The sequence below is a fragment of the Aeromonas sp. XH genome (assembly GCF_033348475.1).
Lineage (GTDB): Bacteria > Pseudomonadota > Gammaproteobacteria > Enterobacterales > Aeromonadaceae > Aeromonas > Aeromonas sanarellii.
The window spans coordinates 2723046-2953731 of sequence record NZ_CP137630.1 but is presented as its reverse complement, the minus strand read 5'-3'; the positions used below and the strand labels follow the sequence as shown (position 1 = coordinate 2953731).

The 230686-nt window shown below is 61.6% G+C and carries 199 protein-coding genes, 2 tRNA genes, 2 pseudogenes and 1 riboswitch (2 of these 204 only partly in view); of the genes and pseudogenes, 128 read left to right on the top strand and 75 right to left on the bottom strand.

Annotation, left to right across the window (positions count from 1 at the left end):
• The 8 genes from R2B70_RS13535 to nadK all read right to left on the bottom strand — a co-directional run.
• Positions 1-166 carry the 5' end (the start) of a siderophore-interacting protein gene (locus R2B70_RS13535; protein WP_219142464.1) on the bottom strand. It extends 641 nt beyond the left edge of the window, so the window shows 166 of its 807 coding nt (coding positions 1-166); the start codon lies at positions 164-166; its stop codon lies beyond the left edge, outside the window.
• Positions 167-300: 134 nt separating this feature from the next.
• Entirely contained in the window at positions 301-1674 is a 1374-nt protein-coding gene (locus tag R2B70_RS13530; RefSeq protein WP_318161735.1) for an efflux transporter outer membrane subunit, read from the bottom strand.
• Positions 1671-3701 carry a MacB family efflux pump subunit gene (locus R2B70_RS13525; protein WP_318161734.1) on the bottom strand — a complete coding sequence of 677 codons (2031 nt, stop codon included), beginning with the start codon at positions 3699-3701 and terminating at the stop codon, positions 1671-1673. The genes R2B70_RS13530 and R2B70_RS13525 overlap by 4 nt, the downstream gene beginning before the upstream one ends.
• Positions 3698-4864 (bottom strand): macrolide transporter subunit MacA, encoded by a 1167-nt coding sequence (gene macA, locus R2B70_RS13520; RefSeq protein WP_318161733.1) that lies wholly within the window; start codon positions 4862-4864, stop codon positions 3698-3700. Before macA ends, R2B70_RS13525 begins: the two co-directional genes overlap by 4 nt.
• A 241-nt stretch (positions 4865-5105) precedes the next feature.
• On the bottom strand, positions 5106-5546 hold the full coding sequence (locus tag R2B70_RS13515; RefSeq protein ID WP_042075129.1) for a universal stress protein: 441 nt from the start codon (positions 5544-5546) through the stop codon (positions 5106-5108).
• Positions 5547-5870: 324 nt separating this feature from the next.
• Entirely contained in the window at positions 5871-6764 is an 894-nt protein-coding gene (locus R2B70_RS13510) for a DHHA2 domain-containing protein (protein WP_318161732.1), read from the bottom strand.
• A gap of 298 nt (positions 6765-7062) precedes the next feature.
• Positions 7063-8727 (bottom strand): DNA repair protein RecN, encoded by a 1665-nt coding sequence (gene recN, locus R2B70_RS13505; RefSeq protein WP_318161731.1) that lies wholly within the window; start codon positions 8725-8727, stop codon positions 7063-7065.
• 144 nt (positions 8728-8871) lie between these two features.
• Positions 8872-9756 (bottom strand): NAD(+) kinase, encoded by an 885-nt coding sequence (nadK, locus tag R2B70_RS13500; RefSeq protein ID WP_042075132.1) that lies wholly within the window; start codon positions 9754-9756, stop codon positions 8872-8874.
• Positions 9757-10022: 266 nt separating this feature from the next.
• Here nadK and grpE point away from each other — a divergent pair, with 266 nt between their 5' ends.
• From grpE to R2B70_RS13460, 8 genes are all read left to right on the top strand, one after another.
• Positions 10023-10598: a nucleotide exchange factor GrpE gene (gene grpE / locus R2B70_RS13495; protein ID WP_042075133.1), complete on the top strand. Its 576-nt coding sequence runs from the start codon at positions 10023-10025 to the stop codon at positions 10596-10598.
• Between the two features lie 296 nt (positions 10599-10894).
• Positions 10895-12820 carry a molecular chaperone DnaK gene (gene dnaK / locus R2B70_RS13490; protein ID WP_209794558.1) on the top strand — a complete coding sequence of 642 codons (1926 nt, stop codon included), beginning with the start codon at positions 10895-10897 and terminating at the stop codon, positions 12818-12820.
• Positions 12821-13090: 270 nt separating this feature from the next.
• Entirely contained in the window at positions 13091-14227 is a 1137-nt protein-coding gene (gene dnaJ / locus R2B70_RS13485; RefSeq protein ID WP_209794559.1) for a molecular chaperone DnaJ, read from the top strand.
• Between the two features lie 263 nt (positions 14228-14490).
• Positions 14491-15981: a carbohydrate porin gene (locus R2B70_RS13480; RefSeq protein WP_216990669.1), complete on the top strand. Its 1491-nt coding sequence runs from the start codon at positions 14491-14493 to the stop codon at positions 15979-15981.
• 154 nt (positions 15982-16135) lie between these two features.
• Complete coding sequence (locus R2B70_RS13475; protein ID WP_318163357.1) at positions 16136-17050, top strand: aminoimidazole riboside kinase; 915 nt, start codon at positions 16136-16138, stop codon at positions 17048-17050.
• A gap of 81 nt (positions 17051-17131) precedes the next feature.
• A complete protein-coding gene (locus R2B70_RS13470) occupies positions 17132-18496 on the top strand; it encodes a sucrose-specific PTS transporter subunit IIBC (RefSeq protein WP_209794562.1) in 1365 nt (454 codons plus the stop codon).
• Positions 18496-19905 carry a sucrose-6-phosphate hydrolase gene (locus tag R2B70_RS13465; RefSeq protein ID WP_318161730.1) on the top strand — a complete coding sequence of 470 codons (1410 nt, stop codon included), beginning with the start codon at positions 18496-18498 and terminating at the stop codon, positions 19903-19905. The genes R2B70_RS13470 and R2B70_RS13465 overlap by 1 nt, the downstream gene beginning before the upstream one ends.
• A 27-nt stretch (positions 19906-19932) precedes the next feature.
• Positions 19933-20943: a LacI family DNA-binding transcriptional regulator gene (locus R2B70_RS13460; protein WP_318161729.1), complete on the top strand. Its 1011-nt coding sequence runs from the start codon at positions 19933-19935 to the stop codon at positions 20941-20943.
• A gap of 88 nt (positions 20944-21031) precedes the next feature.
• On the opposite strand, the gene R2B70_RS13455 is transcribed toward R2B70_RS13460, so the two are convergent.
• The 3 genes from R2B70_RS13455 to R2B70_RS13445 all read right to left on the bottom strand — a co-directional run bounded on the left by R2B70_RS13455 (position 21032) and on the right by R2B70_RS13445 (position 22853).
• Positions 21032-21760 carry an MgtC/SapB family protein gene (locus R2B70_RS13455; protein WP_042076098.1) on the bottom strand — a complete coding sequence of 243 codons (729 nt, stop codon included), beginning with the start codon at positions 21758-21760 and terminating at the stop codon, positions 21032-21034.
• A 146-nt stretch (positions 21761-21906) separates the two neighbouring features.
• Entirely contained in the window at positions 21907-22311 is a 405-nt protein-coding gene (locus R2B70_RS13450) for a hypothetical protein (RefSeq protein ID WP_042076096.1), read from the bottom strand.
• 356 nt (positions 22312-22667) lie between these two features.
• Entirely contained in the window at positions 22668-22853 is a 186-nt protein-coding gene (locus R2B70_RS13445; RefSeq protein WP_042076094.1) for a DUF2892 domain-containing protein, read from the bottom strand.
• Between the two features lie 91 nt (positions 22854-22944).
• Here R2B70_RS13445 and R2B70_RS13440 point away from each other — a divergent pair, with 91 nt between their 5' ends.
• The 9 genes from R2B70_RS13440 (at position 22945) to R2B70_RS13400 (ending at position 32674) form a co-directional block, all read left to right on the top strand.
• On the top strand, positions 22945-23259 hold the full coding sequence (locus tag R2B70_RS13440) for an ArsR/SmtB family transcription factor (protein ID WP_042076102.1): 315 nt from the start codon (positions 22945-22947) through the stop codon (positions 23257-23259).
• Complete coding sequence (locus R2B70_RS13435; protein WP_318161728.1) at positions 23259-23672, top strand: YeeE/YedE family protein; 414 nt, start codon at positions 23259-23261, stop codon at positions 23670-23672. The genes R2B70_RS13440 and R2B70_RS13435 overlap by 1 nt, the downstream gene beginning before the upstream one ends.
• A 13-nt stretch (positions 23673-23685) precedes the next feature.
• Positions 23686-24132, top strand: a complete 447-nt coding sequence (locus R2B70_RS13430) for a YeeE/YedE family protein (RefSeq protein ID WP_318161727.1) — start codon at positions 23686-23688, stop codon at positions 24130-24132.
• 41 nt (positions 24133-24173) lie between these two features.
• Positions 24174-25214, top strand: coding sequence for an efflux RND transporter periplasmic adaptor subunit (locus tag R2B70_RS13425; RefSeq protein WP_318163356.1), 1041 nt, complete (start codon positions 24174-24176; stop codon positions 25212-25214).
• Entirely contained in the window at positions 25207-28356 is a 3150-nt protein-coding gene (locus tag R2B70_RS13420) for an efflux RND transporter permease subunit (RefSeq protein ID WP_318161726.1), read from the top strand. Before R2B70_RS13425 ends, R2B70_RS13420 begins: the two co-directional genes overlap by 8 nt.
• An 82-nt stretch (positions 28357-28438) precedes the next feature.
• Positions 28439-29578 carry an efflux RND transporter periplasmic adaptor subunit gene (locus tag R2B70_RS13415; RefSeq protein WP_318161725.1) on the top strand — a complete coding sequence of 380 codons (1140 nt, stop codon included), beginning with the start codon at positions 28439-28441 and terminating at the stop codon, positions 29576-29578.
• Positions 29571-30260 carry an ABC transporter ATP-binding protein gene (locus R2B70_RS13410; protein ID WP_318161724.1) on the top strand — a complete coding sequence of 230 codons (690 nt, stop codon included), beginning with the start codon at positions 29571-29573 and terminating at the stop codon, positions 30258-30260. The genes R2B70_RS13415 and R2B70_RS13410 overlap by 8 nt, the downstream gene beginning before the upstream one ends.
• Positions 30261-31475 (top strand): ABC transporter permease, encoded by a 1215-nt coding sequence (locus R2B70_RS13405; protein ID WP_318161723.1) that lies wholly within the window; start codon positions 30261-30263, stop codon positions 31473-31475.
• A complete protein-coding gene (locus R2B70_RS13400) occupies positions 31475-32674 on the top strand; it encodes an ABC transporter permease (RefSeq protein ID WP_209794574.1) in 1200 nt (399 codons plus the stop codon). The genes R2B70_RS13405 and R2B70_RS13400 overlap by 1 nt, the downstream gene beginning before the upstream one ends.
• Here R2B70_RS13400 and R2B70_RS13395 read toward each other — a convergent pair.
• Entirely contained in the window at positions 32671-35115 is a 2445-nt protein-coding gene (locus R2B70_RS13395; RefSeq protein WP_318161722.1) for a diguanylate cyclase domain-containing protein, read from the bottom strand. The genes R2B70_RS13400 and R2B70_RS13395 overlap by 4 nt on opposite strands.
• Positions 35116-35531: 416 nt before the next feature.
• Here R2B70_RS13395 and R2B70_RS13390 point away from each other — a divergent pair, with 416 nt between their 5' ends.
• Both R2B70_RS13390 and R2B70_RS13385 read left to right on the top strand, forming a co-directional pair.
• Positions 35532-36545, top strand: a complete 1014-nt coding sequence (locus tag R2B70_RS13390) for a lipoate--protein ligase (RefSeq protein WP_318161721.1) — start codon at positions 35532-35534, stop codon at positions 36543-36545.
• A gap of 180 nt (positions 36546-36725) precedes the next feature.
• On the top strand, positions 36726-38420 hold the full coding sequence (locus R2B70_RS13385; protein ID WP_318161720.1) for a pyridoxal phosphate-dependent decarboxylase family protein: 1695 nt from the start codon (positions 36726-36728) through the stop codon (positions 38418-38420).
• Between the two features lie 75 nt (positions 38421-38495).
• Here R2B70_RS13385 and R2B70_RS13380 read toward each other — a convergent pair whose 3' ends face one another.
• From R2B70_RS13380 to R2B70_RS13350, 7 genes are all read right to left on the bottom strand, one after another.
• On the bottom strand, positions 38496-38858 hold the full coding sequence (locus R2B70_RS13380; protein WP_318163355.1) for a copper-binding protein: 363 nt from the start codon (positions 38856-38858) through the stop codon (positions 38496-38498).
• A 46-nt stretch (positions 38859-38904) separates the two neighbouring features.
• Complete coding sequence (locus R2B70_RS13375) at positions 38905-42033, bottom strand: efflux RND transporter permease subunit (protein ID WP_318161719.1); 3129 nt, start codon at positions 42031-42033, stop codon at positions 38905-38907.
• 73 nt (positions 42034-42106) lie between these two features.
• Positions 42107-43621 carry an efflux RND transporter periplasmic adaptor subunit gene (locus R2B70_RS13370; RefSeq protein ID WP_318161718.1) on the bottom strand — a complete coding sequence of 505 codons (1515 nt, stop codon included), beginning with the start codon at positions 43619-43621 and terminating at the stop codon, positions 42107-42109.
• Positions 43622-43868: 247 nt separating this feature from the next.
• Positions 43869-44369 carry a hypothetical protein gene (locus tag R2B70_RS13365; protein WP_318161717.1) on the bottom strand — a complete coding sequence of 167 codons (501 nt, stop codon included), beginning with the start codon at positions 44367-44369 and terminating at the stop codon, positions 43869-43871.
• 185 nt (positions 44370-44554) lie between these two features.
• Positions 44555-45361, bottom strand: coding sequence for an exodeoxyribonuclease III (gene xthA / locus R2B70_RS13360; protein WP_318161716.1), 807 nt, complete (start codon positions 45359-45361; stop codon positions 44555-44557).
• A gap of 252 nt (positions 45362-45613) precedes the next feature.
• Positions 45614-46576, bottom strand: a complete 963-nt coding sequence (locus tag R2B70_RS13355) for an ion channel (protein WP_042076058.1) — start codon at positions 46574-46576, stop codon at positions 45614-45616.
• A gap of 59 nt (positions 46577-46635) precedes the next feature.
• Positions 46636-48282 (bottom strand): response regulator, encoded by a 1647-nt coding sequence (locus R2B70_RS13350; RefSeq protein ID WP_042076055.1) that lies wholly within the window; start codon positions 48280-48282, stop codon positions 46636-46638.
• A gap of 270 nt (positions 48283-48552) precedes the next feature.
• On the opposite strand from R2B70_RS13350, the gene R2B70_RS13345 reads away from it, so the two are divergent.
• Positions 48553-48978, top strand: coding sequence for an Hsp20/alpha crystallin family protein (locus R2B70_RS13345; protein WP_042076053.1), 426 nt, complete (start codon positions 48553-48555; stop codon positions 48976-48978).
• A 45-nt stretch (positions 48979-49023) separates the two neighbouring features.
• Here the strand turns inward: R2B70_RS13345 and R2B70_RS13340 are convergent, their stop codons facing one another.
• Complete coding sequence (locus R2B70_RS13340; RefSeq protein WP_318161715.1) at positions 49024-50067, bottom strand: FAD:protein FMN transferase; 1044 nt, start codon at positions 50065-50067, stop codon at positions 49024-49026.
• Positions 50068-50368: 301 nt separating this feature from the next.
• Here R2B70_RS13340 and azu point away from each other — a divergent pair, with 301 nt between their 5' ends.
• On the top strand, positions 50369-50809 hold the full coding sequence (gene azu / locus R2B70_RS13335; protein ID WP_216990648.1) for an azurin: 441 nt from the start codon (positions 50369-50371) through the stop codon (positions 50807-50809).
• A gap of 56 nt (positions 50810-50865) precedes the next feature.
• On the opposite strand, the gene R2B70_RS13330 is transcribed toward azu, so the two are convergent.
• Positions 50866-51423 carry a HutD family protein gene (locus R2B70_RS13330; protein WP_318161714.1) on the bottom strand — a complete coding sequence of 186 codons (558 nt, stop codon included), beginning with the start codon at positions 51421-51423 and terminating at the stop codon, positions 50866-50868.
• Positions 51424-51686: 263 nt separating this feature from the next.
• Between R2B70_RS13330 and R2B70_RS13325 the strand changes: the two genes are divergently transcribed.
• Together R2B70_RS13325 and R2B70_RS13320 are read left to right on the top strand one after the other, a co-directional pair.
• Positions 51687-52655, top strand: coding sequence for a nucleoside hydrolase (locus R2B70_RS13325; RefSeq protein WP_318161713.1), 969 nt, complete (start codon positions 51687-51689; stop codon positions 52653-52655).
• Between the two features lie 130 nt (positions 52656-52785).
• Positions 52786-53112, top strand: a complete 327-nt coding sequence (locus tag R2B70_RS13320; RefSeq protein ID WP_209794587.1) for a DUF3634 family protein — start codon at positions 52786-52788, stop codon at positions 53110-53112.
• A 90-nt stretch (positions 53113-53202) separates the two neighbouring features.
• On the opposite strand, the gene R2B70_RS13315 is transcribed toward R2B70_RS13320, so the two are convergent.
• Entirely contained in the window at positions 53203-54111 is a 909-nt protein-coding gene (locus R2B70_RS13315) for a LysR family transcriptional regulator (RefSeq protein ID WP_209794588.1), read from the bottom strand.
• 119 nt (positions 54112-54230) lie between these two features.
• Here R2B70_RS13315 and R2B70_RS13310 point away from each other — a divergent pair, with 119 nt between their 5' ends.
• The 8 genes and pseudogenes from R2B70_RS13310 (at position 54231) to R2B70_RS13270 (ending at position 62208) form a co-directional block, all read left to right on the top strand.
• Positions 54231-54674: a carboxymuconolactone decarboxylase family protein gene (locus R2B70_RS13310; protein WP_042076037.1), complete on the top strand. Its 444-nt coding sequence runs from the start codon at positions 54231-54233 to the stop codon at positions 54672-54674.
• A 504-nt stretch (positions 54675-55178) separates the two neighbouring features.
• Positions 55179-56234, top strand: coding sequence for a cytochrome o ubiquinol oxidase subunit II (gene cyoA, locus R2B70_RS13305; protein ID WP_084202631.1), 1056 nt, complete (start codon positions 55179-55181; stop codon positions 56232-56234).
• Positions 56235-56237: 3 nt separating this feature from the next.
• On the top strand, positions 56238-58214 hold the full coding sequence (gene cyoB, locus R2B70_RS13300) for a cytochrome o ubiquinol oxidase subunit I (protein WP_318161712.1): 1977 nt from the start codon (positions 56238-56240) through the stop codon (positions 58212-58214).
• Positions 58183-58830: pseudogene (locus R2B70_RS13295) on the top strand (cytochrome o ubiquinol oxidase subunit III); the annotation flags it as partial. The gene cyoB and the pseudogene R2B70_RS13295, both read left to right, overlap by 32 nt.
• Before the next feature lie 74 nt (positions 58831-58904).
• On the top strand, positions 58905-59237 hold the full coding sequence (locus R2B70_RS13290; protein ID WP_042076034.1) for a cytochrome o ubiquinol oxidase subunit IV: 333 nt from the start codon (positions 58905-58907) through the stop codon (positions 59235-59237).
• Positions 59238-59245: 8 nt separating this feature from the next.
• Positions 59246-60139, top strand: a complete 894-nt coding sequence (gene cyoE / locus R2B70_RS13285) for a heme o synthase (protein WP_318161710.1) — start codon at positions 59246-59248, stop codon at positions 60137-60139.
• A gap of 281 nt (positions 60140-60420) precedes the next feature.
• A complete protein-coding gene (locus tag R2B70_RS13275; RefSeq protein WP_318161709.1) occupies positions 60421-61782 on the top strand; it encodes an MFS transporter in 1362 nt (453 codons plus the stop codon).
• Between the two features lie 57 nt (positions 61783-61839).
• Positions 61840-62208: a DUF1428 domain-containing protein gene (locus tag R2B70_RS13270; protein WP_103244539.1), complete on the top strand. Its 369-nt coding sequence runs from the start codon at positions 61840-61842 to the stop codon at positions 62206-62208.
• 84 nt (positions 62209-62292) lie between these two features.
• On the opposite strand, the gene R2B70_RS13265 is transcribed toward R2B70_RS13270, so the two are convergent.
• Together R2B70_RS13265 and R2B70_RS13260 are read right to left on the bottom strand one after the other, a co-directional pair.
• Positions 62293-63396, bottom strand: a complete 1104-nt coding sequence (locus tag R2B70_RS13265; protein ID WP_318163354.1) for a YdcF family protein — start codon at positions 63394-63396, stop codon at positions 62293-62295.
• 136 nt (positions 63397-63532) lie between these two features.
• Positions 63533-64459 (bottom strand): LysR family transcriptional regulator, encoded by a 927-nt coding sequence (locus R2B70_RS13260; protein ID WP_318161708.1) that lies wholly within the window; start codon positions 64457-64459, stop codon positions 63533-63535.
• Between the two features lie 67 nt (positions 64460-64526).
• Here R2B70_RS13260 and R2B70_RS13255 point away from each other — a divergent pair, with 67 nt between their 5' ends.
• Together R2B70_RS13255 and R2B70_RS13250 are read left to right on the top strand one after the other, a co-directional pair.
• Positions 64527-65015 carry a DMT family transporter gene (locus R2B70_RS13255; RefSeq protein ID WP_318161707.1) on the top strand — a complete coding sequence of 163 codons (489 nt, stop codon included), beginning with the start codon at positions 64527-64529 and terminating at the stop codon, positions 65013-65015.
• A 98-nt stretch (positions 65016-65113) separates the two neighbouring features.
• The gene (locus R2B70_RS13250; RefSeq protein ID WP_318161706.1) at positions 65114-65548 is read left to right on the top strand and encodes a DMT family transporter; all 435 of its coding nucleotides are present in this window, start codon (positions 65114-65116) and stop codon (positions 65546-65548) included.
• Between the two features lie 230 nt (positions 65549-65778).
• Here the strand turns inward: R2B70_RS13250 and R2B70_RS13245 are convergent, their stop codons facing one another.
• On the bottom strand, positions 65779-66021 hold the full coding sequence (locus R2B70_RS13245; protein WP_005302916.1) for a DUF3297 family protein: 243 nt from the start codon (positions 66019-66021) through the stop codon (positions 65779-65781).
• A gap of 102 nt (positions 66022-66123) precedes the next feature.
• Positions 66124-66303, bottom strand: a complete 180-nt coding sequence (locus tag R2B70_RS13240; protein ID WP_318161705.1) for a hypothetical protein — start codon at positions 66301-66303, stop codon at positions 66124-66126.
• 303 nt (positions 66304-66606) lie between these two features.
• Here R2B70_RS13240 and R2B70_RS13235 point away from each other — a divergent pair, with 303 nt between their 5' ends.
• Together R2B70_RS13235 and R2B70_RS13230 are read left to right on the top strand one after the other, a co-directional pair.
• The gene (locus tag R2B70_RS13235; protein ID WP_318161704.1) at positions 66607-66777 is read left to right on the top strand and encodes a hypothetical protein; all 171 of its coding nucleotides are present in this window, start codon (positions 66607-66609) and stop codon (positions 66775-66777) included.
• Positions 66774-67664, top strand: coding sequence for a site-specific DNA-methyltransferase (locus tag R2B70_RS13230; protein WP_318161703.1), 891 nt, complete (start codon positions 66774-66776; stop codon positions 67662-67664). The genes R2B70_RS13235 and R2B70_RS13230 overlap by 4 nt, the downstream gene beginning before the upstream one ends.
• Here R2B70_RS13230 and R2B70_RS13225 read toward each other — a convergent pair.
• The 7 genes from R2B70_RS13225 to R2B70_RS13195 form a co-directional block, all read right to left on the bottom strand.
• The gene (locus R2B70_RS13225; RefSeq protein WP_318161702.1) at positions 67641-68519 is read right to left on the bottom strand and encodes a hypothetical protein; all 879 of its coding nucleotides are present in this window, start codon (positions 68517-68519) and stop codon (positions 67641-67643) included. The two genes, R2B70_RS13230 and R2B70_RS13225, sit on opposite strands and share 24 nt — an antisense overlap.
• A 1079-nt stretch (positions 68520-69598) precedes the next feature.
• Positions 69599-70405, bottom strand: a complete 807-nt coding sequence (gene trpA / locus R2B70_RS13220; protein WP_183149699.1) for a tryptophan synthase subunit alpha — start codon at positions 70403-70405, stop codon at positions 69599-69601.
• Positions 70402-71595, bottom strand: a complete 1194-nt coding sequence (trpB, locus tag R2B70_RS13215; RefSeq protein ID WP_041214833.1) for a tryptophan synthase subunit beta — start codon at positions 71593-71595, stop codon at positions 70402-70404. Before trpB ends, trpA begins: the two co-directional genes overlap by 4 nt.
• A 188-nt stretch (positions 71596-71783) precedes the next feature.
• Positions 71784-73289: a bifunctional indole-3-glycerol-phosphate synthase TrpC/phosphoribosylanthranilate isomerase TrpF gene (gene trpCF, locus R2B70_RS13210; RefSeq protein WP_318161701.1), complete on the bottom strand. Its 1506-nt coding sequence runs from the start codon at positions 73287-73289 to the stop codon at positions 71784-71786.
• Positions 73289-74302 (bottom strand): anthranilate phosphoribosyltransferase, encoded by a 1014-nt coding sequence (trpD, locus tag R2B70_RS13205; protein ID WP_010673697.1) that lies wholly within the window; start codon positions 74300-74302, stop codon positions 73289-73291. The genes trpCF and trpD overlap by 1 nt, the downstream gene beginning before the upstream one ends.
• A 10-nt stretch (positions 74303-74312) precedes the next feature.
• On the bottom strand, positions 74313-74912 hold the full coding sequence (locus tag R2B70_RS13200) for an aminodeoxychorismate/anthranilate synthase component II (protein ID WP_039039194.1): 600 nt from the start codon (positions 74910-74912) through the stop codon (positions 74313-74315).
• Positions 74905-76539, bottom strand: coding sequence for an anthranilate synthase component 1 (locus R2B70_RS13195; RefSeq protein ID WP_318161700.1), 1635 nt, complete (start codon positions 76537-76539; stop codon positions 74905-74907). Before R2B70_RS13195 ends, R2B70_RS13200 begins: the two co-directional genes overlap by 8 nt.
• Before the next feature lie 435 nt (positions 76540-76974).
• On the opposite strand from R2B70_RS13195, the gene rnm reads away from it, so the two are divergent.
• The 7 genes from rnm to tesB all read left to right on the top strand — a co-directional run bounded on the left by rnm (position 76975) and on the right by tesB (position 82881).
• Positions 76975-77856 carry an RNase RNM gene (gene rnm, locus R2B70_RS13190; RefSeq protein WP_318161699.1) on the top strand — a complete coding sequence of 294 codons (882 nt, stop codon included), beginning with the start codon at positions 76975-76977 and terminating at the stop codon, positions 77854-77856.
• Between the two features lie 130 nt (positions 77857-77986).
• The gene (locus R2B70_RS13185) at positions 77987-78607 is read left to right on the top strand and encodes an L-threonylcarbamoyladenylate synthase (RefSeq protein ID WP_042074643.1); all 621 of its coding nucleotides are present in this window, start codon (positions 77987-77989) and stop codon (positions 78605-78607) included.
• The gene (locus R2B70_RS13180; RefSeq protein WP_209794930.1) at positions 78600-79478 is read left to right on the top strand and encodes a segregation and condensation protein A; all 879 of its coding nucleotides are present in this window, start codon (positions 78600-78602) and stop codon (positions 79476-79478) included. The genes R2B70_RS13185 and R2B70_RS13180 overlap by 8 nt, the downstream gene beginning before the upstream one ends.
• Positions 79479-79571: 93 nt before the next feature.
• Positions 79572-80264 (top strand): SMC-Scp complex subunit ScpB, encoded by a 693-nt coding sequence (gene scpB / locus R2B70_RS13175; RefSeq protein ID WP_216990630.1) that lies wholly within the window; start codon positions 79572-79574, stop codon positions 80262-80264.
• Positions 80257-81180, top strand: a complete 924-nt coding sequence (gene rluB, locus R2B70_RS13170; protein ID WP_042074648.1) for a 23S rRNA pseudouridine(2605) synthase RluB — start codon at positions 80257-80259, stop codon at positions 81178-81180. Before scpB ends, rluB begins: the two co-directional genes overlap by 8 nt.
• A gap of 211 nt (positions 81181-81391) precedes the next feature.
• A complete protein-coding gene (locus R2B70_RS13165) occupies positions 81392-81763 on the top strand; it encodes an endonuclease domain-containing protein (RefSeq protein WP_318161698.1) in 372 nt (123 codons plus the stop codon).
• 254 nt (positions 81764-82017) lie between these two features.
• Positions 82018-82881 carry an acyl-CoA thioesterase II gene (tesB, locus tag R2B70_RS13160; RefSeq protein WP_318161697.1) on the top strand — a complete coding sequence of 288 codons (864 nt, stop codon included), beginning with the start codon at positions 82018-82020 and terminating at the stop codon, positions 82879-82881.
• A gap of 64 nt (positions 82882-82945) precedes the next feature.
• Here tesB and R2B70_RS13155 read toward each other — a convergent pair whose 3' ends face one another.
• From R2B70_RS13155 to R2B70_RS13145, 3 genes are all read right to left on the bottom strand, one after another.
• A complete protein-coding gene (locus R2B70_RS13155; protein WP_042074654.1) occupies positions 82946-84124 on the bottom strand; it encodes a dicarboxylate/amino acid:cation symporter in 1179 nt (392 codons plus the stop codon).
• Between the two features lie 305 nt (positions 84125-84429).
• A complete protein-coding gene (locus R2B70_RS13150) occupies positions 84430-84999 on the bottom strand; it encodes a class I SAM-dependent methyltransferase (RefSeq protein WP_318161696.1) in 570 nt (189 codons plus the stop codon).
• An 86-nt stretch (positions 85000-85085) separates the two neighbouring features.
• Positions 85086-85727, bottom strand: a complete 642-nt coding sequence (locus tag R2B70_RS13145) for a TetR family transcriptional regulator (protein ID WP_209794927.1) — start codon at positions 85725-85727, stop codon at positions 85086-85088.
• A gap of 155 nt (positions 85728-85882) precedes the next feature.
• Here R2B70_RS13145 and R2B70_RS13140 point away from each other — a divergent pair, with 155 nt between their 5' ends.
• The 13 genes from R2B70_RS13140 to R2B70_RS13080 all read left to right on the top strand — a co-directional run bounded on the left by R2B70_RS13140 (position 85883) and on the right by R2B70_RS13080 (position 107818).
• Positions 85883-87067 (top strand): efflux RND transporter periplasmic adaptor subunit, encoded by a 1185-nt coding sequence (locus R2B70_RS13140; RefSeq protein ID WP_042074658.1) that lies wholly within the window; start codon positions 85883-85885, stop codon positions 87065-87067.
• 17 nt (positions 87068-87084) lie between these two features.
• Positions 87085-90234 (top strand): efflux RND transporter permease subunit, encoded by a 3150-nt coding sequence (locus tag R2B70_RS13135; RefSeq protein WP_318161695.1) that lies wholly within the window; start codon positions 87085-87087, stop codon positions 90232-90234.
• Positions 90227-91630, top strand: coding sequence for an efflux transporter outer membrane subunit (locus R2B70_RS13130; RefSeq protein ID WP_318161694.1), 1404 nt, complete (start codon positions 90227-90229; stop codon positions 91628-91630). Before R2B70_RS13135 ends, R2B70_RS13130 begins: the two co-directional genes overlap by 8 nt.
• Before the next feature lie 368 nt (positions 91631-91998).
• Positions 91999-92994, top strand: a complete 996-nt coding sequence (locus R2B70_RS13125; RefSeq protein ID WP_318161693.1) for a sulfate ABC transporter substrate-binding protein — start codon at positions 91999-92001, stop codon at positions 92992-92994.
• 253 nt (positions 92995-93247) lie between these two features.
• Positions 93248-94396, top strand: coding sequence for an HD-GYP domain-containing protein (locus R2B70_RS13120; protein ID WP_411587904.1), 1149 nt, complete (start codon positions 93248-93250; stop codon positions 94394-94396).
• Positions 94397-94532: 136 nt separating this feature from the next.
• A complete protein-coding gene (locus R2B70_RS13115) occupies positions 94533-95321 on the top strand; it encodes a substrate-binding periplasmic protein (protein ID WP_318161691.1) in 789 nt (262 codons plus the stop codon).
• A 12-nt stretch (positions 95322-95333) separates the two neighbouring features.
• The gene (locus R2B70_RS13110) at positions 95334-99896 is read left to right on the top strand and encodes a PAS domain S-box protein (protein ID WP_318161690.1); all 4563 of its coding nucleotides are present in this window, start codon (positions 95334-95336) and stop codon (positions 99894-99896) included.
• Between the two features lie 380 nt (positions 99897-100276).
• The gene (locus R2B70_RS13105) at positions 100277-101365 is read left to right on the top strand and encodes a site-specific integrase (protein ID WP_043160085.1); all 1089 of its coding nucleotides are present in this window, start codon (positions 100277-100279) and stop codon (positions 101363-101365) included.
• A gap of 44 nt (positions 101366-101409) precedes the next feature.
• Positions 101410-102438, top strand: a complete 1029-nt coding sequence (locus R2B70_RS13100; protein WP_033134987.1) for a nucleotidyltransferase — start codon at positions 101410-101412, stop codon at positions 102436-102438.
• A gap of 1 nt (position 102439) precedes the next feature.
• Positions 102440-104143 carry a ThiF family adenylyltransferase gene (locus R2B70_RS13095; protein ID WP_318161689.1) on the top strand — a complete coding sequence of 568 codons (1704 nt, stop codon included), beginning with the start codon at positions 102440-102442 and terminating at the stop codon, positions 104141-104143.
• Positions 104140-104592: a Mov34/MPN/PAD-1 family protein gene (locus R2B70_RS13090; RefSeq protein WP_161772468.1), complete on the top strand. Its 453-nt coding sequence runs from the start codon at positions 104140-104142 to the stop codon at positions 104590-104592. Before R2B70_RS13095 ends, R2B70_RS13090 begins: the two co-directional genes overlap by 4 nt.
• Before the next feature lie 2 nt (positions 104593-104594).
• Positions 104595-106181 (top strand): SAVED domain-containing protein, encoded by a 1587-nt coding sequence (locus tag R2B70_RS13085; RefSeq protein WP_161772469.1) that lies wholly within the window; start codon positions 104595-104597, stop codon positions 106179-106181.
• Positions 106182-106987: 806 nt separating this feature from the next.
• The gene (locus R2B70_RS13080) at positions 106988-107818 is read left to right on the top strand and encodes a hypothetical protein (protein WP_050438070.1); all 831 of its coding nucleotides are present in this window, start codon (positions 106988-106990) and stop codon (positions 107816-107818) included.
• Between the two features lie 211 nt (positions 107819-108029).
• Here the strand turns inward: R2B70_RS13080 and repC are convergent, their stop codons facing one another.
• The 4 genes from repC to R2B70_RS13060 form a co-directional block, all read right to left on the bottom strand.
• Entirely contained in the window at positions 108030-108866 is an 837-nt protein-coding gene (gene repC, locus R2B70_RS13075) for a replication protein C, IncQ-type (RefSeq protein WP_043160086.1), read from the bottom strand.
• Positions 108856-109722 carry a helicase RepA family protein gene (locus R2B70_RS13070; protein ID WP_257725923.1) on the bottom strand — a complete coding sequence of 289 codons (867 nt, stop codon included), beginning with the start codon at positions 109720-109722 and terminating at the stop codon, positions 108856-108858. The genes repC and R2B70_RS13070 overlap by 11 nt, the downstream gene beginning before the upstream one ends.
• Positions 109723-110362: 640 nt before the next feature.
• Positions 110363-110438: transfer RNA gene (locus R2B70_RS13065), tRNA-Thr, on the bottom strand.
• 86 nt (positions 110439-110524) lie between these two features.
• A complete protein-coding gene (locus R2B70_RS13060; RefSeq protein WP_042076747.1) occupies positions 110525-111265 on the bottom strand; it encodes a phosphatase in 741 nt (246 codons plus the stop codon).
• Between the two features lie 461 nt (positions 111266-111726).
• Here R2B70_RS13060 and R2B70_RS13055 point away from each other — a divergent pair, with 461 nt between their 5' ends.
• From R2B70_RS13055 to R2B70_RS13040, 4 genes are all read left to right on the top strand, one after another.
• A complete protein-coding gene (locus tag R2B70_RS13055; RefSeq protein WP_042076745.1) occupies positions 111727-112380 on the top strand; it encodes a TetR/AcrR family transcriptional regulator in 654 nt (217 codons plus the stop codon).
• 47 nt (positions 112381-112427) lie between these two features.
• On the top strand, positions 112428-114752 hold the full coding sequence (locus R2B70_RS13050; RefSeq protein ID WP_318161688.1) for an acyl-CoA dehydrogenase: 2325 nt from the start codon (positions 112428-112430) through the stop codon (positions 114750-114752).
• A gap of 163 nt (positions 114753-114915) precedes the next feature.
• Positions 114916-117978, top strand: a complete 3063-nt coding sequence (locus R2B70_RS13045; RefSeq protein ID WP_318161687.1) for an efflux RND transporter permease subunit — start codon at positions 114916-114918, stop codon at positions 117976-117978.
• Positions 117979-117992: 14 nt separating this feature from the next.
• Positions 117993-119036, top strand: coding sequence for an efflux RND transporter periplasmic adaptor subunit (locus R2B70_RS13040; RefSeq protein WP_318161686.1), 1044 nt, complete (start codon positions 117993-117995; stop codon positions 119034-119036).
• A 65-nt stretch (positions 119037-119101) separates the two neighbouring features.
• On the opposite strand, the gene pyk is transcribed toward R2B70_RS13040, so the two are convergent.
• Positions 119102-120541, bottom strand: coding sequence for a pyruvate kinase (pyk, locus tag R2B70_RS13035; RefSeq protein ID WP_042076738.1), 1440 nt, complete (start codon positions 120539-120541; stop codon positions 119102-119104).
• Positions 120542-120701: 160 nt separating this feature from the next.
• Positions 120702-121559 carry a MurR/RpiR family transcriptional regulator gene (locus R2B70_RS13030; RefSeq protein ID WP_039041240.1) on the bottom strand — a complete coding sequence of 286 codons (858 nt, stop codon included), beginning with the start codon at positions 121557-121559 and terminating at the stop codon, positions 120702-120704.
• Between the two features lie 345 nt (positions 121560-121904).
• On the opposite strand from R2B70_RS13030, the gene glk reads away from it, so the two are divergent.
• Entirely contained in the window at positions 121905-122873 is a 969-nt protein-coding gene (gene glk, locus R2B70_RS13025) for a glucokinase (RefSeq protein WP_210538691.1), read from the top strand.
• Positions 122874-123249: 376 nt separating this feature from the next.
• Here the strand turns inward: glk and R2B70_RS13020 are convergent, their stop codons facing one another.
• Positions 123250-124608, bottom strand: a complete 1359-nt coding sequence (locus R2B70_RS13020) for an ATP-binding protein (RefSeq protein WP_080560554.1) — start codon at positions 124606-124608, stop codon at positions 123250-123252.
• Positions 124609-124631: 23 nt separating this feature from the next.
• On the bottom strand, positions 124632-125306 hold the full coding sequence (locus R2B70_RS13015; protein ID WP_010675337.1) for a response regulator: 675 nt from the start codon (positions 125304-125306) through the stop codon (positions 124632-124634).
• A 957-nt stretch (positions 125307-126263) separates the two neighbouring features.
• Between R2B70_RS13015 and rfbB the strand changes: the two genes are divergently transcribed.
• Genes rfbB through R2B70_RS12960 form a run of 11 tightly spaced genes read left to right on the top strand, consistent with a single transcriptional unit; the run spans position 126264 to position 136868 of the window.
• Positions 126264-127349: a dTDP-glucose 4,6-dehydratase gene (gene rfbB, locus R2B70_RS13010; RefSeq protein WP_318161685.1), complete on the top strand. Its 1086-nt coding sequence runs from the start codon at positions 126264-126266 to the stop codon at positions 127347-127349.
• Positions 127349-128224 carry a glucose-1-phosphate thymidylyltransferase RfbA gene (rfbA, locus tag R2B70_RS13005; protein WP_318161684.1) on the top strand — a complete coding sequence of 292 codons (876 nt, stop codon included), beginning with the start codon at positions 127349-127351 and terminating at the stop codon, positions 128222-128224. The genes rfbB and rfbA (R2B70_RS13005) overlap by 1 nt, the downstream gene beginning before the upstream one ends.
• Before the next feature lie 4 nt (positions 128225-128228).
• Positions 128229-129659 (top strand): lipopolysaccharide biosynthesis protein, encoded by a 1431-nt coding sequence (locus R2B70_RS13000; RefSeq protein ID WP_318161683.1) that lies wholly within the window; start codon positions 128229-128231, stop codon positions 129657-129659.
• Between the two features lie 39 nt (positions 129660-129698).
• Positions 129699-130808 (top strand): dTDP-4-amino-4,6-dideoxy-D-glucose aminotransferase VioA, encoded by a 1110-nt coding sequence (gene vioA / locus R2B70_RS12995; RefSeq protein ID WP_318161682.1) that lies wholly within the window; start codon positions 129699-129701, stop codon positions 130806-130808.
• Between the two features lie 4 nt (positions 130809-130812).
• Positions 130813-131382 (top strand): acyltransferase, encoded by a 570-nt coding sequence (locus R2B70_RS12990; protein WP_318161681.1) that lies wholly within the window; start codon positions 130813-130815, stop codon positions 131380-131382.
• A 10-nt stretch (positions 131383-131392) separates the two neighbouring features.
• Positions 131393-132376 (top strand): glycosyltransferase family 2 protein, encoded by a 984-nt coding sequence (locus tag R2B70_RS12985; RefSeq protein WP_318161680.1) that lies wholly within the window; start codon positions 131393-131395, stop codon positions 132374-132376.
• A 13-nt stretch (positions 132377-132389) separates the two neighbouring features.
• The gene (wzy, locus tag R2B70_RS12980) at positions 132390-133559 is read left to right on the top strand and encodes an oligosaccharide repeat unit polymerase (protein ID WP_318161679.1); all 1170 of its coding nucleotides are present in this window, start codon (positions 132390-132392) and stop codon (positions 133557-133559) included.
• The gene (locus R2B70_RS12975) at positions 133549-133947 is read left to right on the top strand and encodes an adenylyltransferase/cytidyltransferase family protein (protein ID WP_318161678.1); all 399 of its coding nucleotides are present in this window, start codon (positions 133549-133551) and stop codon (positions 133945-133947) included. Before wzy ends, R2B70_RS12975 begins: the two co-directional genes overlap by 11 nt.
• A gap of 21 nt (positions 133948-133968) precedes the next feature.
• Positions 133969-134853 (top strand): glycosyltransferase family A protein, encoded by an 885-nt coding sequence (locus tag R2B70_RS12970; RefSeq protein WP_318161677.1) that lies wholly within the window; start codon positions 133969-133971, stop codon positions 134851-134853.
• Positions 134850-136004: a CDP-glycerol glycerophosphotransferase family protein gene (locus tag R2B70_RS12965; protein WP_318161676.1), complete on the top strand. Its 1155-nt coding sequence runs from the start codon at positions 134850-134852 to the stop codon at positions 136002-136004. The genes R2B70_RS12970 and R2B70_RS12965 overlap by 4 nt, the downstream gene beginning before the upstream one ends.
• Positions 136005-136046: 42 nt before the next feature.
• Complete coding sequence (locus R2B70_RS12960) at positions 136047-136868, top strand: glycosyltransferase (protein ID WP_318161675.1); 822 nt, start codon at positions 136047-136049, stop codon at positions 136866-136868.
• Between the two features lie 74 nt (positions 136869-136942).
• Here R2B70_RS12960 and R2B70_RS12955 read toward each other — a convergent pair whose 3' ends face one another.
• Positions 136943-137107, bottom strand: coding sequence for a hypothetical protein (locus tag R2B70_RS12955; RefSeq protein WP_318161674.1), 165 nt, complete (start codon positions 137105-137107; stop codon positions 136943-136945).
• 39 nt (positions 137108-137146) lie between these two features.
• Here R2B70_RS12955 and R2B70_RS12950 point away from each other — a divergent pair, with 39 nt between their 5' ends.
• The 9 genes from R2B70_RS12950 to R2B70_RS12910 all read left to right on the top strand — a co-directional run bounded on the left by R2B70_RS12950 (position 137147) and on the right by R2B70_RS12910 (position 148986).
• Positions 137147-138172 (top strand): sugar transferase, encoded by a 1026-nt coding sequence (locus R2B70_RS12950; RefSeq protein WP_318163353.1) that lies wholly within the window; start codon positions 137147-137149, stop codon positions 138170-138172.
• Positions 138173-138178: 6 nt separating this feature from the next.
• Positions 138179-139075: a dTDP-4-dehydrorhamnose reductase gene (gene rfbD / locus R2B70_RS12945; protein ID WP_318161673.1), complete on the top strand. Its 897-nt coding sequence runs from the start codon at positions 138179-138181 to the stop codon at positions 139073-139075.
• 42 nt (positions 139076-139117) lie between these two features.
• On the top strand, positions 139118-140023 hold the full coding sequence (gene rfbA / locus R2B70_RS12940) for a glucose-1-phosphate thymidylyltransferase RfbA (protein WP_318161672.1): 906 nt from the start codon (positions 139118-139120) through the stop codon (positions 140021-140023).
• A 69-nt stretch (positions 140024-140092) separates the two neighbouring features.
• Positions 140093-140635 (top strand): dTDP-4-dehydrorhamnose 3,5-epimerase, encoded by a 543-nt coding sequence (gene rfbC / locus R2B70_RS12935; RefSeq protein ID WP_318161671.1) that lies wholly within the window; start codon positions 140093-140095, stop codon positions 140633-140635.
• Positions 140636-140643: 8 nt separating this feature from the next.
• On the top strand, positions 140644-141720 hold the full coding sequence (locus tag R2B70_RS12930) for an LPS O-antigen chain length determinant protein WzzB (RefSeq protein ID WP_318161670.1): 1077 nt from the start codon (positions 140644-140646) through the stop codon (positions 141718-141720).
• A 90-nt stretch (positions 141721-141810) separates the two neighbouring features.
• Positions 141811-143526: a PglL family O-oligosaccharyltransferase gene (locus tag R2B70_RS12925; RefSeq protein WP_318161669.1), complete on the top strand. Its 1716-nt coding sequence runs from the start codon at positions 141811-141813 to the stop codon at positions 143524-143526.
• A gap of 172 nt (positions 143527-143698) precedes the next feature.
• Entirely contained in the window at positions 143699-144148 is a 450-nt protein-coding gene (locus R2B70_RS12920; RefSeq protein ID WP_226172218.1) for a glycine zipper 2TM domain-containing protein, read from the top strand.
• 136 nt (positions 144149-144284) lie between these two features.
• On the top strand, positions 144285-144938 hold the full coding sequence (locus R2B70_RS12915) for a YceH family protein (protein ID WP_318161668.1): 654 nt from the start codon (positions 144285-144287) through the stop codon (positions 144936-144938).
• A gap of 187 nt (positions 144939-145125) precedes the next feature.
• Positions 145126-148986, top strand: coding sequence for a DEAD/DEAH box helicase (locus R2B70_RS12910; protein WP_318161667.1), 3861 nt, complete (start codon positions 145126-145128; stop codon positions 148984-148986).
• A gap of 73 nt (positions 148987-149059) precedes the next feature.
• On the opposite strand, the gene R2B70_RS12905 is transcribed toward R2B70_RS12910, so the two are convergent.
• Positions 149060-149953 carry a DNA replication terminus site-binding protein gene (locus R2B70_RS12905; RefSeq protein ID WP_077095366.1) on the bottom strand — a complete coding sequence of 298 codons (894 nt, stop codon included), beginning with the start codon at positions 149951-149953 and terminating at the stop codon, positions 149060-149062.
• Positions 149954-150462: 509 nt separating this feature from the next.
• Here R2B70_RS12905 and R2B70_RS12900 point away from each other — a divergent pair.
• The 7 genes from R2B70_RS12900 (at position 150463) to R2B70_RS12870 (ending at position 156311) form a co-directional block, all read left to right on the top strand.
• Complete coding sequence (locus R2B70_RS12900; protein ID WP_077095367.1) at positions 150463-150672, top strand: DUF1127 domain-containing protein; 210 nt, start codon at positions 150463-150465, stop codon at positions 150670-150672.
• Positions 150673-150932: 260 nt separating this feature from the next.
• Complete coding sequence (gene astE / locus R2B70_RS12895) at positions 150933-151958, top strand: succinylglutamate desuccinylase (protein ID WP_318161666.1); 1026 nt, start codon at positions 150933-150935, stop codon at positions 151956-151958.
• A gap of 271 nt (positions 151959-152229) precedes the next feature.
• Entirely contained in the window at positions 152230-153327 is a 1098-nt protein-coding gene (gene pdhA, locus R2B70_RS12890; RefSeq protein ID WP_318161665.1) for a pyruvate dehydrogenase (acetyl-transferring) E1 component subunit alpha, read from the top strand.
• Positions 153320-154306: an alpha-ketoacid dehydrogenase subunit beta gene (locus R2B70_RS12885; protein WP_318161664.1), complete on the top strand. Its 987-nt coding sequence runs from the start codon at positions 153320-153322 to the stop codon at positions 154304-154306. The genes pdhA and R2B70_RS12885 overlap by 8 nt, the downstream gene beginning before the upstream one ends.
• Positions 154307-154400: 94 nt before the next feature.
• Positions 154401-155495: a dihydrolipoamide acetyltransferase family protein gene (locus R2B70_RS12880; RefSeq protein WP_318161663.1), complete on the top strand. Its 1095-nt coding sequence runs from the start codon at positions 154401-154403 to the stop codon at positions 155493-155495.
• A 206-nt stretch (positions 155496-155701) separates the two neighbouring features.
• Positions 155702-155911: a cold-shock protein gene (locus tag R2B70_RS12875; protein ID WP_005302803.1), complete on the top strand. Its 210-nt coding sequence runs from the start codon at positions 155702-155704 to the stop codon at positions 155909-155911.
• Positions 155912-156005: 94 nt separating this feature from the next.
• Positions 156006-156311 (top strand): hypothetical protein, encoded by a 306-nt coding sequence (locus R2B70_RS12870; protein WP_042076764.1) that lies wholly within the window; start codon positions 156006-156008, stop codon positions 156309-156311.
• On the opposite strand, the gene R2B70_RS12865 is transcribed toward R2B70_RS12870, so the two are convergent.
• The gene (locus tag R2B70_RS12865) at positions 156298-156546 is read right to left on the bottom strand and encodes a TIGR02647 family protein (RefSeq protein ID WP_318161658.1); all 249 of its coding nucleotides are present in this window, start codon (positions 156544-156546) and stop codon (positions 156298-156300) included. The genes R2B70_RS12870 and R2B70_RS12865 overlap by 14 nt on opposite strands.
• A 246-nt stretch (positions 156547-156792) precedes the next feature.
• On the opposite strand from R2B70_RS12865, the gene R2B70_RS12860 reads away from it, so the two are divergent.
• Together R2B70_RS12860 and R2B70_RS12855 are read left to right on the top strand one after the other, a co-directional pair.
• The gene (locus R2B70_RS12860) at positions 156793-157350 is read left to right on the top strand and encodes a hypothetical protein (protein ID WP_209793045.1); all 558 of its coding nucleotides are present in this window, start codon (positions 156793-156795) and stop codon (positions 157348-157350) included.
• 93 nt (positions 157351-157443) lie between these two features.
• On the top strand, positions 157444-157836 hold the full coding sequence (locus R2B70_RS12855) for a DUF2750 domain-containing protein (protein WP_042076678.1): 393 nt from the start codon (positions 157444-157446) through the stop codon (positions 157834-157836).
• A gap of 96 nt (positions 157837-157932) precedes the next feature.
• On the opposite strand, the gene R2B70_RS12850 is transcribed toward R2B70_RS12855, so the two are convergent.
• The 5 genes from R2B70_RS12850 to R2B70_RS12830 form a co-directional block, all read right to left on the bottom strand.
• The gene (locus tag R2B70_RS12850) at positions 157933-159783 is read right to left on the bottom strand and encodes an extracellular solute-binding protein (RefSeq protein ID WP_412055145.1); all 1851 of its coding nucleotides are present in this window, start codon (positions 159781-159783) and stop codon (positions 157933-157935) included.
• Positions 159784-159873: 90 nt separating this feature from the next.
• Positions 159874-160767 (bottom strand): EamA family transporter, encoded by an 894-nt coding sequence (locus R2B70_RS12845; protein WP_318161657.1) that lies wholly within the window; start codon positions 160765-160767, stop codon positions 159874-159876.
• Positions 160768-160894: 127 nt separating this feature from the next.
• Positions 160895-161641, bottom strand: a complete 747-nt coding sequence (locus R2B70_RS12840) for a DNA-binding transcriptional regulator YciT (RefSeq protein ID WP_318161656.1) — start codon at positions 161639-161641, stop codon at positions 160895-160897.
• A gap of 81 nt (positions 161642-161722) precedes the next feature.
• The gene (locus R2B70_RS12835; protein WP_318161655.1) at positions 161723-164155 is read right to left on the bottom strand and encodes a formate C-acetyltransferase/glycerol dehydratase family glycyl radical enzyme; all 2433 of its coding nucleotides are present in this window, start codon (positions 164153-164155) and stop codon (positions 161723-161725) included.
• A 4-nt stretch (positions 164156-164159) separates the two neighbouring features.
• Entirely contained in the window at positions 164160-165056 is an 897-nt protein-coding gene (locus R2B70_RS12830) for a glycyl-radical enzyme activating protein (RefSeq protein ID WP_318161654.1), read from the bottom strand.
• Positions 165057-165183: 127 nt separating this feature from the next.
• Here R2B70_RS12830 and fsa point away from each other — a divergent pair, with 127 nt between their 5' ends.
• Positions 165184-165834, top strand: a complete 651-nt coding sequence (gene fsa / locus R2B70_RS12825; RefSeq protein ID WP_216990596.1) for a fructose-6-phosphate aldolase — start codon at positions 165184-165186, stop codon at positions 165832-165834.
• Positions 165835-165934: 100 nt separating this feature from the next.
• A complete protein-coding gene (locus R2B70_RS12820) occupies positions 165935-166123 on the top strand; it encodes a hypothetical protein (protein WP_042076666.1) in 189 nt (62 codons plus the stop codon).
• Here the strand turns inward: R2B70_RS12820 and R2B70_RS12815 are convergent.
• Positions 166120-167315: pseudogene (locus R2B70_RS12815) on the bottom strand (HD-GYP domain-containing protein). The gene R2B70_RS12820 and the pseudogene R2B70_RS12815 overlap by 4 nt on opposite strands.
• Before the next feature lie 172 nt (positions 167316-167487).
• On the opposite strand from R2B70_RS12815, the gene rsuA reads away from it, so the two are divergent.
• On the top strand, positions 167488-168180 hold the full coding sequence (rsuA, locus tag R2B70_RS12810; RefSeq protein ID WP_042076336.1) for a 16S rRNA pseudouridine(516) synthase RsuA: 693 nt from the start codon (positions 167488-167490) through the stop codon (positions 168178-168180).
• Between the two features lie 45 nt (positions 168181-168225).
• On the opposite strand, the gene R2B70_RS12805 is transcribed toward rsuA, so the two are convergent.
• Positions 168226-169125, bottom strand: coding sequence for a DMT family transporter (locus tag R2B70_RS12805; protein WP_318161653.1), 900 nt, complete (start codon positions 169123-169125; stop codon positions 168226-168228).
• A 266-nt stretch (positions 169126-169391) separates the two neighbouring features.
• Between R2B70_RS12805 and R2B70_RS12800 the strand changes: the two genes are divergently transcribed.
• Both R2B70_RS12800 and yfcE read left to right on the top strand, forming a co-directional pair.
• Positions 169392-171029 (top strand): peptide ABC transporter substrate-binding protein, encoded by a 1638-nt coding sequence (locus R2B70_RS12800; RefSeq protein ID WP_318161652.1) that lies wholly within the window; start codon positions 169392-169394, stop codon positions 171027-171029.
• A gap of 10 nt (positions 171030-171039) precedes the next feature.
• Positions 171040-171582, top strand: coding sequence for a phosphodiesterase (yfcE, locus tag R2B70_RS12795; RefSeq protein ID WP_318161651.1), 543 nt, complete (start codon positions 171040-171042; stop codon positions 171580-171582).
• Between the two features lie 59 nt (positions 171583-171641).
• On the opposite strand, the gene R2B70_RS12790 is transcribed toward yfcE, so the two are convergent.
• From R2B70_RS12790 to flgA, 3 genes are all read right to left on the bottom strand, one after another.
• Positions 171642-172058, bottom strand: a complete 417-nt coding sequence (locus tag R2B70_RS12790) for a flagella synthesis protein FlgN (protein ID WP_042076345.1) — start codon at positions 172056-172058, stop codon at positions 171642-171644.
• Positions 172055-172375: a flagellar biosynthesis anti-sigma factor FlgM gene (gene flgM / locus R2B70_RS12785; protein ID WP_042076347.1), complete on the bottom strand. Its 321-nt coding sequence runs from the start codon at positions 172373-172375 to the stop codon at positions 172055-172057. Before flgM ends, R2B70_RS12790 begins: the two co-directional genes overlap by 4 nt.
• Before the next feature lie 95 nt (positions 172376-172470).
• Positions 172471-173076: a flagellar basal body P-ring formation chaperone FlgA gene (gene flgA / locus R2B70_RS12780; protein WP_042076445.1), complete on the bottom strand. Its 606-nt coding sequence runs from the start codon at positions 173074-173076 to the stop codon at positions 172471-172473.
• 234 nt (positions 173077-173310) lie between these two features.
• Here flgA and R2B70_RS12775 point away from each other — a divergent pair, with 234 nt between their 5' ends.
• From R2B70_RS12775 to mgtE, 14 genes are all read left to right on the top strand, one after another.
• Positions 173311-174222 (top strand): chemotaxis protein CheV, encoded by a 912-nt coding sequence (locus R2B70_RS12775; RefSeq protein ID WP_042076348.1) that lies wholly within the window; start codon positions 173311-173313, stop codon positions 174220-174222.
• Positions 174223-174239: 17 nt separating this feature from the next.
• The gene (locus tag R2B70_RS12770) at positions 174240-175064 is read left to right on the top strand and encodes a CheR family methyltransferase (protein ID WP_042076349.1); all 825 of its coding nucleotides are present in this window, start codon (positions 174240-174242) and stop codon (positions 175062-175064) included.
• 62 nt (positions 175065-175126) lie between these two features.
• The gene (flgB, locus tag R2B70_RS12765) at positions 175127-175528 is read left to right on the top strand and encodes a flagellar basal body rod protein FlgB (RefSeq protein WP_042076352.1); all 402 of its coding nucleotides are present in this window, start codon (positions 175127-175129) and stop codon (positions 175526-175528) included.
• Positions 175525-175944 carry a flagellar basal body rod protein FlgC gene (gene flgC / locus R2B70_RS12760; protein ID WP_005329775.1) on the top strand — a complete coding sequence of 140 codons (420 nt, stop codon included), beginning with the start codon at positions 175525-175527 and terminating at the stop codon, positions 175942-175944. Before flgB ends, flgC begins: the two co-directional genes overlap by 4 nt.
• An 84-nt stretch (positions 175945-176028) precedes the next feature.
• On the top strand, positions 176029-176766 hold the full coding sequence (locus tag R2B70_RS12755; protein ID WP_042076353.1) for a flagellar hook assembly protein FlgD: 738 nt from the start codon (positions 176029-176031) through the stop codon (positions 176764-176766).
• Between the two features lie 10 nt (positions 176767-176776).
• Positions 176777-178135 carry a flagellar hook protein FlgE gene (gene flgE, locus R2B70_RS12750; RefSeq protein WP_042076354.1) on the top strand — a complete coding sequence of 453 codons (1359 nt, stop codon included), beginning with the start codon at positions 176777-176779 and terminating at the stop codon, positions 178133-178135.
• A gap of 145 nt (positions 178136-178280) precedes the next feature.
• Positions 178281-179027 (top strand): flagellar basal body rod protein FlgF, encoded by a 747-nt coding sequence (locus tag R2B70_RS12745; protein WP_042076355.1) that lies wholly within the window; start codon positions 178281-178283, stop codon positions 179025-179027.
• A gap of 14 nt (positions 179028-179041) precedes the next feature.
• The gene (gene flgG / locus R2B70_RS12740) at positions 179042-179830 is read left to right on the top strand and encodes a flagellar basal-body rod protein FlgG (protein ID WP_010675290.1); all 789 of its coding nucleotides are present in this window, start codon (positions 179042-179044) and stop codon (positions 179828-179830) included.
• A 15-nt stretch (positions 179831-179845) separates the two neighbouring features.
• Positions 179846-180517: a flagellar basal body L-ring protein FlgH gene (gene flgH, locus R2B70_RS12735; protein WP_042076358.1), complete on the top strand. Its 672-nt coding sequence runs from the start codon at positions 179846-179848 to the stop codon at positions 180515-180517.
• Between the two features lie 60 nt (positions 180518-180577).
• Complete coding sequence (locus R2B70_RS12730; protein ID WP_042076360.1) at positions 180578-181675, top strand: flagellar basal body P-ring protein FlgI; 1098 nt, start codon at positions 180578-180580, stop codon at positions 181673-181675.
• Between the two features lie 107 nt (positions 181676-181782).
• On the top strand, positions 181783-182895 hold the full coding sequence (gene flgJ, locus R2B70_RS12725) for a flagellar assembly peptidoglycan hydrolase FlgJ (protein WP_318161646.1): 1113 nt from the start codon (positions 181783-181785) through the stop codon (positions 182893-182895).
• 3 nt (positions 182896-182898) lie between these two features.
• Entirely contained in the window at positions 182899-184887 is a 1989-nt protein-coding gene (locus R2B70_RS12720) for a FlgK family flagellar hook-associated protein (RefSeq protein ID WP_209793023.1), read from the top strand.
• A gap of 3 nt (positions 184888-184890) precedes the next feature.
• Entirely contained in the window at positions 184891-186099 is a 1209-nt protein-coding gene (gene flgL, locus R2B70_RS12715; RefSeq protein WP_318161645.1) for a flagellar hook-associated protein FlgL, read from the top strand.
• Between the two features lie 168 nt (positions 186100-186267).
• Positions 186268-186437: riboswitch (M-box (ykoK) riboswitch) on the top strand.
• A gap of 123 nt (positions 186438-186560) precedes the next feature.
• Positions 186561-187904 carry a magnesium transporter gene (gene mgtE / locus R2B70_RS12710; RefSeq protein ID WP_318161644.1) on the top strand — a complete coding sequence of 448 codons (1344 nt, stop codon included), beginning with the start codon at positions 186561-186563 and terminating at the stop codon, positions 187902-187904.
• A 58-nt stretch (positions 187905-187962) separates the two neighbouring features.
• On the opposite strand, the gene ppx is transcribed toward mgtE, so the two are convergent.
• From ppx to R2B70_RS12695, 3 genes are all read right to left on the bottom strand, one after another.
• The gene (gene ppx, locus R2B70_RS12705; protein ID WP_042076370.1) at positions 187963-189453 is read right to left on the bottom strand and encodes an exopolyphosphatase; all 1491 of its coding nucleotides are present in this window, start codon (positions 189451-189453) and stop codon (positions 187963-187965) included.
• A complete protein-coding gene (gene ppk1, locus R2B70_RS12700) occupies positions 189443-191512 on the bottom strand; it encodes a polyphosphate kinase 1 (RefSeq protein WP_209793019.1) in 2070 nt (689 codons plus the stop codon). Before ppk1 ends, ppx begins: the two co-directional genes overlap by 11 nt.
• Positions 191513-191588: 76 nt before the next feature.
• Positions 191589-192101 (bottom strand): glycine cleavage system protein R, encoded by a 513-nt coding sequence (locus R2B70_RS12695; protein ID WP_209793017.1) that lies wholly within the window; start codon positions 192099-192101, stop codon positions 191589-191591.
• Between the two features lie 254 nt (positions 192102-192355).
• Between R2B70_RS12695 and R2B70_RS12690 the strand changes: the two genes are divergently transcribed.
• The 5 genes from R2B70_RS12690 to R2B70_RS12670 all read left to right on the top strand — a co-directional run bounded on the left by R2B70_RS12690 (position 192356) and on the right by R2B70_RS12670 (position 198295).
• Positions 192356-193225, top strand: coding sequence for a DUF2726 domain-containing protein (locus tag R2B70_RS12690; RefSeq protein ID WP_318161643.1), 870 nt, complete (start codon positions 192356-192358; stop codon positions 193223-193225).
• Between the two features lie 302 nt (positions 193226-193527).
• On the top strand, positions 193528-194949 hold the full coding sequence (locus R2B70_RS12685; protein WP_318161642.1) for a sigma-54 dependent transcriptional regulator: 1422 nt from the start codon (positions 193528-193530) through the stop codon (positions 194947-194949).
• A 106-nt stretch (positions 194950-195055) separates the two neighbouring features.
• Positions 195056-196090 (top strand): sensor histidine kinase, encoded by a 1035-nt coding sequence (locus tag R2B70_RS12680; protein ID WP_318161641.1) that lies wholly within the window; start codon positions 195056-195058, stop codon positions 196088-196090.
• The gene (locus R2B70_RS12675; protein WP_318161640.1) at positions 196087-197421 is read left to right on the top strand and encodes a sigma-54 dependent transcriptional regulator; all 1335 of its coding nucleotides are present in this window, start codon (positions 196087-196089) and stop codon (positions 197419-197421) included. The genes R2B70_RS12680 and R2B70_RS12675 overlap by 4 nt, the downstream gene beginning before the upstream one ends.
• 112 nt (positions 197422-197533) lie before the next feature.
• A complete protein-coding gene (locus R2B70_RS12670) occupies positions 197534-198295 on the top strand; it encodes a Nif3-like dinuclear metal center hexameric protein (RefSeq protein ID WP_209793009.1) in 762 nt (253 codons plus the stop codon).
• 114 nt (positions 198296-198409) lie between these two features.
• Here R2B70_RS12670 and purN read toward each other — a convergent pair whose 3' ends face one another.
• Both purN and purM read right to left on the bottom strand, forming a co-directional pair.
• The gene (gene purN / locus R2B70_RS12665) at positions 198410-199048 is read right to left on the bottom strand and encodes a phosphoribosylglycinamide formyltransferase (RefSeq protein ID WP_039040246.1); all 639 of its coding nucleotides are present in this window, start codon (positions 199046-199048) and stop codon (positions 198410-198412) included.
• The gene (gene purM, locus R2B70_RS12660) at positions 199045-200082 is read right to left on the bottom strand and encodes a phosphoribosylformylglycinamidine cyclo-ligase (RefSeq protein WP_318161639.1); all 1038 of its coding nucleotides are present in this window, start codon (positions 200080-200082) and stop codon (positions 199045-199047) included. The genes purN and purM overlap by 4 nt, the downstream gene beginning before the upstream one ends.
• 176 nt (positions 200083-200258) lie before the next feature.
• Here purM and upp point away from each other — a divergent pair, with 176 nt between their 5' ends.
• From upp to hda, 3 genes are all read left to right on the top strand, one after another.
• Entirely contained in the window at positions 200259-200885 is a 627-nt protein-coding gene (upp, locus tag R2B70_RS12655; RefSeq protein WP_039040248.1) for a uracil phosphoribosyltransferase, read from the top strand.
• Positions 200886-201033: 148 nt separating this feature from the next.
• Positions 201034-202062: a DUF2066 domain-containing protein gene (locus R2B70_RS12650; RefSeq protein ID WP_039040249.1), complete on the top strand. Its 1029-nt coding sequence runs from the start codon at positions 201034-201036 to the stop codon at positions 202060-202062.
• Between the two features lie 102 nt (positions 202063-202164).
• Entirely contained in the window at positions 202165-202866 is a 702-nt protein-coding gene (hda, locus tag R2B70_RS12645) for a DnaA inactivator Hda (protein ID WP_039040250.1), read from the top strand.
• A 100-nt stretch (positions 202867-202966) separates the two neighbouring features.
• Here the strand turns inward: hda and aceA are convergent, their stop codons facing one another.
• The 4 genes from aceA to R2B70_RS12625 all read right to left on the bottom strand — a co-directional run bounded on the left by aceA (position 202967) and on the right by R2B70_RS12625 (position 207101).
• Positions 202967-204280, bottom strand: coding sequence for an isocitrate lyase (aceA, locus tag R2B70_RS12640; protein WP_039040251.1), 1314 nt, complete (start codon positions 204278-204280; stop codon positions 202967-202969).
• Between the two features lie 68 nt (positions 204281-204348).
• Positions 204349-205956, bottom strand: a complete 1608-nt coding sequence (gene aceB / locus R2B70_RS12635) for a malate synthase A (RefSeq protein WP_318161638.1) — start codon at positions 205954-205956, stop codon at positions 204349-204351.
• Positions 205957-206648: 692 nt separating this feature from the next.
• Positions 206649-206783 carry a hypothetical protein gene (locus tag R2B70_RS12630; protein ID WP_267882648.1) on the bottom strand — a complete coding sequence of 45 codons (135 nt, stop codon included), beginning with the start codon at positions 206781-206783 and terminating at the stop codon, positions 206649-206651.
• 241 nt (positions 206784-207024) lie between these two features.
• Positions 207025-207101, bottom strand: a tRNA-Pro gene (locus R2B70_RS12625).
• 272 nt (positions 207102-207373) lie between these two features.
• Here R2B70_RS12625 and tadA point away from each other — a divergent pair.
• The 9 genes from tadA to R2B70_RS12580 all read left to right on the top strand — a co-directional run bounded on the left by tadA (position 207374) and on the right by R2B70_RS12580 (position 218507).
• Entirely contained in the window at positions 207374-207913 is a 540-nt protein-coding gene (gene tadA / locus R2B70_RS12620) for a tRNA adenosine(34) deaminase TadA (RefSeq protein WP_084202657.1), read from the top strand.
• A gap of 205 nt (positions 207914-208118) precedes the next feature.
• Complete coding sequence (locus R2B70_RS12615) at positions 208119-210356, top strand: ABC transporter permease subunit (protein ID WP_318161637.1); 2238 nt, start codon at positions 208119-208121, stop codon at positions 210354-210356.
• 17 nt (positions 210357-210373) lie between these two features.
• Positions 210374-212023 carry a phosphate ABC transporter permease PstA gene (pstA, locus tag R2B70_RS12610; RefSeq protein ID WP_209792994.1) on the top strand — a complete coding sequence of 550 codons (1650 nt, stop codon included), beginning with the start codon at positions 210374-210376 and terminating at the stop codon, positions 212021-212023.
• A gap of 184 nt (positions 212024-212207) precedes the next feature.
• Positions 212208-213026, top strand: coding sequence for a phosphate ABC transporter ATP-binding protein PstB (gene pstB, locus R2B70_RS12605; RefSeq protein ID WP_042076392.1), 819 nt, complete (start codon positions 212208-212210; stop codon positions 213024-213026).
• 110 nt (positions 213027-213136) lie between these two features.
• A complete protein-coding gene (gene phoU / locus R2B70_RS12600) occupies positions 213137-213847 on the top strand; it encodes a phosphate signaling complex protein PhoU (RefSeq protein WP_042076394.1) in 711 nt (236 codons plus the stop codon).
• A gap of 193 nt (positions 213848-214040) precedes the next feature.
• Complete coding sequence (locus R2B70_RS12595; protein WP_042076397.1) at positions 214041-215360, top strand: hemolysin family protein; 1320 nt, start codon at positions 214041-214043, stop codon at positions 215358-215360.
• Between the two features lie 19 nt (positions 215361-215379).
• The gene (locus tag R2B70_RS12590) at positions 215380-215922 is read left to right on the top strand and encodes a hypothetical protein (protein WP_318161636.1); all 543 of its coding nucleotides are present in this window, start codon (positions 215380-215382) and stop codon (positions 215920-215922) included.
• A gap of 272 nt (positions 215923-216194) precedes the next feature.
• Positions 216195-217097 carry a homocysteine S-methyltransferase family protein gene (locus R2B70_RS12585; RefSeq protein ID WP_318161635.1) on the top strand — a complete coding sequence of 301 codons (903 nt, stop codon included), beginning with the start codon at positions 216195-216197 and terminating at the stop codon, positions 217095-217097.
• Positions 217098-217106: 9 nt separating this feature from the next.
• Positions 217107-218507: a basic amino acid/polyamine antiporter gene (locus R2B70_RS12580; RefSeq protein ID WP_318161634.1), complete on the top strand. Its 1401-nt coding sequence runs from the start codon at positions 217107-217109 to the stop codon at positions 218505-218507.
• Between the two features lie 70 nt (positions 218508-218577).
• Here the strand turns inward: R2B70_RS12580 and R2B70_RS12575 are convergent, their stop codons facing one another.
• From R2B70_RS12575 to R2B70_RS12560, 4 genes are all read right to left on the bottom strand, one after another.
• A complete protein-coding gene (locus R2B70_RS12575) occupies positions 218578-219417 on the bottom strand; it encodes a sterol desaturase family protein (protein ID WP_042076448.1) in 840 nt (279 codons plus the stop codon).
• Positions 219418-219696: 279 nt separating this feature from the next.
• Positions 219697-220440 carry an amino acid ABC transporter ATP-binding protein gene (locus R2B70_RS12570; RefSeq protein WP_042076409.1) on the bottom strand — a complete coding sequence of 248 codons (744 nt, stop codon included), beginning with the start codon at positions 220438-220440 and terminating at the stop codon, positions 219697-219699.
• Positions 220424-221368, bottom strand: coding sequence for an amino acid ABC transporter permease (locus tag R2B70_RS12565; RefSeq protein ID WP_209793168.1), 945 nt, complete (start codon positions 221366-221368; stop codon positions 220424-220426). Before R2B70_RS12565 ends, R2B70_RS12570 begins: the two co-directional genes overlap by 17 nt.
• Positions 221369-221465: 97 nt before the next feature.
• A complete protein-coding gene (locus tag R2B70_RS12560) occupies positions 221466-222254 on the bottom strand; it encodes a transporter substrate-binding domain-containing protein (protein ID WP_042076411.1) in 789 nt (262 codons plus the stop codon).
• A gap of 458 nt (positions 222255-222712) precedes the next feature.
• On the opposite strand from R2B70_RS12560, the gene R2B70_RS12555 reads away from it, so the two are divergent.
• Positions 222713-223840: a GGDEF domain-containing protein gene (locus R2B70_RS12555; RefSeq protein WP_318161633.1), complete on the top strand. Its 1128-nt coding sequence runs from the start codon at positions 222713-222715 to the stop codon at positions 223838-223840.
• A gap of 107 nt (positions 223841-223947) precedes the next feature.
• On the opposite strand, the gene rnk is transcribed toward R2B70_RS12555, so the two are convergent.
• The 5 genes from rnk to R2B70_RS12530 form a co-directional block, all read right to left on the bottom strand.
• The gene (rnk, locus tag R2B70_RS12550; RefSeq protein ID WP_042076417.1) at positions 223948-224343 is read right to left on the bottom strand and encodes a nucleoside diphosphate kinase regulator; all 396 of its coding nucleotides are present in this window, start codon (positions 224341-224343) and stop codon (positions 223948-223950) included.
• A 213-nt stretch (positions 224344-224556) separates the two neighbouring features.
• Complete coding sequence (locus R2B70_RS12545; protein WP_318161632.1) at positions 224557-225291, bottom strand: substrate-binding periplasmic protein; 735 nt, start codon at positions 225289-225291, stop codon at positions 224557-224559.
• 82 nt (positions 225292-225373) lie between these two features.
• Positions 225374-226057 carry a hypothetical protein gene (locus tag R2B70_RS12540; RefSeq protein ID WP_318161631.1) on the bottom strand — a complete coding sequence of 228 codons (684 nt, stop codon included), beginning with the start codon at positions 226055-226057 and terminating at the stop codon, positions 225374-225376.
• Positions 226058-226106: 49 nt separating this feature from the next.
• A complete protein-coding gene (locus R2B70_RS12535; protein WP_209792966.1) occupies positions 226107-227501 on the bottom strand; it encodes an alkaline phosphatase in 1395 nt (464 codons plus the stop codon).
• A gap of 12 nt (positions 227502-227513) precedes the next feature.
• Positions 227514-228905: an alkaline phosphatase gene (locus tag R2B70_RS12530; protein ID WP_318161630.1), complete on the bottom strand. Its 1392-nt coding sequence runs from the start codon at positions 228903-228905 to the stop codon at positions 227514-227516.
• Positions 228906-229238: 333 nt separating this feature from the next.
• Here R2B70_RS12530 and ylqF point away from each other — a divergent pair, with 333 nt between their 5' ends.
• Complete coding sequence (gene ylqF, locus R2B70_RS12525; protein WP_318161629.1) at positions 229239-230189, top strand: ribosome biogenesis GTPase YlqF; 951 nt, start codon at positions 229239-229241, stop codon at positions 230187-230189.
• A gap of 315 nt (positions 230190-230504) precedes the next feature.
• A protein-coding gene (locus tag R2B70_RS12520) for an MFS transporter (protein ID WP_318161628.1) crosses the window boundary here: on the top strand, positions 230505-230686 show its 5' end (the start). 967 nt of this gene lie beyond the right edge of the window; only the first 182 of its 1149 coding nucleotides appear in the window; it begins with the start codon at positions 230505-230507; its stop codon lies beyond the right edge, outside the window.

The following is a 230686-nucleotide window of genomic DNA, read 5'->3' as shown; positions in this document are numbered from 1 at the left end:
GGCCGGGTAGGGGCAGCATGATCTTGACATGAGCACCGCCACAGCTGAAGGGGTAGTCCACAAGCTCGGGGCCGGTCAGGCAGACTCGGCGCAGGTGCGGGCTCACATCCTGAACATGCTTGACGGTGAGCAGGCGGGGGCGATTGACCGGGGCGGGTTGAGACATGGGCATACTCCTGGCTGATAATGGCGCCCATTTTTCATTAAATGAAAATTATTATCAATTGCTTTGTGGGCAGAGGAGTAGCCGCAGTCGACCTCAGCCGGATACCAACCGCGGTGCCACTCTTCCTGCACGGGTCAGGTTCGATCGCTTCCCCCCAGCGCCCGGTAGATGCCGGCCATGTTGTTGAGCTGGGTCTGCTGCTGGGCAAGCAGGGCGAGCTCGGCATCCCACAGGCGATTCTGCTCATCCAGCCAGGGTTGCACTCCGGTGGCGCCAGCGAGAAAACGGGCGCCCGCCAGCCGCTCGGCCTCTTTGGCATAGGCCCGCTGTTGTTCCAGATAACGCAGCCGCTGCTCCCCTTGCTGGCGGGCGGCCAGGCCATCTTCCACCTCCAGCAGGGCGGTGTAGAGCTGCTTGCGAAACTCGGTCTCGACAATCTGGTAATCGATGTCGGCGCTGGCGATGGAGAGCCGGGTCTTGTTGTACTCGAGGAAGGGGAGCGCCAGGGTCGCGCCCAGGGTCCCCACCGGGTTTTGCAGCACCTGGGTCAGGGTGTCCGAGGTGGTGCTGGCGCCGCCGGTGAGGCTCAGTGTGGGGTAGAAGCCGGTGCGGATCTCGTCCCCCCTCGCGAGGGTCTTGCGCAGCCTGAGCTCGGCGGCCCGCACGTCCGGGCGCCGTGCCAGCACATCGGCCGGAATGCCGGCCGCCAGGGTAGGAATGGGGCCCATGACCAGGGCGTCGGGAGCATCAGCCAGCGGGCCGCTGCTGCGGCCCAGCAGCAGGCGCAGGGCGTTGCCGGCCTGTGCCCGCTGCTGGGTGAGGGTGGCGAGCTCCGCCTGCTTGCCCGCCTTCTGCTGGCTGGCCTGCACCAGATCGAGGCGGGTGACGGCCCCGGCCTCGTACTTGGCCCTGGTCAGGCGCTCAATGCGCTCCAGGTTGGCCAGTTGCTGGGTGCCCAGGGCGATGGCCGAGCCGAGGTAGGCCAGCTGCCAGTACTGCTCCAGGGTCCTGCCGATGAGCAGCAAGCGGGTGGCGGCCAGATCCTGCTCGCTGGCCTCTGCCTCCCACTGCGCCTGATCCCTTGCCGCGGCCAGTCTGCCCCAGAGATCCACCTCGTAGCTCAGGTTGAGGGAGGGGCCCAGGTTGCTGCTGGCACCGCCATCCTTCATGTTCTTGGTGCCGCTGGCCCCGAGATTGGCGCTGACCGCGGGGGTGAGGTTGGTGTCAGCCAGGTCGGCGCCGAGCAGGGCGTTCTTGAGCTTGAGCCCCGCCACCCGCATGTCCGGGTTGGCGGCGAGCACCGCCCCGACCAGGCGATCGAGGGCGGGATCCTGAAATCCCTGCCACCAGGGGCCGGCCTGCTGGCCGCCGAGATCCCGGGCCTCCTGCTGCCACGCTGGCGCCACGTCGAGAACGGGTCTGTGATAGGGGCTCTGCTGGCTGCAGGCGCCGAGGCTGGCGGTGAGCATCAGGCTCAGCCCGAGCCTTGATAGGTTGTGCATCATCATTCCCTCGCCAGTGCCTCCACCGGATCTAGCCTGGCCGCATTGCGGGCGGGCAGGTAACCAAACAGGATCCCGATGAGGGAGGAGCAGCCGAAGGCCATCAGGATGGAGAAGAGCGAGAAGTGCATCTGGAAGCTCTCCACGAGCAGTGAGAAGAGGGCGCCGATGAGCAGGGCCAGGCCGATGCCGAGCAGGCCTCCCAGCAGGCTGACCATGACCGCCTCGATGAGGAACTGTTGCAGTATGTCGGACTGACGGGCGCCGACCGCGATGCGGATCCCTATCTCCCGGGTGCGCTCCACCACCGAGACCAGCATGATGTTCATCACCCCGACGCCGCCGACGATGAGGGAGATGACCGCGATGGCGGAGACCAGCAGCGTCAGGGTGGCGGTGGTCTTCTCCACCGACTTGACGATGCTGTCGCTGCTGAAGGTGAAGAAATCCTTCACTCCGTGGCGCTGGGTCAACAGCTCCACGGCGGCCTGCTCGGCCAGCGCGGGCTGGACCCCGTCCTTGACCCGGATGGTGATCTGGCTGAAGTGGTTCTGGGAGAGGAGGCGGCTCATCACGGCGCTGTAAGGCAGCCAGACGTTGACCGATTGGCTGCTGGGGCCAAAGCCGGTCTCCTGGGCCACCACGCCGACGATGCGCACCGGCAGGGTGCCGACCAGCACCACCTGACCGACCGGGTCCACCTTGCCGAGCAGGCTCTCTATGGTCTTGCCATCCACCACGGCCACCGCCGTCCGGCTGCGGATGTCCCGCTCGTCGAGCAGGCGCCCCTGGGTGAGCGTCATCCCCTTGACCCGGAAGAAGTCGTTGCCGACCCCGATCACGCTGCCGCTGCTGGTCTTGTTGCGATAGCGCAGCTGGCCCGAGGTCGCAATCTGGGGGCTGGCCCCTTCCAGGTAGGGCTGGCCGAGCAGGGCGTCGAGATCCCGCTCGTTCAGGGTCTGGATGCTGGCGGCTTTCTCGTCCCCCCAGTCCTTGCCGGGAAAGATGTCGATGGTATTGGTGCCCATGGCGTTGATGTCGTCGATCACCTTGGCGCGCGCCCCCTGACCCAGCGCCACCACGCTGACCACGGCGGCGATGCCGATGATGATGCCGAGCATGGTGAGGAAGGTGCGCATGCGGTGGGCCAGCATGGCGTGCAGGGCCATGCGGCCCGCCTCCCGGTAGCGCTCCCAGCCCTGGCTCGCGGCGAGGGCGGCCGACTTGGCGCCCTGCGCATCGGGCCGGGTGGGGGAGACGGCCTGCTTGCCGCCGTCACCTTGTCCCTCATGGGGACGTGCCGGCGCCTCGGACGGGGTCTGCCGGGGTGAACTTTCGCCGGTTGCCCGCTGGCCGCTCTCTTCCACCACCCGGCCGTCGCGCAGGGTGATGATGCGGTCCGCATGGTTCGCCACCGCCATGTCGTGGGTCACCAGTATTATGGTGTGGCCCCGGGCGTGCAGCTCCTTGAGGATGGCCATCACCTCCTTGCCGCTCTGGCTGTCGAGGGCGCCGGTGGGTTCGTCCGCCAGGATCACCTCGCCGCCGTTGGCCAGGGCGCGGGCGATGCTGACGCGCTGCTGCTGGCCGCCGGAGAGCTGGCCGGGTCTGTGGTGGCTGCGATCCTGCAGCCCCAGGCGGGTGAGCAGGGTGCGGGCCCGGATCCGGCGCTCGGCGCGGGCGGTGCCCGCATAGATGGCGGGGATCTCCACGTTGGCGGCCGCATCCAGGTGCGGCAGCAGGTGATAGCGCTGGAAGATGAAGCCGAAGTGGTGGCAGCGCAGCTGCGCCAGGGCCAGGGCATCCAGGGTGGCGGTGTCCTGGCCACGGAACAGGTACTGGCCGCCGCTCGGGCGATCGAGGCAACCCAGCAGGTTCATCAGGGTGGACTTGCCGGAGCCGGAGGCGCCGACGATGGCCACCATTTCCCCCGCATCTATGGCCAGATCCAGCGGGTGCAGCACGGTCACCTCGTGCTCCCCGCTCTGGTAGCGGCGCTCTATGCCCTTGAGCCGGATCAGGGGCTCGCTCACGGCGCCATCTCCTCTTCTTCGTCGTGCTGGACCGGCTTGCCCTGATCCAGGATGACCTTCTCCTGCTCGGTCAGGCCGCTCACCACCTCTATCTTGATGTCGTCCTTCATGCCGGTCTGGATGCGGCGGGTCTCTCTCTGATCCCCCTCCCTGAGCAGGGTCACCTCGAATTCGTTGTCACCTAGCTTCTTGCCGAGGGCGGTCTGGGGAATGGTCAGCACCTGTTTGCGCTCGCCGAGCACTATGGTGACCTGGGTCGTCATGGCGACCCTCAGCTGGTGGCCGGGGTTGGGCACGTCGAACAGGGCGTAGTAGTAGATGGCGGCATTGCTGGTGGTCGTGGCGCTGGCCGTCTGCTCGTTGATGTTGGTGGGGGCCAGCTCGACCGTGCGCAGGGTGCCGTGGTAGCGGGTATCCGGATCCCCGATCAGGGTGAAATAGACCGGCATGCCCGCCTTGACCCGGGTGACGTCCGCCTCCGAGATCTGGGCCTTGACCGTCATGGTATCCAGGTTGGCGAGCTTGAGCAGGGTCGGCACCGTCTGGCTGGCGGCCAGGGTCTGCCCCTGGCGGGTGACGATGGAGACGACGGTGCCATCCATGGGGGCCTGAATGCGGTTATAGCCGAGCTCCGTCTTGGCCCGCTCCACCTTGATGAGGGCGTTGTCGATGTCTGCCTGGGCGCTCTGCAGCTCGGCCCGGGTGACGGCGAGCTGGGCCTCGGCGCTTTCCAGGTCTGCCCGGGAGCTCGCCTCCTGCCGGAACATCTGCTGCTGACGGCGCCAGGCGAGCTCGTTTTGCTTGAGCTGCGCCTGCTTGATCTTGAGCTGGGCGCGGCGGCTGACCAGCTCCGCCTCGGCGGTCTTGAGGTTGTTCTGGGCGATCAGGGGATCGATCTCGGCCAGCAGCTCCCCCTGCTTGACCTGTTGTCCCGCCTCCACCGCGAGATAGGTGACCTGACCCGAGACCTGGGCCCCCACGTCCACCTGCTCGATGGCCTGCAGGACGCCGCTGGCGAGCACCGTCTGCTCCACGTCCTGGCGAGTGACGGTGGCGGTCAGCACGGGCTCCGGGGCCTTGCCGGGCCAGGCCAGCCAGGCGATCAGGGCAAGCAGCAGGAGGGCGAGCAGGGCGAACTTGCCCGGGGTGGGGAGACTCTTCATGTATCACCTGAAAAAGGGGGAGAAGGCGCGCAAGGGCCATATCGTGCAGCAAATGGCACTCAAAAAAAAGCGAGTGATGTGTAAGAAATCGTGCCGTCACCGCCGTGATGGAGGGGGAGGCGGGTGAGGATTTTGATTGGTTGGGAGTTTACTGGCGCCCGTTTGGCGGTATCGGGAGAGGGTGCGCGGCCCGGGCCTGTACAGGGGAAAGAGACCCGCTCGCCGAGCGGGTCCTTGGGCATCAGCCGACGGCCTGAAGCAACTCGGCGTGGGGTTCGTGACAGATCTGGATATCCACGGGCAGCTTGTAGATGAGCAGTCGGGCCAGTGAGCCCTCCATCCAGTGATGCCGGCTGCCGACCAGCAGCAGATCGGTCGGATGAGCGGCCAGCCAGCGCTTGAGATCCGGCACCACGTCGTCGACCACCAGACACTGGTAATCCACGGGGTGAGACGGCAGGGTGATGAGCTCGCTGATGATCGCCTTGGCATCCAGGGTGCCCTGGACGCTGCGCTCCTCCTCGGACAGTGACAGACTCTTGCGGCGCACCTTGCTGCTGTGGGTCAGGTGCAACAGCGTCAGGTTGCTTCCCAATCCCTGTGCCAGACGGCTCGCCTTGGCCAGCGTCTCCTGCTCGTAATCCTTGCCTTCCAGCAACAGCACAATATTGGTCGAGCTCATAAGCAGTTCTCCTCGGCATGGCGCGGGGCACCCGGTCAGGGAGCTTGTCCCGTCCCGGGGCATGCCCGCGGGTGTCACATCACAGTGGCCGACCCGCACGCCTCGCGTCGCACTCTGACGCCATGCCCGCAGCCTCGGCTCTGTTTACATCATCATAACAGGTGCAGTTGAATGGAATATGAAGGTGTGCCGCAGATCGGTGTTGAGATGGAAGAATTTCATGGGGAAAGAGGAGAAAGGCAGCATGGTCACGGGTCTCCTTCTGCAGGAATGGCTCGTTATGCTGCCACTATGGTAGGCCGGATGGGGACCCTGTGATGGAGGTCAGAGGGACGGGTTCGTAAGATGCTGCTCCAGCCAGGGGAGTCCCTCCTTCTTGCGGCTGAGGGCGCCCGCCAGCGGGACGGGGTCGGTGGGCAATATGCCCTTGCTGGCACAATGGAGCAGGCTGTCCCCCCTGGCCAGATCCGTCAGCATCAGGACATAGGCATCCAGAGAGTCCTGTTCCAGCCTGGTGTGCATGGCCTGGTACAGCTCCGTCATCCGGGCCTGCAACTGGGCCGGATCCATCACGCAGATCTGGCTCACCATCAGGGTGTGCCCCGCGATCTGGTAGCGCTTCTCATCGGCGACGAGCAGCTCGCTCATCGGGGCGTCACCGAGTTGGGTGCGGCGTTCCAGCAGGGTCTGGGCGAAGGGGGCCAGCGCCAGATCGGCGATGGGCAGCAGTCGCTCGACCGCCGCCCTGTCCTGGGACGTGGTGGTGGGGGAGGTGAAGTTGAAGGTGTCGCTCACTATGGCCCCCAGCAGCAGCCTGGCCTGGGCGCGGGAGAGCGCGTCATGGCCCATCAGGTCCAGTAGCACGGTGGCGCTGCAGCCGACTGCTCTTATCCAGGCATCGAGGGGGCCCCGGGTGATCAGGGTGCCGAGACGGTGGTGATCGATAAGCCCCTGCACATCGGCGTCGGCCAATCCTTCCGGCCCCTGCTCCAGCTCGCTGAAATCCACCAGGAAGACCGGCTTGCCGGCCACGCTGCCTTGCAGCACGGGGGGCGCCTCCACCCCGGCGGTCTCCAGGATGAAGCGGGTTTCGGCAATGGGCTCACCGAGGGCGAAGGCCTGGGCCGCCCGGCCCTGACGATTAAGCCAGTCGGCGGCGACCAGGGCGGTACAGATGCTGTCGCTGTCGGGATTCTGGTGACCAAAGACGTGGAGCATGGATTGATTCCTGAAGTGGGGTGAGAGGGACTGGCAGTGGGTGGCTGCCTTGATTTGGCAGTATGATGCCGTCCTGCGCCGGAATGAAGCGGGCAGTGCGGGTTTGACCACGGATCGAGCCAGTGGTTCGACCGCCCTGGGGCCTAGCAATAGCCAAAGACCAAGGTAAAAACAGGGAAGGCTGAACAAGGCGGGGATGGGGGAGCGGGGCTTACCGCCCTGAGCGGCAATGGTGGCGAAGGCCGGGCCAGCCAACAAGGGCCGACATGGACGGGAGGTCGCCCCTCCCGTCCTGACGTCAGCTTGCGAGCAGCTCGCGGGCGTTGGCCAGGGTGTTGTCGGTGATCTGATCCCCCCCCAGCAGGCGGGCCAGCTCGTTGAGACGGGCGTCTGGGGTGAGCGCCTGCATCTGGGTTTCCGTGGTCTTGCCGTCGGTGTGCTTGCTCACCACCATGTGCTGGTGGCCCTTGCCCGCCACCTGGGGCAGGTGGGTGACCACCATGACCTGGGTGGACTCGCCGAGCTGGCGCAAGAGGCGCCCCACCACGGCGGCGGTCGGGCCGCTGATCCCCACGTCCACCTCGTCGAAGATCAGGGTCGGTGTCGAAATTTTGCGGGCGCTGATGACCACGATGGCGAGGCTGATCCGCGACAGCTCGCCACCGGAGGCGACCTTGCCGAGCGGCTGGATCGGCTGGCCCGGATTGGTGGTGACCATGAATTCCACCCGATCGATGCCGAGCGGTGACAGGCTGCTCTGGGCATCGGGGCGCACCTCGATGGCGAAGCGGCCGTCGGGCATCGCCAGCTCGTGCATGCTGGCGGTGACCTTGGTGCCCAGCTCCTGCGCATAGCGCTGGCGGCTCTGGCTCAGCGCCTCGGCGGCCTGCACGAAGGCCTCGCGGGCCGCGGCCAGTTCGTCTTCCATCCCCTCGAGACGCTCCTCGTCCGAGTTGAGACGGGTGAGCTCCAGGGCCAGATCCTGGTGGTGGTGGGCCAGCTCGACCGGTTTGACATGGTGCTTGCGGGCGAGGGAGATGGCCTTTGAGAGGCGCGCCTCCAGCTCGTTGAAGCGCTCGGGGTCGAGCTCCAGGTTGTCGAGGTAGCTGCGCAGCTCGCTGTGGCTCTCCTGCACCCCGATCAGCGCCTCGTTCAACATGCCGAGCACGTTGCCAAGCCGGCTGTCCATGCCCACCAGGGTCTCGGCCCTGTCCACGGCGTTCTGCAGCAGGCCGGCGATGGTGGTCTCCTCGTTCTCATAGAGCAGATCCAGGCAGGCGCCACACTCCTGCATCAGCTCGGTGCCGTTGGCGAGCCGCTGGTGCTCCTCTTCTATCTCTTCGAATTCCCCGGGTTGCAGGGCGAACTCGTCGAGCTCCTGCACCTGGTATTCGATGAGTTGGCGGCGGGCCTCCCGCTGCTGCTGCTCGGCCTTGAGCCGGTTGAGCTCGTTCTGCAGCTGGCGCCACTGCTGGTAGTGCCGGCGCACGTCGTCGAGCAGCAGGTGGTGGCCGGCGTAACCGTCCAGCAGGGCGAGCTGGTAGTCGGGCTTGAGCAGCAGCTGGTGGGCATGCTGGCCGTGGACGTTGACCAGCAGCTGGCCCAGGTTCTTGAGCTGCGCCAGGGGAACGGGCACGCCGTTGATGTAGCTGCGCGAGCGCCCCTCGGCGGAGAGCACCCGCCGCACGATGCACTCCCCTTCGTTCTCCAGCTCGTTGGTGGCGAGCCAGGCGCGGGCGGCGGGGTTGCCCTCCAGCAGGAAACGGGCGCTGACCTCGGTCTTGTCGCTGCCGGGGCGCACCATGCCGGCCTCGGCCCGTTCCCCCAGGCACAGGCCCAGGGCGTCGATGGCGATGGATTTGCCCGCCCCCGTCTCGCCGGTGATGCAGGTCATGCCCGGTTGCAGATCGAGTTCGAGAAACTTGACGATGGCGAAGTTGTTGACGGTCAGCTGGGTCAGCATGGTCTCATCCTGTATGGGTCAACATTACTGTGTATGCATCCAGTATATACTGGTTTTCCATACAGTAAAGATGTCGCCGCAGGACGGAATGCAAAACGGCCCGCGTCAGGGCCGTGTTGTGAGTGAGATGGCGCGCAGGGGGCGTCAGAACAGCTTGCTGCCCCAGCCGAGCTTGTTGCGCAGCACGTGGAAGTAGCTGTAATCCAGCGGATGGACCAGGTGCAGCTTGTGGCTGCTCTTCCTGATGAGGATCTCGTCCCCCGGATGTACCGCCAGGGTCACCTGGCCGTCACAGCTCACCTGCATGGCGTCGTCCTGGTTGTCGGGGGAGACCAGCAGTCGCACCTCGCTGTCCGCGTCCAGCACTATGGGACGGCTGCTCAGGGTGTGCGGGAACATGGGCACCAGCGTGATGGCGTTGAGCTTGGGGGTGAGGATGGCGCCGCCCGCCGACAGGGAGTAGGCGGTGGAGCCGGTGGGAGTGGCGACTATGATGCCGTCCGAGCGCTGGCTGTACATGAAGCTGCCGTCGATGTAGACCTCGAATTCGATCATGTGGGCGATCTTGCCCGGGTGCAGCACCGCCTCGTTCACCGCGAGGTTGCTGGACTTGCGCTCCCCGTGGCGATAGACAGAGGCCTCCAGCAGGAAGCGATGCTCGCTCTTGAAGTGACCTGAGAGCACCTGCTCCAGGGGCAGCAGGTAATCCTGGGGCGAGAGATCGGTGAGGAAGCCGAGGTTGCCCCGGTTCACCCCGATCACCGCCACGTCGAAGCGCGACAGCACCCGGGCGGCCCCCAGCATGTTGCCGTCGCCGCCGACCACGATGGCGAGGTCCGCCTGCTCGCCGAGCTGCACCAGATCCATCACGTTGTCACCCAGCAACCCCAGGGTCTGGGCGACCCGGCTCTCCAGCAGGACGCGAAAACCGCGGCTGGTCAGATATTGATAGAGGCCGCGGAGGGTCTGGTTGGCCCCCTCGTGGTGGGGTTTGCCGATGAGAGCAACGGTTTTGAACGGAGAATCCATAGGTTACCGGGTCTGGGAGAGTCTTGGTGGGGAGTATACCGCGCTTTGCCGGGGATTTGTCTGCCGCCATGCGAGTTGGCGCATTCGGCCCCGAAAAGGGGCAACCTGGCCCGCGAACGGGAGGCATTGTGCCCGATATGCCCTTTTCCCCTTGAAAGCCGGGGCGGCGTCCCCATAATAGCGCCAGCACAAGGGTCCGTTGGTGAGTGTCGCTTGCCTGAACGCCAGCTGCCCCTCATAAGTAACCCCTGAATATTGGAGATGTCATGAGCCACGAAGAACAAAAGGTTGAAGCGATGGAGCAATTGGAAGCCCAGCCAGTCGAGCCGACCGATGTAGACAGTGAAGTGACAGCCGAGCAGGCCCGCATTGCCGAGCTGGAGGCCCAACTGGAAGCGGCCCAGCAGGCCTCCCTGGAAGAGCGCGAGCGCGCCATTCGCGCCGTCGCCGAGATGGAGAACCTGCGTCGCCGTGCCGCTCAGGACGTGGAGAAAGCCCACAAGTTTGCACTGGAGAAGTTCGCTGCCGAGCTGCTGCCGGTGCTGGACAACCTGGAGCGCGCCATCGAGCTGGCCGACAAGGAGAACGACACCCTCAAGCCCATGATCGAGGGGGTGGAGCTGACCCTGAAATCCATGCAGAGCGGCGTGGCCAAGTTTGGTCTGGTGGCCCTGGATCCCACCAACCAGCCGTTCGACCCCAATGCCCACCAGGCCATGAGCATGGTGCCGAGTGCCGACGTGGCGCCGAACACCGTCATCGCCGTGATGCAGAAGGGCTACGAGCTCAACGGCCGCGTCATCCGCCCGGCCATGGTGATGGTGTCCAAGTCCGCTGACTGATCACCCTGTTCTCACCAAGCCCGCCGCTTGGCGGGCTTTTTGTTGACCATGGCGCCACCCGGGTATTTGTGGCGTCATCTGGCAGGCATTCTTGGCTCCATGGGCCGGAGTGCAGGGTTTTTTCAGGGCCGGACTTGAAGCGCCGACTTGAGACCCCATATAGGTTGCAAGGCCACGGCGGCACAAAAAATTTGATGCCGGGAGCTTGAAAGCCACAGTGGCAGGCCCCACCTAGCCGTTAACGTATCAAGGCGAGCCCCTCGCCAGTTTATTCAAAGTATTTGGAGATTCGTCAAATGGGTAAAATCATCGGTATTGACCTGGGTACTACCAACTCCTGCGTCGCTATTCTGGATGGCGACCATGCTCGCGTGATCGAGAACGCGGAAGGCGACCGTACTACTCCGTCCATCATTGCCTATGCCGATGACGGCGAAATCCTGGTTGGTCAGCCGGCCAAGCGTCAAGCCATCACCAACCCGAAGAACACCCTGTTCGCCATCAAGCGTCTGATCGGCCGTCGTTTCGAGGATGACGAAGTACAGCGCGATCTGGAGATCATGCCGTACACCATCGCCAAGGCCGACAACGGTGACGCCTGGGTCGAGGTGAAGGGCAAGAAGATGGCACCGCCGCAGATCTCTGCCGAAGTGCTGAAGAAGATGAAGAAGACCGCCGAGGACTACCTGGGCGAGCCGGTGACCGAAGCCGTCATCACTGTACCGGCCTACTTCAACGACGCCCAGCGTCAGGCCACCAAGGACGCCGGTCGCATCGCCGGTCTGGACGTCAAGCGCATCATCAACGAACCGACTGCCGCGGCCTTCGCCTACGGCGTGAACAAGGTCAAGGGCGAGCGCAAGGTTGCCGTGTATGACCTGGGCGGCGGTACCTTCGACATCTCCATCATCGAGATCGACGAAGTGGAAGGCGAGACCACCTTCGAGGTGCTGGCCACCAACGGTAACACCCACCTGGGTGGTGAAGACTTCGACAACCGCGTCATCAACTACCTGGTGGAAGAGTTCAAGCGCGAGCAGGGCATCGACCTGCGCAAGGATCAGCTGGCCCTGCAGCGCCTGAAAGACGCCGCCGAGAAGGCGAAGATCGAGCTCTCTTCCGCCCAGCAGACCGACGTGAACCTGCCGTACATCACCGCAGATGCCACAGGTCCGAAGCACATGAACATCAAGGTGACCCGCGCCAAGCTGGAATCCCTGGTGGAAGACATGGTCAAGAACTCCCTGGAGCCGGTCCGTGTCGCCCTGAAAGACTCCGGTCTGGCGGTCGGCGAGATCGACGACGTCATCCTGGTGGGCGGTCAGACCCGTATGCCCATGGTGCAGAAGGCCGTTGCCGACTTCTTCGGCAAGGAGCCGCGCAAGGACGTGAACCCGGACGAAGCCGTGGCCATGGGGGCCGCCATCCAGGGTGCCGTGCTGTCCGGTGACAAGACCGACGTACTGCTGCTGGACGTGACCCCGCTCTCCTTGGGGATCGAGACCATGGGCAGCGTGATGACCGCGCTCATCGAGAAGAACACCACCATCCCGACCAAGAAGTCCCAGGTGTTCTCCACCGCCGAAGACAACCAGTCTGCCGTGACCATTCACGTGCTGCAGGGTGAGCGCAAGCGCGCCAGCGACAACAAGTCCCTGGGCCAGTTCAACCTGGAAGGCATCCGCCCGGCACCGCGCGGTCTGCCGCAGATCGAAGTGACCTTCGACATCGACGCCAACGGCATCCTGCACGTCTCCGCGAAAGACAAGGAGACCAACAAGGAGCAGAAGATCACCATCCAGGCCTCTTCAGGTCTGTCCGATGAGGAGATCGAACGCATGGTGCGCGAAGCCGAAGCCAACGCGGCCGAGGACAAGAAGTTCGAAGAGCTGGTGCAGGCCCGCAACCAGGCTGACGGTCTGGTCCACTCCGTGCGCAAGCAGATCGCCGAAGCCGGTGAAGCCCTGCCTGCGGACGACAAGAGCAAGATCGAGACCGCGCTGAGCGAGCTGGAAGCCGCCATCAAGGGCGACGACAAGGCCGCCATCGAAGCCAAGCAGCAGGCGCTGCTGGAAGCGTCCCAGAAGCTGATGGAGATTGCCCAGCAGCAGGCTCAGGCACAGGGCGCCGCCGGTGCCGATGCCCAGTCCTCCTCTTCCGCCAAGGCTGACGACGACGTGGTCGACGCCGAGTTCGAAGAAGTGAAAGACGACAAGAAATAAGCCCGACCCGGATGGGCGAAGCAGGCTTCGCCCATCGGCTCAGAATCTGTTCACGGTCTGTCGCGAGAGGCCGTCAGTAAGGTAAAGAGCAGCGCAAGAACCGGAGTGTATGTGAATACATGAGCACTCTTGGTTACAAAACAAGCGAGCTGCACATGAGCCTTGATCACGGCTTCGTAGTAAGAGTGTGAGCAGATTCGTCAATGAATTTACGGGCGTTGGGTGACCAACGCCCGTCTGCGTAACTGCTGATATAGCAACAGGATGAGTATGTCGAAGCGCGATTTCTACGAAGTGCTCGGGGTGTCGAAAGGTGCCGACGAGCGCGAGATCAAGAAGGCGTACAAGCGTCTGGCCATGAAGTATCACCCGGATCGCAACCAGGGTGATGCCGCGGCCGAAGAGAAGTTCAAAGAGGTCAAGGAGGCCTACGAGGTCCTGACCGACGAGAACCTGCGTGCCCGCTACGACCAGTACGGTCATGCCGGGGTGGATCCGAGCCAGGGCGGCGGCCACGGCGGCTTCGGCGGTGGTGCCGACTTCGGCGACATCTTCGGCGACGTGTTTGGCGACATCTTCGGTGGTCGCGGGGGCGGTCGTCGCGGCCCGGCCCGTGGCTCCGACCTTCGCTACAACATGGAGCTGACCCTGGAAGAGGCGGTGCGCGGGGTCTCCAAGGAGATCAAGATCCCGACCCAGGTTCACTGCGAAGTCTGCAACGGCTCAGGTGCCCACACCGGCAGCAGTGCCCAGACCTGCCCCACCTGCCACGGCTCCGGCCAGGTGCAGATGCGCCAGGGCTTCTTCGCGGTGCAGCAACCCTGCCCGCACTGCCACGGTCGCGGCAAGATCATCAAGGATCCGTGCCGCAAGTGCCACGGCGAGGGGCGCTACCAGAAGACCAAGACCCTGTCGGTCAAGATCCCGGCCGGGGTCGACACCGGGGATCGCATACGTCTCTCCGGCGAAGGGGAAGCGGGGGAGGCCGGTGCACCGGCCGGGGATCTCTACGTACAGGTCCACGTGCGCGAGCACGAGATCTTCGTGCGTGACGGCAACGATCTCTACTGCGAGGTGCCCATCAGCTTCACCACGGCGGCCCTGGGCGGCGAGATCGAAGTGCCGACCCTGGATGGCCGGGTGAAGCTCAAGGTGACCGCCGAGACCCAGACCGGCAAGCTGTTCCGCCTGCGGGGCAAGGGCGTCAAGTCCGTGCGCTCCGGCCAGGTGGGGGATCTGATGTGCAAGGTGGTGATCGAGACCCCGGTCAAGCTGACCGAGACCCAGAAAGATCTGCTGCGCCAGCTGGACGACTCCTTCAGCGGCGCCGCCGCCAAGACCCACAAGCCGAAATCCGAAGGCTTCTTCGAAGGGGTGAAACGCTTCTTCGACGACCTGACCAAGTAAGCGCGATCCGCGTGATCCAAGCCGGCCTTCAGTGCCGGCTTTCTTTTTGCCCGTGATCCGGTCCGGATCCGCCCTATTGAGTGGATCCCGATGAGGGATCTTCCTCACAACTTCCGCTCGTTCTTCCTGCGCAAATGCTATCCCGCTCACACTCTGGCTGAAACGGTTTAGCTTGTGTATTGAGTCAGCTAAAGCGGTTTAGCTATGCTCAGCCCGTCGATAACAACAGTGCCCGACCGGGCGACAGATGACAGGTGAGGACGATGACGATGTTCAAGAGCAAGTTGGCGCTGGCGGTGGCGCTGGGATTGGGGATGAGCGGCCCGTTGTGGGCGGCGGACGGTGGTATCGAGGCCCGTCTGGCGGCGCTGGAGGCGCGGGTGCAGGCGGCCGAGGCGCGCGCCACCGCGGCGGAAGCGCGGGCCGATGAGGCCCAGAGCAAGGCGAGCGAAGCCCACGAGACCGCCGCCGTGGCCAAGGCCCAGAGCGAGAAGGTGGACAAGCAGACCGCCGGCGCCCAGGGCTTCGAGTTCCACGGCTATGCTCGCTCGGGCCTGCTGGTCAACGGCAATGGCAACGGTGGCCGCGGCGGCCCCTACATCACCCCGGCCGGCTCGGTGGGCGGGGCCGTGGGTCGGCTTGGCAACGAGGATGACACCTACATGGAGGCCAACCTGCTCAAGACCCAGACCTTCGACGACGGCAGCTGGGCCCGCTACAAGCTGATGCTGGCGGACGGGGTGGAGACCAGCAACGACTGGACCGCCAGCGATTCCAGCCTCAATACCCGCCAGGTGTTTGCCGAGATCGGCGATCTGGCGAGCTTCAGCGGCCCCTTCCAGCACTCGGTGCTCTGGGCGGGCAAGCGCTTCGATCGGGACAACTTCGACATCCACTGGCTCGACTCGGACGTGGTCTTCCTCGCCGGGACCGGCGGCGGCGTCTACGACGTGCAGCTGGCCGACAGCTGGAAGGCGAACTTCTCCCTCTACGGGCGCGACTACGGCGACATCAGCGCGAGCGGCCTCTCCGACATCGAGAGCTACATCCTCACCATGAACAACCGCGTCGGCAACTGGCAGTGGATGTTGAACGGCCTCTCCGCCAAGGACAACGAGGCGCGCATCAACGACGGCGGCGTCGGCAGCGAGGCGGCGAACAAGGGGGCCCATACCTTGGTGGCCTATCACGCGGACAGCTTCTTTGGCATCAATCCCGGCTTCTCCAAGGCGGCCGTGCTCTATGGCCACGGCCTGGGGGCCGAGCTCAAGGGGCTGGGTTCCGACAGCGAGCTGCTGCCGGACGCCGATGCGGTGCGGGTCGCCCTCTTTGGCGCCACCGATCTTGCACCCCGCTGGCGTGTCGCCCCGGCCCTGCTGGCGGAGCAGAGCCAGGATCGCTACGTGAAGGGGGACGAGTACAGCTGGGTGACCCTCAATGGCCGGCTGGCCCAGGTGCTGAGCCAGAACGTGGAGCTGGTCTACGAGGCGACCTGGCAGTACATGGATCTCGATCCCAAGGGCTACAAGGGCCGCCAGGCGGTGAGCGGCGACTTCACCAAGCTCACCTTCGCCCCCACCTTCAAGGCGCAGACTGCCGGCTTCTTCGAGCGGCCTGAGCTTCGCGTGTTCGCCACCTGGATGGACTGGTCCTCCGAGCTCGACCACTACGCCAGCTCCGATGCCATGGGCCAGAGCGACTTCACCGCCGGCGGCGAGTGGAACTTCGGCGTGCAGATGGAAACCTGGTTCTAGTTCGTTATCCCGATCACAAAAATGGCAGCCGGTGCCGGGATCTGTTGGTTAGCTAAAACGGTTTAGCTGATAATGCGGACCAAGAGATCAGGGCCCGGCTCTGGCAAATCCTGTGCAGCAGTGGAGTAGCAAGGTGACGAATCGTGTGTGGGTAATGGGGGATGCGGTGGTGGACTTGATCCCGGAAGGGAAGGAGCACTACCTCAAGTGTCCGGGGGGCGCACCGGCCAACGTGGCGGTCGGGGTGGCGCGGCTAGGCGGGGAGTCGGCCTTCATCGGCTGGGTCGGCGCCGATCCCTTCGGCCGCTTTATGGCTGACACCTTGGCAAGCGAAGGGGTCGACATCCGCCACCTGACCCTGGATCCGGCCCATCGTACCAGCACGGTGCTGGTGGAACTGGATGACGAGGGGGAGCGCAGCTTCACCTTCATGGTGCGCCCGAGCGCCGATCAGTTCCTGAGCCCCGCCGATCTGCCGGTCTTCCAGGCCGGACAGTGGCTGCTGACCTGCTCCATTGCGCTCGCCAACGAGCCGGTGCGCAGCAGCTGCCTGCAAGCCATGGCGACCATCAAGGCGGTCGGGGGACGGGTCTGCTTCGACCCCAATCTGAGGCCCGAGGTGTGGGGCAACCCCGCCGAGATGCTGCCCGTGGTGCGCGAGGCCATGGCCCTCGCGGACGTGGTCAAGCTCTCGGTGGAGGAGCTGCAACTGCTGAGCGGTCTGGACGATCTGGCCGCCGGGCTCGCCACCATAGCGGGGCCGGCCCTGGTGCTGGTGACCCGGGGGGCGGCTGGCGTGGTGGCCCGCCTCGGCGGCGAGCGGCTAGAGTGGGTGGGGCCCAAAGTGACCCCGCTCGACACCACGGGGGCGGGGGATGCCTTCGTCGCGGGGCTGCTGGCGGCGCTGGCCGGGCGTTCAGCGCTGCCCAGTCTGGCCGAGCTGCCCGCCATCCTGGCCCAGGCCCACGGTTGCGGGGCGCTCGCCACCACCGCCAAGGGAGCCATGACGGCACTGCCCACCCGCACCCGGCTGGATGAATTTTTGCGATCGGGCGCAAGCGGCCGTTGATCTGCGGCTAGAAGCCCGGACCGACAGCCCCTACTCTCATGTGATAAGGGCCCGCCGACGGCGGGTCATAAGAGGAAGATTATGAATATCAGTGCGATAGCCAAGGATCTGGTGCCCCTGCTCGGGGGCAGTGAGAACATTGTCAGCGCCGCCCACTGCGCCACCCGGCTGCGGCTGGTGCTGGCGGACGACAGCAAGGTGAACAAGGCCGCCATCGACAAGCTGGACGGGGTCAAGGGGTGCTTCAGCAACGCGGGCCAGATCCAGGTGATCTTCGGTACCGGCCTGGTCAACAAGGTCTATGCGGAGTTCGTGGCGCTGACCGGCACAGGTACCGCCAGCAAGGCGGAGCTGACCGACATGGCGACGGCCAAGCTCAACGTGGCCCAGCGTCTGGCGCGGACCCTGTCCAACATCTTCGTGCCCATCATTCCGGCCATAGTCGCGTCCGGCCTGCTGATGGGGCTGCTCGGCATGGTGCGCACCTACGGCTGGGTCAATGCAGACAGCGCCCTGTTCGTCATGCTGGACATGTTCAGCTCGGCGGCCTTCATCATACTGCCGATCCTCATCGGCTTTACGGCGGCGCGGGAGTTTGGCGGCAACCCCTATCTCGGGGCGACCCTCGGGGGCATTCTGACCCACCCGGCCCTGACCAACGCCTGGGGCGTGGCGGGGGGCTTCAAGACCATGGACTTCTTCGGGCTGGACGTGGCCATGATCGGCTACCAGGGCACCGTCTTCCCGGTGCTGCTGGCGGTCTGGTTCATGTCCCACCTGGAGAAACAGCTGCGCAGGCGCATCCCGGACGCCCTGGATCTCATCCTCACCCCCTTCCTCACCGTCATCCTCACCGGCTTCGTGGCGCTGCTCTTCATCGGCCCCGCCGGTCGCGTGCTGGGGGACGGCATCTCGTTCGGCCTGAGCGCCCTCTATGAGCAGGCGGGCTGGCTGGCGGGCCTGGTATTCGGCGGGACGTATTCGCTGATCGTCATCACCGGCATCCACCACAGCTTCCACGCCATCGAGGCGGGCCTGCTCACCAACCCGGCCATCGGCGTCAACTTCCTGCTGCCCATCTGGGCCATGGCCAACGTGGCCCAGGGCGGGGCTTGTCTGGCGGTCTATTTCAAGACCCGGGACGTGAAGATCAAGGCCATTACCGTGCCGGCGGCCATGTCCTGCCTGCTCGGCATCACCGAGGCGGCCATCTTCGGGGTCAACCTGCGCTACATCAAGCCCTTCCTGGCCGGTCTGTTCGGCGGTGCCTGCGGCGGTGCCTACGTGGTGGCGGCCAAGGTGGGCATGACGGCGGTGGGCCTGACCGGCATCCCGGGCATGGCCATCGTCCAGCCCATGAGCCTCATTCACTACGTCGTCGGGCTGGTGATCGCCTTTGGCGCCGCCTTCGTCGCCTCCTACCTGCTCAAGTACAAGGTGGAGTGATGAAGGAAAGCCATCTCCTCAACCAGGTTGTCCGGTCCCTGCTGGCCGGACAGCTCAAGGCGGCGGCCGATCCCCATCGGCCCCGCTGGCACCTGGCAGCCCCGGTGGGGCTGCTCAACGATCCCAACGGCGTCATCGAGCACGACGGGCGCTACCACCTCTTCTACCAGTGGAACCCGCTCGGCTGCGAGCACCGCAACAAGGGCTGGGGCCACGTCACCTCGACCGATCTGCTGCACTGGCGGCACGAGCCGGTGGCGCTCCTGCCCACCGAGGAGTATGAGAGCCACGGCTGCTATTCGGGCTCGGCGGTGAGCGACGAGCAGGGGCGTCTGACCCTTATCTACACCGGCAACGTCAAATACCCGGACGGCGGTCGCACCGCCTACCAGTGCCTGGCCCGTGCCGACGGTGAGGGTGGCTTCGAGAAGCTGGGGCCGGTACTGGCGTTGCCCGAGGGCTACAGCGGCCATGTGCGCGACCCCAAGGTGTGGCACGACGGCCGGCAGTGGCTGATGGTGCTGGGGGCCCGTACCCTGGACAATCGGGGCGAGGTGCTGCTCTATCGCGGTGATACCCTGGATGCCTGGACGCTGGTGGGCCCCATCGCCGGCAGCGGGCGCGGGGGGCTGGGGGAGTTTGGCTATATGTGGGAGTGCCCGGACCTGTTTGCGCTTGGTGAGCGCCATGTGCTGATCAGCTGCCCCCAGGGCATAGCCCCCCGGGGGGAGGATTATCGCAACCTCTACCAGTGCGGCTGGCTGGCAGGCCGTTTTGACGGAACGCACTTCGAGCACGGGGCCTTCCACGAGCTGGACCGAGGCTTCGAGTTCTACGCGCCCCAGACCACCCAGGACAGCCAGGGGCGGCGCCTGCTGTTCGGCTGGCTGGGCTTGCCGGAGGAGAACGAGATGAGCCAGCCCACCATCCCCTATGGCTGGATCCATCAGATGAGCTGCCCGCGTGAGCTGTTCTGGCAGGACGACTGGCTCTGCCAGCGGCCGGTGGCGGAGATTTCGGCCCTCAAGGGGGCGCTGACCCGCTTCGAGGGGGGCGAGCTGTCAGCCCTGGCCATCGACAGCGCCTGGCTGGACCTGGCCCCGAGCGGTGAGGGTCGCCTCGGATTCGGGACCGTGGCCGAGCTGGTGTGGCAGCCGGGGCGCATCGTGCTGCGTCGCCAGAACTGGCAGAGCGGGGAGTGGGAGGAGCGATCCTGCCCCTGGCTTGGGGGGAGTATCACCGTCTTGTGCGATCGCTCCAGCCTGGAGTGCTTCGTCGACGGCGGTCGCCAGACCCTGTCTACCCGCTACTTCCCCGGTGAAAACCCAGTACTTTCCGCACGTTGTGACGGTGATGACAGCAAAATTTGCCTCGATCACTGGCCGCTGGCGGCCTGCCTTGTACAATAGCCCGGTGTCAGTTTGCCGGGAGGTCAGGTGGAGAAGAAGAAACGGATCACGATTGCCCAGATAGCCACGCTCGCGGGGGTCTCCAAGGCCACCGCCAGCCTGGTGCTCAACGGCAAGAGTGCGGAATACCGCATCGCCGACGATACCCGCAAGCGAATACAGGCGGTGGCGGACGAGTGCCACTACCAGCCGAGCATCCATGCCCGCTCCCTGCGGGCGGTGCGCAGCTACACCTGGGGACTGGTGATCCCCGACCTCACCAACTTCGGCTTCGCCAGCATCGCCCGGGCCCTGGAGGCCCGCTGCCGGGAGGCGGGGATCCAGCTGCTCATCGCCTGCTCCGAGGACGATCCCACCCTGGAGCAGCGGGTGGTGGACAACCTCATCAGCCGCCAGGTGGACGGTCTCATCGTCGCCTCCAGCGTTCACAGCGACGACACCTATGCCCGAATTCACGACCGCCTGCCGGTGGTGCAGCTCGACCGCCACATCGGCGAGTCGCGCCTGCCCATGGTGATCTCGGACGCCTGCAAGGCCACCGCCGAGCTGGTGCAGGACATGACCCAGGATTGCGGGGAGGAGATCTACTACTTCGGCGGCCTGCTGGATCTCTCTCCCAGCCGTCACCGGCTGGCGGGTTATGAGCTCGGCCTGCACCGGGCCGGTCTCGTGGCCGAGGCAAATCGGGTGCGCCACCGGGACTATCAGCCGAGCTCAGGCTATCAGCTGATGGCCGAGCTGGTGGCCGAACTGGGGACGCCCCCCAGGGGCCTCTTCACCGCCTCCTTCACCCTGCTGGAGGGGGTGCTGCGCTACCTCAACGAGGCGGGCCTGATGGAGACGGGCATGCGCCTGTGCACCTTCGACGATCACGACCTGCTCGACTGCATCCCCATGCGCATCGACTCCGTGGCCCAGGACTGTCCGGCCCTGGCCCTCGCCGCCTTCGAGCTGATGCAGACGCTGATCGCGGGCTCCCCCCCCACGAAAACCGCCCAGGTGATCAACCCGCGCATCCGCTGGCGCAGCCGCCGCTAGTCATCCAGGGGTACTGCGCCCAGCAAAAAGCCCCGCCGATCCAGCGGGGCTTTTTGCTGGGCGCCATGGCCCGAGCGGGCCGGGAGTCTCAATCCGTGGTGCTGGCGCGCCAGAAGATCTGCTTGATGCGGGGATGCTCCCCCAGCCGCTTCATCAGGGCGTCGAGCTCGTCACCGTCGATGGAGGTGGCGAGCAGCACCGCCGAGATCTCCAGATCCTGTTCCCCAAACGGCTCGATGTCGAGCTCGCTCAGGGGGTAGTTGGCCTGCTCCAGCATCTGCTCCAGCCAGGGCAGCACCTCCTTCTGGTGGGTGCGGCGGATGAGGGCCGTGACGCGGTAGGTCACCTCGGTGTCGGTATTGTCCACCGGGTGGCGGTTGATCTGGTTGACCAGGGGGCGCAGCAGGGTGTTGGCCGCCAGCACGAAGAGGGCGCCGAGCACGGCCTCCAGGGCGAACCCGGCGCCGCTGGCGGCCCCCACCGCCGCCACGCCCCACAGGGTGGCGGCGGTGTTGATGCCGCGGATGTTGCCCGATTCGCGCATGATGACGCCGGCCCCGAGAAAGCCGATGCCGGAGACGATGTAGGCCACCACGTGGACCACGCCGTAGCTGCCGCCGTGCAGGTCGTAGATGCGCTGGGCCAGGTTGACGAACAGGGCCGCCCCCACGGCCACCAGCACGTTGGTGCGAAGGCCGGCGGTGCGCTGGCGGTACTGACGCTCCAGGCCGACCAGGCTGCCCAGCACGAAGGCGAGCAGCAGGCTGGCGAGGGTGTCGAGCAGGGCGATGAAATCGAGTTGTTGCCACATTCTCATGGGTGACTCCTTCTGACGGGGCCGACCCGGTGTCCCGGGGCGAGATGTCCATGGGGACATCGAAGGAACGCGGTCGGCGCGGGGTGAATGAAAACGCGCCCTCCCGCGTCTGGCCGGGAAGGTGCGGGAGGGGAGTGCCGGGCCCGTTAGGGCCGTCGGCCCGGGCCTTGTGCCGGCAAGGGCGCGCGGGGGGCGGGCGCCGGGTCCGGGTGCAGCTCCCAGCGCACCGGGTGATCGGCCCCGACCAGGTGGACGAACTGCACCAGGTAGCGGCGCTGGGGCGGCGTGCAGCAGAGGCTCAGCACCAGCACGCGACCTTCGCCGCGACCGGGTGTCATGGCCTGCCTGGGGTGCAGGCCGGCCGGCTGCAGGGTGCGGCTCACCCCGACCAGCACCCGCTCCATGTCGGCCCTGTCCTCGCAGCGGATATGCAGCCGATAGTGATGCCGGCGCCTCTGGCGGCACCACAGGCGCGGCCAGAGGCCAAGACCCAGCCTGCGCAGCAGGGAGCGGGTGTCACCGGCCAGCCGGTTATGTGAAGTCAAGCGCATAGTAGCCTCCTTTCGGGAAGCAGAAACTATGCAGGCAAGGTGTCGGCCTTGGGCCGGTCACCTGACGTCAAGTGTAAAAAGAAGGGGGGAAGATCCGCTTCTCGCTGGGGTGGCGAGTCGCGGCAGGGAGTGACCTGCGGCTAGCTCGCGACCGGGGTGCCGACGAACGGGGTCGGCGTGCATCTGTCACTTGATGAGTTGCCCACTGATGGTCTCCGCTATGGGTAAAGAGGCGACATGGTAGCCGATGCGGCGGCCGGGGTAAACCCTGGGACTCTGACAGCAACATATTGAAACAAAATGGGGTTTTACCACGAGGGAGCCATAGCTCCCTCGTTTTCATCGTCCGGTCTGGGCTATTTCATGCCCATGCGCCTCAGGATCATGGCGGCGGGGCAGAAGCCGGTGAACGCACTCTGTATCAGGTTGACCCCGACAAAGACGCTCAGCCAGACGAAGCCCGGGTGGACCCAGGCAGTGAGCAGCAGCGACAGCAGCAAGATGCAGCCTGCGACCACTCTGACTCCGTTATCGACTGTCATGTGTCTCTCCTTTTTTTGTTTGTTTAGTAGTTGCTAATTTAGTGTTTATTTATACAATAGACTAAATATCAGCAATTGCTAATTTATGCTTATGAGCCCATTCGACGAGATGTACAGACACGCGACGGCGGCCGCCTCCCTGCTCAAGGCGTTGGCTCATCCCGAACGCCTGATGGTGCTCTGCCAGCTGGTGGAGGGGGAGAAGGGGGTCGGGGAGCTGTTGGCCCACAGCCAGCTCGGGCAGTCGGCCTTCTCCCAGCAATTGTCGGTATTGAAGCGCCATGGCCTTATCCGTTCGCGCAAGGTCTCCCAGCAGATCTACTACTCGCTGGTGAGCGAGGCCGCCGCCGATGTGCTGGCGGCGCTGCAAACCCATTTTTGTCACTCTGAAAATAAGGAATCTTGATGATGGAAAGCCAATGGCTGCTCTCTTTGGGCGGCGGCATGCTGGTGGGGCTGTCGGCCCTGATCCTGATGTTGTTCAACGGCCGGGTGGCCGGGATCAGCGGCATTCTGGCCGGTGCCTTGCAACACCGGGCGCCGTGGCGGGTGCTGTTTCTGTTGGGGCTCGGGGCGGGCACCTGGCTGGCGCTGACCCTGGGTTGGGCCAGCATGCCCGCATTTACCACCCTGCCCGGTTGGCCGCTGGTGCTGCTGGCCGGTCTGCTGGTGGGCGTCGGCACCCGGCTTGGCAACGGCTGCACCAGCGGTCACGGCATCTGCGGCATGGGGCGGCTCTCCCTGCGCTCCATCGTCGCTACCCTGACCTTTATGGCGGCCGGCTTTATCACCGTCTTCGTCACTCATCATCTGCTGTAAGGGGTTGATCGTCATGGCATTGCTGACAAGTTTGCTCGCGGGTCTGCTGTTTGGCCTGGGGATGGCCCTCTCCGGCATGGTGGATCCCGCACGGGTCACCGGTTTTCTCGATCTGGCAGGGGCCTGGGATCCCAGCCTCGCCTTCGTCATGGGGGGCGCCCTGCTGGTCTTCATGCCGGGATACTTCCTGCTGGTGAAGCCCCGTCGCCAGAGTCTGCTGGGGGAGCCCATCGCCGCCGTACCGCCCCCGGTGCTGGATCGCCGCCTGATCGGCGGGGCCGTGCTGTTTGGCATCGGCTGGGGGCTGGTGGGCATCTGCCCGGGGCCAGCCTTGAGTCTCATTTCTAGCGGGCAGCCCATGATAATGTTGTTTATAGCAGCTATGGTGGCCGGGATCTTGCTGGTCGACCGGGTGCTGGTTCCCGCACGGAGCAAGGCTCGCCAGCCCCATACCGCCTGATCCCGTGAAGTGACTGATGACGCCAGGGAAGGAGAGTGATGATGGAAAACATCCGGTTGCTGGGGATCACCTTGCTGGTGATGACATCGCAGGCCATGACATCCACCCAAGCCCTGGCCGCAGAAGGGGATCCGGTGGCCCCGCTGACTGTGGCGCCACGGCCGGTGACCGACTGGCTGACACTGGATGGCACAGTCACTGCCATCCATCAGGGGACGGTGGCGGCCCAGACCAGCGGCCGGGTCTCCCGTATGCTGGTGGATGTGAACGATGAGGTAGTCGCCGGGCAACCGCTGCTCGAGATCAGCGGCAAGGAGCAGTTTGCCGCCGTCACGGGAGCCGAGGCACGGCTGGCCCGGGCACAGGCCCAGCAGGTGGAGGCCGAGCGCCAGCTTGCCCGTTTTCAGGCGCTGATCGCCAAGGGGGTGATCACCCGCGCCCAGCTCGACAATGCCCAGGCGACTGACCGGGCCGCCCGCGCGGAGGTGAATGCGGCCGACGCTGCCCTCACCCAGGCCCGCGAGGCCTACGGTTATACCCGCATCCTCGCCCCCTACGCCGGGGTGGTGACCAAGCGGTTGGTGGAGCTGGGGGAGACGGTGGCCCCCGGCACCCCTCTGCTCTCCGGCTTCTCCCTTGACGAATTGCGGGTGGAGGTGGAGTTGCCCCAATCCACCCTGACGCTGGCTCGTGAGCCTGCGGATGTGCAGGTGCTGCTGCCGGATGGCAACACCGTTCCCCCCCTCAAACTGACCCGCTTCAACTATGCCGACAGCCAGAGCCACGCCTTCAGGCTGCGCCTCGACCTGCCGCCGCACACCGCCGGGGTATTGCCCGGCATGTGGCTCAAGGTGCAGCTCAAACGGGGTGAGCGTCAGGTGTTGCAAGTGCCGGAGCGCGCCCTGCTGCGGCAAGGGGAGTTCAACGGCGTCTATCTGCAGCAGGCTGCTGGTTGGGTCCTGACGCCGGTGCGGGTTGGCCATTGCGTCGAGGGGCAGTGCGAGATCCTGGCCGGGCTGCAAGCCGGTGACAAGCTGGCCCCCGATGCCTGGGCGCAGCAGCAGGCGGTGGCTCATGAGTAGCGAGCTGAACGGCAACAAGGGGAGGCTGGGGCCAGCGGGCCGACTGGCTGCGCTGTTTCAGGGCTCGGCCATCACCCCGCTGCTGGCGCTGGTGGGGCTGCTGCTCGGCTTGTTTGCGGTGCTGGTGACCCCCAAGGAGGAGGAGCCGCAGATCGATGTCACCTTCGCCGATGTCTATATCCCCTTCCCGGGGGCCAGCCCGACGGAGGTAGAGTCCCTCGTTACCACCCCTGCCGAGCAGGTGGTCTCCCAGATAAAGGGAATTGATACCCTCTACTCCTTCTCCCAACCCGATGGCGCCCTGCTGGTGGTGGTGTTCAAGGTAGGGGTGAGCCGCGAACAGGCCATCGTCGATCTCAACAACCAGCTCGACTCCCACCGCGACTGGTTGCCCCAGGGGCTCGGCGTCGGACCGCCCCTGGTCAAACCTCGGGGGATCGACGACGTGCCCATCGTCAGTCTGACGCTCTGGAGCAAGCAACTGGGCGCCCCCGAGCTGACCCGGGTCGCCCATGAGCTGGAGACCGAGCTCAAGCGCATTCCCGGTACCCGCGATATCTACACGCTGGGCAGCCAGAGCGCCGTGCTGCGGGTGATGCCGGATCCTGCGGCCCTCAGCGCCCACGGCATCAGCTGGGGTGAGCTGAACCAGCGCCTTGCGGCCGCCAGTCAGGTGGGTACGACACAGGCCATCGAGCAAGAGAACCGGGAGATCAAGGTGCAGGTCGGGCAGTTCCTGCAAAGCGAGCAGGAGGCCCGCGAGCTGGTGGTGGGGCTGCACGACGGTAAACCTGTCTATCTGGGGGATGTGGCCAGTGTTTCTCTGGGTCAGGAGACCCCGACCAAGCGCAGCTGGATGGGGCAGGGGGATCACAGCTATCCGGCGGTGACCCTGGCCATCGGCAAGCAGCCGGGCCAGAACGCGGTCGATGTGGCCAAGCGGGTGGAGGCGCGGGTCGAGATTTTGCAGAACCGGCTGATCCCGGCTGGGGTCGAGGTGACGGTGACCCGGGACTACGGCGTCACCGCCGAGACCAAATCCAACACGCTGATCGGCAAGTTGATTTTTGCCACCACGGCGGTAGTGCTGCTGGTGCTGGTGAGCATGGGCTGGCGCGAGGCGCTGGTGGTGGGGGTGGCTATCGTCATCACTCTGGCACTGACTCTGTTTGCGAGCAGGGCCTGGGGTTTTACCCTCAACCGGGTGTCGCTGTTTGCGTTGATCTTCTCCATCGGCATTCTGGTGGATGACGCCATAGTCGTGGTGGAGAACATCCACCGCCATCGCGGTTTGGACAAGGGGGCGCTCAAGGATCTCATTCCGGGGGCGGTAGACGAGGTGGGCGGGCCGACCATACTGGCGACCCTGACCGTGATCGCGGCCCTGCTGCCGATGGCCTTTGTCAGTGGCCTGATGGGCCCCTACATGAGCCCCATCCCCATCAATGCCAGCATGGGGATGCTTATCTCCCTGCTGGTGGCCTTTATCTTCTCCCCCTGGCTGGCCAACCACCTGCTCAAGAGCGAGGCACATGTCGTCCACGGTGAGGCCAAGGCCGGACTCTTCCAGCGGCTGATGACCCCTTTCCTGATCGGTGACGGCGCCAAGCGCGCCAGAGGCAAGCTCTGGCTGGCCATCCTGCTGCTGGTAGCGGGTGCCGCCGCCCTGCCCATGGTGCAGTGGGTGGTGCTCAAGATGCTCCCCTTTGACAACAAGTCGGAATTCCAGCTGGTGCTCGATATGCCGGAGGGGGCGACCCTGGAGCAGACCGAGCGCACCCTGCTGGCGGTCGGGCGGGAGCTGGCAAAAGTGCCGGAGGTGAAGGATTACCAGATCTATGCCGGCACCGCGGCCCCCATCAACTTCAATGGTCTGGTGCGCCACTACTTTATCCGCAGCGGCGCCAACGTGGGGGATATTCAGGTCAATCTGGTGGACAAGCATGAACGGGATCGCAGCAGCCACCAGATTGCCCGGTCGGTGCGGGCCCCCTTGCAGGCTATCGCCAGTGCGGCAGGGGGCAATCTCAAGGTAGTGGAGGTGCCGCCCGGCCCGCCGGTCTGGTCCCCCATAGTCGCGGAAGTGTATGGCCCGACACCGGCCGCCCGTGAAGCGGCGGCGCGCGCCGTACAGGCCCGCTTCGTGGCCACGGCGGATCTGGTGGACGTGGATATCTATCTGACCGACCCCCAGTCCAAGTGGCGGCTGGTGGTGGATCGCAGCAAGGCGGCTTTGCTCGGGGTCGATCTCGGGGATCTGGTGAGCACCCTCCATGGCGGGGTGGGTTATCAGGATGCCAGCTGGCTGCAGGGGCACGGCGCCAAGTATCCGGTGCCGATCCGCATCGAACTGGCTCCCGGTGACAAACGGGAGCTGGCGGGCGTACTGGCCCTCAAGGTGCGCAGCCCGAGCGGGCAGCTCATCCGGGTATCAGAGCTGGTGAGTCGCCGTGATGAGGTGGCACCCAGCTATATCATGCACAAGAACATGCAGCCCATGGTGATGGTGGTGGCCGACATGGGCGGCCACACCGACAGCCCGCTCTACGGCATGTTTGCCGCCGGTGCCGATATCGACCTGCCCCAATATTACGTGCAGCAGCCTGACAAGCTGGGGGAGGTGGCGCTGTTGTGGGACGGGGAGTGGAAGGTAACCTACGAGACCTTCCGCGATATGGGCATCGCCTACGGGGTGGGGATGATCCTCATCTACCTGCTGGTGGTGGCCCAGTTCCGCTCCTATCTGGTGCCGCTCATCATCATGGCTCCCATTCCGCTCACCCTCATCGGGGTGATGCCGGGCCACGCCCTGCTGGGGGCCCAGTTTACCGCCACCTCGATGATAGGGATGATAGCCCTGGCCGGGATCATCGTACGCAACAGCATCCTGCTGGTGGACTTTATCGAGCAGCAGAGAGGCGCTGGCATGCCGTTTGAGCAGGCGGTGATCGAAGCGGCGCAGGTACGGGCCAAACCCATCATGCTGACGGCGCTGGCGGCGATGATCGGAGCCCTGTTCATCCTCGATGATCCCATCTTCAACGGGCTGGCCATCAGCCTGATTTTCGGGATCCTGGTCTCCACCTTGCTCACCCTGGTGGTGATACCCTTGCTCTATTATGCCCTGCTCTCCCGACGCTGATGACGGGAGTCACTAGCTAAGGCGAAATGATGTCCTGCTCTCCCGACGCACGTGACGGGAGCCGATGGCGAAAGGAGGCGCGATGAAGAGAGGCTGGCTGTGGTGGACGGGGGGCGCCGGGGTGGCGGTGGCCGTCCTGGCATGGTGGCTGCGCCCGGTGGCGACGCCCGTCCCGCTGGTGAGCGTGGATCGCGGCGAGGTGCGCGTCACCGTGGTCAACACCCGGGCCGGCACCATCAAGTCGTGCCAGCGGGCCGGGCTCAGCCTGCCAGCTGGCGGCGTGGTGGAGCGGATCGCCGTCAAGGCCGGGGACAGGGTGGCGCAGGGAGACCTGCTGCTGACCCTCTGGAGCGAGGACATTCGCGCCGATCTCGCCCGTGCCCGCGCCCAGCAGGCCCTCGGCAAGACCCAGCGCGAGGAGCGCTGCAGCGAGGCGGCCTACTACGAGCGGGAGGCCAAGCGGCTGGCCACCCTGCTCGCCAAGAACCTCACCTCCCGCACCCTGGCCGAGCAGGCCCAGAACCTGGCCGATACCCGCCGCTACATCTGCCGGGCATCCCGCCAGCAGGAGCGGGTCGACGAGGCGCAGGTTGCCCAGGTGGAGGCCCGCCTGGCCGAGCGGCGCCTGCTGGCGCCCTTTGCCGGCGTGGTGGCCGAGGTCAACAGCAAGCTCGGCGAATACATGACCCCCTCACCCCCCGGGGTGGCCATGCCCCCCGTCATCGATCTCATCGACGATAACTGCCTCTATGTCTCAGCTCCCATCGACGAGGTGGATGCCGCCCGCCTCAGGGTGGGCCAGAGCGCCCGGGTGCTGCTCGACGCCATGCCCGGGCGCGATCTTGCCGCCACCGTCACCCGCATCGCCCCCTATGTGAAGGAGCTGGAGAAGCAGGCCCGCACCGTGGAGGTGGAGGCGACGCTCACAGCCCCGCCCGGGGACGTGCCCCTGCTTGTCGGCTACAGCGCCGATCTCGAGGTCGAGGTGACCCGCGCCACCGATGTGCTGCGGGTGGCGGCCAGCAGCCGGGCCGACGATGGCAGCGTGCTGCGCCTGGAAGGGGATAAGCTGGTGCGGCTCCGGCCTCGTTGGGGCGTGGAGAACTGGAACTGGATTGAGGTCACAGAGGGGCTGGCCCCTGGTGATCGGCTGGCGGCCCAGCCCGGCCAGATAGCCGGGGAGGGGCCCTTCACCGCCGCCACGGAGCCGGTGGATGAGTGAGCTCATTCGCCTCGAGGCCGTCAGCCGTCGCTTCACCCTGGGGGGGAGCGAGGTGGCGGCCCTCGAACACGTCTCTCTTCGGGTCGCCGAGGGGGAGTATCTGGCGGTGATGGGCCCCTCGGGGTCCGGCAAGTCGACCCTGCTCAACGTGCTGGGGCTGCTGGACAGGCCAGACGAGGGGCGCTACTGGCTGGGAGGGGAGGACACCGCCACCCTGTCAGAGCCGGCGCTGGCCCGGCTGCGCGGCCATCGCATCGGTTTCGTGTTCCAGTCGTTTCACCTGGTCTCCCGCCTCACCGCCCGTGAAAACGTCGAACTGCCGCTGATGCTGTGCGGCGTCCCCCCCGCCGAGCGCCATCGCCGCAGCCAGCGTCTGCTGGCGGAGCTGGGGCTGGACAACCGGGCCGAGCACAGGCCTGCCGAGCTCTCCGGCGGTCAGCGCCAGCGGGTGGCCATCGCCCGGGCCATGGCCATGGCGCCGCGCCTCATCCTGGCGGACGAGCCCACCGGCAATCTCGACTCCCGCTCCGGGGAGGAGGTGATCACCCTGCTCGAGGGGCTCAACCGGGAGCAGGGCATGACCCTGGTGGTGGTGACCCACGACGCCCGCCTCGGCGAGCGGGCGGGCAGGCGGATCCTGATGAACGATGGCCGCATCGGCAGCGACAGCGGTGGGGACTGAATGCGGCGCCCCGATGCCATCCGTTTCGCCGCCGTGGCGCTATTGCGTCAACGCTCACGGGCGCTGGTGCTGATCCTGGCGGTGAGCCTGAGCGTCACCTCGGTGCTGCTGCTCACCGCGCTGGGGGAGGGCGCAAGACGCTATGTGGCCGACCAGTTCAGCTCCCTTGGCAAGGATCTGCTGGTGATGTTCCCGGGCCGCAAGGAGACCACAGGCGGGCTGCCGCCGGTCACCGGCAACAGCCTGCGGGAGATCACCCTGGATGACATGCACTACCTTGGCCAGCACCAGCCCAAGGTGCGGCTGGTGCCGCTGGTGATGGGCTTTGCCGAGGCCAAGCAGGGGGCCCGGGTGCGCCAGACCATGCTGCTCGGCAGCAGCAACGGGCTGCGGCATACCCACGGGCTGGTGCTGCTCGCCGGCCGCTGGTTGCCGGGGGAGGCCACAGAGGACAGGCCTGTGGTCCTGCTCGGGGCCGTGGCGGCCAGGGAGCTGTTCGGCCGGACCGATCCCCTCGGCCAGTGGCTGCGTTTTGACAATCGTCGCTTCCGGGTGGTGGGGATCTTCACCAGCCAGAGCAGCAATCTGGGGATGGACATGGCCGAGGCGGCGCTGATCCCGGTCGGCAGCGCCATGAGGCTGTTCAATACCGAGGGGCTGTTTCGCCTGCTGATCCAGCCGCTGGACGGGCAGGCGGTGCCCCCGCTGGTAACGCGGCTGGAGCAGCTGATGCAGAGGCGTCACGGAGTGCTCGATGTGACTGTGGTCAGGCGCGACGCCATGCTGGCCACCTTCTCCACCATTCTGGCCACCCTCACCCTGGCGGTCGCCGGCATCGGCGCCATCAGCCTGCTGGTCTCGGGCATCATGATGATGAATCTGGCGCTGATCAGCACCCGCCAGCGGACCGGGGAGATAGGCCTGCTCAAGGCGCTGGGGGCCGACAGCCGCCAGATCCGCCGGCTGTTCTTGTGGGAGGCGCTGCTGCTGAGCGGTGGAGGCGCCCTCATCGGCACCCTGCTGGGCTATGCCCTGGTCGCCCTCGCCGGCCTGATCTGGCCGACCTTCCCGGCGGCGGTGCCCTGGCAGGCGACGCTCTGCACCCTGCCGGCGGCCCTCTTGACCGGGCTCTTCTTCAGCTGGCTGCCGGCGTCCCGGGCGGCAAGACAAGATCCGGTCAGCAGCCTGCGCAGCGGGCAATGGGGCGGTGGCTGATGCGCCTCGCCGATCTGCTGTTCTGGCTCTGGCGCGCCCTGCTGGCCGGGCGCAGCCGCAGCCTGCTGTCGGCGCTCGGCATCGCCATCGGGATCGCCTCGGTGACCCTGCTCACCGGCATCGGCGAGGGGCTCAGGCTCTATCTGCTCGACAGCTTCTCCCAGTTCGGTACCCGCTTGATCGCGGTGACCCCGGGCAAGACAGAGACCGCCGGCGGCCCGCCCGGCATCCTCTCCAGCAGCCGCCCCCTGCTGCTGGAGGATGCCGATGCCCTCGCCAGATTGCCGGGGGTAGAGGCCGCGCTCCCTGTGGTGCAGGGGCAGGGGGAGGTGCGCAGCCGGGGGCTGACCCGCAGCACCGCCATCCTGGGCACAGGCCCGGCGGCGCTCTCTGGCTGGCGGCTCACCCTGGTGCAGGGGCGTTTTCTGCCCGCGGACGACAGCGCCATGCCCCGCGCCTATGCGGTGCTGGGCGCCAAGGTGGCGGCGGAGCTCTTCCCCGGCGGGGATGCGCCGGGCAGTCTGCTGCGGGCCGGGGATCGCCGCTTCCGGGTGGCCGGGGTGCTGGCTCCCAAGGGGCAGTTTCTCGGCTTCGATCTGGACGACATGATCTATCTGCCCGCCGCCCACGCCCAGGCGCTGTTCAACAGGGAGGGGCTGCAGGAGATCGACGTCATCTATGGCGCCGGGCGGGCGGAGGCCGAGATCTCGGCCCAGATCCGGCGGGTGCTGACGGCCCGCCACGGCGCCGAGGACTTTACCCTCACCTCCCAGCAGGACATGCTGGCGAGCCTCGACAAGATACTCTCCATCGTCAAGCTGGCGGTCGGCGGGCTCGGCATCATCTCGCTGCTTATCGGGGCGGTCGGCATCTTCAGCATCATGAGCATCGCCCAGCAGGAGCGGATCCCCGAGGTGGGCCTGCTGATGGCGCTGGGTTGCCCACGGCGGCGCATCCTGCTGCTGTTTCTGCTGGAGGCCGTGGTGCTGGCGCTGCTGGGGGGGACCATGGGGCTGGTCCTGCTCGGGGGGCTCAAGCTGCTGCTCGCCCTGCTGGCGGCGGGGCTGCCGCTCAGCCTCCATCCCCTCTATCTGTTGCTGGCGCTGGGGTGCAGCGCCCTGGTCGGTCTGCTGGCCGGGGTCGCCCCGGCGCTGCGGGCGGTGCGCCTGGACCCCGTGGTCGCCCTGCGCGGCGACTAGCCGAGCGCCTGCTGCCGGACGTCGCCCGCCTCGAACAGCGCGAAGTAGCGCCGGTCGGCCTGGCTCATGTGGCCGACCACCAGCTCATGGATGATGAAGTTGAGCAGTTCGTCGTGGCCCAGGGTGCCCGCCCTGGCGGCGGCCATCAGCTGGTCGGCCATGCTCAGCAGTCGCCGGTGATCCTGGCGGTGGGCCTCCAGCTCGGCAAAGTCATGCTCCGCCAGCACCTGCTCCTCGGCGGCGAAGTGCTGGCGGGCCATCTCGAAGACCCGCTCCATCTCCTCCAGCAGTCGATCCGGTCGTCCGTCTGGCTCGTTCAGACGCTCCAGCAGCCGGTTGGTCAGCCTGAAGAGCTGGCGATGCTCGGCGTCGATGCGGGGGTGACCGCACTCGTGGGCGGGTTGCCATTGCAGGGTGTCCGGTGCCAGCCCGGCGGCGAACAGGCAGACCCGGCCCCGGCCGTGGTGCTTGGCCTGGTACATGGCCTGATCGGCGTGATGCATCAGGGTCTTGGGGTCGGTGCCGTGCTCCGGATAGAGGGCCACCCCTATGCTGCCGGAGATGCACAGCGCCTGCTGCTCGATCGAGAAGGGGTGGTGCAGGCTCTGGTGCAGCTTGTCGGCTACCGCTAGGGCCGCGGCGTCCGTATCGGGCAGCAGGATCACGAACTCGTCGCCGCCCAGGCGCGCCACCAGGTCCTCCTCCCGCACGCAGTGGCGCATGCGCTCCGCCACCTGTTTGAGCAGCTGATCCCCGGTCTCGTGGCCGAAGGTGTCGTTGATGGGCTTGAAGTGGTCGAGATCGATGAAGATGAGGGCCAGCGGCCGCTCGGGAGCCTGCGTCATGGTCTCCTTGAGCCGCTGCTGCAGCAGGCGGCGGTTGGGCAGCTGGGTGAGGGGGTCGTAGAAGGCGAGGCGGCGCATCATCTCCTCCCGTGCCGAGCGCTCGGTGACATCCCGGGTCACCCCCAGGATGGCGTCCGGCCAGGCCCGGGTGTTGCCGTGCAGGGTGGTGACCGTCTCGATGGCCACCAGATGCCCGTCCTTGTGGCGCAGCTGGGAGTGGATGACGCACCGGGTCTGATCATGCTCCCCCCGCTGCCAGGCGGCCAGGGAGGCGGCGATCTCGTCGCGCAACCGGCCCCAGGAGTCATCGGGCAGCAACCGGCGAAGGGAGAGATTGAGCAGTTCGGCGGGTTCATAGCCGCTCAGGGACGAGATGGCGGGGCTGATGTAGCGAAGACGCAGGCTGGCGGTGTCCATGGTCCAGATGACGTCGCCGCTGTTTTCCGCCACGAAGCGGTAGTGCTGTTCGCGCTGGACCAGTTCCTGGGTGAGCCGCTGTCGGTCGAGCGCCTCCTGGCGCAGGCGCAGATAGAGGTACAGGAAGATGCCGAGCAGCACCAGCAGGCTGAGGGTGACCAGGATGGCCACAGTGACGCTTCGATCGAACAGCTGGCGCTGCTGGAGCAGGCGGGCCTGGGCCGTGTTGTAGATGAAGGGGGCCAGGTTGGGGACGGCCTTGAGCATACCGGCATCCCGGTAGGTCCTGGCGATCTGCTCCCAGCGTTCCGGCTGCATGTAGCCGGGCTCTATGATATCGGGCTGCATCAGCGCCCGGGTCTCGCGGGCCTCGAAGGCCAGCTGCGCGCGATCGGCCCTGCCGGGGTACTGGGTCAGGATGAGGTCGATCATCTCCTCGGGGTGGTCCATGGCATAGCGCCACCCCCTGAGACTCGCCTGCAGGAAGGCGTCGACCCTCTCCTGATTGGTGACGATCTCGTGCTCCGAGGTAAAGAGGTTTTCGCCGTAGAAGTCGAAGCCGATCTCCCTGGGGGTGAACACCCGGTGGGGAATGCCCCCTCGCGCCAGCGCGAAGGGCTCTGTGGAGCTGTAGGCGCTGATGACATCCGCCTGTCCCGTGATCAGCGCCTGCACCCCCTGCGCATAGGGCAGGGTCTCCCACGTCTTGTCCCGGGTGTGGTGATGCAGATAGGTGAGCAGCTCGTTGGCGCCGGGCTCCAGCATCAGGCGCTTGCCGGCCAGATCCGCCGGGGTGCGGATGTCCGGCCTGTCCAGGGTGATGAGCACCAGGGGGGAGTGCTGCAGCATGGCGGCGAGTACCACCACGGGGCGCCCTGCGGCCCGGGCCAGCAGCAGATCGCTGCCCCGGATGCCGAACTGGGCCCTGCCCGTGGTCACCTCGTTGATGACGTCGGTGCGGGGGCCGGCCTCGCGCAGGGTGACCCGCAAGCCCGCATCCCGATAGAACCCCTTGGCAAGGGCGGCATAGTAACCGGCGAACTGGAACTGGTGCTGCCACGGCAGTTGCACTATGAGGTGCTCGTCTGCCCTGAGGGGAAGCGTGGTCAGGGTGGAAATCACCACCCAGAGGGGCAGAAGCCAGCGCGCACGCTGGCAGGATGCATCGGACTCCGTCATACCGCGGTTCTCTCGGGAGGTGCTCTCCTGGCTAGAGTCAAACAATTTCTGTCCGTTCGCAAGGGGATCAAGGCCCGTCGAGAAAGGATATAGGGGGGAATAAAAGTCATTTTTGTGTCGTTCATCACGCCTGATGGCGGCATGGCTCATTTTGGCGCCTCGTCTGGGCGAAAGAAACGCCCTGATGGGAAGAAAAGGTGGTCATGCGGGGCGCGTCTGGGCCGCTACTCTTGCAGTCTGCTATTGATATAACGCATGTTTTTGGTGGTTGCGTGTCAACCCGCCTCGCAGCACCAACGGTGGAGGCTTTTTCCCGCGCAGGCGGCCTGCCCCGGCCACGGGGGTGCGCCGATCCTCCCCCAGGTGGTATGGTAGTCACCCGTTTCCTGTTCTCTGTTTCCTAACAAGGTCCCGCCATGTCCTCCTTGCGCCTGCTGCTCTCAGACTCCCACGATCCCCTGTTCAACCTGGCGGTGGAGGAGTGCATCTTCCGCCAGATGGACCCCGCCCAGCGGGTGCTGTTTCTGTGGCGCAACGCCAATACGGTGGTGATAGGCCGGGCCCAGAACCCCTGGAAGGAGTGCAACACCCGGCGCATGGAAGAGGACGGGGTGACGCTCGCCCGGCGCAGCAGCGGGGGTGGCGCCGTGTTCCACGACCTTGGCAACAGCTGCTTCACCTTCATGGCGGGCAAGCCGGAGTATGACAAGAGCGTCTCCACCGCCATGGTGCTGGAGGCGCTCAAGCGGCTCGGGGTGGAGGCGTTTGCCTCCGGGCGCAACGATCTGCTGGTGGCGACCCCGGACGGGGATCGCAAGGTGTCTGGCTCGGCCTATCGGGAGACCCGGGATCGCGGCTTCCACCACGGCACCCTGCTGCTGGACGCGGATCTCGGCCGGCTCGCCCACTACCTCAATCCCGACCCCAAGAAGCTGGCGGCCAAGGGGATCAGCTCGGTGCGCAGCCGGGTCGCCAACCTCTGCGAGCTGTTGCCGGGGATCAGCCATGAGCGGGTGGTGCAGGCCCTGTGCGAGGCCTTCTTCGCCCACCATGGCACCCGGGTTGCCCCCGAGCATATCTCCCCCGAGCGGATGCCCGACCTGCCGGGCTTCGCCGAGACCTTCGCCCGCCAGCGCAGCTGGGAGTGGAACTTCGGCCAGGCGCCCGCCTTCAGCCACCTGCTGGAGGAGCGCTTCCCCTGGGGCGGGGTGGAGCTGCACTTCGACGTGGAGAAGGGGGTGATAGGCCGGGCGCAGATCTTCAGCGACAGCCTGGAGCCGGCGCCGCTCGATGCGCTGGCCGAGCGCCTGCCCGGGGTTGCCTATCGCCCCGAGGCCATCGACGACCTGTTGCAAGGGTGGCGGGCCGATTTCCCGGAACATGCCGAGCTGGCACCTTTCTGCCACTGGTTGCTGGCCGCCCTGCGCTGACCGAACCGGCGTGATCGGGGTCACAAGACGGCGAGGGGGGCGCCTCGGGGGAGGCATTCCCAGCCCCCGTCAGGGCTCAGTCATGACAAAAAGTAGGGCGGCGCATTAGATATTGTCTCTGTTGATGCTTTCGTCATGAGGGTATAAGAACCGCACCTTTGCCGTACCCAGGGTATAAAAATGAGTGATCTGGTTTACCTGAAAGACGACGGCGTCAACGCCGTCTCCCCCGCATTCGCCGCCCGCTTCGCCACCGTCAAGGCCCACTTCTTCTCCCGCAACCCCGAGCTCTGGCCGGTGTTTCGCGAGCCCGGTTTCGCCACCCTCAACGAGTTTCGCGCCCGCGGCCTGGCCCCGGATGCGCGCCTGAACGCCTGGCCGGACGGTCACGCCCGCCTCGCGGATCTCTGTGAGACCATGCCGGTGCCCGCGCAGATGCGCACTCCGGGGGAGCCCATGACGGAGCTGCTGTTCGCCGGCGCGCTGTCCAAAGACTGGGAGAATCCCTCCAGCGTCGAGAACGTCATCACCATGTCGGCGGATCCCGCCATCTACGGCGCCCAGATGGGCATTCTCGCGAACCCCAACCTGGTCTACTCCGAGTATGCCGGGGTGGCCGAGGAGCTCGAGAAGAAGGTGGTGCGCCAGATTGCCCTGCTGGCGGGTTACGATCCGGCCCGCGCCACCGGCATCTTCACCCAGGGGGGGACCTTCTGTAACCTCTACGGCTACCTGCTCGGCATTCGCAAGAGCCTGCCCGAGGCCAAGCACAAGGGGCTCGGCCACTATCAGGACTACCGCATCATCAACTCCCAGGGCGGTCACTACTCCAACATCACCAACCTCTCCCTGCTCGGGGTGGATATCGAGAACAAGACCATCCGCATCCAGGTGGGGGAGAACAACGACATCGATCTGGCGGATCTCGAGCGCACCCTGACCGCCTGCTTTGCCCTGAAGCACGTGGTCCCCACCATCATGCTGACCATGGGCACCACGGATACCTTCGGGGTGGACAGGGTCAAGCCCGTGGTCGAGCTGCGGGATCGCCTGTGCGAGCGGTTCGAGGTGGCGGTCAAGCCCCACATCCACGTGGACGCCGCCATCGGCTGGTCGATGATCTTCTTCCTGGATTACGACTTCGTCGCCAACCCGCTGGCCATCAACGCCGCCACCCTGGCGGGGATCGAGCGCAACGTGGCGCGCTTCGCCGAGCTGAAATATGCCGACTCCTTCACCGTCGACTTCCAGAAGTGGGGCTATGTGCCCTACACCTCCAGCCTGGTGATGATCAAAGATCAGAACGACCTCAAGGCGATGGAAAATGACCCGGAGAACTTCTCGTACTTCGAGCGAGACATCCAGGGCCAGACCCACCTGCAGTCCACCATCGAGTGCTCCCGGGGGGCGAGCGGCCTGTTCGGCGCCTATGCGGCCCTCAACTACCTGGGGGTGGAGGGCTATCGCACCGTGCTGGCCCACTGCCTGCAAAACGCGAACTACTTCCGCTTCCGCCTGAGCCAGCTCGGCAACGTCAAGCTGGTGGCCCAGGAGAACCAGGGGCCGAGCGTGGGCTTCAAGATCTACAACCCCGAGTGGGTGAGCGATCCGGAGGCCGAGTTCGCCTTCGAGCTGGCCCGCAGCCCGGACGCGGCCTACAAGGCGCGGCTGGCGCGCAATACCGAGTACCACCGCAGCCTGTTCACCGGGCGCGGCAAGGTGGGGCTCTACACCAACTGGGTGGAGGCGGTGGCGCATTCGGACTACGACGAGCGCGGCAAGTACTCCTACATCGCAGGGGAGAAGGCGGTATTCATGAACCCCGCCTGCGGCCGCGAGCAGATCGACGCCTTTATCGCGCATATTCGCGGCTGAACGGTCTAGATTGCCAGAACCCGGATAGCAAAACGGCGGGATTATCCCGCCGTTTTTTATTACCGTGGCCAGCGCTCACTGCTTCTGCAGTTGGGTCACCGTCAGCTTGCCACCCGGGTTCTCGGCGTGGAACAGGACTGCATCCCCCACCTTCAGATCCTTGAGCAGGGCCGGATCCGCCAGCAGGAACACCATGTTCATGGGAGGCATCTTGAGGTTCTCGATTGCCTCGTGCTTGATGCCGACCTTGCCGTTGGGGGCGTCGATGCGGCTGATGACCCCCTTGGTCATCGTCATTTCGCCCATCTCGTTCATGCCGTCCATTTGTCCCATCTGGCTCATGTCGTGCCCTTCGTGGTGCATCATCTCCTCGGCCTGCAGGCCGGTATGGGTGGCGAGGCCGAGCAGCAGGGTCAGCGTCAACGTCTTGTAGTTCATCATGTTTTCCTCGTCATCTATGCAAAAAAGAGTTGTTTGAAGCGGATTATTCGGCCTGTTCGGGCACGGGCTTTCCAAGGTGCCGGCTGCGCCACAGGTAGTAGGCGGCGGGCAGCACCAGCAGGGTCAGCACCAGGGCGCTCACCATGCCGCCGATCATCGGGGCGGCGATGCGCTGCATCACCTCGGAGCCGGTGCCCTGGCTCCACATGATGGGCAAGAGGCCGGCGATGATGGTCACCACCGTCATCATCTTGGGGCGCAGGCGCAGGGCGGCGCCGTGGATGACCGCCCGGTGCAGGCCCGCCTTGTCCGGCTTGCCGCCGGCCACGAGGTCATCCCAGGCGTGGTTGAGGTAGACCAGCATCAGGACGCCGGTCTCCACCGCCACCCCCGCCAGGGCGATAAAACCTACCCCTACGGCGACTGACAGGTTGAAGTCCAGCAGCCAGAGGGTCCAGATCCCACCCACCACCGCCAGCGGCAAGGTGGTGAGAATGAGCAGCACCTCCTGGAAGCGGCGAAACGCCAGATAGAGCAGCAGCACGATAATGGCGATGGTGAGCGGCACCACGTAGGCGAGGCGTGCCTTGGCCCGCTCCATGTATTCGTACTGACCGGACCAGGTGAGGGCGTAGCCCGCCGGCAGCACCAGCTGCTTGTCCACCTCGGACTTGGCCTCTGCCACAAAGGAGCCGATGTCGCGGCCGCGAATGTCCACGTAGACCCAGCCGTTGAGGCGCGCGTTTTCACTGCGCAGCATGGGCGCCTCGTCGCTGATGTAGACCCGCGCCACGTCCGCCAGGGCGATGTGTTCCCCCTTGGGGGTCACCAGGGGCAGCAGCTCGAGGCTGGCCACCGAATCGCGGTAGCTCTGGGGGTAGCGCAGGTTGATGGGATAGCGTTCGCGCCCCTCTATGGTCTGGCCCACCTCCATGCCGCCCACCGCGGTGGCGAGCACCGCCTGCACGTCGGCGATATTGAGGCCGTAGCGGGCCGCCTTCAGCCGGTCGATGTCCACCTTGACGTAGCGGCCACCCGCCACCCGCTCGGCGTAGACAGATGACGCGCCCTCCACCTTTCCGACGATCTGCTCAAGCTGCTGGCCGAGCTGCTGGATCACCTTGAGATCCGGCCCCGCTATCTTGATGCCGACCGGGGTCTTGATGCCGGTGGCCAGCATGTCGATGCGGGTCTTGATGGGGGGCACCCAGGCGTTGGTGAGACCGGGGAAGCGGATGAGGGAGTCGAGCTCCTCCTTGAGCTTCTCCGGGGTCATGCCGGGGCGCCACTGATCCTTGGGCTTGAGCTGGATGCTGGTCTCCATCATCACGAGATCCGCAGGGTCGGTGGCCGAGTCGGCGCGCCCCGCCTTGCCGAACACGTTCTGCACCTCGGGCACGGTGCGAATGAGCTTGTCGGTCTGCTGCAAAATCTCCCGCGCCTTGCCCACCGAGATGTTGGTCGCCGTGGTGGGCATGTACATGATGTCCCCCTCGTCGAGCGGCGGTATGAACTCGGAGCCCAGATGCTGGAGCGGCCAGAAGCCCGCCACCGTGACCACGGCGGCGGCGGCCAGGGTGGTCTTGGGGTGTGCCAGCACGGCCTTGAGCAGGGGCACATAGCCCTGGCTCAGCCAGCGGTTGAGGGGGTTGGCCTGTTCGGCCAGCACCTTGCCACGGATGAAGTAGCCCATGATCACCGGCACCAGCGTGATGGCGAGCGCGGCGGCGGCGGCCATGGCGTAGGTTTTGGTGTAGGCGAGGGGGTGGAACATCCGCCCCTCCTGCGCCTCCAGGGCGAACACCGGCAGGAAGCTGATGGTGATGATGAGCAGGGAGAAGAAGATGGCGGGCCCCACCTCTATGCTCGCCTCTGTGATGATGCGCCAGCGGTTCTTGTCGGTGAGCGCCTCCCGCTCCATATGCTTGTGGACGTTCTCTATCATCACGATGGCGCCGTCCACCATGGCGCCGATGGCGATGGCGATGCCGCCGAGCGACATGATGTTGGCGTTGATCCCCTGCAGGTGCATGACGATAAAGGCGGTCAAAATCGCAATAGGGAGGGAGATGACCACCACCAGGGACGAGCGCAGGTGGAACAGGAAGGCGAGGCAGACCAGCACCACCACGGCGAACTCTTCGACCAGCTTGCCGGAGAGGTTGTCGATGGCGCGCTGGATAAGGTCGGATCGATCGTAGACGGTGACGATCTCCACCCCCTCCGGCAGGCTGCTCTTCAGCTGGGCGAGCCGCGCCTTGACCCCGTCTATGGTGTGCTGGGCATTTTCGCCATAGCGCATGACGATGATGCCGCCCACCACTTCCCCCTCGCCGTTGAGCTCGGCCAGGCCGCGCCGGCTCTGGGGACCGGTGACCACATCCGCCACATCCCCCAGCAGCAGGGGGGCGCCGCGCACATTGGTGCCGAGCGGGATCTGCTTCAGATCCTCCACGCTTTTCAGATAGCCATTCGAGCGCACCATGTACTCCGCTTCCGCCATCTCGATGACGGAGGCGCCGGTCTCCTGGTTGCCCTGCTTGATGGCGGTCTCGATGAGGGAGAGCGGGATGCCGTAGGCGCGCAGCTTGTCCGGGTCGACCCGCACCTGATACTGGCGCACCATGCCGCCCACGGTGGCGACCTCGGAGACGCCGTCCACCGTCTGCAGCTCGAACTTGAGCAGCCAGTTCTGCAGGGAGGTGAGCTCGCTGAGGTCATGCTTGCCGGTTCTGTCCACCAGGGCGTACTGGTAGACCCAGCCCACCCCGGTGGCATCGGGGCCGAGCTGGGGGCGGGCGGAGGCGGGCAGGTTGGGCGCAACCTGGCTCAAATACTCCAGCACCCGGGCGCGGGCCCAGTAGAGGTCGGTGTCGTCGTCAAACAGCACGTAGACGAAGGAGTCGCCGAAGAAGGAGTAGCCGCGCACCGTGGTGGCGCCCGGCACCGCCAGCATGGCGGTGGTGAGCGGGTAGGTCACCTGATCCTCCACCACCTGCGGCGCCTGGCCGGGGTAGGCCGTCTTGATGATCACCTGGACGTCGGAGAGATCCGGCAGGGCGTCCACCGGGGTCTGTTTGACCGACCAGAGCCCCCAGGCGGTGAGCATGAGGGTCAATAGCAGCACCAGGAAGCGGTTGCCCACGGACCAGCGAATAATCGAGGGGATCATGGTTGGGCTCCTTGCTCATTGGGTGCAGAGAGCGGAGAGCGGTTGCCTGTCAGGCAGCGAATGATGGCAGGGATCATGACTTCTTCTCCATCTCGGGCATCGCCATCTGATGCTGGCTATGGTCCATGCCTTCCATCTCCTCCGGCGCCGCGGCCTCGTCGTTGGCCGGGGCGCTCTCCTGGTGGATGGTGGTGATGCGATATTCATCCCCCTCCTGCATCACCTGCAGGTGCAGGGTCTGTCCCTCGGTCAGCTTGCTCATGTCGACCCCCTCGGCCACGGTGAACTCCATCTCCATGGCGGGCCACTGCCACTCGGGGATGGGCTGGTGGGCGACCATCAGGGTGCGGTTGGCGAGATCGATGCTTTCAACCTCGCCCTGGGTCCACACCTGGGCGGGACGCACCGCCGTCATGCGCTGGAAGTCCGAATCGATGGCCGACTCCGAGTCGAGCAGGAACTGGGCCGAGCTGACGATGCTGTCCCCCGCTTCAACCCCCTCCCGGATGGCAACCTTGTCGCCAAACTGGGGGCCCAGGGTGACGGCCACCGACTTGAAGCTGCCATCCCCCAGCGCCAGCACCAGCCTGTCCTGGCTGCCGGTGCGGATCACCGCTTCGCTCGGTACCACTAGTCGGGGCTCGCCCTTGCCTGTCTGAATCGTCACCTTGGCGAACATGTTGGGTTTCAGGAACTCGTCCGGGTTGGCGAAGCGCAGCCGTACCTTGAGGGTGCGGGTGGCGGCATCCAGGGTGGGGTAGAGGTAATCGACCCGACCCTGCCACTGGCGGCCCGGGGCGTAGTCCAGGGTCATGGTGACCGGATCGCCCACCTTCAGCTGGGCGGCCTGACGCTCGAACACCTCGGCACTCACCCACACCTGCTTGAGGGTGCTGATGTTGAACAGGGCCGCGGCGGGCTCCACATACTGGCCCTCGCGCACCTTCAGCTCGGAGACATAGCCGCTGCTCGGGGCATAGATGCGCACCGTCTCCTGCACCTGACGGGTGCGCTTGAGGGCCGCTATCTGATCCGCCGGCACCTGCAGGGATTTCAGCTTGCCCTCGGCGGCGCGCAGCAGCAGCGGGTTGGTGGTGTTGAGGGCGAGCAGGTACTCGTGCTGGGCGTTGACTAAGTCAGGGGCATAGAGCTCGTAGATGAGGCTCCCCTTGCTCACCTGCTGCCCCTCGCTCTTGATGGCGAGGGTGCGGATCCAGCCCGCCATGCGGGCGTTGACCGCCTCCAGCTTGTCCTCGTCATAGCCGACGTAGCCCACCGTCTCGACCTGCTGGTGGATGGGGAGTCGCTCGACTTTCGCGAGCCGCACCCCCAGGTTCTGCTGGATCTCGGGGCTGATGGTGACGGTTCCCGGCGAGCCGCTTTTCTGCTCCTCATAGACGGGAATGAAGTCCATCCCCATGTTGTCCTTGGCGGGGCCGTCGCGTTTGTCGCGGGGATCCATGGGGTTGACCCAGTAGAGGGGCTTCTTCTCGGCGCTGGCGCCATCCGTGGTCTGTTTGGCGGCCCAGTAGCCGCCGCCGGCCCCGAGGGCGAGCAGCAGGGCAGACAGGATCAGCGTCTTGTTCATGACTGGCCTCCGGCGCGAGTCTGCACACAGCGCGTGCGGGAGGGCAGGGCGCCACGGGGCGCAAATGTCTTGGATGATGACATGGTACTTCTTCTCTCGTATCGGGCCGTCGTCCGGCCTTGAGCGGATGCGGTGCTGGCGCTCGGCGGACGGGGTTGGCCGACCATAGGGGCAGGGCCGACGGATCGGCCGCTGCACGGCATGGCGATGGCAGTGCCATCGCCCGGGCTAACGGGAGAAGCGGTTTCTAATGGCGCAGCACGGACAGCATCAGATGCCGTCTGGGCCAGGAGGGGGGATGGGTACCACGCAGGCGCAGGAAGGGATCCCGCAACCAGTTGTCCAGCAGGGGGCCGATACTCCACGAAGAGGGGAGCAACAGCAGGGGCAGCAACAGCAGTGACAGCAGCATGCCGAGCAGGGGGGGCGCACTGGCGGCGCCGGAGAAGCCGGGCTGCATCTGACACTCATCCCCCGACAGGGCCCCCGCATTCATTGTGCCCGAATGGCAGGAGAGGGAGGCGGTGTCCGCCTGGTCAGGGGTCATGGCGGCGTGCTGTACCGGCCCGCTCTGGTGCAGCCCATGAGACAGGGAGGGCTGTGGCGGGGCCAGGATGGGAGCGGATGCGTCGCCCGGGAGGGCGGTAGCCACCCCGTGCCAGCCGATGCACAGGGTGAGATTGCAGACGAGCACCAGCGCCAGCAATAGCCGGGCGATGAGCGCTGTAGGCAATCTCGATGACAACATGGTGCAGGTTCCCTGTGACGTATGGGATGAATGTAAACCTTACCTATAGGAGAAGGTCAAGGTTCGCCCTGTACCATCTGCCAAAGAGTTGATATGGATTAAGAAATGCCGGATTGGCTGACGAAGAGGCCCCCGCGTGGCGGGGGCTCAGGGTCAGGAGTGACAGGGCAGCTCGACGGCCGGGATCAGGCGAAGCAGGTCCAGATGGGGGCGTGATCGGAGGGCTTGTCGATGCCGCGCAGCTCATAGTCGATGCCGGTCTCGGTCACCTTGTCCTTGAGGGCGTCGGAGGCCATGATGAGGTCGATGCGCAGACCCCGGTTCTCGTCAAAGCCCCTGGAGCGGTAGTCGAACCAGGAGAAGCGCTCGCACTCGGTGGGGTTGGCGGCGCGGAAGGTGTCGGTCAGGCCGAACCCCTTGAGCCGTTCCATCCACTCCCGCTCGATGGGCAGGAAGGAGCACTTGCCATCCCGCAGCCAGCGCTTGCGATTCGCCTCGCCGATGCCGATGTCGAGATCCGTGGGGGAGATGTTCATATCCCCGATCAGCGCTATCTGATCGTCCGGGCTGTGGTGGGTCTCGAGGTAGTGCTGCAGGTCTTCATAGAACTTCTGCTTGGCCGGGAACTTGGTCTCGTGATCCAGGCTCTCCCCTTGCGGGAAATAGCCGTTCATCACTGTGATGATGGAGCCATCTTCCCGCTGGAAGTCGGCCATGATCATGCGGCGCTGGGCGTCTTCCTCATCGGTGGGAAAGCCTTTTTGCACCTTGAGCGGCTTCTGCTTGCTCATGATGGCCACCCCGTAGTGACCCTTCTGGCCGTGGAATTCCACGTGATAGCCCATGGCCTCCACGTCCGCCACCGGGAAGGCCTCGTCGTGGACCTTGATCTCCTGCAGGCCGATCACATCCGGCTGGTGTTTGTCGATAAGGGCTTGCAACTGATGAAGACGGGCGCGCAGGCCATTGATATTGAAAGAGATGATCTTCATGTTCGGGGTGCTCATGTCGTTTTTGTTCGTCGCTTATTGGACTAGGAATCCGCGATGGATGCAAGTTCGGGGGCTGTGACTGGCGCAGCGGCTCGGTAACCTGTTCACGATCTGTCGCGAGAGGCTGTCAGCAAGGTGAAGCGCAGCGCAGGAACCGGAGTGTATATGTATACATGAGAGCTCCTGGCTACACATAAGCGAGCAGCACATGAGCCTTGGAAGCGGCTTCGCAGCAAGATCGTGGACAGGTTTTTAGCGGGTCATCTTCTTGACAAACACCACCACGAACAGCGCCAGCGTGAAGCTGCCGGTGAAGGCCTCGAAGGCGGCGAAGATCCGCGACAGGCCGACCGGGGTGAAGTCCCCATAGCCCAGGGTGGTGAAGGTCACCACGCTGTAATAGAGGCATTCCAGCAGGAAGATGGCGTTCTGCTCCAGGGGGGCGTCCGGGCGGTAGATGAGGTGGTTGCCCGCGAAGTTGAGGCCGCAGAAGAAGTAAAAGATGCTGCAGATGACGATGAGCAGCAGGGAGAAGAGCACCACCCGCATGGGGGCCTCGCCGTAGCCGCAGAAGAGATCCACTATCCAGGAGGCGAAGCGCTGATAGGACCAGAACGGCATCTGCAGGCGGCGCATGGTGAGCTCCTGCTGGATGTAGCGCCCGGACATGGTGAAGATGCCCTGGGCTTCCGAGGCCTTGCGCAGGTCCCGGTAGGTCTCTTCCGCCTCCTTGAACCAGACGCGGGCCTGTGCCGGGTCACGCTCGCGGCGCCCCTTTCTGTCCTGCATCAGCCGCCTGCCGGTGTCCAGGTTGTCGAGCCGGGTGTTCTTCCAGCGAATGCCGAGCAGGTTGACGTCGTCGAGGGTCGCACAGTGCAGGTTGGCCTCGCTGAGGTCGGCCTTCATCAGGCTGCCGCCCTTGATCCGGATGCCGTAGAGGTGGGCGCCACGCAGGTTGGCACGATAGAGGTTGCACTGCTCCAGCAGAAAGCCTTCCGGCGCCCCCTTGTTCACCAGGTTGAGGCCGGCCAGCTCGGCGCGGGCCAGTTGCAGGCCGTGGCACAGGCCCCCCTGGCGCACATAGTGCTCCAGCGCCTCGGCGGTGCCCGGGGAGTGGTGATCGCCCTTGGGATCGTGCCAGCGACACAGATCCTGTTCTCCCGCCTCTTCGCAGCAGTGGCGGCCATCGGCCACCAGGTATCGGCACATTCCCATGGCGTTGCCCCTCCCTTCCCTGAGTCAGTATCAGCATAGGTGAGGGGACGAGCGGCAGATCAGCTGCTCTGGTGGTATTCCTGGCGCAGCTTGCGAAAACGCTCCTGCTGGGCCGGGTTCAGGGGAATGCCCTCCAGCACGTCCAGGGTCTCCCTGCACTCGGCGCCAAATTCCGGGCTCTTGCGGTTCTTCTGCATCAGTTGCAGCAGCACCTGGATCTTGTTGAGGGCCGCCCCGGTATTGGCGGGAGCCCGGCGCAGCGCCTCGCGAAAATGGCCGAGGGCCTGCTCCAGCTCCCCGGCCTGATAGGCCTTGATCCCCAGATCGTTGAGTTGCTGGTAGCGCTGGCGGCGCTCCTGCACCGTCTTGTCGTCCCGGGTCACCCGGATGCAGGTGGTGAGCAGCCTGTCCTCATCCTCCGCCAACAGTCCCTGCAGGCTCTCGGCGTACTCGAACTCCCCGAGCTGGTAGAGGGCGAGTATGGTCTCGCCGAGCAGGGCGGGGGGCATGGTGTCCGGCTTGTCCAGCCAGTTCTGGTTCGCGCGATAGAGCATCTTCTTGCCCTTGAGCAGCTCCCCGAGGGCGATGCGCACCCTGGCCTGGCAGATCTGCTCGAACACCGGGTAGTTGAACTCCGCCATCATCAGGGAGTCGCGAATGCGCGACAGGGCCGAGTTCACCTGCTTTTGCAGGTTGGCGATGTGGTAGCCGTCGTTGCTGTTGAGGGCGTAGAGGGTCAGGGTTTGGATGTAGGCCCCGAGATAATGCGGCGTGCGGTGGATGGAGTTGCGCGACAGGTCGATGAGGGACAGCAGCACGTCCTTGGCCTGGGCGTAGTCGTGGCGCAGCAGGCAGACCTCTGCCAGCCGGCGGGAGAGCTGCACCGACTGGGGGGAGATGTCCACCGCCCGCCTGAGCTCCTGCTGGGCCTGCTCCTCCTTGCCCAGGGCCTGCAGGGACTCCGCCAGCCAGAGGTAGGCCTCCACCATCAGGGGTGTGTGCTTGAGGGTCGCCTGCAGGTGGCTCACCGCCTCCTCATGCAGCCCCAGGGTGTGGCACGCCTTGCCCAGGGTCAGCCGGGCCCAGCTGTTCTCCTGCCCCGCCAGCAGCTGGCGCATCAGGCTGCGGGCCTCCTTCGCCTGGCCCAGCTTGAGCTGGGTGTCGGCCTGCAGGCAGCGGCAGAAGTTGGCGAAGCGCGGCGCCGTGTCGGCCTGTCTGGCACAGGCCTCGACCAGGGCAGGGAGATCATCCCGGGTGAGGGCGGTGAAGACGCTCTCCAGGGCCTGGCGGCGGGCGAGGGCGCGTTTGAGGCGAAACGAGAACTGCTCCTGGGAGAAGGGCTTCATCAGGTATTCGTCGGGTTCGGCCTCCAGCGCGCTCAGCACCATGGCGCGGGAGCCGTCGCTGCTGACCATGATCACCACGCTCTGGGGGGGGATGAGCTTCTGGTCCCGCAGGCTCTCCAGCAACTGGCGGCCGTTTTCCCCGGACCCCAGCTCGTAGTCGAGCAGATAGATGTCGAAACTCTCTTTCTGGCAGCGGCGGCGCGCCTCGTCGGCGGAATTGGTGTAGGTGATCCGGTTGATGCCGATGTTGATCAGCATCGCCTTCATCATCATCTGAAAGGAACGCTGCTCGTTGACCAGCAGGATATGCCTGGACTTGGGCTGGGCTTTCTTCTCTGGTGCGGGATCCGGTGTCTGCATCTGTCTTGCATCAGGCGCTGCGGGCTGGTGAAGGAAGTGTGCCATCAAAGTCCGCAGACAGGCAATCGGACGCGGGCCGAGCCCCCGCTTTTTCCCGCCGGGAGCGGATCGCAAAAATGCACGCCGCACCCTTGATCTTCATCAAGGAGAGGCGAAATGGCAGTGGCGAAGGCCGGCCCGGTTTTTAGACTTGAAGAGAGGCAGATCCCGGCGTTCCGCAGAGGGGCGGATGCCCGTCCATGCCTCGTGTGTACCAGAAGGAGGAATCAAATGAGTTTGCTACCGAGCCGCACCAGCCTGTTTGATGACCTGTTCCACGACATGGCCTCCGGCTTCTATATCCGCCCCCTGCACGGGGACCCGCTGCCCAGCCAGATCAAGCTGGATGTGCGGGAGAGCGACGGCGGTTATCTGCTGCAGGCCGAGCTGCCCGGGGTTGCCCGGGAGGACATACAAGTGGACGTGCATGGCAAGCTGGTGACCCTGAAGGCGGAGATCCGCCAGTTTGACAGCCAGAACAAGGATGAACGTGCCCTGCGCAGCGAGCGCTACTTTGGCAGCGTGTCGCGCACCGTCGAGCTGCCGGTGGAGGTGTCACCGGAGCAGGTGAGCGCCAGGTTCGACAACGGCATCCTCACCCTGCGCCTGCCCAAACAGACGGTGACTCCGGCGCCCCACCGCATTCCCATCGAATAGCGGTACCATGATGTAAAGAGGCCCCGCCGTGCGGGGCCTCGTCGTTCATGGCTCGCTGCGCACCAGATAGGGGGCAAACTCGGGGGTGTGGCGCGCCACAAATCCCTGATCCGTCTTCTCGATGAGATAGACCGCGAGCCTGTGCTCCTTGGCAAAGGCCATCGCCCGCTCGGGCCCCATCACCATGAGGGCGGTGTCGAGGGCGTCGGCCTCCAGCGCGGTCGGGGTGATGACGCTGGCGGAGACCAGTCTGTGGGTCACGGGCTCGCCGGTGGCGGGATCGATGATGTGGGAGTAGCGCTTGCCGTCCAGCTCGTAATAGTTGCGATAGCTGCCGGCGGTGCTCACCGCCATGCCGTTCGGGGTGACCACGTCCTCGATGGCGCCCGGCCTGTCCGAGGGTTCGACGATGGCCACCCGCCAGGGGTTGCCCTTGGCGTTGCGGCCCTTGCTGCGCACGGCGCCCGCCACCTCGACGAGGTAGTTGTGCACCCCTCTTCGCTCCAGCAGGCCGGCTATCTCGTCGGAGGCCGCCCCCTCGCCCAGGGTGGAGAGGTCCAGATAGAGCCCCGGTATGGCCTTGCCGAGCAGGAAGTGATCTCCTTGGGGTGTCAGGCTCAGCTTGTCGATGCCGACCCTCGCCCTGGCCTGGGCGATCTGCTCGGCGCCGGGGCGCTGGGTCGGGCGCTTGTCCGGCCCGAAGCCCCAGAGGTTGACCAGGGGACCCACGGTGACATCCAGGGCGCCCAGGGTGAGGCGACCTGCGTCCATGCCCTGTTGCACAATCTTCGCCATGGTGGCCGGGATGACCTGGGGAGGCTGCCCCGTCCCCTGGTTGAAGCGGGAGATGAGGGAGGCGGGATCATAGGTGGAGATCTCCTGGTTCAGGCGCGCCAGCAGGGTCTCCACCTCCTGTTGCAGGGCGCCCTGTCCGCCGGGGAAGGGGTCGCTCAGAGTCACCGCATAGTAGGTGCCCATGGTGCTGCCCTGAATGCGGGTCTGGGTCGGGGCTGGCTGACAGGCGGCCAACAGCAGCATCAGGGAGAGCAGCAGGGTGCGCGGTGCCTGGCGCAGGGAAGAGGTGTGCATCTGTCATTCTCGCGGGAGTCGTCGACGGGTGAGCAGCTTAGCCAAGGGCGTTCGGGTTGGCGAGCTGGCCAAGGGCGCCAACCCTGCAAATAATTAAGCCGGACGGCCCGTTGACCAATCCGGTCCCTTGTCGTGATGCGGGGGAGAGGAGTGACCCGGCCCGCATCTTTGAGCAAAAACCGTCGTTCCCCGGTGACATCTGGGTACAATGAAGATCGATTTTGACAGCATCTTTGCCTGGTGCCGCTCGGACTTTCGAGGCGAGTTTGCTGTCTTCCATCGCCAATCAAAGGAGAAGATGATGAAAAAGGTGTTAGCCCTGCTGCTTCTGAGCTCCCTCGCCGCCCCCGCCCTGGCCGATGAGTGCGCATTGGTCATCGAAGGCAATGATGCCATGCAGTTCAACCAGAAAGAGATGAGCGTGCCGGCCACCTGCAAGGAGGTGACAGTGACCCTCAATCACACCGGCAAGCTGCCGGTGGCCAACATGGGTCACAACTGGGTGCTGGCCAATACTGCCGACTACCAGGCCGTCGCCACCGCGGGCATGAGTGCCGGTGCCGATCACGACTACCTGCCCAAGGACGACGCCAGGATCCTGGCGCACACCAAGCTGGTGGGAGGGGGCGAGAGCACCAGCGTCACCTTCAAGACCGAGGGGCTGGCAGGCAAGGATCTCACCTTCTTCTGCTCCTTCCCCGGCCACTTCGCCATGATGAAGGGCAGCTTCAAGGTAGGCTGATCCTCCCGCACTTCATGCCAATCAAAAGCCGGGATTGCCCGGCTTTTTTGTGCCCGCTATCTGGCGTGCAGGGTAAAGAAGGCGAGGGTGGTATTCTTCTGACACTCGAAGCGGATGCTCTGCTCGCCGTTGACCACCAGGGTTTCGTTGATCGCCACGGCCTGGCCTGCCACCGTCAGCTTGCCACTGAGCAGGTGGCAGAGGTAGGTCTTGTCCGCCTCCAGGGTGAGGGTGAGCGGGAAGGGGACGTTGAGCACCCGCACGTTGGCGCTGACGCGTTCGGGGTGGTAGATGAGCCCTAGATCCGTCACCTCTTTTTTCAGCAGTTCGCAGTGGGTCTCGTCATCGCCGCTGAAGTGGGCCGCCTCGAAGGTGGCATAGGGGTGGCCGTTGAGCACGAAGCCGGCGCCGCTGACGGGCAAGAGGATACGCTGATAGCCGGGAAATTTGGAGAAGGGGCCCGCCGTCTTGATGGGCGCCGAGCTCAGGCGGTAGTCGAAGTCGAGTTTGTCCAGGCTCGCCCCCTTGGGGGAGATAAGTATCTGGGCCGTGGTGCCCTGCCTGTTTTTCCAGGGCATCTTCAACTGGTCGGACTCTTTAATCAGGGTGATCACGATGGCGCCTCGGCGGGTGGATGAGAGAGGTGGACAAGGAGGCCAAGTGATACCACCCCGATTGCCCTCCGGCAAGGCGCAGGTCACCTCGGCAAGCCCGACTGGCCAGAATATGGCCGTTGTCCGGCCGGTGTTGGCATGGGCGCGTTCGGGAGCCGGGTTGATGCAGGCAGGGAGGCAGATGAGACGTCAGGGTTGTGATCCCGGCGCTGTTAAAGCGGCGCCGGCTCGCTACACTGGCTGCTCTGTCCAATGGAGGCCCCATGACCCACAAGATCATTCTGGATACGGATCCCGGCATCGACGACGCCATGGCCATTCTCTTTGCCGAGGCGCACCCTGCCATCGAGCTGCTCGCCATCACCACTGTGTTTGGCAACGCCACCATAGAAAACGGCACCCACAACGCGCTCTGGCTCAAGCAGAAATACGGCATGCAGGCGGACGTGGCCCAGGGCGCCGCCACCCCCCTGCGGCGCGACCCCGTGGGCCCCACCACTGTGGTGCACGGCCCCACCGGCTTTGGCGACGTGCAGGCCGGGGCGGTGACCCTCAGCCCGGATCCCCGTCCGGCTTGGCAATACATCGTCGAGACGGTGAAGGCCCACCCCGGCGAGATCACCCTGGTGACCATAGGGCCGCTGACCAATCTGGCGCTGGCGCTCGAGGCGGCCCCCGAGGTAGCCGCCCTGGTGAAGCAGGTGGTGGTGATGGGCGGCGCCTTCGGCGTCAACGGTCATCGCGGCAACGTGAGCCCTTATGCCGAGGCCAATATCCACGACGATCCGGAGGCGGCGGATCGGGTCTTCACCGCCGACTGGCCCGTGGTGATCATCGGGCTCGACGTCACCCAGCAGAGCTTCTTCAGCAGCGCCTACCTGGATGCGCTGCGGGACCAGGCGGGGGAGCCGGGCCGCTTCCTGTGGGACGTGAGCCGCTTCTACCTGCGCTTCTATTCCGAGCGGATCGGGCTCGATGGCTGCCACGTGCACGATCCGTCCGCCATCGCCTATGTGATAGATCCTTCCCTGTTCACCCTGAGGGAGGGGCCGGTGCGGGTCGTCGACAGCGGCCCCGCCATCGGCCATACCCTGCAGAAGTTCGATGGCAAGGCCCATCCCCACGACGGCTGGGCCGGCTATCCTGCCCAGCGGGTCGGGGTGGCGGTGCGGGATCAGGCGCTGCTGGCCCTCTATCGGGATACCCTGACTGCCTGGGGCAGGGGGCGCTGAGCTCGGCGCAGTGGGCCCTGTGGTCGGGCCGCGGGCGCTGTCCGGTGGGCAAAGCGTGATGCCCGCCAGATAACGGACCGCCGCCGCGCCCTATACTGACCCAGACAAGGATATGGATGGAGGATTGTGGATGGCCTGGCTCTCTTTGGTGGTGGCGATCGCCCTGATCTGGTGGCTGATGAAGCTGGGGCGTGGCGCCCTGTTCGAGATCCGGCTCGCGCCGGGCAAGGTGGTGGTGAAACGGGGCTCGGTGTCGCCGCGCTTCCTGGATCAGGTGAAGCAGATCCTGCGCCAGGATCCGGTGCGTGGCCGCATCCTGGGGCAGCGCGACGGCAGCGGCGTCAGGCTCGTCTTCTCCCGCTCCATCCCGGAGCCCGTGGCCCAGCGCCTGCGCAACGTCTTCCCCTACGGGGATTATCGCACGACCCCGGCGCCGGACGGGCGCAAGCCCCGCTGAGTCGTCGTGACGCCCCTCATGTCCGGACGCCGGGCCCTCTGCCCGGCGTCTGCTTTTTTCTGCCCGCCATCGACGAGGCGCTTGCCGCGATCAGCGCGGCCCTTGCAGGGGCGCCATCGCCTCGACCAGAAAGTCGATGAAGGCGCGGGCCTGGGGGGTGAGGAAGCGGCCGCCGCGAAACACCGCGTGGATCTCGTCGTGGCGATCCTCGTAGGGGGAGGCCTGCCACTCGGGCAGCAGCGGCACCAGGGTGCCGTCGTCCAGGCTCTGCTGCACCATCCAGCTCGACAGCAGCAGGATGCCACACCCCGCCCGGGCGGCGCAGAGCAGGGGCGTACCGCCGACCGAGGCGAGGTTGCCCTGCACCGCGACCCTGTGCCGCTCGGTGCCCCTTCGAAAGTGCCAGTGCTGACGCTGGCGGCCATGACCGCGAATGAGGCAGTTGTGGTGGGCCAGATCGGCGGGATGGGCGGGTTCGCCATGGCGCGCCAGATAGGCGGGGGAGGCGACCAGCAGGGCCCGGTTGGTGAGCAGGTGGCGGGCGTGCAGGCCGCTGTCCACGGGCCGTCCGATGCGCACCGCCACGTCCACGTTTTCGGCGTCGAGATCCACCAGGCGGTTGTCCAGCTCGATCTCGAGCCGCACCCCGGGATAGCGGGCTAGAAAGTCCGGCAGGCGGGGCGCCAGCCAGGCCGCCCCGAAGCTCTCGAATACCGAGACCCGAAGCGGCCCCTGCGGCGCCACCGACAGGGGCTGCAGGGATTGCACCAGCTGGTCGGCCTCCTCCAGCAGGGGCAGGGAGCGGGCGAGAAAGTACTCCCCCTGGCTGGTCAGCACCAACTGGCGGGTGCTGCGCTTGAAGAGCGGGATCCCCAGCTGCTGCTCCAGGGCATCGATGGCGCGGGTCACGGAGGAGGGGGCCAGGTTGAGGGCGCGGGCGGCACGGGAGAAGCTGCCCGACTCCACCACCTGGGCCAGGATGCGGATGCGATCCAGCATGGAGTCACCTTTGCGATATACGCAAAACTGTTGCAGGTTTTGTCGGTATTCTACCGGCGAGTGAAAGGGTGAACAATGGGCCCATCGCCCATGTCGGGCCTCTTCACGGGAGCATCACCATGTCACAACGTATCCAGCTTGCCAGCCAGATCCCTGCCGCCATCCAGGCCATGCGGGGACTGGAAGCCTATCTCGGCGGCACCGACATTCCCCTGTCGCTCAAGGAGCTCATCAAGCTGCGCGCCTCCATGATCAACGGCTGCGCCTACTGCATCGAGATGCACGCCGAGGTGGCGATGAAGCACGGGGAGAGTGCGCAGCGGCTGCTGGCGCTCGCCGCCTGGCGCGAGTCGCCGCTGTTCGATGGGCGGGAGCGGGCGGTGCTGGCCCTGACCGACGAGGTCACTTCGATCGCCGACCAGGGGCTCACGGAGCAGACCTATGGGGAGGCGCTGGCCCAATTGGGGGAGAGTCTGCTGGCCCAGTGCCTGATGCAGGCCGTCACCATCAATGCCTGGAACCGGATCGCCGTTGCGACCCGGATGGAACATGCCCATCCCTGAATGCCGACCCCTGGCGGGGCTCGCCTATCCTCTGCAACGGGTCCGATGAGGACCCGTTTTTCATGGCGGGTTCCGGAAAGAGAGGCGCTCTGTCCGCTTTGATCGGCCTCAGGAAGTTAATCATACGATTGTTTGATTAATTATTTTTTTATTCCTTTCCCGAATATGCGTATCCAGATCAAGGAAGCATGGGGTGGCCTGTGTATCGAAGAGGGGTTGTTTGGCTCTTTTTGTCACCACAGATCCGGTTGAAAATAGAGCGATGCGGTTGTTTCGGTTAATTAGTGGGCGTTTTTGGCGAAGGGATAAATTAACGGAAGATGAATCGTTCGAGTGTGATTTGAATAAATTGGTCATTGTCAAGGGATTAACATCTGACACGGCTTTCCATCACCTTTGGAACATTTTTGGGATTAATTTTTCATGTTGTTCACATGCCGCTCTGATGCAATAAAATGCTGCATTTTTTTATACCAATAAGCCTTCAAAAGATGAGGACATTGCATGAGACTCTTTGATGTGAAGAGGGGCTTGGGCGCTTTGCTGTTGCTCGCGACTGCCAGCTTGCTGAGCGGCTGCGACATGGCTCTGATGAGCCCCAAGGGGCAGGTTGGTCTGGAGCAGAAGTCACTGATATTGACCGCACTCGGCTTGATGCTGATCGTGGTGGTGCCCGTGATTGTGATGGCGGTGGCGTTCGCTTACAAATACCGAGCGTCCAACACCAGCGCCACCTATGCGCCGGACTGGGCCCACTCCAACAAGATTGAGGCAGTCGTCTGGACTGTGCCCGTCATCATCATCGCCATCCTGGCGGTGATCACCTGGAAAACCTCCCACTCTCTCGACCCCTACAAGCCGCTGGAATCCGACGTCAAACCGATCCAGGTCGATGTCATCTCCCTCGACTGGAAGTGGCTGTTCGTCTATCCGGAGCTGGGGATCGCCTCCGTCAACGAGCTGGCCTTCCCGGTCGACACCCCGGTCAACTTCCGGGTGACCTCCGACACCGTGATGAACTCCTTCTTCATCCCCCAGCTGGGCGGCCAGATCTACGCCATGGCCGGCATGCAGACCAAGCTGCACCTGATTGCCAACGAGGCGGGCGAGTACAAGGGCATCTCGGGCGGCTACAGCGGTGCCGGCTTCTCCGGCATGAAGTTCAAGGCCATCGCGACCCAGGATCAGGCCGGTTTCGACGCCTGGGTAGCCAAGGTGAAGGCCTCTTCCAAGGCGCTGAACACCATGGATGAGTTCGATGCCCTGGCCAAGAAGAGCGAAAACCACCCGGTGGAATACTTCGCCAGCGCCGATCCCAAGCTGTTCGTCAACATCATCAACAAGTTCATGGGCGGCATGTCCCATGGCGGTCACGACACCCAGAAAGCGGGCGCCGCGGACCACGAGGGCATGAACCACGAAGCCATGAATCATGACGCCATGAACCATGAGGCCCCGACCGAGGGTGCCATGGACGAGCAGGCCATGAACCATGACGCTCATGCCGGACACATGGCCATGTCGGCCGACAAGAGTGTGAAAGCAGGATCCGAGGAATAATCGATGTTTGGAAAATTGACACTCGAGGCTATTCCGTACCATGAACCCATCATCATGGTCACGATAGCCGGTATCATCTTGGGTGGGCTGGCCATTGCCGGTCTCATCACTTACTACGGCAAGTGGCAATATCTGTGGAAAGAGTGGCTGACCTCGGTCGACCACAAGCGCCTCGGTATCATGTATCTCATTCTGGGCATGGTCATGCTGCTGCGCGGCTTCGCCGACGCGGTCATGATGCGTGGTCAGCAGGTCCTGGCCTCCGCGGGCAGCGAAGGATATCTCAACGCCCATCACTACGACCAGATCTTCACCGCCCACGGCGTCATCATGATCTTCTTCGTGGCCATGCCGCTGGTGATCGGTCTGATGAACATAGTGGTGCCGCTGCAGATCGGTGCCCGTGACGTCGCCTTCCCCTTCCTAAACAACCTGAGCTTCTGGTTTACCGCCGCGGCCGTGGTGCTGATCAACGTCTCCCTCGGGGTCGGTGAATTCGCCCAGACCGGCTGGCTGGCCTATCCGCCCTTGTCGGGGCTGGAGTTCAGCCCGGGGGTCGGGGTCGACTACTGGATATGGAGTCTTCAGATCTCCGGTCTCGGGACCCTGCTGACCGGCGTGAACTTCTTCGCCACCATCATCCGCATGCGTGCCCCCGGCATGACCATGATGCGCCTGCCGGTCTTCACCTGGACCGCCCTGTGTGCCAACATCCTGATCATCGCTTCCTTCCCGATCCTGACCGTCACCATCGCCCTGCTCACCGCAGACCGCTACCTGGGTACCCATTTCTTTACCAATGACATGGGTGGCAACATGATGATGTACATCAACCTGATCTGGGCCTGGGGTCACCCCGAGGTGTACATCCTGGTGCTGCCGGTGTTCGGTATCTTCTCCGAAGTGGTGGCGACCTTCTGCAAGAAGAAGCTGTTCGGTTACACCTCCCTGGTGTGGGCGACCGTGGCGATCACCGTGCTGTCGTTCATCGTGTGGCTGCACCACTTCTTCACCATGGGCTCCGGTGCCAACGTGAATGCCTTCTTCGGCATCACCACCATGATCATCTCCATCCCGACCGGGGTGAAGATCTTCAACTGGCTGTTCACCATGTACCGCGGTCGCATCGAGTTCAGCTCCCCCATGCTGTGGACCGTCGGCTTCATCATCACCTTCACCGTGGGTGGCATGACCGGGGTGCTGCTCTCCGTGCCGGCCGCCAACTTCGTGCTGCACAACAGCCTGTTCCTGATCGCCCACTTCCACAACGTCATCATCGGCGGCGTGGTGTTCGGCTGCTTCGCCGGTATCACCTACTGGTTCCCGAAGGCGTTCGGCTTCAAGCTGGATGACGTCTGGGGCAAGCGCGCGTTCTGGTTCTGGATCACCGGCTTCTTCGTGGCCTTCATGCCGCTCTACGTGCTGGGCTTCATGGGCATGACCCGTCGCGTCAGCCAGAACATCGATCCCGAGTTCCACGGCTGGCTGGTGGTGGCCGCCTGCGGCGCCGGGCTGATTGCGCTGGGCGTACTGTGCCAGGTCATCCAGATCGTGGTCAGCATCCGCGACCGCGAGAAGAACCGCGACCTGACCGGCGACCCCTGGGGTGGCCGTACCCTGGAGTGGGCTACTTCCTCTCCGCCCCCCTTCTACAACTTCGCCATCGAGCCGAAGGTGAAGGGTCTGGACGCCTTCTGGGAAGCCAAGCAGGACGGCAGCGCCTATCGCAAGCCGGCCCAGTATGCCCCCATCCACATGCCCAAGAACTCCGGCGCCGGCGTCATCATCGCCGCCTTCAGCACCCTGTTCGGCTTTGCCATGATCTGGCACATCTGGTGGATGGCCATCGCCGGCTTCATCGGCATGATCGCCACCTGGATCATCCACAGCTTCAACGACGATGTGGACTACTACGTACAGGTTGACGAGATCGAGCGCATCGAAGGTCAGCATTTCGACAACATCAACAAGGTGGCTTAATTCCATGGCGACTGACGTACTACATCACTCTCACGGTGCCCATGAGGATGGGCACCACGATGCCGGTGCCACCAAGGTATTCGGTTTCTGGATCTACCTGATGAGTGACTGCATCCTGTTCGCGACCCTGTTCGCGACCTATGCGGTCCTGGTCAACGGCACTGCCGGCGGCCCCACCGGCAAGGACATCTTCGAACTGCCGTTCGTGTTTGCCGAAACCATGCTGCTGCTGCTGAGCTCCATCACCTTCGGGTTCGGCATGCTGGCCATGAACAAGAACAAGGTCGCGGCGGTCAACACCTGGCTGTTCGTCACCTTCCTGCTGGGTGCCGGCTTCATCGCGATGGAAATCTACGAGTTCCATCATCTGATCGTCAATGATGCGGGCCCGGATCGCAGCGGCTTCCTGTCTGCCTTCTTCACCCTGGTGGGGACCCACGGTATCCACGTGACCAGCGGCCTTGTCTGGATCATCGTGATGATGGTGCTGATCACCAAGAAGGGGCTGACCGAGCGCAACCGTACTCGCCTGATGTGCCTGAGCCTGTTCTGGCACTTCCTCGACGTGGTGTGGATCTGCGTCTTCACCGTGGTCTATCTGATGGGGGTCATGTAAATGAGCCATTCCGTTGACATTGACTGGGCCAGCCACGGCAGCGCTAGAACCTATCTGATGGGGGCAATGTAAAAATGAGCAATCATACCGTTGACAATCACGGCGCCAGCCACGGCAGCGTCAAGTCCTACCTGATCGGCTTCGTGCTGTCGCTCATCCTGACCGCCGTGCCGTTCTGGATGGTGATGGATGGCTCCGCCTCCCACGCCGTGGTGCTCGGCACCGTGGTGGCCATGGCGGTGGTGCAGATCTTCGTGCACCTGGTCTACTTCCTGCACATGAACACCTCGTCCGAGGAGCGCTGGAACCTGGTGGCACTGGTCTTTACCGTGCTCATCATCGCCATCGTGGTCGTGGGTTCCCTGTGGATCATGTACAACCTCAACATCAACATGATGGTTCACTGAGCGGGTTGATGATGATGAAGCAATACCTGCAAGTGACCAAGCCGGGCATCATCTTCGGCAACCTCATCTCGGTGATCGGGGGATTCCTGCTGGCCTCGAAGGGGAGCCTGGATGTGCCCCTGTTCCTCCTGACCATGGTGGGGGTGTCACTGGTGGTGGCCTCCGGTTGCGTGTTCAACAACTACATCGACCGGGACATCGACTGCATCATGGAGCGCACCAAGAACCGCGCCCTGGTGCGGGGGCTCATCGCCCCCGGTGTATCGCTCTGGTATGCGACGGCGCTGGGCGTTGCGGGCATTGCACTGCTCTACTTCGCGGCCAATCCGTTGGCCGCCTTGCTGGCGGTGCTGGGCTTCCTGGTCTATGTGGGGGTCTACAGCCTCTACATGAAGCGTCACTCTGTCTATGGCACCCTGGTCGGCAGCCTCTCCGGCGCCGCGCCGCCTGTCATCGGCTACTGCGCGGTGAGCGGTCAGTTCGACTCCGGTGCCCTGATCCTGCTGGCGATCTTCAGCCTGTGGCAGATGCCGCACTCCTATGCGATCGCCATCTTCCGCTTCAAGGATTACCAGGCCGCCAACATACCCGTGCTGCCGGTGGTGAAGGGCATTTCGGTGGCCAAGCACCACATCACCCTCTACATCCTGGCGTTTATGGTGCCGACCCTGATGCTGTTCCTCGGTGGCTACGCCGGTTACAAGTATCTGGTGGTGGCCACCGCGGTGAGCGTCTGGTGGCTGGGGATGGCGCTGTCTGGCTACAAGGCGGCGGTGGACGACTCCCTCTGGGCGCGCAAGCTGTTCATGTTCTCCATCGTCACCATTACTTGCCTGAGCGTGATGATGTCGGTGGACTTCCAGCCGGACGCAGCGCCGGTATTAGTGAGCATGCTGCCCTGACGCTGGAGCTGACATGTTCTCCATCGTCGTCATCATCCTCACCTGTCTGAGTGTAATGATGTCGGTGGACTTCCAGCCGGACGCAGCGCCTGTGCTGGTGAGCATGCTGCCCTGATAGTGTGAACTGCCCCCCTGAAATGCATGAAATCCAGAGCCGGGAACCTTCCCGGCTCTGCTATTATGGGCGCCGCCCTGCGAGGGGCATCGCCGACTTTTTCGGGGGTGGCCGAGATCCTGTCACCCCTTTCTTTCCCTCTTCTTTTTGACTCATCGAGGCCCTCATGAATGATTTCACCATGACGAGGGGCGAGCGACGCGCGACCTGGGCGCTCGGCTCCGTCTTCTCGCTGCGCATGCTCGGCATGTTTATGGTGCTGCCGGTGCTCACCACCTACGGCATGTCCCTGGCGGGCGCCTCCGAGGCGCTCATCGGGCTGGCCATCGGCATCTACGGCATGACCCAGGCCCTGTTCCAGATCCCCTTCGGCCTGCTCTCCGACAAGGTGGGGCGCAAGCCCCTCATCGTCGGCGGCCTGCTGATGTTTGCCCTTGGCAGCGTCATCGCCGCCCTGAGCGACGCCATCTGGGGGGTCATCGTCGGGCGCGCCCTGCAAGGGAGCGGCGCCATCTCCGCCGCCGTCATGGCGCTCCTGTCGGATCTCACCCGGGAGCAGAATCGCACCAAGGCCATGGCCTTCATCGGGGTGAGCTTTGGCATCACCTTCGCCATCGCCATGGTGACCGGCCCCCTCATCACCCATGCCCTGGGCTTGTCGGGCCTGTTCTGGCTCATCGCCCTGCTGGCCCTGGCCGCCATCGCCATGGTGCTCTGGGTGGTGCCGACCCCGGCGGCCCACCTGCAAAATCGCGAGTCCGCCATGGTGCGCGGCAGCTTTCGCACCGTGCTCACCAATCCTCGCCTGCTCAAGCTCAACCTCGGCATCCTCTGCGTCCACACCCTGCTGATGTCGAGTTTCGTGGCCCTGCCGCCCCTGCTGGAGCACGCGGGGTTGCCCCGTGACAGCCAGTGGCAGGCTTATCTGGTCACCATGCTGGTGGCCTTCGTGAGCGTGGTGCCCTTCATCATCTATGCCGAGAAGCACCGCCAGATGAAGCGGGTCTTCATCGGCTGCGTGGTGGTGATGCTGGCCGCCGAGCTGGTGCTCTGGCAGAGCGGTCAGCAGCTGTGGGGCCTGCTCGCCGGGTTGCAGCTCTTCTTCATCGGCTTCAACGTGATGGAGGCGCTGCTGCCGTCGCTGATCAGCAAGGAGTCCCCGCCGGGCTATAAGGGCACCGCCATGGGGGTCTACTCCACCAGTCAGTTCCTCGGGGTCGCCATCGGCGGCAGCCTCGGCGGCCTGCTCTACAGCCTGGGGGGTGGCCCCCTGGTGTTTGGCGGTTGCGCCGCCCTGGCCCTCGCCTGGCTCGGGGTGAGCCTCACCATGGCCGAGCCCCCCTACGTCAGCAGCCTGCGCATCGTGCTGCCGGAAGGGGTCGAGGCCACCCCGGCCCTGGAGCAGAAGATCCGCGCCTGCGAGGGGGTGAGCGACGTGCTGCTGGTACGCGAGGAGCACTCCCTCTACGTGAAGGTGGACAGCAAGCGCCTGACCCGCAGCGATCTGGAGCGGCTGGTCTCTCTTTGAGGGTGACCTGGGGCACGGCTGCTATGCTGAGATCCTCACTCACAGGAGGAAAGGCTCATGTCATATGTGGACGGATTCGTGATCGCCGTGCCGACGGTCAACAAGCAGGCCCTGATCGACCATGCTGGGCTGTTTGACCCCATCTTTCTCGAATATGGGGCCACCCGGGTGCTGGAGTGCTGGGGGGATGACGTGCCCCACGGCAAGCAGACCGACTTTTACCGCGCGGTGGCGGCCAAGGAGGACGAAAGCGTGGTCTTCTCCTGGGTGGAGTGGCCGAGCAAAGCGGTACGGGATGAGGCCATGACCAAGATGATGCAGGACCCCAGGATGGATCCGGCCAGCCCCATGCACCAGACCATGCCGTTTGACGGCGCCCGCATGATCTTCGGCGGCTTCACCACAGTGCTGGAACTCAAGGGCTGAGGCACGCCAGTGACACCCAGGCCCGTCAGATGATGAAAAAGCCCGCCATTCGGCGGGCTTTTTGCTGGGCGTCATGCCGGGGGATCAGCGCTCGATCAGCGGGGCCGAGCGGTAGCTCCAGAGGCCATAGGTGCGCAGGGCGTCCCGGTAGATGCCGAGCCGCTCCTCCGGGCTTGCCTTGGCCAGGGCGGAGAGGGGCTTGTCCGGGTAGGCGACGCTGTCGATGCGGATGTTCGCCGGGCCGCTCTGCCAGCAGGCTATTTCCAGCAGGGTCTGGCCCCGGCGCACATGGCTCGCCGAGCTCACCAGGGTGGCGAACTCAATCTCGTGGCGGGCGAGGGCATAACCGCTGTAGAGGGCGTTCTCCACCGTGCTGGTGGCGTAGTTCTCCTCGATGATGCGGGAGCGGTCGATGCCCTTTTTCGCCAGCCAGTCCGCCATCAGCTTGCCCTCGGTCTGGCGGTTCTGGGGCACGCCGCCGGTGAGGATGACGAGGGCCGCCGGATCGGCCTGGGCCAGGGCGCGGGTGGTCTCGAGGCGTCCCAGCAGGATCTCGTGCATGGAGCCATCGGGATTGAGGGCATAGCCCAGGGTGACGATGGCGCGGCGCCCCTTCTTCTCGCCGCGTCCCTGACGCTCCTTGAGGGGCGTGGCGATCACCCGGTCCACGGTGGCGAACAGCCGCTGCAGATCGGCGGCGCGACCGGCGTTGAGTTCGCCGACTCGCTTGAGGTAGCCATCGGCCTTGACCTGGTTGCCCTTGAAGCGCTGCCAGGTGGCGAGATAGGTGTTGATGTCCAGATCGTCCGGCGCGGCGCTCTGGGCCTGCTCGAACAGGGCGATGGCCCTCTCCACGTTGCCGTTGTAGATCTGGGCGTTGGCCGCCGAGACGAGCAGATCGGTGCGATAGGGCTCGAGCTGGTGAGCCTCCAGCAGCAGGGTGGTCACCTGCTCCATGTTGCTCGGTATCTTGGCGGTGAAGCCCGCATCGGAGACTCGGGCGGGGGAGTGGAAGATGCGGGCAGCGTCTGCCAGCAGCTGATCCACCACCTGGCGCTTGCTGATGAACTGCTCGTAATTCTGCTCCTTTTGCAGGGAGCGCACCGGGGCGGCCCAGGCATCGGGTGAGACAAAGAGCGGCAGCGCCAGCAGGCTGGCCAGGGTCAGGGCAATCGCGGTTTTCTTCATCATGGTACTCCACCTGGGGGGCCATGCCGTGGCATGACCCCGGAGTGCTTCTCCAATCAAAACAGATGCTTGGTTTGCTGCCTACTTTACTCCCTTCCCGATGAAAAAAACGTGAACCGTTCCGGTTATCGGGCCCTCAGCGCAGCCCCAGGCGCTCCTGCAGGAAGGCGAGCCAGGCCGCCACCTTGGCGGGCAGGTGGCGGCGCTTCGGATAGAGGCACCAGATGCCGTGCTCGGGCAGGGCATGGTCTGGCAGGACGGGTACCAGCCGCCCGGCGGCGAGATCCCGCGCCACGATGAAGTCCGGCATGTTGCCGATGCCGAGCCCCGCCAGCAGCGCGGTGTGGATGGCGTCGCTGTTGTTGACCTCGAAATTGCCCCTGGGGGTGATGGCCACCTCTCCTTCGGGCCCGTGCAGCCGCCACTGGGTGCCGCCGCGAAACAGGGAGTAGAAGAGGCAGTTGTGGCGCTCGAGATCCCTCGGGGTACGGGGCGTACCGGCCTTCGCCAGGTAGGCGGGGGAGGCGCACAATGTGCTGAGACAGGGAGCGAGGCGGCGGGCGACCAGGCTCGAATCCTCCAGCGCGCCGATGCGCACCGCCACGTCGAACCCCTCGGCCACCAGATCCTGCCGGGCGTCGCTCATCTCCAGCTGCAACTGCACCTCGGGGTGGAGGGCGAGAAACTCCGGGACAAGAGGGGCGATGTGGCGCCGGCCATAGACCATGGGCACAGTCACCCGCAGCAGGCCGCGGGGGGCCGATTGCAGGGCGCCGATGGCATCTTCCCCGTCGCTGGCCAGGCGCACTGCATGGCGCACCGTCTCGAAGTAGCGTTCCCCCGCCTCGGTGAGGGTGAGGGAGCGGGTGGTGCGATAGAGGAGCTGGCAGCCGAGGGCCTGCTCGAGCTGGCTCACCTTCTTGCTCAGCACCGACTTGCTGAGACCGAGTTGGCGGGCGGCGCCGGAGAAGGTGCCCGACTCCACCACGGCGACGAAGGCCGGGAGCAGGGCGAAGGCTTCCTGGTTCATGTTGTTCTCGATATGGAAATAATGTTGTTCCAAGAGGGTAGATTATCCCCATATCAAAAACAATTTACCCTGCTCGTCAGTTCAACCAAGGAGCAACCCCATGATCCCCCCGCTTGTTGACCGCGGCCCCGCCCGCCCCGCCCTCGGCCAGACACTTGGCCAGACCCTGGGCGCCCTGGCCGCCTTCGCTGCCGGCCTGCTGCTGGCGCTGATGATCGCCCAGAACGGGGCCCTGTCCCGCGCCACCGACCCCTGGCTCGCGAGCTGGCTGGCCCACGGAGTCGGCAGTCTGGTGGCCGGGCTCCTGTGGTGGCTGGCCCCAAGGCCCCCGATACCGGAGGCGGCCCCGCCCTGGGCCTGGCTCGGCGGTCTGCCGGGGGCGCTCACCGTGGTGCTGGCAGCCCTGTGCCTCAACTCGCCCCTGGGCATGGCGGGCACCCTGGCCCTGCTGCTGCTCGGCCAGCTGCTGTTTGGTGCCCTGTGCGATGGCCTCGGCTGGCTCGGGCTGGCCCGCCGCCGCCCCTCGGGAAAAGACGCGCTCGCCGCCCTGCTGGTGATGGCCGGCGCCCTGCTTATCGTGCTGCGTTAGGAGATACACCATGACCCTCTTGATCCTGCTGGGACTGCTCGTCGCCTTGCTGGTGCTGGCGGGCGCCCTCTTCATCGTGCTGCGTTAGGAGATACACAATGACCCTATTGATCCTGCTGGGACTGCTGAACGGCGTGGCGGTGAGCCTGTCGCGCACCCTCAATGGCCGCCTCGCCAGCGCCCGGGGCGCCATGACGGCCTCCCTTGCCAACCACCTGCTCGGCTTCGGGCTGCTCGGCGCCCTGCTCATCCTCAAGGGGGCGCCCTGGGAGCGGCTCGCCGGGCTCGATCCCTGGCTGCTGCTCGGCGGCGTGCTGGGGGCGCTGTTCGTCGCCATCAGCAGCTGGGCCATCGGTCGGGTCGGTGCCCTGGCCTGCGCACTGCTCATCGTCACGGGCCAGCTGGCGGGGGGCGCGCTGCTCGATGCCCTGGCCGGACGGCTGGCGGGGAGCGATCTGCTCGGCATTCTGCTGGTGCTGGCGGGCGCCGCGCTGCAACGCTGGCAGGGCGGTAAGTCGCGCTCCCGAGGATGAGCGGCGATGGCGTGGGTAAACCGGCAGGGATGGCAAGAGCGCCGCCCTTGCCTAGACGGAAAAGGCTACCCGCCAGCCGGATCACGGCACTGGTTGCAAGGAAAGAAATGAAGGAAAGGAAGGGAAGCCACCCGCGAGCCGGGGCCAGCCCCAAAAGCAGAACACCGGCGCAAGGCCGGTGTTCTGAACAGCATGGCGGCGGGCCCGGCGGGGCGCGCGGTCAGGGCCGCTTAGGCGTAGAAAGCCTCGACGGTGCCCTTGACGGTGATCAGCATGGGGTTGCCGTAGCGATCCTTGGCCTTGGGGGAGGGGATCTTCACCCAACCTTCGCTGATGCAGTACTCCTCGACATTGGTGCGCTCCTTGCCGTTCACGCGAATGCCGATCTCGTGCTGGAAGCACTCCGCCACATGGTGCGGGCTGCGCGGGTTGGCCGCCAGGCGGTCGGGCAGTGCAGGTTTGTTGTCGCTCATTTTATTTACCTGAGTGTGATAAAAAGTGGGTCATTGTAGGCAATGCCCGCCATGGGCTCAAGGCAGCGTCGGCGCTGCCTTGAGAATGTCTGATGAGGTCGGTCAGGAGGCGCGCCAAGCCGTGATCCTGCCATAGGCGGTGCCAGCCAGAGTGACAAGAAATATGACGACATAGCTCCAGAGCGGCGGGTCGAAATAGAGATCCTCCGGCAGGCTGCAAAGATAGAGGAAGGTGACTGCCAGAAGCAGTTTTAACAGAAGCTGGATGACAGTTTTTATCATGATCACAGGTTTTTGCTGAGTGAAGGGGTAAGGGGCCTGGTTGTAGCTGTATGGATGGTAACTCGCTAGAGTGTCGATCCACTCTATTGAGTGGGAGCATTGCCGTTTCTCAGGATGTGGTGCTCAATATAGTGGGAGTCCCAATTCAGTTGGCTATGGCTTGTTTCAAGTGGTGTGGTACGGCACTAACAGTGTGATAAGCGTTTCTGTGAAACGAAGCGTAACAAAGTCCGGTTGACCGCTTTGTTAGGCTATGTTAGCCTGCAACAAATATACCTGGGGTATGTAACAACACGAAATCAAATGGACGATATCAAACAAATTCATATAAAGCTAGAAGCTAAGTTGCACCAAGCATTGAAGCTCGAAGCTGCTTTTAATAACCTGACATTGCAAGAAATTGTTGTTGAGTTAATTAGACAAAGAATATTGAGAAGTGAGTTCTCAACACTAATTGAGGACAACGAAAAATGAAAGTTAATGAATTGGCAAACCAAATATTTGTTGGGAACTCACTGCTGACACTGCAAGTCATACCTTCAAATTCAGTTGACTGCATAGTGACCAGCCCGCCATATTTTGGTCAGCGAGATTATGGTGTGAATGGCCAAATTGGAAATGAAAAAACGCCAAATGAATATATAGACAATCTCGTATCCATATTCTCAGAATGCCGTAGGGTTTTGAAAGATACGGGAAGTCTTTGGTTAAACCTTGGAGACAAGTATCACAATGGCAATCTGCTTGGTATGCCTTGGCGAGTAGCCATTGCTCTTCAAGATGATGGTTGGATACTTAGGAATGATATTATCTGGCACAAACCTAACGCCATGCCGCATTCCGCCAAAAATAGACTTACGACAGACCATGAATATATTTTTTTCTTCACAAAAAAGAGTAAAGATTATTATTATGATCAAGATTCCATTCGGGAAGAACATGTAACCTTTTCAGAAAGCAGCAAAATGAAAGGTGGAAGAAATCATTTTGGAAAGAATGGTGGCACGCCAGAAAAAGGAAAGAATGGCGGAAATAGCAACCTGCATGACGGTCGGTGGGATCAGGCGTTTCACCCCAACGGACGCAACAAGCGCACTGTATGGAATGTGGCATTATCGAAGTTCAGGGGAGCACATTTTGCTGTATTCCCTGAAAAATTAATTGAGCCATGCATTCTTGCGGGATGCCCAAAAAATGGGCTTGTAATGGACCCATTTTTTGGAGCTGGTACGACTGGTTTTGTTGCCAATAAAAATTCACGTAAATTTGTTGGACTAGAAATTAATCCAGAATATGCGGAAATTGCAAAAGATAGATTATCTAACGTTCAGATAGATTTATTGAATGTTGTTGAAAGCTAAAACAAGTTCTTCTAATTTAGCTTCAAGTAGAGGGTTTATCTTATCTACTTGATTTGGATTGATCTGTATATAGATGTAGCTCTCACAAGGGAGCTCATCTAGATTTCCTGCCCATGATTCAGCGATAACAACAGGAACACATTCGAAACCATTTCGATGAGCTACAGAAATGGATTTGTGTATATCTCGCGTAAATAATAAAGCATGACCTCCACCCATAGTCTCTCTAGTTTTTACTGGCATTAAGATTTTTGCTCTCTCACCAACTACCTCTATATCATAAGTCTCATCATTAATTCTTACCTCATTGTCGGTTACTTTTAGTTTAAGATTATGCTTCTTGAACAAATCTCTTAACTGAGTTCTTACGATGGCCTCGAAAAGGCCACCCTTTAACGCCCTTCTGCTACCTTCTAGCCGCTGAAGCATCACTTCAGATATAGCTGGCCACTCCCATTGTTCTTTATTTGGAAATAATGGGGAGACATATTTTATGATCTTATTTATGACCCAAGTACGTTTTTCTTGAATATTTCCATTAAGAGATGAAACTATAGGCTGCAGCCTTTGTTGAGGCGCGTCACGCAGAACCCAGGTGATAAAAAACCACTTTGACTTACTCTCGTTATACGGTCTTGCTATTCCATCAAATAGAGTGTTTGTAAATGGTGTCTCGAAATATGAATTGACTACATCTACGACTTTTTTTTCATCAATTTCCGAAACGAAAGCATGAATGCCGTTATATCCCTTCCCTTTTAGGAACCCTAAGAACTCATCAAAGAATGGCTTATTTTTATTTACGACTAAGATAAGTTCTTTAAGCCTTAAATTCTCTACTACTAATTCTGTCAATTTAATCTCCTCATCTTGACACTGGTTTGTATGCCTAACAATGACTACATGGAAAGCGGCACTAATACCTTAATACCACTTTCCATATAACATCGTGCAACTCTAACAGCTGATATAAAAAATCATACTTCGAATCGAGGCATTACCGTCCGACTTCTGAAGCTTAACGTGTTCGCTTGACTTCTTCTTTTTGCTACAGCATGTACACTGTACAGAAAAACAGATAAGTCGTGAGTTATGACAAGTGCAGGCGATGCTACCGCCCCTGAGTTCCAGCACCCAGTTCGCTGCTTTTCACCCGCGAGATAGCAACAATTGCTGACATGACGCTCTCCCCAGAGGTTGATTGTCGTTTGTCTATCTTAAGGGGCCGGATTGAGACATGCAAAGAGGAAGTTGATAGAAACCTGAGCTGGTTCAACCAATTAATGAAAACTGTTGCTTAAGTGAGCTATTGGGTTAGTGGGTGGTGCGGAAATAACCCTCACCCCAACCCTCTCCCGGGGGGAGAGGGGGCTTGTTTGCGGTTAGACGGGAGCTGAGGGCTGGCGCGTTTTTGATCCCCCTCCAAGCTGCCGAGTCGAGCTCAATGGGTCAGGAGCGCCGTCAGGGATGACGGCGCAGTCGCAGTTGGTACAGGGATGTACCATCTGCGGCGTTCCGTCCGACCCAGAGAGCGAGATGAGGGAATCCGCCGTAGGCGGGCGGCTTGGCGGGGGAGAAGACTTTTGGTGACTTTGGGTCTTTCCAAAGTCACTCGCCCCAGCCCGAAGGGCGGGCGAAACCCCGTCGAGGGCAGAGCCCTCGCATACTGCGTGGCAAAGCCACGCCATCAGGGGCATCCGCAGGATTGGGAGTTCGGATTAACTCCACCCGGATCGCGAACGTCCGAATACGCTGCGCTATTCGAACCTACGATTCGATAACGCCGGGGGATTATGGGTTCCCTCACCCTGACCTTCTCCCAAGGGGAGAGGGGATAAAGACGCTGGGAGCGGCAACAAGCAGGAAATAAAAAGGGAGCCTATCAGGCTCCCTTTCCGCACTCACGGCTAATGGCATTTGGCCCATACCGTCCCTTATCGATTGGTCGCGGCCTTCATCCCTTCCACAAACTCCTTCAGGCGGGTCAGCATATGCTCCGGGTTCTGGTGGTGGGTCTCGATGATCTTCACCACGGCGGAGCCGGAGATGGCGCCGGCGGCGCCAGCGGTGATCGCTTCACGCACCTGAGCCGGTTCGCTGATGCCAAAGCCGAGCAGGGCGGGAGGGGCGTTGAACTCGCGCAAGGTATTGATCAGCCCCTCCACCGGCATGCCGGCCTTGGTCTCGGCACCGGTCACGCCGGCGCGGCTCACCAGATAGGTGTAACCGGAGCCGAGCTCGGCAACGGCCTTGAGCGTCTCGGCATCGCCGTTGGGCGGGGCGATAAAGATGCTGTCGATGCCGAACTTGTCGGCGGCCGCCTTGTAGGGTTCGCACATCTGCACCGGCACGTCGGCCACCAGCACGGAGTCCACCCCTGCCTGCTGGCACTTCTCGTAGAAGCCGTCGATGTGGCGCACATAGACCAGGTTCGCGTAGACCAGGAGGCCAATGGGCAGCTGCGGGTACTTGGCGCGGATGCGGGCGAGCAGGCCGAAGCAGTCGTCCGGGGTGGTGTGGCTGGCAAAGGCACGCAGGGCGGCGCCCTGAATGGTGGGGCCGTCTGCCACCGGATCGGAGAAGGGAATGCCGAGTTCGAGGGCGTCGGCGCCCCCTTCGACCAGGGCATCGACGATGGCCAGGGACAATTCGGGGGTGGGGTCACCCAGCATCACGAAGGGCACGAAGGCGCCCTGATTGGCCTTGTCCAGACGGGAGAAGAGTTGTGCGTAGCGATTCATGACAAGGTTCCTTCTTTTTCAAAGATGTCGGCAACGGTGAAGATGTCTTTGTCGCCACGGCCGGAGAGGTTGACGATGAGCACCTGCTCTTTCTCGGGTTCGCTGCGGGCCATCTTGAGGGCATGGGCCAGGGCGTGGGAGGACTCCAGCGCGGGTATGATGCCTTCGGATTTGGCCAGCTCCTGGAAGGCGTCCAGCGCCTCCTTGTCGGTCACCGAGGGGTACTCGGCGCGGCCGATGGCGGCCAGGTGGGCGTGCTGGGGGCCGACGGAGGGGAAGTCCAGCCCCGCCGAGACGGAGTAGGACTCCTGGATCTGGCCCTGGTTGTCCTGCATCAGGAAGGAGTGCATGCCAAAGAAGACCCCCTTGCTGCCGTGACCGAGCGGCGCACCGTGCTCGCCGCTCTCGATGCCGTGACCACCGGGTTCGACCCCGATAAGGCGCACGGAAGGCTCATCGATAAAGTCCGCAAACATGCCGATGGCATTCGACCCGCCGCCGACGCAGGCGATCACCGCATCGGGCAGGCGCTCTTCTTTTTCGAAGCACTGGGCCTTGGCCTCTTCCCCGATCATCTTCTGGAACTCCCGCACGATAGTGGGGAAGGGGTGGGGGCCGGCGGCGGTGCCGAGCAGGTAGTGGGCGGTTTCATAGTTGGCAGCCCAGTCCCGCAGCGCCTCGTTGCAGGCATCTTTGAGGGTGCTGGAGCCGGAGTGCACCGGGATCACGGTGGCGCCCATCAGCTTCATGCGAAACACGTTTGGCTTCTGGCGCTCGCAATCCTTGGCCCCCATGTAGACCCGGCACTTGAGGCCGAGCAGGGCGCAGGCCAGCGCCGTCGCCACACCGTGCTGACCGGCGCCGGTCTCGGCGATGATCTCATGCTTGCCCATGCGCTTGGCGAGCAGGGCCTGACCCAGCACCTGGTTGGTCTTGTGGGCGCCGCCGTGCAGCAGATCTTCACGCTTGAGGTAGAGGCGGGTCTTGGTGCCCTTGGTCAGATTGCGGGTGAGGGTGAGCGGGGTCGGGCGACCGGCGTACTCGGTCAGGAGCGCCTGAAACTCGGCGACGAAAGCCGGATCATCCTTGGCATCGACAAAAGCCTTCTCCAGCTGGAGCAGGGCGGGGATGAGGATCTGGGGCACATACATGCCGCCAAATTCACCAAAAAACGGATTGAGCAGGGTCATGGTTATCTTCCTTTACATTCTGCAATTGAGATCAGGTATGAGCCTTGTCGGGCTGAGGCGTATGGCTGGGGCACATACATGTCATCGACGAAATTCACCAAAAAACGGGTTGAGCAGGGTCATACATTATTCCTTGTGCTTATGGGCAAACGCAGTTCATTAATTCGTTGAATGAGTCACGGGGGCGCTCACAGTTGACGCAAGGCGCCAAAGGCGGCCGCCAGCTTGTGCGCATCCTTCCTGCCCGGGGCGCTCTCCACCCCGGAGTTGAAATCAAGGCCGAGACAGCCCACCCGGGCGGCCTCGAGGGCGTTGTCGGGGTTGAGGCCCCCCGCCAGCATCAGCCGGGCTTTATCGAGGTGGGCCAGCAGGGTCCAGTCGAACGCCTGACCGGTGCCGCCGCTCTGGCTGCCAACTTTGGTATCAAGCAGCAGGCGATCCGCCGGGTAGTCGAGGGTGGGCAGGGGCTCGCCACTTGTGACTCCAACCGCTTTCCAGATCTGGCAGCCTGCCGGCAGCAGGGGGCGCAGGGTCTCGACATAGGCGGCATCTTCATCCCCGTGCAGTTGCACGGCGGCGAGCCCCAGCGCATCCACCGTCTTGGCGATGGTGGCGGGCTGGGCATTGCGAAACACCCCGACGTAAGAGAGCGGCGCACCCGCCATCACGGCGCGGGCGGCGGGAATGTCCACGTAGCGCGGGCTTTTCGCCACAAAGATGAGGCCGCCGAACACGGCCCCCGCCTGATGGGCGGCGGCGGCGTCCTCGGGACGGGTCAGGCCGCACACCTTGTTCTGGCCGAGCACGAGCTTGCGCACCGCGGCCTCCAGATCCGGCTCCGCCATGAGGGAAGAGCCCACCAGGAAGCCCTTGGCGTGGTGGCGCAGGGCCGCCACCTGGGCGCGGTGGTTGATGCCGGATTCGCTGATCACCACCCGATCCCCCGGGATCCTGGCCGCCAGTTGCCGGGTGCGGGCAAGATCGACGCTCAAATCCCGCAGATCCCGGTTGTTGATGCCAATCACCGGGGCGCCGAGGTCGATGGCGCGGGTCAGCTCCTCCTCGTTGCTCACCTCGGTGAGCACGCCCAGATCCAATTCTTTCGCCACTTTGAACAGGGCGCGATACCCCTCGTCGGTGAGCACGGAGAGCATCAAGAGGATGGCGTCCGCCTGATAGTGGCGGGCCAGATAGACCTGATAGGGGTCAATCATGAAGTCCTTGCAGAGCACCGGCTGCTGGACGCGGCCCCGTACCCGGGGCAGGAAGGCGAAATCCCCCTGGAAGAACTTCTCGTCCGTCAGCACCGAGATGGCGGTGGCGTAGTGGCCATAGATGTCGGCGATGGCCTCCGGGCTGAAGTCGTTGCGGATCAAGCCCTTGGAGGGGGATGCCTTCTTGCACTCCAGAATGAAGCGGGTGGAGCCTTGGCGCAGATCCCCCTCGAAGTCCCGATCGCTTGGGATCAGCGCGTCCTGGAAGCTCGCCAGGGGCTGGCTCTCCTTGCGGGCGGCGACCCACTCCTGCTTGGCCGCCACGATCTTGCCGAGAATGGTCTGGCTGATGGAGGCCATGTTCAGAAAGGCGTGGGGAGCAATGACATCTGACATCTCGTTATCCTTGCGAAGCTGGCTGTTGCCCGTCGGGCGTTCTGGGTGAGTGCCCCTGGGGCACGCTGTGGTGGTGGCTGACATCATGCCTCCTGATGGCTAAGGGTGGCGAGATCCCGGGCGAGGAGGGCGGCCTGGCCGCTTGCCAGCACCGCCAGCACCCGGGCGGCGGCCTGCCGAAAGTCCGGGGCCTCGCCCGCCATCACCAGCAGCGGCGCCACGTTGGCGGCGATGGCGGCGTTGTGGGCCGGGCTGCCGCGCCCTTCCAGGATGGCGGCGGTGATGGCGCGGTTCTCCTCGGGCTCACCGCCCTGGATGGCGCTGACCGGGTAGGTGTCGAGGCCAAAGTCCGCCGGGGTGAGCAAGTACTCGCGAATTTCGCCATCGCGGATCTCCGCCACCTGGGTCGGGCCGTGGATGGCAATCTCGTCGAGGCCGGCGCCGTGCACCACCATACCGGTTTTCAGGCCGAGTGCCAGCAGGGTTTCGGCGATGGGGCGCACCAGCTCGGGGGCATAGACCCCCATCAGCTGGAAGCTGGGGCGGGCCGGGTTGATGAGCGGCCCCAGCACGTTGAACAGGGTGCGGGTCTTGAGGGCCTGGCGCACCGGCATGGCGTGGCGTACCCCGGCGTGGTACTGGGGGGCGAACAGGAAGCAGACCCCGAGCTCGTCCAGGCAGCGGCGGGCCTGGGCCGGGCTCATGTCGAGCTTGATCCCCATCTTGTCGAGCAGATCGCTCGACCCCGACTTGCTCGAGACCGAGCGGTTGCCGTGCTTGGCCACTTTCAGGCCGCAGGCGGCGGCCACCAGGGCCGAGGTGGTGGAGACGTTGATGGTGTTGAGGCCGTCCCCTCCGGTGCCGACGATGTCGCAGAAGGCATAGTCCGGGCGCGGGAAGTCGCGGGCTTCGGCCAGCAGCGCCTCGGCGGCGCCGGCGATCTCCTCCGGGGTCTCCCCCTTGATCTTGAGGGCGGTCAACAAGCTTGCGAGGACGATGGGATCCACTTCACCACGAACCACCTGGCCGAAGGCGTCGCGGGCGGCGTCGCGGGTGAGAGACTGACCCTGATAGAGGGTGTTGAGATGTTGATGCATGGTCTCTTCCTTACCGCACGTGGCTTTCTGGACGGGTGACATGGGCGAGGGCCTGGGTGAGCAGGCGGGCCCCTTCGCTGGTCATGATGGATTCCGGGTGGAACTGGAAGCCCAGCACCCGCTCGTCACGCTGCTCGATGGCCATGGGCATGCCCTGATAGTGGGCAATCACCTGCAACTCTTGTGGCACATAGGTGGCCACCAGGGAGTGGTAGCGGGCCACCGGCAAGGGGCTCGGCAGCCCCGCGAAGGCGCCATGGCCGTTGTGCTCGATGAGGGAGCGCTTGCCGTGGACGATTTCCCCCGCCGCCCCGACGGTGCCGCCGTAGGCTTCGCACAGGGCCTGATGACCGAGACAGATGCCGAGGATGGGCACCCGGCCCCGGGCCAGCTTGATGAGGTCGATGAGGCAGCCCGCCTCATGGGGGGCGCCCGGCCCCGGGGAGAGCACCAGCACGGCGTCCCCTTCGCAGGCGTCGATCTCCTGCATGATGCGGCTCGCAGGCAGGCTGTTGCGGTAGATGCGCACCGGGTAGCCCAGGGTGCGGAACTGGTCGACGAGGTTGTAGGTAAACGAGTCGAAGTTGTCGAGCAGGAAGATGTTAGTCATGGCTCACGTCCTTGTGTTGTTCCTGCTGGGCGCTGAGGGCCTGCAGGGAGGTGCCATGGCTGGCAGCGATGGCGGCCAGCACGGCCGCCGCCTTGGCGCGGGTCTCGTCTGCCTCGGCCTGGGGTTTGGAGTCATAGACCACCCCGGCGCCGGCCTGGACATGGGCGACCCCCTCTTTCACGAAGGCGGAGCGGATGACGATGCAGGTGTCCATTTCCCCTGCGCCGTTCAGGTAACCCACGGCGCCGCCGTAACTGCCGCGACGCTTGCCTTCCACCATGCGGATAAGCTCGCTGGCGCGCAGCTTGGGGGCACCGGTCAGGGTGCCCATGTTCATGCAGGCCTGGTAGGCGTGCAGGGCGTCGAGGTCGGCGCGAAGGGTGCCCACCACCCGGGAGACCAGGTGCATGACGTGGCTGTAGCGATCCACTTTGAGCAGATCCTTGACGTAGCGGGTGCCGGGGGCGGAGATGCGGGCGATGTCGTTGCGGCCCAGATCCACCAGCATCAGGTGCTCGGCCACCTCTTTCTCGTCCTGGCGCAGCTCCAGCTCGATGCGGCCGTCCAGATCCAGGTTGATGCTGCCATCCGGGTTGAGGCCGCGGCGGCGGGTGCCCGCGATGGGGTACATCTCCACCTGGCGGCTGCCCGCACAGAACTTGACCGCGCTCTCGGGGGAGGCGCCAAACAGGGTGAAGCCCTCGTCCTGCACGTAGAACATGTAGGGGCTGGGATTGGTCTGCTTGAGGCGGCGATAGGCGGCCACGGGGTCGGGGCAGGGGAGGGAGAAGCTGCGGGACGGCACCACCTGGAAGATGTCGCCACGGCGGATGAAGCCCTTGAGCTTCTCGACCTCGGCGCAGAACTGCTTGTCCCCCTTGTCGACGGCGAGGGCGCCGGTCAGCGGCACCGTGCCCTGCGGTGCAGGCAGCGGCTGCTGACAGGCCTGCTTGAAGGACTCGAGGCGAGCGGTCAGGCGGGCGTAGCGCGCGTCCAGCTGCTCATCCCCTTCGCCGCCGAACAGGCAGGCCAGCAACTGGGTGCTCTGTTTGATGTGATCGATGGTGATCAGGGTCTCGGCCACATAGAAGCAGTAGTCGGGGCAGTCGTTGCTCCCTTCCGGCACCTCGGGCAAGTCTTCGAAGGAGGCGATGAGGTCGTAGGCGAAGCTGCCCGCCATGAAGAGGGCCTCTTTGCCCTGCTGGCATTGCAGCTCCCGCTGCAGGGTGCGCAGCACGTCCAGCACGCTGCTGCCCTTGAGGCGACTGTCTTCGTCAAGCTCCCGATCGGACGCCGGGAAGTCGAGGTGCAGCTCGTCCGCCACCCGGATCTGGGTGATGACGGCGGGCAGGCGCTGCTCCAGCAGGCGCAGCAACTGCACCCCGTTGTCGCCGAGGGGGCGCACCTGCACGGCGCGGCCGCGGCACTCGATGCGCAGGCAGGCGTCCACCAGCAGCAGGCTCTGGGTGCCGGCCTTGGAGTCGATCTCCACCGATTCCAGCAGCAGGTTGTTGGGTCTGTCCTGGCAGAGCCGGGTATAGAGTGCCAGGGGGTCTGTCACATAAGGGGCATTGAGCCTGATGGTATCGAATTCGCCCAGGGGCAAACGGGTCTTGTTGCCTGTCATAGTGACTTCCCTTGCGTGTGCTGTGTGTTACCGATGTTCATGACGTTGATTACCTTGATAAATGCCTTGAAAATTAACGGGTTATGGAGAGATTGGCTCAAGGCCGCCATCGCCAGGTCAGGGTGCTTGTCTGAATTGTCGGTTTCATCACAGGTCCATTTGCCGGATAATAAAAAAGCCCGCTGGGGTCAGCGGGCTTTTTCTTTGGGTTCTTAACTTGCTGTCAATTTACAGGTACAGCAACGACCACACGCCCGCATGTCAGGGAGTGTGCCACCACCAGATGGTCAGGATGGAAGTCGCTTGCATGATAGAGTCCTGTAAAAAGATGTTTGCAATGAAGTGCCTACAGAAAACGATAAAGCCGCGGCCAAGTCAAGTCGCTTTTTTGCCAGCCTTTTCCAGGCAGGTCCCGAACAAGAGCGAAACACGCCGATGAGATTCGATCTTCATTGCCATACCACTGCCTCCGACGGGGTGTTGAGCCCCGCCGACCTGGTGCGCCGCGCCGCCGAGAAGGGGGTGGAGGTGTTAGCGGTCACTGACCATGATACCCTCGCCGGGCTTGACGAGGTGCGCCAGACCATAGCCGCCGAGCAACTGCCGCTGCGACTGGTGAGCGGGGTCGAGATCTCCACCGGGTGGGAGCATCACGAGATCCACATAGTGGCCCTCGGGGTGGATGAAAAAAATCCGCAGCTGGTCGCCTTCCTGGCCGGTCAGCGGGCCCGCCGGGAGGCGCGCGCCGAGGAGATAGGGCGCCGTCTGGAGAAGTGCCTCATCCCGGGCACCTATGAAGAGGCCAAGGCGCTTGCCGGTGACGCCGCCGTGACCCGGGCCCACTTCGCCCGGGTGCTGGTGGCGCGCGGGGTGGCCGACAACATGCAGAAGGTGTTCAAGAAGTACCTGAGCCGGGGCAACAAGGGCTATGTGCCCGCCGAGTGGCCCGAGATGGGGGAGGCCATCGCGGCCATTCACGGCGCAGGCGGGCTGGCCGTGTTGGCCCACCCGAGCCGCTACGATCTCACCGCCAAGTGGATCAAGCGGCTGCTGGTGGCCTTCAAGGCCGCAGGAGGCGACGCCATGGAGGTCTCCCTGCCCCAGCAGAGCCCCCAGGAGCGGGCGAATCTCGGTCAGTGGGCCAGGGAGCATGATCTCTATATCTCGGTGGGGTCCGATTTTCACTTCCCCTCCAACTGGACCGAGCTCGGCCGCCACCTCTGGCTGCCCAAGGAGGGGATGCCGCTCTGGCTCGGCCACCCAGGGCACTTCGGGCTGACCCCGGAGGAGCATGCCGGCCTGCTGGCCAGCCGCTGAGGGCAATCCGGCGGGAGAGCACCTTTGATGCGGGCGAGTCTGCGTCAAACAGGTTAAGGTAGTGTCATGGGCCAAGGGGCCCTTGATCATGAAGCGGGCAACGAGCGTGCCCCTATCGCGAGAAGAGCATATGAGTCAGCATTTTTACGTACATCCGGACAATCCCCAGGTTCGCCTCATCAGCCAGGCGGTGCAGATCCTGCAAAACGGCGGCGTCATCGTCTATCCCACCGACTCCGGTTACGCCCTGGGCTGCCAGATGGGCAACAAGGATGCCCTGGAGCGCATCTGCCGCATCCGCCGCATTGAGCCGAACCACGACTTCACCCTGGTGTGCCGGGATCTCTCGGAGATCTCCACCTATGCCAAGGTGGACAACACCGCCTTCCGGCTGGTCAAGAACAACACCCCAGGGCCCTACACCTTCATCTTCAAGGCCACCAAGGAGGTGCCGCGCCGCCTCATGAACGAGAAGAAGAAGACCATCGGCATCCGGGTGCCGGCCAACAACATAGCGCTGGCCTTGCTGGAGACCCTCGGCGAGCCGCTGCTTTCCACCACCTTGATCCTGCCGGGCTCCGAGATGGCGGAGTTCGACCCCGAGGAGATCGCCGACAAGCTCGGCAAGCAGCTGGATCTGGTGGTCAACGGGGGGTATCTGGGCGAGCAACCCACTACTGTGGTGGACTTCTCCGACGACGAGCCCGTGCTGCGTCGCCGCGGTGCCGGGGATCCGACGCCGTTTGAGTGATCTTGCCGAGCCCGTGCCCGAGGCGCTGAGCGCACCGGGCACGACGGGGGAGGCCTCCCTTCCCCCGCCCATCGCGACCGTGCTGGGGCAGCCCTACCATGAGCTGCCCCAGGACTTGTTCATCCCCCCAGATGCGCTGGAGGTGTTTCTCGACACCTTCGAGGGGCCGCTGGATCTGCTGCTCTACCTCATCCGGCGTCAGCAGCTCGACATCCTGAACCTGCCTATCCTGCAGATCACGGCCCAGTACATGGAGTACGTGGAGCTGATGCAGGGGCTCAATCTGGAGCTCGCGGCCGAATACCTGCTGATGGCGGCCTGGCTGGCGGAGATCAAATCCCGCCTGCTGCTGCCCAAGGCCCCGGAGCTGGAGGATGAGGAGGAGGGGGAAGACCCGAGAGTCACCCTCATTCGTCGGCTGCAGGAGTACGAGCGCTACAAGCTGGGGGCGGAGCGGGTCAATGCCCTGCCGAGGGTGGAGCGGGAGATCTTCGTCGCCTCGGCCTTGCCGCCGGATTTCGGCGCCCTGAAGCCGCTGGCCCCCGATGTTTCACTGGTTGAGCTCGCCCTTTACATGCAAAGTGTGGTAAAACGCGCGACTCATTTTGAACATCACCAGATCCGTCGCGAGCAGATCCCGACCCGGGTGCGGATGGCGGAGATCCTCGCCATGCTCTCCCTGGGCCAGACCCTGCGCCTGGAGCAGGTGCTGCGGGCCGAGGAGGGACGCATGGGGGTGCTGGTGACCTTCCTGGCCCTGCTGGAACTGTGCAAGGAGCAGCTGATCTGGATCCTGCAGGCGGAGCCCCTGGGCCCCATCCATTTTGCCCTGGCAAGCCAGGAGGAGGCGGCGCATGAGCATGTGCACTGAGCGGCCGCTCACGGCCATGGGCACAGCCCGGGAGGCCTGTCGTGGCGCTGCCTGCTTAACGGCTCAAGGCCCTGACTCTGGGAGGAGTGCTCAATGGCGCTGCCCGCTGAACGGCTGAAGACCCTGATCGAGGCGGCGCTCTTCGTGGCGGGCCGTCCCCTCACGGTGAACGAGCTCAAGGCCGGGGTGCTCTCGGATTACCCGGTCACCGGCCGCTACGTCCAGCTGCTGCTGGCGGAGCTCAGGAAAGACTACGAGACGCGGGGGGTCGAGCTCAAGGAGGTGGCCTCCGGCTGGCGCTTCCAGGCCCGTCAGGAGTATGCCGAGGAGTTGTCTCGCCTGTGGAGCGAGCGGGCGCCCCGTTATTCCCGCGCCGTGCTGGAAACCCTGACCCTGATTGCCTATCGTCAGCCCATCACCCGGGCCGAGATAGAGGCCATCCGCGGGGTGGCGGTGTCGAGCCAGATCGTCAACACCCTGAAAGAACGTGGCTGGGTGCGCAGCATAGGCCACAAGGAGGTGGCGGGTCGCCCCGAGCTGCTCGCCACCACCCGGGAATTTCTGGACTATTTCAATCTGCGGAGTCTGGAACAGCTTCCCGAGCTGGATCCCGAACTGCAGACCCCCTTGTCGCTCATGCCGGGCGAGGGCGGTGACGGTCAGCCTCTGGTTGGCCGTCCTGAGCATGAAGATGGTGGGGAGGCCAATGGGGCCTTCGCACAAGAACCAAGGTTGTCCGCGATGTCGGCGGGCAGCGATCAACAATCAGGTAACCCCGATGAGTGAAAAACTGCAAAAAGTATTGGCCCGCGCGGGTCAAGGCTCCCGTCGTGAGATGGAGGCCCTGATCACCGCAGGTCGGGTCAGCGTGGACGGCAAGGTCGCCACGCTGGGGGATCGCGTCGAAGTGAACGCCGTGATCCGGGTGGATGGCCACCAGGTCAAGACCCGCGCCGCAGAGGAAGTGATCTGCCGCGTGCTGGCGTACCACAAGCCCGAAGGGGAGATGTGTACCCGCCACGATCCCGAGGGTCGCCCCACCGTGTTTGATCGTCTGCCCAAGATGGACGGCGCCCGCTGGATCGCGGTCGGTCGTCTCGACGTCAACACCTCGGGTCTCTTGCTGTTCACCACAGACGGCGAGCTGGCGAACCGCCTGATGCACCCGAGCCACGAAGTGGAGCGGGAATATGCGGTGCGGGTCTTTGGCGAGATCACCGAAGCCATGCTGCAGCGCCTGCGCAAGGGCGTGCAGTTGGAAGACGGCATGGCCAAGTTCAACAAGATCAAGCCGGCCGGCGGCGAGGGGCTGAACCAGTGGTTCAACGTCACCCTGACCGAGGGCCGCAACCGGGAAGTGCGCCGCCTGTGGGAATCCCAGGAAGTGCAGGTGAGCCGCCTGATGCGCATCCGCTACGGCGACGTCACCCTGGATCGCGGTATCCCCCGCGGTGGCTGGCAGGAGCTGAAGCTCCCCGAGGTGAACTACCTGCGCGGCCTGGTGAATCTGCCGAACGAGACCGAGTCCAAGGTGGATCTGCAGCAGGATGGCAAGGCCGGTCGCCACAAGCAGGCCGCCCAGATCCGTCGCGCGGTCAAGCGCCACAAGGAGATGCAGGGCAAGGAGCCGCGCGCGCGCAGCACCACAGCCCGTCGCAAGCCGACCTCCTCCACCCGCAACTCCGGCACCGGCAGCAAGTAAGCCGTCGCCGCCGCCCTGTCGGCCTGGAACAACCCAAGCCCGCACCTTATGGTGCGGGCTTTTTGTTGCCTGTTCCCGCCGGGCTCCTTGAGACTCAATCGCACGGGGAGAGAAAGGGCCAGACAGGCTCCTCCCCCTCAGAGAGGGGGAGGCCGGGAGGGGGTGGCTGTGGTTTACGCTGAAATAGTTTGTAGCCATAAGGAGTACAACTATGAGCGAGAGGCCTGTCCGTATTTTCAACCGTGAGGCCACACTGGACAAACGACGTGAACAAAGAGGCAATCCAACAGAGCCCGAGCGGCGACTGTGGCAGCTGCTGCGGGCTGGGCAACTGGGGGTCAAGTTTCGTCGCCAACAGGGCATTGGCCCATACATTGCCGACTTTTACTGTCCCGAGCGGTTATTGGTGATAGAGGTCGATGGTGACAGCCATTTCGACGAGCGAGGCTTGAGCCATGACAAGCAACGGGATGCCTATATGGCGGCCCTGTCGTTGACGGTACTGAGATTTAGCAACAGGGAGGTGATGCAAAATCTACCCGGAGTGGTTGTATCGATTCGGGCATGGCTTGATCACGTCTGACCCCACCCCAGCCCTCCCCTTGCCAGGGGAGGGGGCAAGAGTCGCCCCCTTGTGGGGAGGTGGTCAGTATTCTCCTCCCCTTGGTGAAGGGGAGGCCGCTAGAGTTGCTTCTTGGTGGGGAGGTGGCTGATATTCTCCTCCCCCTTATGAAGGGGGAGGCCGGGAGGGGGTTGCTGCTGTGGGATGTGGATCAGGATGGTTGCCCTGCCGGGACGGGCTTGTTAGCCTTTCCCGCACTGATACAGGAGAAACCAATGAGCAAGGTACTGGATGAGCTGCTGGCACTGCTGGCGCTGGAGAAGATCGAGGAGGGCCTGTTTCGGGGCCAGAGCCAGGATCTCGGATTGCGATCCGTGTTTGGCGGACAGGTGATGGGGCAGGCCTTGTCAGCCGCCAAGCAGACGGTCGCAGTCGATCGCCAGGTGCACAGCTTCCACTCCTACTTCCTGCGCCCAGGCGATGCCAACAAGCCCATCGTCTACGACGTGGAGAACATCCGCGACGGCCAGACCGTCTCCACCCGCCGGGTCAAGGCGATCCAGGGCGGCAAGCCCATCTTCTACCTCAACGCCTCCTTCCAGGTGGAGGCCGAAGGCTTCGAGCACCAGGCCAGGATGCCCGAAGGCATTACGCCTCCCGAGCAGCTCAAGAGCGAGCTGGAGCTGGTGCGCCCCTACGAGCAGCTGATCCCGGCGGCCCTGCGGGACAAGATCCTGTGCGAGAAGCCCATCGAGATCCGCCCGGTGACCCTGGTGGACCCCATCCGCCCGGACGTGCACGAGCCCCTGCGCTACACCTGGTTCAAGGCCAACGGCCCTGTGCCGGACGATCAGCGGGTCCACAACTACCTGTTGGCCTATGCCTCCGACTTCCACTTCCTGTTCGCCGCCCTGCAGCCCCACGGGGTGTCGTACTGGGAGCCGGACATGCAGGTGGCCACCATAGATCACTCCATGTGGTTCCACCGGGAGTTCAGGCTGGACGACTGGCTGCTCTACGTGGTGGACAGCCCGAGCGCCAGCGGCGGCCGGGGCCTGGTGCGCGGCCAGTTCTTCACCCGCGACGGTGTGCTGGTGGCCAGCACCATGCAGGAAGGGGTGATCCGCCGCCGGGGCTGACAAGCCGGCACTAGGCAATAAAAAACGGGAGCCATCGGCTCCCGTTTTTTATTGGCCTGAGTGATCAGGCGGCATCCTGCTCGGGGAGCGGGGCGCCTTGGTCGCGTTGGGCGAAGCGGTCGGCCCAGAGGGCGATGACGCCGTCACCGGTGACGTTGCAGGCGGTGCCGAAGCTGTCCTGGGCCAGGTAGAGGGCGATCATCAGGGCGATGGAGGCCTCGCCGAAGCCGAGCATGGAGGTGAGCAGGCCGAGCGCGGACATGACGCCGCCCCCCGGGGCACCGGGAGCGGCGATCATGATGACGCCCAGCATCATGATGAAGGGCAGCATGGTGTCATAGCCCGGAATGGCCAGGTGTTCGGAGAGGAACATGACGGCGGTGGCGCAGGTCACCAGCGTGATGGTGGAGCCGCACAGGTGGATGGTGGCGCACAGGGGCACGGTGAAGTTGGCGATGCCCTCGCTCACCCCGTTGCGCTTGCTGGCCTGCAGGGCCACCGGGATGGTGGCGGCGCTGGACATGGTGCCCAGCGCGGTGAAGTAGGCGGGCAGCATGTTCTTGATGAGCATGGCGGGGGAGCGCCCCAGGGCCAGTCCGGTGCCGACGAAGAGCACGCAGAGCCAGATCCAGTGCATCAGTATGGCCATCACCAGCACCACGCCGAAGGTCTTGAGGGTGGCGAAGACGGTGCCTTCCACCGTCATCTCGACGAAGACGCCGGCGATGTAGAAAGGCAGCAGGGGAATGATCACGCGTGCCAGCAGGCGGTCGATGATGTCACGACCCTGATCGGCGACCCGGCGCAGGTCGGTGGCCTGGGTGGCGCTGATGCCGATGCCGAACACGAAGGCGGCGGCCAGGGCCGACATCACCCCGAACAGGGGCGGGATCTCGAGATTGATGTAGGAGGCGAGCTTGATGGCGGCTTGCGCCGTGGGCTCGGCGGCCGTGGTCAGGCGCGGGATCAGGTGGCTCGCCACGGTGAAGGCGAACAGGCCCGCCAGTATGGTGGAGCAGTAGGAGAGTCCCACCGTCTTGCCCAGCAGCTTGCCGGAGTTCTTCGGCAGGCTGGCGATGCCGCTCATGATGAAGAAGAGGATGATGAGCGGAATGGTGAAGGTGATGAGCTGGCCTATCACCGTCTTGGCCGTGAACAGCACCCGAGCGACCCATTCCGGGGCATAGAGACCGAGCAGCAGACCGGCGAGGATGCCGGCGATCAGGTTAAGGACGAGTTTCATGGGGGAATCCAAGTGTTGGTGTCTGTGTTGTGATTAAATAATGATTTTGATGGCGCTTTTTAACACAAACTCCGCATCTTGTCTGTCTTGCGCTGGTTAATGTGGCGTTAAATTTTGATGTTGAGGGTTTTTATCGCGTTTTGAACTGGAGCGTGGCGGCCTCTGGACGCAGTGCCAGGGCCGCAGGAAGCAATGCATGCACCCAACGCCCCTTCATCCTGTCTTCGCTGCGTCAGCGCCCGAGCCGCGGGGAACAGAGCGGGCTACCTGCGGCCCCTCATCCTCTCTTTGCTGCGCTCAGCATCTCAGCATCTCAGCAGCAATGCGTGCAGCCAGCGGCCGTTCGCCCCATCCTCGCTGCACCAGTGGCGGTGCAGCGTCAAGGGTAGGGGGGTGACGAGGCGAAGCAGCCCGGCCTCGTCGAGCCGGGTCAGCAGGGGATACGCCTGGGGCGGCCCGCTGGCCGGCGACTCGCCATCGGCATGGGGGAAGGAGCAATAGAGGGGCCCCCCGGCCTTGAGGAGGGCGGCGAGGTGCCGGAGCACCGGAGCTATCTCCTCCCCGGGCAGGCAGGGCAGGGAGGCGCTGGCCCAGATGCCGTCATAGGGGACGACGCTTCGCATCTGCTCGAAACGGCAGACCCGCACCGGCTGGCCGCAAAGGCGCGAGGCGGCCGCCGCCTGCGCCCGGCTCGCATCGAAGGCGGTCACCATCAGCCCCCGCTCCCGGAAGAGGCGCAGATCCTCACCCGCGCCGCAGCCGGCCTCCAGCAGGTGGCCTCGCGCGGGCAGCAGGGCGAGGAAGGGGGCATGGGCCCCGGCCACGAGGGCGGGACGGGTATCTGGGCTCGGGGTTGGGGTGTGGGGCGCTATCATGGGCTCATCTCTGCGGTGGGCGGCTACTCTAGCAAATTCGCCCCCGACTGTTCAGCCCCGATGAAAGGGTATCTGCGCCCGGGCCATCAGGCTTGCCGGCGCAGCGGGAGGGGGGCGCTGGCGATCAGACCGAACAGGGTGTCGAGCAGGGTGTCCGACTCCCGGATCAGGTCGATGCGATCGGGGAAGTGCAGCCAGTTGATGATGTAGCCGTCCAGGGTGCAGTGCAGCAGGGTGGTGGCGCGCCGCAGATCCAGCCCCTGGGGCAGCTGGCCGTGGCGCACCGCATTGGCCAGGGTGATCTCCAGATCCCGGAAGAAGTTGATGGACTGCTGGCGCATGTGATCCCGCAGGGCACTGGCCTCCCCTTCCAGGGCCTCCAGGCTGAAGATGATGGTGAACATCTGCTGGTGGGCGGGCTCTGTGCCGATCTTGACCATCACCTCCTTGAGGAAGATCCGCAGCTTGCCGAGGGGGTCCGGCTCCGCTTCGTCGACGCAGGCGTCGAGCTGGTGGGAGAGGGGGGCGCACAGCTCCTCCCACAGGGTGACGAACAGTTCCTCCTTATTCTTGAAGTGCCAGTAGATGGCGCCCCGGGTGAGATCCGCAGCCTTGGCGATGTCGGTCAGGCTGGTCCTCGCCAGCCCTTGCTGGCAGAAGAGATCCAGCGCCGTGCTCATGATGTGGCAGCGGGTCTGTTGTGCCTCTTCTTTGGTGCGTCTGGCCATGGGCTCGGTTCCTGTCGATCAGTGAAAAAAGTTTCTTACATACATTCGTGAATGTATGTATATTGCCTCATCTTCGCCATTTTACCAACAGGCACCTTATAAACCCTGTGGTTTTGTCGTTTTTTATTTTGTTGAAACAGAGGCTCAGAGACTTCATGCATAAACATATTCTCGCACGTTCGGTCGGCCTTGCCTTGCTGGCAAGTGGCCTGCTGGCAGGCTGTGGTGACAAGGGAGAAGCCCAGCAGGCCATGGAGATGCCTCCCGCCGCCGTGGACGTGGTCACCCTTCATACCGCCCCGCTGCAGCTCATGTCCGAGCTCACCGGTCGCACCGCCCCCCTGCGGGTGGCCGAGGTGCGTCCCCAGGTGAACGGCATCATCCTCAAGCGCCTGTTCACCGAGGGCAGCGACGTCAAGGCCGGCCAGCTGCTGTACCAGATCGATCCCGCCGTCTATCAGGCCGCCGTCGCCAGTGCCAAGGCGAACCTGGCCAAGGCCGAGGCCAACGAGCGCAGCGCCCGCCTCAAGGCCCAGCGTTACGCCGAGCTGGTGAAGGTAAAGGCCATCAGCCGTCAGGAGTATGACGACGCCGATGCCACCTGGAAACAGCAGGTGGCCGAGATCGGCGCCGCCAAGGCGGCCCTGCAGAGCGCCAACATCAACCTGGCCTATACCCGCATCACGGCCCCCATCAGCGGCCGCATCGGCAAGTCGGCGGTGACCGAGGGGGCCCTGGTGACCGCCCAGCAGGCCGCCAGCCTCACCACCATCTCCCAGCTCGATCCCATGTATGTGGACGTGCGCCAGTCCACCGCCGACCTGCTGCGCCTCAAGCGCCAGGTCGCCGCGGGCAAGCTGACCCAGGGCGAGCAGGACGGTGCCAGCGTCAGCTTCCAGCTGGAAGATGGCAGCCAGTACGGCCAGAAAGGCTCGCTCCAGTTCTCCGACGTGACCGTGGACGAGACCACCGGCATGGTGACCCTGAGGGTGATAGTGCCGAACCCGGATCAGCTGCTGCTGCCCGGCATGTTCATGCGCGCCACCCTGCAGGAGGGCGAGCGCCCCGAAGGCCTGCTGGTGCCGCAGACCGCGGTGACCCGCACGCCCAAGGGCGGGGCCACCGTCATGGTGGTGACGGCGGACAACAAGGTGGCGCTGCGCGAGGTGCAGGTCGGTCGCATGTCCGGTGACAGCTGGGTGGTGGAGTCCGGCCTCGATGCCGGCGAGAAGGTGATCGTCGCCGGCCTGCAGAAAGTCAAACCCGGGGCTGCGGTGGCGCCCACTGAACGCGCCAGCAACACAGTACAGGCTCAGCAGACCCCGGCAACCAAGCAGTAGGATGGAGTAGTCGCCTCATGGCACGATTTTTCATAGATAGACCCATTTTCGCCTGGGTGATCGCCCTGGTGATCATGCTGGCCGGGGCCATGGCCATCATCAGCCTGCCGGTGGCCCAGTACCCGACCATAGCCCCGCCGGCGGTGGGCATCTCCGCCAGCTACCCGGGGGCCTCCGCCAAGACGGTGGAAGACTCGGTCACCCAGATCATCGAGCAGAACATGACTGGGCTGGATCACCTGCTCTACATGTCGGCGCAGTCCGATTCGTCCGGCAATGTCAGCGTGACCCTCACCTTCAAGCCGGGCACGGATCCCGACATCGCCCAGGTGCAGGTGCAGAACAAGCTGCAGCAGGCCATGTCGCTGCTGCCCCAGGAGGTGCAGCAGCAGGGGGTGCGCGTCCAGAAGACCTCCAGCAGCTTCCTCATGGTGGCCGCCTTCATCTCCACCGATGGCAGCATGACCAACGACGATCTCGCCGATTACGTGGTGGCCAACATCAAGGAGCCCCTGAGCCGGCTGGACGGGGTGGGTGACATCACCCTGTTCGGCAGCCAGTACTCCATGCGCGTCTGGCTGGATCCCCACAAGCTCAATCGGGTGCAGATGACCCCGGCCGACATCCAGACCGCCATCAAGGCCCAGAACGCCCAGGTCGCCTTCGGCAAGCTGGGAGGCACCCCTGCGGTGAGCGATCAGCAATTTACCGCCACCATCATGGGCCAGACCCGGCTCTCCACCGTGGAGGAGTTCAACAACATCCTGCTGCGGGTGAACCAGGACGGCTCCAAGGTGCTGCTCAGGGACGTTGCCCGGGTCGAGCTGGCCGGCGAAAGCTATGACGCCACCGCGCTCTACAACGGTCAGGCCACGGCGGCGGTCGCCATCAAGCTCGCCACCGGCGCCAACGCCCTGGACACCGCCGAGCACGTGCGCGCCAAGTTGGGCGAGCTGTCGGCCTACTTCCCGGCCAACATGGAGATCGTCTACCCCTACGACACCACGCCGTTCGTGAAGATCTCCATCGAGGAGGTGGTGCAGACGCTGATCGAGGCCATCTTCCTGGTGTTCTGCGTCATGTATCTGTTTCTGCAGAACTTCCGGGCGACCCTGATCCCGACCATCGCCGTGCCCGTGGTGCTGCTCGGGACCTTCGGCGTCATGGCGGCCTTCGGCTTCTCCATCAACACCCTGACCATGTTCGGCCTGGTGCTCGCCATCGGTCTGCTGGTGGATGACGCCATCGTGGTGGTGGAGAACGTGGAGCGTCTGATGAGCGAGGAGGGGCTCTCCCCGCTGGAGGCGACCCGCAAGTCCATGACCCAGATCACCGGCGCCCTGGTGGGGATCGCCCTGGTGCTCTCGGCGGTGTTCGTGCCCATGGCCTTCTTCGGCGGCTCCACCGGCGCCATCTATCGCCAGTTCTCCCTGACCATAGTCTCGGCCATGGTGCTCTCGGTGCTGGTGGCTCTGATCCTGACCCCGGCGCTCTGTGCCACCCTGCTCAAGCCCATGAAACACGGCGAGTTCGGTGCGCAGCGCGGCTTCTTCGGCTGGTTCAACCGCTTCTTCGACACCAATGCCAACCGCTACCAGAACGGCGTGCGCAAGGTGATCAAGCAGGGGACCCGCTACGGCATCATCTACGTCGCCATGCTGGCGGTGCTGGCGGTGCTCTTCATGCGCCTGCCCACCTCCTTCCTGCCGGAAGAGGATCAGGGGGTCATCATGTCCATGGTGCAGCTGCCGGTCGGCGCCACCAAGGAGCGTACCGAGGTGGTGCTGGCCGAGATGCGCGACTACTTCCTCGAGAACGAGAAGGAGAACGTGGACTCCGTGCTGACGGTGGCGGGCTTCAGCTTCGCCGGTAGCGGCCAGAACAGCGGCATGGCCTTCATCAAGCTCAAGGACTGGAGCGAGCGGCAAGGGGAAGAGCGCAGCGCCAACGCCATCATAGGCCGCGCCATGGGGTTCCTGTTCAGCATCAAGGAAGCCCAGGTGTTCGCCTTCAACCTGCCTCCCATCCCGGAGCTCGGCACGGCCACCGGCTTCGACTTCTTCCTGCAGGACCGCGGTGGTCTGGGTCACGAGAAGCTGATGGCGGCCCGCAACCAGTTGCTCGGCATGGCGGCGCAGGATCCCAACCTGGTGCGGGTGCGCCCGAACGGGATGGAAGACACCCCCCAGCTCGACATCAAGATCGACTATGAGAAGGCGCTGGCCCAGGGGCTCTCCATCGCCGACATCAACAACACCCTGTCGGCGGCCTGGGGCTCCTCCTACGTGAACGACTTCGTCGACAGAGGCCGGGTCAAGAAGGTCTACCTGCAGGCGGATGCACCGTTCCGGATGAACCCGGAAGATCTGAAACTGTGGTACGTGCGCAACAGTGCGGGCCAGATGGTACCCTTCTCCGCCTTTGCCAGCACCGAGTGGAGCTATGGTTCGCCTCGCCTCGAGCGCTACAACGGCGTCTCCGCCATGGAGATCGTCGGTGAGGCGGCCCCGGGCAAGAGTACGGGCGACGCCATGGCGGCCATCGAACAGATGGTGAAACAGCTGCCGGAGGGTATCGGCATCGAGTGGACCGGCCTCTCCTTCCAGGAGCGTCAGGCTGGTTCCCAGGCGCCGGCGCTCTACGCCATCTCGCTGCTGGTGGTCTTCCTCTGTCTGGCGGCCCTCTACGAGAGCTGGAGCATTCCGTTCTCCGTCATGCTGGTGGTGCCGCTCGGGGTGTTGGGGGCCATCCTGGCCGCCACCCTGCGCGGGCTCGAGAACGACGTCTACTTCCAGGTGGGCCTGCTCACCACGATCGGGCTGTCGGCCAAGAACGCCATCCTCATCGTGGAGTTCGCCAAGGAGCTGCACGACAAGGGGATGAAGCTCGGGGATGCGGTGGTGGAGGCCTCGCGCCAGCGTCTGCGCCCCATCCTGATGACCTCGCTCGCCTTCATCCTCGGCGTGTTGCCGCTGGTGATCAGCACCGGGGCCGGCGCCAGCAGCCGCAACGCCATCGGCACCGGCGTGATGGGGGGGATGATCAGCGCCACCGTGCTCGCCATCTTCTTCGTGCCGCTGTTCTTCGTGCTGGTGATGCGCTACTTCACCGAGCACCAGAGCGCCGAGGAGCGCATCACCCACGCCAAGGAGATCAACCATGGCTAAGACTCTGATCGCCCTGAGTGTGACCCTGCTGCTGGGGGCTTGCTCCATGGCCCCCGACTACCAGCGCCCCGAGCTGCCCCGAGGGGCCTCCTGGCAGGACAATCTGGCCACCAAGGGGGAGCTTGCCCCCTGGCGCCAGCAGTTCCAGGACCCGGCCCTGCAGACGCTGATCGGCACGGCACTGGACAACAACCGGGATCTGCGCCTCGCGGCCCTCAACGTCGAGGCCTATGAGGCGCAATACCGGATCCAGCGGGCAGCCCAGTTGCCGACCCTGGCCGCCAGCGGCTCTGGCACCCGCCAGCAGGGATCCGACGATCTCAGCGCCGCGGGGCAGGGCACCATCAGCAGCCAGTACGGCGCCGACATCGGCATCACCGCCTATGAGCTGGACCTGTTTGGCCGGATCCAGAGCCTCAAAGATCAGGCGCTGGAGAACTACCTGGCGCAAGTCGAGACCCGGCGCAGCACCCAGATAGCGCTGATCGCCTCGGTGGCGAACGCCTACTTCACCCTGCTGGCGGATCAGGAGCTGCTGGCCCTGAGCCAGGCGACCCTGGTCACCGAGCAGGAGAGCTACGCCCTGACCCAGCACAAGCACCGGCTGGGGGCCGCCTCCGAGATGGAGCTGGCCCAGGGGCGCACGGCACTCGAGAACGCCAGGGTCAGCCAGGCGCAATACCAGCGCCTGGTGAAACAGGACAGAAACGGCCTGGCCCTGCTGCTTGGCACCGAGGTGCCCGTGCTGGCGACGCAGCCGGCCACCCTGGCCGAGGTGAAACTGGCGCCGATCCCGGTGGGGGCACCCTCCAGCCTGCTGCAGCAGCGCCCGGACATCCTGGCGGCGGAGCACAGCCTGAAGGCGGCCAACGCCAATATCGGCGCGGCCCGCGCCGCCTTCTTCCCGACCATCTCGCTCACCTCGACGGCGGGCACCGCCAGCAACCAGCTGAGCGGCCTGTTTGACGGCGGCACCGGCACCTGGACCTTCATGCCCCAGATAAGCCTGCCCATCTTCGACGGTGGCAAGCGCGTTGCGGATCTGGACGTGGCGGAAGTGGGCACCAGGCAGGCGGTGGCGAGCTACGAGAAGAGCATCCAGACCGCTTTCAAGGAGGTCGCGGACACCCTCGGCGCACAGGCTGACTACCAGCAACAGCTGCAGGCCCAGCAGGCGCTGGTGGAGGCGAACCAGACCTACTTCAGGCTGGCGGAGGTGCGCTACGAGCAGGGGGTGGACAGCTATCTGACCCGCCTCGATGCCCAGCGCACCCTGTTCAGCGCCAAGCAGGGGCTCATCAGCACCCGGCTCGCCCAGCTTGGCAACCAGGTCGCCCTCTACAAGGCAGTCGGCGGCGGCTGGCAGGCCCCCGAGGAGGAGAAGCCTGCCGGCTGACGCGGGCAGGAGAAAGGAGGTACTGTCGGTGTCGACAAGCACGGGGCGAACCATCTGGTTCGCCCCGTTTCTATGTGTGCTGCCGCCCCGCAAACCGCACATCGGCGACGGAAGAGGTGGCGCGGGATGGCCGCTCACCAAGTCCGGGAATGAGCCCGCACCAGCGCTCTCGATATTGTGCGTCTGACCCTACCGTCATCATCGACCTGCGAGCATCGACGGCCGCATCGCTGTCGCCTCCGTCGTCCTTGGCGAGTTGTACCCAGGCGATGCCATTTATCGCATAAGCTGCGCACTAATTATTCTTTCAAAGAATAAATGTGTGGCTCTTATAGTTGGTCACTCGACTCTCATTCCAAGGACGTGCAATGAAACGACTCGTGCCCGCCACCCTGCTCGCCGCAGGCCTGGCCTTGACCCCGTTGGCCCAGGCGGCCACCCTGCTCAACGCCTCCTATGACGTGATGCGCGACTTCTACAAGGATTACAACGCCGCCTTCCAGAAACACTGGCAGGCGGAAGGCGGCGAACCGCTGCAGATCAATATGTCCCACGGCGGCTCGAGCAAGCAGGCGCGCGCCGTCATCGACGGCCTGCCCGCCGATGTCATCACCATGAACATGGCCACCGACATCAACGCCCTCGCCGAGCATGGCGGCCTGGTCCCGAAAGAGTGGGCCGCCCGCCTGCCGGACAACAGTGCGCCCTTCACCTCGGCCACCGTGTTCATCGTGCGCAAGGGCAACCCCAAGGGGCTGAAGGACTGGCCTGATCTGCTCAAGGAGGGAGTGAAGGTGATAGTGCCCAATCCCAAGACTTCGGGGAACGGTCGCTACACCTATCTGTCGGCCTGGGGCTATGTACTGGAGCAAGGTGGCGACGAGAAGGCGGCCAGGGCGTTTGTGGGCAAACTGTTCAAGCAGGTTCCCGTGCTCGACACCGGTGGCCGCGCCGCCACCAGCACCTTCATCCAGAACCGGATAGGCGATGTGCTGATCACCTTCGAGAACGAAGCCGAGATGATCGCCCGCGAGTTCGGTCGTGGCAGCTTCGAGGTGATCTACCCGAGCGTCACCGCCGTGGCCGAGTTGCCGGTGGCGGTGGTGGACAAGGTCGTCGACAAGCAGGGCACCCGCAAGGAGGCCGAGGCCTATCTGACCTACCTGTGGTCTGACGAAGGGCAGCGCATCGCCGCCAACAACTACCTGCGCCCGCGCAACCCGACGATCCTCGCCGAGTTCGCCGACCGCTTTCCGAAAGCCACCTTCCTCAATGTGGTAAAGACCTTCGGCGAGTGGCCTGTCATCCAGCGCACTCATTTCAAGGAGGGCGGGGTGTTCGACCAGATCTATGCCGTGCAGTAAGACGCGTCTGGCAAGAAAAAGGCCGGCCAGGTGTCACCATGCCGGGGCGAGCCACCTGGTGGCTCACACTCTGATCCCCGAGCAGCTCAATCCGATGGGCGCTGTGTATGCAGAAACCCAGAATCAGCGTAACCGTGTTTCCGGGTATATTTGACCACTACATGTACTATCGTTAGCTCATACTAAGCGTTGCGTTTTTTGGAAATTATGTTGTTTTTAAACATGTTAGCTATCACCTCTCAATTAAACATGAATGGCGCCCATCATGAGAGACTCATATAATTCCCATCAACCCGCCACCATACTGGTAGTGGACGATACCCCGGACAACCTGATGCTGATGGCAGAGCTGCTCAAGGACAAGTACAGGGTCAAGCTCGCCAACCATGGTGAGAAGGCGCTGCGCATTCTGGCGGGAGATCCGCTGCCAGATCTGATTCTGCTGGATATCATGATGCCCGGACTGTCCGGGTTGCAGGTGGCTGAACAGTTGCAGCAAGATGCCCGCACCCGCCATATCCCCATCATCTTCCTCACCTCCATGGCGGCGGTGGAGAGCGAGCTCCAGGGGCTGGCGCTGGGGGCCGTCGATTACATCACCAAGCCCATCAGCCCGTCGCGAGTGCTGGCGCGGGTCGAAACCCAGATCAAGCTTAAGGCAGCCGCCGACTTTCTGCGGGATCAGAACGATTTTCTCGAGCAGGAGGTCCAGCGCCGGACCCGTGAGGTGATGGCCATCCAGGAGGTGACCATCCAGGCCATGGCATCTCTTGCGGAGACCCGCGACAACGAAACCGGCAACCATATTCGCCGGACTCAGCACTACGTCAAGCTACTGGCCGAGCTGCTGCGGGATCACCCCCGTTTTCGCCACTTCCTCAATGACGAGACCATTCACCTGCTGTTCAAATCGGCTCCCTTGCATGACATTGGTAAGGTCGGCATCCCCGATCATATCCTGCTGAAACCCGGTCGCCTCACTAAGGAAGAGTTCGAGATCATGATGACCCACACCACGCTCGGGCGCGATGCCATCCAGCGGGCCGAGGATCAGCTCGGGTTTCCGGTGGATTTTCTGCGCCTGGCCAAGGAGATCGCCTACAGCCATCAGGAGAAGTGGGATGGCAGCGGTTATCCCCAGGGCCTCTCTGGGGATGACATCCCCATCAGTGCCAGGTTGATGGCGGTGGCCGATGTCTATGATGCGTTGATCAGTCACCGGGTCTACAAGCCGGGCATGCCGCACGAGGAGGCTGTGGATATCATCCGCCAGGGAGGGGGCTGGCACTTCGATCCGGACGTCTGTGCCGCCTTCCTGTCCGCCACCGAGCAATTCAAGGCCATCGCCGAACGCTTCAGCGACAGCGAGCAGGGTTTGGCCAAGCAACAGCCAGCCCCTTGAGCCAAGACAAGGAGCCACTCTGCTGCCGGGAATGCCTCACGAGGAAGCACCGGACATCATTCGCCAGGGGTCTTTGAGCCTTCCATCCGGGTGCCTGCGCTGACTTTCTGTCTAATGCTGAGCTGCAGGGTGCTGTATGGAGCTCGGCATTCAAAGTAAGAGGGAAGATATCGTGTTGATGCGATTGTTCAAGGCCCTGTCTCTGTTTATCTGTCTCGGCGGCCAAGGGTTCGCGACCGAGCTTAAGATCGTCGTCAGCCAGTACACGCCTCCCTATGTCTTCGAAGACGGTAGTGGCATCCTGCTTGACATAGTTCGAACCGCTCTGGCGGAGGGTGGTTATCAGGTCAAGCCTATCTATGTTCCCATCGAACGCGGTTTCAGGATGTTTGCCGATCGGCAGGTCGACGGCACGACCATTATTCAGGAGAGTTCTGGGCTACAGGCTGAATACTCCGATTACTTCATGCAATACCACAACCGGGCCTTTGCCCTAAAGTCCAGCCAGCAGGTCATTCACCGTATTGCCGATCTGGGCGGTAAGTCTGTGATCGCCTTCCAGTATGCCGAGCGCTATCTGGGGGAGGAGTTTGCTCGGGCCGTTGCCGGCAACCCCCGCTACAAGGAGCTGGCTCAGCAACAGAGCCAGGTTCATATGCTGCTGCTCGGCCGGATAGATGTCGCGATCATGGATGAGAGCATCTTCCGTTATTACCACCAGAAGCTGATCGCCGAGCGTCAGGTTGAGCCCGGGCAGGAGGTCATCAGTTACGACATCTTCCCGCCGACGCGCTTCAAGGCCGCCTTTACTGATCCTGCGGTACGCGACGGTTTTGACAAGGCTATCGCTCTCATGCGCAAGGATGGGCGTTATGAGGCCATTTACCGCAAGTACACCGAGCGATATTTCTCCGTTGAGCCCTAGCAAGGAGGCTGTGTGTTTCATTCACTGCGTGCCCGTTTATCGCTCCTGCTCATGGTGGCAGTCTCCCTGACCCTGGCCGTTTCCGGCTTCTACGGTCACTCGCGCCTCGTCGGCGAACTAAACGAACGCTTCGGCGATCTTCAGGTGGGGGCGTTGAACCGTATCGCCCAGAGCGCGGCCACCCCTCTGTGGGAGCTTAACAAGGATGTGATCGCCAATGTTCTGCGTGCACAACTGGCTATTCCCGAGATTGCCGCACTGGAAATCAAAGATGTAAATGACGTGACGATAGCCGCCTTCAACCGTGATGCCACGGGAGCTATCGTGGCGCTCAAGGACGACTTGCCGATGCATGCGCTCACGCTGGAGAAGGGGATCGTCCTCACCGATAAGCCCGATGAACGTATCGGTCTCCTGCGTATACAGTTCTCCCGCGACAAACTCGACGCGACCATCCGCAGCAACTTCTACCAGCTCATCCTGCAGATCCTGGCCGTGGATCTGGTGCTGATAGTCCTGTTGCTCACCAGCCTGCGCATCGTCTTCCGGCCGCTGGCCGATCTGCGTGAGGCGCTCATGATGCTGGGTGGACAGAACGGAGAGACCGCCAGCGGCATCACCGAGTTGCCGGAGGGCCAGCATCAGGAGCTTGCCGGCCTGATCCGCGGCTTTAACTTGGCGTTGCGCCGGATCCGCGAGGAGGCGAACAGGCAGGAAACTGTGCTGGGGGGCAAGGCGCGGGCTGGCGAGCTGTCGCAGCAGTTGCAAAACAGCGACGATCTGGCCCAATTCGGCCAGCGATTGCTGCAATATCTTATCCCCTGGCTGGGGGCCGATGTGGGGGCCTTCTTCGTCCACGATGAGGACGAGGGCGATTTTCGCTGCCGGGCCGGATTTGGCATCGAACCATCGGGTTGCAGGCCGTTCAAGATGAGTGAGGGGTTGGCTGGTGAGGCTGTGGCGACGGGCAGGGTGATACAGTGTCAGAACCTGCCGGATGAGGCAATCAGGATCCAGTCCGGCCTTCTTTCTGCCGTGCCACGCACGCTGTCCATCGTCCCTATCCGAAGTGCGGAGAGGGTGATCGCCGTGCTGGAGTTGGGCTACATGAATGTTCCCCGATATCAGGAGGAGGTGTTGACCGACGCGGTGCCGGTGATCGCCTTCAGTCTTGCCTTGTTGATGAGCAAGCAAGCGACATTGCGCGAGTTGCAGGAGCGCAGCGAGCTGGAAGAGCGTACCAGGCTGCTCTTGGAATCGGTCAACGATGGCATCGTCGGGCTGAATACCGAGGGCGTGATGACCTTTGCCAATCCGGCGGCACCGGCCATGCTCGGCTACCGCACGGATGAGCTGGTTGGCCGGCAGATGCATGCGCTGGTGCATCACCATCATGCCGATGGGCGCGAGTTTCCCCTCGAGGAGTGCCCCATGTACCTGACCGGGCGCGACGGCCAGCCGCGCACCGTGGACAGTGAAGTGTTCTGGCGTAAGGACGGTAGCCCGATGGCGGTGGAATACTCAACCACCCCGATGCTCAAGGGCGATACGCTGATCGGCTCTGTGGTGGTGTATCGGGACATTACCCGGCGCCGGGCGGCCGAGCGCAAGTTCAGGGATCTTCTCGAGTCCGCTCCGGATGCCATGGTGATAGTCAATCACGAGGGCGACATAGTGCTGGTCAACCGGCGGGCCCTCGAGCTGTTCGGTTGGAACCGTGAGGAGCTGCTGGGGCGCAAGATCGAAATGCTGGTGCCGGCGCGCTACCGCCCCCATCATCCGAGCCAGCGTGATCAGTTCTTTGGTCAGCCTCAGGCGAGGGCTATGGGGCAGGGACAGGAGTTGTTCGGCTTGCACAGGGACGGCCGGGAGTTTCCAGTGGAGATCAGCTTGAGCCCCATTGAGACCGAGGATGGGGTGCTGGTATCCAGCGCCATCCGCGACATCACCGAGCGCAGGGTCGCCGAGCAGGCCCTGCGCACGGCCAGCGAACGCCTGACCCTGGTGCAGGAGGCAGGCGGCATCGGCCTGTTCGACATCGATCTCGTGACAGGCCGCAACTTCTGGACGCCGCAGCTTGAGCTGATGTTCGGGCTCGAGCCCAGGGGCTTCGGCGGCACCCTGGAGCACTGGAAGAGGTTGCTGCATCCTGACGATGTCGAGTCAGCCAGCCAGGTCTTCGAGCGCGCGATCGAGGGGGGGGCCGATCGGATTGAGTTCGACTTTCGCATCGTGCGTCAAAGTGACGGGGAGGTGCGAACCTTCAAGTCGCTATGCCGCTTCACACGCACACCAGACGGTACTCCGCTGCGCGCAACCGGGGTCAACATCGATGTCACGGCGCTGACCGAGGCGCGGGCAGTAGCGGAAGAGGCGACCCAGGCCAAGAGCGCCTTCCTCGCCAACATGAGCCACGAGATCCGTACCCCCATGAATGCCATCATCGGCATGAGCCATCTCGCCCTGCGCACCCAGCTAGATCGCCGTCAGCGCAACTACATCGAGAAGGTGCACCGCTCGGCGGAGAATCTGCTTGGGATCATCAACGACATCCTCGATTTCTCGAAGATCGAGGCGGGCAAGATGGAGCTGGAGCTTATCCCCTTCCGTCTGGAGGACGTGCTGGACAATTTCGCCAACATGATTGGCCTGAGGGCCGAGGAGAAGGGGCTGGAGCTGCTGTTCGACACGGCGCACGATCTGCCGACGGCGCTGGTCGGCGACCCGCTGCGGCTGGGGCAAATCCTGATCAACCTCGGCAACAACGCGGCCAAATTCACCGAGCGGGGGGAGATAGTGGTGGGAGCCGAGGTGCTCCATGACGAGGGTGAACACCTGGAGTTGCACTTTTGGGTGCGCGACACAGGCATCGGCATCAGCAGCCAGCAGTGCGAACGGATGTTCCAGTCGTTCAGCCAGGCCGACAGCTCGACCACCCGTAAGTACGGCGGTACTGGTCTGGGTCTGGCCATCTCCAAGCGGCTGGTCGAGCTGATGGGGGGACGCATCTGGGTGGAAAGCGTGTTGGGACAAGGTTCGACTTTCCACTTCTGCGTCATGCTGGGGCGGCAGCGTGGCGAGCTGCCGCAGCGCATGTTCACCCAGGATGAGCTGTTAGGTGTGCGGGCCCTGGTGGTGGATGATAACGCCAGTGCCCGCGAGATCCTCTACGGCATGGCCCGCCGCTTCGGCATTGAGGTGGATGTGGCCGACAGTGGCCGCGCCGCTCTGGCGATGCTGGTGGCGGCCGAGGGCAAGTCACTGCCCTATGAACTGGTGCTGATGGACTGGCGCATGCCGGGCATGGACGGAGTGGAGACGGTGCGGCAGATGCATGCAGCCAATCTGGCACAGATGCCGTCGGTGATCATGGTCACCGCCTTCAGCCGCGAGGAGGTTCGTGAGCAGGCCGAGTCGCAGGGGGTGGAATTGCCCGTGGTGCTGACCAAACCTGTTACTCCATCTAACCTGCTGGAGGCGCTCGGCAGCGTACTTGGCAAGATCCAACTCGTCGACAGCCGGACGACCGAGCGATCAGAACTGAATGCCAGCGCCACGGCCAGCCTGAGTGGTGCCCGCCTGCTGCTGGTGGAAGACAACGAATTGAACCGCGAGCTGGCCAGCGAGCTGCTGCAGGAGGCGGGCATATCCCTCAGCCTGGCGGTCAACGGCCAGGAGGCGCTCGACCTGCTGGCGCAGGACGCCGACTTCGACGGCGTCCTGATGGATTGCCAGATGCCGGTGATGGACGGTTATACGGCCACCAAGTTTATCCGCCAGCAGTCGCGCTTTGCCACATTGCCGGTGATCGCCATGACCGCCAACGCCATGAGCGGCGATCGGGAGCAGGCGTTGGCCTGCGGCATGAACGATCACATCGCCAAACCTCTCGACGTGGCCAGTATGTTCGCGACCCTGGCCAAATGGATCAAGCCACGCGCCCGTCAACCAGTAATGGCCAGCGTGACTGCGCTCGAGGCTGTTCCGCCTACAGGTCCCTTGCCTACCGAGCTGGATGGCATTGATCAGGCTGCCGGCCTGGCCACCTGCCAGGGGAAGGCTGAGCTCTATCAGCGGTTGCTTCGCAAGTTCCATGCCGCCAATCAGGGCTTCGCCGCGCAGTTCGCGGCCGCCCTCGCGGATCCCGATGCCACGGCGGTAACCCGGCTCGCGCACAGCCTGAAGGGGACGGCCGGCAACATCGGAGCCTTCGAGGTCGCCCAAGCGGCGGCCGCGCTGGAGTTGTGTTGTCAATCCAGTGCGAGGGGTGAGCAGCTCCAGACTGCGCTCAACAGGGTGGAACAAAGCCTGGCCCCCGTGCTCGCCGCCCTGGCCGTATTGGATGCAGGTACGCTAGGGCCTGCGCAGTCGGTAGCCCTCCCCGATGCGGACATACAGCCACGATTGGCTAGGCTTGGCCAACTACTGGCAGAGAGCGACAGCGAGGCGATCGAAGTGCTGGTCGAGTTGCAAGCCCTCTCCCTGCAGCCAGAAATGGCCGAACGCCTGGCCAAGGTGGCACAGCAGGTGGAACGCTTCGAGTTCGACGCGGCGTTAGCGGCGCTCTTGAAGTGACGAAAATCAAATGTCGCCCCAATCAGCTGATTAAAAGTTGTGTCGCGAGGTAGTCAAATAAATCCGGTTTACAAATCTAGTTATCACCTGACACCGGCTTGAGGTGGGGGGTTGGTGAATACTATCCCCCATACAAACAGCGATGGTGATTCCACTTGTGCGTCGGGGCTGATGTTAGCCGGGAGTTAGCCGCCTCAAAAATGAATAAGGCTCGCATCGCTGCGAGCCTTGCTATATCTGGTGCCGGTAATAGGAGTCGAACCTACGACCTTCGCATTACGAAAGCAAACTGCAATTTATATAAATCAATAGCTTTTTCCATTTAAAAGGGTTTATGCCACAATCTTGCCACACTCAGCAGCAAGTTATGGTATTTGGCTATGGCAACGTTCCGTAAGCGCGGCCCCTATCAATGGGAAGCCCAGGTACGCCGCAAGGGGTATCCGGCTCAGAGTAAAACCTTCAACACAAAGGCGGAGGCGGAGGCCTGGTCTAAAGTCATTGAATCTGAGATGACCCGAGGGATTTGGGTCAGCAGAGCCGAAGCTGAAGCAACCTCGCTTTATGAGGCTCTATGCCGCTATGAAACTGAGGTTGTTCCGCATAAAAAGGGAGCCGTGCAAGAGCTCTCACTGATCCGCATCTACAAGGCATTACCTTTGGCATCACGCGCATTGGCATCCATTCGTGGAGCGGATGTTGCAAAGCTAAGGGACGAGTGGCTGAAAGATTATCAACCTGCAACAGTCCTCCGGCGGCTTGCCCTGCTCTCTCACATCTTCAACATGGCCCGTAAAGAATGGGGAATGGAAAGTCTATCCAATCCACTGGAGCTAATTCGTAAGCCTCAAGCTGATAACGCACGTACAAGGCGTATAGCAGCTTCTGCAACGCCAGCACATTGTCCCCAGAGCCAGGATGAAGAAAGCGCGCGTAGAGCATCAGAAGGTGAAATAGAGCGGATCATCGCTGCCAGTGGCTCAAGGGTCTTACCATCGTTGGTCATACTGGCATTGGAAACGGCCATGCGGCGGAGTGAGCTGGTTAGCTTGCGCTGGGAGCACATCGATCTGAAACGCAGAGTTGCACACCTGCCATCGACCAAAAATGGCAGTGCGCGCGATGTGCCGCTATCAACCCGAGCAGTTGTTACTCTGCAATCTGTAGGAGTTGCTGCTACAGGTCGGGTTTTTGATATCCGAGCTGATGCGGTAACACGAGCCTTTGAGCGGGCAGTCAAGCGTGCTAGACAAGCCTACGAGCTCGAGTACCAAGCACAAGGTTTGATTCCAGTAACCGAGTTCCTCAGTGATCTGCGTTTCCACGACCTGCGTCATGAAGCCACTTCTCGTCTGGCTGAGATATTTCCTATGCACGAACTCACAAAGATCACCGGACATAAAGACCCGAGAATGTTAATGCGATACTATCACCCCAGAGCGGATGAATTAGCAAAAAAGTTAATATAGAGTTTTAATGCAACTTATATCATCATGTTAATCGGGATATTAAAATGGCCACATTGCAAAGTAAATATAATCAATTCATAAAAAACATCATTCTCACCAGGGAGTCGGATGAATACAAAAAAGCCAGGGATAAAGACGACATTGTCACCCCAAAAGTTGAAGATGCACTTAATGATGCGGGCTATCATGTTCAGGCAAGATTTTTACAGGGGTCACTTGCTTCCAATATTGCGATTAAACCATTAGATGGTGATTACGATATTGACCGTGCGGTTGTAATAACGAAGGAAAGCTCCCCAGAGAATCCTGTTGATGTGAAAAAAATTGTTAGGGATGTACTGATAAAACATGGATTTAAAGAGCCAAAAATAAAGAAGCCATGTGTGACTGCCGACTACAAGAATGAAAATTATCATATTGATTTCCCAATTTATAGGATTGATGAAAACCAAAATTATCAGCTGGCTGTTGGAAAAGAATTTTCTGACGAGAACAATAGAGAATGGGCAAATTCAGAGCCAAAGAAACTAAAAGAATGGATTGCTTCATTGAGCATTCCCAAGGAAATAACAGATGATGAAAGAAGCCAGTATTATCGACTAGTTAGATATTTAAAACGTTGGCGTGACTTTGTTTATACTAACGAAGTAGAACGGAAAAAAGTTTATTCTATAGCACTTACTATTATGGTGAAGGAATCGTTTTCACCCTGCATTGATAATGATGGTAAAGTAAATGATAACCAAGCATTGATTGATACCCTCACAAACATTCTTAAAGATTATAAATATTTCATCCCTGCAAGTAATGGATATGAGGTTCATGTCAACCTACCAGTTACACCATACTCGGATACATTCCAAAAAAATGGAGAGACCGTGGGAACTCTCCTTAGGAAGCGTATGCAGTATCTCCTTGATGCGCTAAATGAAACTAATGATATGTCCTCACTAAAAAAACAATGTGAGAAGTTACGTCAATATTTTGGTGATGACTTCCCTGAAAGCGAGGACGAACCAACAAGGGATAGTTCAAGATCAGCAGGGTTAGTAGGAGTATCTAACGGTGCTTGATATGACACAGATAGTTAATTATCTCTCATCTAAGGGCATCTCTTTAGTTCGAGGAGATAACGATAGGACTATGTTTTACAAATATTCTCTTATGAATAGAGAAATAACAATACGAATTGATATCCCTCCTGACTTCCCCTTTAACCTACCAACTTTTCACTTATGTAATCGCCTAAGTTATGGAGCTCTTGCACATATAGCTTGGGGGGGGAATGATTTTGCTGAAATATGCTATGGCAAGGAGTCATTCAATATCAACTATGAAAGACCAGAGTTAGTATTATATGATGCCATCAAAAAGGTTATTGATATAACGAGCAAATCAATTAAAGATCCAAATTACAATGATAGCGAGTTGAAAAGAGAGTTTGTTGGCGTTTGGCGATTTCACATAAAAAGCGATGAAAAACTTATATGTATATGTGAAGCTCCAGAACTATATACTACGCTAAATGTAGCTCAGCCAAGCAATAAAGAAAACACATCAATCAGGCATAGTACAATTTCAATAGCACAAGAAACCATGTGCGTAAATAGCAATAATGCCATATTGAAACACTATTTCGCAGATTATAGAATAATTAAAGGAAAAGGATGTATTATACATCTTAACGAGTGTCCATTACCACCATCACCGAATGAAAGTATCATTGCATGGTGGGAGCAGATACTAAAGTCACAACCCCTTCATGTTAGCGAAAAGCTTAGGGAAATTAGTCGACTAACTAAATCAAAAGAGTTTTTTGTTGTATGTACATTTAACAATTGTGACGGACGTGTCTGGGTCGCTTTAAAATTTACCGCTGAGAAAAAACAGAGCATTCCATTGACCCCTATAAATGTGAAGGGTTGGCAAGGTACAGCAATTCAACTTGATGTGATGTCTAGAACCCATCTTTTATCCAGGGCTGGAGCAAAGATCAACCTAGATGAAAAAAATGTTTGCATTGTTGGTTGTGGAAGTCTAGGAGGGATGGTTGCCGAGCAATTAGTGTCTTCAGGTATTTGCAACATAACTCTCTCTGATCCAGATAGCCTATCAATAGAGAACATTTATAGACATTGTTTAGGATCTAAATTCGTAGGATACAATAAAGCAAGTGGTCTGAAACAATATCTAGAGACAAAGTATCCCTTTGTAAAGGTAAAAGCATCTGAGAAACTCTTATTAGAATATATGGATGAGTCAATAACTGATAATTTTGATTTAATCTTAGTTCTAACAGGTAATGCGACCCATGAGAGAAAATTTGACTCATGGGTAATAAGTTCTCAATGTAAAACTCCGATAATATATGGATGGATCGAAGCATTTGGGGTTGGAGGACATGCAATTTATCACAACAAAATGCATCAAGGCTGTTTAAACTGTTTATTTATAGATAATGTATCTGATGAGATGGAGTTATACCCGAATATAAATTTTATAGCAAAAAACCAAGCTATACTAAAGTCTCATGCCGGATGTGGCTCTGAATTTATATCATATTCGAATCTAGACTCTATTCAGACGGCGATGCTAGTTACTCGCCTAGCACTAGACAATTTATCTGGTAAATTAGATAAAAACATCTGTCATTCATGGAGAGGCGATGGTCAGCTGGCTATAGACAATGGTATAAAACTATCTCATAGATTTTTCCGCATGACGAATACAGAAAAAGAAATTGCAAACGAAAACTGTCATGTATGTGGTTCAAGATGAATGAGATCAAGATAATCAGCGAAGAAAATTTCACACTTGAAATTTCAGAAAACGTTCACAACATCTGGAATTCATTTCGCCAAATAGACCATAAAGATCTTGAAGCGTGTGGCGTTTTAATTGGAGCCATAAATCATAAGGAAAAAATAATTTTTATTGATTTATGTTCTACCCCTCAGCCTAAAGATAGAAGATCTAGATATAGTTTTTCCTTACGAGATTGTTATCATCAACAATTAGTTGACCAAAAATTCAAAGAAACATGTGGTAAGAATTACTACCTAGGTACATGGCATACCCACCCAGAAGAAGACCCAACACCATCATATTTAGATGTGCAAGATTGGGAAAAGTGTATGAAACGAAACATGGGTTTTCAACATTTCGCTTTTGCTATAGTAGGTCTTTCAATTACCAAAATATTTATTCATTCAAGAGTAAAGGACTAGAAATGGATAATTCATTAAATTTACAAGTTTTACAACAACCATTAGATAATCTGACCGACATCAAAACTTATCACGATAAGTTAATAAATGATATTAGATGGGAAGATATTGGACTTGTTATTGATGAAAGTAAATCCAATGTGGTTGTACTATTGATGACGCAGGATCATGCTCAAGCGTTGTTGCGATTTAATCTTACTCCGGCTCAGTATAAAGACGGACTAGAAATATTCACAGCCGGTAAAAAAAATATTGATTTTCGCTCCTATCAAGGAGTATTTTTAAATAACGAAGATATTTCTTCTTTGAACAAAATGAATGATGTTTGGCATCAGTCTAAAGATCAGTCAGTAATAGTTAACATTGATAATATCCCTTCACTCTTAACCTCCTATTGGACAAAAGATAAAGATAAGGGACGCGGTCCCGACTTCACTATTGACACCAAAAGGGCTGTCAGAGACGCTTCTTTTGGTCGATGCATGTTTGAAGGGTGTGGAGAAAATCTTGAGATTGACGCAACCACAGGAGAATATGGGAACTATGCATATTTAGCTCACAATATTGCGGCATCAGAGAATGGGCCAAGAGGGAATATATTTTCAAAAGTTATATCGAATGACCCCAATAATATTTTACATCTGTGTGACAAACATCATAGATTAATTGATAAGGTCGCATTAGCAGATTATCCAGCTTCATTACTCTCTAAAATGAGAGCAGAACATATAAGGTTAGCCAACAACCTTCTAGATGGGCTCAGGTATCCTGCATGTAAAGCTTTTTCTGTGTTATGGCCAGTTCGTGGAAATATAAATGATGGACCTAGCTATCAACAAGTATATAACTGTTTATCATCAATAAAAATGAGATTAGCTGGTAATATATCTGAAATCTCAAAAAACAATGAAATTCTGATGAACCCCACAAACAACCATTATTGGCCGATTCTAATTGAATCAGTAGAGGTTACTGCAAGAGAGATTATAGCGCAATGTAAGTTCGATAATGTTCCCGCTTGTATTTTCCCTATTGGCCCTATGCCGGCACTAATTGCTTTAGGTGCTATCCTTGGCAATAAGAAACTATTTATCCCAGTTCTGAGAGAACGCGAAACATCGCAATGGACGATTACGAAAGAAAATAAAGACCCTGAGTTTTTCAAAATTTCAGGTTTAGATGAATTATCTTCAGATGAAAATGATGTAATAATATCTTTTAACTTCACTGCGTCACCAAATCATTTTAGTCTTGAAGGTAAAAGACTTAAATTTAAAGAGATTACCATAACTGCTAATGAAATTGGCAATTCATGCATGAAAGACATATCTCAGTTTAATTATTTTATGGATAAAATGAGAAAATTACTACACCACCTTAAAAGTTCTTGCAACACAAATACGGTACATATATTCCCTTGCATGTCAAATATGGCATCTATCACTCTTGGCATGAGTATCGATGCATATCACCCTAATATTAAAATATATGACTTTTATGTTGACAAGAATGGGGGGGATGAAGGCATGAAAAGTAGGATTGATATCAATGTCAATGGTACCAGTGTATGCTTATCTTCATCTAACTAATTGTTACCAACAACACAACCGATAGTGAGCCAGTGATTAAAAGGCATTTAATAAAAAAGATGCCTTTTAATCCATAAAATTAGATCAGAGTTCATAGTTGTTTTTTCTATCTTTTATAGATTTCCTCATCAACATACTTGATTTATGCATGTCCTCTCGCAATTTATTCAACTCTTGCTTAGTCAAAACTCTAACAAAACCATGGTGATTTTTATTCAAAATTATCCTCTTTGATATAAAGAGCCGATCATATAACAGCCTTGCACCGCTTTAACTTATTTAAATCTAAGCCATCAAATGCTCAGCTACACAATTGAGCATCAACGATGCGAATACAGGACAGTGAAGAGGCGACTCCGGCTTGCCGGTTAGCTAACTTCACACATCCTGCCCGCAATTCAGCCTTGTAATCATGAAGGAAAGCATGCATCAGCAACAAGGGAAATCATACAAATCATCTGCGGACAGGATAGCTAACGAAAAAACTTATTCTTTTCAATAGGTTTACCCACCTCTTCCACTCACTTTCCATCCCACATCCATACACTTTACAGATTGGAGTTGAGTGATCAGGATGGAACGCCAAGGGAAAAAATTCCTCAAGCCTGGCTCCCTCACCGGCACCTAGCCCCATCAGCTGCCACCAAATCAACTATGCCGCACCGCATCGGGGCATCCAAGATTCTGACCGCTGGAGAACAGTTCAAGTGAAAGAGCTCCTGCAGGCTAAATTGCTCAAGCTGATGATTGTCAAGTGAGGCTTTAATCCATACGATATTGCGTAAACCTTAATGCTTGAGGCACAGATGAATCAGCGTACCGAATTGTGGCAACAGCGTCGCCAACAAGCCAGACAGAAGAAGACTCCTCCAACTAGCTCACCCGAACAGACGCTAGTCTGGGTACAAATTGCCCTGGCCTTGCTCCCACTCGCAACAGCATGTATCTACCTTTTCGGTATGGCATGGCATATGGGATACGTTAGTGTTTTTCATGTTGATAGCAGCGAATTTCCACTTTCAACAGAACAAAATTTATTAGTTGGTACTATCGCACTGGTTACCAACATAGCACCATATATAACTTACCCACTTGCTGGTTTTGCATTGGTTTTAGTTCTATTATTCATCGCTGCATTTACTTCCGAGCTATTAAAAAAACTATACAAATGGCATCAAATTAAAATGCGTAGGATTGATGATACCATACGACAGAATTCCACATTCAAGTTGCTTACAAAAAATGCAATAAAACCACAAGAAGCGTCAAAATGGGAAAGCTTGCTCGATAAACTTTTCACCTTATTTATTCAATACAGTTACTTGATAGGCAGTGGAATAATAATATTCCTGCTCACGATCTACAGCTACAGCAATGGAAAAAATGAGGCTGGCACCCAGATAGAAAAGATGAAAAGAAAAGAATTCCCAGCGGCTCATTGCATCAAGTATGCGGGTATCCCAGAAGAAATATCAGCGTTGCGAATTATTTGCAATGCCACTCAATGTACCTTCTGGACTGAGCAATATGGCACTATCTATCTGCGTCATGATCAGGTTGTTAGTGCCTCTATCCCCCCTGCTGAACCAAACAGTAAAAAGTCACCTACATGCAACCGCTCTACGACTCCAGATTAACTCCAATCAAAACATGAATGGCCCTTGCAACCTGCCCAAAGGGCTGCAAGGGCCTGTGTCTAGTGGATTATCTTATGGATAATCTTGGATCACTTCTCCAAAAATACCTTAACCACATGTTTTGAAAAGATTTTAAGACCAATCCCTGGGAATGAAAGTGCACCAGTTGGGAACGTTAGTTCACCAGTTCGGGAATGATAGTGCACTGAAATTACTCCAAAGATCTGTTCCGTGGCCTGCGGATCTCCCACATGTCTTTTCGATATTCAGTTACCAACCAACCTATCGTAAACAGCTCTCCTACGGCTCTACGGGCAATCTGCTGGCGCTTTCTCATCGCATCAGCAATCGCAGGATCCGGCCAGATGTAATTGCATAGAGTATCCAAGGACGCACGTCCTGATTTGCCAGGATCGATCCACCCGCATAGGCGTTGATGGATCAATCGAGCAGGATCGCTCTTGAGGCTACGCACTTCATTCATATCGATGCGAGCATGTGGCCGCCCACCGAGAACGGCTTCTGCAATCTGTGGGTTCAAGCAGATGTATAGCGCGTTATCATCCTCATCAAAGAGATGGCTCATCAGGTGGAAAGATGCACAGCGAGAGTCGCCTTGAATGACAACGGTGACATTGGACATCCTGATCAGGCTAGCCTTTAGGGTTTTAAGGTTTCTGCCGCTTTTGCATAGACCAATCTCTTCCAGTAGCTGAGTGATACGAGACTGCACCACCAAGCAACGGCAGTCCGCACTATCAAACTCAGATGCCAAGGCCAAACGAAGTCGCTTAGGAATAGCTGCTGATGGCGCAGAGGTCAGAATAACGCCCTTGGGGCCGGATAATGCAACCAGCCCTTGTAGCAGCCGCATATCATCAGCCCCTAACGGCTCAAAACCAATAAAACGAGCGCTTTGGTTCTGTCCATAGCTATACGTCACATCCAGCTTTAGCTTCTTTCTCTCCCCTCGCTTTAAACTGCGGAATAGACCAGGAGCAAGGCAGTGCATCGGATCATGGCGCGCGTGGGTAAGTTCAATAGCCATGAGCAAACCTCCTTCGCTCTCGCGCCTGGGGAGGTTCCATGAGTTGTACCGGATGTAATACGCCCCCTTCTTGGCGTTCAAACCATTGATCTTTGATCGCAGTGCCATAGTTCTGCTTGGATACCCCAAAGCGCACAAACGCACTGCGTCGAGAGTTTCCGATGGGTGTACTACCACGTTGAATCTCGGTTAGCTGGTTTGCTTCTTCTTCCCCCATCCGCACGATGTAACCACACCATCGGATATTATCAATCAACGCTGATGCGCCTCTGGCTGCCTGCTGCTGATCAAGACTGCCATCCCTCGCGCTCCCCTTGCTGGCGTGATGTAAATAGAGCACCGCAGCCCCCGTATTTGCGGCCAGCGACTCAAGTCGGGTAATCAGCTGGGACATGTCTCCGTTACTATTTTCGTCCATCTGATGCATACGGCTGAGGGTGTCGAGAACAACAAGTCGATATCCATCTACCCTCTGCACCAGAGCCTGAAAACAGTCCGGATTCATCAGATCTAAACTCACCCCCATCATCGGTTCCAATGCGAGGTTTGTGGCAATAGAGGCCCTCGCTTTGTGCGATAGATGTTTGCCAAGCGCATGGACGCGATGACTAAGCACTGCAGCCGGATCTTCACCAGCCATATAGATCACTCGGCCTGAACGGGTCGGGCGTAGTTGCAACAGATCGCCATCAGACTCTTTGCAAGCCACGGCCATTGCGGCCTGCAATGCCCAAAAGCTTTTACCTGTTGCACCAGGTGCGATCAGAGCTCCCACAGTACCGGCCAAAAATCCAGACCATATGAAGTCAAGAGCAGGCGGCTCCTGTTCAAACGCAGCTAGTAGGTCAAGAGCCATGGCTTACCTCTTAGCGTTTGAATTCTGTGACTTTTGTCGTGCTAGCTGCTCGGCTTTGGTTGGCCGGCCACGCCGAGGCATATCTGCCGATTTAACCGCTCGATCATCCAAACCTTGGCTAATGACATGTTCAGCAAGCCAAAGCTCAACATCTTCAGCACGCCAGAGCAAACGCTTGGTTCCTGGTAAACGGCAGATAGGGGGAAGTGAACAAGGGTTGCGAGTCGCGTCACTACGGATGCTAGCAACGGATTTATGCAGACAGAGAGCCAATTGCTCAACAGTCAAAAGCACCACGCTGGAGGTGGTAATAGAGGTTTGTTTCATGGTCATAACCCATCAAGGCGGCAAGGGTCATCGAATAGCTGTGCCGGTTAGCTAATCGGTAATTGACCTGAGCGGCACCATGCCCGGCCTTGAGGGTATAAATAATTAGTGCCTGTCGTCCGATGTTACGTGACGAAATGGAGTCTACCAGCAGTGTTTTGCTATGTCATGCACTGGCAAGCGTCATTCGCCGCTATAAGGCCAGTGTGGCATGCCACAATTTTGCCACACTGGATAAGCTAAATGCTGCATTCCAACGCTCAGTAACGCATCAAACTGCAACACCCAAACTACTGTTTTGTTTGATAAAATTTGGTGCCGGTAACAGGAGTCGAACCTGCGACCTTCGCATTACGAATGCGCTGCTCTACCAACTGAGCTATACCGGCGTGCCGCTAGATTCCCGAAAAATAGGTGGTAAGTCAATGAGCTGAACTCAGTTTTATGAGTGAGCTCATGGAGTTACGGGAAACCGTCAGAGGTCGGCGAACTCCGGGATATGGGCACGACCGCGGCTCTCGAGAAAATCGAGCAGGGCACGGGGGGAGCGTGCCAGGATCCGCTCCTCGGGGAAGTCGGCCTCGGTCACCAGACGGTGGCAGTGATCGAAATCGCCGAGGCTGAAGGCTACGTGGGAGTCGGAGCCGAAGGTGAGGTAGGCGCCAAGGTCGCGCGCCGCCTCGACGATGGCGCGGCAATTGCTCTCACTGCCCGGGCGGGAATGATTGAAGGAGGAGTTGTTGATCTCCAGCGCTACCCGGTATTCGGCGGCGGCCCTGACCACCGCCTGGATGTCGATGGGGAAGGCGGGATTGCCGGGGTGGCTTATCATGTCGACCCGACCGCTTTTGATGGCGTTGATCATGGCCTGGGTGTGGGTCGCCCGATCACAGGGGGGAAACACCGGTTCATGAAAGCCCGCCATGATCATGTCGAGTCGCGATTCGTAGCGCTCGGGGAAGTCGATTTCGCCGTCGATGTTCTTGATGTTGGCCTCGATGCCGCGCAGGATGCCGACGCCGTCCACGACTCTGGGCAGCACATGCAGGTTGACGAAGTGCCAGTAGTGCGGGGCATCGGCCATGTCGGGGCCGTGATCCGTGGTGGCGAACAGCTTGATCCCCTTGGCTCTGGCGATGGGCAGGTAGTCGTGGATGGTGCTGTAGGCGTGGGTGCTGGCGACGGTGTGCGTGTGGGTATCGACCGTGTACTTCATCTTCTCTCCCCTCTGGCATGAGGCGCCAGCATAGCAAAAATGGTGGGGAGGGGCCACGAAACGGCTTGCCATACTTTGTCACAAATTAGGCTGTAGCTGACAAAGTCTGATGACGTTTGCCTGCGAGGATGACCCTATCGATGCAAGCCTGAACACCCATCGATGGGTCGACACTGGATGGTCTGACCCGTTTCCCCACCGTCGCCCCTGCGACGGTTTTTTTTGCCCGGATGATATTGGCGCCACGAGGACAAAAAAATGCCCAACTAGCATGGCGCAGGTTGGGCGAGACTTAATGTTTAATTGCAGTGGCATAGATATAGAGTCCCCTCTCGCCGCGAAGTTCCCGTCCTCTTCCCTCTTTTTTGATTAAAAACATTTCGCCAACACTCGTTCACATTCTCTTGACATGGCTGGGCATGAAACGTACTTTTTAAACATTCGTTTAAGTGAGGTGTCCAGTGAGTAAAATCGATACCAAGAACCGTATTCTCGATGCCGCCGAGGTGCTGTTTGCCGAGCGGGGATTCGCCGATACCTCGTTGCGTCTGATCACCAGCGAAGCCGATGTGAACCTGGCCTCGGTCAACTATCACTTCGGCTCCAAGAAGGAGCTTATCCAGGCGGTGCTCGACCGTTATCTGAGCCTCTTCATGCCGGAGCTGGATGCGCGCCTGCAGACCCTGATGGCGCAGGAGCAGCTGACCCTGCTGCAGGTGTTCGAGAGTTTCGTCGACCCCCTGATGAAGCTGGTGGCGGTGCGCCCAAATGGTCCGGCACTCTTCATGCAGTTGCTGGGCCGTGGCTATATCGACAGCCAGGGCCACCTGCGCCGCTTCATCACCACCCACTATGGTGCGACCCTGCACGGGATCACCCAGGCCATCTCCAAGGCCAACCCGGACTTGTCGCCGGCGGATCTCTTCTGGCGCCTGCACTTCACCCTGGGCACCGTCGTGTTCACCATGGCCTCCGCCGATGCCCTGCGTGACATCGCCCAGGCCGATTTTGGCCAGCAGCTCGATGTGGAAGGGTTGGTGCGCAACGTCATTCCTTATCTGGCGTCCGGTGTCGGGGCGCCCGTGGAGTCGACCAGGCTCTCCCTGGCCGTGTAACACCTAACAATAATCAACGGAAACAGTGAAATAGAAGGAACTTCGGTATGATCACATTGCTTGTCCTGCTGGTGCTGGCGATAGCCGTGGTGCTCGGTGTCCCCGCCATCCGTAAAAAGGTGGTGACCCGCCCCGTATTCGGCATCTTCAAGAAGATACTGCCGCCCCTGTCGGCCACCGAGCGGGAGGCCATGGAGGCCGGCTCCGTCTGGTGGGATGGCGAGTTGTTTCGCGGCAACCCGGACTGGAAGAAACTGCATGGCTACGGCAAGGCCGAGCTGAGCGCAGAAGAGCAGGCCTTCATCGACAACCAGGTCGAAACCCTGCTCGCCATGGTGGACGACTTCAAGATCGTCAACGAAACCAAGGACCTGCCGGAGCCGGTGTGGGACTACCTGAAGAAGGAAGGCTTCTTCTCCCTGATCATCCCGAAATCTTACGGCGGCCGCGAATTCTCCGCCATCGCCAACTCCACCATAGTCACCCGCATCGCGACCAAGAGCCTGAGCGTGGCGGTCACCGTCATGGTGCCGAATTCTCTGGGACCGGGCGAGCTGCTGATGCACTACGGCACCCAGGCCCAGAAGGATTTCTGGCTGCCGGGGCTGGCCAACGGCAAGGAAGTGCCCTGTTTCGCCCTGACCGGCCCGGAAGCGGGCTCCGATGCGGGCGCGATTCCTGACAAGGGGATCGTCTGCAAGGGCATGCACAAGGGTGAAGAGGTGCTGGGTATTCGTCTGAACTGGAACAAGCGTTACATCACCCTGGCGCCGCGTGCCACCGTGCTGGGCTTGGCGTTCAAGATGTACGACCCGGACAAGCTGCTGGGGGACAAGGAGGAGATCGGCATCACCTGCGCGCTCATCCCCACCAGTCACCCTGGCGTGCGCGTCGGCGATCGCCACTACCCCATGGGACTGGCGTTCCTGAACGGCCCGACCTTCGGCAAGGATGTGTTCATTCCGCTCGACTGGATCATCGGCGGGCCTGAATACGCCGGCCGCGGCTGGCGCATGCTGGTCGAATGCCTCTCCGCCGGTCGCGGCATCTCGCTGCCGGCCCTGGGCACCGCCTGCGGTCACATGGCGAGCCGCACAGTCGGCGCCTACTCCTACGTGCGCAAGCAGTTCGGCATGTCCATCGGCAAGTTTGAAGGGGTGCAGGAGGCGCTGGCCCGCATCGGTGGCCTCACCTATCAGCTGGAAGGGGCTCGTCGCATGACCGCAGGCTCCCTGGATCTCGGTCAGGCGCCTGCCATCGTCACCGCCATCTCCAAGTACCACATGACCGAGATGGCCCGTCAGGTGATGGACGACTCCATGGACATTCACGCCGGTCGCGCCATCCAGCTTGGGCCCAAAAACTATACCGGCTATGCCTACATGGGTATTCCGGTGGCCATCACGGTAGAAGGGGCCAACATCCTGACCCGCAATCTGATGATCTTCGGGCAAGGTGCCACCCGCTGCCACCCTTACGTGTTCGCCGAGCTGGAAGCGGCCGCCGACACCGACGTGGAGCGCGGTCTCGAGAAGTTCGATGCCCTGCTGATGAAGCACATTGCGTTCGGCACCGGCAACTTCTTCGGCGCCCTGTTCCAGGGGCTGACCCTGGGCCAGTTCAACGGCGCCCCCGTGGGAGGGGAAACCGCTCGCTACTACAAGCAGCTGTCCCGCATGAGCAAAGGGTTGGCCCTGTGCGCCGACGTCTCCATGCTGATGCTGGGTGGCGATCTCAAGCGCAAGGAGATGATCTCCGCCCGTCTGGGTGACGTGCTGAGCCACCTCTATCTGGCCTCCGCCACCCTCAAGCACTACGAGGATCAGGGCCGCATGGTCTCCGATCTGCCGTTCGTGCAGTACGCGGTGGAGCGCAACCTTTATCTCATCGGCAAGGCGTTCGAGGGCTTCTTCCAGAACTTCCCGAACAAGGTGGTGGGCGCCGTGCTCAAACGGGTGGTGTTCCCGTTCGGAGTGGGCTACAAGATGCCGGCGGACGATCGCTGCCACGCCATCTGTCTGGCCATGATGACGCCAGGGGAGTTCCGCGATCGTCTGACCGCGCTCTGCTACGTGGGCAAGGACGAGGCGGATCCGGTCGGTCTGATGGAGCGCGCCTTCCAGGCTATGGTGGCGGTGCAGCCCATCGAGAAGAAGCTGGTGCAGGCCCAGAAAGAGGGCAAGCTGCCCCGCAAGCTGGCGCTGCCTGAGCTGGTGGCTGCGGCCCTGTCCCAGTCCATCCTCGGCAAGGAGGAGGCCGACAAGCTGCTGGCCGCCGACGCCCTGCGTTACGAGGCGATCCAGGTGGACAACTTCGCCCCGGGTGAGCTGGAAGGACTGTCTCAACCGGCCCCGGCGGTGCACGCCGCCTGAGTCTGATGCGTCACTGCAAAACCGGCCCATGTGGCCGGTTTTTTTGTTGTCTAACCAGGCATTTACAAGGTCGATTAATTCCAGTTTAATGCAATGGCCCCCACCCTTGGGGCAGGAAGCAAGGCCAGCGGAATGGCCGATAACAACAACTCAGGAAGAGTGAATGAACCTCGCCAAAACGGCGATCGAACGCCCCATCTGGGTGGCGGTCTCGGTCGTGCTTATTTTCCTGCTGGGCCTGCTCAGCATCCGGGGGCTGCCTGTCCAGCTGTTCCCCGACATAGACCGTCCCCACCTCAACATCTCGGTGAGCTGGCGTTCCGCCTCGCCCCAGGAGATGGAGTCGGAAGTCACCGATCCCATCGAGCAGGAGATGCAGGGGGTGCAGGGGCTGAAAAGCATCGGCAGCAACAGCTACCCCGGCTTCACCGAGATCAACATGGCGTTTGCCCTCGGCACCGACATGCAGCGGGCCCAGCTCGACGTCATCTCGCGGCTGAACCGGGTCTCCGGGCTGCCCGACAGGATCGACGGCCCCTACGTCAACAACTACAGCAGCAACGACACCCTCACCTTCTTCTTCATCCAGCAACTGCCCGGCGCCAAGGGGGTGATCGACGATCACCAGGCGCTGATCGAGGCGCGGGTCAAGCCGGAGCTGGAGCGGATCCCCGGGGTGTCGACGGTCGACATCGAGGGGATCAACGAGCGCCAGATCCAGGTGCGCTTCGACCCTTACCGCGCCGCCGAACTCGGGGTGGAGATCCCCGTGCTCGCCAGCCGGGCCAGCACCGACTGGGACGTCTCCGCCGGCACCCTCGACATCGGCCGCTGGGAGTACAAGCTGCGCTTCGCCGGCCGCTACGACGTGGAGACCCTGGGGGACAAGGTGGTGGACTGGCGCGACGGCCTGCCCATCTACCTGAGGGACGTGGCCGAGGTGCGGCTGGCCCGGGAGGAGAACCCGGTGCTGCGCATCCAGAACGGCAACACCGCCATAGCTGCCCAGATCTTCAAGGAGAGCGGCGCCAACGCCCTGGCGGCGCTGGAGGGGATCAAGGCCAAGGTCGGGGAGCTGAACCGGGAGGTGCTGGAGCCGGTCGGCCTGCACATGGAGCAGTCGTTCGACGCCTCCCTCTACATCAACCGGGCGGTGGGCATGGTGACCGCCAACCTGGGGCTGGGGGTGCTGCTCTCCTGCGCCATCCTCTGGGTCTTCCTGCGCCAGCTCAAGGCGACCCTGATGATAGCGATCGCCATCCCCATCAGCATCATGCTCACCTTCTGCCTGCTCAAGGTGATGGGGCGCACCCTCAACGTCATCTCCCTGGCCGGCATCGCCTTTGCGGTCGGTATGGTGCTGGATGCCGCCATCGTCGTGCTGGAGAGCATCTACCGCCGCACCGAGCCGGGGGACATCAGCAAGGCGGAGGCGGCGTTGGAGGGGACCAGCCGGGTGTGGACGGCGCTGGTGGCCTCGACCCTGACCACGGTCGCCATCTTCCTGCCGGTGCTCTTGCTCAACGACGTGGAGGGGCAGCTGTTTGCGGATCTGGCGCTGACCATCGCCTGCGCGGTCACCGTCTCCATGGTGGTGGCCGTGACCGTCTTGCCGGCGGTGGCGGCGCGCTGGATGGGGCGCGAACGCCTGACCGACCCCTACGACAACCTGTGGCAGGGCACCACCCGCCACGTGATCCGCTGGACGGCGACGCCTCGCCGGCGCTGGGCCATCATCACCCTGATGATGAGCCTGCCCGTGCTGGCGAGCTGGCTGCTGCTGCCCAAGATGAACTACCTGCCGGACGTGAAGCGCGATGCCATCGACGTCTGGATGAGCTTCACCCCCGGGGTCAATCCCAAGGCCCAGCGCGAAGAGGTGATAGACACCCTCATCGCCAGGCTGGATCCCTATATGAAGGGGGAGAAGGAGCCCGCCCTCAAGAACTACTACATCCTGCGCTACCCGGGGGGCGCCCAGATCGGGGTGCGGCCAAAGGACGAGACCCGGATCAAGGTGCTCGAGCGCCTGCTGATGGACCAGCTGCTCGTCAACATCCCGGACACCCGGGCCTTCGGCGGCCAGGGCTCCCTGTTTGGCGGGTTTGACAGCGAGAACGGCATCTCGTTGCTCATTCAGGGGGGCACCCTGCCCGAGCTCTATCAGGCGGCCCGCGAGAGCATGGCCATAGTGCAGCAGGACCTGCCGGGGGCCCAGGTCAGGCCCGAGCCCGGGCTCGATTTCACCGCCCCCGAGCTGAGGCTGGTGCCGCAAGACAGGCGTCTGGCCGAGGTTGGCTGGGATCGCACCCCCCTGCCCACCATCATCCAGACCTTCGGGGATGGCCTGCGGGTCGGCGAGTATTTCGATGGGGAGGAGCGGCTCGACATCATGCTGATGGGCCAGAGCTCGGCCAACCCGGACGAGCTCAAGGCGGTGCCGCTTGCGACCCCATCCGGCCGCATCGTCCCCCTCGGCGAACTGCTGCGGGTGGAGCCAGCCCTCGGGCCGGAGAGCATCTTCCGGGCCGACGGCCGGCGCAGTATCCAGCTCATGATCACCCCGCCGGACGGCGTGAGCATGGAGCAGGTGCTGGAGACCCTGCAGAGCAAGAGCTTCCCCGCCATCAGGCCCATACTGCCGGCTGGCGGGGAGCTGCAGGTCGCCGGCAATGCCGACAGCCTGCAGCAGGCGCTGGACAACCTCGGCAGCATCTTCCTGTTTGCGGTGCTGATCCTGCTCATCCTGCTGTGGGGGGTGTTCGCCTCCCTGAAAGATGCCGTGCTGGTATTGCTTACCCTGCCCCTCGCCGCCGTCGGCGGTGTGCTGGCGCTGCGACTGAGCGGGTTGCTGGTGCCGCTGCCGATGGACTTGCTCACCATCATCGGCTTCGTCATCCTGCTGGGGCTGGTGGTCAACAACGCCATCCTGCTGGTGCACCAGACCCGCACGGCGGAGCGGGAGGGGTTGAGTCGCCAACTGGCGGTGGCCGATGCCCTGCAAAGCCGGATGCGCCCCATCGCCATGACCAGCCTCACCAGCATCTTCGGCATGCTGCCGCTGATGTTGAGCCCGAGCGAGGGGAGCGAAATCTACCGGGGGCTGGCCACCGTCATCGTCGGCGGCATGAGTTGCAGCACCCTGTTTACCCTGATCCTGCTACCCGCCTTCCTGCGGCTGGGTGAGCGGGTCGACGTGCCGCAGGCCATTCGGCAGCGGGCCTGAGCAAGGAGCTCACGATGACACAAGGTTTCACAAGGATGGCAGTGGGTGCCCTGCTGCTGGCGGGCGCGTTGCCCGCGCAGGCGCAGAGCAAGATGGTGACCCTGGCGGAGGTGGCCCAGGGGGAGGCGGGGGCCAGCATCTGGGTCAGCGGCACGGTCGCGAGCCGTCAGCAGGCGGCGCTCAGCGCCGAGGTCAGCGGACGGGTGGAGTGGGTTGCCGAGTTCGGCAGCCGGGTGAAGGCGGGGGACGAGCTGCTGCGCCTGGACGGCGCGACCCTGCGCCTCTCGCTGGAGCAGGCCAGGGCGGAGCAAGCCAGGGAGGCGAGCAACCTGCGCTATGCCAGAGCAGAATTCCAGCGTCTGGAGCGGTTGCACCAGCAGAAGAGCGCCTCCCAAAGCCAGTACGACAAGGCGCGCTACGACGTGGAGCAGGCGGAACTGGCCGAGCAGCTGGCCCGGGTACAGGTGCGCCAGATCGAAGAGCAGCTGCGTAAGAGCCGCATCTTCGCACCGTTCGATGGTGTGGTGAACGAGCACTTCGTCCAGCCGGGGGAGCACGTGGATGAAGGGGAGCAGGCGCTGGAGCTGGTCAATCCCGACGAGCCGGACATCCGGCTGCGGGCGCCCATCGCCTGGGCACAGCGACTGGCCGCCCAGACCCGGTTGCGGGTGGAGGGGGAGCAGCTCAGCAGCCACGCCGTCTACTACCAGCGGGCGGCGAGCGCCGATCCCAAGTCCCGCCTCATCGAGCTGCGCCTCAGGCCCGAGCCTGGGCGTTTCATCATAGGCTCGCCGGTGCGGGTAGCGCTGCCGATGGGGGAGCGGCAGACCATGCTGCTGCCGCGGGATGCCCTGGTGCTCGGCACCGAGGGGAGCGTGGTCTACCAGGTGGAGCAGAGTGGCACGGATCTCAAGGTGAACCGGGTGCCGGTCACAGTGCTGTTTGGCGACAACCGGCAGGTGGCGGTGAGCGGGGCCCTCAAGCAGGGGGACAGGGTGGTGGTGCGCGGCGCCGGCAGCCTGCAGGATGGGGACAAGGTGGAGCTGTTTCGCGGCTGATCCAGCCTGGTCACCATGAGAAACGGCTCCCGCGGGAGCCGTTTTTGTTGCCGGTGGCTGGGCGATTACTCGACCATCATCACCTTGCAAGTATTGGTACTGCCGACGGTCTCCATCTTGTCGCCGTGGGTGAGCAACACCATGTCGCCGCTTTGCAGCAGCCCCTTGGCCTTGAGCACGTCCAGGGCGTCGCGGCACACCTCGTAGACCGGCTTGGTCTCGTCCCCGTCGAACAGCACAGGGGTGACGCCGCGGTAGAGGTTGGCCCAGGCCAGGGTCTTGTTGTGGGGAGACATGGCGAAGATCGGCAGGCCGGAGCTGATGCGGGACATCAGCAGCGGGGTGGTGCCCGATTCGGTCAGCGCCACGATCGCCTTGACCCCTTCCAGGTGGTTGGCCGCATACATGGTGGACATGGCCACCGCCTCTTCCACCGAGGTGAAGGTGTAGCTCATGCGGTGGTTGGAGACGTTCAGGCTCGGGTGCTTCTCGGCGCCCACGCAGACGCTGGCCATGGAGGTGACTGTCTCGATGGGGAACTGGCCGGCGGCAGTCTCGGCGGAGAGCATCACCGCATCGGTGCCGTCCAGCACGGCGTTGGCCACGTCCATCACTTCGGCGCGGGTCGGGAGCGGTGCGTTGATCATGGACTCCATCATCTGGGTCGCGGTGATGACCACGCGGTTCAGACGGCGGGAGTGGCGAATGAGCTTCTTCTGCACTCCCACCAGCTCGGGATCACCGATCTCGACGCCGAGATCGCCCCGGGCCACCATGACGGCGTCGGAGCCGAGGATGATGTCCTCCATCGCCTCGTCGCTGGCGACGGTCTCGGCGCGTTCGACCTTGGCCACTATCTTGGCGTTGGAGCCGGCTTCGCGGGCCAGCTCGCGGGCGTAGCGCAGGTCATCGCCGCTGCGGGGGAAGGAGACCGCCAGGTAGTCCACGCTCATGCGGGCGGCGGTCTTGATGTCTTCCTTGTCCTTGTCGGTCAGGGCCGGGGCGGAGAGGCCGCCCCCCTTCTTGTTGATGCCCTTGTTGTTGGAGAGGGGGCCGGCCACGGTGACCGTGGTGTGGATGCGGGTGCCTTCCACCTGTTCCACTTTCAGCTGTACCCGGCCGTCGTCCAGCAGCAGGATATCGCCTGGCACGACGTCGTTTGGCAGGCTCTTGTAGTCGATGCCGACCTGCTCCTGGCAGCCTTCTCCCTTGCCAAGGGCTGCGTCGAGGATGAACTTGTCACCGATGGCGAGGTAGATCTTGCCATCCTTGAAGGTGGAGACGCGGATCTTGGGACCTTGCAGGTCCCCCATGATGGCCACGTGGCGGCCGAGCTTGGCGGCGATTTCACGCACCTGGTTGGCGCGCTGGATATGGTCTTCAGGAGTGCCGTGAGAGAAGTTCATCCGCACCATGTCGGCACCGGCGCGGATGATCCCCTCGAGGATGCCGTCGCGATCGGTCGCCGGACCGAGTGTGGTTACAATCTTTGTACGTCTTGGCATGAAAGACTCCAATGTGAAGTTGATATGACTTGAAATACTGCCCCGTCAAGCATGTGGCATGGCGCCGGCTTGCAGGCCATCTGGGTGGCCTTCTGTGATTGAATTTCGATACTACACCAAGCCCGGTGGCTTAGACAGTCGGGGGCGAACCCCCGAATGATCAGGAGGAGTGCGGGGTATCAAAGCGGGATTCGCGCAAACCTTCTTTGACTTTTTTCAGGTTTTCGCGAAATTTCATGCCACGGCGCAGGGTGAAGCCGGTGGCCAGCACATCCACCAGGGCGAGCTGAGCGATGCGCGACGCCATGGGCATGTAGACGTCGGTGTCTTCCGGCACGTCCATGGAGAGTACCAGGTTGCACTCGCGGGCCAGGGGGGAGTCCTTGGCGGTCATGCCGATCACGGTGGCATCGTTTTCACGGGCCAGGGCGGCAATTTCCACCAGCGCCTTGGTACGTCCGGTGTGGGAGATGAGTACCACCACGTCCCCTTCGCTGCTGTTGATGCAGCTCATGCGCATCATGACGATGTCGTCGAAGCTCACCACGGGGATGTTGAAGCGGAAGAACTTGTTCTGGGCATCCCGGGCGACGGCGGAAGAGGCGCCCAGGCCAAAGAAGCTGATCTTCTTGGACTGGGTCAGGATGTCGACGCAGCGGTTGATGGCGGAGATGTCCAGGCTGTTCTTGGCGGCATCGAGACAGGCCATGGTGGACTCGAAGATCTTGGCGGTGTAGGTGTCGGGCCCGTCTTCCGCTTCCACGTGGCGGTTCACATAGGGGGTGCCGTTGGCCAGGCTCTGGGCGAGGTGCAGCTTGAAGTCGGGAAAGCCCTTGGTATCGAGGCGACGGCAGAAGCGATTGACTGTGGGTTCGCTGACATCCGCCAGCTTGGCCAGGGTGGCGATGCTGGAGTGAATGGCGGTCTGGGGGGATGCCAGGATCACTTCCGCCACCTTACGCTCTGATTTACTGAAACTTTCCAAATTGTTCGTAATTTTATCGAGGGTATTCATCATTACCACCAGGCATTTTTGTAATTTAACTTCAGTGTCTGTGCACTAAATTCACAGCTCAAGCAGGTTTCCAATCTCCGCGATGACTATACAAGACAAGCGCTTATCGGAACTAATCTCGTCCATACAAAGTATGACTCATGTCTAATTATTTCGTGTTTTTAGTTACAAACTTCCATCCCGCCCTTGAAAACGCTTACAAATGTTGCAAAGCAACAACACTGTGAGCGGGCGCACAGTTGCATTCATAAAACGCGCCGCCGGGAAGCGGGCTCGAGTAGTATTGCAGCCAAATAACAAGGTCGGGACGGTAAGGGCCGCCCCGAGTCGGTAACGAAGGAGTTTGTTATGCAGCATACCCATGCGCTGGTGGGCGACGTAGGCGGTACCAATGCCCGGTTGGCCCTGTGCGAGCTGGCGACCGGCGCCATTTCCCAGGCAAAGACCTATTCAGGGCTGGCCCACCCCAGCCTGGAGGCCGTGGTGCGCCTCTATCTGGAAGAACATGGTGCCAAGGTGGGCGAGGCCTGCATCGCCATCGCCTGTCCCATCAACGGCGACTGGGTCGCCATGACCAACCACAGCTGGGAGTTTTCCATCAGCGAGATGCAGGCCAATCTGGGCCTGGATCGCCTGCAGGTGATCAACGACTTCACTGCCGTCTCCATGGCGGTGCCCGTGCTGACAGAGGCTGATCGCATCCAGCTGGGCGGTGCGGCCCCGGTGGCCGGCAAGCCCATCGCCATCTATGGTGCCGGCACCGGCCTCGGGGTCGCCCACCTGGTGCAGGCCGGCGAACAGTGGCTCAGTCTGCCGGGTGAGGGCGGGCACGTGGACTTCGCCGCCAACACGGAAGAGGAAGATGCGGTGCTGCAGGTGATGCGCGGCGAGCTGGGCCATGTGTCGGCCGAGCGCTTCCTCTCCGGCCCGGGTCTGGTGAACCTGTACCGCGGGCTGGTGAAGTCCGACGGCCGGGAGCCCGAGGCGTTCGAACCCAAGGACATCACGGAGCGGGCGCTGGCGGGGGAATGCCTGGATTGTCGCCGTACCCTGAGCCTCTTCTGCGTGCTGATGGGGCGCTTTGCCGGCAACCTGGCCCTCAACATGGGCACCTTCGGCGGCGTCTACATCGCCGGCGGCATAGTACCGCGCTTCCAGGAGTTCTTTATCGCCTCCGGCTTCCGGGTGGCGTTCGAGGACAAGGGGCGCTTCAAGTCCTACCTCAAGGACATCCCCGTCTTCCTCATCACCCACGAAGGCCCGGGCCTGCTCGGTGCGGGCGCCTATCTGCGCCAGTCCCTCGGGATCCGTCTCTGACAGGCTAGGGAAACGATTTCATCGCGGTTCAGCCCTGATTCAGTGGCCCTGGCGTAGAGTAGGCTCACGTACTCAAGAGGACAGGGTTTCACAGGGAATTGGAAGCTGTCTTCATCCGCTGGGTGCGAATTGTCACCTGACAAGCCTGAACTGTTTCACCGGCCCTCGCGGCCGGTTTTTTTATGCCCGTCGTTTCTGCTCGAGCAGGGGGTGAGGGGAGAGGCTAGTCGGTTTCTGATGGGAGGCAACTTGTCAGCACCATTGCACTCGGCCAGGCATCGCCGGGCAGCATAGGGGAAAGGGTGGGAGAAGGTGAGCGCCGGGATGGCGATGCCCGAATGCGGCAGGGGCCAGGCACTGGCCTGGCCCCGATCTGTCAGGGGAGGGTGATATGGAAGCGGGCTCCGCCGAGGGGAGACTCATCCACCCGGATCTTGCCGCCGTAGCTGTGCACGATTTCGGTGACGACGGCGAGCCCTATCCCCTGGCCCGGGGAGCTGTCGGCCCTGACGCCGCGCTGGAAGATCTGCTGCGACTTGCCGGGGGCGATGCCGGGGCCGTCATCCTCCACCACGATGAGCAGGCCGTTGTCCTGGTGGCCGACATGGACCCGGATCTCGCTGATGGCGAACTTGCAGGCGTTGTCGAGCAGGTTGCCCATCAACTCCATCAGATCGCCCTGCTCGCCGTGGAAGAAGACATCGTCATCGAACTGGAAGCCGGTCTGCAGCTTCTTGTGGCGATAGACCTTGGCGAGGCTGGCCAGCAGTTTCTCGATGAGCGGTACCGGCTCGGTGCCCTTGCTCGCGAGGCGCTTTCGACCCGTGACGGCGCGGCGCAGCTGGTACTGGATGATCTGGTCCATGGTGGTGATCTGTTCGCTGATGTTGTCATGGATGTCGTGGCCGAGCTTGAGCTCCTGGGCGGTGATCTGGATCAGGGCCAGCCGGGTCTTCAAACTGTGGGCGAGATCGTTGAGCGCATGCTGATAGCGCTGGGTCTGCTGGCGCTCGTTTTCCAGCAACTGGTTGACGGATTCGGTCAGCGGCGTCAGCTCCCGCTCGTAGTCCTTGGAGAGCGCCTCCCGCGTGCCGGCACGGATCTCGTCTATCTGCCGCGCCATGGTGCGCAGGGAAGAGAGGCTCCAGAAGCTGGTGAGCAGCAGCAGGGCGCCGAGCAGGCTGTAGGCGAGCAAGGCCTGGCGAATGCACCGGTAGAGATAGTCCCGGGTCTGGGCCTGGTAGCGCTTGGCGGAATCGACCATCACCACGTAGTAGGTCGTGGGGCCGTCGCCGTGGTTGCGCAGGAAGCGCAGGCTGTAGATGAAGTAGCTCTCGCCATTCTTGATGGTGTGCAGCTTGAAGAAATAGTCCTGATCCAGGCCCCCAAGGTACTTCATCAGATCCCGGCAGATGGTCTCCTTGATGGTGATTACCTCGGGCATGTGCAGGCTGGACCAGCTCAACTCTCCATCGGAGCGGCAGATCAGGGTGTCGAGATTGGGGTCGATGGCATCCGGGGTCAGGCCGCCGAGATCCGTGATGGCGTGGGGCTCCGGCTGCTTGGAGGAGAACAGCTTGGAGAGGTTCTCCTGCATGCGGATGCTGGCTTTCTGGGCCTGCTCCTCGGCGTGGCCGAGGTAGAGAATATAGACGGAGAAGGCCATGATGAGCGCGATGACCAGCATGGCGCTCAGCATCAGCTTGAGGTGCAGCGAGCGACGGATCAGTGTCATGGGGTGCAGCATGGCAAGGGGCATCAACTGCAGGAGAGGTTGAAGATGTAACCCTGGCGGCGGATGGTGGAAATGGGCTGGATGAGCCCCTCCGGATCCAGTTTCTTGCGCAGTCGGCTCACCATCACCTCTATGGTGTTGGGATCCCCTTCACCATCCCCGTAGAGCTGGTCCAGCAGTTGCTGCTTGGAGACCACCTGGCGGGCGTTGCGCATCAGGTACTCCAGGATCAGATACTCGAAGCTGGTGAGCACGGTGACTTCGCCGGCGATGGTCAGCTCCTTGCGGGAGAGATCCAGCTCGTAGTCACCCGCCTTCACCCTGGGGGAGATGAAACCGGCGCTGCGGCGCACCAGGGCATTGAGGCGGGCAAGCAGCTCGTCCTTCTGGAAGGGTTTGACCAGGTAGTCATCGGCACCGGCTTCCAGCCCTTCCACCTTGTCCTGCCAGTTGCCCCGCGCGGTCAACACTATGATGGGGAAGGGGATCTGCTGCTCGCGCAGGCGGCTGATGAGCTGCAGGCCGTCCATGTCCGGCAGGCCGAGATCGATGATGGCCACGTCGATGGGGTAGTCGGTCGCATAGTGCAGCGCCACCTGGGCGTTGTCCGTGCTGTGAACCTGATTCTGGGCCTCGGTCAACAGCGTGGAGAGGTGGTGATTGAGCAGCTTGTCGTCTTCGACCAGTAGGATTTTCATAAGATGCATGATGATAAGGGTCCAGGCTGTCAATTAGAGGGTCAACAAGAAGGAGAGTCAATGCGGATCCTACTTGACCCCCCTGTATCGGGACTGAATCATGCCAGCCTTTGTCTCCTCTACCCGTCCTTGCATCGGCAGCCATACCTTTCGTGCTTTATTGTGAGTCATGCTGTCGAATCAGATGAGGACTGTTGGGGTTCCATTGGTGACTACTTGCGACTGTTCTGATCGCACTGGTGGGGATGGGGACTCACTGTACTGTTGCAGCGGTGCTCATCGTCACAACTTGGCTCAGAGCATCGGGGTAACGCAGGCATGCAGTTGTAATCGCCTGAACATATTCAATTTTATTGTTTGACGCCGGTGATTGGGAACAACTCCCGGTGTGTTGTAGGGATGTATGTTGCGCGAGAAGGGTCAGAAGGTCGAATGAGTGGCAATTTTGAATCCCTACCCTACGAGAGGTTTTCTGCGGTTATGACTATTAATACCAGTGTCAAACAAGATAGAATCTGGTCCAAAATCGGGTTTGGGGCATCAATTGCCCAAGATGTGAGCAATGCAGGCTGCGGACTGCCTGGATGTGCAATGTAATGCGACAACATTGTTAAACATCAATCAAAACAAGAAGCTGGAGGATATGATGACCAACAGCGCGCACAATCAGGTGAAAAGCAGCATGTTGGGAGCTGTAACTCAGGGGCGGTAGCGTCATCATTTATGCATTTCAAACTTCCTCTGGTTTATCACTGTTAATCCTCTCGCCTTGAGGGCCATTTCTTAGCTTAGGCAGATAAATATACATGCCTAAACGAGGAGCCTGGTCTGGAATTCAAGCATTCGTGGTCTCAGTGCAATCATTCTGCTCTACGAAGAAAAAACCAGAGTGATACACAACTGCAGACCCTAACCAAAAGTCTTCCTTTTCATTAGATTGCAATCGGGAACCTTTCAATGAAGATCCTTGTAACCGGTGGTGCCGGTTTTATCGGTTCGGCAGTGGTTCGCCACATCCTTCGTGACACCCAAGATTCTGTCGTCAACCTCGACAAGCTGACCTATGCGGGCAACCTAGAATCCTTGGCGAGTGTGGCAAACAGTGAGCGCTATGCCTTTGAACAGGTGGATATCTGCAACCGCACCGAACTGGATCGGGTGTTTGCCCAGCACCAGCCTGATGCCGTGATGCATCTGGCCGCCGAGAGCCACGTTGATCGCTCCATCACCGGTCCTGCGGCATTTATCGAGACCAATATCGTCGGCACCTATATGTTGCTGGAAGCGGCTCGCGCTTACTGGAACGGTCTGGATGAGGTAAGCAAGGCGGCCTTCCGATTCCACCATATCTCTACCGATGAGGTGTATGGCGACCTGATTCATCCGGATGAGGCTGCCCCTGATGAGGCTTTGCCGCTTTTTACCGAAACCACGCCCTATGCCCCCAGCAGCCCCTATTCTGCCTCTAAGGCATCGAGCGACCATCTGGTGCGCGCCTGGCGCCGTACTTACGGCCTGCCAACCATAGTCACCAACTGCTCCAACAACTATGGTCCGTACCACTTCCCCGAGAAGCTGATCCCACTGGTGATCCTCAACGCGCTGGATGGCAAGCCGTTGCCGGTCTATGGCAAAGGCGACCAGATCCGCGACTGGCTCTATGTGGAAGACCACGCGCGCGCGCTCTACAAGGTGGTGACCACGGGCTTGGCGGGGGAGACCTACAACATCGGCGGTCATAACGAGAAGCAGAATCTGGAGGTGGTACACACCATCTGCGATCTGCTGGACGAGATGGTGCCGAAGGCGGGCTCTTATCGTGAGCAAATCACCTATGTGGCGGATCGCCCCGGCCACGATCGCCGCTATGCCATCGATGCGACCAAGATGAGCAGCGAGCTTGCTTGGCAACCGCAAGAAACTTTCGAATCGGGCATTCGCAAAACCGTGCGGTGGTATCTGGATAACCAACAGTGGGTCAACAACGTCAAGAGCGGGTCCTATCAGTCTTGGATTGCTCAGCAGTACGGGGAGAAGAAGTAATGAAAGGGATTATTCTGGCTGGCGGTTCTGGAACTCGCCTTTACCCTATCACCATGGGCATCTCCAAACAGCTCTTGCCAGTTTATGACAAGCCTATGATTTATTATCCACTGTCCGTACTGATGCTTGCGGGGATCAGGGAAGTTCTGATCATCACGACACCTGAAGATCAAGGCAGCTTTCAACGTTTGTTAGGTGACGGCAGTCAATTTGGTATTTCACTGAAATATGCAGTTCAGCCAAGCCCGGATGGGCTTGCTCAAGCATTCATTATTGGCGAGCAATTTATTGGTGGCGATGCGGTTTGTTTAGTGCTTGGTGATAACATTTTTTATGGCCAAAACTTCAGTGCGAAGTTAAAAAAAGCAGTCGCCAAAGCTGAGTCTGGGGAAGGTGCAACAGTTTTTGGGTATCAGGTAAAAGACCCAGAGCGTTTTGGTGTTGTTGAGTTTGATGAAAATCAAAAAGCCATCTCGATTGAAGAAAAACCTGAAAAACCAAAAAGTCACTACGCGGTAACCGGTCTTTATTTTTATCAAAATGATGTTGTTAATAATGCAAAATGTGTGAAACCATCTGCTCGTGGCGAGTTAGAGATCACCAGCCTAAATGAGATATATTTAAGTAAAGGTAACCTGCATGTAGAAATGCTAGGCCGGGGCTTTGCTTGGCTTGATACAGGAACTCATGAGAGTCTGTTAGAAGCAGCACAATTTGTCGAAACGTTAGAGAAACGACAAGGCTATAAAATTGCATGTTTAGAAGAAATTGCCCATATTCAAGGTTGGTTGGACCAAGAACAGTTGCTCTCCCGCGGTGAATTAATGAGCAAAAATAGTTATGGTCAATATTTGTTAACGTTGGCAAAGGCATAAAATCATGCCAGAATTAGTGAATAAGACCAAAAAAGGCCTGCAATGGAGTGCCGTTGAACGCATATTAACGCAAGGTATTCAACTACTTATAACCTTATTTATGGCCCGTTTGTTGGGACCGAATGCATTTGGTTTGGTTGGTATGTTAGCAGTGTTTATTGCCATTGCAAATGTGTTTGTCGATAGTGGTTTTACTTCGGCGCTAATTCGCAAGACCGATCGCACCGAAAGCGATTTGGTCACCGCCTTTTATTACAATGTTGCTGTATCTGTATTATGTTATCTGGCACTTTATATAAGTGCCCCCTATGTGGCCCATTTTTATCAGCAACATGAATTAAAAAGTCTGCTGTGGGTATTAGGTCTAACGGTTGTTATTAATGCATTCACCTTAATCCCCCGCGTAAAACTAGTTGTTATGATGGATTTTAAAACCCAGGCGAAAGTATCCATCGTCAGCGTAGTGATTAGCGGTACCACTGCCATCTTGTTAGCAATAAACGGTTTTGGGGTATGGGCGCTGGTCACCCAGACCTTGCTAAATGCCAGCTGTAACACTCTGTTGTATAATTTGTTGGCTCCCTGGCTGCCGAGCGGTAAGCTTAGCAAGCAATCGTTTAATTATCTGTTTGGATATGGTAGTAAATTGCTACTTTCAGGTTTATTAGACGTGACCTATAACAACCTGTATCAAATCATCATAGGTAAAAAATTTAGCCCTGCAGTGGTTGGGCATTTTAGCCAAGCCAACCAGCTGGCCAGTGTACCTGCAAGTACCTTGACGGGCATTATTCAACGGGTCAGCTTTCCGATGTTCAGCCAATTACAAGAAGACCTGAGCAAGCTGGGCAATGCGTATCAGTTGACGCTAAAAATGGCTGCAATGGTGATATTTCCTATAATAATGGGGCTGGGCTTGATTGCAGAACCATTATTAATTTCTTTATTAGGTAGCCAGTGGCAACCGGCAGCCGTCTTGCTAACAGTGTTATGTTTAGGCTATATGCTCTACCCCATTCACGCTATCAATTTAAATCTATTACAAGTCACAGGACGTAGCGATCTCTTTTTAAAACTTGAAGTACTCAAAAAAATCATTGGTGTGACCATATTACTACTATCCATACCTTATGGTGTATTGGTGATGGCAATAGGTTTGACCATTACTTCATATATAGCATTATTACTTAACACTTATTATACCGCCAAGCTGACTCATATTAGCCAGTGGCAGCAATGTAAGGATCTCGCCCCTATCTGGTTTGCTGTGATCTTGTCTGCCGCCTTGGCCTATGTTACGGGTTTGGCATGGCAAGAAAAACCCTTGTTGCAGATAATGATTAATCTTGGTGTTGCTCTGTTATGCTATTTACTGTATTTATTTTTGGCCCAAAAGCCACTGATGCTGCAGATACGCACCATTCTACGTCGTTAATTGAACTAAATATGTCAATAATATAATTGTGGAATCCTTATGAGTAATAAAAATATTCCTGTCACTCAGCCATTCTTGCCAGATTTGAACGAATTTATTCCTTACCTTGAAAAAATTTGGGATAATCGCTGGTTGACAAATAATGGTCCATTCCATCAGCAGCTTGAGGCTGCATTATGTGAGTATCTTGGTGTAGAGCATGTCTCGCTGTTTAATAATGCAACCATTGCGTTAATCACTGCTCTGCAAGCGTTACGCATCAGTGGTGAAGTGATCACCACCCCCTATTCCTTCGTGGCAACTAGCCACTCGATCATGTGGAATGGTCTGGAACCTGTATTTGTCGATATAGACCCAACTACATTCAATATTGACCCGAGCAAAATTGAAGCTGCTATTACTCCACGTACGACGGCCATTATGCCGGTGCATTGCTATTCCAATCCTTGTGATGTTGAAGCGATTCAAAAAATTGCTGACAACTATGGTCTGAAGGTGATTTATGATGCCGCTCATGCTTTTGGGGTGAACTATAAAGGTGAAAGCTTACTTAAATGGGGTGATCTTTCTATTTTAAGCTTTCACGCCACTAAGGTATTCAATACCTTTGAAGGCGGTGCGATTATCAGTCAGGATGCCAAAACTAAACAATGCATCGATCGCTTGAAAAACTTCGGCATAGCTGACGAACTAACGGTGACAGCACCGGGGATTAACGGCAAAATGAGCGAAATCAATGCCGCATTTGGTTTGGTGCAGCTTAAGCATATTGATCAGGCTATGGCGCTGCGACAAGCCGTCGATGAGCGTTACCGTACCGAGCTTGCTGGAGTAACCGGCATTACCCTGTATCAGCATGATGCTCACTCCAACAGTAATTTTTCTTATTTCCCGATTTTGGTTGAGGCGGAGTACCCGCTTAGCCGCGATGAGTTATATGATAAGCTTAAAGCGCATGGCGTATTATCTCGTCGTTATTTCTACCCATTGATCAGCAATATGCCAATCTACCGTGGTCAAAAGAGTGCAGCAATAACCCATTTACCACAGGCGAATGCGTTAGCTGAGAAAGTTCTGTGCTTACCAATTTTTAATGAACTGACAATAGCTGAACAACAGCAGGTCATTCAATTAATAAAAGGAAATTAATGACATGGGATTTCTTACCGCACAACAACTAAGTAAAATGGGGTTTGCTGCGTTCGGTAGCAATGTGCTGATTTCTGATAAAGCTTCGATTTATGGTGCTCAACGCATCAAGATTGGTAATAATGTTCGTATTGATGATTTTTGTGTGTTGTCTGCAGGTGAGGGGGGAATTGAAATCGGCAATTATATTCATATCGCAGTTCATAGTACATTAATTGGTGCTGGTAAAATAACATTGTCAGATTTTTCTAATATTTCCTCCAAGGTGGGCATTTATTCTAGTAATGATGATTATAGTGGAGGCTTTATGACTAACCCTATGGTGCCTACCGAATATACTAATGTGACTCATGCGGATGTGACGCTGGGTAAGCATGTCATTATTGGCTCTGGCTCAGTGGTGTTACCCGGCGTCACTTTATATGAAGGTGTGGCGGTTGGTTCCCTCTCCTTGGTAACCAAAGATTGCGAAGCTTTTGGGGTTTATATCGGTACCCCTGTCAAGAAGATAAAAGTTCGCAAGCGTGATTTATTGGCACTTGAGGCTTTTTTAATTACCACATCAAATAATTAAGGTAAATATTTTGTTTCATTTGACTGAAGCTGAAATTATAGCTAACTGGCCAGTGGATGAACCTATTCGAGTTAGTGTATGTTGCATTACCTATAAACAAGAGCAATATATCGCCCAAGCAATAGATAGTTTCTTAATGCAAAAAACTACTTTTCCATTTGAAATTGTGATTGGGGAGGATTGTGGTGGTGATGGGACTATGTCAATTCTCTACGAGTATCAGAAGCGTTATCCTAATTTAATTAAGATTATCACCTCTGAACAAAATATTGGTGCTAATGCAAATTTATTAAGAGTCTTTACTGCCGCAAGAGGTGATTATATTGCTGTTTGTGAAGGGGACGACTATTGGATTTCAGAACAGAAACTCACCAAACAAAAGGAAATACTAGATATATACAGTGATATAGATCTTGTCACTAGTAATGCTATATGTGTAGATAAAAATTGTATCTACATTAAAGATTTTTATTGCGGGCACAGTTTTTTTTCAACCTTGAAGGATGTTCTTCTTTCACCATGGCAATTTGCACCAACAGCATCATATTTTTTTAGAAAAAGATCTCTCGAAAAAATACCTTTATGGTTTGCGAATGCGACCATAGGTGATATATATATGGAGTTGTATTTAGGTGAAAGCGGAATTATTGTTTGTGATGAACCTCTTTGTGCTTATAGAATTGGTGCAGAGAATAGTTGGTCGAGTACCATAAATAAATCAAAACTAAATTCAATAGTGTCGCATTACGATAACTTCATATATTCTCTTGAAATTGCTAAAAAAGATCTATGTGGCTTTGATTATTTTTTTGATTTTAAAATTAATGATATAAGGTTGTCAAAGGCAAAGACTTATCTTAAAGTTTCAAGATATAAGGATGCGTATATTGAAATGTCAAACGTGAATCTTTTCAATGAGATGTCAGTTAAAAATAAATTTGTTTACTATATTTTTAGACTCATCTACATGTTTGTGCCAAAAAATGAGAATTAATACGACTTTACTATTGTTTGTATTTTATTTTTTAGCTAATCTTTATGGCTTTATATCATTTTTTATCCAGAATGAACTCGGTGGAGACTTTAAAGGTTGGCCTATTTCAGATGCGATGGAATACTTTTTTTCTGGGGCTTTAGAATTGTCGCTGATGGTGGGATTTTATTGTCTCATATCGCTCTTATCTAAAGAAAAAAAAGGATCACATAACTTCAGTTGTGGCGATAAAATAACTGTTCGATTGCTTTTTTCTGTTCTTGTTTTGCAAGTAGTTTATTTTTATTATTCAATATCAACAGGGGTAGGTTCTTTATCTTATGAAGGGCCAACTGTTGATGTCGGTGTGGTGAAATATTTCTTCACACTGTTTAATCCAGATGCTATTACTTTATTATCTCTATTTATCTGTGATAAAAACAGCAAAAAATTAAAGTCGATTAATATCGCTCTTTTTGTTTTGTCAAACTTGTATAGAGGATGGGTTGCGGGGGCGTTAATGTCATTGTTTGTCATTTTCTTATCTCGACAGCAATCAATAAAAATAAAATGGCCTAAGTTTTTTATTATATTATGTGTTTTTCTGGCTATATCGCCTTCTGTATATTATGTGAAATATGTTTCGAGAGGGGCTGAAAACATCAGTATTGAATCCTATACTAAATATTATTCTTTTGAGACTTATAAAGAAGTATTGAGTTCAATCGCAAGCCGTTTTCAGCACATCTCAGAAGTATATGTCTTATTCACCCATAGAGATGAGCTGCGTAATGCTTTTGATAATGGATCTTTTGTGCCAATGGTATTTGATAACCATATAAGAAGGCAATTATCATCATGGTTTTCTATTGAGTATCAGACTATTGGTGAGTACTCAGCTAAATATATACTCCAAAGACCTAGTGGTGGAAACATTCATGTGGGTATCCTCACTTGGTTCTATTTTGGTTTTCAGTTACTTGCCATATATGTATTGTCTTTTGTTTTTTACGTTAAAGTTTTTTATTATTTCTGCAGTCGCTTGGTACCACATCATACAGCTAAAACAATGTTAGTTTGGTTTTGGCTTTTGTTTTTCATGCATGGCTGGTTTTCTTCAATCTCTATTTATATTTTGTCAGTGATGGAGATATATTTTTTCATGAATTTGTTTGGAACAAAGGAGGATAAAGTTGAAAGGTAAAGTTGTCATCACATTTGGTACATTTGATGTTTTTCATGTTGGTCATATTAATATTCTAGAGAGGGCTAAAGAATATGGTGATTATCTTATAGTTGGAGTATCATCTGATGCACTTAATATGGCGAAAAAAAATCGCTACCCCGTTTACTCTCAGAATGAGCGAATTAAAATTATTCGCGCACTTAGATGCGTAGATGAGGTTTTCATTGAAGAATCTTTAGAGCTAAAAATGAACTACATTCAGCAATATTCCGCTGATGTACTGGTGATGGGTGATGATTGGACTGGTCGATTTGACTGGGTCAAGGATGTTTGCGATGTGGTCTACTTGCCCAGGACTCCATCTGTGTCTACAACAGAAATCATTGAAATTGTGAAAAAAATATAAAAATTCTTTTTGGCGTCTATTATGCTCATTAGTATTATTATCACAGCATACAATCGTGTTCATTGCATATCAAATGCAATCAATAGTGCTCTTTCACAGGAATATTTAGAGCCTTACGAAATTATAGTCATTGATGATGGCTCTACTGATGAAACAAGAAGTATCTTGAACGAGTTTATTAGAAACTCTCAGATCCAATATTATTTTAAAGAAAATGGTGGCGCAGCATCGGCTAAAAATTTTGGAGCTTGTGTCGCTAATGGCGACTTCATTATATTTCTTGATAGTGACGATATTTTCTACGATAAGCATGTGTTAGATAAGCTAGTTTTTGAGATAAAAACTTCATCTATAGATTTTGTTAGTTTTGATAAAGTATCCATCAGAAAAAATAATGAATGTAGACTAGAGCATACGTATGGGATTGATGAGTTTGCTCAATCACCACTTACCTATATGCTGCATTCTCCGCTAAATTACCCAGGAAAACCACCATATTTATTTAGAAAGGAAACATTTATTAAGGTTGGTATGTTTGATGAGTCAGCTAAATGGGGGGATGCCATTGCCTTCTGGCGCCATTTCTTTGTTTTGGCAAAGGATGTTTCTGTAATTAAATCTATCGGTTATGTTTATGACCAGTCATCAGACTCCTCTGTAAGTCGTGGCAATAAAAACAAATATCGTATTGCTCTGTCTGTATTGTACTCTACATACTTAGAAAACGAGAAAAATATAAAATCGTTCGCTTTTGAGCCGGTTTGGTTTTTGTGTATGCTGCATTATTCACTAAAGTCACATGATGTAAAAAGGTCGTTTTTATTGTTGCTATCGTTGCTGAAATTTGGTGTGAGAAAAACGCTCAGTTCCATAGTGTATTTACTTAAATCAAAAGGACTTTTATGAATTTATTATGGCTTGTGATGCAAGCAGTGCTATCATTATTTTCTGTAGTGCTTCCGTTAAAAAAAAATAGAATAATCTTTAATTCTACGGGAAATAATAATTATAATTTCAACTCACGTTTCTTATTTGAGTATATGGTTGGTAGAGATAAAGGTGAGCGTGAGGTTTTATTTGTCATTAATGATAAGGAAAAGAGGGGGGAGTTGATAAAGTCTGGCGTAACAGGGGTAATTAATGCAAATTCTATAGCAGGCATTTTTTTATGCCTAACAGCAAAGGTCTGGGTTTGTTCAACTATTGAATCCCCTGTTTTTTCATTGATAAGGAAAAAAAATAGAATCGTTTATCATCTTGGGCATGGCATTCCATTAAAAAATATAGGCTTGGCTGAAAATAACATATCCTTTTTAAGAAGAGTCAATCGATATATTAGATTGAGGCTTTTTACCCATGTGACTTGTTATTCCGAACTTTTCATGCCAGTATTAAGTAATGCCTTCAAAAATAAATTGGCGGTATACCTTGAACTTGGGCAGCCAAGAAATGATTTATTAGTTAAATCTGTGAATCCGCATTCTGATATATTGCCTGTTCCCACAGGGGGAGGGGTAAATAAAATATTATACTCGCCAACATGGCGACCTTATGCGGAAACTCAATTTTTCCCTTTTTCTGATATGTGTGTTAAAACTTTACATGATTTCTTAGAGAAAACGAATTCCATTATTTATCTAAGACCACACCCTTATTATTCAGCAATAATTGATGAGACGTTGTATGCATCTCCAAGAGTTATTTACCTGGGATGTGATGTGGTCACAGATATAACTCCAAACCTGGATTGTTTTAATATTTTGGTTACTGATTATTCTAGTATATTTTTGGACTTTTATGCTTTTGATAATAAAACGGTAATATTTGTTCCATATGACTTGGATAAATATGAAGGTTTGGTTGGGTTTAGTGTTCCATATGAAATGTTAACCAAAGGGGAGCACGTGTATTCACTATCTGGTTTTCTCAAAAGTATTGAAATGGCTATGGATAATTCTGGCGATAATTATGACAATATACGGAAACTGCTCAACATTAAGTCTGATGGTAACTGTCTTGAGCATTTTTTAGAGATAGAGCGACTTCGTGTTTTATAAGGATTATTATAAATTGGATGCTGTGTGTAAGGAGGAGCCCCTTTGAGTGGTTTTTATAATTTTACATTGTTGATGTCAGTTTATAAGAATGATAATCCACATCATCTTTATGATGCTTTACTGAGTGTAGTCAATTCTACGTTGCTGCCACATGAAGTTGTCATCGTTGAAGATGGTGAAATTTCGAATTTGTTATCTGAAACTATTTCTGAATTTGAACATAAGTTGCCGATAAAAAGAATACCGCTGGAAAGAAATCTTGGTTTGGGGAAAGCGTTATCCATAGGGTTGTTACAGTGTAGTCATGAATGGGTTGCTAGATTTGATAGTGATGACATTTGCCATCCTCTTCGTTTTGAAAAACAACTTGATTATATAAAAAATCATGGAAATATAAGTATTGTTGGCAGTTGGATTGCAGAATTTCAAACTGCACCCGAAAATAGCCATGCCTATAGAAAAACACCTACTTCTCATCAGACGATAGTCGAATATGCCAAATCAAGAAATCCTTTCAATCACATGACAGTTATGTATAGAAAAAAAGCAGTGCTATCGGCAGGAAACTATCAGGATGACTATCTCTATGAAGATTATGCTCTCTGGGTTAGAATGATAAAACATGGTTGTGTGACAGCAAATATTCCTGAGTTTCTAGTATATGCCAGAACTGGAAACGGAATGGAGGTTCGTAGAGGTGGTATCAAATATGTGAAGTCAGAAGTTAAGGCGCAATATAATTTCTATAAATTAGGCTTCATTTCATTAACTGCGTTGTTCAAGAACTTGGCTATCAGGGTACCTGTAAGGCTTGTACCTGGTAGCGTTAGGAAATTTATCTATCGTCAAATCCTGCGCAGATAAGCGATAAGTTATTGAGGATTGTTGTGAGCTCCCACTATTACGAACGCCGTCACTCACGCTGGTATGAGCGTGTATTATTCAGCCCCCCCTCCTTGTTTTTCTTTGGAGCCTTGCTTGCGGTTTGCCTGCCTGCCATTGAGCGATGGGGCCTGGAATTTTGGCATCACCTCGATGCCGTCCGGATCAATACCCTGAGCGGTGCCTTTGTGGCGTTTCTGCTGACCGGGATTGTGCTGCATCGCTTCCTGCGTTACCCGGGAGCCAGTCCGGTGGCCTATATGATCCCCACGGTGACCACCCTCTATGGTGCCCTGGTCGGTATTCTCTTCTTCCTGCGCCTGCCTTACAGCCGTCAGGTGTTGTTCGAATCGTATGTGGTGGCCCTGCTCTGCTGCTGGCTGGCTTACTTCATCGGTCGCCGTTACCGGACACCCAAGTATGCCTTGCTGCCCTTTGGCGACTATCAGGCCCTGACACGGCACTCCAGCGTGCAGTGGCGCCTGCTGGACAAGCCCGATCTTGGGGCCGTGCGCTATGACGCCGTGGTGGCAGATCTTCGGGACGAGAAACTGGCGGGGGAGTGGGAGCGTTTCCTGGCGCGCTGTGCCCTGGCTCACATCCCCGTCTATCACATCAAGCAGATCAGCGAGACCCTGACCGGACGCGTAAAGATCGACCATCTCCATGAGAACCAGCTTGGCTCCCTCTTGCCGTCCCCCGTTTATGCCTTCATCAAGCGGGGAATGGACATCCTGGCCGCGTTGATCGCGATCCCGCTGTTCTTCCCCTTGATGCTGGTGACGGCCATCCTCATCAAGCTGGAGAGCCCGGGTCCGGTGATGTTCCTGCAAAACCGGGTGGGGAAGGGCAACAAGGATTTTTGCATCTACAAGTTCCGCAGCATGTGCAAGGATTCGGAGAAGGCCGGTGCCCAGTTTGCCCAGGATGGCGACATGCGCGTCACCCGGGTGGGCAAGGTGATCCGCAAGCTGCGCATCGACGAGCTGCCGCAGTTCTTCAACGTCCTCAAGGGAGACATGAGCCTGATTGGGCCGAGGCCGGAGCAGCGCACCTTCGTCGATCAGTTCGAGCGGGAGATCCCCTTCTACATGTATCGTCATATCGTGCGGCCGGGGATCAGCGGCTGGGCTCAGGTGGTGCACGGTTATGCCGCCGATGCCGATGATACCCGCATCAAGATCGAGCACGATTTTTACTACATCAAGCACTTCTCCCTCTGGCTGGATGTGCTCATCGTGTTCAAGACCATCCGCACCATTCTGACCGGCTTTGGCGCGCGGTAATCCTCGATGCGGATCTTGTTGCTGGGTGCTCGTGGTCAGTTGGGACGAGCCCTTTTTTCTGCCCTCTGCCGGGATTATTCCCATTGGCAGGTGACGCCCCTTGGCAGGGCGGAGTGCGACATCACAGACCCCGGTGCGCTGATCGGTGCCCTGGAGCGCCATCAGCCGGATGTCATCCTCAACGGCGCGGCCTATACGGCAGTCGATCTTGCACAGAGCCAGCCTGCGCTCGCCGAGCGCATCAACCATGAGGCGGTGTCACTTCTTGCCCGAGAGGCCAGTGCCAGGGGGGCACTGCTAGTGCATTTCTCCACCGACTATGTGTTTGACGGCTCCGGCAGCGATCCCTGGCGCGAGACGGATGCGCCATCCCCGCTTAATGTCTACGGGGCCAGCAAGCTGGCCGGCGAGCAGGCCATCCAGGCCCTGTGTCCCCATCATCTAATTGTGCGAACCAGCTGGCTTTATGGCGGGGAGGGGGCACACTTCGCGCGTGCCATTCTGCGCCGTGCCAAAGAGGGCCAGCCCCTTGAGGTGGTGGCGGATCAATGGGGGGCGCCGACGCAGGTGGACTGGCTGGCGACGACCGTGCTCCTGGCGCTGGAGCAGGTCGTGAAGGCGCCAGACAAGTGCGGTCTCTATCACCTGAGTTCCGAAGGAGAGACGAGTTGGCATGGTTTTGCGTCGACCCTGGTGCAGGAAGGTTGTCGGCTTGGCCTGCTGGCGCGGCCCGTTCCGATAAAACCCATTCCTTCGGCGAACTGGCCCCAGGCGGCCCGCCGGCCGCTCAACTCCAGGCTCGATTGCCGACGGTTCGCCGCCGCCTTCGGCATTCCCATTCCCACCTGGCAGGTGCTGATGACCCGCTGGCTTGCCAGCCAATGTGAAGGTGGGCAGACGTGAGCGGAGCCAGAATCACCTTCTCCATCCATCTCGAGGCGTGCCATGCACCAGCGTAAAGGCATCATCCTGGCCGGTGGTTCGGCCACCCGGCTCTACCCCGCGACTCTGGCCATCAGCAAGCAGCTGCTGCCGGTCTATGACAAGCCCATGATCTATTATCCCCTCTCGACCCTGATGCAGGCGGGTATCCGCGATATTCTGATCATCAGCACGCCGCTGGATCTGCCCCGCTTCGAGCTGCTGCTGGGGGATGGCAGCCAGTGGGGGATGCGTTTCAGCTACGCGGTGCAGGAGGAGCCCGCCGGGCTGGCACAGGCGCTGCTTATCGCCGAGCCTTTTCTGGCGGGCAGCCCCTGTTGTCTCATCCTGGGGGACAACATCTTCTATGGCGCTGAGTTGCCTCGCCAGTTGCAACATGCTTGCGCCAAGGAGCAAGGGGCGACCCTGTTTGCCTACCATGTGCAGGATCCCGAGCGCTATGGCGTCCTGGGGTTCGATGGACAGGGGCGGGTAGAGACGATCGTCGAGAAACCGGCCTCTCCGGCGAGTCAGTATGCGGTGACGGGCATCTACTTTTACGATGGCACGGCGAGCGGGATTGCACGTACCTTGCGACCTTCGGCGCGGGGAGAGCTCGAGATCACCGATGTCAATCTGCGCTATCTGGCGCAAGGCAGCCTGGATGTCTGCTTCATGGGGCGTGGTTCGGCCTGGCTCGATACAGGTACCCACGACAGCCTGCAGGAGGCGAGCAGTTTCATCCAGACCCTGGAGAAACGCCAGGGGCTCAAGGTGGCGGCCCCGGAGGAGATCGCCTGGCGCCATGGCTGGGTATCCGACAAGGAGCTGGAGGTGCTGGCACAGCCCCTGGCAAAGAGCGGCTATGGCGGCTATCTGTTGCGCCTCTTGCAGGAGCCATTTGGAAAGATGCATCCCGGTTGGGATTGATGGGCTACACCATAGGGTGATATATCCTTGCCCACTATTCCAAAGAAAACACCCCCAAAGAAAACACCTATGCACTTTATTTCATTGAAGATTCCGGATGTGATACGGATCATCCATCCTCGTCATCACGACGAGCGAGGTGACTTCATGGAGCTGTTTCGCCACGAGATCTTTACCCGGCGCTGCGGCGATTTTTGCTTCGTTCAGGACAACTTGAGTCGCTCCCGGCAGGGGACGTTGCGAGGGTTGCACTATCAGCGAGAGAAGCCTCAGGGCAAACTGATACAGGTGATGGCGGGCACCATCTTCGATGTGGCAGTCGACTTGCGCGCCGGGAGTCCGACCCATGGCCAATGGGTCGGGCTGTCGCTCTCGGCCGAGGAGGGGTCCTCCCTGTGGATCCCGCCCGGATTTGCCCACGGTTTCTATGTGCAGAGCGAATGGGCCCATGTGCTCTACAAATGTACCGACTATTATGCTCCCGCACTGGAAGCCTCTCTTCACTGGTCGGATCCAACGCTGGCTATTGAGTGGCCCCTGATGGAAAATGTGCCATTACTTTTGTCAGACAAAGATCGTCACGCCCCTTTCTGGCAATCACCTCATCTTTAGAGCCCATTATGAACAAACAGATATTCGAGAATTCAGACAGTCAATTGCCTCAGGGTTGGCAAGCCTCTTCCGGCGGCGAGATCGATCTGCGCGAGCTGATCCTGGTGTTGTGGCGTGGGAAAGTACTAATTCTGCTGATTACGGTGTTATTCGCCGTTGTTGGTGTAGGTTATGCGTTGATAGCTCCCCAACAGTGGTCCGCCAAGGCGGTGATTGCGGAGCCCAAGCCGGAAGATTTGCTACCGATGAATAAGATATCGGTACAAGCCTCTGCACTGGGGCTCACAGGGTTTCCAGACGGGAAAAGTCTCTATCAGGAATTTGTACAGGAGTTCAACACTTATGAAAACCGTCGGGATTACCTGAAAGACAGCCCGCTGTTTGCTGAGCAGATAGAGGAATCAGCTTTGGATGCCAAGGCTCAGAGACGTTGGCTGCGTGACTGGGCCAATCTGGCGACGGCTAAACCTGTAGATAAGAAGGGAGAAGAGCCGGGGATTGCAATTACATTTGCGGCTCCAGCCGCTGAAACGTCGCTGGCGATGCTGGAAGGATATGTCGGTTACATCGTCAAGTTGCAACAGCAGAAATTGATCGAGCGGCTAGGTGCACAGCGTGATTTGCAACTGGGAGAGATGAATACACGCTACACCGTGATGCAGGAAGAGGCCAAGCGTGCGCTGCAGCAGGAGATCTCCGAGGTCGCGCTTGCCAACCGCGTGGCCAAGGCTGCGGGTGTGAGTACGCCGTTGGAACGGACTAGCAGTCAGGAACGTTTCTCCATCTTGCTCGGGTCCAAGGGACTGGAAGAAAAGCTGGCCTTGCTGAAGTCCCTTGATTTGTCAGTCTATCAACCCGAGTTGCAGAAGTTGCAGGCACAGATGGATCGCTTGAAGCGCATCTCTCTGGAGGGGATTGATTTTCGTCCATTTTCCTATCTGGACGCACCCGACGAACCCCAGAGCCGTGACAAGCCCAAGCGCCCCTTGGTCGTGGTGCTGGCCACCCTGCTCGGCGGCATGCTGGGGGTAGGCATAGTGCTGGTGCGCCATGCGTTTCGCAAGCCCGAGCCAGAACAGGCATAATCGTTGCCAAGTGCATCAAAGGGGGCTCGGCCCCCTTTTTGTTGCCTGGGGGATAGTGTTATGAACATGAATGCATGGAGGTCAGGGAAGATGACGTCAACAGCAAGGGCCTTTGGGGTGATCAGCGTGCTGTACTGGCTGCTGGGCATGCATTTCTTTATGCACAACCCCGGCGGGGCCGGGCTCTATCTGCCGTTCAACGCCTGGGGCTGGATCTTCGCGAGCCTGGTGATGGCCCTGGGGCTGTGGCAGGTCACCCTCAACCAGCGGCTGATGGTTTCGCCGCTGCTGACGGCCCTGTGGCTTGGCGGCTTGCTGCTGTTGCTGCCCATGGTCTATCCCGGCTTCGAGCTCAAGGATTACGCCATTCCCCGGCTGCTGGGGCTGTTTGCCGGCCTGCTGTTCCTCGCCAGCCTCTACCAGTGGCGGCTGGATCGCGGCGCGCGCGACCGGCTGCTCTATCTGCTGCTGGGTGCCGTCGCCATAGAGGCGCTGCTCGGCCTGGTGCAGTACTACCTGCTGGTGCCGGGCAACTGGCTGGGCTATGACACCAAGGTCAACCGCCCCTACGGCATCTTCCAGCAACCCAACGTGATGGCGAGCTTCATGGCGACCGGCTTGTCGCTGGCCATCTGGCTGGAGCTGCGGGGCCATGGGCATCCCTGGCTCAGGGGGCTGCGCTATGGGGTGATCCTGGCAACGTCCCTGCTGCTGGTGGTGGTGCAATCCAGGGTGGGGCAACTCGGCGGGGTGCTGGCCTTGCTGCTGCTCGTGCCCCGGTTGCACCGCGAGCGGTTGCTGGGCCGGGTGCTGGGTCTGGTGGCCCTGGGTGTGGCGCTCGGGCTGGCCTCCCAGTACGGGATGGCGGGGGCAAAGCGGGGGCTAGAGATGTACCAGTCCGGCGGCATGCGCTCGGTCTACTGGCCCTATGCTGCCAGACTCATCGCCGAGGCACCCTGGACCGGCTGGGGCTACGGCAGCTTCGAGTCCGTTTTTCTTCAGCACTACATGGCCGACAAGGCGCTGAACCCCGCCATGGTGCAGATCGAATACAACCTGGATCACCCCCACAACGAGTTTCTCTACTGGGCGGTGGAGGGGGGGCTGGCCCCCATGCTCGGCATGGTGCTGATGGGGGTCGCCCTGCTGTGGCGGCTGGGTCGTGCTGGCATCGTCAGGGGGGCGGCCTTGCTGGCCCTGGTCACGCCCATCCTGCTGCATACCCAGACCGAATATCCCTTCTACCACGCCATTGCCCTGTGGTGGGCGCTGCTGCTACTCATCCATGTGGTGGATGCGGAAGTGGAGGAGGAGGGGCTGGCCGGCCACGCCAACTGGCGGGAGCATGTCTGTCGCCCCTGGCTCTTGCTGCGCTTCGCGGCCATCGCCATTCCCCTCATAGTCGTGCCCTTTATGCTGACGGCCCTGCACACCGCCTGGGTGGTGACCAAGTATGAGCGGGGCGGTTACAAGCAGCCGGCGCTTCTGCTCGACATCGTCAATCCCATGGCCTGGCTGACCCGGGTGGAGTTTGACGTGAACGCGGTGCGGCTGATGGTGGGCCTGCAGAGCAACAACAAGGGGGAGCTGGAGGCCTATCTCGACTGGGGACAGGGGTTCGTGCGCCATACCCCCAGGGCCAATATTTACGCCAACATGGTGATCGCCCTCAATGCCCTGGGGAGGCGTGAGGAGGCCGATCGCCTGCGGGCCGAGGCCCTGGTGCTTTATCCAGGTGAGCCCTTGCTCACCGGCTCGGCGGCGAGATCCGTTGCCGCGACCCTGGAGCGCAAGCCCTCTTCATAGTCCGGAGTGACAGCCCTCGGTGTCTTTCCATCACGGCCGCCTCGCGGCCGTGATCATTTCCACCTCGGGCAAGCTGGCAGTCAGCTTTGGTGGTGTAGTCTCCCCGGGGGGATGGCGTGGCCCAAGGCGGGGTCGGCGTCATCGGGTCTTGGTCGTCACCGGAGTGGATATCGTGAAGAAGAGTGCATTCATCGTCATCAGCCTGCTCGCCCTGACGGGTTCGCCCGCTGTCGCGGGCACCAGCGCCCAGGTGGAATACGGCACGGTACAGGAGAGCCGCCTCCTCACCCAGGAGGCGCCCCGGCAGGGAACTACCCGGCCCCTTCGCACCATAGGGGCGGCCGCGCTGGGAGCCGCCGTCGGAAGCCAGTTTGGCGGTGGCTCCGGCCAGACCGTCGCCACCACAGTGGGGGCCGTCGCGGGGGCCGAAGTCTCCCGCCGCCGCCAGGGTAACCAGCAGAGCGGGCAGGGCCGGCAGACGGTCGAGCTGCTGATCAGGACGGAGGCGGGCAAACTGCTCAACGTCGTGCAGGAGCAGGATCCCGCACTCACCTTCGCCAAGGGGGACAGGGTGCGCATCCTGACCACGGGAGCGGACACCCGGGTCGACAAGTCTGTATAGCCACGTCGGGGCAGGAGCTGTACAAGGTTGCACCAAAGGGGTCATCGGCTCGCAAAAACGGGCTTGAGTGCTGGACGGCGGGAGCGTCTTGGCTAAGATAACCGTCTTAACGTCTTGTTTGGCAAGGGAGTATGACATGGAGATAGTACTAGGCCCATTAGAGGCGCGCGTGATCGGCTGCCTGATAGAGAAAGAGATCTGCACGCCGGATCAGTACCCTCTCTCGCTCAATGCGCTGGTCAACGCCTGCAACCAGAAGAGCAACCGCGAGCCCGTGCTGGAGCTCGCCGAGCTGGACATACGCGCCGTGATCGACGAGCTGATCCGCCGCCGCCTGGTGGTCAATACCGCCGGTTTCAACGCCCGGGTGCCGCGCTATCAGCACCGCTTCTGCAACACCGAATTTGGCGAGCTCAAGTTCACGGCCCAGGAGCTCGGCATTGTCTGCGAACTCTTGCTGCGCGGCCCGCAGACCCCGGGTGAACTGCGCTCGCGCACCAATCGCCTGTGCAGTTTCGACGACGTGACCGAGGTGGATGCCGTGCTGGCCGGCCTCGTCGAGCGGGGGCCCTATGTGGTCAAGCTGCCCCGGGAGCCGGGCAAGCGGGAGTCCCGCTACGCCCACCTGTTCGGCGGGGAGATAGACCTGGAGGCCCTGGCACAGAGCTCACCGGCAGTCAGCCACGCCTCTCCTGCCGCCGATCGCCTGAGCCAGCTGGAAGAGGAAGTCGAGCGCCTCAAGTCGCAGTTGCAGGCGCTGGAATCCCGCCTGGCACGGCTCGAAGGCTGAGGGTGACTCCTGGCTCAATCAAGAGGCGCTGCGGCGCCTTTTTTTATGGCGCCGGCAGCCTGAGCCCTGGCCGTGGCGGCGCCTCCAGATCCCTGCGCCGCTTTTTTTGTGCTAATTCGCGCTTAAGGGTCGAGCCGCCGCCGCTTTCCCGTTAAAATTCCGCCTTTGCATCTGCCCGTGAGTTCCGATGTCAGCCTTCACCCTCTCTTCGGATTGCCATGCCCTGCTCTGCGAGCTGCAACTGCAGCGCGCCGCCAGCACCCGTTACCTGCAAGACACGCTGCATGGGCAGCATTCGCTGACCGACACCCTGAACCGGCTGGAGCGGCTGGGGCTGATCCGCCAGCGCACGGAGCAGCAGTGGAGCCTGACGGCGGAGGGGACCCTGACCCTGATCCTGGCGGTACGCTCGGGGGCTTTCCCCATGCCGGACTGGCGCCGGGTGCCCTCGGTCACGGGGCAGGAGGTGGCACAAGGGGTGGTACGCGAGCTCTGCCTGGGGGAGGCGGGGCAGATCCCGGCCTATTACCAGAGCGCGGAGCTCCTGAGCCTGCTGGATCTGCCCGACGCCCATCGCCTGCTGCCTGGCTCCAGCCCCGCCTGGCAAACCCTGCTGCTCGAACACTTCGCCCTGCAGACCCTGCTGGATGCCGAGCCGGAGGCGAGCTGGCCGCTGGCGTCCCTGGTCACCCCTTGCGCCCCTGCACTGGCGGCGCGGGTCGAGGTGCTGGCCACCGAGTGGGAGTGGCTCTGCGGACCGCTGACCGGCGAGGTGACCACTCACTGGCCGTCGCTACAACAACTGGCGGAGCGAGAGGATGAACAGCCCCTGGCCGAACGGCTCCAGAGGGCGCTTGGGCAGTGGCAGGTGCAGGAGGGGGCCGGGTCCTGGCCCAGGATGTTCAGCGCCCTGCTCTGGCTCGGCTGGTTGCAGCAGGCGGATCCCGTGCAGGGGAGCGAACAGCGCAAGAAGTGGCAGCGCAGCCTGGGCAATGGCTCCCCCCTGCTGGCGGATCTGCTGGGACAGTGGGCGGGCGATCGCCACGGTCAGGCGGTGGGGCTGTTCGATACCCTGCAACTGCCGCTGGAGGAGCTGCACTGGGGCTATCTCTGGCTCGATCTCTGCGCCCTGGCCCGCCACGGCGAACAGAGTCCCCAGGTGACCATATTGCACAAGTGGGATCTCTCCCACCTGCTGGAGGCCGAGCCGCGCCACCGTCTGATGGCCTTCTGCCAGGATCTGTTGCGGCTCTTGCTGGGGCAGGGGGCGGTGCGTGCCCCGCTGCATTCGCTGCGCGCCTCCCCCCTGGATGAGGAGGAGGAGGGGGCACAGAGCGAGGAGGGCAAGGCGCCCGCCTCGGCGAGCTGGCTCAACTGGTTGCAGGGGTTGGGGCGCTCGAGCGGCGTGCGCAAGCCTCAGGAGCGGCTGGTATGGCTGCTCCACGCCGAGGGGCCCGAGCTCGAGTGCAAGATCCAGAAGCAGAGCACCAAGGGGGAGTGGACCGCCGGGCGCCGGGTCGATCCGGCCCTGCTCTCCACCCAGTACGCCAACCTGCTGGATGAGGCGGACTGGGCGCTGGTGCGCACCCTGCAGCGCAATATGGGCAAGCTGCCGCGAGAGGCCTGGCGCCCCCTGGCGGACCACCCCCGCCTGTTCAATGCCAAGGGGCAGAAGCTGCAACTGGCCATCAGCGCCCCCCTGCTGCAGATAGTGCCGGGGGAAGGCGCCCACGACCCGGCGGCCCAGGGCGCCGGCATGAGGGCGCTGCTGAGCCCGGCCGCCGCGGCCCGTGGCGCGCACGTCGTGCCCCTGGCCCAGGATCTGTGGCAGCTCATTCTGACGCCGCAGGCGCTGCTCGACAGGTTGCCGGCCCTGGAGGCCATCCCTGCGCTGCCGCCCGCCGGGCTCGACGAGCTCCAGCGCACCCTGGATGCCATCCCGGATCTCCCCTGGCACAGCCAAGTGGCGGGGCTCAAGGGCAACGCCGAGCTGGCCCCCTGGCCCGGCATCCCCTCGGTCCAGCTGGATTGGCAGGAGGGCCAGCTGGTGGTCCAGCTGGTGACCCGGGAGGGGGATCTCCCTCCCTTGCCCCTTGGCAAGGGGGAGGCCATGGTGCGCCAGGGAATCCGGGAGTACCACTACTGGCAGCGGGATCTGGCCGCCGAGAAGGCCGAGGCCCAGCGCCTGCGCAACCAGTTGCCCATCGGCCTGCCGGGCAACGAGTGGAAGCTGGATGGCGAGCAGGCGCTGACCCTGGTCAACGCCCTGCCCGAGCTGGTGGATGCCGGCGTGGTGGTGCACTGGCACCAGGACAGCGCCCGCCTCAAGAGCCTCGACGAGGCGGCCTTGAGCCTGCGCATCGAGCGGCGCCAGGACTGGTTCCAGGTGGAGGGGGCGCTGGCGCTGGACGAGCACCAGATCCTCGATCTTCGCCTTATCCTGCGCCAGCTGACCCCGGGGCAGCGCACCGTCCAGCTCGACGAGAAGACCAGCCTGATGCTGAGCGACAAGCTGGTGGAGCGTCTCACCATGCTGGGGGCCATGCTGGACACCGAGCAGCGCATCAACAACAAGCTGGCCTATCCCCTGGCCCGCCTGTTGTCGGCGGTGACCACCGCCGGGGATGACGCCTGGTACGACTTGCAGCAGGAGTGGCAGCAGGAGGTGGAGTGTGCCCCCGAGCTGTTGACGGCGCTGCGGGACTATCAGAAGGAGGGGGTGCGCTGGATGGCGACCCTGGCCCACCATGGCTTTGGCGCCTGTCTCGCCGACGACATGGGCCTTGGCAAGACGTTGCAGGCGCTCATGGTGCTGCGCATGCGCCAGCACCTCGGCCCCGCCCTGGTGGTGGTGCCCAAGTCCGTGGTCACCAACTGGCAGGAGGAGGTGGCTCGGTTCGCCCCCGAGCTGGAGGTGGTGGTGTTCGAGCACCCCGCCGAGCGGGCGACCCTGATCCAGGAGGCCAGGGCCGGGCAGATCATCCTGGTGAACTACGGCATGCTCGGCAGCCTCTCCCAGGCGCTCAAGTCCCGCCACTGGGCGAGCATGGTGCTGGACGAGGCGCAGCAGATCAAGAATGCCGGCACCCAGCGTGCCAAACTGCTGTTCCAGCTCGATGGGGATTTTCGCCTGGCCCTCTCCGGCACCCCCATCGAGAACCATCTCGGCGAGCTGTGGAGCCTGTTCACCTTCATCAACCCGGGCCTGCTCGGCAGCCTCGGCGAGTTCAAGCGCCGCTTCGGCAAGGCGGTGAAGGATCCCCGCCACATGGCGATGCTGCGAGCGGTGATCAGCCCCTTCATCCTGCGCCGCCTCAAGCTGCAGGTGTTGACCGAGCTGCCGGACAAGACCGAGATCATCCACCACATCAGCCTCTCCCCCGAGGAGCGCCAGCTCTACGAGGCGACAAGGCGCGAGGTGGTGCAGCAGGTGCAGAGCGCCGATGGCCGCGCCCTGATGCACGTGCTGAGCGGGCTGACCCGGCTGCGGCGCCTCTGCTGCTCGCCCCAGCTGGTGATGCCGGAGTGGTCCCAGACCAGCAGCAAACTGGACGAGGCCATGAACCTGCTGGAGGAGGCCATCGACGGCGGCCACCGGGTGCTGGTGTTCAGCCAGTTCGTCGATCTCCTGAGCCTGCTGCGCGCGCGCATCGCGCAGAAGCAGTGGGACTACTGCTATCTGGACGGCGGCTGCTCCGCCAAGTCACGCCAGGAGTCCATCCTGCGTTTTCGTCACGAAGCGGTGCCCCTGTTCCTCATCAGCCTCAAGGCGGGGGGCACGGGTCTCAACCTGACCCAGGCCGATACCGTGCTGCACCTGGACCCCTGGTGGAACCCGGCGGTGGAGGATCAGGCGAGCGATCGGGCCCACCGCATGGGCCAGACCCAGCCGGTGACCGTCTATCGCCTAGTGTGCGAGCAGACGGTGGAGGAGAAGATAGTGGCCCTGCACGACGAGAAGCGGGCCCTGGCCGATGGCCTGCTGAGCGGCCAGTCCGAGGTGAAGGGGCTGGACGTGGAGAGCCTGAGAGCGCTGCTGATGAGCTGACAGCCTGTGCGGGTGAGCGAGACAAGGGGAGCATCTGGGATGCTCCCCTTGTCGTTGGGGCCGTGCGGGCGAGCTACCCCTGATAGAGGTAGAGGTGCAGCCGCTCGATGATGGGCTCGCCGCCAATCTTGCGATCCCGGCGCGCCTGACGAAGCTTGGGCGGGTAGTGACCCAGGTGGGTGACGCTGGGCGAGGTATCGGAGCAGAGCAGCAACGGCAGGCTGGCCTTGAGCTGCTGCTTGCGCGGCTCCCTGTCCTGCCAGAGCAGGTTGATCATGGGGTGGGTCTTGACCGGCCGGCGGATGCGCAGCTGGGCATCCGCCGGCAGGCGGCGAATGTCGTACACCTCCTGGTCCACCATCTTGCTCCACTCCTCGTTGTCCGACAGGGCCGGGATGTAGCGACGGCTGCGCTCCAGCATCTCCAGCACCTGCTCACGGCTGAGGCGGCTGATGCTCTGCTTGTCGGCCCAGGTGAAGCCGAGAGAATGGAGCTCCCCCTGAAGCCAGGTCAGCTTGCGATAGACCTGCAGGGTGATGACGCCGGGCAGGGCGCCGTGCACCAGCTCGAACTTCTCGTCCCGTCCGCCGGCGGCCTGCACCAGGGCCTTGAAGGCGAGCTTGTGGCCGTTGATCTCCTCGAGCAGGGGGGCCAGATCAGCGGCACAGGCGGCGGGGAAGCGCAGCCAGCCCGGCAGGCGATGGGTAGCCTTGGTGGAGCAGCCGGGACGGGCGCTGTGATCCTGAAAGGCCGCCAGGGTCGCGGCCAGCGCCGCGTCGCCCTGCAGATGGCCGACTTCGATGGCCTCGATGGGCTCGTGCTCTTCCCCCTGCGCCACGGCGGGGAGGGGATAGACATGGGCCTCCTGCAAGTCGAGCCGGGCGAGCCGACTGGCGAGGCGGGCCAGGGCCTCTTCCAGCAGGGCCATCTGTTGGCGCAGGGCGGCGGCGGGGGTAAAGGTGTCCATCGGCAGATCCTGTGTGTCGCCTGTCCGGCATTGAGGGGAAAGGCAGCATGACTGACTACTGTATAAATAACCATACCAGCATGTCGACAGGGTGCCAAGCGTCCCTTTCTGCCCCTGATCGGGGTCGCCTCGCGGTGCGTGGCGAAGGTGTTGCCTTGCTGCATCGTTCTGTTAAATAACGATCTTTAATGAAACTTGTGGTTAACAATTGGTGGCGAGGCCGGGCTGGGCGGCTTTGGTCCCGGCGCCGGTCCGTGCATAGCTAACATAGGAAACTGCATAGTTAGAAACCCGTGATGCAGGAGAAAATGCTGTCGGGTTGCACTGGGGAAAGTCGCCCTGCCATTTATGATAAAAATCATATGGTTATGTTTTGATGGCTGGGGAGATTAGCCATTACTTTTACTAATGTCATGTATCAAAATTCGTCAATTGAGGCACCTCACCGGGCTGACTAAGCTTTGCGCAAGAAAATACGAACCCAGTGCAGAACTTAGAGGAGCCACACCATGGCCAACATGACCTATACCGAAGCCGGTTACCAGCACTCCAGCGAATCGAACCTGGTTGTTCGCGCCAAGATGACCGTCCTGACCTGGCTGGAACGCAGCCGCAGCCGTCGCCAGCTCTCCGAGCTGCCCGCCTACCTGCTCAAGGACATCGGTCTGAACGAAGCCGATCGCTATCAAGAGACCACCAAGCCGTTCTGGCGTGGTTGATCAGCCGGGCACGGATGCCTCGTTTCTCTCGCTGATCCCCGGGGCCTGATGCCCTCGTGAAGAGCCGCCCTTTCCCCTTGCCGTCTGCCGTCGTTTTTCCTCCCCCGTATTGCTCTCGCGTCCCCTGGTGTTGAATGACTTGTCATCAACCATCGCCAATTTTGTGTCGTTACTGTTTGAATTTGTTTAAAAATTGATTTTAAGCCCGCTCGCCTTGCGTATAATCCGGCCATGGTATTCCAGACAAGAGGGTGAGACGGATGATTCCCCAGCATGACTTTTTGGCCCTGACGCGTCGCCACGAGTGGCAGCTCGACCCCTTCGACTTCGACCTGCCCGACGGCACCAGGGTGAGCGTGTGGGACACCGGCGTGATCTGCCTGGAGCCCGCCCACGGGGCGGAAGATAGGCCGGGCGGGCGCAAGGACATAGTGCTCTCCTGCGGCATCCACGGCAACGAGACCGCCCCCATCGAGATCTGCAACCAGTTGCTGAACCGCTTGCTCGGGGGAGAACTCAGGGCCCGTCACCGGGTGCTGTTCCTGTTTGGCAACCCCGCCGCCATGAACCAGGGTGTGCGGGAGGTGGAAGAGAACATGAACCGGCTCTTCTCCGGTGCCCACAGCAGGGGGGAGGGGCTGTGCAACCGGGAGCGCATTCGCGCCATGCGCCTGGAGCAGTATGTGAGCCGCTTCTTCGCCGATCCCGCCAGGCCCCGCTATCACTACGATCTGCACACCGCCATCCGCGGCTCTCGCCACGAGAAGTTTGCCGTCTATCCCTTCCCCCACGAGCGCCCCCACTGCAAGGAGCAGGTCCGCTTCCTCGGTGCCTGCGGCGTGCGCACCATACTGCTCTCGAGCGGCCCGACCACCACCTTCAGCTATTACAGTTCGCACCAGCACGGGGCCCATGCCTTCACGGTGGAGCTGGGCAAGGTGCGCCCCTTCGGCGAGAACGACATGACCCGCTTCATCGAGGTGCGCCAGGCGTTGCAAGAGCTGGTGACCCAGGATGAGGTGTTGCTCGAGCCCTGGCGGGCGGATGATTTCACCCTCTTCGCCATCGATCGGGTGATCAACAAGCAGTCGGACCAGTTCCGTTTCCTGTTTGCCAGCGATGTGGACAATTTCACCGAATTTCCCCAGGGTTTTGTGCTGGCCGAAGACGGGGATCGGCAATACAGGGTAGAGAAACCGCGGGAGGCGGTGGTCTTCCCCAACGCCAACGTGGCCATCGGCCAGCGCACCATGCTGCTGGTGGTGCCGACCCGGCTGTGGGAGTGATCCCGGTCCGCCCGTGCTGGCAGGATCTGCCTCCCTTGCGGCCCGCAGCGCCATTGTGATGGGAGGAGCGATCCCGAACTCGCCGTGACAGGGAGCCTGAATGGGCTCCCTTTTTCGTTTCTGCTCGCCGAAGATCTCAGTGTCTTTCTGAAATTAAAGAAGTTTCTACTGGTCTTACCTGAGTGAATCCCATTGCCCTGCACTTAACATGTTGTTTACATTTTAGGGGTCACCTCATGGTGGTGACGCTGACAACGGCAAGGAGCCAGTTATGACCCATGTCGACATCCCCTTCCTTCGTTACCTCGATGAGGAGGGGCGCCCGGTCGCGACACTGCCGACCTGGCTGGACAAGGCGATACTGCACACCTTCTACCGCAACATGGTGATGGTGCGCAGCTACGACAAGAAAGCGATTGCACTGCAGCGAACCGGCAAGCTCGGCACCTTTCCCTCCCACCTGGGGGCGGAAGCGGTCGGGATAGGAGTCGGTCTCGCCATGCAGCCGGAGGATGTCTACGTGCCCTACTACAGGGACATGCCCACTCTCTACGTGCGGGGCGTGCCCATGGAGCAGAACCTGCAGTACTGGGGCGGGGATGAACGGGGCAGCGTCTTTTACAAGGCCGACGGCGAACTTTCCGAAGATCTGCCCATCTGCGTGCCCATCGCGACCCAGATCACCCATGCCGCCGGCATCGCGGCCGCCTTCAAGCTGCGCAATCAGCCCAGGGTCGCCGTGGTCACCATAGGGGATGGCGGCACCTCCAAGGGGGACTTCCTCGAGGGGCTCAACTGCGCCGGCGTCTGGCATCTCCCCATGGTGATGATCATCAACAACAACCAGTGGGCCATCTCGGTGCCGCGCAAGCTGCAGTCGAGCGCCCCGACCCTGGCCCAGAAGGGGATTGGGGCCGGCGTGCGCAGCCTCCAGGTGGACGGCAACGACGTGGTGGCCGTCTTTGATGCGACCCGCACCGCCGTCGAACGGGCTCGCAGCGGCAAGGGACCGACCCTGATCGAGGCCGTCAGCTACCGGCTCGGGGATCACACCACCGCCGACGACGCAACCCGTTATCGGGACTCCGCCGAGGTGGAGGCCGCCTGGGCCAGGGAGCCCGTCAAGCGGCTGCGCCAGTTCATGGCCGGGCAGGGCTGGTGGGACGAGGCGCAGGAGCAGGCGCTGCTGGCGGAGGCGAGCCGCGAAGTCGAGCGCGCCGTGGCCGCCTATGAGGGCATGATGCCGCAGGTGCCGGAGACCCTGCTCGACTATCAGTTTGCCGAGCTGCCGAAGGATTACCGCGCACAGCGCCGGCGCATCATCGCCAAGGGTATGCAGCAGCACGGCGGGGAGGCTCACCATGAGTGAAATAACGCTGCTCGAAGCCATCAATCTGGCGCTGCACCACGAGATGGAGCACGACCCCGACGTGGTGGTGCTGGGCGAGGACGTGGGGGTCAATGGCGGGGTGTTCCGTGCCACCGTGGGCCTGCGCGACAAGTTCGGTTTCAAGCGGGTGATAGACACCCCGCTGGCCGAGGGGCTGATCGCCGGGGTGGCGGTGGGCATGGCGACCCAGGGGCTCAAGCCCGTCGCCGAATTCCAGTTCCAGGGATTCATCTTCCCCGGCATGGAGCAGATCGTCTGCCAGGCGGCGCGCATGCGCAACCGTACCCGGGGGCGGCTCTCCTGCCCCATCGTCTATCGCTCGCCCTATGGGGCCGGCATCCACTCCCCCGAGCACCACAGCGAGAGCGTGGAGGCCCTGTTTGCCCATATCCCGGGGCTGCGGGTGGTGATCCCCTCCAGCCCGAGGCGGGCCTACGGCCTGCTGCTGTCGGCCATCCGCGACCCTGATCCGGTGATGTTCTTCGAGCCGGATCGCATCTATCGCTCCATGAAGTCGGAGGTGGTGGATGACGGGGTCGGCCTGCCGCTGGATGTCTGCTTCACCCTGAGACCGGGTCGGGATCTGACCGTGGTCGCCTGGGGAGCCTGTATCCAGGAGGTGATGCGGACCGCCACCCTGCTGGCGGAGCAGGACATCCAGTGCGAGGTGCTGGACCTGGCCACCATCAAGCCGCTGGACATGGAGACCATACTGGCCTCGGTGCGCAAGACCGGGCGCCTGCTGGTGGTGCACGAGGCCTGTGGCAGCTTCGGGGTGGGCGCCGAGATAGTGGCGCGGGTCACCGAGGAGGCGCTCACCTCCCTCAAGGCACCGCCCAGACGCCTCACCGGGGTGGATGTTGCCGTGCCCTACTATCGCAACGAGGAGTACTACCTCATCACCGAGCAGGAGATCGCCGATGCGGCTCGCCAGCTGATGGAGAACAAATGGCTATGACCTTTTTCACAGGTTGGCGCGCTGGCGCCCCGGCAAGCAAGAGCCATGAGATCTTTCAACCTTTGGTGATGTTCCTGCGGATGGAGAACGGGTCATGAAATTTTTCAAATTACCGGATCTGGGCGAAGGGTTGGCCGAAGCCGAGATCGTCGAATGGAAGGTGCGCGCCGGTGAGACCGTGAGCGTCGATCAGGTGCTGTTGTCGGTGGAAACCGCGAAGGCGCTGGTGGATGTGCCCTCGCCGGTGGCCGGGGTGATCGCCCGGCTGTGCGGTCAGGAGGGGGACATACTCCACATCGGCGCCCCCCTGGTGGAATTCGAGGGCGGTGAGGACGATGGCACCGTGGTGGGCAAGGTGAGTGCCCATCAGCAGCACATCGAGGATCACTTCGTGGTGGGGGCTATGGCGCCCGGTGGCACCCTGGTGCAGGCCATGCCCGCCGTGCGCCTGCTGGCGCAGAAACTCGGCCTCGACATCGACAGGATCCAGGGCAGCGGCAGCATGGTGACCGAGCAGGACGTGCAGAGCGCCTTCGAGGCGATGCAGGGGAGCGGCAACGAGTTCCTCAAGGGGTCGCGGCGGGCCATGGCCAAGGCAATGGAGCTCTCCCACAGGACTGTGGTGCCGGTCAGCATCACGGACGAGGTGGACTTGCGCCACTGGCGGTCCGACGAAGACGTGACGGTGCGCCTCATCAAGGCGATCGGCGTCGCCTGCCGGGCCGAGCCCTCCATGAATGCTTGGTTTGACGGGGAGACCCTGTCACGGCGGCTGTTCAGCGAGGTCAACGTGGCCATTGCGGTCGACTCCAAACACGGGCTCTATGTGCCCGTGATGGAGAACGTGGCCGAGCGGGATAGGGCGGACATCCGCCAGGGGCTGGATCGGATGATCGCCGACGTGAAGGCCCGTGCGGTACCGCGGGAGATGCTGCAGGGGGCGACCATCACCCTCACCAACTTCGGTGCCATCGCGGGCCGTTACGCCAGCCCCATCGTCACGCCGCCCCAGGTGGCTATCATAGGGGCGGGCAAGCTGTTCGAGAAGGTGGTGTTCGTTCACGGGGAGGCGCGTCCGGTCAGGGCGCTGCCGCTGTCGATGACGTTCGACCACAGGGCCTGCACCGGTGGCGAGGCCGCGCGCTTCCTCAAGGCTCTGGTTCAGGCGCTGGAATCCGCGGAGGTGTAAGCGTTTGTACCCTGCCGCTGGCGGGGTACAAATTTGTTTGCGTAATCGACAAAGGCACGTATAATCTCAACCAGCTTGAAAGGGCGATAGTTATGTCAATGAATATGATGTTTTGCATCTTTTCCTGTTGTTCATAAGTAATCCCGTTTTTTGAGCTTTATCCGCTGAAAAGCATAAGTAATTATTTTGAATACAGGTTTAAAGATATGTCCAACATGATCACCGGTACCGTCAAGTTCTTCAACGAAACCAAAGGCTTTGGCTTCATTCAGCAAGAAAACGGCCCGGACGTTTTCGTTCACTTCAGCGCCATCCAAGGTAACGGCTTCCGTACCCTGGCTGAAGGTCAGCGCGTACAGTTCTCTGTGACCCAAGGTCAGAAAGGCCCGCAGGCTGAGAACGTAACTGCTCTGTAATTCTTACAGAATTTAAGAAAGCCGTGGTACCTCTGGTGCCACGGCTTTTTGTTTTGTGCCATCTTGATGACAGATCCTTGCCATGGCCTCCACTATGCTCCCATCACTCCTGCTGAGCGCGGCGCTCTCCAGCCCCGTCAATGTCCCGATACCCGATCCCGTGGCCCGTGAAGCCGCCTCCGTGTGCCAGCAGTTTGTGCAGGTGCGACTGGGCAGCGCGACGCAACCCGACGAGATCAGGGCGCAGCCTGTGGTGAAGCGAGTGGGGGAGTGGGTGATCGATGGCAAGATAAAAGGACCCGAAGGTCCTTTGCTGTTTGCCTGTCTGCTGCGCCAGGGGGCGCACTGGGAGTTGCTCAACTTTTCGCTCTGGGCCCCGCAGGAACTCAATTCGGCTTGAGTGCGACCAGCAGGTGCTGGAGATGTTCCAGCATGGTCATGCCGAAGGGGGTCAGATAGCCGCCATCCGACGCCGTGATCAGACCCTGGCTGTGCAGGCGTGCCGCGGCCTGGCACAGCGCTTCCGACATGTCGCTGCGCAGCTTGATCCCCAGGCTCATGTTGGCCGGATCAAAACACGCCAGTATTTTCAGCTCATTCACAAAATCGTCAGAAACCTGGTTGATCCCACTCATGGATGCACTCCTCACGCTAAAGATGTATGCAACCTAGCATCCCCGGTGCCACTTTAGTGGGCGCTGGCTCAAACTATTGGTCTTTCTCGGGGAGGCTCAGGTTCGAACGCTGCTTTTTTGGGCTCTGGCCCGCCGCTCGCCGGGCCGTGGTTCTGGGCCCCTGCATCGGTAAACATGCTAGAATGGCCCCTCGTTCATCCTCATGGCCGGGTATGACACCAGGTCGTTCAGTTCAAGGCGCGTCTCATGATCACTGTCACCCTGGTATCTCTGCTGCACTCCCTGGGCCCCCGTTTTCCCGTTTATGCCCCCTCCTTGCTGCTTCCCCTCCTGGACGGACATCAGGGGGATCTCTGGCTGCCTTCCATCAGGGGGGAGGATGTGACAGCCCTGCGTCAGCATGGCAAGGGTGCGAGTGCGCAGAGCCTGGCTCCGCTGGCGGCGGGCTGGTGCGACTTTGCCGCCCAGGGGGAAGGCGACACTCCCGGGCTCGAGGCGCTCGCGAGTTACGACGAGGAGATGCTGGACAACCTGCTGATGTACTGGCACAGCCCTGCCAAGATAAACAGCCCGATCACCGATAACCTGTTCGAGCTGCGCCGCGAGGTGGTGGACGAGGCCCATGGCACCAAGCTGGCGGCGGCCTGGCAACGACAGCAACAGGCGCGCCTCGAGCAGATCATGCAAGGGGTGCGGGCCGGACGGGATCAGCTCTGCTTCGTCGAGGTGGAGTCCGCCTACTGGTTGCGCCAGCGTTTCAGCGAGATGGCGGAGATCACCCTGGTGACCCCGGAGCTGGGATGAGATCGCGAAAAATGGGTGACCGATCACTCCTGCTGGACAAGGCGCCGGCAAGATGTGAACATGTCGCCCTTTATTTCATGAGAGACTTGACCGATGAGCTATGAACTTAGCGACACCGAGCGCAATGCCGCGCTGCAACTGAACGCCGATTACCGCTTTGATCACTTCATCAGCAAGCTGGTCGAGCACGAAGAGCTGTTTGTCCTGACCGACGAGCACGGCGTCATGATGCTGACGACCGAAGAGGAAGACTGCATTCCGGTGTGGCCGCATCCCGATTACGCCAAGGCCTGGGCCGAAGGGGAGTGGGCCGAGTGCAAACCGCAGTCCATCACCCTCAAGGTGTGGCTGGAGCGCTGGGTGGATGGCATGGAGCAGGACGAGCTCTGCGTCGCCGTGTTCCCGACGCCGGATCAGGAAGGCATAGTGCTGGATCCGGCCGACGTGGCCGACGCCATCGCGCAAAAGCAGGCCAAGCGCGGCTGATCGCCCCCGCTTGCCGCTGCAACCCCGGTTGCAGAAAAGACCTCGCCTATGTGCGGGGTCTTTTGTTTGTGGCGCAGCTAGGCGGCGCAAGCCGCTTCATTTCTGCTGATAGGTGGTATCAATCAGGGTGACTGCCGGGAAGGTCTGGCCTGACTTGATGGCGGCCCGGGTCTGCGCCTTCGCCTCTTCGTCGATCCAGAGCAGGCCGCCGAAGCTGTAGCCGCTGTTGCCCCCGTCCAGCGGCCAGTAGAGCAGATCGCTCTGGGGCGTCGCCGGCACCTTGGGCAGGCGGACCCAGCGCCAGGCGCCGGCCCGGGTATAGGGCACCTGGTAGGCGGGGACGAAGCTGGCGAGCTCATAGAGCCGCTGCTGGATCAGGCGCGAGAGCTCGGCCTTCTTGCCGAAGTCGAACGCCTTGTCGTACTGCTCCACCAGGGCCGAGAGGGCCTCGTCATCGAGGTTCATGATGTTGTTGGTCTGGGGCTTGTTGGCGTTGACCCTGTGGAAGTGCTCCCAATAGGCGGGGTAACGGCCGCCGCTCCAGGCCATCCAGGCGCTCTGGTGCTTCTTCTCCAGCATGGACTTGAAGCCGGCCGAGGCATCCATCAGGTTGAGCTCGAGGTTGAGCCCCGCCTTCTTCGCCTCTTCCCGCAGCAGGGTGAGACGCTGGGCGTGCTCCGCCGTGGTGTAGGTGATGGTCAGGGTCAGGGGCTGGCCCTTGTCGTTTCGCAAGATGCCATCCGGCCCGGTCTTGGTGAAGCCCGCCTTGGCGAAGTATTCCCGGGCGAGCTTGGGATCGAAGGGGCGTGCCTTGAGGTCGGTATTGGTGAAATTCCCCTGGCCCGAGCCATAGGTGTTGAGACGCTGGTAATCCCCCCGCAGCAGGGTGGCGATCATCCTGTCAAAGGCGAGGGCGTGCTGGATGCCGAGCCGCACGTCGAGATCCCTCAACAGCGGATCCGCGGTGTTGAGATAGAGCCCCATGGGGGGCTGGGGCGTCTGGTTGTAGAACCAGAGCCGCGCTATGTAGCCCTTCTCGAACTCCGGCGTCTTGCTCTTGTCGTGCCACCAGTTGGGCATGACCAGGGGGAAGGTGTCCAGCTCGCCGCGCAGGAAGTGCTGCCAGGCGATGTTCTGATCCCTGAGTACCTTGATCTCGATCCGGTCCGGGTTGAAGCGGTGCTGGAAGTAGCGCTCGTCATTGCCCCACCAATCCTTGACCCGCTCGAAGGTGATCGCCTTGCCCTTCTTCACCTCGCCAATCCGGTAGGGGCCGGTGACCGGCAGCACCTTCCAGTTGTACTCCTTGACCCAGTCGCTGGTCAGCTTGATGGCGTGGCTGGGTTCCGGGCTGAACGGCAGGGATTCCAGCAGATCCTCCCGGCTCTTCTCCGTGCCGCTGGTGATGGCCAGGGTATGGTCGTCGAACCGGGTCACCTCGCTTATCTGGGTGCTGTAGTAGTTGTTGTACCAGGGGTCGTTGATCTCCTTGCTGCGCATCATCTTGAGGGTAAAGACCCAGTCATCTGCGGTGACGGGCTGGCCGTCCGACCAGCGCGCCTTGGGGTTGATGCGAAAATAGAGGGTCTTGTGGTCCGCGCCGAAGGCCCACTGGTTGGCCAGCATCGGCATGGGATGGCCGGTGACGGGGTGGGTGCTCAAGAGCGGCAGGTTGGTCTCGCGAACATAGCCGGCAAAACCGCCGTTGGAGTCGGGCCCGTATTTGCGCAGGGTGAGCGGGAAGCTCGACATGAAGTCACGGAAGGTACCGCCCCGCCTGGCCTCTGGGTCGGCATAGACGGGGTCGGTGTCGTTGCTCTCCCATTTGAGGTCGGCCGGCAGGCTGGCACTCCAGCCGAAGGGGCTCCAGCACAGCGGCAGCACGATGGCCATGAGCCCCATGGCCCGTGATAAAGAGGGAATGACCGAGGGTGAAGGGTGGCGCATGTCCTTGCTCTCCTGATGATGGCGTCCGGCCGGGATAGGGGATCGGGCCCAAGAGGGCCTTCACCATCATGGGAAGTTTCCCCTGCGAGGTCAATCCTCGGCCTGGACCCTGAACAGCCGCATTCTGCCTCCCAGCAGATGCACCAGAAAGCCGAGCAGCACCAGGCCGGAGCCCAGCCACTGCAAGGGGGTGGGGTGTTCATCCAGCAGCAGGGCTGCGGCCACCATGCCGACGCAGGGCACCAGCAGGGAGAGGGGGGCCACCTGCGCCACCGGATAGCGCATCAGCAGCCGCCCCCACAGGCCGTAGCCGAGCCAGGTGGCGACAAAGGAGAGATAGAGCACGCACAGGAGCCCCTGCCAGCTGAAGTTCAGCAGGCTGCTGGCCATCAGCTCCGATCCCTCGAACAGCCAGGAGAGCGCGAGGAAGGGGAGTATGGGCACCAGGCCGCCCCAGGCGATAAGGCTGGGCAGCGTGGTCTGGTAGCGCAGCCCGATCTGGCGGTTGATGACGTTGCCAAGTCCCCAGCAGGCGGCCGCGCACAGGGTCAGCACGAAGCCGAGCAGGGTGAGGTTGCCCTCACCATGGGTGGCGATGAGGTAGAGACCCAGCCCCGCGAGGGGCAGGGCCACCCAGTGGTGGGGCTGCCAGCGCTCCCCCAGCCAGATCATGGCGAACAGCAGGGTGAACACCACCTGGGATTGCAGCACCAGAGAGGCCATACCCGCGGGCATGCCGAACTTCATGGCGCAGAACAGGAAGGCGAACTGGCCCAGGCTGATGGCGCCGCCGTAGGCCAGCAGCCAGCGCCAGGGCATGGCGGGCCTGGGGACCAGCAGGATGGCGGGGAAGACCACCCCGATGAAGCGCAGCGCCCCCAGCAGCAGTGGCGGAATGCCCTCCAGCCCCCACTTGATGGCGACGAAGTTGAGGCCCCAGCAGAGGATGACCAGGGCGGCCAGACACTTGTCCTTGGTTTGCATGCAACGTCCTTGTGTGAGCGGCTCCTGCCAGGGGAGGCCGAAAGAGGACGAGCATACCCCTGTCAGGGTGGGCGCCGTCAAGCGGCCAGGCGGGGGAGGCGTCAGGCCGCGAGCGGCCATGACGGGATCAGGCGGCGACGCAGTAAAGGGTGATGCCGCGCACCGCCAGGGCGGCCCGCATGGGGGCGGGCAGGGCATCGTCGGTGACCAGCACGCCGATCTGCCCCGGCGCGCCGAGGGGGCTCGGGTGGATGGCGCCGAACTTGCTGCTGTCGGTGATGACCACGTTGGTCACCCCCTTGGCCAGCACGCTGTTGACCACGTCGGCCCGCATCATGTCCCGGCCGGTGAAGCCGATCTCGGGGTGAAAGCCGTCCACCCCGATGAAGGCCTTGGAGAAGTGCACCTGCTCGATGCACAGGCGCGTCAGCGGCCCCACCACGCTCTCGCTCTGATGCTGGAACAGGCCGCCCAGCAGCACCACCTGGGCCTGGGTGTCCCGCAGCAGGTGGGCGATGTAGCTGCTGATGGTGATGATGGTGACCCGCTTGTGCAGGGCCAGGTGGCGGGCCAGCAGGGCGTTGGCGCTGCCTCCCTCGATGAAGACTGTCTCGCCATCCTCCACCAGCTGGGCGGCCCGCTCGGCGAGGCGCTCCTTGAGCAGGTAGTTGATGTTCATCCGCGCGTCGGGGTCGTCGCTCTCCAGCGCCATGGCCGAGCCGTGCACCCGTTTGAGCAGTCCTTGCTTCTCCAGCGCGGTGAGGTCGTTGCGCACCGTCACCTCAGACACCCCTGTGTGCCGGGAAAGCTCGGCCACGCTCATCTTGCGGGCCTGATGGACCAGGGTGAGGATCAGTTGGTGGCGTGGGTTCATGGGACCTCGCAGGTTGGGAAGATAGCGGCAAGCCACCCGCGGGTGGCTTGCCTGTCATCGGTCGCACGGGCGCTGTGGGCGTCAGAGACTGTGCTCGGTGCGGGCGATGATATCATCTTGCGCATCCGGGGATAAGGCGGTGAAGAAGGCCGAGTAGCCCGCCACCCGCACCACCAGATCCCGGTACTGATCGGGATGGGCCTTGGCCGCCAACAGGGTTTCCCGCGAGACGATGTTGTACTGCACGTGCCACCCCTTGTGCACCTCGAAGAAGGTGCGCAGCAGGCTCATCAGCTTGGCCTTGTCCCGCTCGTTCTCCAGGCTGGCCGGGCTCAGCTTCTGGTTGAGCAGTACGCCACCGAGGATGGCCGCCGTGGGCAGCTTGCCGAGGGAGTTGAACACCGCCGTCGGGCCGAGGCGATCCGAGCCCGACGAGGGGCTGGCCCCTTCCGCCAGCGGGGTGCGGGCGTGGCGGCCATCCGGGGTGGCCAGGGTGGCCGCGCCGAACGGCACGTTGGCCGAGATGGAGGAGGTGCCTGCATAGTAGGTGCCGCCGATGGGGCCGCGACCGAAGCGGGTGTTGTGCAGCCCCTTGAGCTCGTCGATGTAGCTCTGGTAGGCCTGCACCAGCAGCAGATCCACCTCGTCCAGATCGTTGCCGTATTTGGGGGCCGCATGGGTGAGGCGCTGGCGCAGCTGTTCCCCCTCGAGCCCGGCAAAGTCCTGCTCCAGCGCCTCGGCCAGCTCGCGCTGATCCACCACGCCCTGCTCGAACACCAGTTTTTTCAGCGCCGCCAGGCTGTTGCCCAGGTTGGCGATCCCCACCTGCAGGCCGGAGACCCAGTCATAGACGGCGCCCCCCTGCTTGATGGTCTTGCCGCGCTCGATGCAGTCATCCACCAGGGCGCTGCAGAGGATGTCGTGGGCCTGGGCCTCCAGCACGCTGTCCACCACGCAGTCGATCTCGATGGACTTGCGGGTGAAGTAGCGCACCTGCTCGTCCCAGCGGGCCATCACCTCGTCGAAGGAGGCGAAATTGCCCTCGCGCAGGGTCTGGGGCTGGGGCAAGAAGACCTTGCCCGTGGTGGCGTCGCGGCCGCCATCCAGCGCCGCCAGCAGGATGCGGGCGAAGTTGATGAAGCTCATGCCGGTGCAGCGATAGCCCCACTTGCCGGGCACCGCGGTCTCGATGCAGCCGATGGCGGCGTAGTGGTGGGCATCCTCCTCGCTCACCCCGAGCCTGATGAACTCGGGGATCACCACCTCGTCGTTGTTGAAGGCGGGCATGCCGAAACCGCAGCGGATCACCTGGATGCAGGCATCGAGGAAATCCTCGCTCATGCCGGCGTGGTAGCGCACCGAGAGGTTGGGCTGGGTCGAGCGCAGCTGCCCACAGGACTCCAGGATCGCGTAGGAGAGGCCGTTGACCGCGTCGTGGGCTTTGCCATTGCGCCAGTTCTGCCCGCCGATGGTGACGTTCTGATAGAGCGGGCTGCCGGCGGAAGCCTTGGAGTGGGTGCCGGAGCGGATCTTATTCACCTCCAGCAGCTTGAGCCAGCACCCTTGCAGCAGTTCGATGGCTCGCTCGCGTGGCAGGGATTCCGACAGCTCCACTTCCCGGCGATACCAGGGATAGAGGTACTGGTCCATCCGGCCAAACGACACCGAGTGGCCGTTGGACTCGATCTGCAGGATGAGCTGGATGAAGTAGCAGAGCTGCAGCGCCTGCCAGAAGGTTTCCGGCGGCCGGTGGGCGATGTGGGCGCAGTTGAGCGCGATGGTCTCAAGCTCGCAGCGGCGCTCGGGACGCGGCTCCTGCTGTGCCAGTTCGCGGGCCAGCGCGGCGAAGCGCTCGATGTGCTGGCTCACGGCATCGAAGGTGATGGCGACGGCCTGCAGGAACTGCTCGCGCTGCAGATCGGCCCAGTCCGCCAGATCGAGCCGGCCGCGCCGCTCGGCCACCCTGGCCTTGAGGCCGTCGAGGCCGAGGGCAAGCAGCTGTTCGTAATTGACCGCGAGGTGGGCATCTCCCGAGGTCATGTTGCCCTCGGCCTTGATGATGCCGCTCTCCAGCAGCGCCTTCTGCTCGTCGGTGAAGAGGCCGAAGCAGCGATCCTGCACCGTCTGGCCACGCCAGAAGGGGGTGAGGGCGTGGATGATCGCCTTGTCGGTTTCGCTCACCGCAAAGCCGGCACCGGGGCGGTCGGCCAGCTCGTCGATCTCCTTCTCAATCCAGCCCACCGTGTATTCGGGAAAGAGCGGCGCCGCCCGCACCTGGCTCCCCTGGTTGCCGACGATGAGCTCGTCGTGCTTGATCCAGATGGTGCGCTCCTTCAGATGATGAGCCAGCGCCAGGGCGCGACGTACCGGCAGCGGCCGGGCCAGGTGGGCCTGATAGGCCTCGGTATAGTGGCGGGCGCGCTCGGTGCAGACCGGCGGCTGGACGATGTGGATCAGGCTCTCCTTGTGGGCGCGGATCCGGGGGCTGAGGGTATTCAAATCGAGCTGGGTCATGATCTTATCCTCTGGTGACAGGGGTCAGCCCCTGGCGTTGGGCATAGGTGTGGGCAAAGTCGAGCAAATCCGGGTCATTGAGGGGTCGCTCTGGCGCCTCGTAGGGCAAATCCAGCAGGGCATATTTACCCGCCCCCAGGGTGTGGTAGGGGAGAAAGTGGATCTCCTGCACAGTGCCGAGGCGGGCGGCGGTGTCGGTGATGGCTTTTATCGATTCGCGGTCGGCATTGAAACCGGGGATGAGCGGCACTCGGATCTGGATGGCCACGCCGCGCTCGGCCAGACGCTTGAGGTTCGCCAGGGGCAGGGCGACCTTGCCGCGGGTCCAGTCGAAGAAGCGCTCCTCATCCACGTGCTTGAGATCCGCCAGCAGCAGGTCGAGGTGGGGGAGGCTCGGCTCAATCTGGTGCCAGGGCACGTGCAGGCAGCTCTCCACCGCGGTATGGAGCCCCTGGGCCTTGCAGCGGGCCAGCAGCTCTGCGGCGAAGTCGGGCTGCATAAAGGGCTCGCCGCCGGAGAGGGTGATCCCGCCGCCGCTGCGCTCGAAGAAGGGGCGATCCCGCAATATTGTGCTCATGAGCGCGTCCAGGCTCTCCTCCCGACCGCACACCTGCAAAGCCTCACTCGGGCAGAGGCCGCGCAGCCGCTCCACATCCTGGGCTCCGAGGCCGGACCGTATCAGCCGGATGCCTTGAGCGTCACGCAGAATGGCCGGGCAGGCCTGGCTGCAGAGGCTGCATCCCTCGATGCATTGGCGCCGGTCGAGCAGGATCTCCGGCCTGGGAGAGCGGCTTTCCGGGTTTTGACACCAGCGGCAGGCGAGGGAGCATCCCTTGAGAAACACCAGGGTGCGTATGCCGGGGCCATCGTGGGTCGAGTAGCGTTGCAGGTCGAAAATCATACCGCCTCCTTTTGGTTTTCATTCTATTTGCTTTCATTCGAAAGTCATTTTGATGTTGATCAATAAATTTGCGAATGAGAAACCGCTAGAATGGCGACAGATTGAACATCCCCATAAGGAGTCAGAGATGGAGCTTTATCTCGATACGGCCGATGTGGCCGCGGTGCGCCGCTGGTCGCGGATCCTGCCGCTGGCCGGCGTCACCACCAACCCGTCCATCACCGCGGCCGGCGGCATGCCGCTGCCCGAGCTGCTGCCCGCCCTGCGGGAGGTGCTGGGAGCCAAGGGACGGCTGTTTGCCCAGGTGATGGGCAAAACCGAGGCCGAGATGGTGCGCGAGGCGTTTGCCCTGCGTGAGCTGGACTTGGACCTGGTGATCAAGATCCCGGTGTGTGCGGAAGGACTGGCGGCCATCAAGACCCTGACGGCCAACGGGGTGCCGACCCTGGGCACCGCGGTCTATACCCCGCTGCAGGGTTGGCTGGCGGCGGTGGCCGGGGCCGAGTACGTGGCGCCCTACGTCAACCGGCTGGATGCCCAGGGGGGGGACGGCATCAAGACAGTGCAGGAGCTGCAGCAGCTGCTGGCGCTGCACGCCCCAAACAGCAAGGTGCTGGCAGCCTCCTTCCGTACTCCGCGCCAGGCCCTCGACTGCCTGCTGGCGGGCTGCCGGTCCATCACATTGCCGCTGGATGTGGCGGAGCAGTTGCTCCAGGTGCCGGCGGTGGACGCGGCGCTGGCGAAATTCGATCAGGACTGGCAGCGGGCGTTTGCCTGAGCCAGCTTGAAGGCAGGATGAAGGGGCGGCAGGCGGGCTAAGCTAGATAGAGAGGGCCCGCCGCGACGGGCCGAGAACGATGGCTGACCGGAGGTGTCCCATGAGCGATCATACCCTGCTGCCCCATGGCGAGGATCTGCGCCGCGCCGTGCGCTGGCTCAGCGACCATCATCTGCACGACATCCGGGCCATCGAGGAGGCCTGCCTGCGCTTCGATCTCTCCCCGCTGGATGAGGAGTTCCTCATCCGCTACTGCCGCGAGCAGGCCCCCGAGTCCCGGGTGCGCTAGACGAAATGGGCCAGGTTGATGCCAAACTCCTTGGGATCCACCGTGTTCTCTATGGTCTCCTGCACTCCGCTTCGGGCGAGATCCAGCCACTGTACCTCGAGATAGTGGCGCTGGGTCGCGTGATAGATCACCTTGACCACGGGCTTGAGCGGCTGCTGTTCGTTGCGCTGCATCACGACGGCCAGCCGCTGGTTGGATAGCTGCACCAGGGTGCCGACCGGATAGACCCCCATGCACTTGATGAACTTGGTCACCAGCACCCGATCGAAGTGGTGATCGGCCCCCTTGAGCAGGATGCGAAACGCCTGGGTCGGCTGCATCCCCCGCTTGTAGACCCTGTCCGCCGTGACCGCGTCGTAGACGTCGACGATGGCGCTCATGCGGGTATGGAGCGAGAGCTGTTCTCCCTTGAGCCGTCTTGGATAGCCGGTGCCATCGAGGCGCTCGTGATGGTTGGTGGCCACCTCCAGCATGGTGGGGGTGATGCCGGCGGTGGCGATCAGGATGTCGTGGCTGTGCACCACGTGCTGGCGCATGACATCGAACTCCTCGTCGGTCAGCTTGCCCGGTTTGTTAAGCACCTCGTCCGGCGTCATGATCTTGCCCACGTCGTGCAGCAGCCCCCCAGTGTCAGCTCCCTGAGCACGCTGCGCTCCAGCCCCAGATAACGGCCGAAGTTCGCCAGCAGGATGGCGACGTTCATGGAGTGCTCCATCAGATAGGCATCCTTGGCCCGGATCCGGGCCAGACAGAGCATGGCGTCCCCATGGGTAAACATGGTGTCCACCATCTCTTCGGCCACCGCCGCCAGCGGCGTGATGTCGATGGGTTCCCCCGCCTTGAGGTGGCGGATGAACTTGCCCTGCAGCTCGCGGGCCTCCTGATAGAGGCGGCGGATCTTGAGCTCGCGCCCTTCGCCGCTGGCGCTGCTGCCGGGGGGCTGGGCGCCGGCGGAGGGGGAGACAGGGGCCGGGGAGAGGTGTTGCTCTATGCCGGCCAGCTTGCTGCGGGCGAGATCCACCCGCACCGTGGTGACGCCGCGCCGGAGCAGGGCCTCGATCTGCTTGGTGCTGGTGACCAGCCCCATCTGGGCTATTTCCATGGCGCCGGTCTGGCTGGTGATGGCAATGACATACATGCCGGGTTGCAACTGGCTGACGGGAATGACGGGATGAGGCTGAGTCGGCTTCATGGGGACGTCCTGAGATTATTATTATGCATGGTGTGACGCTGCTGGCGGCAGTCTACCACCGGGGCCGGATGGCGTCAGGCACCATCTGCCGCTCTCCCTGCTTAGTGCTGGTGTTGTCGGGTTCGACCGATATAATGACGCCCCTTATCAAGATGGATTCCGAGGTTTTTGCATGCGGCTCGATAAATTTATTTGCGATTGCTCCGACTTGACCCGCTCCCAGGCGGGCAAGCTGATCCGTCAGGGGGAGGTCATGGTGGACGGGGTCCTGGTCAAGCAGCCCGCCTTCCACATCCACGAGCAGAACCAGATCGAGTTTGACGGCGTCACGCTCACGCTGAACCAGCGCAATCGCTACTTCATGCTGCACAAACCGGAAGGCTACGTCTGCTCCAACGAGGATCCGGATCACGCCACCGTCTTCCAGCTGCTCGACGAGCCCGCCATGGGCAAGTTGCACGTGGTGGGCCGGCTCGATCTCGACACCACAGGCCTGGTGCTGATCACCGATGACGGCCAGTGGTCCCACCGCATCACCTCGCCACGGCACGAGTGCGCCAAGACCTACCACGTCTGGCTGGCCGACCCCGTGAGCGAGGACGCCATTTCGCTGTTTGCCGACGGCGTCTATCTGCGCAACGAAGCCGACAAGACCCGTCCCGCCGAGCTGGAGATCCTGGGGGAGTGCGAGGCGCGCCTCACCATCCACGAGGGCAGGTATCACCAGGTGAAGCGGATGTTCGCCGCCATCGGCAACAAGGTGGTGGGGCTGCACCGGGAGCGGATCGGCGAGCTGACCCTGGACGAGGAGCTGGCGCCGGGGGAATACCGTGAGCTGACCGAGGAAGAGGTAGCCAGGTTCTGATCCCCCTCGCCCTGAGGGCGAGGGGAAAGGCCGGGGACAGGGGGATCAGGATCCCCCCAGCACCAGCGCCGTGCCCAGGGTCGCCAGCAGGGCGCCGGCCCAGGCGGGGAGCGAGGGCCGCACCCCCGAGTGCCACCACAGCAGCGGCAGCAGGATGACAGGGGTGGTGGAGGAGAGGATGGCCACCATGCCCACGTCCCCCTGACGCAGGGCCACCAGGATCAGCGTCATGCCGAGCGCCATCGCCAGAAACCCGTTGATGCCTATCATGCCGAGCACCTGCCGGTTGATGAGGTGGTGAGGCATGGCCAGCGGCACCCGCAGCACCCGCAGGGCGCAGTGGGCCAGCAGGGCGCTGCCCATGCGGATGCCGGAGGCGCTCACCGCGTCCACGGTGCCACCCATCATCACCGGCTTGGCGATGATGGCACCGAGGCTCTGACACAGGGCGGCGGTGAGGCCCAGGGCAATGCCGACGACGAGGCTGCCGCGCACCTGCTCCCATTCGCTCTGCTGATTGTCGCCACGGCGTCCGAACAGGATGGCGAGCATGACCCCGGCCAGCACCAGCAGGGCACCCACCAGACGCCAGCCTCCGAGCCGCTCGCCGAACAGCCAGAGCCCGAGCAGGGCGGAGAAGAGCGCGTGGCAGGAGAACAGCAGGCCGCTGCGCCTGGGGCCCAGCCGGTTCATGCAGGCGAAGAGGGCGGTGTCGCCGACGAAGATGCCGACGAGGCCGGAGAGCGCCAGCAGGGGGAGGGCGCTCTCGGTGAGCGTCTGCCAGCCCCCGGTGGCGAGGCTGGCGCTGGCCAGCATCAGGCTGACCAGGAACATGCGCCAGCGGCTGTAGGCAAAGGCCCCCAGATGGCGCGCCGGTTTGACGGAAATCAGGGCGGCGACCGCCCATAAACTGGCGGCGGCCAGCGCCAGCCATTCGTATCCCATAAAGACCCCTGAAACGGCAGAAACCCGCCGGATGGCCCCCCTGTCAGCCGGTCATCACGGCCAGACTGGCGGTGGAAGCATGCCGGCGGCGGCTCTCGCGCAAAAACGGCTGAAAAAAATAGCCCGAAAGACTCCATCTGCCGGGCAAGCCCGATACAATACGGGGCGTCTTCGGGGATAACAAGGGCGGCATCATGCATTCGGTTTCAGGCGCGCCGTCGGCCTTCCCCACCCTGCAGTCAGAAGAATTGAAAGAGGTTGATGTCATGTTTTACCGTTTCGCCGCCCGGCCCGCCCGCCGCTGGCTTCCTTCCCTGTTGCTCGGGCTGATGATGGCGCCCCCCCTGCAGGCGACCACAGTGGGGCAGCAGCCTGTGCTGTCGGACCGGCAGACCCTGGTCAAGGGGAACGGCGCCGAACCCGAGTCTCTGGATCCGGCCCAGATCCGTTCCGGCTTCCCGGGGGAGGTGGTGCTGGTGGACCTGTTCGAGGGACTGGTGAGCGAGGACGGGCAGGGCAGGATAGTGCCGGCCCAGGCCCAGCGCTGGGAGACCAGCGAGGACGGGCTGGTGTGGCGCTTCTTCCTGCGCCCCCAGCTCAAGTGGTCCAACGGTGAGCCCCTTGGCGCACGGGATTTCGTCTATGCCTGGCGGCGGTTGCTGAACCCGGCGCTGGCCTCGCCCTCCGCCGGTCTCTTGCTGGCGACCGGCATCAACAATGCCCAGTCCATCTACGCCGGTGCGCTCGATCTCGATGCCCTGGGGGTGGAGGCCGAGAGCGACCAGATCCTGAAGGTGACCCTGGAGCGGCCTGTGCCCTACTTCCTGCAGCTCATCAGCCAGCGTCCCTTCGTGCCGGTCAATGAAAAGGCGGTCAGCCAGTTCGGCAAGCAGTGGACCCAGCCCGGCAAGCTGGTCAGCAACGGCGCCTACCGGCTGGTGAACTGGGTGCCGAACGAGCGCATCGAAGCCGAGCGCAACCCCCAGTACTGGGACGATGCCCACACCCGGATCCAGCGGGTGACCTATCTGCCGCTCGCCTCCCAGCACGCGGAGCGGCTGCGCTACGAGGCGGGGGAGATCCAGCTCACCAACAAGGTGGCGCTGGAGTACTACCAGAAGGCCATGCAGGAGACGCCGGAGCGGATCTGGGGCCTGCCGCTGCTTGGCACCTACCTCTATACCTTCAACCTCAATCGCCCGGAGCTGCAGGACGTGCGGGTGCGTCAGGCGCTCTCCATGGCCATCGATCGCCGCCTGCTGACCGAGAAGGTGAGCGGTCAGGGAGAGCGTCCCGCCTGGTCCCTGCTGCCCGACATGCCGGATTATGACGAGCTTGGTTCGCCCCTCGCCCTGGAGGCGCAGCCGACCCGACTGGCCCGTGCCGCCGCCCTGCTGGCCCAGGCGGGCTACAACAGCGCCCATCCCCTCAAGCTGACGCTGACCTACAACACCTCGGAGAACCACAAGAAGCTGGCCCTGGCGGTGGCGGCCATGTGGAAGCCGCTGGGGGTGGAGGTCGTCCTCAACAACCTGGAGTGGAACGCCTATCAGGTGGCCAAGGACAGCGGCGACTTCATGCTGGCCCGCTCATTCTTGTTCGGTGATTACGTGGAGCCCTCTTCCATGCTGGGCAGCTTCCGTTGCCAGGATCCCCAGAACGAGAGCGGTTACTGCAACCCGGCCTTCGACGGTCTGCTGCAGCAGGCGTCGGAGACCCTGGATGCCAAGGCCCGGACCGGGCTCTATCATCAGGCGGAACAACTGCTGATGGAGGAGATGCCCGTCATCCCCGTCTATCACTACAACCAGATGCGGCTGGTGGACCCGGCCCTGCGCGGCCTGCCGAGCCGCAACCTGAAGGGCGCCATCGCCACCAAGGATCTCTACTTCAGTCAGCCATGAGGAAAGTGGGATGAAGATAGCAATTATCTCCGATGTACACGGCAGCCTGCCTGCCTTGGAGCGGGTGCTGGCCCGGCTCGCCCCCTGGCAGCCGGATCACTATCTGCTGCTCGGGGATCTGCTCAACCACGGTCCGCGCAACCCGGTGCCGGAGGGCTATGCCCCTGCGGCCGTGGCCGAGCGACTCAATACACTGGCTTCCCGCATCATGGCGGTACGGGGCAACTGCGATTCGGAAGTGGATCAGATGCTGCTGGATTTCCCCATCACGGCCCCTTACAACCAGTTGCTGGTGGACGGGCGGCGCTGGTTCGTGAGCCACGGCCATCTCTATCAGCCGGAGGCGGTGTCTCTGCCTGCGGGCAGCCTCTTCATCAGCGGCCACACCCACCTTCCCGTGCTGCGGCAGGACGGGGAGAGGGTCTTGATGAACCCTGGGTCCATCTGTTTTCCGAGGGGGGAGTGGGCGGCCAGCTACGGCCGTTACGAGGATGGTGTCATGAGCATTCACGCCTGCGCCGATGATGCCGAGCTGATGCGGCTGGCGCTCTGACCCGCGCGGGTCAGGACAGAGGGATAAAGGGGGGTCTCAACGCCGAAGCGGGAAGGGGGTCAGGCCTTGATCCCCAGGGAACGGGTGCCGGAGCGGGTATTGCCCTTGGCGTCGTAAGTCAGGGAGTTGCTGTCCTTCAGCTTGCTGAGGAAGCTGGCCAGCCGGCGATTGGAGACGATGCTGAGTTCGAGCAGGCGACCGTTGAGGTTGTTCTGCTCCTGGCAGGCTTCCAGCTTGGCCTGCAGGGCCTGCAGCTGGTCAGGGAAGGCACCGAGTCGTTGCTGCAGGTCGGGCTGCCCGGCCAGGGTCTTGTCCAGGGTCTCGATGGCCACCAGCAGTTGCTGCTTGCGATCGGCCAGCGCCGGCAAGGCGAGGGCCCGGTGAGCCTTGAGCAGATCAAACTCCTCCGCCAGCAGACCCTGCATCTGGGAGAGGTTGTCGTCCTGGGCGTGCAGCAGCTCGACGAGATCCATCATCCCAGCCGCTTGTCCAGATCGGCTTCAAAGCTGAACATCTTTCTGGCCACGGCTTCGCTGTTGACCTTGTACTCCCCACTGGCCACGGCCTTCTTCAGGCTCTCGACGCGGCTCTCGTTACCGGTGGAGGCGGTGTTGAGGGTCTTCTGCATCTGTTGCAATTGCTGCGCCTCGCTGGTCAAGGAGACAGAGTCGCTCTTGACGGTCGTCGCGCGGTTGCCCTCACCAGAGGTCGCGGACTTGGTGGCTACACCTTGACTGGTCCCGTTGTTTTGCAACCGGTTGTTAGCCAAGTTGTTGATATTGTTGATAGCCATAAGGTTTACCTTCGTCTGCTTTGCTGTTCGCTTACCTGTATATCGGTGACGGCGGTCAGAACTTTAGAAAAAAAATCGGATCGTTAACAAAACAGTCAAAACGTGACCACCACGGATCCCACGGCACTGACCTGGCCCTGCACCGCTCTGCCCGAACGAATGTTGACAAGCCGGATCATGTCTCCGAAGCTGCCATCTTGCAAGGCGCGGGCCATGGTTTTGATCTGCATGCTGCTGTTTTCGGCGACCAGGGTCACCTGATCCCCCTTGCAGACCACGCACACCTGGGTCAGCCGAATGGGTTGGCCGGGTTTGAGCTCGCGCTTGCTGCGTACCCCGACGAGGGCGGCCGGGTCGGTCAGATAGTCGCCGCGGATCAGGGTCTGATCCTGGTAGGCCAGGGTCAGCATGGACTCGCTTAGCACGTCGCCCTTGGCCACAGGGGCCGCCACGGTGACATAGGGCTTCTGGATGCTGACCCGCACCGGCAGATAGAGGTCCCAGGGTTTGTCTTCTTCACACTTGAGGTAGACTGTGGTGTTGCGGCGGATCTCCATCCTGGACGGGAGGGTGATGGTCAGGGCCTCCTCGCAGCGTGTCAGGGGGAGACGCTCGTCAATGGTCCCGGCTTTCACCTCGGCCTGGGCATCGAGAGGCATATCCAGCTGGCCGAGCACGAACTCCTGCGCCTGTTCCTGCAGATAGTCTGTGACCTCGGACGCCATGGCGTGAGACAGGCTGCAAAACGGCAGTAAGATGAGGAAAAGTCTACTAATCATTTTTGCTTACCGGTCGATAAGTTATTCACGTATACCACCGTAGTTAACTATGCTTGCACCAGAATTCGGTTGTCGAAACATCGCTGGTCTGATGCAAGCCAATGTGCATGCATAATAACATGCACGATCAGTGCCAAGCATTTTTAGGGAGTGTTTATGGCGAGTATTCTGGACTCGGTCAACCAGCGAACCCAGTTAGTGGGACAAAACCGGCTGGAGCTGCTGCTGTTTCGTCTCAACGGACGTCAAAGATTTGGCATCAACGTATTCAAGGTACGTGAGGTGCTGCAGTGCCCGCCCTTGACCGTCATGCCCAAGCTCAACTCCTGCATCCGCGGCGTGGCCCACATCCGTGGCCAGACCATCTCGGTGATCGATCTCAGCATGGCGATGGGCAAGCGTCCCATCCAGGACCTCTCCAAGTGCTTCATCATCATCTCCGAGTACAACAGATCCATTCAGGGGTTCCTGGTGCACTCGGTCGAACGCATCATCAACATGAACTGGGAGTCCATCCTGCCGCCACCCAAGGGGGCGGGGCGCATCAACTACATGACCGCCGTCACCGAGGTGGACGGCGAGCTGGTGGAGATCCTGGACGTGGAGCGCATCCTCAACGAGATCTCGCCGGTCTCCACCGAGGTGAGCGCCGAGCTGGTGGAGGCGAGCGTGGAGCACAACCCCCTGGGTCGCCCCGTGCTGGTGGCGGACGACTCCTCGGTGGCGCGCAAGCAGGTGCAGCGGGCGCTGGAGGCGATCGGGGTGCAGTGCGTGCTGGCCAAGGACGGGCGCGAGGCGCTCAACATGCTGCTGGAGATGTCCAGGAACGGCCCCATCAAGGATCAGATCGCCCTGGTGATTTCGGACATCGAGATGCCGGAGATGGACGGCTACACCTTCACCGCCGAGATCCGCAACAATCCCGCCCTCAAGGATTTGCATGTTATCCTGCACACTTCCCTCAGTGGGGTGTTCAATCAGGCCATGGTGCAGAAAGTCGGAGCGAACAATTTCATTGCCAAATTCCAGCCTGATGAATTGGCCAAGGCCGTACAAGGCGCTCTCTAATCAAGAAGAACAACTGCATGAAGACACTTTCGGACGACTTATACAGGCAATTCAGCAATTTTCTGGCGCAACAGAGCGGCATAGTGCTGGGTGACAACAAACAGTATCTGGTCAAGAGCCGCCTGTCGCCCTTGATGACTCAGTTTGGTATCGAGAGTCTGTCTGATCTGGTCACCCGGGCGATGAACGTGCGCGAGCGGGAACTCAAGATGGCCGTGGTGGATGCCATGACCACCAACGAGACCCTATGGTTTCGCGATACCTATCCGTTCCAGTTGCTGAGCGACAAGATTTTCCCCGAGCTCGGCAAGAGCGGTCGTCCCATCAAGATCTGGTCCGCCGCCTCCTCGTCCGGGCAGGAGCCGTACTCCATCGCCATGACGGCGCTGGAGCAGCAGGTCAAGCGACCGGGCACCCTGCCGGGCGGGGTGCAGATAGTGGGGACCGACATCTCCAGCACCATGCTCAACCAGTGCAAGGAGGGGGTCTATGACAGCCTGGCGCTGGCCCGGGGCCTCTCTCCCGAGCGCAAGCGGCTGTTCTTCGAGCCCTGCGGCGACAACAAGATGCGGGTATCGGAGCGTGTCAGAAAATTGACCAGCTTCCGGCCCCTGAACCTGCTGGAGAGCTACAGCCTGCTCGGCAAGTTTGACATCATCTTCTGTCGCAACGTGCTCATCTACTTCGCCCCCGAGGTGAAGTCCAAGATCCTCAACCAGTTCGCCGGCAGCCTCAACCCTGGCGGCTATCTGATGCTGGGGGCCTCGGAGTCCCTGGCCGGTCTCACCGACAAGTTCGAGATGATCCGCTGCAACCCCGGCATCGTCTACAAGGTCAAATAACCCTCCTCATCTCCCTCTTTGGCACACCTCTTGCTAAACATTCGTGAAGCAGGAGGTGTGCTATGGCAATTTCATTCGACAAGGCATTCGGTGTTCACCAGTACACGCTGAGCGTGCGCGCCAAGCGTGCCGAGGTGTTGTCCAGCAACATCGCCAATGCGGATACACCGGGCTTCAAGGCCCGTGACATCGACTTCTCCCAGGCGCTGCAACAGGCCCAGAGCCGGCAAGGGTTCGGGCTCAGCACCACCAGCGAGAAGCACTTCGCCTTGCAGATGGATGCGCCCGGGTCTACCCAGTACCGCAATCCCCTGCAACCGGATACCGGTGACGGCAACACGGTGGACGTGCAGCAGGAGCGCAGCGAGTTTCTGCGCAACAGCCTCGAATACCAGGCCTCCCTCGAATTCATGAACGGCAAGATAAGCGGCCTGCTCAAGGCACTGAAAGGAGAGCAAGGATGAGTTTGTTCAAGGTCTTTGACATTGCAGGCTCCGCCATGAGCGCGCAGTCCGTTCGCCTCAACACGGTGGCGAGCAACATGGCCAACGCCGACAGCGTCAGCTCCAGCGTGGAAAAAACTTACCACGCCAGGCGGCCAGTGTTTGCCGCCCAGCTGGATCAGGCCATGTCCGACAAGCAGGCCTCGGTGGGGGTGGACGTGAAAGGTATCGTCGAGAGCGATGCCCCCCTGCTCAAGGAGTACAACCCGAACCACCCCATGGCGGACAAGGATGGCTTCATCTTCAAGCCCAACGTCAACATGGTGGAGGAGATGGCGGACATGATCGCCGCCTCGCGCAGCTACCAGACCAATGTCCAGGTGGCCGATGCGGCCAAGAAGATGCTGCAGCAGACGCTCGGCCTCGGCAAGTCCTGATAGAGGTGAACCCAGATGACAGAGACCCGTGACCGCCTGTTCGGCCTACGCCGGGCATCGCAAGCCCTAGAGGGGGGAGCATAAGTGGCAGATACCTATGACAGCCTGCTGGGTGTCAACCGGACGACGTCGGCCCAGACCAGTACGGTCAACACCAGCACCCAGAAAAAGGAGCTGGATCAGGAGTCCTTCCTGAAGCTGCTGACCATGCAGCTCTCCTATCAGGATCCGTTCAAGCCGGTGGACAACGCCCAGATGTTGTCCCAGATGACCTCGATGTCGACCTCCCAGGGGATCAGCAGCCTCTCCACCCAGATGGAGAGCCTCAACAGCCTGATGACCTCGAGCCAGGCGCTCCAGGCGTCGGCCCTGGTGGGCCAGAACGTGCTCATCCCCTCCAACACGGGGTATGTGGAGAAGGGGGGCACCCTCTCCGGCGTCATCGCCACTGGAGACGGCGGCAGCAACATCAAGGTGACGGTGAAGGACGAGAGCGGCCAGGTGGTCAAGGAGTTCTCCCTCGAGGGGGACCACAAGGGGAACGTGGCCTTCGAGTGGGATGGCAAGGACAAGTCCGGCAATGCGGCCAAGAGCGGCAAGTATTCGATAGAAGCGCACGCCACCGTGGATGGCAAGTCGGAGAGCGTACCCGCCCTGACTTACGCCAAGGTGGAGAGCGTCACCCTGGGTACGAGCACCAATCCCAGCACCCTCAAGCTCAAGGGGCTGGGCGGCATCTACCTGACCGATGTATTGGAAATTGGCGGGACGGGCGGCAAGTCGACCACGACCCCGGCCTCGACCTCTAACGCAGTGATCTAAGGAGAAAGACATGTCATTCAACAATGCCCTCAGCGGCATCAATGCGGCTCAAAAAGACCTGAACGTCACCGCGAACAACATTGCCAACGTCAACACCACTGGCTTCAAGGAGTCCCGCGCCGAGTTCGCCGACGTCTATGCCAACTCCATCTTCGTCAACGCCAAGACCCAGGTCGGCAACGGGGTGGCGACGGGGGCGGTGGCGCAGCAGTTCCACCAGGGGGCGCTGCAATTTACCAACAACGCGCTGGATCTCGCCATCCAGGGCAACGGCTTCTTCGTGACCTCGGACGGCCTTTCCAACCTGGATCGCACCTATACCCGCGCCGGTGCCTTCAAGCTCAACGAAAACAGCTACATGGTCAGCAACTCCGGCGGCTATCTGCAGGGCTACGAGATCAACGCAGACGGCACCCCCAAGGCGGTGAGCATCAACGCGACCAAGCCCATCCAGATCCCGGACCGGGCCGGTGAACCGGTCCAGACCTCGACGATCGAAGCGAGTTTCAACCTGCCCTCCACCGCCTCGCCGCTGGCCGCGGGCAACGGCGCCGCCGATGCCTCCAAGTTCGACCCCAAGGACTCGGACACCTACTCCTCCTCCACCTCGGTGGTGGTCTACGACTCCCTGGGTGAGCCCCACACCATCACCCAGTACTTCGTGAAAGAAGCCGACCCGGCCGACACGACCCAGGCGGCGGTGCCGACCGCCTGGCGCATGTACCTCTATCAAGGCGACAAGCCCATCGACATCGCGGGCGGTGTGGCCACCACCATGGCCACCGGTGTCAGCCAGGCGCCCCTGAGCGCGCGGGTGACCTTCGACGCCTCCGGCAAGATGGTCACCCCCACCACTCCGGCGGTCATCAAGACCGAGCAACTGGGGGCGGCGGGGGCCGGCATCATCACCAATGGCGCCGACGGTACCCAGGAGATCGAGCTCAAGCTCGGTACCGTGACCCAGTACGCCTCGCCGTTCGAAGTCAACAAATTGACCCAGGACGGTTCCACCGTCGGCCGCCTGACCAAGGTGGAGATCACCGCGGACGGCATAGTCTCCGCCACTTACAGCAACGCCACCACCGTCAAGGTGGCCATGGTGGCCATGGCCAAGTTCGCCAACTCCCAGGGGCTGACCCAGGTGGGCGACACCTCCTGGCGCCAGTCCCTGCTCTCCGGCGATGCCCTGCCCGGCACCCCGAACTCGGGCACCTTCGGCTCCATCAAGTCGTCGGCCCTGGAGCAGTCCAACGTGGATTTGACCACAGAGCTGGTGGACCTCATCACCGCCCAGCGCAACTTCCAGGCGAACTCCCGTTCCCTGGAGGTGAACAGCTCCCTGCAGCAGAACATACTGCAGATCCGCTAAGGTGTTTGTGGTTCCAAGGGGCGCTTAGGCGCCCCTTGTCGTCTCAGCGCCGCGCTTTTTCCCTCGCTCCTGTCGCCGTGTTTCTCTCTCTTGGCATTCAACTTGCAACTCCCCCGCGAGAGTCATCTGTTTGACGGAGGATCCCATGGATCACCTGCTTTACATCGCCATGTCCGGGGCCAAGGAGAACATGAACAGCCTGGCTGTGCGTGGCAACAACCTGGCCAACGCCAACACCATCGGCTTCAAGTCTGACTTCGAGCAGGCGCGCAGCATGCAGGCGTTCGGCGAGGGGCTGCCCACCCGGGTGTTCGCCATGACCGAGCGGCCGGGCCAGAACCTGCAGCACGGCATGCTGATGACCACGGGGCGGGATCTTGACGTCGCCGTCGACGGTCCTGGCTGGATTGCGGTGCAGGATCCCAACGGTGCGGAGGCCTACACCCGCATGGGCAATCTGCAGCTCAACGCCGCCGGCAACCTGCAGACCTCCACCGGTCTAAACGTGGTGGATGACGCCGGCCAGCCCATAGTGCTGCCGCTGCCCATGGAGAAGATCGAGATCAACCGTGACGGCACCATCAGCGGTCGCCCCGAGGGGGCTGCCGCCAACCTGCCTGAGGATTTCCAGCGCATCAAGCTGGTCAACCCGGCGGGGGATGCGGTGGAGAAGGGTCAGGATGGCCTGTTCCGCCGCAAGGATGGCCAGCGGGAGGCCGCGTCTGCCGAGGTGGGCCTGATCGCCGGCTCCCTCGAGGGGAGCAACGTCAACGTGGTCGACGAGATGACCAACCTCATTCGCCTGCAACGTCAGTTTGAAACTCAGGTCAAGATCATGAAGACCGCCGAGGAAAACGACGAGGCCCAAACCCAGCTGCTGCGTATCAGCTAATCAAGGAGCACACCATGAATCCTGCACTCTGGATCAGCAAGACCGGCCTGGATGCCCAGCAGACCAACATCTCGGTCACCTCGAACAACCTGGCGAACGCCAGCACCGTGGGCTACAAGAAGGCCCGCGCCATCTTCGAGGATCTGCTCTATCAGAACATCAACCAGCCGGGTGGCCGCTCCTCGGCGGACACCGAACTGCCCTCCGGCCTGATGCTGGGGGCGGGGGCCAAGGTGGTCGCCACCCAGAAGAACCACAGCCAGGGCAACGTCCAGACCACGGACAACTCCCTGGACCTGATGATCAGCGGACGCGGCTACTTCGAAATCCAGCTGCCGGACGGCAGCGCGGCCTACACCCGCAACGGCCAGTTCACCCTGAACGACGAGGGCACCATAGTCACCCCGGGCAACGGTTACCCGCTGCAACCGGAGATCCAGATCCCCGAGAACGCCCAGAGCGTCACCGTGGGGGAGGATGGCCAGGTCTCGGTCCAGCTCAAGGGGGACGGCCAGTCCCAGGTGGTGGGCCAGATCAACACCACGGACTTCGTCAACCCCACCGGCCTGCAGCCCATGGGGGAGAACCTCTTCCTCGAGACCCAGTCCAGCGGCGCCCCCATTCAGGGGACTGCCGGTGCGGACGGGCTCGGGGTCATCAAGCAGGGGATGCTGGAGACCTCCAACGTCAACGTGACCGAGGAGCTGGTGAACCTGATCCAGGCCCAGCGGGTGTACGAGATGAACTCCAAGGTCATCTCGGCGGTGGACTCGATGATGTCCTTCCTGACCCAGCGTACCTGATGTAGGAGAGCCATGATGAAAGCCATATGGATGCTGGGCCTGCTGACCCTGGCGGGTTGTGCCAGTACCCCCAACACCCCCAAGCCCGACGATCCGGAATTTGCTCCCGTCTACGGCGAATCCGAGCCGGTGTCGGTACGCCCGACCGGGGCCATCTTCCAGCCCGAGCAGGTCAACGGCATCTACTCGGACATCAAGGCCCACAAGATAGGTGACATCATCACCATCGAGCTGGCGGAGTCGACCTCGGCGTCGAAGAAGGCCAACACCCAGAGCGGCAAGGACAACAGCTTCGATCTGTCGCCGGTGAGCCTGGGCGGGGTGCCGGTGACGGCGAGCCCCTACAACCTTTCCGCCTCCGTCGATCAGAGCAGCGCGTTCAAGGGGCAGGCCAAGGCGGACCAGAGCAACAGCCTGCAGGGCAACATCTCGGTCAGCGTGGTCAAGGTGCTGCCGAACGGCAACCTGCTGGTGCGCGGCGAGAAGTGGATCATGCTCAACAACGGCAACGAATACATCCGCATCACCGGTCTGGTGCGTCCGGAGGACGTGAGCTCCGAGAACAGCGTGTCGTCCCAGAAGGTGGCCAATGCCCGCATCCATTACGGCGGGACCGGCGATCTGGCCAACACCCAGGAACAGGGGTGGCTGACCAGCTTCTTCAACGGTCCCTGGTGGCCCATTTAAGACTCGACAGCCCGGATCGCCAAGCCGATCCGGGCCACAGTGGTTTCGTTAGGAGATGTCATGAACCGATTCCGTCTGCTTGCCCTGCTGTGCTGCCTGTTGCCGCTCGGGCTGGCGCACGCGTCCCGCATCAAGGATCTCGCCTCGGTGGAAGGGGTGCGCAGCAACCAGCTGATCGGTTACGGTCTGGTGGTGGGTCTGCCCGGCACGGGTGAGAAGAACAACGCCTTCACCGAGCAGACCTTCAGGACCATGCTCAACAACTTCGGCATCAAGGTGCCGGACAACATCAAGCCCAAGATCAAGGACGTGGCGCCGGTGGCGATCCACGCGGATCTGCCCCCCTTCTCCAAGCCGGGCCAGACCATAGACGTCACCGTCTCCGCCATCGGCGAGGCCAAGAGCCTGCGCGGCGGCACCCTGCTGCAGACCTTCCTCAAGGGGCTGGACGGCCGCGTCTATGCGGTGGCCCAGGGCAGCCTGGTGGTTGGCGGGCTGGGGGCCGAGGGGGCTGACGGTTCCAAGGTGGTGATCAACACCCCGACCGTGGGGCGCATCGCCAACGGGGCGACCGTGGAGCGGGAAGTGCCGAACTCCTTCAGCCAGGGGGATACCATCACCTTCAACCTGAACCGGCCCGACTTCACCACCGCCCGTCGGGTGGCCGACGTGGTCAACGATCTGGTGGGGCCCAATACCGCCCAGGCGCTCGATGCCACCTCCATCAAGGTGTTTGCGCCGCGGGATCCGGCCCAGCGGGTCTCCTACCTCTCCACCATAGAGAACCTGGAGGTGGATCCGGCGAGCGAGTCCGCCAAGATCATCGTGAATTCCCGCACCGGCACCATCGTCATCGGCAGCGAGGTCAGGCTGCGTCCGGCCGCCATCAGCCACGGCGGCCTGACGGTCACCATCGCCGAGAACCAGCAGGTCTCCCAGCCCAATCCGCTGGCGGGCGGGCAGACGGCGGTCACCAACAACTCCACCATCAACGTGCAGCAGGATCCGGGGCGGATGTTCAAGTTCGATACCGGCGCGACTCTGGACGACCTGGTGCGGGCGGTGAACCAGGTGGGGGTGGCCCCCGGCGATCTGATGGCGATCCTGGAGGCCCTGCAGCAGGCAGGCGCCATCCAGGGCCAGCTGGTCATTCTGTAATGAGAGATGGCGATGCCGCCTCGGGCGGCACCTCCGGCAGGGCCAGCGGGTCATTTTGTAACATCTTGAGCGGCAAGAGGTTGCCACGGGCGGCAAAGAGGTAGGTTATGGCAGAGTTCGACACCCAGAGCGGTATCAATCTTGGCATGGTGCAGGATGTCCAGAACCTGGACAAGCTGCGCCGGATGAGCCAGAGCAAGGAGGGGCAGCAGGGGGCCCTGATGGCGGCGGCCCGCCAGTTCGAGTCCATCTTCACCCAGACCCTGTTCAAGGGGATGCGCCAGGCCAACTCGGTGCTGACCGAAGGCAACCCGATGAACAGCAGCTACACCCAGTTCTATGAAGGGATGCTGGACGAGCAGCGGGTTGCCGACATGTCGAGCAAGGGGGGCCTCGGCATCGCCGAGATGGTGGCCAGGCAGCTCTCTCCTGACAAGACCTTCACCCATCAGGATGGGCGCGTGCTCAAGCTGCCCGAGCGCACCGAGCGGGTCTACAAGCCCTATCAGTCCCCCAGTGCTTCCAACGATCTGATCGCCGCCTCCAAAGTTGGCAAAGATTTTGCTGATAACGAAATGAAGAGCGAGATGAAGGGTGAGCTGGCTGGGGCCGAGCATCGTCTGGCCCCGCCCCGGCGTCCCCACCGCACCGTGCCGCCCATGGGCACGGGCCAGCGGGCGCCAGCCCTGGACGGGAGCGCCAAGGTGTTCGACAGTCCGGAGGAGTTCGTCGACAGGCTGATGCCGCTCGCCAAGAAGGCGGCGGACAAGCTGGGGCTGAGCCCGGCGGTGCTGGTGGCCCAGGCCGCCCTCGAGAGTGGCTGGGGCAAGCGGGTGATCAAGGACGGGGAGGGGCAGATAACCCACAACCTGTTCGGCATCAAGGCCGATCCGCGCTGGGAAGGGCCCAAGGCGGTGGTGAGCACCCTGGAGTACGAGCAGGGGGTGGCCTCGCGCCAGAAGGCGGCGTTCCGCTCCTACGAGTCGTTTGAAGAGAGCTTCAACGACTACGTGGACTTCCTGACTTCGGGGACCCGCTACAAGGGCGCCCTGGCCAAGGTGGACAGCCCGGACAGCTATTTCGAGGCGCTGCAGCAGGCCGGTTATGCCACCGACCCCCAGTACGCCAGGAAACTTAAACAAGTGTTGCGCAGTGATGCCATCGCCGGCTACTCGATGCCCGGCAGCACTGCGACCAGGAACACAGAGATGGAGCTGTAAGCTATGGCAAGCGACCTGCTTGGAATCGGTACCTCGGGTGTGTTGGCCCAGCAGCGACTGCTGCAGACCACCAGCAACAACATCGTCAACGTCAATAGCCAGGGCTATGTACGTGAACGCACCCTGATCTATACCAATTCCGTCGGACTGGGGACGGGAGACATGGTGAGCGAGCGCATCATCAACGCCTATGCCCAGGCCGAGATGCGCCGGGATACCTCCATCTATCAGGCCTCCAGCACCCGCTACGATCAGCTCTTCCAGCTCGACAGCCTGCTCGGCGATGCCAGCAACAGCGTGGGTACCACCATCACCTCCTACTTCAAGGCCTTCCATACCGCCAACGAGTCGCCGTCCGAGATCGGGGGGCGCAAGACGACCCTGAGCGAGCTGGGCGGCATGGTGGACAGATTCCACACCCTCTCCGCCCAGCTCGACAAGCAGGGGGACACCATCAGCGCCACCATAGGCGACGAGACGGACAGGGTGAACAGCCTGCTCAATAGCATCAACGATCTGAACCAGGCCATCATCCGCACCCAGGGCACGCCGGAGGAGAACCTGATGCTGTTCGATCAGCGGGACGAGGCCATCCGTCAGCTCTCCGAGAAGATGGAGATCCGCACCGTGACCCAGCCCAACGGCAGCATGCTGGTGAACATGAGCACGGGGCACTCCCTGGTGCTGGACGGCGGCGTGGCCCAGTTCAAGGTGGTGGCGGGCAACCCGGACTCCCGGGACGTCACGCTGCAACTGACCCTGGGGGCCAACCAGGCCGACGTCAACGACAAGGATGTGGGGGGGGCCATCGGCGGCCTCTTCACCGCGCGCCGGGATCTGGAGCCCGCCAAGCGGGAGCTGGGGCAGCTGGCGGTCGCCCTGGCCGACGCCATGAACCAGCAGAACCGGCTGGGGATGGATCTGGACAACGAGCTCGGTGGGGATCTCTTCTCTCTCGGCGCGAGCGATGGCCTGCCCTACAGCCAGAATACCGGCAGCGGCGCCGCCAAGGTGAACTTCGTCCCCGGCAAGGGAACGGAAGTGACCACCTTCGACTACGAGGTGCAGTTCAGCAGCGCCACCGGTTACGAGGTGTTCTCCATCGACGGTAGCGGCAAGCGTACCTCGCTGATGACCGGCACCACGCCCCCCGCCACGTTCGAGGTGGCGGGGCACGGCATCGAGATCGATCTCTCCGGCACCCCGGCCGCCGGCGACAAGATAGCGCTGCAACCCACCCGGCATGCCGCCGCCAACCTCGAGGCCGCGATCACCCGGCCAGAGGACATCGCGCTGGCGTCCCCCATCAAGGCGGACAAGAACGCCCAGAACCTGGGCTCGGGTGAAATCAAGCTGAGCAGTGTCTACAACACGGGGACGGGCTCGGGCTTTGGCGCCAACAACCTGGACCCGAGCGCTCCCCAGGTCATCAAGATCGACGGCAGCGGCAACTACGAGGTCTACGACAAGAACAACAACCTGCTCGGCGTGGCCCCGGCGTCCAGCAAGGGACAGAACCTGATGTCCGTCCTCGAGATGCCGTTGGGGACGCCCATAGTGCCGGCCCTGACCCCGGGCTATGACTTCAGCATCACCGGCAAGGTGGAGGCCAACGACAGTTTCACCCTGAGCTACAACAAGGACGGTTTTGCCGACAACGCCAACGGCCTGGCCCTGGCGGAGCTGCAGAACAAGGAGCTGGTGCGCAAGAACAACAACGCCGCCACCAGCAACGACAAGATGACCTTCAACGACGCCTACTCCGGGCTGGTGAGCGGGATCGGCAACAAGACCAGCCAGGCCAAGACCCTGCTGCAGGCCAACGAGGCCAAGCTGACCCAGAGTACCGGCATCTACGAGAGCGTCTCCGGGGTCAACCTGGAGGAGGAGGCGGCCAACCTCATCCGCTTCCAGCAGTCCTATGCGGCCTCGGCCCAGATAGTGAATACCGCCAAGACCATCTTCGACACCCTGCTCTCCTCCGTGAGGTAAGTCATGCGCATCACCACCAACATGATCTACGACCGCAACCTGGCCACCATGAGCAAGGTGAGCGAGCGTCAGAACACCGCCTACAACCAGCTGATGACAGGGGAGAAGTTCACCCGTGCCGGCGAGGATCCCTCCGGCATGAGCCAGAAGATGGCGCTGACCAAGGAGATCGATCTCTTCAAGCAGTACGGCGTCAACGGCAGCCTGCTGGAGAACAGCCTGGGCCACGAGGATACGGTCCTCACCTCCATCAACAACGCCATGCTGAGCGCTCAGACCCTGATCCAGAAGGCGAACAACTCCGCCATGGGCGCCGAGGAGCGCAGCGCCATCGCAAGCGAATTGGAGGGGCTGCAAAAGCAGATGTTCGACCTGATGAACAGCAAGAACTCCCAGGGGGAGTTCATCTTCGGCGGCAACCAGAGCAAGACCCAGCCCTTCGTCAAGGATGCCAGCGGCAACTACGTGTTCCAGGGGGACACGGGTCAGCGCAGCATCCAGGTCTCTCCCACGGTCAAGATCCCGGCGAACGACTCCGGTTTTGATCTGTTCGAGATGGTGGCGACCCGGCGCACCGCCAGCGCCACCAGCGCCAACATCCAGGTGGGGGTAGGGGACCAGGGCAACTTCGAGAGCTTCTATCGCAACAACTACGATCCTTCGCTCGCCAGCAACCAGTTCACGGTCGACACCCTGGTGGGGCCGCCGGATACCTACGAGATCCGTGACAGTGGCGGCACCCTGCTGCAGAGCGGCGACTATGTGGCGGGCAACAAGATCGCCTTCAACGGGCTGGAGCTGACCCTGGATCTGCCCGCGGGGTCCGCCACCCAGACCTTCGAGCTGGATACGCCGAAGAACGACAGCATCCTCAACGGCATGTCCGACTTCATCTCGGCCCTGCGGGATCCCAGCCTACCGGCAAGCGACTTCCAGCTGGCGGTGGCCGATGCCACCACCCATATGAACAATGCCAGGACCCAGGTGGACAGGGGACAGGGGGAAGTGGGCAGCCGACTCAACAGCCTGGAGCAGGTGATGAGCTCGAACGATGGCCTCAGTACCCTGAACCAGCAGGCGAGGGCCAAGGTCTCGGAGGCCGACATGTACGAGGTGATCGCCACCCTCTCCAAGGAGGATGCGGCCATGAGTGCCTCCCAGCTCGCCTTCAGCAAGATAAGCAAGCTCACCCTGTTCGACTATATCCGCTGATTTGTCCCTTGACCGCACGCTCCCCCGTGGCCCCGGCCCGGGGGAGCCGTCATTTCATGCTCCTTCCCGCAATTTGTAACAACCCGTTGCAGGCGTCCTGATTACCTTGACTCGACTCGCGCCTGGGCCGATGATGCCGCCCGCACGGCCCCGCCGTGCGCATCATTCGCAGCATCTCGTTAGGCGAGGCTCCTGCATAAACACAGGCCACTGATCTCACGACGTCCAGAGACGCCCAAGATCAGGACAGTTTTCATCGGATTAAGGTGTCAACCCAAGTGGCTTCCGGCGCGCCGGATACGTTATGCAGTGCTAAAGCTGGTACGTGGGGATGAAGACACGCCGGACGGCGTCATTTCCTGCCTGTTACTCGTCAATCAAATTGCTGTTTTCTTGCAAACGGCAGCCGGCATGACCGGTTGCTCCCGGGCCCGGCCCGGGATCACATGAGGATATCTGTGATGAAGAAAACACACACCCTGCTCAACCGTCATCAACTGCTCGATCCTATCGCCCTGCGTAGCTGGCTGGCGCACAACCAGGACCCGGTCCAGCGGGCCGATCAGCTGTTGACCCTGCGCCCGGAAGAGCTCAACTGCATCTTCGATACCCTGCCTGTCCCCGAGGGGGCCGCCCTGCTCGGCTCCCTGCCCGCGGAGTGCGCCGGCCATCTGCTGCTCAGGCTCCATGGCAGCATCCTCGGGGGCCTGCAGGGGACCATCGCGCGCCGCGACCTGCTGACCATGCTGCGCCGGCTCGATGAAGAGGATCGCAGCATCCTGCTCGCTCGTCTGCCCGAGCCCCCACGGGATGCCCTGCGGTCGCTGCTGGCCTGGCCGAGCGAGTCGGTCGGTGCCAACATGCGCCACGAGTACCTGGCCGTGGCGGCAGAGGCGACGGTGGAGAGCGCCAAACAGCTGATCCACGGCGCCTGGGACCAGGCCCAGCTGTTCGGCCAGCTCTATGTGGTCGACGGCGAGCGGCGCCTGCAGGGCAGCGTCTCCCTCAAGTCGCTGCTGATCGCCGATCCCCTGCGGCCCGTGAGCGAGCTGATGGAGCGGGAGGCGGTGCGCATCAACGCCCGGGCGGATCGGGAGCTGGCGGCCCGCCTGCTCATCGACCGCGACCTCTCGACCCTGCCGGTAGAAGATCAGGGTCGTCTGGTGGGGGTCTTCCACGTGGATGACGCCGCCGACATCCTGGAGCTCGAATCCACCGAGGATGCGGAGTTGCAGGGGGGCTCATCTCCCCTGGATACTCCCTATCTGCAGGCCACACCCTGGCAGCTGTGGCGCAAGCGGGTGGGCTGGCTGCTGATCCTGTTCGTGGCGGAAGCCTACACAGGCACAGTGCTGCGGGCCTTCGAGGAGCAGTTGGAGGCGGCCATCGCCCTGGCCTTCTTCATCCCGCTGCTCATCGGCACCGGCGGCAACAGCGGCACCCAGATCACCACCACGATAGTGCGTGCCATGGCGGTGGGGGAGGTGAGCCTGAAGAACCTCAGCACCGTGCTGAAAAAAGAGATCTCCACCGGCCTGCTCATCTCGGCGGCCATCGCGCTGGCCGCCTGGGTGCGGGCCTGGAGCTTAGGGGTGGGCCCGGAGATCGGCATGGTGGTGACCCTCACCATCGTCGCCATCGTGCTCTGGAGCGCCACCGTCGCCTCGGTGATCCCCATGGTGCTGCGCCGTTTTCGCATCGATCCGGCGGTGGTCTCGGCGCCCTTCATCGCCACCCTGGTGGATGGCACCGGCCTCATCATCTACTTCGAGATAGCCAAGCTGATCCTGCCGGACCTGCAGTGAGACCGGCAGAAAATCAAAAGGCAGCCATCGGCTGCCTTTTTTCGTCTGAGTCTGGCCCTTACCCGAGCTGGAACAGCAGGGGCCAGCCCTGCTCCTGGCAGTAGCGGTGCTCCTTCTCCAGGTTCTGCATCAGGAGCCGGTTCTCGTCGCACCAGTCGAGCGGCAGGGTGACCACCAGCTGATCGCCGGCGGCCTGCACGTTCCACTCGGGCAGCAGGTTGTCCTGGCGCCTGTGGTGGGCCGCCACCGCGAGGCGCAGGATGCGGATGCAGCGCAGCACCGTCTGCTCGTCGTGGTTCGGCAGGGCGGGCAGTTCGGAGAGCTTGAGCCCCTTGCGCTGGAAGCGCACCAGGGCCGCCAGCAGGGCCTGATCGTCCTGGTTGAAACCGGGCAGGTCGGTGTTTTGCAGGATATAGGCGGAGTGGCGGTGAATGCCGCTGTAGTTGATGGCGAGGCCTATCTCGTGCAGCCGGGCCGCCCAGCCGAGGATGGCACGATAGGGCTCCTCCGGCATCTCCCAGGGGCCGCTCAGGGCATCGAACAGGGAGAGGACGCTCTGCTCCACCCGGGTGGCCTGGCGCTTGTCGATGCGATAGTGGGTGGAGAGGGCCAGGGCGGTGCGCTCGCGGATGTCGTGGTGCTGCAGCCGCTCCTCGAACTCGTACAGCAACCCCTCGCGCAAGGCGCCGTCGGAGTACTCCATCCGCTCGATGGGCAGGGAGGTGAAGAGCCCGAGCAGGATGGCCACCGCGGCGGCGAACACCCCCTGGCGCTCCTCGGTGAGGCCCGCCAGCTTGAGCTGGTCGACCCGCTTGTGCTTGAGCATCTCGGTCTTGAGGCGCTCCAGGCCCGCCAGGGTGATGGCGCCGTCGGTCCACTCCTCCCCCTGCAACACGTCCCGCACGGTTCGAATGGAGCCTGAGCTGCCGAGGCAGCTCTGCCAGCCGAGCTTGCGGTACTGGTTGATGATGGGGGCGAGCTGGTGCTGGGCCTCCAGCACGGCGTTGTTGAAGGCCTTCTCGCCGAGCTTGCCGTTGGCAAAGAAGCTCTGGGTGAAGCTGACGCAGCCCATCTTGCGGCTGGTGAGGGCCTTAGGCTCGAACCCCTCGCCGATGATGAGCTCGGTGCTGCCGCCACCGATGTCCACCACCAGCACCTGGCCCTCGATGTGCTGGGTATGGGCGACCCCCTGATAGATGAGGCGCGCCTCCTCCTGGCCGCTGATGATCTCGATGGGGTGGTTGAGCACCTTGGCCGCCTCGCTCACAAAGGCGCGGGCGTTGCTGGCCCGGCGCAGTGTGTAGGTGCCGGCGATGCGGATCTGATCCGGCTTGATGTTGGTGAGGCGCTCGGCGAACAGGGCGAGGCAGTCGAGGCCCCGGGCCATGGCCTCGTCCGACATCCGGCGCTGCTCGTCCATCCCCTCCGCGAGGCGCACCCGCTCCTTGATGCGATCGACGATCTGCATCCGCCCCTCGTTGAGACGGGCGATGACCATGTGGAAGCTGTTCGACCCCAGATCGACAGCGGCGTACAGACTATTGTCCATGGTTTGACTCTATGCGTTTGAGGTAGTCGTAGATCGCGACCTGGGAACGGACCTTGCGGCGGTTGCCCCGCTTCACGTACTCGTTCTTCTGATCGGCATCGATGACCCGCGCCTTGCAGGTGTCGCCGAGCTGCAGCTCGAGGATGTCGAGGATGCGCTGCTTGAGCCGCTCGTCATAGATGGGAGTACCCACCTCGATGCGACCGTCGATGTTGCGGCTCATCCAGTCCGCGCTGGAGATATAGAGCTGGGGGTTGCCCTTGTTGTGGAACACCATGACGCGAGGGTGCTCAAGGAAGCGGTCGATGATGCTGATCACCCTGATGTTGTCGCTCAGGCCAGGCACCCCGGGGCGCAGGGCGCACATGCCGCGGATGATCATCTGGATGGGCACCCCGGCCTGGCCGGCGGCATAGAGCCGGTTGATGAGGTCTCTGTCCACCAGGTTGTTGATCTTGAGGGTGATGCCGCTGGGTTGCCCCGCCTTGGCGTTGGCCAGCTCGTTGTCGATGAGGCGATAGAGCTGGCGGCGGCTGTTGATGGGGGAGACCAGCAGGTGGTTGAACTTGTAGCGCCGGTACGGGTATTCGATGTACTCGAACACGCTCTCCACCTCGGCGGTGATGTCCGGGTGGCGGGTCAGCAGGGAGAAGTCGGTGTAGATCTTGGCGGTCTTCTCGTTGAAGTTGCCGGTCCCGATATGGGCGTAGCGCACCGCCTCGCCGTTCTCGTGGCGGGTGATGAGGCAGAGCTTGGAGTGGATCTTGAGGCTGGGCACCCCGAACACCACCTTGACCCCCGCATCGGTCAGGATGTTGGCCCAGTCGATGTTGGCCGCCTCGTCGAAGCGGGCGCGCAGCTCCACCACCACGGTCACCTTCTTGCCGTTGTTGGCGGCGTCGATGAGGGAGTGGATGATCCGCGATTTCTTGGCGACCCGGTAAATATTGATGCGAATGGCACTGACCGCCGGGTCGAACGCTGCCTGGCGCACCAGCTCGGTGAAGTGGTGGAACTTGTGATACGGGTAGTAGAGCAGTATATCCTGCCGGGTGATGGCGTCGAAGGCGTTGACGAAGCCGTCGAAGTCGCGGCAGTCCAAGGCCGGCAGCTTGGGGTTCTCCAGGTATTCCCGGCCCACGTTGGGGAAGCCGATGAAGTCCTTGAAGTTGTGATAGCGCCCGCCCGGCATGATGGCGTCGTAGGAGCTGATCTGCAGCTTGAGCTTGAGGAAGCTTATCATGGCCGCGGGCATCTCCCGCTCGTAGACGAAGCGCACCGGCATGGCGGTGAGGCGCTGCTTCAGGCCGTCACTCATCTTGTCCACCAGGCTGAGGTCCAGCTGGTCTGAGAGGTCGTATTCGGCGTCCCGGGTCAGCTTGACCGCGTAGGCCGCTATCTCGTCGTAGTCGAAGAAGCCCTTGAAGATCTCGTCGAGACAGAAGCGGATGACGTTGTCGAGGATGATGATCTGCTTCTTGCGGCGCGTCCCCTCCGGCGGCAGCTGGAAGAAGCGGGGCAGATCGTCGGTCGGTACCTCCACCAGGGCGTACTGGATCACCTGGCCGTTCTTCTTCATCTCGATGGCGAGGTAGGTGTGCTCGTCTTTCAGGAACTTGACCGGGTTGACCTCCTTGTTGAGCAGGATGGGGATGATGTGGCGCAACACCTTCTCCCGGAAGAAGACCCGCAGCCACTGCTGGATGGCATCGGAGAGCTGGTTCTCGTTGACCAGAAAGATGTTGTGGCGGGCCAGCGCGAGCAACAGCTCCTTGTAGGTGTTGTCGAACGCCTCGCCGAGCGCCATCACCTTCTGCTGGATGGCCCGCAGCAGCACCTTGGCCTCGTCATCGCCGCCGTGCACCTCGTTGATGAGGATGCGGCGCTTGACGTCCGATACTCGTACCTTGAAAAACTCGTCCTGGTTGGAGGAGAAGATCCCGAGGAAACGGACCCGCTCGATGAGCGGAACCGTCTTGTCCATGGCTTCTTGCAACACCCGTTCATTGAATGAGAGCCAACTCAGCTCTTTCTCTTCATACTGCCTGTCGGTGCTCATCTGGTGCCTCTGTACTCTGGTTGCGTCTGCGCGGAAGTTATGGCGTCAAACCATGACAAATTTATGACAACCAGCACTATTCGGTCAGGTCCTGGTCGATGTCGACCACCAGGTCGTCGGAGAGGGACTCCAGGGCGCTGACGAGATCGTCCAGCTCGAGCTGGGGTGGCAGGGCGACCAGGGCATGGGCGTAGAACAGCGGCGCGCCGCTGTGGGGCGCCGGCTCGCAGCCTGTGGTGAGATCGGCCACGTTGATGTTGAGCTGGCGCAAGATGCTGGCCACTTCGTGGACTATGCCCGGCCTGTCGTTGCCGGTGACGCTCAGCATCACCTGACGGGCCGGCTCCGGGCTGAGCTGCCCCTCGGCGAAGCTCACGGTGAGGCCCGGCAGCATCACCAGCGCCTCGCACAGGGGGCGATAGTGCTCGTCGGGGACGGCGACGTGCAGTATGCCGGCAAATTGCCCCGCCAGTTCACTCATGGAGCTTGCCAGCCAGTTGCCCTGCTGTCGGGTGATGGTATCGGCCAGGCTCTCGACGATGCCGGGCTTGTCTGCGCCGATCACGGTGACGACCAATTGCTTTTGCATCCTGCTCTCCTTGAATGGGACTGCGTGGGGGACGTCCGGCAGCGACGGCGAGTGCGCCAGCGCGTCCATGGGCTCTGACATTGTGCCTGCTGTGACAGGCCATATGAAGCCCGCCTTGCGCAAATTTAGTGAAAAAACGCGAATGCCGGCGCGGGTTTGATTTCAGCTCTGCCTGCGCCGCTTTCCCCGTGGTAGAGTGTGGCCCCTCCGTGTTGATGTGAACTGGAAATGTCTTGTGAACGGGATGTGCGTGTATGAATAGCCTTGTCGTATCGGGATTGGTGTTGTTGGTGTTGCTTCTGCTGGCGATCTTCTGGAGCAGGGGCAAGAAGGGCAAGGCGCTGCCCTATGATCTGCAGGAGACCCTGTTCACCCCCGCCGAGCGTTCCTTCCTCGGCGTGCTGGATCTGGCGGTCGGCGACCAGGCCCGGGTCTTTGCCAAGGTGCGGGTGGCCGATGTGCTGACGCCGGAGACGGGGATGGGCAAGAGCAAGTGGCAGCAGGCGTTCAACAAGATCAGCGCCAAGCACGTGGACTACCTGCTCTGCCACCCCTCCGATCTCTCCTTCATCTGCGCCATCGAGCTCGATGACAGCTCCCATCGCCACCAGAAGCGCAAGGTGCGCGACAGTTTCCTCAAGGCGGCCTTTGACAGCGCCGGTCTGCCGCTGCTGCAGATCCCGGCAAGCAGCCATTATCAGGTCGAGGAGCTGCGCGAACAGATCCTGCCGCTGTTAAGCGGCCCCCGCCTTGCCCCGGATGAGGATCTGCTGCCTGGGGATCGCCGCGAGCCGACCTTCAGCCCCTTGCAGCTGGATCGGGTCGAGGTGGAAGAGCCCCGCCATGGCGGTCGTACCCCGGGCGTCGCCCCCATCAAGGCCATACTGTCGCCACGCACCGCGCCGCTGCCGGCTGCCGATGCCGAGCTGGTGGATAATCTGTTTGCCGAGGGGGAGGATGATGAGGAGGTGTATCTCCATCGGGTGCCCCACTGCCCGCGTTGTGATGCGCCCCTGGTGGAGCGGGAGGCCAAGAAGGGTCCCCACGCCGGCCGCCTGTTCCTGGCCTGCAGCCGTTTCCCCGAGTGCCGCTACGCCGCGCCCCAGGAGAGTGTCAAGCACTGATCCCGCCTTCGGCGCCGGCTGTCGTCGGCGCCTTGTTGCCCCCTGCGCCGATTTTCCTCCGATACTCTGTCTGTCTGTCTGTCTGTCTGTCTGTCTGTCTGTCTGTCTGTCTGTCTGTCTGTCTGTCTGTCTGTCTGGCTGGAAGCGTGATCCCCGTCCCGACGGGACACTCTGTAACGCGACAAGTTTTGACAATCCGCCAGAATTTTGGCACTTTGTGGCCTTTATGACATTGTGCATAGCTAACTATCATAAGTAGTTTAAAAACAATAACTTGGCGTCAGGTGTGTAAGAATATGGATATGATGGCTATGGGTGTGCTGATCGTGGATGCCGATGAAGCGCGGCGTCAGCAGTTGGAAACCGTGCTCTCCTTCATTGGGATCCCCTGGCAGGAGGTGGTGGAGGCCGATCTCGAGGTGGCCATCGAATCGTCAGGTCCGCTGCAGGGGATACTGGCGGGCAGTCTGCTCGAACGCCCCCTGGCCGAGCTGCTGGCCGCCTACCCTCGCATCCCCTTCATCTCCCTGACGTCGGCGGATCACCCCAACAGCAACTTCATCGGCGGCAGCGACGAGCCCTTCACCTACGAGTCCCTGACCCGCCATCTGCACTTCTGCCAGGCCTTCATCTCCCTGCACCCCAGACAGCAGATCCACGACAAGGGCCAGACCCTGCTGCGCCTGCTGGTGGGCAAGGGGAAGGGGATCCAGGAAGTGCGCCGCCTCATCGGCCAGGTGGCGCAGACCGATGCCAACGTGCTGATCCTGGGGGAATCCGGGACCGGTAAGGAGGTGGTGGCCCGCGCCATTCACGAGCTCTCCGCCCGAAGCTCGGGCCCCTTCGTGCCCATCAACTGCGGCGCCATTCCGGCAGAGCTTCTGGAGAGCGAGCTGTTCGGCCACGAGAAGGGGGCCTTCACCGGTGCCATCGCCGCCCGTCGCGGTCGCTTCGAGCTGGCCCAGGGGGGCACCCTCTTCCTCGACGAGATCGGCGACATGCCGCTGCCCATGCAGGTCAAGCTGCTGCGGGTGTTGCAGGAGCGCCAGTTCGACCGGGTCGGTGGGGGCAAGGCGGTACAGGCGGACGTGCGCGTCATCGCCGCGACCCACCGGGATCTGGAGGCGATGATCCGCACCCAGGCGTTTCGCGAGGATCTCTACTACCGGCTCAACGTCTTCCCCATCGAGACGCCGCCTCTGCGCGAGCGCTGCGACGACATTCCCCTGTTGTTGCAGGAGCTGCTCAATCGCCATGCCGAGCAGCACAGGGGCATCATCCGCCTGACCCAGCGCGCCATGGAATCCCTGATGCAGTACCCCTGGCCCGGCAACGTGCGCGAGCTGTCCAACCTCATCGAGCGCCTGCTGATCCTCTACCCGAACCAGATCGTCGATGTGGCGGACCTGCCCGGCCGCTACCGGCTGTTGCCGAGCGAACCCAGGGATGAGCGCCTCACCGAAATGGACGAGCGGGATGCCCTGGCCGCCGTGTTCCAGTCCCCGCCCGTGCTGGATCCGGGCATCGCCATGCCCCTGCCCATGCAGCTGCCCCAGGAGGGGGTCAACCTCAAGGAGATGCTGGCCGACCTCGAAGTGGAGCTGATCCGCCAGGCCCTGGAGTCCCAGGACGGGGTGGTGGCCCGCGCCGCCGACCTGCTCAGCATGCGCCGCACCACGCTAGTGGAGAAGATGAAGAAGTACGGCATGAGCAAGGACAACTGAGGTCAATGCTTTGACGCTTGGCTGTCAACACATTGATATTAATGCAATAAATCACTGGCATGGAAATTGAATAAGCTGACCCAATCGCCAGTTTGAGGTCAGCTTTATGACAATCTCGCAGCAGGACAACCCCCTCCAGTCACACGAAGTGAGCCAGCTCTACGCCATCTTCACGGCGCTGCCGACCGGCGTGCTGCTGCTCGACGGCGAGGGGCTGATCACCCGCGCCAACCCGGCGGCCCAGGCCTTGCTCGGGGAACCGCTGGAGGGCCTCTTCTGGCGCCAGATTATCGCCCGCTGCTTCCAGCCCAGGGAAGACGACGGCCACGAGATCTCCCTGCGGGACGGGCGCCGGGTCCAGCTGTCGACCCAGCCGCTGCCGGATCAGCCCGGCCAGCTGGTGTTCATCACCGATCTGACCGAGACCCGCCAGTTGCAGGACAGGGTCAACCACATGAAGCGGCTGTCCGCCCTTGGCAACATGGCCGCCTCCCTGGCGCACCAGATCCGCACCCCCCTCTCCGCCGCCATGCTCTACGCGGCCAACCTGGCGAACCGCACCCTGAAGCCCGAGTCCCGCAGCCAGTTCCAGCAAAAACTGATGGCGCGCCTGCAGGATCTCGAGAAGCAGATCAACGACATCCTGCTGTTTGCCCGCAACGGTGACAACCAGGTGGTGGCCCCCATCTCGGTCCAGGGGCTGCTGGCGGAGGTGCAGGCCGGTGCCGAGGCCTTCTGCCAGCAGCAGGGCTGTGCCCTGCACCTGGAGGTGCCGGAGCCGGATCTCTGCCTGCTCGCCAACAGCAGCGCCCTGGCGGGCGCCATCAACAACCTCATCGCCAACGCGCGCCAGGCCGGCGCCGATTCGCTGCTGGTGAGCGCGGTGCGCAGCGGCAACCGGGTGGAGATGCGCGTGATCGACAACGGCAAGGGGATGCCTGCGGCCTTGCTCGGCCAGATCTTCGAACCCTTCTTCACCACCCGCTCCCAGGGCACAGGCCTTGGGCTCGCCGTGGTGCAATCCGTGGTGCGTGCCCACCAGGGGGAGGTCAGCGTGGCCTCTGTCCCCGGTGAGGGCACCTGCTTTACCCTGTCGTTCCCCCTGCATCAGCAAGCGGTGCAGCTCGGAGGTGTAGCATGACCCAGGCTCGTATTCTGGTGGTGGAAGATGACAACGGCCTGCGCGAGGCCCTGGTGGACACCCTGCTGCTCGGTGGCTATGAGTGCCGCGAGGTGGACAGCGGTGAGCGGGCCCTGCTGGCCCTGTCGCGCCAGCGTTTCGACATGGTGATCTCCGACATCCAGATGGGAGGCATGGATGGCCTCACCCTGCTGGCCAATATCCGCCAGCAGTATCCCCAGGTGCCTGTGCTCCTGATGACCGCCTACGCCAACATCGACGGCGCGGTGCGCGCCATGCGCGAGGGGGCCATCGACTACCTGGCCAAGCCCTTCTCCCCCGAGGTGCTGCTCAACCAGGTCAGCCGCTATGTGCCCGCCCAGAAGGTAGAAAAACGTGCCGTGGTGTACGGGGATCCCAGGACCGCCGAGCTGTTCCAGCTGGCGGCCCGGGTCGCCAGGAGCGAGGCCACCGTGATGGTGACCGGCCCGAGCGGGACGGGCAAGGAGGTGCTGGCCCGCTACATTCACGACAACTCCAGCCGTGCCGAGCAGGCCTTCATCGCCATCAACTGCGCCGCCATTCCGGAGAACATGCTGGAGGCGACCCTGTTCGGTTACGAGAAGGGGGCCTTCACCGGGGCGGTGCAGGGGTGTCCCGGCAAGTTCGAGCAGGCCCAGGGGGGTACACTCCTGCTCGACGAGATCACCGAGATGGATCTGGGGCTGCAGGCCAAGCTGCTGCGGGTCTTGCAGGAGAAAGAGGTGGAGCGGCTCGGCAGCCGCAAGATGATCCCCCTCGATGTGCGGGTCATCGCCACCAGCAACCGGGATCTGAAAAAAGCGGTGCAGGACGGGTTGTTCCGCGAGGATCTCTACTACCGCCTCAACGTCTTCCCCCTGCGCTGGACCGCGCTCTGGGAGCGCCCGGGGGACATTCTGCCCCTGGCGGAGCATCTGCTGGCGCTTCACGCCAGCCAGATGGGGCTGCCGACGCCGCGGCTCGCGGAGGAGGCCCGAGAGCGTCTGATGGCCCACTCCTGGCCCGGTAACGTGCGCGAGCTCGACAACGTGGTGCTGCGTGCCCTGATCCTCTGTCCAGACGGGCTCATCGGGTGCGAGCACCTGATCCTGGAGGAGACGGACGAGACGCTGGTACGCCCCCTCGAGCGGCTGTCGGGGGAGGGGCTCGGCGGCGAGCTCAAGCTGCAGGAGCACCAGATCATCCTGGACACCCTGCAGGAGTGCAATGGCAGTCGCAAGGCGGTGGCCGACAAGCTCGGCATCAGCCCGCGTACCCTGCGCTACAAGCTGGCCCAGATGCGTGACGCCGGCATAGAGCTGCCCGCCTAGGCTTGATGCCGGTGCCATGGCCTTGCCGGCCCGGCTCGATTATCATGGGCCCCTGACGATCGGAATCCGGCTCCCTGCGATCCTGTGCGGGGAGCCCTGTTAGGAGACGCCCATGATCTCTCATCGAAAACTGGAAAGCCTGCTCAACCACCTGCTCGAACCCCACGCCATCAAGGACTACTGCCCCAACGGCCTGCAGGTGGAGGGGCGCGAGCGCATTCGCAAGGTGGTGACCGGTGTGACCGCCAGCCAGGCCCTGATCGATGCGGCCGTGGCCGCCAATGCCGACGCCATCCTGGTTCACCACGGCTACTTCTGGAGCGGCGAGCCGGCCCAGATCACCGGCATGAAACAGCGCCGCCTCAAGACCCTGCTGACCCACGACATCAACCTGTTCGCCTATCACCTGCCCCTGGACGTGCACCCCGAGGTGGGCAACAACGCCCAGCTCGCCAGGCTGCTCGGCATCAAGGTGCGTCGCGGCCTCGAACCCTGGAACAGCAAGAGCGTCGCCATGGTGGGCAAGCTGGAAGAGCCCATGAGCGGGGCCGACTTTGCCAGGCTCATCGCCGAGCGCCTCGGCCGCGAGCCGCTCCATTGCGGCGACAGCGGGCCCGAGCTCATCCGTTCCGTGGCCTGGTGCACCGGTGGCGGCCAGAGCTACATCAGCCAAGCGGCGGAGCAGGGCATAGACGCCTTCATCTCCGGCGAAGCCTCGGAGCAGACCATCCACACCGCCCGCGAGATGGGCATGCACTTCTACGCCGCCGGTCATCACGCCACCGAGCGCTACGGCGTCAAGGCGCTGGGGGAGTGGCTCGCCACAGTCCACGGGCTGGAGGTCACCTTTATCGATATCGACAATCCGGTGTAGGGCCGATTAGCCGCGCAGCGGCGTAATCGGACGTGATGGCAGCCATTGCGCTGGTCGATAGAAATGACAAGGGAGGCCTAAGCCTCCCTTGTTGTGTCTTACTACTGCTAGAGGTTACTCGCTGGCATAGCCTGCCAGGCCAAGCTGCTTGCCATCGAGGAAGGCAGACCCTTCTCGCATCTGCAAGCGCCCCTCGCAGAACCACTGCACCACCAGGGGGTAGATGCAGTGCTCCTGGACCTGGACCCGGGCAGCGACCTCGTCGGCGCTGTCCCCCTCGAAGATGGGCACGCGAGCCTGCAGGATCACCGGGCCGCCGTCCAGCTCCTCGGTGACGAAGTGGACGCTGGCGCCGTGCTCGTCGTCACCGGCCTCGATGGCGCGCTGGTGGGTGTGCAGTCCCTGGTACTTCGGCAGCAGGGAGGGGTGGATGTTGATCATCCGTCCGGCGAAGTGGCGCACCAGATCGCCGCTCAGGATCCGCATAAAGCCGGCCAGCACCACCAGATCCGGCTGGTAGTCCTGCATCAGGGCCAGCAGGGCGGCATCATACTCCTCCCGGCTGGCGAACTGCTGCTGGGCCAGGATGGCGGTGGCCACCCCCGCCTCTTTGGCGCGAACCAGACCATAGGCATCGGCCCTGTTGCTGATGACGCCCACCACCTGGCCTGCAATCTTGCCGCTGGCACAGCCGTCGAGGATCGCCTGCAGGTTGCTGCCGCTGCCGGAGATCAGAACCAGGATCCGCATCATTTGATGATGACCTGCTCCTCGCCATCGGCCGCCTTGGCGATGTGGCCGATGTGCCAGGCGTTCTCGCCTTCCGCCTTGAGCAGGGCCAGCGCCTTGTCCAGCTGATCCGCCGGCAGGGCGATGATCATGCCGACGCCGCAGTTGAAGGTGCGATACATCTCGTGGCGGGTGACGTTGCCGGCCTGCTGCAGCCAGCTGAACACCGCCGGCCACTGCCAGCTCTGCTCGTCGATCACCGCCTGGGTATTGGCGGGTAGCACGCGGGGGATGTTCTCCCAGAAGCCGCCGCCTGTGATGTGGGACAGGGCGTGGATCTCGCACTCCTCGATGAGCTTGAGCACGGGCTTGACGTAGATGCGGGTCGGCTCCAGCAGGGCGTTGGCCAGGGTGGTCTCACCCAGCGGCTGGTGGACGTCTTCCTTGGAGACTTCCAGGATCTTGCGAATGAGGGAGAAGCCGTTGGAGTGGGGGCCGCTCGCGGCCAGGGCGATCAGGGCATCCCCTTCGCCGACCTTGCTGCCGTCGATGATCTCGCTCTTCTCCACCACGCCGACGCAGAAACCGGCGATGTCGTAGTCTTCCCCTTCATACATGCCGGGCATCTCGGCAGTTTCACCGCCGACCAGAGCGCAGCCGGACTGCTCGCAGCCGACGCCGATGCCGGTGACCACGGCCGCGGCGGTGTCCACGTCCAGCTTGCCGGTGGCATAGTAGTCGAGGAAGAAGAGGGGCTCGGCGCCCTGGACGATGAGGTCGTTGACGCACATGGCCACCAGATCGATCCCCACGGTGTCATGCTTCTTCAGATCGATGGCCAGACGCAGCTTGGTACCCACCCCGTCGGTACCGGAGACCAGTACCGGTTCCTTGTAGCCAGCAGGGATTTGACACAGGGCCCCAAAGCCGCCAAGACCACCAAGGACTTCAGGACGACGAGTGCGCTTTGACACGCCCTTGATACGTTCAACCAGTGCATTGCCGGCATCGATATCCACGCCAGCATCCTTGTAGCTCAGTGAGGTTTTGTCAGTCACGCGTATTCCCCGTCATATAAAGAAGTGGAGGGTAAAATTCGGGGCGTATTCTATCAGTGGGCAGGGAAAAGCAGAAAGAAAATCGTTTGCGCGTTTTTGGATGGAAAAGCTCTACAAGGGGCGGCTTTTGTTGTATGATTCCGCGATTTTTTTGGCGGCAGTTAGAGGAGATAATAATGAAAGTCGTTGAAGTCAAACACCCCCTGGTCAAGCACAAGATCGGCCTGATGCGCGAAGGCGACATCAGCACCAAGCGTTTCCGTGAACTGGCCAAGGAAGTGGGCAGTTTGTTGACCTACGAAGCGACCTCTGACTTCGAAACCGAGAAAGTTACCATCGATGGCTGGAACGGGCCAGTGGAAGTTGACCAGATCAAGGGCAAGAAGGTCACCGTCGTGCCCATCCTGCGTGCCGGCCTCGGCATGATGGACGGCGTGCTGGAACACATGCCGAGCGCCCGCGTCAGCGTGGTCGGCATATACCGCGACGAAGAGACCCTGCAACCCGTCCCCTATTTCGAGAAGATCGTCAGCAACATCGAAGAGCGTCTGGCCCTGGTCATCGACCCCATGCTGGCCACCGGCGGCTCCATGATCGCCACCATCGATCTGCTGAAGAAGAAGGGCTGCCAGTCCATCAAGGTGCTGGTGCTGGTTGCCGCCCCCGAAGGGATCAAGGCGCTGGAAGCGGCCCACCCGGACGTGGAGCTCTACTGCGCCGCCGTCGATCAGGGCCTGAACGAGAAGGGCTACATTGTCCCGGGTCTGGGCGATGCCGGTGACAAGATCTTCGGCACCAAATAAGTCCCGATGTCATCGGCGCTCTTTCAAAAAGAGCGCAAGCGAAGCCGGCCTCTCGCCGGCTTCGTGGTTTATGCCCCCCCGCCGGCTTGCTGCCACCAGGGCCTTGCCGCTACCATAAGCACCATCCCCCATTTCGAGAATCTTCTTTATGCTGAAACGCTTAGCGATGCTCTTCTGCTGCTGTCTGCCATTCGTGGCGTCGGCCGCCCAGGTGACTGACCTCTATCAGGGCAAGGCTCCCACCAGCGGCGACATGACGGCCGCTCAGGCTCAGGCCCTGGGGGATGTGCTCGTCAAGGTGACGGGCAAGCGGGACATCCTGACCCAGCCGGACGTGGTCAAGGCGCTGGCCGCGCCCGGTGACTATGTGCAGCATTACGGCTATCAGGACGTGGGGCCGGTGAAGTTTCTCAAGGCCGATTTCGACGTGGCCAAGGTCAACGCCCTGGTCGCCCAGAGCAAGTTTGCCCTGCTGGGCCCTGTGCGTCCTCAGTTGGGCGTCTGGCTGGTTGTCGACGAAGGGGAGCGCCGCATCCTGCCGGATCAGTCCGGCGATGGCTGGGCCGCCGCCCTGCGTACCCAGGCCCAGGCCATGGGGCTGCCCATCAGCATCCCGCTGATGGATCTCGACGACAACATGGCGGTCAACGCCACCGACGTCTGGGGTCGCTTCGCCGATCCCGTGCTCAAGGCGAGCCAGCGTTATGGCGCCGAAATGGTGGTGCTGGGCAAGCTGACGCCGGAGGGAGAGAGCTGGAGCATCGACTGGGGCCTCTATGGCGTCAAGCCGGGTGCCCAGGCCGGGGAGCTGACCGAACTGACCAAGGGGTCTGGCTCGGGGTCCCAGGCCGAGGTGGCCAAGGGGTTTGCCGATGCCCTGGCCGGCTGGCTGGTGCAGCAGTACGGCACCCGCCTCTCCGGGGTCGCCTCCAGCCAGACCCTGGTGGTGGAGGGGTTGTCCGACATCGACGGCATGATCCAGATACAGAAGATGCTGCAAGGCATGGCCAGCGTCACCAAGGTGGCGATCGGCAAGCTGGAGGGAGACAAGGTCACCTTCAATCTCTCGCTGCAGGGGGACAAGGCGGAGCTGGTGCGGGGTCTGCAGCTTGAGAGCCGCCTGCGCCAGGTGGAAGACAACGAGAGCGGCCTGCGCTACCAATGGTCGCAGCCCTGAGCCCAGAGGATGTTCCAGACCGCCCGGCATGACCCGGGCGGTTCTCTATCTGCCGCTCTGGTGATACACTTGCCCGCAAATATCACAGTCAAAGCCCAACGAGTGAAGCAACCGGCCCAACTGTCTCTCGCCGTACAACTACCGGATGATGAAACCTTCGTCAGTTTTTATCCCGGCAACAATGCCCATCTGATCACCGCCCTCAAGAACGCGGCCATCGGTCAGGGCTCGCCCTTCCTCTATTTCTGGGGAGCCAAAGGCTCGGGCCGCTCCCATCTGCTCCACGCCACCTGCGCCGAGGTCAACGCCCGCGACGCCGCCGCTGCCTATCTCTCCCTCGATCAGTTCGAACAGCTCGACCCCAGCATGCTGGATGCCCTGGAGAGCCTGCCCCTGGTCTGCCTCGACAGCCTGGAGGCGATCGCCGGCAACGCCCTGTGGGAGCGGGCCCTGTTCGACTTCTACAACCGCTGGAAGGAGAAGGGAGAGGGGACCCTGGTGGTCACCGGCTGCAGTGCGCCGCGCAAGCTGGGGTTGCAGCTGCCGGATCTCGCCTCCCGCCTGGATTGGGGAGTGAGCTTCCACCTCGATGAGCTCGATGACGAAGGCAAGCTCAGCGCCCTGCAACTGCGCGCCGAGCTGCGGGGCTTCAAGCTGCCTATCGACGTGGGCCGCTTCCTGCTCAACCGGCTGTCGCGCGACATGCGCACCCTGCTCGCCACCCTCAACCGGCTCGACAACGCCTCCTTCCGCGCCAAGCGCAAGCTGACCATCCCCTTTGTCAAAGAGATACTCGAGCTCTGAGCCCGTCAAGCTGGTTTGAGGCTCGGCGACGCCGAGGCCACGGATAAAAAGAAACCCCGGCCACTGGCCGGGGTTTTGCTATCTCAAGGAATTCTGCTTATCAGTGGAACTGGTCCTCTTCGGTGGAGCCCGTTAAAGCGGTCACCGAAGATTGGCCACCCTGGATGACGGTGGTCACCTTGTCGAAGTAACCGGTGCCCACCTCCTGCTGGTGCGCCACGAAGGTGTAGCCCCGCTCGGCGGCCGCGAACTCCGGCTGCTGCACCATCTCGACGTAGTGCTTCATGCCCTCGCCGCGGGCGTACTGGTAGGCCAGCTCGTACATGTGGAACCACATGTTGTGGATGCCCGCGAGGGTGATGAACTGGTACTTGTAGCCCATGTCGGAGAGCTCCTGCTGGAAGCGGGCGATGGTGGCATCGTCCAGGTTCTTCTTCCAGTTGAAGCTCGGGGAGCAGTTGTAGGCCAGGATCTTGTCCGGGTACTGGGCCTTGATGGCTTCGGCAAACTGGCGCGCCTCGTCCAGATCGGGCTTGGCGGTCTCGCACCACACCATGTCGGCGTAGGGAGCGTAGGCCAGGCCACGGGAGATGGCCTGCTCGATGCCGGCCTGCACCTTGTAGAAGCCCTCGCTGGTGCGCTCACCGGTCAGGAAGCCGGCGTCGTAGGGGTCCGCATCCGTGGTCAGCAGATCCGCCGCGTTGGCGTCGGTGCGGGCGATCACCAGGGTGGTGGTGCCGCAGACGTCCGCCGCCAGACGGGCCGCGATGAGTTTCTGCACCGCTTCCTGGGTCGGGACCAGCACCTTGCCGCCCATGTGGCCGCACTTCTTCACGGAGGCCAGCTGATCCTCGAAGTGGACGCCGGCGGCGCCCGCCTCGATCATCCCCTTCATCAGCTCGAAGGCGTTCAGCACGCCGCCGAAGCCGGCTTCCGCATCCGCGACGATGGGCAGGAAGTAGTCGATGAAGCCCTTGTCCTGCGGGCCCACCTTGTTGGCCCACTGGATCTGGTCGGCGCGGGCGAAGGAGTTGTTGATGCGCTCCACCACCGAGGGCACCGAGTTGGCCGGGTAGAGGGACTGATCCGGGTACATGGTGGAGGAAAGGTTGTTGTCCGCCGCCACCTGCCAGCCGGAGAGGTAGATGGCCTCGATGCCGGCCTTGGCCTGCTGCACCGCCTGACCACCGGTCAGGGCGCCGAGGCAGTTCACATAGCCTTTCTTGGCGCCGCCGTGGATCAGTTCCCACAGCTTGTCGGCACCGCGTTGGGCCAGGGTGTGTGCCGGCTGCAGGCTGCCGCGCAGGTTCACCACGTCTTCGGCGCTGTAGCCGCGCTTGATCCCTTTCCAGCGGGGGTTTTCTGCCCAGTCTTTCTCGATAGCCTGGATCTGTTGCTCACGGGTCAGTGCCATATCAGTTCCCTCTTTCATTGATTTCACGTTTCCATTGACTTGTTATGGGGCCGTCACCGGCCCGGGTTTCACAGCCGCTCGTAGCCGGGCAGCGTCAGAAAATCGATGAGTGTGTCGGCGCAGGTGATCTCTTCCATCAGGGCGCTCGCCTCGGCGAAGCGACCGGCCTGCCAGCGCGCCTCGCCCACTTCGCGTCTGACCACCTCCTGCTCCTCGGCCAGCATCTGGCGGAACAGCGCCTTGGTCACCACCTGGCCGCTTGACAGGGATTTTCCGTGGCGGATCCACTGCCAGATGGAGGTGCGGGAGATCTCGGCGGTGGCGGCATCTTCCATCAGACCGTAGATGGGCACGCAGCCGTTGCCGCCTATCCAGGCCTCCAGATATTGCAGGGCGACTCGAATATTGGTGCGCATCCCTGCCTCGGTGCGCTCCCCCTCACAGGGGGCCAGCAGCTCGGCGGCGGTGATAGGGGCATCCTGTTCGCGCAGCACGCCGATCTGGTTCTTGGCGCCAGCCTTAATGGTGGCGTTGAACACCGCCATGGCAGTATCGGCGAGGCCGGGGTGGGCGACCCAGGTACCGTCGTGGCCGTTGTTGGCTTCGCGCTCCTTGTCTGCCTTCACCTTGGCGAATACCTCGGCATTGACCGCCGGATCCTTGGCCGGGATAAAGGCGGCCATGCCGCCCATGGCCAGGGCACCGCGCTTGTGGCAGGTCTTGATGAGCAGCCGCGAGTAGGCGGAGAGGAACGGCTTGTCCATGGTGACCACCTGGCGGTCCGGCAGAACGCGATCCGGGTGGTTCTTCAAGGTCTTGATGTAGCTGAAGATATAGTCCCAGCGGCCGCAGTTGAGGGCGACGATGTGATCCTTCATCTGATAGAGCAGCTCGTCCATCTCGAACACCGCCGGCAGGGTTTCGATGAGCACGGTCGCCTTGATGGTGCCGCGGGGCAGGCCGAACCTGTCTTCGGTCCAGGCAAATACCTCGCTCCACCAGCGCCCCTCCAGGTGACTCTGCAGCTTGGGCACGTAGAAGTAGGGGCCGGAGCCCTTGGCCAGCAGCGCCTTGTGGTTGTGCAGGAAGTAGAGCGCGAAGTCGAACAGGCCACCGGGGATGGGCTCGCCGTCGAAGGTGATGTGCTTCTCCGGCAGGTGCAGGCCGCGCACCCGGCAGACGAGAACGGCCGGATCGGAACTCAGGGTATAGGCCTTCCCCTCCGGGCTCTGGTAGGCAATGGTGCCGTTGACGACGTCGCGCAGATTGATCTGACCCTCGATCACCTTGCTCCAGGCCGGCGCCAGAGAGTCTTCGAAGTCGGCCATGAACACCTTGACGTTGGCGTTGAGGGCGTTGATCACCATCTTGCGCTCGACCGGGCCGGTGATCTCCACACGCCTGTCCTGCAGGTCGGCGGGGATGCCACGAATGGTCCAGTCGCCGTCGCGGATGTGAGCGGTTTCGGGCAGGAAGTCCGGCAGCTCACCTGCGTCGATGCGGGCCTGACGGGCGACCCGTTGTTTGAGCAGTTCGTTGCGCTGGGGAGCGAAGCGTTCCACCAGCTCGGATACCAGGGCCACCGCATCCGGCGTCAGGATCTGCGCGTAATCGGGAAGCATCTCGCCTTGGATGTGCAGGCGGGGGCTGCTGATGGTCTGGGCCGGTGCCGACATAGGGTTCACTCCTTTGAAAGTTACATTTTGAACTTACTAACTACGACTAACGTCTATATTCGTTTCTCTTAAACTCCCCGTAACAGCGGGGCAACACGACTCATAAGGTGCAAAAGAATGGGGGGTTCGTCAACTTGATTTTTAAAACAGGTGTTTTGGTGTGGTTGTTAAGGTTATGTTTTAAAAGGATTTATTTGGTTAGCATAAAAGCTCTACACAGACAGTTATGCTCTTGGCTACGCCGCCCCTCAGGGAGGATGAACGGGCCGTCAATCGGGTGTCGAAAATGTAATTAATTACGTAATAAAATTACAAATGCAAAAAGAAATCCCGACCTTACTCCAGGCTTGGCAAAAACACCTGTATGAAATGCATCCGTTCAATGCAGCCTTCATCTGGCCTGCAAGGAGACTGGTTGATGAACTGTTGTTTAAAACCGAATCAGGAAAAGATGTGAAGAGGGAGGGGAAACGGGGATAGCAGGGAAATGACGCGCAATAACGTAGGTTTGTATCAGGGAACGGGAGCCCGAGGGAGGGATGTGCATCGTTATCGGCTAGTGAATAAAACCAGAGTTTTATCTTTTTATGGCATTTTATCGTTATTTGTGAGGGCGGTGTCTCGTCAGGGTTAGAAGGCGGTGCCGGACAGCAAAACCGGCGTCTTGAACCGCAACATGGGGCCTGTTCGTCTCAGTAATCTTCATCCGGGGCGGCGAGATCGATCACATCGAGATGCACTGAACCGCCGAATTCGTGCTCCGCGGGATCGAGATCGGCGGGGGAGAGCAGGGGCTGAACGGGCTGAGTGTCAACTGCTTGGGTCATGGATGCTTGCCTCATTGATTGCAAGCCGGTCGGTGAGTCCATCACCCTAACGCCCACCTCCCTGTTTTCTGGCCGGCGGAAAAGTTGCGTATCCTAGCGGCACTTTGTAAAAGCTTCAAGTGGTTCTGTATAAAATCTATGCCGGCGGGGGGCGGATGGAGGGGGATGACGCGGGAGACACAGGTGGAAAGCGAAGCAAAAAAATAGCCCAGTCGTTTGACTGGGCTATCTTCGGGGAATTTGGTCGGTGTGAGAGGATTCGAACCTCCGACCCTCTACACCCCATGCAGATGCGCTACCTGGCTGCGCTACACACCGACGGAGTCAGCTCGGCTGACGGGGAGGAAGTCTAATAGGATGGCCTGACGGGTGCAACTCCTTTTTTATCAGGGAGATGCCGATTGCTTCTTTATTGTTCAACCAAGATGCGGCTTGGGCCTGGGCAGCAGTTTTGGCATAATCGCCGCCCCCCCGGCGGGCATCTCATGTCGGGGGATGCCGACTGTGGCGGGGCCGTCGCCCCTGTCCCCGTCGAGCATGATCTACCGTCATCAGTCTGCCGCCATCAACCAACCAGAGAGGAGCAGGGCGTGAAACCATCGGAAGTCGCAGCACAGGCCAGCCAGAGCGAGCAGGACGAACGCTGGATGCGCCACGCCATGGCGCTGGCGGCCAGGGCGGAGGGGATAGGCGAGATCCCGGTCGGTGCCGTGCTGGTGCTGGGGGACGAGATCCTGGGGGAGGGCTGGAACCGCTCCATCAGCGACCACGATGCCTGCGCCCATGCGGAGATCATGGCGCTGCGCGAGGCCGGCAAGAGGCTGGAAAACTACCGGCTGATCGACACCACCCTCTATGTGACCCTGGAGCCCTGCTGCATGTGCGCCGGGGCCCTCATCCACAGCCGGGTCAAGCGGGTGGTCTACGGCGCCCGGGATCTCAAGACGGGGGCGGCAGGGTCCGTGTTCGATATCCTGCTGGACCCGCGCCACAACCACAGGGTGGCGCTGACGGGGGAGGTGCTCGCCGACGCTTGCTCGGCCCAGCTGTCGGACTTTTTCAAGCGGCGCCGCGCCGAGAAGAAGGCGGCCAGGTTGGCGCTGCAACAAACCCCGGCTGCCGACACTTGACAGGCAGGAGCGCAACCGGTGCGCTCCTGCATCTCTTTTAATACCTTTTTAAGGTTATAAAACAGTCTCTTGCCACCTTCTTCATGGCACTGTGATGCCGCTTTCTCGCCTGCAGATAAGCCCCGCCAAGATGGCCTTCATGTAACAAAACTGTCATGCAACCGCCATATAATGCCGCCAAGCCTAGCTCACATTGAGGTCTTGCATGTCATCGGAATCGTTAAATCTGGTCATGGCGGGCAGTCGAAAACGCCGGATCAAGGATAAATTGGCCAAATATGGCGTCACCACAGGGGGAGCCCTGGTGCTGGTGGCGCTGCTGCTTATCTTCTTCTATCTGCTCTACGTGGTGAAGCCCATCTTCAATGGCGCCAGCATGGAGGCGACTTCTTCCTTCGAGCTGCCGACCCAGGGCAAGACCGCCTGGCTCGGTGTCGAGGAGCAGAACGAGATAGGCTATCGCTTCAGCGATCTCGGCAAGGTCAAGTTTTTTGCCGTTCAGGCGGATGGCGACATCAAGGTGGGTCAGGTGATCGGCGATGCGCAGGTCTCCGGTGACATCACTGCGGTGGCCCCCCCTGCACCTGGCCAGAAGCTCATCGCCTATGGCTTTGCCGATGGCAAGGCCCAGGTGGTGCAGCCCTATTTCAAGGTTTCCTATCCCAACGACGTGCGCGTCATCGAACCCAGCCTGCAATATCCCTTCGGTGAAGAGCCCGTGGTGATCGATCCCCAAGGCAAGGCGCTGACCCGCATGGTCTTCGAGGCCACCAAGGACAAGATGGCCACGGCCGCCGTGACCGAAGATGGCCGCGGCGTGCTGATGGTGATGAGCGGCGAGGAGAACTTCCTCTCCGGGGAAGTGGAGTGGAGCAGCGAGAACTACGCCATTCCGTCCCTGCCGCGCCACGTGGATCAGATGCTGCTGACCCCGAACCTGCGTATCCTGTTCGTGCGCGAGGGCAACCGTCTCTCCGTCTACGACATCCACAATCTCAATGACATCTCCCTGCGCGACGTCATGGAGATCAATGCCCCCAATGCGAACGTGACCCAGGTGGCTTTGCTCTCCGGCGCCTCTTCCCTGCTGGTGGGCAACGACAACGGCGTCATCTCCCAGTGGTTCGAAGTGGCTCAGGATGGCAAGCGCCAGTTCACCCAGATCCGTGACTTCAAGGGTGACGGCCCGGTCGCGCTGCTGACCCCGGAGCACTTCCGCAAGGGCTTTATCAGCGCCAGTCAAGATGGTGCGATCAACTTCTTCCATGCCACCGGGGAGGCCAAGCTGCTCGGCGAGCAGATCGAGGGGGGCAGCCTCGCGGCCGTCGCCATCTCTCCCCGCCACAACCTGTTGCTGACCCAGCAGGGGGACGACTTCAAGGTCTTTGACGTGGAGAACGATCACCCCGAGGTAACCTGGTCTGCCCTGTGGCAGCAGGTGTGGTATGAAGGCTATCCCGAGCCCCAGTACGTGTGGCAGTCCACCTCAGCGAGCAACGACTTCGAAGCCAAGCTGAGCCTGGTGCCCCTGGTATTCGGTACCCTCAAGGCCTCCTTCTACGCCATGGTATTCGCGGTGCCCCTCGGCGTCGCCGGCGCCATCTACACCGCCTACTTCATGTCGGCGGGGCTGCGCAAGTACGTCAAGCCGACGGTGGAGATCATGGCGGCGCTGCCGACCGTCATCCTCGGCTTCCTGGCGGGTCTCTGGCTCGCGCCCATCATAGAAGGAGCCCTGCCCGGGGTGATCCTGCTGCTGATCCTGCTGCCCATGGGCATGCTGCTGACGGCGCTGGTCTGGAACTATCTGCCGGAGCGTGGCCGTACCTGGCTGCCGGAAGGCTGGCACGCCATCCTGCTCATTCCGGTGCTGCTGTTCATCGGCTGGGGGGCCTTCGCCTTGAGCCCCATCATAGAGAACGCCTTCATGCACGGGGATTCCCGCATCTGGCTGACCCACGACATGGGCATCAAGTTCGACCAGCGCAACTCCCTGGTGGTCGGCATCGCCATGGGCTTTGCGGTGATCCCCACCATCTTCTCCATCGCCGAAGACGCCGTCTTCTCGGTGCCCAAGCACCTGACCCAGGGCTCCCTGGCGCTGGGCGCCACCCCGTGGCAGACCCTGAGCCGCGTCGTGATCCTGACCGCGAGCCCGGGCATCTTCTCGGCGGTGATGATGGGCCTGGGCCGCGCCGTGGGTGAGACCATGATAGTGCTGATGGCCACCGGCAACACCCCCATCATGGACTTCTCCATGTTCCAGGGGCTGCGCACCCTGGCGGCGAACATCGCGGTGGAAATGCCGGAATCGGAAGTGGGCAGCTCCCACTACCGCGTGCTCTTCCTCGCCGCCTTCGTGCTGTTTGTGTTCACCTTCATGTTCAATACCCTGGCCGAATTCGTCCGCCAGCGGTTGCGTGAAAAGTACAGCTCTCTGTAAGGACTAAGGAATCGACAATGGGTAAGTGGTTTAAATCGGGGGCCCCCTGGATCTGGATGACGGGGGGCGCCGTCAGCCTGAGTCTGGTGGCCGTACTGGGTCTGTTGTTGCTGATCGGCTGGCGTGGTCTGGTCTATTTCTGGCCGCACCCCATCTATGAGTGGCAGTTGAGCGATGCAAACGGTAACAAGAGCGTGCTGATCGGCGAGATCAACGATCGCGAGCTGGTGCCGGTGGAGCGGCTGCGGGCCTCCGGTCTTCAGCTTGCAGGGGAGGAGCGCGAGGAGCTGACCCGTTACCTGGTCAAGACCGGCAACCGGGAGTTCGTCGATCTGGACTTCCGCTGGGTACTGGAGACCGACATCGTATCGCGCACCCAGCCGGCGGAGCTCGCCATGGTGGAGCGTGCCACCAACGGCAACTTCTACGGCTACATAGTGGGAGTGAAGGAGGATGGCCGCGAGCTGACCCAGGATCTGCATCCCGCGCTGCAACGGGTGCTGGCCCGCGCCAACGACCTCTCGGAGCAGGCCAACGAGCTGCAGAAGGGCGACATCGGCAGCATCAACTACCAGCTGGAGCGGCTGCGCCTCAAAGAGCGCAAGGCGGAGCTGGACGACAAGCTGACCGACGAGCTCAAGGCCCAGCTGGCGAGCGAGCGCCAGGCCCTGAACGATCGCTATCAGGTGCTGGAAAAAGAGCTCTTCTCCCTGCGTGCCCAGGCGGACAGAGACAGCATCACGGTCAAGGACATGCGTGGCGAGCTGGTGACCATGCCCATGTCCAGGGTGCTGGACGTGGTCTGGCCCAACGACATGAGCCTGATGGCCAAGATGGGGCACTGGTTCCACCAGATCGGCAAGTTCGTCTCCGATGAGCCCCGCGAGGCCAACACCGAAGGGGGCGTGTTCCCGGCCATCTTCGGCACCGTCTTCATGGTGATCCTGATGGCCATCATAGTGACGCCCCTCGGGGTGGTGGCGGCGGTCTACCTGCACGAGTACGCGGGCAAGAACAGCCTGACCAAGATCATCCGCATCGCGGTGATCAATCTGGCGGGGGTGCCCTCTATCGTGTACGGCGTGTTCGGCCTGGGCTTCTTCGTCTATACCCTGGGGGGATCGCTGGACCGACTCTTCTATCCGGAAGCGCTGCCGAGCCCCACCTTCGGCTCCCCCGGCGTCATCTGGTCGGCCCTGACCCTGGCCATCCTGACCCTGCCGGTGGTGATCGTCTCCACCGAAGAGGGGCTGGCCCGGATCCCGAGCACCATTCGCCAGGGCTCGCTGGCCCTGGGGGCCACCCAGGCCGAGACCCTGTGGCGCATCGTGCTGCCCATGGCGAGCCCGGCCATCATGACCGGCCTCATCCTGGCCATCGCCCGTGCGGCCGGTGAAGTGGCGCCCCTGATGCTGGTGGGGGTGGTGAAACTGGCGCCGACCCTGCCGATGGACGGCAACTTCCCGTACCTGCACGTGGAGCGCAAGTTCATGCACCTTGGCTTCCACATCTATGATGTGGGCTTCCAGAGTCCGAACGTCGAAGCGGCGCGTCCCTTGGTCTATGCCACCTCCTTCCTGCTGGTGACGGTGATCGTCGGCCTCAACCTGACGGCCATCGGCATCCGCAACCACTTGCGCGAGAAGTTCCGTTCTTTGGAGCATTGATGATGAAGCTGACGGGCATCGCGGGTATTCGCCACCTGCGTGAAACATTCCGGTCGCTGGCGCATTAATCCAGCCACCCAGACTGATGCGAGGCAAGTGATGGGCAGTTGCCCCCTTGCCAGCCAAGCATTCCGGCCGCGGACATGAGAGTGCCCGCCGCCACCGACAGATTTGAGGTAAACAGATGATCAACGTAACACCGAGTTCGACCCAGCACACCGCCACCGATCTGCTGAACCTGACCCCGGAGCAGACCGCCCTCGAGGTCAAGGATCTCAACCTGTACTACGGCAGCAAGCAGGCGCTGTTCAACGTCAACATGAAGATCCCCAAGGGGCAGGTCACCGCCTTTATCGGCCCGTCCGGCTGCGGCAAGTCCACCCTGCTGCGCTGCATCAACCGGATGAACGATCTGGTGGAGATCTGCCGCATCGAGGGGGAGATCCAGCTGCACGGCCACAACATCTACGACAAGAGCGTGGATGTCTCCGCCCTGCGCCGCCAGGTGGGCATGGTGTTCCAGCGCCCGAATCCCTTCCCCAAGTCCATCTACGAGAACGTGGTCTATGGCCTGCGCCTGCAGGGCATCAACGACAGGCGTACCCTGGACGAGGCCGCCGAGCGCTCCCTGCGCGGCGCGGCGCTCTGGGACGAGGTGAAGGATCGCCTGCACGACAACGCCTTCGGCCTCTCCGGCGGCCAGCAGCAGCGTCTGGTGATCGCCCGTGCCATCGCCATCGAGCCGGAAGTGCTGCTGCTCGATGAACCGACCTCGGCGTTGGACCCCATCTCCACCCTCACCATCGAGGAGCTGATCAACGAGCTCAAGAGCCAGTTCACCGTGGTGATCGTGACCCACAACATGCAGCAGGCGGCGCGGGTCTCGGATCAGACCGCCTTCATGTACATGGGCGAGCTTATCGAGTACTCGAACACCAACACCATCTTCACCACCCCGGCCAAGAAGAAGACCGAAGACTACATCACCGGTCGTTACGGCTAAGGCATGTTGGTGCAACAGGGGTTATTGAGATGAACAAGATGAGCATCAACAAACAGATTGGCAGTCGGTTCCACGACTAAGGCATACTCGGAGCAACAAGGATTATTTGTATGGACAATATGAACCTCAACAAACACATCTCCGGTCAGTTCAATGCCGAGCTCGAGAGCGTGCGCAACCAGGTGCTGGTGATGGGGGGGCTGGTGGAGAAGCAGCTCACCGACGCCATCGCCGCCATTCATGGTCAGGATCTGGATGCGGCGCGCAAGATAGTGGCCAACGACCACAAGGTGAACGCCATGGAAGTGGCGATCGACGAGGAGTGCACCCGCATCATCGCCAAGCGTCAGCCCACCGCGTCCGACCTGCGGCTGGTGATGGCCATCATCAAGACCATTACGGATCTGGAGCGCATCGGCGACGTGGCGGACAAGATCGCCCGCATGCTGACCGACAACGCCAACAAGCCCCAGCCGCCGCTGGTGTCGCTGGAGAACATGGGTCGCCGCACCATCAAGATGCTGCACGACGTGCTCGACGCCTTCGCCCGCATGGATCTGGACGCGGCGCTCGCGGTCTACAAGGAAGATGACAAGGTGGACCGGGAGTACGAGTCCATCATCCGCGAGCTGATGACCTACATGATGGAAGACCCGCGCACCATCCCCCAGGTGCTCAATGTGCTGTGGGCGGCGCGGGCCATCGAGCGGGTCGGCGATCGCTGCCAGCACATCTGCGAGTACATCGTCTATTACGTCAAGGGCAAGGACGTGCGCCACACCAAGGCGGACGAATTGAACGATCTGCTGGGTAAACACTGATCCCGACATGAATAAAAAGGCGCGTAAAGCGCCTTTTTTTGTTGCATCCAGGGGCATCTTAAGATAACGCCCCCCAACGGGGGCTTTTCTGCTAGAATGTGGCCCCTGTGTGAGTCCCGGATGGAGTCACGGTCCGGTTTCCCGGGCCCAGTTTGCCGTCTTGTGTCAAGGCGGCTGTCGCAATAGGTCAATCATGAGTTTTGCCGATAGTTTGTTCTTTCTGATGCTGCTGGTCGCCGGCAGCGTGTTCTTCTCGCTCTCCGAGATCTCCCTCGCCGCCTCCCGCAAGATCAAGTTGCAGGTGATGGCCGACGAGGGCAACCGCCATGCCGAGAAGGTACTGGCGCTGCAGGCCCAGCCTGGCAACTTCTTCACCGTGGTGCAGATAGGCCTCAATACCGTCGCCATCCTGGGCGGCATCCTGGGCGAGTCCGCCCTGAATCCGGCCATCAAGGCGTTCATCTCCGAGTTCTATCAGGGGCCCTGGCTCGGCGAGATCAGCTCGGCGGCCTCCTTCGTGTTCGTCACCGGCATGTTCATCCTGATCGCGGATCTCATGCCCAAGCGCCTCGCCATGACCATGCCCGAGCGGATCGCCGTGGTGGTGGTGCGCCCCATGCTGCTGTGCGTCACCCTGCTGATGCCGCTGGTGTGGCTGTTCAACGGCATGGCCAACGGCCTGTTTCGCCTGCTGCGCATCTCCATGGTGCGCAACGACGAGATCACCTCGGACGACATCTATGCGGTGATGGATGCGGGGGCCGAGGCCGGCGTCATCCAGCGCGAGGAGCACCAGCTCATCGAGAACGTGTTCGAGCTGCAGTCCCTCGGCGTCACCTCCGCCATGACGGCGCGGGAGAGCCTCATCTACTTCACCCTGCAGGAGGGGGAGGAGAGCATCAAGGCGAAGATCGCCGAGCACCCCCACAACAAGTTCCTGGTGTGCGACCACAACCTCGACAGCATCAAGGGCTTCGTCGACGCCAAGGAGCTGCTGATCCGGGTCATCGGCGGCCAGAGCATCGATCTCAACAGCGGCTCCCTGGTGCAGAACGTCATCATCATCCCCGACACCCTTAACCTCTACGAGGCGATGGAGTACTTCAAGAACCATCGCGGCGACTTCGCCGTGGTGATGAACGAGTACGCCCTGGTGGTGGGCATCGTCACCATGAACGACCTGATGAGTACCGTCATGGGGGAGTGGGCCACCCACGTGGTGGAAGAGCAGATAGTGCAGCGGGACGAGAACTCCTGGCTGGTGGACGGGGTCACCCCCATCTCCGACGTGATGCGCGCCTTCGACATCGAGGAGTTCCCGGAAAACCAGAACTACGAGACCATCGCCGGCTTCATCATGTACATGCTGCGCAAGATCCCCAAGCGAACCGACTCGGTCAAATACGCCGGTTACAAGTTCGAAGTCGTCGACATCGACAGCTACAAGATTGACCAGCTGCTGGTCACCCGGGTCGAGCCCGTCCCGGCCGACAAGCCCGTTCAGGAAGCGTGATAGGAGTTAACAAGGAACCATGAAGATGTCGTCTCATTCCAGAGCGCTGGCCTGTGTGGCGCTCGCCCTCGTGCTCGGCGCCTGCAGCCAGAGCGCTCCGCGCAAGGCCACCACAGTCGCCAAACCGGCAGCCCCCAAGGCCGCCGTGGTCGTGCCGCAGCCGGATCCCGATGCGGTGGTGCAGAGCGCCGTGGCGGAGCCCAGCCCTGTGTTCGACGAGGAGTATCACGGCCCGGATCAGGGGGCGCTCGAGTCGGTGACCGCCCTGTTTGCCCGCGGCTACATCGAGTCCGCGATGCGCGAGACCATGCTGGCGGCGGTGCACAGCGACTATCCCCTGCTCGGCATGCGGGACGTGCGCCTGACCGATCCCGTCTCCAAGTTCCTCACCTCGGCCCAGGCGCGCACCACGGCCCACGACTACCTCTACGCCGGGGTACAGCGCAGGCTGGGCCGCCCCCTGAGTCCCGCCCAGTGGGAGCAGATCTGGCAGGGATACCCCCAGCAGGGCCGGGTCTCCGACTGGGTCAAGCAGACCAAGCGGGTGCTGGCCGGGCGCTGAGCCGCCAGTTCATCTGTCGCCACAAGAGGCCACCTTCGGGTGGCCTCTTGCCGTTTCTCACCCTGGGGCTGAGGCCTCAGCGGTCAGGACGTCCCCTTCCTTTGCCGCTATCCCCCTGAGCTTGCTCGAATTTGTTCGTAGTGTCCGATTGCCTCTTCCTCTACTTTGGGTCATGATGCAAAAAGCATTCTAGCCGTCTAGATGTTTTGATGGCTTAATGTGATTCCACACAATAAACACCCGTCACGACGGGTACACGCAGAGAGACAGAGATGAATACAAAGGATTTGTGGGTACTGGATGGTGGCATGGGGCGCGAGCTGGCACGTCGGGGGGCGCCGTTTCGCCAGCCGGAGTGGTCGGCGCTGGCCCTGATGGAGGCACCCGAGACGGTGCGCGAGGTGCATCAGGCCTATGTGGCGAGCGGGGCCAGGGTCATCACCACCAACAGCTATGCCCTGGTGCCGTTCCATATCGGCGAGGCGCGCTTTGCCGCCCAAGGGGAGGGGCTGGCGGCCCTGGCCGGGCAACTGGCCCGAGAGGTGGCCGACGAGCAGCCGGGCTCCGTGCAGGTGGCCGGCTCCTTGCCGCCGCTCTTTGGCTCCTATCGCGCCGATCTGTATCAAGCCGAGCGGGTGAGCGAGCTGGCAGCCCCGCTGATCCGGGCGCTTTCCCCCCACGTGGATCTCTGGCTGGCGGAGACCATGAGCCTCATCGCCGAGCCGTTGGCCCTCAAGGCCCTGCTGCCCGATGATGGCAAGCCGTTCTGGGTCTCCTTCACCCTGGAAGACGAGGCGCCGGGCAGCGAACCGACCCTGCGCTCCGGGGAGCGGGTAGCCGATGCCGTGGCCGCGTTGGCGTCGGCCGGGGTGGATGCCATCCTGTTCAACTGCTGCCAGCCCGAGGTGATCGAAGGGGCGATCAAGGTAGCCGGCCCCGCGTTGCAGGCCCTGGGTCGCACCGAGGTTCGCCTCGGCGCCTATGCCAACGCCTTCCCGCCCCAGCCCAAGGAGGCCACAGCCAACGACGGTCTGGACGAGATCCGCGGCGATCTGGGGCCGCTGGATTACCTCGGCTGGGCCGATCGCTGGCGCGCGGCCGGGGCAAACCTCATCGGCGGCTGCTGCGGCATAGGCCCGGAACACATAGAGGCGCTGGCCAGCCGGCTGCGTTAAGGAGCGCCCATGAAAGAGAGCAAGATCGGGCTCTGGTCCCTCACCGCCCTGGTGTTCAGCTCCATGGTGGGGGCCGGCATCTTCAGCCTGCCCCAGAACATGGCCGAGGTGGCGGGGGCCCGCGCCGTGCTGATCGGCTGGGGTGTCACCGGGGTCGGCATACTGGCGCTGGCCGCGAGTTTCCTCTATCTGTCGCGACTCAGACCCGAGCTCGACGGCGGCATCTACAGCTATGCCCGGGCCGGCTTCGGCGATCTGGTGGGCTTCTTCTCCGCCTGGGGCTATTGGCTCTGTGCCACCATAGGCGTGGTGGGCTATCTGGTGATCGCCTTCGCGGCGCTGGGCAGTTTCGTCGATACCCCGCAGCGGGTCTGGTTCGGCGAGGGCAACACCCTGGGCGCCTTCATCGGCGAGTCCTGCATCCTCTGGGCGGTGCACCTGCTGGTGGCGCGCGGCGTGCAGCAGGCGGCCCTGTTCAATCTGGTGGCGACCCTGGCCAAGAGCCTGCCGTTGCTGCTGTTCATCCTGTTCGCCTGCTACTGGTTCGATCCGGTCACCTTTGCGGCGGATCAGCAGGGCAGCACCCTGGCGGTGCCGGTCTCCGAGCAGGTGCGCAACACCATGCTCATCACCCTCTGGGTCTTCACCGGCATCGAGGGGGCGGCGGTGCTCTCGGCCCGGGCGAGAAACAAGCGGGACGTGGGCACGGCCACCGTGCTTGGCGTGGTGCTGGCGCTGCTGCTCTATGTGCTCATCTCGGTGCTGGCGCTCGGGATCCTGAGCCGCCCCGAGCTCGCGGCCCTGCCCAACCCCTCCATGGCGGGGCTGATGGCCCAGATGACCGGCTCCTGGGGCAAGCTGCTCATCAGCGCCGGCCTCATCGTATCGGTGCTCGCCTCCTACGTGAGCTGGACCCTGTTCTCGGCCGAGGTGCCGTTCAGCGCGGCGCGCCACGGGGCCTTCCCGGCCATCTTCCGGCGCCAGAACCGCAACGGCACCCCCATAGCGTCGCTCTGGCTCACCAGCCTGACGGTGCAGGGCTGTCTGCTGCTGGTGTGGCTGCTCGGCAAGGGCTACACCAACCTGCTGCTTATCTCCACCTCCATGATCCTGGTGCCCTACCTGCTGATCGGTCTGTTCCTGCTCAAGCTCTCCTTGCGTGGCGAGGGCAATGGTCTGATGCGGGCGGTGGCGCTGGTGTCGAGCGGTTACGGCCTCTGGCTGCTCTATGCCGCCGGGGTGGAGTACCTGCTGCTCTCCTTGCTGCTCTACGGGCCGGGTCTGCTGCTGTTTCTCTACAGCCGCCGCCAGCTCGGGGCCGAGCTGCGGCTCAGCGGGCGCGAGCGGCTGCTGGCCGGGGTGACGCTGCTGAGCCTCATTCCCGCCATCTGGTCCTTTGCCCACGTCTGAGTGAGTAAGCCAATGAAGAGAGCGCCCAGAGGCGCTCTTTTTTTGTCCGCGGGTTGTCTGCCGGGCGTGCTCAGCGGCTGGCGGGACCGGCCGGCTTGCCAAACAGCACCGCGAGCTTCTGCCGCCAGGGGAGGCTGCGGGCCTCTTGCAGCATGTCGCGCCACTCGTGGAAGGTGAGGGTGAGGGGGTTGAAGCTGTGGACGGGCTTGGTGATGCCGAAGCGGCACGGCTCGGCCGGGTCTTCCTCGACGAAGGTGCCGAACAGCCTGTCCCAGATGATGAGCACCCCGGCGAAGTTGCGATCGATATATTTGGGGTTGCTGGCGTGGTGCACCCTGTGGTGGGAAGGGGTATTGAGGATCCACTCCAATTTGCCGAGCTTGCCCACCACCTGGGTATGGACGAAGAACTGGAAGCCCAGGCTCACGAGCACTGTGGCCACCACCGCCTCGGGCGGGAAGCCGATGAGGATCATGGGGATCCAGAACAGCCACATGCCGGAGACCGGATACATCAGGCTCTGACGAAAGGCGGTGGAGAGGTTGAGCCGCTCCGAGCTGTGATGCACCACGTGGGAGGCCCAGAGCCAGCGTACGTGGTGGCTCGCGAAGTGGAACAGCCAGTAGCAGAGATCCTGCAGCAGGAACAGCAGCAAGAGGCTCCAGAGGTTGAGATCGATATCGAATAGCCGCCAGCCCCAGAGGGTGTCATAGAGGTAGGCGATGGCGACGGCCGCCAGGGCATCGCCCCCCTGGTGCATCAGCGCCAGGGTGGCGTTGGCGAAGAGATCCTTCCACTGGTAGCCGGCGGTGGGATAGGCGGCGCCGTGTCTTCGCAGGTAGAGCATCTCCCAGCCGATAAAGGCCAGAAAGAGGGGGGAGAGGTAGAGCAGGAGCAGTTGCACATCCATATGAGCCATCCGGTTGGACCAGTTGGATGTCAGCATACCGGATGGATTTAAAATTTCATTAACATCCTTGCTCCATCCGGGTGGTGAACAACCCGATGGCGAAAGACTGCGGCAAGGAGATGACCTGGGGGTGGATGAGGAAGGTCAGCATAGAAGAGGGAGCCATGGGCTCCCTCTTCGTGTTTGTGCATCGCGGGTTATAACACCTGGCTCAGGAACCGGCGCAGGCGGGGGACGCGATGGATGGTCGAAGCCACAGCGGTTGTCATAACACCCGGCTTATAGCACCTGGCTCAGGAACTGGCGCAGGCGGGGAGAGGGCGGGTTGTCGAAGAAATCCGCCGGCTTCTCGTCCACCAGCAGCTCGCCGCTCTCCATGAAGAGCACCCGATCAGCCACCTCCCGGGCGAAGCCCATCTCGTGGGTCACCACCACCATGGTCATGCCTTCCCGGGCCAGCCCCTTCATGACGTCCAGCACTTCCCCCACCATCTCGGGGTCGAGGGCACTGGTGGGCTCGTCAAACAGCATGATGCGCGGCTGCATGGCGAGCGCCCGGGCGATGGCCACCCGCTGCTGTTGACCGCCGGAGAGCTGGGAGGGGTAGCTCTGCGCCTTGTTGGAGAGCCCCACCTTGAGCAGCAGCGCCTTGGCCCTGTCTTCCGCCTCCTTGCGAGATAGTCCCCGCACCTTCTGGGGCGCCAGGGTGATGTTGTCCAGTACCGTCAGGTGGGGGAAGAGGTTGAAGGACTGGAATACCATGCCCACCTCCTCCCGCAGCTTGTTGACGTCGCCGGGCTCGGTGAGGCTGATGCCGTCGACCAGGATGTGACCGTCGTTGATGGTTTCCAGCTGGTTGAGGGTGCGCAGGAAGGTGGACTTGCCCGAGCCGCTCGGGCCCACGATCACCACCACTTCCCCCTCGGCCACCTGGGTGCTGACGTTCTTGAGGGCGTGCACCTCGGTGCCGTAGAACTTCTCCACTGAGCTTGCCTTGATAATCGGATCAGTTGCTGCGCGCATATTTCACCTCCAGACGACGCACCAGGAAGGAGAGGGTGCCGGTGAGCACCAGATAGAGCAGGGCCACGGTGAACCATACCTCGAACGGGCTGAAGGTGGAGCTCACCACCTCGCGCCCCGCCTTGGTGAGGTCCGTGATGGAGATGACCGACACCAGCGACGAATCCTTGATAAGGTTGATGAACTGGCCCGCCAGCGGCGGCAGGACGCGCTTGAACGCCTGGGGCAGGATGACGTAGCGCATGGTCTGGGCCGAGGTCATGCCAAGGCTCCTGCCCGCCTCCATCTGCCCCTTGTGGATGGAGCTGATGCCGGCACGCACGATTTCCGCCACGTAGGCGCCGGTGAAGACTGCCAGCGCCGCCACCCCGGCGGTGAAGCGATCCAGATTGAGTACAGTGCCGATAAAGAAATAGACGATGAAGATCTGCACCAGCAACGGGGTGCCGCGGATAAGCTCCACATAGGTCACAGCCAGGTTGCGCAGGGCCGGATTGGGGGAGAGGCGGGCGAGCCCGGCCAGGGTACCGAGCAGGATGGCGAAGACCCCGGCCACCAGGGAGAGCTTGACCGTGACCCAGACGCCCCAGGCGATGGGGCCGGCGGTCCAGCTCAGTTGCACATCCAGGGTGTCGCCGAGGAAGACGGTGTCCCCTTCGGCCAGCTGGGTGCCCTGGGCGGCGATGGCCTGACGACGGCTGGGGTCGAGATCGTCCTGCAGGAAGAGCTGCCCCTTCTCCGCCACCACGGTGCCGTCAAATTCGGCGTAGTGTTTCTGCTCCGCCTGATAGGCGATGTACTGGGGAATGCGCTCCCAGCGCCAGGTGTAGTCCACCGCCTGCACGGCCTTGTAGATGCCGAAAATGGCGGCCAGCACCAGCAGCAGGAAGACCCCGTGCCAGAGCAGCTGATTGGGCTGTTTTTCCATCTGTCTTGTGATTTTGGGGTTGATCACTGTCACAACCTCTTTTGTCGTTATTGTGGGGTGTCTGCGTGAAGGGGCGGCATGCCGCCCCTTTGGGAGGTTACTTGAGCTGGTCCAGCCAGGCGGTGGACTCGAACCACTTCTTGTAGAGACGGTCGTAGCTGCCGTCACCCTTGATCTGGCGCAGGTAGTTGTTCAGCCAGTTGAGGGTGTCCTGATCCCCCTTGCGGATGGCCCAGGCCAGCGGCTCGAAGGTGAACGGCTTGTCGAGGTGTACCACGGCGCCCTGGTTCTGGGAGGCGAAGATGGCGTTGTAGGGCAGGTCGTAGACGAAGGCGTCGACCTTGCCGTTGATCACTTCCAGCTTGGCGTCGTCCTGGGTTTCAAACTGCAGCAGGGTGGCCTTGGGGATCATGCGCTTGACCGCCTGCTCGCCCGTGGTGCCGAGCTTGACCGCGATCTTGTACTTGGGATCGTTCAGATCCTGGAAGGACTTGATCTCCCCCGCCTTGTCCTTGCGCAGGACGATGGTCTGGCCGACGACGATGTAGGGATCGGCGAAGTTCACGCGCAGGTTGCGCTGGGGAGTGACCGTCATGCCGCCCATGATGACGTCGAACTTGTCGGTCAAGAGGGCCGGGATGATGCCGTCCCAGGCGGTGTTGACGAACTCCACCTTCACGCCCATCTCCTTGGCGACCATCTTGGCCAGGTCCACGTCGAAGCCGATGTACTGGCCCTGCTTGTTGGTCATCTCGAAGGGTTGGTAGCCGGCGTCGAAGCCGACCCGCAGCACACCGCGCTCCAGCACGGCATCCAGGGTGGAGCTGGGGGCAGCATTGGCCAGCCCGCACAGCAGCAAGGTAGAGAGAATGAGTTTTTTGATCATAAGTGACGTCTCTGTCGAAAGTGTGTTCGGCCTTGAACCTGCTCCCGTGCGACTCCGTGGCACAAGAGACTGCTGCATCCGGCAGCAGGCAAGACAGGATTATTGTCTTGGTCGGGGCAAAAGCCCCATATGAGATTCTATGAATGGTCCGTTGAGTGAAAAATGTACCAAAATCTGATTGTGCCAGAAGACTCAATAAGTTAAGGGCACTTTTCCCGCTCGTGGCGACTCATAAAACCACACGAAAACAACATATCTATCTAATGGCGCGGGTTCAAGTGCAAAAATCTCCGGCGTTCATGTCGCAGGAGGGTTTGGGGTCGAACGACGCTTGATCCTGGCCTTAAGCGCGGGGGCGGGGCAGGCCGGAGAATTATTTTTGCCATGCCAGAATGCTCCCTCTGTGTCTTGTCATGGGCTTCCCATATACTCAGCCATCCCCATTGGAAGGTTCGGCAATGGACGCCTCAATTCTGCTCAATCTGGATGTCTTCACGCTGATGCTCATGGCCCTCGGGGGCTACAGCCTGGGATTCATCACCCTCTCCATCATCTGGTCCACCCACAGGGAGATCCCGGGCCTCGGGCTCTGGTGGTGGTCCAGCCTCTGCGCCCTGGCGGCCCAGTCGCTGTTCTTCCTGCAGGCGTTCGCGCCCCACATGGCGGGGATCTGGCTCGCCAACCTGCTCATCACCCTCTGCATCGCCCTGATGCCACTCGCTATCCAGCGCTTCTTCGGCGAGCCGCCAAACTGGCGTGCCTTCGCGCTCTTCATGGCCATCTATGTGCCGATCCTCTGCTGGAGCGTACTGTTCAACGATCACATGGCCCCCAAGGTGCTGCTGGCCTGCCTGAGCTACATGGTGCTGGGGGCGGTGATCGTCTTTCTCATCTGGCGGCACGGCTATCCCGCCTACCTGCCGGCCGTGCTGGTGTTCACCGTGGTCAACATCCTGCTCTACGGCTTCAACCTGGTGCGCATGGGCTCCCTGCTCAGCGGCGAGGCGCGGGTGCTGATGGATCAGCACGTGGTCAACGTGCTGCCCTTCCTCTCCATGCTGATGGGCAACTATCTCTCCACCTTCGGGGTGTTGCTGCTCTGCACCCAGTACCGGGCGCTGGCCCTGCGCCGGCAGGCGAGCCAGGATCCCCTGACCGGCCTCCTGAACCGGCGCGGCTTTATGGAGCACTGCGCCAGGGCGCCGAAGCAGGGGGCCCTGGTGGTGCTGGATCTGGACGACTTCAAGCAGATCAACGATCGCCACGGTCACGAGGCGGGGGACAGGGTGCTGGCGGCGGTGGGACGCTATCTGGCGGCGCAGGGGGATCTGGTGGCCAGTCGCTTCGGCGGCGAGGAGTTCGTGCTGCTGCTGCCAGAGGGGGATGCCTTGGCTCAGCAGGCCCGTTGCGAGCAGATCCGCCAGGCCATTGCCACACTGCCCCTGGCGGGGATCCAGGTCACCGCCAGCCTGGGGCTGGTACCCGGCGCCCGCGAATGGCACTTCGACACCCTGTTCAGCCAGGCCGATCGCGCCCTCTACCGGGCCAAGCGCAGCGGCAAGAACCGGGTCTGTCTGCCGGCCTGAGCCGACGGGGTTCAGCCCGGCTCGGTGGCCCGCGGCTCCGACCGGGCAAAGGAGTGCCGGATCAGCCACCTGGTAGCATCAGACCTGGATGGCCGTCTGGCAGCCCGTCAGCGGTGCAGCTCGCCCGCGCGCTCCGGCTGATAGACCACCTCCAGGATCTCCACCTGGATGGTGCGACCGGCCGGGCCGGGCCAGGCGATGCTGTCACCCACCTTGAGCCCCAGCAGGGCACTGCCGACGGGCGCCAGCACGGAGATCTTCGATTCGTCCCCCTGCACGTCCTTCGGGTAGACCAGGGTCAGGCAGAAGTCGTTGCCACTGCTTTGCATCTTGAAGCGCACCGTGCTGTTCATGGTCACCACGTCCGGCGGCATGTCGGCGGGTTCGCGGATCTCGGCGCGATCCAGCTCCTCCTGCAGGGCCAGGTGCTGCGGGTGGCTGCCGAGCAGCTGTTCGATACGATCCAGATCCAGGCTGGAGATGACGAGATGAGGCTGTTGCATGGGGTATTCCTTATCAATGGCTGACGAGACCAGGATGATGGGCAGGCTGGTCGACAATGGGTTCGAAGGGTGAGAATAGATCGCAAGCGCGATGCCCCCGAGCGACTCGCGCAGCGGGGCGAGGGCGGGGGCTCAGCGGGGTGTGAGCGTACTTGAAGAAATCATGATTGCTTTCATGGGGATACCATAACCATTCTGAATGGCTTTGGCAATTCAGGGCGCCTGATAATCATACTGGTGCAGGATGCGGGCGAGGCTGCCATCCTTCCGCATCCCCTGGATGGCCTGGCGCCAGCGCAGCGCCTCGCTGCGGGAGAAGCGGGGGCTGGCGGCCAGGTAGAGGGTACTCTGTTGCAGGGTCTGGCCCCGCACCAGATCCGGGAGCGGCAGGCCGGCCCGCTGCTGGTTGTAGCGGGCGGTGTTCCAGGCCACGGCCCAGGCCTGGATGCGGCCGCGTGCCAGCTTGCTGGCGTTGCCCACCTCCTCGCCGACCTGCTCCTGGGCCACGCCCGCCTGCGGCAGGAGCAGGCTCTGGCCATGGGAGCCCCGCAATACGCCGACGGTGAGGCCGGGCAGATCCGCCACGGTGAGGGGGGCCGGGTGATGGTTGCGGTGGCTGACCAGCACGAAGGCCTCCTCCAGGAGGGGGGCAATCCAGAGAAACTGGGATTCGCGTTGGGGATTTCTGGCCGGCGGCAGCAGCAGGACGTCTGGCCGGTGGCGGGTCTGGCTGAGGGCGCGGGCCAGCGGCATCAGTTCGATCTCCAGCGTCTCCCCGAGGCGGCGAGCCGCCTCCTCCAGCACCTCGATGGCCATGCCGCTCGGTGCCCCCTGATGGGAGCGAATGACATAGGGGGGAATGTCCGCGGCCACGACGACCACGGCGTGGGCCCGGGGGATCCACAGGAACGGGGAGCAGAGCAACAGGAGCAGGATGACGAGGCGCATGGAAAGTCAGGTCCGGGATGAATGCACAGAGTGTAACATCCCGTTACCCGATGTCAGCCTGCCCATGGTGACCGGGGCGGGTTCAGTCGAAGAAATCCCGCAGATCCAGGGTCTGGTACCCTTCCAGCCGTTGCCAGGGCAGGGCTTTGGGCAGGGGCTTCAGGGTGACCTCCATGCGGTAGCTGCGGTAGCCGTCGAGGCTCGCCGACTCCACCACCAGGGGGATCTGCCAGCGGCCGGACCAGAGGATGCGGGTGCGCTGCCTGCCCTCGCGTTTCTCGTACCAGCGGGCCTGTTCGGGGGCCGCCTCGTCGAGGGGGGTCATGCCTTGCAGCAGGGCGGGGTCCACCAGGTGGCGAAGCTTGTCCCAGTGGGGGGTGAAGGCCACCTGGCCATACTCCTCGGGCGGTACCTCCACCAGCTGGTTGTGCCAGGCATCGGCGTAGCGCAGTTGCAGGTCTCCCCCGTCATCCAGGGTGACCCAGCGCGCCGCCATCTGGTGGGTGAAGTGCTTGTGGCCGGGGTTGGCGTCGTGGGTGGCGTGATAGGCTCGCGCCAGGGGGAGGGGAATGAGCCGCTGGCTCCACACCTGGTTGCCGACCCGCAGCCACTTCTCCTGCCACTGGCTCTCCCGGGTGATGCCATCGCTGCCGGTGACCCTGTCCTGATAGCGGATGCGGGCGGCCAGATCGGGTACCTCGTCGGCCAGGAGGGGGAAGGAGAGGGTGCTGCCCAGCAGCCATAAAGAAAACAGCGTTTTCATCATCGTCTGTCGCTCGAACGGGCAGGGCCCGGCGCGGTGCCGGGCCCCGTCGTCACAGGCCGAGCGCCTCCCTGAGCTTGCCGAACACCCGGGTGTTGTCCAGCGTCCCCTTGAAGCGGTCGCTGCCGGCGCCGTCCGCAAACAGCATCACATCGCCGCCGCCGTGGGTCTCGGAACCGAGTTTGACACCGGTCTCCTGCAGGTAGTCGTCCGCCATCACCTGATCGCTGGTGAGGCTGGGGCGCAGGTCCTGACGGTTTGGGCCGTTGCCGAACACCAGGGTAGTGAACGGCTTGCCGTCGACGTCGTTCTGGGTGGAGCCATCGGCGTTCTTGACCAGGTCCAGCACAGGGTTGCCCTTGGCGGCGTAACCGTTGATGGTCATGGTGTGGTCGTGGTCGGCGGTGACCACGATCAGGGTATCGCTCAGGTCCACCTTGCCGAGGGCCGTCTTGACCGCCTCGTCCAGCGCCACCGCATCGGTCAGCGATCGCTTGGCGTTGGTGGCATGCAGGGCGTGGTCGATACGCCCCCCCTCCACCATCAGGAAGTAGCCCTGGTCGTTCTGGCTGAGCAGATCGATCGCCTTGGCGGTCATCTCGGAGAGGGACGGCTGGGTGCTGGCCGCCCCCTTGGCGACGCGGTCCAGCTCGTAGTCGAGATGGGACTTGGCACTGAACAGGCCCAGCACCTTGCCGCTCTCTATCTTGGCGAGGTCGTCCTTGGTGGTGACGTAGTGATAGCCCTGGGCCGTCAGCTCGGCAGTGAGATCCCGGCCGTCGGCGCGGCCGCCCTTGTTGCTGGCGCTGTTGTACGGCGTCCAGTGGTTGGCGCCGCCCCCCATCAGCACGTCGACCCCGTCCCCCAGCGCCGGGTTGAAACCGGCGCCGCCCGGCACCGCCTGCTCGGCGATGGCGTAGGCGGCGTCCCGGTGACAGATGTGGGCGTAGGTGGCCGCCGGGGTGGCATGGGTCAGCTCCGTGGTGGTGACGGCTCCCACCGACTTGCCCGCCGCCTTGGCCAGTTCGAGTATGGTGGGCACCGGGGTGCCGTTGTCGCTGGTGCAGTGGTTGACGCCCTTGTTGCCGTTGGCATCCTTGCCGGGGGCGACGGCCTGGGTGTCGCTGCTCATGGCGATCACCTCGTTGTTCATCTTGACCCCCGTGGTGTAGGCCGCCATGGAGGGGGCCGAGTCGGTGGTCTGGGCATCGTGGGAGAAGGTCTTGATGCGCGCGCTTCGGGGCAGCTTCATCATCTCCAGATCCCCCGCTTCCCCCACCTTGTAGAGGCGGGTGGCGGTGAGTACCGTGGGGCCCATGCCGTCACCGATAAAGAGGATGACGTTCTTGGCGTCGGCGGCCTGTGCCTGGGAGAGGCCGCCCTGAGTGCCGCAAAGGGCGCCGAGCAGGGCGGTGCAGACCAGCGTCTTTTTCATGGTGATATTCATCCTGATAGTCCCTTACAGCTTGGCCGCAGCCTTGATCTTGCCGAACACGGCGGTGTTGTCGAGGGAGCCGTGGAAGCTCTCCGCCCCCTGGCCGATGGCGCCGAGGAAGACGTCCGTGCCACCGTGGGTCTCGTTGCCGAGCTCGCCCACCTTGACCACTACCTCCTGGTGATAGTCGTCGGCGGAGACGGTGGCGTCGTCGAGGGCCGCCACGCTGCTGCGCGGACCGTCCACCCGGTTGTAGCCGTTGCCAAAGCCGATGATGGTGTAGGGCATGCCATCGCTGTCCTTGCTCGGCTCGCCGGTCTCGTAGTTCTTCACCAGCCCGAGCACGCCCGGATTGCCTGCCGTGGTCTTGCCGGTGCGCTTGGCATAACCATTCAGGACGAGCGTGTGGTCATGGTCGGCGGTGACCACGATCAGGGTGTTCTTGAGCTCGGGGTCTGTCTTCTTCACCTCAAGGATGGCGGCATGGATGGCGTCGTCGAAGGCGAGGGTGTCCTGCAAGGCACGCTTGGCATTGGTATCGTGCAGGGCATGGTCGATGCGTCCCCCTTCCACCATCAGGAAGTAGCCCTTCTCTTTATCCTTGAGCTGCTTGATGGCGGCCAGGGTCATCTGGGCCAGAGATGGCTCGCTGGCGGGCCTGTCCAGGTCGTATTTCATGTGGCTGGCGCCGAACAGTCCCAGCAGCGGCTTGCCCGCCTCGGCCCGGTTCAGCTCGTCCAGATTGCTGGCAAACTGGTAGCCCTTGGCCTGCATCTCGGCGATGAGGTTGCGGCCATCGGTACGCTTGCCCTTGTCGGCGGTGGGCAGGAAGAAGCCGCTGCCGCCCCCCAGCACCACGTCCAGGCCCTCTTTCAGGGCCGAGTTGTAGCCAGAACCGCCCGGCACCAGCTGGGTGGCGATGTCTGCCTCCAGATCCCGGTTGCAGATATGGGCATAGGTGGCGGCCGGGGTGGCGTGGGTCACCCGGGTGCTGGTGACCACGCCGGTACCGCGGCCGTCGGCCTTGGCCAGCTCCAGCAAGGTGGTGACCGGCTTGCCGCCACTCTGGCTGCAGTCGCTCTCCTGGGTGGCGTCGCTGTCCATGCTGATGACGCCGTTGTTGCTCTTGACCCCGGTCATGTAGGCCGCCATGGAGGGGGCCGAGTCGGTCACCTGGGCATCGTGGGAGAAGGTCTTGATGAAGGCCGTTTCCGGCAGGGTGTCGATGGTGAGGTTGCCCTCTTCCCCGACGCCGTAGATCCGGGCGGCGGTCAGGGTGTTGAGGCCCATGCCGTCCCCGAGGAAGAAGATCACGTTCCTGGCGCTGGGCTCGGGGGGGGTGCTGTCGTTGTTGGAGTTGCAGCCGGCGGCCAGGGCGGCGCCTATCATCACTGCAAGTCCTGCCATCTTTCTCATTGGGGTTCGCTCCTTGTGAAACCTGAGCGCAGCCTAGAGGTCACAGATGACACTTTTAGTGAAGCGGGATGACAATACGATGAAGCTATTATCCAAATGTTATGTTGTATCAATCACTTATTGATGAGGCGTCACCCGGTGGCGGACGAGCCCCGGGGACGGACCCGCTTGCCCATCCCCTCGGGGGAGTGCGTCCAACCGGCCAGAATGGCCTGTCAAATCGGGGCCGCAGCAGGTAAAATGCGCCCCCTTGCGATGAGTGCCCGCGGTCTGGCGCCTCACCACGCGCCTGCAGCCCGAGAGGGGACCGCCCCCTATGAGAGAGTAACGGATATGTCCATCAACTGGTTCCCCGGCCACATGCACAAGGCCCGCAAAGAGATTGCCGAGGTCATGCCCCAGGTCGATGTCATCATCGAGATGCTCGACGCCCGCATCCCCTTCTCCAGCGAGAACCCCCTGGTGCCGGAGCTGCGCGGGGATACCCCTGTGATCAAGGTGTTGAACAAGGCCGATCTCGCCGACCCCGAGATCACCGCACTCTGGGTGGCGCACATGGAGCAGGAGAAGGGGATCAAGGCATTGCCCCTGACCCAGCAGGAGCCGGAGAAGATCAAGCAACTGCTGACCCTGTGCCACGAGATGCTCCCTGAGCGCAACTTCGAGCTGCGCGGGGTGCGCGCCATGATCATGGGCATTCCCAACGTGGGCAAGTCCACCCTGATCAACACCCTGGCCGGGCGCATTATCGCCAAGACCGGCAACGAGGCGGGGGTGACCAAGTCCCAGCAGCGGATCAAGCTGGACAACCACGTCATCCTGACCGATACCCCGGGGTTCCTCTGGCCCAAGCTCAACCCGCCCTCCTGCGGCTACCGGCTGGCGATCACCGCCGCCATCAAGGACACCGTCTTCGATTACGCGGACATCGCCATGTTCGCCGCCGACTACTTCATCAAGGCCTATCCGGAGCGTATCAAGGCGCGTTACCAGCTGAGCGAGCTGCCCGAGACCGAGATCGAGCTGCTGGATCTCATCGCCCGCCAGCGCGGCTTCATGCGCAAGGGGGGGCTGGCGGATCTGCACAAGGCCTCGGAAATCCTGGTCAATGAATTCCGATCCGGCATGTTGGGGCGCATCTCCCTGGAGACCCCGGAGATGGTGAGGGTCGAAATTCTGGAGGCCGAGGCCGAGGCCGAACAGAAGGCGAAGGAGAAGGCGGAGCGGGAAGAGGAGCGCCAGGCGCGCGCCCGCCGCAAGTACGCCAAGAAGCGTCAGAGATAACCCCCTGCTGTCAGCGTACAGATGTGCAGAAGCGGGGGCCCCGGGGTCGCCGCTTCTCTTATGGGTGCGGGAGCACCCTCACGGTCAGGAGGGGGCGGACAGCGGAGTGAGGCAGCTCAATCGTCTCCCTGCCTTGAACCAGCCCTCCGGTGGATGAACGGGACAAGCCTGATGCCGGGCGGTGTTTCAGGGGAGCTGTCAGTGCAGCCCCCCTACGCGCAGCAACCCCCTGAGCGCGCCGTTTCAGACGGATTGACAACCTGGCGGGCGGTGGCATGATGCGCTCGCCTCTTGCCTCTCCTCAGGGTTTTATCCATGACCACTTACTCCCGGCCAGTGCTGCTCCTGCTCTGCGGCCTGCTGTTGTTGACCCTGGCCATCGCGGTGTTGAATACCCTGGTGCCGCTCTGGCTCGCCCATGCCCATCTGCCGACCTGGCAGGTGGGCATGGTCGGCTCCGCCTATTTCACCGGCAACCTGCTGGGGACCCTGCTGGC

What these genes read in the sequence shown, in the direction of transcription:
- R2B70_RS13530 (WP_318161735.1), bottom strand. Translation starts at nt 1,674, where the DNA reads ATGATGATGCACAACCTATCAAGGCTCGGGCTGAGCCTGATGCTCACC.
- macA (WP_318161733.1), bottom strand. Translation starts at nt 4,864, where the DNA reads ATGAAGAGTCTCCCCACCCCGGGCAAGTTCGCCCTGCTCGCCCTCCTG.
- R2B70_RS13515 (WP_042075129.1), bottom strand. Translation starts at nt 5,546, where the DNA reads ATGAGCTCGACCAATATTGTGCTGTTGCTGGAAGGCAAGGATTACGAG.
- R2B70_RS13510 (WP_318161732.1), bottom strand. Translation starts at nt 6,764, where the DNA reads ATGCTCCACGTCTTTGGTCACCAGAATCCCGACAGCGACAGCATCTGT.
- recN (WP_318161731.1), bottom strand. Translation starts at nt 8,727, where the DNA reads ATGCTGACCCAGCTGACCGTCAACAACTTCGCCATCGTCAAGTTTCTC.
- nadK (WP_042075132.1), bottom strand. Translation starts at nt 9,756, where the DNA reads ATGGATTCTCCGTTCAAAACCGTTGCTCTCATCGGCAAACCCCACCAC.
- grpE (WP_042075133.1), top strand. Translation starts at nt 10,023, where the DNA reads ATGAGCCACGAAGAACAAAAGGTTGAAGCGATGGAGCAATTGGAAGCC.
- dnaK (WP_209794558.1), top strand. Translation starts at nt 10,895, where the DNA reads ATGGGTAAAATCATCGGTATTGACCTGGGTACTACCAACTCCTGCGTC.
- dnaJ (WP_209794559.1), top strand. Translation starts at nt 13,091, where the DNA reads ATGTCGAAGCGCGATTTCTACGAAGTGCTCGGGGTGTCGAAAGGTGCC.
- R2B70_RS13480 (WP_216990669.1), top strand. Translation starts at nt 14,491, where the DNA reads ATGACGATGTTCAAGAGCAAGTTGGCGCTGGCGGTGGCGCTGGGATTG.
- R2B70_RS13475 (WP_318163357.1), top strand. Translation starts at nt 16,136, where the DNA reads ATGGGGGATGCGGTGGTGGACTTGATCCCGGAAGGGAAGGAGCACTAC.
- R2B70_RS13470 (WP_209794562.1), top strand. Translation starts at nt 17,132, where the DNA reads ATGAATATCAGTGCGATAGCCAAGGATCTGGTGCCCCTGCTCGGGGGC.
- R2B70_RS13465 (WP_318161730.1), top strand. Translation starts at nt 18,496, where the DNA reads ATGAAGGAAAGCCATCTCCTCAACCAGGTTGTCCGGTCCCTGCTGGCC.
- R2B70_RS13455 (WP_042076098.1), bottom strand. Translation starts at nt 21,760, where the DNA reads ATGAGAATGTGGCAACAACTCGATTTCATCGCCCTGCTCGACACCCTC.
- R2B70_RS13450 (WP_042076096.1), bottom strand. Translation starts at nt 22,311, where the DNA reads ATGCGCTTGACTTCACATAACCGGCTGGCCGGTGACACCCGCTCCCTG.
- R2B70_RS13445 (WP_042076094.1), bottom strand. Translation starts at nt 22,853, where the DNA reads ATGACAGTCGATAACGGAGTCAGAGTGGTCGCAGGCTGCATCTTGCTG.
- R2B70_RS13440 (WP_042076102.1), top strand. Translation starts at nt 22,945, where the DNA reads ATGAGCCCATTCGACGAGATGTACAGACACGCGACGGCGGCCGCCTCC.
- R2B70_RS13435 (WP_318161728.1), top strand. Translation starts at nt 23,259, where the DNA reads ATGATGGAAAGCCAATGGCTGCTCTCTTTGGGCGGCGGCATGCTGGTG.
- R2B70_RS13430 (WP_318161727.1), top strand. Translation starts at nt 23,686, where the DNA reads ATGGCATTGCTGACAAGTTTGCTCGCGGGTCTGCTGTTTGGCCTGGGG.
- R2B70_RS13425 (WP_318163356.1), top strand. Translation starts at nt 24,174, where the DNA reads ATGGAAAACATCCGGTTGCTGGGGATCACCTTGCTGGTGATGACATCG.
- R2B70_RS13420 (WP_318161726.1), top strand. Translation starts at nt 25,207, where the DNA reads ATGAGTAGCGAGCTGAACGGCAACAAGGGGAGGCTGGGGCCAGCGGGC.
- R2B70_RS13415 (WP_318161725.1), top strand. Translation starts at nt 28,439, where the DNA reads ATGAAGAGAGGCTGGCTGTGGTGGACGGGGGGCGCCGGGGTGGCGGTG.
- R2B70_RS13410 (WP_318161724.1), top strand. Translation starts at nt 29,571, where the DNA reads ATGAGTGAGCTCATTCGCCTCGAGGCCGTCAGCCGTCGCTTCACCCTG.
- R2B70_RS13405 (WP_318161723.1), top strand. Translation starts at nt 30,261, where the DNA reads ATGCGGCGCCCCGATGCCATCCGTTTCGCCGCCGTGGCGCTATTGCGT.
- R2B70_RS13400 (WP_209794574.1), top strand. Translation starts at nt 31,475, where the DNA reads ATGCGCCTCGCCGATCTGCTGTTCTGGCTCTGGCGCGCCCTGCTGGCC.
- R2B70_RS13395 (WP_318161722.1), bottom strand. Translation starts at nt 35,115, where the DNA reads ATGACGGAGTCCGATGCATCCTGCCAGCGTGCGCGCTGGCTTCTGCCC.
- R2B70_RS13390 (WP_318161721.1), top strand. Translation starts at nt 35,532, where the DNA reads ATGTCCTCCTTGCGCCTGCTGCTCTCAGACTCCCACGATCCCCTGTTC.
- R2B70_RS13385 (WP_318161720.1), top strand. Translation starts at nt 36,726, where the DNA reads ATGAGTGATCTGGTTTACCTGAAAGACGACGGCGTCAACGCCGTCTCC.
- R2B70_RS13380 (WP_318163355.1), bottom strand. Translation starts at nt 38,858, where the DNA reads ATGAACTACAAGACGTTGACGCTGACCCTGCTGCTCGGCCTCGCCACC.
- R2B70_RS13375 (WP_318161719.1), bottom strand. Translation starts at nt 42,033, where the DNA reads ATGATCCCCTCGATTATTCGCTGGTCCGTGGGCAACCGCTTCCTGGTG.
- R2B70_RS13370 (WP_318161718.1), bottom strand. Translation starts at nt 43,621, where the DNA reads ATGAACAAGACGCTGATCCTGTCTGCCCTGCTGCTCGCCCTCGGGGCC.
- R2B70_RS13365 (WP_318161717.1), bottom strand. Translation starts at nt 44,369, where the DNA reads ATGTTGTCATCGAGATTGCCTACAGCGCTCATCGCCCGGCTATTGCTG.
- xthA (WP_318161716.1), bottom strand. Translation starts at nt 45,361, where the DNA reads ATGAAGATCATCTCTTTCAATATCAATGGCCTGCGCGCCCGTCTTCAT.
- R2B70_RS13355 (WP_042076058.1), bottom strand. Translation starts at nt 46,576, where the DNA reads ATGGGAATGTGCCGATACCTGGTGGCCGATGGCCGCCACTGCTGCGAA.
- R2B70_RS13350 (WP_042076055.1), bottom strand. Translation starts at nt 48,282, where the DNA reads ATGCAGACACCGGATCCCGCACCAGAGAAGAAAGCCCAGCCCAAGTCC.
- R2B70_RS13345 (WP_042076053.1), top strand. Translation starts at nt 48,553, where the DNA reads ATGAGTTTGCTACCGAGCCGCACCAGCCTGTTTGATGACCTGTTCCAC.
- R2B70_RS13340 (WP_318161715.1), bottom strand. Translation starts at nt 50,067, where the DNA reads ATGCACACCTCTTCCCTGCGCCAGGCACCGCGCACCCTGCTGCTCTCC.
- azu (WP_216990648.1), top strand. Translation starts at nt 50,369, where the DNA reads ATGAAAAAGGTGTTAGCCCTGCTGCTTCTGAGCTCCCTCGCCGCCCCC.
- R2B70_RS13325 (WP_318161713.1), top strand. Translation starts at nt 51,687, where the DNA reads ATGACCCACAAGATCATTCTGGATACGGATCCCGGCATCGACGACGCC.
- R2B70_RS13320 (WP_209794587.1), top strand. Translation starts at nt 52,786, where the DNA reads ATGGCCTGGCTCTCTTTGGTGGTGGCGATCGCCCTGATCTGGTGGCTG.
- R2B70_RS13315 (WP_209794588.1), bottom strand. Translation starts at nt 54,111, where the DNA reads ATGCTGGATCGCATCCGCATCCTGGCCCAGGTGGTGGAGTCGGGCAGC.
- R2B70_RS13310 (WP_042076037.1), top strand. Translation starts at nt 54,231, where the DNA reads ATGTCACAACGTATCCAGCTTGCCAGCCAGATCCCTGCCGCCATCCAG.
- cyoA (WP_084202631.1), top strand. Translation starts at nt 55,179, where the DNA reads ATGAGACTCTTTGATGTGAAGAGGGGCTTGGGCGCTTTGCTGTTGCTC.
- cyoB (WP_318161712.1), top strand. Translation starts at nt 56,238, where the DNA reads ATGTTTGGAAAATTGACACTCGAGGCTATTCCGTACCATGAACCCATC.
- R2B70_RS13290 (WP_042076034.1), top strand. Translation starts at nt 58,905, where the DNA reads ATGAGCAATCATACCGTTGACAATCACGGCGCCAGCCACGGCAGCGTC.
- cyoE (WP_318161710.1), top strand. Translation starts at nt 59,246, where the DNA reads ATGATGATGAAGCAATACCTGCAAGTGACCAAGCCGGGCATCATCTTC.
- R2B70_RS13275 (WP_318161709.1), top strand. Translation starts at nt 60,421, where the DNA reads ATGAATGATTTCACCATGACGAGGGGCGAGCGACGCGCGACCTGGGCG.
- R2B70_RS13270 (WP_103244539.1), top strand. Translation starts at nt 61,840, where the DNA reads ATGTCATATGTGGACGGATTCGTGATCGCCGTGCCGACGGTCAACAAG.
- R2B70_RS13265 (WP_318163354.1), bottom strand. Translation starts at nt 63,396, where the DNA reads ATGAAGAAAACCGCGATTGCCCTGACCCTGGCCAGCCTGCTGGCGCTG.
- R2B70_RS13255 (WP_318161707.1), top strand. Translation starts at nt 64,527, where the DNA reads ATGATCCCCCCGCTTGTTGACCGCGGCCCCGCCCGCCCCGCCCTCGGC.
- R2B70_RS13250 (WP_318161706.1), top strand. Translation starts at nt 65,114, where the DNA reads ATGACCCTATTGATCCTGCTGGGACTGCTGAACGGCGTGGCGGTGAGC.
- R2B70_RS13245 (WP_005302916.1), bottom strand. Translation starts at nt 66,021, where the DNA reads ATGAGCGACAACAAACCTGCACTGCCCGACCGCCTGGCGGCCAACCCG.
- R2B70_RS13240 (WP_318161705.1), bottom strand. Translation starts at nt 66,303, where the DNA reads ATGATAAAAACTGTCATCCAGCTTCTGTTAAAACTGCTTCTGGCAGTC.
- R2B70_RS13235 (WP_318161704.1), top strand. Translation starts at nt 66,607, where the DNA reads ATGGACGATATCAAACAAATTCATATAAAGCTAGAAGCTAAGTTGCAC.
- R2B70_RS13230 (WP_318161703.1), top strand. Translation starts at nt 66,774, where the DNA reads ATGAAAGTTAATGAATTGGCAAACCAAATATTTGTTGGGAACTCACTG.
- trpA (WP_183149699.1), bottom strand. Translation starts at nt 70,405, where the DNA reads ATGAATCGCTACGCACAACTCTTCTCCCGTCTGGACAAGGCCAATCAG.
- trpB (WP_041214833.1), bottom strand. Translation starts at nt 71,595, where the DNA reads ATGACCCTGCTCAATCCGTTTTTTGGTGAATTTGGCGGCATGTATGTG.
- trpCF (WP_318161701.1), bottom strand. Translation starts at nt 73,289, where the DNA reads ATGTCAGCCACCACCACAGCGTGCCCCAGGGGCACTCACCCAGAACGC.
- trpD (WP_010673697.1), bottom strand. Translation starts at nt 74,302, where the DNA reads ATGCATCAACATCTCAACACCCTCTATCAGGGTCAGTCTCTCACCCGC.
- R2B70_RS13200 (WP_039039194.1), bottom strand. Translation starts at nt 74,912, where the DNA reads ATGACTAACATCTTCCTGCTCGACAACTTCGACTCGTTTACCTACAAC.
- R2B70_RS13195 (WP_318161700.1), bottom strand. Translation starts at nt 76,539, where the DNA reads ATGACAGGCAACAAGACCCGTTTGCCCCTGGGCGAATTCGATACCATC.
- rnm (WP_318161699.1), top strand. Translation starts at nt 76,975, where the DNA reads ATGAGATTCGATCTTCATTGCCATACCACTGCCTCCGACGGGGTGTTG.
- R2B70_RS13185 (WP_042074643.1), top strand. Translation starts at nt 77,987, where the DNA reads ATGAGTCAGCATTTTTACGTACATCCGGACAATCCCCAGGTTCGCCTC.
- scpB (WP_216990630.1), top strand. Translation starts at nt 79,572, where the DNA reads ATGGCGCTGCCCGCTGAACGGCTGAAGACCCTGATCGAGGCGGCGCTC.
- rluB (WP_042074648.1), top strand. Translation starts at nt 80,257, where the DNA reads ATGAGTGAAAAACTGCAAAAAGTATTGGCCCGCGCGGGTCAAGGCTCC.
- R2B70_RS13165 (WP_318161698.1), top strand. Translation starts at nt 81,392, where the DNA reads ATGAGCGAGAGGCCTGTCCGTATTTTCAACCGTGAGGCCACACTGGAC.
- tesB (WP_318161697.1), top strand. Translation starts at nt 82,018, where the DNA reads ATGAGCAAGGTACTGGATGAGCTGCTGGCACTGCTGGCGCTGGAGAAG.
- R2B70_RS13155 (WP_042074654.1), bottom strand. Translation starts at nt 84,124, where the DNA reads ATGAAACTCGTCCTTAACCTGATCGCCGGCATCCTCGCCGGTCTGCTG.
- R2B70_RS13150 (WP_318161696.1), bottom strand. Translation starts at nt 84,999, where the DNA reads ATGATAGCGCCCCACACCCCAACCCCGAGCCCAGATACCCGTCCCGCC.
- R2B70_RS13145 (WP_209794927.1), bottom strand. Translation starts at nt 85,727, where the DNA reads ATGGCCAGACGCACCAAAGAAGAGGCACAACAGACCCGCTGCCACATC.
- R2B70_RS13140 (WP_042074658.1), top strand. Translation starts at nt 85,883, where the DNA reads ATGCATAAACATATTCTCGCACGTTCGGTCGGCCTTGCCTTGCTGGCA.
- R2B70_RS13135 (WP_318161695.1), top strand. Translation starts at nt 87,085, where the DNA reads ATGGCACGATTTTTCATAGATAGACCCATTTTCGCCTGGGTGATCGCC.
- R2B70_RS13130 (WP_318161694.1), top strand. Translation starts at nt 90,227, where the DNA reads ATGGCTAAGACTCTGATCGCCCTGAGTGTGACCCTGCTGCTGGGGGCT.
- R2B70_RS13125 (WP_318161693.1), top strand. Translation starts at nt 91,999, where the DNA reads ATGAAACGACTCGTGCCCGCCACCCTGCTCGCCGCAGGCCTGGCCTTG.
- R2B70_RS13120 (WP_411587904.1), top strand. Translation starts at nt 93,248, where the DNA reads ATGGCGCCCATCATGAGAGACTCATATAATTCCCATCAACCCGCCACC.
- R2B70_RS13115 (WP_318161691.1), top strand. Translation starts at nt 94,533, where the DNA reads ATGGAGCTCGGCATTCAAAGTAAGAGGGAAGATATCGTGTTGATGCGA.
- R2B70_RS13105 (WP_043160085.1), top strand. Translation starts at nt 100,277, where the DNA reads ATGGCAACGTTCCGTAAGCGCGGCCCCTATCAATGGGAAGCCCAGGTA.
- R2B70_RS13100 (WP_033134987.1), top strand. Translation starts at nt 101,410, where the DNA reads ATGGCCACATTGCAAAGTAAATATAATCAATTCATAAAAAACATCATT.
- R2B70_RS13095 (WP_318161689.1), top strand. Translation starts at nt 102,440, where the DNA reads ATGACACAGATAGTTAATTATCTCTCATCTAAGGGCATCTCTTTAGTT.
- R2B70_RS13090 (WP_161772468.1), top strand. Translation starts at nt 104,140, where the DNA reads ATGAATGAGATCAAGATAATCAGCGAAGAAAATTTCACACTTGAAATT.
- R2B70_RS13085 (WP_161772469.1), top strand. Translation starts at nt 104,595, where the DNA reads ATGGATAATTCATTAAATTTACAAGTTTTACAACAACCATTAGATAAT.
- R2B70_RS13080 (WP_050438070.1), top strand. Translation starts at nt 106,988, where the DNA reads ATGAATCAGCGTACCGAATTGTGGCAACAGCGTCGCCAACAAGCCAGA.
- repC (WP_043160086.1), bottom strand. Translation starts at nt 108,866, where the DNA reads ATGGCTATTGAACTTACCCACGCGCGCCATGATCCGATGCACTGCCTT.
- R2B70_RS13070 (WP_257725923.1), bottom strand. Translation starts at nt 109,722, where the DNA reads ATGGCTCTTGACCTACTAGCTGCGTTTGAACAGGAGCCGCCTGCTCTT.
- R2B70_RS13060 (WP_042076747.1), bottom strand. Translation starts at nt 111,265, where the DNA reads ATGAAGTACACGGTCGATACCCACACGCACACCGTCGCCAGCACCCAC.
- R2B70_RS13050 (WP_318161688.1), top strand. Translation starts at nt 112,428, where the DNA reads ATGATCACATTGCTTGTCCTGCTGGTGCTGGCGATAGCCGTGGTGCTC.
- R2B70_RS13045 (WP_318161687.1), top strand. Translation starts at nt 114,916, where the DNA reads ATGAACCTCGCCAAAACGGCGATCGAACGCCCCATCTGGGTGGCGGTC.
- R2B70_RS13040 (WP_318161686.1), top strand. Translation starts at nt 117,993, where the DNA reads ATGACACAAGGTTTCACAAGGATGGCAGTGGGTGCCCTGCTGCTGGCG.
- pyk (WP_042076738.1), bottom strand. Translation starts at nt 120,541, where the DNA reads ATGCCAAGACGTACAAAGATTGTAACCACACTCGGTCCGGCGACCGAT.
- R2B70_RS13030 (WP_039041240.1), bottom strand. Translation starts at nt 121,559, where the DNA reads ATGATGAATACCCTCGATAAAATTACGAACAATTTGGAAAGTTTCAGT.
- glk (WP_210538691.1), top strand. Translation starts at nt 121,905, where the DNA reads ATGCAGCATACCCATGCGCTGGTGGGCGACGTAGGCGGTACCAATGCC.
- R2B70_RS13020 (WP_080560554.1), bottom strand. Translation starts at nt 124,608, where the DNA reads ATGACACTGATCCGTCGCTCGCTGCACCTCAAGCTGATGCTGAGCGCC.
- R2B70_RS13015 (WP_010675337.1), bottom strand. Translation starts at nt 125,306, where the DNA reads ATGAAAATCCTACTGGTCGAAGACGACAAGCTGCTCAATCACCACCTC.
- rfbB (WP_318161685.1), top strand. Translation starts at nt 126,264, where the DNA reads ATGAAGATCCTTGTAACCGGTGGTGCCGGTTTTATCGGTTCGGCAGTG.
- rfbA (WP_318161684.1), top strand. Translation starts at nt 127,349, where the DNA reads ATGAAAGGGATTATTCTGGCTGGCGGTTCTGGAACTCGCCTTTACCCT.
- R2B70_RS13000 (WP_318161683.1), top strand. Translation starts at nt 128,229, where the DNA reads ATGCCAGAATTAGTGAATAAGACCAAAAAAGGCCTGCAATGGAGTGCC.
- vioA (WP_318161682.1), top strand. Translation starts at nt 129,699, where the DNA reads ATGAGTAATAAAAATATTCCTGTCACTCAGCCATTCTTGCCAGATTTG.
- R2B70_RS12990 (WP_318161681.1), top strand. Translation starts at nt 130,813, where the DNA reads ATGGGATTTCTTACCGCACAACAACTAAGTAAAATGGGGTTTGCTGCG.
- R2B70_RS12970 (WP_318161677.1), top strand. Translation starts at nt 133,969, where the DNA reads ATGCTCATTAGTATTATTATCACAGCATACAATCGTGTTCATTGCATA.
- R2B70_RS12965 (WP_318161676.1), top strand. Translation starts at nt 134,850, where the DNA reads ATGAATTTATTATGGCTTGTGATGCAAGCAGTGCTATCATTATTTTCT.
- R2B70_RS12955 (WP_318161674.1), bottom strand. Translation starts at nt 137,107, where the DNA reads ATGCAGCACAATCCCGGTCAGCAGAAACGCCACAAAGGCACCGCTCAG.
- R2B70_RS12950 (WP_318163353.1), top strand. Translation starts at nt 137,147, where the DNA reads ATGATCCCCACGGTGACCACCCTCTATGGTGCCCTGGTCGGTATTCTC.
- rfbD (WP_318161673.1), top strand. Translation starts at nt 138,179, where the DNA reads ATGCGGATCTTGTTGCTGGGTGCTCGTGGTCAGTTGGGACGAGCCCTT.
- rfbA (WP_318161672.1), top strand. Translation starts at nt 139,118, where the DNA reads ATGCACCAGCGTAAAGGCATCATCCTGGCCGGTGGTTCGGCCACCCGG.
- rfbC (WP_318161671.1), top strand. Translation starts at nt 140,093, where the DNA reads ATGCACTTTATTTCATTGAAGATTCCGGATGTGATACGGATCATCCAT.
- R2B70_RS12930 (WP_318161670.1), top strand. Translation starts at nt 140,644, where the DNA reads ATGAACAAACAGATATTCGAGAATTCAGACAGTCAATTGCCTCAGGGT.
- R2B70_RS12925 (WP_318161669.1), top strand. Translation starts at nt 141,811, where the DNA reads ATGACGTCAACAGCAAGGGCCTTTGGGGTGATCAGCGTGCTGTACTGG.
- R2B70_RS12915 (WP_318161668.1), top strand. Translation starts at nt 144,285, where the DNA reads ATGGAGATAGTACTAGGCCCATTAGAGGCGCGCGTGATCGGCTGCCTG.
- R2B70_RS12910 (WP_318161667.1), top strand. Translation starts at nt 145,126, where the DNA reads ATGTCAGCCTTCACCCTCTCTTCGGATTGCCATGCCCTGCTCTGCGAG.
- R2B70_RS12905 (WP_077095366.1), bottom strand. Translation starts at nt 149,953, where the DNA reads ATGGACACCTTTACCCCCGCCGCCGCCCTGCGCCAACAGATGGCCCTG.
- R2B70_RS12900 (WP_077095367.1), top strand. Translation starts at nt 150,463, where the DNA reads ATGGCCAACATGACCTATACCGAAGCCGGTTACCAGCACTCCAGCGAA.
- astE (WP_318161666.1), top strand. Translation starts at nt 150,933, where the DNA reads ATGATTCCCCAGCATGACTTTTTGGCCCTGACGCGTCGCCACGAGTGG.
- pdhA (WP_318161665.1), top strand. Translation starts at nt 152,230, where the DNA reads ATGACCCATGTCGACATCCCCTTCCTTCGTTACCTCGATGAGGAGGGG.
- R2B70_RS12885 (WP_318161664.1), top strand. Translation starts at nt 153,320, where the DNA reads ATGAGTGAAATAACGCTGCTCGAAGCCATCAATCTGGCGCTGCACCAC.
- R2B70_RS12880 (WP_318161663.1), top strand. Translation starts at nt 154,401, where the DNA reads ATGAAATTTTTCAAATTACCGGATCTGGGCGAAGGGTTGGCCGAAGCC.
- R2B70_RS12875 (WP_005302803.1), top strand. Translation starts at nt 155,702, where the DNA reads ATGTCCAACATGATCACCGGTACCGTCAAGTTCTTCAACGAAACCAAA.
- R2B70_RS12870 (WP_042076764.1), top strand. Translation starts at nt 156,006, where the DNA reads ATGCTCCCATCACTCCTGCTGAGCGCGGCGCTCTCCAGCCCCGTCAAT.
- R2B70_RS12865 (WP_318161658.1), bottom strand. Translation starts at nt 156,546, where the DNA reads ATGAGTGGGATCAACCAGGTTTCTGACGATTTTGTGAATGAGCTGAAA.
- R2B70_RS12860 (WP_209793045.1), top strand. Translation starts at nt 156,793, where the DNA reads ATGATCACTGTCACCCTGGTATCTCTGCTGCACTCCCTGGGCCCCCGT.
- R2B70_RS12855 (WP_042076678.1), top strand. Translation starts at nt 157,444, where the DNA reads ATGAGCTATGAACTTAGCGACACCGAGCGCAATGCCGCGCTGCAACTG.
- R2B70_RS12850 (WP_412055145.1), bottom strand. Translation starts at nt 159,783, where the DNA reads ATGCGCCACCCTTCACCCTCGGTCATTCCCTCTTTATCACGGGCCATG.
- R2B70_RS12845 (WP_318161657.1), bottom strand. Translation starts at nt 160,767, where the DNA reads ATGCAAACCAAGGACAAGTGTCTGGCCGCCCTGGTCATCCTCTGCTGG.
- R2B70_RS12840 (WP_318161656.1), bottom strand. Translation starts at nt 161,641, where the DNA reads ATGAACCCACGCCACCAACTGATCCTCACCCTGGTCCATCAGGCCCGC.
- R2B70_RS12835 (WP_318161655.1), bottom strand. Translation starts at nt 164,155, where the DNA reads ATGACCCAGCTCGATTTGAATACCCTCAGCCCCCGGATCCGCGCCCAC.
- R2B70_RS12830 (WP_318161654.1), bottom strand. Translation starts at nt 165,056, where the DNA reads ATGATTTTCGACCTGCAACGCTACTCGACCCACGATGGCCCCGGCATA.
- fsa (WP_216990596.1), top strand. Translation starts at nt 165,184, where the DNA reads ATGGAGCTTTATCTCGATACGGCCGATGTGGCCGCGGTGCGCCGCTGG.
- R2B70_RS12820 (WP_042076666.1), top strand. Translation starts at nt 165,935, where the DNA reads ATGAGCGATCATACCCTGCTGCCCCATGGCGAGGATCTGCGCCGCGCC.
- rsuA (WP_042076336.1), top strand. Translation starts at nt 167,488, where the DNA reads ATGCGGCTCGATAAATTTATTTGCGATTGCTCCGACTTGACCCGCTCC.
- R2B70_RS12805 (WP_318161653.1), bottom strand. Translation starts at nt 169,125, where the DNA reads ATGGGATACGAATGGCTGGCGCTGGCCGCCGCCAGTTTATGGGCGGTC.
- R2B70_RS12800 (WP_318161652.1), top strand. Translation starts at nt 169,392, where the DNA reads ATGTTTTACCGTTTCGCCGCCCGGCCCGCCCGCCGCTGGCTTCCTTCC.
- yfcE (WP_318161651.1), top strand. Translation starts at nt 171,040, where the DNA reads ATGAAGATAGCAATTATCTCCGATGTACACGGCAGCCTGCCTGCCTTG.
- R2B70_RS12790 (WP_042076345.1), bottom strand. Translation starts at nt 172,058, where the DNA reads ATGATGGATCTCGTCGAGCTGCTGCACGCCCAGGACGACAACCTCTCC.
- flgM (WP_042076347.1), bottom strand. Translation starts at nt 172,375, where the DNA reads ATGGCTATCAACAATATCAACAACTTGGCTAACAACCGGTTGCAAAAC.
- R2B70_RS12775 (WP_042076348.1), top strand. Translation starts at nt 173,311, where the DNA reads ATGGCGAGTATTCTGGACTCGGTCAACCAGCGAACCCAGTTAGTGGGA.
- R2B70_RS12770 (WP_042076349.1), top strand. Translation starts at nt 174,240, where the DNA reads ATGAAGACACTTTCGGACGACTTATACAGGCAATTCAGCAATTTTCTG.
- flgB (WP_042076352.1), top strand. Translation starts at nt 175,127, where the DNA reads ATGGCAATTTCATTCGACAAGGCATTCGGTGTTCACCAGTACACGCTG.
- flgC (WP_005329775.1), top strand. Translation starts at nt 175,525, where the DNA reads ATGAGTTTGTTCAAGGTCTTTGACATTGCAGGCTCCGCCATGAGCGCG.
- flgE (WP_042076354.1), top strand. Translation starts at nt 176,777, where the DNA reads ATGTCATTCAACAATGCCCTCAGCGGCATCAATGCGGCTCAAAAAGAC.
- R2B70_RS12745 (WP_042076355.1), top strand. Translation starts at nt 178,281, where the DNA reads ATGGATCACCTGCTTTACATCGCCATGTCCGGGGCCAAGGAGAACATG.
- flgG (WP_010675290.1), top strand. Translation starts at nt 179,042, where the DNA reads ATGAATCCTGCACTCTGGATCAGCAAGACCGGCCTGGATGCCCAGCAG.
- flgH (WP_042076358.1), top strand. Translation starts at nt 179,846, where the DNA reads ATGAAAGCCATATGGATGCTGGGCCTGCTGACCCTGGCGGGTTGTGCC.
- R2B70_RS12730 (WP_042076360.1), top strand. Translation starts at nt 180,578, where the DNA reads ATGAACCGATTCCGTCTGCTTGCCCTGCTGTGCTGCCTGTTGCCGCTC.
- flgJ (WP_318161646.1), top strand. Translation starts at nt 181,783, where the DNA reads ATGGCAGAGTTCGACACCCAGAGCGGTATCAATCTTGGCATGGTGCAG.
- R2B70_RS12720 (WP_209793023.1), top strand. Translation starts at nt 182,899, where the DNA reads ATGGCAAGCGACCTGCTTGGAATCGGTACCTCGGGTGTGTTGGCCCAG.
- flgL (WP_318161645.1), top strand. Translation starts at nt 184,891, where the DNA reads ATGCGCATCACCACCAACATGATCTACGACCGCAACCTGGCCACCATG.
- mgtE (WP_318161644.1), top strand. Translation starts at nt 186,561, where the DNA reads ATGAAGAAAACACACACCCTGCTCAACCGTCATCAACTGCTCGATCCT.
- ppx (WP_042076370.1), bottom strand. Translation starts at nt 189,453, where the DNA reads ATGGACAATAGTCTGTACGCCGCTGTCGATCTGGGGTCGAACAGCTTC.
- ppk1 (WP_209793019.1), bottom strand. Translation starts at nt 191,512, where the DNA reads ATGAGCACCGACAGGCAGTATGAAGAGAAAGAGCTGAGTTGGCTCTCA.
- R2B70_RS12695 (WP_209793017.1), bottom strand. Translation starts at nt 192,101, where the DNA reads ATGCAAAAGCAATTGGTCGTCACCGTGATCGGCGCAGACAAGCCCGGC.
- R2B70_RS12690 (WP_318161643.1), top strand. Translation starts at nt 192,356, where the DNA reads ATGAATAGCCTTGTCGTATCGGGATTGGTGTTGTTGGTGTTGCTTCTG.
- R2B70_RS12685 (WP_318161642.1), top strand. Translation starts at nt 193,528, where the DNA reads ATGATGGCTATGGGTGTGCTGATCGTGGATGCCGATGAAGCGCGGCGT.
- R2B70_RS12680 (WP_318161641.1), top strand. Translation starts at nt 195,056, where the DNA reads ATGACAATCTCGCAGCAGGACAACCCCCTCCAGTCACACGAAGTGAGC.
- R2B70_RS12675 (WP_318161640.1), top strand. Translation starts at nt 196,087, where the DNA reads ATGACCCAGGCTCGTATTCTGGTGGTGGAAGATGACAACGGCCTGCGC.
- R2B70_RS12670 (WP_209793009.1), top strand. Translation starts at nt 197,534, where the DNA reads ATGATCTCTCATCGAAAACTGGAAAGCCTGCTCAACCACCTGCTCGAA.
- purN (WP_039040246.1), bottom strand. Translation starts at nt 199,048, where the DNA reads ATGATGCGGATCCTGGTTCTGATCTCCGGCAGCGGCAGCAACCTGCAG.
- upp (WP_039040248.1), top strand. Translation starts at nt 200,259, where the DNA reads ATGAAAGTCGTTGAAGTCAAACACCCCCTGGTCAAGCACAAGATCGGC.
- R2B70_RS12650 (WP_039040249.1), top strand. Translation starts at nt 201,034, where the DNA reads ATGCTGAAACGCTTAGCGATGCTCTTCTGCTGCTGTCTGCCATTCGTG.
- aceA (WP_039040251.1), bottom strand. Translation starts at nt 204,280, where the DNA reads ATGGCACTGACCCGTGAGCAACAGATCCAGGCTATCGAGAAAGACTGG.
- aceB (WP_318161638.1), bottom strand. Translation starts at nt 205,956, where the DNA reads ATGTCGGCACCGGCCCAGACCATCAGCAGCCCCCGCCTGCACATCCAA.
- R2B70_RS12630 (WP_267882648.1), bottom strand. Translation starts at nt 206,783, where the DNA reads ATGACCCAAGCAGTTGACACTCAGCCCGTTCAGCCCCTGCTCTCCCCC.
- R2B70_RS12615 (WP_318161637.1), top strand. Translation starts at nt 208,119, where the DNA reads ATGTCATCGGAATCGTTAAATCTGGTCATGGCGGGCAGTCGAAAACGC.
- pstA (WP_209792994.1), top strand. Translation starts at nt 210,374, where the DNA reads ATGGGTAAGTGGTTTAAATCGGGGGCCCCCTGGATCTGGATGACGGGG.
- pstB (WP_042076392.1), top strand. Translation starts at nt 212,208, where the DNA reads ATGATCAACGTAACACCGAGTTCGACCCAGCACACCGCCACCGATCTG.
- phoU (WP_042076394.1), top strand. Translation starts at nt 213,137, where the DNA reads ATGGACAATATGAACCTCAACAAACACATCTCCGGTCAGTTCAATGCC.
- R2B70_RS12595 (WP_042076397.1), top strand. Translation starts at nt 214,041, where the DNA reads ATGAGTTTTGCCGATAGTTTGTTCTTTCTGATGCTGCTGGTCGCCGGC.
- R2B70_RS12590 (WP_318161636.1), top strand. Translation starts at nt 215,380, where the DNA reads ATGAAGATGTCGTCTCATTCCAGAGCGCTGGCCTGTGTGGCGCTCGCC.
- R2B70_RS12585 (WP_318161635.1), top strand. Translation starts at nt 216,195, where the DNA reads ATGAATACAAAGGATTTGTGGGTACTGGATGGTGGCATGGGGCGCGAG.
- R2B70_RS12580 (WP_318161634.1), top strand. Translation starts at nt 217,107, where the DNA reads ATGAAAGAGAGCAAGATCGGGCTCTGGTCCCTCACCGCCCTGGTGTTC.
- R2B70_RS12575 (WP_042076448.1), bottom strand. Translation starts at nt 219,417, where the DNA reads ATGGATGTGCAACTGCTCCTGCTCTACCTCTCCCCCCTCTTTCTGGCC.
- R2B70_RS12570 (WP_042076409.1), bottom strand. Translation starts at nt 220,440, where the DNA reads ATGCGCGCAGCAACTGATCCGATTATCAAGGCAAGCTCAGTGGAGAAG.
- R2B70_RS12565 (WP_209793168.1), bottom strand. Translation starts at nt 221,368, where the DNA reads ATGGAAAAACAGCCCAATCAGCTGCTCTGGCACGGGGTCTTCCTGCTG.
- R2B70_RS12560 (WP_042076411.1), bottom strand. Translation starts at nt 222,254, where the DNA reads ATGATCAAAAAACTCATTCTCTCTACCTTGCTGCTGTGCGGGCTGGCC.
- R2B70_RS12555 (WP_318161633.1), top strand. Translation starts at nt 222,713, where the DNA reads ATGGACGCCTCAATTCTGCTCAATCTGGATGTCTTCACGCTGATGCTC.
- rnk (WP_042076417.1), bottom strand. Translation starts at nt 224,343, where the DNA reads ATGCAACAGCCTCATCTCGTCATCTCCAGCCTGGATCTGGATCGTATC.
- R2B70_RS12545 (WP_318161632.1), bottom strand. Translation starts at nt 225,291, where the DNA reads ATGCGCCTCGTCATCCTGCTCCTGTTGCTCTGCTCCCCGTTCCTGTGG.
- R2B70_RS12540 (WP_318161631.1), bottom strand. Translation starts at nt 226,057, where the DNA reads ATGATGAAAACGCTGTTTTCTTTATGGCTGCTGGGCAGCACCCTCTCC.
- R2B70_RS12535 (WP_209792966.1), bottom strand. Translation starts at nt 227,501, where the DNA reads ATGAATATCACCATGAAAAAGACGCTGGTCTGCACCGCCCTGCTCGGC.
- R2B70_RS12530 (WP_318161630.1), bottom strand. Translation starts at nt 228,905, where the DNA reads ATGAGAAAGATGGCAGGACTTGCAGTGATGATAGGCGCCGCCCTGGCC.
- ylqF (WP_318161629.1), top strand. Translation starts at nt 229,239, where the DNA reads ATGTCCATCAACTGGTTCCCCGGCCACATGCACAAGGCCCGCAAAGAG.